The organism is Frigoribacterium sp. 2355 (assembly GCF_054060695.1).
On sequence record NZ_JBSSDL010000001.1, the window covers coordinates 399674 to 597523 of the forward strand.

The 197850-nt window shown below is 71.6% G+C and carries 179 protein-coding genes, 1 tRNA gene and 1 pseudogene (1 of these 181 running past the window's edge); 59 read left to right on the plus strand and 122 right to left on the minus strand.

The window, feature by feature from the left end:
- The 12 genes from ACVJ1F_RS01895 to hrcA all read right to left on the minus strand — a co-directional run.
- Positions 1-2663 carry the 5' portion of a bifunctional lysylphosphatidylglycerol flippase/synthetase MprF gene (locus ACVJ1F_RS01895; RefSeq protein ID WP_456884339.1) on the minus strand. 7 nt of this gene lie to the left of the window's left edge, so the window shows 2663 of its 2670 coding nt (coding positions 1-2663); it begins with the start codon at positions 2661-2663; its stop codon lies beyond the left edge, outside the window.
- On the minus strand, positions 2660-3991 hold the full coding sequence (locus ACVJ1F_RS01900) for an alpha/beta hydrolase (protein ID WP_456884341.1): 1332 nt from the start codon (positions 3989-3991) through the stop codon (positions 2660-2662). The genes ACVJ1F_RS01895 and ACVJ1F_RS01900 overlap by 4 nt, the downstream gene beginning before the upstream one ends.
- 194 nt (positions 3992-4185) lie before the next feature.
- Positions 4186-4878 (minus strand): response regulator, encoded by a 693-nt coding sequence (locus ACVJ1F_RS01905; protein WP_402751707.1) that lies wholly within the window; start codon positions 4876-4878, stop codon positions 4186-4188.
- Positions 4875-6137: a sensor histidine kinase gene (locus tag ACVJ1F_RS01910; protein ID WP_456884343.1), complete on the minus strand. Its 1263-nt coding sequence runs from the start codon at positions 6135-6137 to the stop codon at positions 4875-4877. The genes ACVJ1F_RS01905 and ACVJ1F_RS01910 overlap by 4 nt, the downstream gene beginning before the upstream one ends.
- Before the next feature lie 136 nt (positions 6138-6273).
- A complete protein-coding gene (gene era, locus ACVJ1F_RS01915; RefSeq protein WP_456884345.1) occupies positions 6274-7212 on the minus strand; it encodes a GTPase Era in 939 nt (312 codons plus the stop codon).
- Positions 7213-7273: 61 nt separating this feature from the next.
- Complete coding sequence (locus tag ACVJ1F_RS01920) at positions 7274-8572, minus strand: hemolysin family protein (RefSeq protein ID WP_052505052.1); 1299 nt, start codon at positions 8570-8572, stop codon at positions 7274-7276.
- Between the two features lie 7 nt (positions 8573-8579).
- The gene (gene ybeY, locus ACVJ1F_RS01925) at positions 8580-9041 is read right to left on the minus strand and encodes an rRNA maturation RNase YbeY (protein WP_456884346.1); all 462 of its coding nucleotides are present in this window, start codon (positions 9039-9041) and stop codon (positions 8580-8582) included.
- The gene (locus ACVJ1F_RS01930; protein WP_456884348.1) at positions 9038-10123 is read right to left on the minus strand and encodes a PhoH family protein; all 1086 of its coding nucleotides are present in this window, start codon (positions 10121-10123) and stop codon (positions 9038-9040) included. Before ACVJ1F_RS01930 ends, ybeY begins: the two co-directional genes overlap by 4 nt.
- Entirely contained in the window at positions 10113-10490 is a 378-nt protein-coding gene (locus tag ACVJ1F_RS01935; protein WP_056047543.1) for a histidine triad nucleotide-binding protein, read from the minus strand. The genes ACVJ1F_RS01930 and ACVJ1F_RS01935 overlap by 11 nt, the downstream gene beginning before the upstream one ends.
- Before the next feature lie 50 nt (positions 10491-10540).
- Positions 10541-11284 carry a 16S rRNA (uracil(1498)-N(3))-methyltransferase gene (locus ACVJ1F_RS01940; protein ID WP_456884350.1) on the minus strand — a complete coding sequence of 248 codons (744 nt, stop codon included), beginning with the start codon at positions 11282-11284 and terminating at the stop codon, positions 10541-10543.
- 2 nt (positions 11285-11286) lie between these two features.
- Positions 11287-12402 carry a molecular chaperone DnaJ gene (gene dnaJ, locus ACVJ1F_RS01945; RefSeq protein ID WP_159824840.1) on the minus strand — a complete coding sequence of 372 codons (1116 nt, stop codon included), beginning with the start codon at positions 12400-12402 and terminating at the stop codon, positions 11287-11289.
- A 109-nt stretch (positions 12403-12511) separates the two neighbouring features.
- Entirely contained in the window at positions 12512-13534 is a 1023-nt protein-coding gene (gene hrcA, locus ACVJ1F_RS01950) for a heat-inducible transcriptional repressor HrcA (RefSeq protein WP_056045687.1), read from the minus strand.
- A gap of 180 nt (positions 13535-13714) precedes the next feature.
- On the opposite strand from hrcA, the gene ACVJ1F_RS01955 reads away from it, so the two are divergent.
- Entirely contained in the window at positions 13715-14218 is a 504-nt protein-coding gene (locus ACVJ1F_RS01955) for a DUF4870 domain-containing protein (RefSeq protein ID WP_233568332.1), read from the plus strand.
- A gap of 130 nt (positions 14219-14348) precedes the next feature.
- Here ACVJ1F_RS01955 and hemW read toward each other — a convergent pair whose 3' ends face one another.
- The 5 genes from hemW to ACVJ1F_RS01980 form a co-directional block, all read right to left on the minus strand.
- The gene (hemW, locus tag ACVJ1F_RS01960; protein ID WP_456884353.1) at positions 14349-15575 is read right to left on the minus strand and encodes a radical SAM family heme chaperone HemW; all 1227 of its coding nucleotides are present in this window, start codon (positions 15573-15575) and stop codon (positions 14349-14351) included.
- Positions 15576-15577: 2 nt separating this feature from the next.
- Complete coding sequence (locus ACVJ1F_RS01965) at positions 15578-16351, minus strand: DUF1990 family protein (RefSeq protein ID WP_082460247.1); 774 nt, start codon at positions 16349-16351, stop codon at positions 15578-15580.
- Positions 16352-16356: 5 nt separating this feature from the next.
- The gene (lepA, locus tag ACVJ1F_RS01970; RefSeq protein WP_456884355.1) at positions 16357-18207 is read right to left on the minus strand and encodes a translation elongation factor 4; all 1851 of its coding nucleotides are present in this window, start codon (positions 18205-18207) and stop codon (positions 16357-16359) included.
- Between the two features lie 441 nt (positions 18208-18648).
- Positions 18649-18957, minus strand: a complete 309-nt coding sequence (locus ACVJ1F_RS01975; protein WP_056045693.1) for a DUF4190 domain-containing protein — start codon at positions 18955-18957, stop codon at positions 18649-18651.
- A gap of 54 nt (positions 18958-19011) precedes the next feature.
- Positions 19012-20163 (minus strand): pyridoxal phosphate-dependent aminotransferase, encoded by a 1152-nt coding sequence (locus ACVJ1F_RS01980; protein WP_159824834.1) that lies wholly within the window; start codon positions 20161-20163, stop codon positions 19012-19014.
- A gap of 243 nt (positions 20164-20406) precedes the next feature.
- On the opposite strand from ACVJ1F_RS01980, the gene rpsT reads away from it, so the two are divergent.
- Entirely contained in the window at positions 20407-20667 is a 261-nt protein-coding gene (gene rpsT / locus ACVJ1F_RS01985) for a 30S ribosomal protein S20 (protein ID WP_043596189.1), read from the plus strand.
- 117 nt (positions 20668-20784) lie between these two features.
- On the opposite strand, the gene holA is transcribed toward rpsT, so the two are convergent.
- The 5 genes and pseudogenes from holA to ACVJ1F_RS02010 form a co-directional block, all read right to left on the minus strand.
- Positions 20785-21819, minus strand: a complete 1035-nt coding sequence (gene holA / locus ACVJ1F_RS01990) for a DNA polymerase III subunit delta (RefSeq protein WP_056047549.1) — start codon at positions 21817-21819, stop codon at positions 20785-20787.
- 1014 nt (positions 21820-22833) lie between these two features.
- Positions 22834-23913 (minus strand): annotated as a pseudogene (locus tag ACVJ1F_RS01995) (ComEC/Rec2 family competence protein); the annotation flags it as partial.
- Positions 23914-24266: 353 nt separating this feature from the next.
- Positions 24267-24977, minus strand: a complete 711-nt coding sequence (locus ACVJ1F_RS02000) for a ComEA family DNA-binding protein (protein ID WP_456884358.1) — start codon at positions 24975-24977, stop codon at positions 24267-24269.
- A gap of 104 nt (positions 24978-25081) precedes the next feature.
- Positions 25082-27628, minus strand: coding sequence for a leucine--tRNA ligase (gene leuS / locus ACVJ1F_RS02005; protein WP_456884543.1), 2547 nt, complete (start codon positions 27626-27628; stop codon positions 25082-25084).
- A 180-nt stretch (positions 27629-27808) separates the two neighbouring features.
- Entirely contained in the window at positions 27809-29233 is a 1425-nt protein-coding gene (locus tag ACVJ1F_RS02010; protein ID WP_456884360.1) for an anthranilate synthase component I family protein, read from the minus strand.
- A gap of 32 nt (positions 29234-29265) precedes the next feature.
- Between ACVJ1F_RS02010 and ACVJ1F_RS02015 the strand changes: the two genes are divergently transcribed.
- The gene (locus tag ACVJ1F_RS02015) at positions 29266-30099 is read left to right on the plus strand and encodes an aminotransferase class IV (RefSeq protein WP_456884362.1); all 834 of its coding nucleotides are present in this window, start codon (positions 29266-29268) and stop codon (positions 30097-30099) included.
- 32 nt (positions 30100-30131) lie between these two features.
- On the opposite strand, the gene cydC is transcribed toward ACVJ1F_RS02015, so the two are convergent.
- The 4 genes from cydC to ACVJ1F_RS02035 are packed head-to-tail and all read right to left on the minus strand — an operon-like array spanning position 30132 to position 36012.
- Positions 30132-31904, minus strand: coding sequence for a thiol reductant ABC exporter subunit CydC (cydC, locus tag ACVJ1F_RS02020; protein WP_456884363.1), 1773 nt, complete (start codon positions 31902-31904; stop codon positions 30132-30134).
- Entirely contained in the window at positions 31901-33544 is a 1644-nt protein-coding gene (cydD, locus tag ACVJ1F_RS02025; RefSeq protein ID WP_456884364.1) for a thiol reductant ABC exporter subunit CydD, read from the minus strand. The genes cydC and cydD overlap by 4 nt, the downstream gene beginning before the upstream one ends.
- 10 nt (positions 33545-33554) lie before the next feature.
- Positions 33555-34556, minus strand: a complete 1002-nt coding sequence (gene cydB / locus ACVJ1F_RS02030) for a cytochrome d ubiquinol oxidase subunit II (RefSeq protein WP_456884365.1) — start codon at positions 34554-34556, stop codon at positions 33555-33557.
- A 43-nt stretch (positions 34557-34599) separates the two neighbouring features.
- A complete protein-coding gene (locus tag ACVJ1F_RS02035; RefSeq protein WP_456884367.1) occupies positions 34600-36012 on the minus strand; it encodes a cytochrome ubiquinol oxidase subunit I in 1413 nt (470 codons plus the stop codon).
- Between the two features lie 143 nt (positions 36013-36155).
- Here ACVJ1F_RS02035 and ACVJ1F_RS02040 point away from each other — a divergent pair, with 143 nt between their 5' ends.
- The gene (locus ACVJ1F_RS02040; RefSeq protein WP_456884368.1) at positions 36156-36824 is read left to right on the plus strand and encodes a DedA family protein; all 669 of its coding nucleotides are present in this window, start codon (positions 36156-36158) and stop codon (positions 36822-36824) included.
- Positions 36825-36914: 90 nt separating this feature from the next.
- Here ACVJ1F_RS02040 and ACVJ1F_RS02045 read toward each other — a convergent pair whose 3' ends face one another.
- From ACVJ1F_RS02045 to ACVJ1F_RS02065, 5 genes are all read right to left on the minus strand, one after another.
- Positions 36915-37850 carry an ABC transporter substrate-binding protein gene (locus ACVJ1F_RS02045; protein ID WP_456884369.1) on the minus strand — a complete coding sequence of 312 codons (936 nt, stop codon included), beginning with the start codon at positions 37848-37850 and terminating at the stop codon, positions 36915-36917.
- Entirely contained in the window at positions 37847-38587 is a 741-nt protein-coding gene (locus ACVJ1F_RS02050; RefSeq protein ID WP_056045720.1) for an ABC transporter permease, read from the minus strand. The genes ACVJ1F_RS02045 and ACVJ1F_RS02050 overlap by 4 nt, the downstream gene beginning before the upstream one ends.
- Entirely contained in the window at positions 38584-39270 is a 687-nt protein-coding gene (locus ACVJ1F_RS02055; RefSeq protein ID WP_456884371.1) for an ABC transporter permease, read from the minus strand. Before ACVJ1F_RS02055 ends, ACVJ1F_RS02050 begins: the two co-directional genes overlap by 4 nt.
- On the minus strand, positions 39267-40103 hold the full coding sequence (locus ACVJ1F_RS02060; protein WP_159824824.1) for an ABC transporter ATP-binding protein: 837 nt from the start codon (positions 40101-40103) through the stop codon (positions 39267-39269). The genes ACVJ1F_RS02055 and ACVJ1F_RS02060 overlap by 4 nt, the downstream gene beginning before the upstream one ends.
- A gap of 128 nt (positions 40104-40231) precedes the next feature.
- A complete protein-coding gene (locus ACVJ1F_RS02065) occupies positions 40232-40879 on the minus strand; it encodes a TetR/AcrR family transcriptional regulator (protein WP_056045731.1) in 648 nt (215 codons plus the stop codon).
- Positions 40880-40994: 115 nt separating this feature from the next.
- On the opposite strand from ACVJ1F_RS02065, the gene ACVJ1F_RS02070 reads away from it, so the two are divergent.
- The 7 genes from ACVJ1F_RS02070 (at position 40995) to ACVJ1F_RS02100 (ending at position 47653) form a co-directional block, all read left to right on the plus strand.
- Positions 40995-41723, plus strand: coding sequence for an SOS response-associated peptidase (locus tag ACVJ1F_RS02070; protein WP_456884374.1), 729 nt, complete (start codon positions 40995-40997; stop codon positions 41721-41723).
- A gap of 62 nt (positions 41724-41785) precedes the next feature.
- Positions 41786-42826, plus strand: a complete 1041-nt coding sequence (locus ACVJ1F_RS02075; protein WP_056045734.1) for an App1 family protein — start codon at positions 41786-41788, stop codon at positions 42824-42826.
- 95 nt (positions 42827-42921) lie between these two features.
- The gene (locus ACVJ1F_RS02080) at positions 42922-43284 is read left to right on the plus strand and encodes a helix-turn-helix domain-containing protein (RefSeq protein WP_056045735.1); all 363 of its coding nucleotides are present in this window, start codon (positions 42922-42924) and stop codon (positions 43282-43284) included.
- 26 nt (positions 43285-43310) lie between these two features.
- The gene (locus ACVJ1F_RS02085; protein WP_456884545.1) at positions 43311-44564 is read left to right on the plus strand and encodes a type II toxin-antitoxin system HipA family toxin; all 1254 of its coding nucleotides are present in this window, start codon (positions 43311-43313) and stop codon (positions 44562-44564) included.
- A 110-nt stretch (positions 44565-44674) separates the two neighbouring features.
- Positions 44675-45001 carry a DUF6504 family protein gene (locus ACVJ1F_RS02090; protein ID WP_055972315.1) on the plus strand — a complete coding sequence of 109 codons (327 nt, stop codon included), beginning with the start codon at positions 44675-44677 and terminating at the stop codon, positions 44999-45001.
- Between the two features lie 152 nt (positions 45002-45153).
- Complete coding sequence (gene pnuC, locus ACVJ1F_RS02095; protein WP_159824818.1) at positions 45154-45837, plus strand: nicotinamide riboside transporter PnuC; 684 nt, start codon at positions 45154-45156, stop codon at positions 45835-45837.
- Positions 45838-45871: 34 nt separating this feature from the next.
- Entirely contained in the window at positions 45872-47653 is a 1782-nt protein-coding gene (locus tag ACVJ1F_RS02100; RefSeq protein WP_456884377.1) for a glycoside hydrolase family 15 protein, read from the plus strand.
- Positions 47654-47755: 102 nt separating this feature from the next.
- Here the strand turns inward: ACVJ1F_RS02100 and ACVJ1F_RS02105 are convergent, their stop codons facing one another.
- Positions 47756-49120 (minus strand): glucose-6-phosphate dehydrogenase, encoded by a 1365-nt coding sequence (locus ACVJ1F_RS02105; RefSeq protein ID WP_056045748.1) that lies wholly within the window; start codon positions 49118-49120, stop codon positions 47756-47758.
- Between the two features lie 200 nt (positions 49121-49320).
- Positions 49321-50655, minus strand: coding sequence for an FUSC family protein (locus ACVJ1F_RS02110; RefSeq protein WP_456884378.1), 1335 nt, complete (start codon positions 50653-50655; stop codon positions 49321-49323).
- A 132-nt stretch (positions 50656-50787) separates the two neighbouring features.
- On the opposite strand from ACVJ1F_RS02110, the gene ACVJ1F_RS02115 reads away from it, so the two are divergent.
- From ACVJ1F_RS02115 to ACVJ1F_RS02125, 3 genes are all read left to right on the plus strand, one after another.
- A complete protein-coding gene (locus ACVJ1F_RS02115; protein WP_456884380.1) occupies positions 50788-54240 on the plus strand; it encodes a DNA polymerase III subunit alpha in 3453 nt (1150 codons plus the stop codon).
- A gap of 93 nt (positions 54241-54333) precedes the next feature.
- Positions 54334-55356 (plus strand): glutathione S-transferase family protein, encoded by a 1023-nt coding sequence (locus ACVJ1F_RS02120; RefSeq protein ID WP_123570205.1) that lies wholly within the window; start codon positions 54334-54336, stop codon positions 55354-55356.
- Positions 55357-55367: 11 nt separating this feature from the next.
- Positions 55368-55703 carry a TraR/DksA family transcriptional regulator gene (locus ACVJ1F_RS02125; RefSeq protein WP_235452497.1) on the plus strand — a complete coding sequence of 112 codons (336 nt, stop codon included), beginning with the start codon at positions 55368-55370 and terminating at the stop codon, positions 55701-55703.
- 57 nt (positions 55704-55760) lie between these two features.
- Here ACVJ1F_RS02125 and ACVJ1F_RS02130 read toward each other — a convergent pair whose 3' ends face one another.
- Complete coding sequence (locus tag ACVJ1F_RS02130; RefSeq protein ID WP_456884383.1) at positions 55761-56477, minus strand: TetR/AcrR family transcriptional regulator; 717 nt, start codon at positions 56475-56477, stop codon at positions 55761-55763.
- Positions 56478-56601: 124 nt separating this feature from the next.
- Between ACVJ1F_RS02130 and ACVJ1F_RS02135 the strand changes: the two genes are divergently transcribed.
- The 4 genes from ACVJ1F_RS02135 (at position 56602) to ACVJ1F_RS02150 (ending at position 61137) form a co-directional block, all read left to right on the plus strand.
- Entirely contained in the window at positions 56602-57525 is a 924-nt protein-coding gene (locus ACVJ1F_RS02135; protein WP_456884385.1) for an NAD-dependent epimerase/dehydratase family protein, read from the plus strand.
- A gap of 231 nt (positions 57526-57756) precedes the next feature.
- A complete protein-coding gene (locus ACVJ1F_RS02140) occupies positions 57757-58998 on the plus strand; it encodes a GAF domain-containing protein (protein ID WP_456884387.1) in 1242 nt (413 codons plus the stop codon).
- A gap of 94 nt (positions 58999-59092) precedes the next feature.
- Positions 59093-60634 (plus strand): acetaldehyde dehydrogenase ExaC, encoded by a 1542-nt coding sequence (exaC, locus tag ACVJ1F_RS02145; RefSeq protein WP_056045771.1) that lies wholly within the window; start codon positions 59093-59095, stop codon positions 60632-60634.
- Complete coding sequence (locus tag ACVJ1F_RS02150; protein ID WP_456884546.1) at positions 60631-61137, plus strand: DUF779 domain-containing protein; 507 nt, start codon at positions 60631-60633, stop codon at positions 61135-61137. Before exaC ends, ACVJ1F_RS02150 begins: the two co-directional genes overlap by 4 nt.
- A 22-nt stretch (positions 61138-61159) precedes the next feature.
- Here the strand turns inward: ACVJ1F_RS02150 and ACVJ1F_RS02155 are convergent, their stop codons facing one another.
- Positions 61160-61801 carry a hypothetical protein gene (locus ACVJ1F_RS02155; protein WP_456884389.1) on the minus strand — a complete coding sequence of 214 codons (642 nt, stop codon included), beginning with the start codon at positions 61799-61801 and terminating at the stop codon, positions 61160-61162.
- Between the two features lie 88 nt (positions 61802-61889).
- Here ACVJ1F_RS02155 and rplU point away from each other — a divergent pair, with 88 nt between their 5' ends.
- From rplU to ACVJ1F_RS02175, 4 genes are all read left to right on the plus strand, one after another.
- The gene (gene rplU / locus ACVJ1F_RS02160) at positions 61890-62201 is read left to right on the plus strand and encodes a 50S ribosomal protein L21 (RefSeq protein ID WP_054144935.1); all 312 of its coding nucleotides are present in this window, start codon (positions 61890-61892) and stop codon (positions 62199-62201) included.
- 14 nt (positions 62202-62215) lie between these two features.
- Positions 62216-62482, plus strand: coding sequence for a 50S ribosomal protein L27 (gene rpmA, locus ACVJ1F_RS02165; protein WP_043596143.1), 267 nt, complete (start codon positions 62216-62218; stop codon positions 62480-62482).
- A 124-nt stretch (positions 62483-62606) separates the two neighbouring features.
- Complete coding sequence (locus ACVJ1F_RS02170) at positions 62607-63782, plus strand: alcohol dehydrogenase catalytic domain-containing protein (RefSeq protein WP_200412716.1); 1176 nt, start codon at positions 62607-62609, stop codon at positions 63780-63782.
- Positions 63783-64013: 231 nt separating this feature from the next.
- Complete coding sequence (locus tag ACVJ1F_RS02175; RefSeq protein ID WP_456884392.1) at positions 64014-64982, plus strand: phosphodiesterase; 969 nt, start codon at positions 64014-64016, stop codon at positions 64980-64982.
- Positions 64983-65340: 358 nt separating this feature from the next.
- Here the strand turns inward: ACVJ1F_RS02175 and ACVJ1F_RS02180 are convergent, their stop codons facing one another.
- Positions 65341-66174, minus strand: a complete 834-nt coding sequence (locus ACVJ1F_RS02180; RefSeq protein WP_456884393.1) for an oxygenase MpaB family protein — start codon at positions 66172-66174, stop codon at positions 65341-65343.
- Between the two features lie 38 nt (positions 66175-66212).
- On the opposite strand from ACVJ1F_RS02180, the gene ACVJ1F_RS02185 reads away from it, so the two are divergent.
- Positions 66213-66689, plus strand: a complete 477-nt coding sequence (locus ACVJ1F_RS02185; RefSeq protein ID WP_456884395.1) for an NUDIX hydrolase — start codon at positions 66213-66215, stop codon at positions 66687-66689.
- 215 nt (positions 66690-66904) lie between these two features.
- Here the strand turns inward: ACVJ1F_RS02185 and ACVJ1F_RS02190 are convergent, their stop codons facing one another.
- The 5 genes from ACVJ1F_RS02190 to ACVJ1F_RS02210 form a co-directional block, all read right to left on the minus strand.
- A complete protein-coding gene (locus tag ACVJ1F_RS02190; protein ID WP_456884548.1) occupies positions 66905-68560 on the minus strand; it encodes a stealth family protein in 1656 nt (551 codons plus the stop codon).
- A 127-nt stretch (positions 68561-68687) separates the two neighbouring features.
- Positions 68688-69059 carry a DUF6804 family protein gene (locus ACVJ1F_RS02195; RefSeq protein WP_456884396.1) on the minus strand — a complete coding sequence of 124 codons (372 nt, stop codon included), beginning with the start codon at positions 69057-69059 and terminating at the stop codon, positions 68688-68690.
- A gap of 3 nt (positions 69060-69062) precedes the next feature.
- Positions 69063-69647: a GDSL-type esterase/lipase family protein gene (locus ACVJ1F_RS02200; RefSeq protein ID WP_056045795.1), complete on the minus strand. Its 585-nt coding sequence runs from the start codon at positions 69645-69647 to the stop codon at positions 69063-69065.
- A 92-nt stretch (positions 69648-69739) separates the two neighbouring features.
- Positions 69740-69946 (minus strand): hypothetical protein, encoded by a 207-nt coding sequence (locus ACVJ1F_RS02205; protein WP_159826405.1) that lies wholly within the window; start codon positions 69944-69946, stop codon positions 69740-69742.
- Positions 69943-71547 carry an SDR family oxidoreductase gene (locus ACVJ1F_RS02210; protein WP_456884398.1) on the minus strand — a complete coding sequence of 535 codons (1605 nt, stop codon included), beginning with the start codon at positions 71545-71547 and terminating at the stop codon, positions 69943-69945. The genes ACVJ1F_RS02205 and ACVJ1F_RS02210 overlap by 4 nt, the downstream gene beginning before the upstream one ends.
- Positions 71548-71573: 26 nt before the next feature.
- On the opposite strand from ACVJ1F_RS02210, the gene deoC reads away from it, so the two are divergent.
- Positions 71574-72302: a deoxyribose-phosphate aldolase gene (gene deoC / locus ACVJ1F_RS02215; protein ID WP_456884400.1), complete on the plus strand. Its 729-nt coding sequence runs from the start codon at positions 71574-71576 to the stop codon at positions 72300-72302.
- A 139-nt stretch (positions 72303-72441) separates the two neighbouring features.
- Here the strand turns inward: deoC and ACVJ1F_RS02220 are convergent, their stop codons facing one another.
- The 5 genes from ACVJ1F_RS02220 to ACVJ1F_RS02240 are packed head-to-tail and all read right to left on the minus strand — an operon-like array spanning position 72442 to position 75792.
- Complete coding sequence (locus tag ACVJ1F_RS02220) at positions 72442-73383, minus strand: bifunctional riboflavin kinase/FAD synthetase (RefSeq protein ID WP_456884402.1); 942 nt, start codon at positions 73381-73383, stop codon at positions 72442-72444.
- A 5-nt stretch (positions 73384-73388) separates the two neighbouring features.
- On the minus strand, positions 73389-73880 hold the full coding sequence (locus ACVJ1F_RS02225; protein WP_456884404.1) for a hypothetical protein: 492 nt from the start codon (positions 73878-73880) through the stop codon (positions 73389-73391).
- 46 nt (positions 73881-73926) lie between these two features.
- Complete coding sequence (locus ACVJ1F_RS02230) at positions 73927-74295, minus strand: hypothetical protein (protein ID WP_456884405.1); 369 nt, start codon at positions 74293-74295, stop codon at positions 73927-73929.
- Positions 74292-75191 carry a tRNA pseudouridine(55) synthase TruB gene (gene truB / locus ACVJ1F_RS02235; RefSeq protein WP_456884407.1) on the minus strand — a complete coding sequence of 300 codons (900 nt, stop codon included), beginning with the start codon at positions 75189-75191 and terminating at the stop codon, positions 74292-74294. The genes ACVJ1F_RS02230 and truB overlap by 4 nt, the downstream gene beginning before the upstream one ends.
- A gap of 46 nt (positions 75192-75237) precedes the next feature.
- Positions 75238-75792, minus strand: coding sequence for a hypothetical protein (locus ACVJ1F_RS02240; RefSeq protein ID WP_456884409.1), 555 nt, complete (start codon positions 75790-75792; stop codon positions 75238-75240).
- A gap of 68 nt (positions 75793-75860) precedes the next feature.
- On the opposite strand from ACVJ1F_RS02240, the gene ACVJ1F_RS02245 reads away from it, so the two are divergent.
- Positions 75861-76730, plus strand: a complete 870-nt coding sequence (locus tag ACVJ1F_RS02245) for an A/G-specific adenine glycosylase (protein ID WP_456884411.1) — start codon at positions 75861-75863, stop codon at positions 76728-76730.
- Positions 76731-76758: 28 nt separating this feature from the next.
- Here ACVJ1F_RS02245 and rbfA read toward each other — a convergent pair whose 3' ends face one another.
- From rbfA to ACVJ1F_RS02345, 20 genes are all read right to left on the minus strand, one after another.
- The gene (gene rbfA, locus ACVJ1F_RS02250) at positions 76759-77298 is read right to left on the minus strand and encodes a 30S ribosome-binding factor RbfA (protein WP_123570219.1); all 540 of its coding nucleotides are present in this window, start codon (positions 77296-77298) and stop codon (positions 76759-76761) included.
- 101 nt (positions 77299-77399) lie between these two features.
- Positions 77400-80192: a translation initiation factor IF-2 gene (infB, locus tag ACVJ1F_RS02255; RefSeq protein ID WP_056045821.1), complete on the minus strand. Its 2793-nt coding sequence runs from the start codon at positions 80190-80192 to the stop codon at positions 77400-77402.
- Positions 80193-80280: 88 nt separating this feature from the next.
- Complete coding sequence (locus ACVJ1F_RS02260) at positions 80281-80772, minus strand: YlxR family protein (RefSeq protein ID WP_456884413.1); 492 nt, start codon at positions 80770-80772, stop codon at positions 80281-80283.
- Positions 80773-80776: 4 nt separating this feature from the next.
- Positions 80777-81766: a transcription termination factor NusA gene (gene nusA / locus ACVJ1F_RS02265; protein ID WP_056045823.1), complete on the minus strand. Its 990-nt coding sequence runs from the start codon at positions 81764-81766 to the stop codon at positions 80777-80779.
- A 163-nt stretch (positions 81767-81929) separates the two neighbouring features.
- On the minus strand, positions 81930-83690 hold the full coding sequence (locus ACVJ1F_RS02270; protein WP_456884416.1) for a proline--tRNA ligase: 1761 nt from the start codon (positions 83688-83690) through the stop codon (positions 81930-81932).
- 26 nt (positions 83691-83716) lie between these two features.
- The gene (locus ACVJ1F_RS02275; RefSeq protein WP_056045829.1) at positions 83717-84553 is read right to left on the minus strand and encodes a hypothetical protein; all 837 of its coding nucleotides are present in this window, start codon (positions 84551-84553) and stop codon (positions 83717-83719) included.
- Positions 84550-85644, minus strand: a complete 1095-nt coding sequence (locus tag ACVJ1F_RS02280) for a VWA domain-containing protein (RefSeq protein ID WP_456884418.1) — start codon at positions 85642-85644, stop codon at positions 84550-84552. The genes ACVJ1F_RS02275 and ACVJ1F_RS02280 overlap by 4 nt, the downstream gene beginning before the upstream one ends.
- Positions 85641-86639 carry a vWA domain-containing protein gene (locus tag ACVJ1F_RS02285; protein WP_456884420.1) on the minus strand — a complete coding sequence of 333 codons (999 nt, stop codon included), beginning with the start codon at positions 86637-86639 and terminating at the stop codon, positions 85641-85643. Before ACVJ1F_RS02285 ends, ACVJ1F_RS02280 begins: the two co-directional genes overlap by 4 nt.
- Positions 86630-87112, minus strand: coding sequence for a hypothetical protein (locus ACVJ1F_RS02290; RefSeq protein WP_123570222.1), 483 nt, complete (start codon positions 87110-87112; stop codon positions 86630-86632). The genes ACVJ1F_RS02285 and ACVJ1F_RS02290 overlap by 10 nt, the downstream gene beginning before the upstream one ends.
- On the minus strand, positions 87099-87986 hold the full coding sequence (locus ACVJ1F_RS02295; protein ID WP_456884422.1) for a DUF58 domain-containing protein: 888 nt from the start codon (positions 87984-87986) through the stop codon (positions 87099-87101). Before ACVJ1F_RS02295 ends, ACVJ1F_RS02290 begins: the two co-directional genes overlap by 14 nt.
- A 5-nt stretch (positions 87987-87991) precedes the next feature.
- A complete protein-coding gene (locus ACVJ1F_RS02300; protein ID WP_371740323.1) occupies positions 87992-89023 on the minus strand; it encodes an AAA family ATPase in 1032 nt (343 codons plus the stop codon).
- A gap of 55 nt (positions 89024-89078) precedes the next feature.
- The gene (locus ACVJ1F_RS02305) at positions 89079-89738 is read right to left on the minus strand and encodes a methionine ABC transporter permease (protein WP_056045843.1); all 660 of its coding nucleotides are present in this window, start codon (positions 89736-89738) and stop codon (positions 89079-89081) included.
- On the minus strand, positions 89738-90799 hold the full coding sequence (locus tag ACVJ1F_RS02310) for a methionine ABC transporter ATP-binding protein (protein ID WP_456884424.1): 1062 nt from the start codon (positions 90797-90799) through the stop codon (positions 89738-89740). The genes ACVJ1F_RS02305 and ACVJ1F_RS02310 overlap by 1 nt, the downstream gene beginning before the upstream one ends.
- Before the next feature lie 81 nt (positions 90800-90880).
- Positions 90881-91804: a MetQ/NlpA family ABC transporter substrate-binding protein gene (locus tag ACVJ1F_RS02315; RefSeq protein WP_456884426.1), complete on the minus strand. Its 924-nt coding sequence runs from the start codon at positions 91802-91804 to the stop codon at positions 90881-90883.
- Positions 91805-92034: 230 nt separating this feature from the next.
- Positions 92035-93183: a flavodoxin-dependent (E)-4-hydroxy-3-methylbut-2-enyl-diphosphate synthase gene (gene ispG / locus ACVJ1F_RS02320; protein ID WP_171007237.1), complete on the minus strand. Its 1149-nt coding sequence runs from the start codon at positions 93181-93183 to the stop codon at positions 92035-92037.
- A gap of 80 nt (positions 93184-93263) precedes the next feature.
- On the minus strand, positions 93264-94595 hold the full coding sequence (locus tag ACVJ1F_RS02325; RefSeq protein ID WP_199736192.1) for a M50 family metallopeptidase: 1332 nt from the start codon (positions 94593-94595) through the stop codon (positions 93264-93266).
- 158 nt (positions 94596-94753) lie between these two features.
- Complete coding sequence (gene dxr, locus ACVJ1F_RS02330) at positions 94754-95830, minus strand: 1-deoxy-D-xylulose-5-phosphate reductoisomerase (protein WP_056045850.1); 1077 nt, start codon at positions 95828-95830, stop codon at positions 94754-94756.
- Positions 95831-95904: 74 nt separating this feature from the next.
- A complete protein-coding gene (locus ACVJ1F_RS02335; RefSeq protein ID WP_456884428.1) occupies positions 95905-96918 on the minus strand; it encodes an FKBP-type peptidyl-prolyl cis-trans isomerase in 1014 nt (337 codons plus the stop codon).
- A gap of 36 nt (positions 96919-96954) precedes the next feature.
- Positions 96955-97515 carry an FKBP-type peptidyl-prolyl cis-trans isomerase gene (locus ACVJ1F_RS02340; RefSeq protein ID WP_056045854.1) on the minus strand — a complete coding sequence of 187 codons (561 nt, stop codon included), beginning with the start codon at positions 97513-97515 and terminating at the stop codon, positions 96955-96957.
- A 74-nt stretch (positions 97516-97589) separates the two neighbouring features.
- Positions 97590-98081, minus strand: a complete 492-nt coding sequence (locus tag ACVJ1F_RS02345; protein ID WP_056045857.1) for an OsmC family protein — start codon at positions 98079-98081, stop codon at positions 97590-97592.
- Between the two features lie 69 nt (positions 98082-98150).
- On the opposite strand from ACVJ1F_RS02345, the gene ACVJ1F_RS02350 reads away from it, so the two are divergent.
- Positions 98151-99167 (plus strand): asparaginase, encoded by a 1017-nt coding sequence (locus ACVJ1F_RS02350; RefSeq protein ID WP_456884430.1) that lies wholly within the window; start codon positions 98151-98153, stop codon positions 99165-99167.
- Here ACVJ1F_RS02350 and ACVJ1F_RS02355 read toward each other — a convergent pair.
- The 9 genes from ACVJ1F_RS02355 to ACVJ1F_RS02395 form a co-directional block, all read right to left on the minus strand.
- Positions 99164-100024 (minus strand): hypothetical protein, encoded by an 861-nt coding sequence (locus tag ACVJ1F_RS02355; protein WP_456884432.1) that lies wholly within the window; start codon positions 100022-100024, stop codon positions 99164-99166. The two genes, ACVJ1F_RS02350 and ACVJ1F_RS02355, sit on opposite strands and share 4 nt — an antisense overlap.
- 95 nt (positions 100025-100119) lie before the next feature.
- Complete coding sequence (locus tag ACVJ1F_RS02360) at positions 100120-102021, minus strand: zinc-ribbon domain-containing protein (RefSeq protein ID WP_456884434.1); 1902 nt, start codon at positions 102019-102021, stop codon at positions 100120-100122.
- The gene (locus tag ACVJ1F_RS02365) at positions 102021-104393 is read right to left on the minus strand and encodes a transglutaminaseTgpA domain-containing protein (protein ID WP_456884436.1); all 2373 of its coding nucleotides are present in this window, start codon (positions 104391-104393) and stop codon (positions 102021-102023) included. The genes ACVJ1F_RS02360 and ACVJ1F_RS02365 overlap by 1 nt, the downstream gene beginning before the upstream one ends.
- A complete protein-coding gene (locus ACVJ1F_RS02370; RefSeq protein ID WP_173150992.1) occupies positions 104390-105796 on the minus strand; it encodes a DUF58 domain-containing protein in 1407 nt (468 codons plus the stop codon). The genes ACVJ1F_RS02365 and ACVJ1F_RS02370 overlap by 4 nt, the downstream gene beginning before the upstream one ends.
- A gap of 53 nt (positions 105797-105849) precedes the next feature.
- Entirely contained in the window at positions 105850-106821 is a 972-nt protein-coding gene (locus tag ACVJ1F_RS02375) for an AAA family ATPase (RefSeq protein ID WP_200412587.1), read from the minus strand.
- Positions 106822-106855: 34 nt separating this feature from the next.
- On the minus strand, positions 106856-112660 hold the full coding sequence (locus ACVJ1F_RS02380; RefSeq protein WP_456884438.1) for an Ig-like domain-containing protein: 5805 nt from the start codon (positions 112658-112660) through the stop codon (positions 106856-106858).
- A complete protein-coding gene (locus tag ACVJ1F_RS02385) occupies positions 112660-114081 on the minus strand; it encodes a serine/threonine-protein kinase (protein ID WP_123570229.1) in 1422 nt (473 codons plus the stop codon). Before ACVJ1F_RS02385 ends, ACVJ1F_RS02380 begins: the two co-directional genes overlap by 1 nt.
- 175 nt (positions 114082-114256) lie before the next feature.
- A complete protein-coding gene (locus tag ACVJ1F_RS02390) occupies positions 114257-115054 on the minus strand; it encodes a PP2C family protein-serine/threonine phosphatase (protein WP_123570230.1) in 798 nt (265 codons plus the stop codon).
- Entirely contained in the window at positions 115051-115605 is a 555-nt protein-coding gene (locus ACVJ1F_RS02395) for an FHA domain-containing protein (RefSeq protein WP_456884440.1), read from the minus strand. The genes ACVJ1F_RS02390 and ACVJ1F_RS02395 overlap by 4 nt, the downstream gene beginning before the upstream one ends.
- A gap of 211 nt (positions 115606-115816) precedes the next feature.
- Between ACVJ1F_RS02395 and ACVJ1F_RS02400 the strand changes: the two genes are divergently transcribed.
- Positions 115817-116377: a methylated-DNA--[protein]-cysteine S-methyltransferase gene (locus ACVJ1F_RS02400; protein ID WP_082460259.1), complete on the plus strand. Its 561-nt coding sequence runs from the start codon at positions 115817-115819 to the stop codon at positions 116375-116377.
- Positions 116378-116410: 33 nt separating this feature from the next.
- On the opposite strand, the gene ACVJ1F_RS02405 is transcribed toward ACVJ1F_RS02400, so the two are convergent.
- The 21 genes from ACVJ1F_RS02405 to argS all read right to left on the minus strand — a co-directional run bounded on the left by ACVJ1F_RS02405 (position 116411) and on the right by argS (position 138714).
- Positions 116411-117166, minus strand: coding sequence for a YaaA family protein (locus ACVJ1F_RS02405; protein ID WP_456884442.1), 756 nt, complete (start codon positions 117164-117166; stop codon positions 116411-116413).
- A 28-nt stretch (positions 117167-117194) separates the two neighbouring features.
- Positions 117195-117455: a F0F1 ATP synthase subunit epsilon gene (locus ACVJ1F_RS02410; RefSeq protein WP_043594515.1), complete on the minus strand. Its 261-nt coding sequence runs from the start codon at positions 117453-117455 to the stop codon at positions 117195-117197.
- A 2-nt stretch (positions 117456-117457) separates the two neighbouring features.
- A complete protein-coding gene (gene atpD / locus ACVJ1F_RS02415; RefSeq protein ID WP_043594513.1) occupies positions 117458-118918 on the minus strand; it encodes a F0F1 ATP synthase subunit beta in 1461 nt (486 codons plus the stop codon).
- Between the two features lie 41 nt (positions 118919-118959).
- Positions 118960-119859, minus strand: coding sequence for a F0F1 ATP synthase subunit gamma (locus ACVJ1F_RS02420; protein ID WP_056045889.1), 900 nt, complete (start codon positions 119857-119859; stop codon positions 118960-118962).
- A 44-nt stretch (positions 119860-119903) separates the two neighbouring features.
- On the minus strand, positions 119904-121541 hold the full coding sequence (gene atpA, locus ACVJ1F_RS02425) for a F0F1 ATP synthase subunit alpha (RefSeq protein ID WP_056045891.1): 1638 nt from the start codon (positions 121539-121541) through the stop codon (positions 119904-119906).
- Positions 121542-121600: 59 nt separating this feature from the next.
- The gene (locus ACVJ1F_RS02430) at positions 121601-122395 is read right to left on the minus strand and encodes a F0F1 ATP synthase subunit delta (protein WP_456884445.1); all 795 of its coding nucleotides are present in this window, start codon (positions 122393-122395) and stop codon (positions 121601-121603) included.
- 2 nt (positions 122396-122397) lie between these two features.
- Positions 122398-122958, minus strand: a complete 561-nt coding sequence (locus tag ACVJ1F_RS02435) for a F0F1 ATP synthase subunit B (protein ID WP_056045898.1) — start codon at positions 122956-122958, stop codon at positions 122398-122400.
- A gap of 20 nt (positions 122959-122978) precedes the next feature.
- Positions 122979-123212, minus strand: coding sequence for an ATP synthase F0 subunit C (atpE, locus tag ACVJ1F_RS02440; protein ID WP_043594505.1), 234 nt, complete (start codon positions 123210-123212; stop codon positions 122979-122981).
- A gap of 54 nt (positions 123213-123266) precedes the next feature.
- Entirely contained in the window at positions 123267-124073 is an 807-nt protein-coding gene (atpB, locus tag ACVJ1F_RS02445; protein WP_043594504.1) for a F0F1 ATP synthase subunit A, read from the minus strand.
- 182 nt (positions 124074-124255) lie between these two features.
- Positions 124256-124681: a hypothetical protein gene (locus ACVJ1F_RS02450; RefSeq protein WP_056045901.1), complete on the minus strand. Its 426-nt coding sequence runs from the start codon at positions 124679-124681 to the stop codon at positions 124256-124258.
- The gene (locus tag ACVJ1F_RS02455) at positions 124678-125958 is read right to left on the minus strand and encodes an MraY family glycosyltransferase (protein WP_056045903.1); all 1281 of its coding nucleotides are present in this window, start codon (positions 125956-125958) and stop codon (positions 124678-124680) included. The genes ACVJ1F_RS02450 and ACVJ1F_RS02455 overlap by 4 nt, the downstream gene beginning before the upstream one ends.
- Positions 125955-126632 carry an L-threonylcarbamoyladenylate synthase gene (locus ACVJ1F_RS02460; RefSeq protein ID WP_456884447.1) on the minus strand — a complete coding sequence of 226 codons (678 nt, stop codon included), beginning with the start codon at positions 126630-126632 and terminating at the stop codon, positions 125955-125957. Before ACVJ1F_RS02460 ends, ACVJ1F_RS02455 begins: the two co-directional genes overlap by 4 nt.
- Before the next feature lie 39 nt (positions 126633-126671).
- Positions 126672-127562 (minus strand): peptide chain release factor N(5)-glutamine methyltransferase, encoded by an 891-nt coding sequence (prmC, locus tag ACVJ1F_RS02465; protein WP_456884449.1) that lies wholly within the window; start codon positions 127560-127562, stop codon positions 126672-126674.
- Positions 127559-128641 carry a peptide chain release factor 1 gene (gene prfA, locus ACVJ1F_RS02470; RefSeq protein ID WP_159825242.1) on the minus strand — a complete coding sequence of 361 codons (1083 nt, stop codon included), beginning with the start codon at positions 128639-128641 and terminating at the stop codon, positions 127559-127561. Before prfA ends, prmC begins: the two co-directional genes overlap by 4 nt.
- Positions 128642-128643: 2 nt before the next feature.
- The gene (gene rho, locus ACVJ1F_RS02475; protein ID WP_456884549.1) at positions 128644-130914 is read right to left on the minus strand and encodes a transcription termination factor Rho; all 2271 of its coding nucleotides are present in this window, start codon (positions 130912-130914) and stop codon (positions 128644-128646) included.
- Positions 130915-131258: 344 nt separating this feature from the next.
- Positions 131259-132212, minus strand: coding sequence for a homoserine kinase (thrB, locus tag ACVJ1F_RS02480; protein ID WP_123570242.1), 954 nt, complete (start codon positions 132210-132212; stop codon positions 131259-131261).
- Positions 132209-133291, minus strand: a complete 1083-nt coding sequence (thrC, locus tag ACVJ1F_RS02485; protein WP_056045920.1) for a threonine synthase — start codon at positions 133289-133291, stop codon at positions 132209-132211. The genes thrB and thrC overlap by 4 nt, the downstream gene beginning before the upstream one ends.
- Positions 133291-134622 (minus strand): homoserine dehydrogenase, encoded by a 1332-nt coding sequence (locus ACVJ1F_RS02490; protein WP_056045923.1) that lies wholly within the window; start codon positions 134620-134622, stop codon positions 133291-133293. Before ACVJ1F_RS02490 ends, thrC begins: the two co-directional genes overlap by 1 nt.
- Before the next feature lie 69 nt (positions 134623-134691).
- The gene (lysA, locus tag ACVJ1F_RS02495) at positions 134692-136086 is read right to left on the minus strand and encodes a diaminopimelate decarboxylase (protein ID WP_456884550.1); all 1395 of its coding nucleotides are present in this window, start codon (positions 136084-136086) and stop codon (positions 134692-134694) included.
- A gap of 103 nt (positions 136087-136189) precedes the next feature.
- Complete coding sequence (locus ACVJ1F_RS02500) at positions 136190-136969, minus strand: LmeA family phospholipid-binding protein (protein WP_456884452.1); 780 nt, start codon at positions 136967-136969, stop codon at positions 136190-136192.
- An 83-nt stretch (positions 136970-137052) separates the two neighbouring features.
- Complete coding sequence (gene argS / locus ACVJ1F_RS02505) at positions 137053-138714, minus strand: arginine--tRNA ligase (RefSeq protein WP_456884454.1); 1662 nt, start codon at positions 138712-138714, stop codon at positions 137053-137055.
- Between the two features lie 64 nt (positions 138715-138778).
- Here argS and ACVJ1F_RS02510 point away from each other — a divergent pair, with 64 nt between their 5' ends.
- Positions 138779-139405 (plus strand): hypothetical protein, encoded by a 627-nt coding sequence (locus ACVJ1F_RS02510; RefSeq protein ID WP_285063610.1) that lies wholly within the window; start codon positions 138779-138781, stop codon positions 139403-139405.
- A 39-nt stretch (positions 139406-139444) separates the two neighbouring features.
- Here the strand turns inward: ACVJ1F_RS02510 and ACVJ1F_RS02515 are convergent, their stop codons facing one another.
- Both ACVJ1F_RS02515 and ACVJ1F_RS02520 read right to left on the minus strand, forming a co-directional pair.
- Complete coding sequence (locus ACVJ1F_RS02515; protein WP_456884456.1) at positions 139445-140272, minus strand: gamma-glutamyl-gamma-aminobutyrate hydrolase family protein; 828 nt, start codon at positions 140270-140272, stop codon at positions 139445-139447.
- 101 nt (positions 140273-140373) lie between these two features.
- Positions 140374-141093: a pyridoxine/pyridoxamine 5'-phosphate oxidase gene (locus tag ACVJ1F_RS02520; protein WP_456884458.1), complete on the minus strand. Its 720-nt coding sequence runs from the start codon at positions 141091-141093 to the stop codon at positions 140374-140376.
- Positions 141094-141170: 77 nt separating this feature from the next.
- On the opposite strand from ACVJ1F_RS02520, the gene ACVJ1F_RS02525 reads away from it, so the two are divergent.
- Positions 141171-141245 (plus strand) — tRNA-Arg (locus tag ACVJ1F_RS02525).
- A gap of 67 nt (positions 141246-141312) precedes the next feature.
- Here ACVJ1F_RS02525 and ACVJ1F_RS02530 read toward each other — a convergent pair.
- The 3 genes from ACVJ1F_RS02530 to ACVJ1F_RS02540 all read right to left on the minus strand — a co-directional run bounded on the left by ACVJ1F_RS02530 (position 141313) and on the right by ACVJ1F_RS02540 (position 143251).
- On the minus strand, positions 141313-141897 hold the full coding sequence (locus tag ACVJ1F_RS02530; RefSeq protein ID WP_056045940.1) for a recombinase family protein: 585 nt from the start codon (positions 141895-141897) through the stop codon (positions 141313-141315).
- A 105-nt stretch (positions 141898-142002) separates the two neighbouring features.
- Positions 142003-142218, minus strand: a complete 216-nt coding sequence (locus ACVJ1F_RS02535) for a hypothetical protein (RefSeq protein ID WP_148053617.1) — start codon at positions 142216-142218, stop codon at positions 142003-142005.
- A gap of 142 nt (positions 142219-142360) precedes the next feature.
- The gene (locus ACVJ1F_RS02540) at positions 142361-143251 is read right to left on the minus strand and encodes an EamA family transporter (RefSeq protein ID WP_456884461.1); all 891 of its coding nucleotides are present in this window, start codon (positions 143249-143251) and stop codon (positions 142361-142363) included.
- Positions 143252-143301: 50 nt separating this feature from the next.
- Here ACVJ1F_RS02540 and ACVJ1F_RS02545 point away from each other — a divergent pair, with 50 nt between their 5' ends.
- The 6 genes from ACVJ1F_RS02545 (at position 143302) to ACVJ1F_RS02570 (ending at position 149479) form a co-directional block, all read left to right on the plus strand.
- Entirely contained in the window at positions 143302-143709 is a 408-nt protein-coding gene (locus ACVJ1F_RS02545; protein ID WP_043596924.1) for a hypothetical protein, read from the plus strand.
- Positions 143710-143815: 106 nt separating this feature from the next.
- Positions 143816-145825, plus strand: a complete 2010-nt coding sequence (locus ACVJ1F_RS02550) for a TPM domain-containing protein (protein ID WP_456884463.1) — start codon at positions 143816-143818, stop codon at positions 145823-145825.
- A 121-nt stretch (positions 145826-145946) separates the two neighbouring features.
- Positions 145947-146669 (plus strand): PspA/IM30 family protein, encoded by a 723-nt coding sequence (locus ACVJ1F_RS02555; protein WP_456884465.1) that lies wholly within the window; start codon positions 145947-145949, stop codon positions 146667-146669.
- On the plus strand, positions 146666-147805 hold the full coding sequence (locus ACVJ1F_RS02560) for a DUF418 domain-containing protein (RefSeq protein ID WP_456884467.1): 1140 nt from the start codon (positions 146666-146668) through the stop codon (positions 147803-147805). Before ACVJ1F_RS02555 ends, ACVJ1F_RS02560 begins: the two co-directional genes overlap by 4 nt.
- 13 nt (positions 147806-147818) lie before the next feature.
- The gene (locus tag ACVJ1F_RS02565; RefSeq protein WP_456884468.1) at positions 147819-148646 is read left to right on the plus strand and encodes an arginase family protein; all 828 of its coding nucleotides are present in this window, start codon (positions 147819-147821) and stop codon (positions 148644-148646) included.
- A complete protein-coding gene (locus ACVJ1F_RS02570) occupies positions 148643-149479 on the plus strand; it encodes a crotonase/enoyl-CoA hydratase family protein (RefSeq protein ID WP_192123365.1) in 837 nt (278 codons plus the stop codon). The genes ACVJ1F_RS02565 and ACVJ1F_RS02570 overlap by 4 nt, the downstream gene beginning before the upstream one ends.
- Before the next feature lie 81 nt (positions 149480-149560).
- On the opposite strand, the gene ACVJ1F_RS02575 is transcribed toward ACVJ1F_RS02570, so the two are convergent.
- A complete protein-coding gene (locus ACVJ1F_RS02575; protein WP_043595102.1) occupies positions 149561-149731 on the minus strand; it encodes a CsbD family protein in 171 nt (56 codons plus the stop codon).
- Positions 149732-149923: 192 nt separating this feature from the next.
- On the opposite strand from ACVJ1F_RS02575, the gene ACVJ1F_RS02580 reads away from it, so the two are divergent.
- Genes ACVJ1F_RS02580 through ACVJ1F_RS02590 form a run of 3 tightly spaced genes read left to right on the plus strand, consistent with a single transcriptional unit; the run spans position 149924 to position 152495 of the window.
- Positions 149924-151324 (plus strand): dihydrolipoyl dehydrogenase family protein, encoded by a 1401-nt coding sequence (locus ACVJ1F_RS02580; RefSeq protein ID WP_456884470.1) that lies wholly within the window; start codon positions 149924-149926, stop codon positions 151322-151324.
- Positions 151321-151677, plus strand: a complete 357-nt coding sequence (locus ACVJ1F_RS02585) for a Fe-S oxidoreductase (protein WP_231567087.1) — start codon at positions 151321-151323, stop codon at positions 151675-151677. The genes ACVJ1F_RS02580 and ACVJ1F_RS02585 overlap by 4 nt, the downstream gene beginning before the upstream one ends.
- Positions 151674-152495, plus strand: a complete 822-nt coding sequence (locus tag ACVJ1F_RS02590; RefSeq protein ID WP_267658653.1) for an SDR family NAD(P)-dependent oxidoreductase — start codon at positions 151674-151676, stop codon at positions 152493-152495. Before ACVJ1F_RS02585 ends, ACVJ1F_RS02590 begins: the two co-directional genes overlap by 4 nt.
- A gap of 73 nt (positions 152496-152568) precedes the next feature.
- Here ACVJ1F_RS02590 and ACVJ1F_RS02595 read toward each other — a convergent pair whose 3' ends face one another.
- Positions 152569-153525: a siderophore-interacting protein gene (locus ACVJ1F_RS02595; RefSeq protein ID WP_456884472.1), complete on the minus strand. Its 957-nt coding sequence runs from the start codon at positions 153523-153525 to the stop codon at positions 152569-152571.
- A 12-nt stretch (positions 153526-153537) separates the two neighbouring features.
- Positions 153538-153966 (minus strand): SIP domain-containing protein, encoded by a 429-nt coding sequence (locus tag ACVJ1F_RS02600; RefSeq protein ID WP_123570261.1) that lies wholly within the window; start codon positions 153964-153966, stop codon positions 153538-153540.
- A 285-nt stretch (positions 153967-154251) separates the two neighbouring features.
- Here ACVJ1F_RS02600 and ACVJ1F_RS02605 point away from each other — a divergent pair, with 285 nt between their 5' ends.
- From ACVJ1F_RS02605 to ACVJ1F_RS02625, 5 genes are read left to right on the plus strand one after another with little or no spacing between them, the layout of a single operon-like run.
- Positions 154252-155751, plus strand: a complete 1500-nt coding sequence (locus ACVJ1F_RS02605; RefSeq protein WP_456884473.1) for an ABC transporter substrate-binding protein — start codon at positions 154252-154254, stop codon at positions 155749-155751.
- On the plus strand, positions 155748-156701 hold the full coding sequence (locus ACVJ1F_RS02610) for an ABC transporter permease (RefSeq protein WP_277960118.1): 954 nt from the start codon (positions 155748-155750) through the stop codon (positions 156699-156701). Before ACVJ1F_RS02605 ends, ACVJ1F_RS02610 begins: the two co-directional genes overlap by 4 nt.
- Positions 156698-157651 (plus strand): ABC transporter permease, encoded by a 954-nt coding sequence (locus tag ACVJ1F_RS02615; RefSeq protein WP_456884475.1) that lies wholly within the window; start codon positions 156698-156700, stop codon positions 157649-157651. The genes ACVJ1F_RS02610 and ACVJ1F_RS02615 overlap by 4 nt, the downstream gene beginning before the upstream one ends.
- Positions 157648-158427 (plus strand): ABC transporter ATP-binding protein, encoded by a 780-nt coding sequence (locus tag ACVJ1F_RS02620; protein ID WP_456884476.1) that lies wholly within the window; start codon positions 157648-157650, stop codon positions 158425-158427. The genes ACVJ1F_RS02615 and ACVJ1F_RS02620 overlap by 4 nt, the downstream gene beginning before the upstream one ends.
- Positions 158424-159230 (plus strand): ABC transporter ATP-binding protein, encoded by an 807-nt coding sequence (locus tag ACVJ1F_RS02625; protein WP_456884478.1) that lies wholly within the window; start codon positions 158424-158426, stop codon positions 159228-159230. Before ACVJ1F_RS02620 ends, ACVJ1F_RS02625 begins: the two co-directional genes overlap by 4 nt.
- 30 nt (positions 159231-159260) lie before the next feature.
- On the opposite strand, the gene ACVJ1F_RS02630 is transcribed toward ACVJ1F_RS02625, so the two are convergent.
- Complete coding sequence (locus ACVJ1F_RS02630; protein WP_456884480.1) at positions 159261-160685, minus strand: amidase; 1425 nt, start codon at positions 160683-160685, stop codon at positions 159261-159263.
- Positions 160686-160806: 121 nt separating this feature from the next.
- Here ACVJ1F_RS02630 and ACVJ1F_RS02635 point away from each other — a divergent pair, with 121 nt between their 5' ends.
- Entirely contained in the window at positions 160807-161145 is a 339-nt protein-coding gene (locus ACVJ1F_RS02635; RefSeq protein ID WP_056045992.1) for a DMT family transporter, read from the plus strand.
- Between the two features lie 4 nt (positions 161146-161149).
- Positions 161150-161809 carry a TetR/AcrR family transcriptional regulator gene (locus ACVJ1F_RS02640; protein WP_456884483.1) on the plus strand — a complete coding sequence of 220 codons (660 nt, stop codon included), beginning with the start codon at positions 161150-161152 and terminating at the stop codon, positions 161807-161809.
- A gap of 3 nt (positions 161810-161812) precedes the next feature.
- Here the strand turns inward: ACVJ1F_RS02640 and ACVJ1F_RS02645 are convergent, their stop codons facing one another.
- The 7 genes from ACVJ1F_RS02645 to ACVJ1F_RS02675 form a co-directional block, all read right to left on the minus strand.
- Positions 161813-162406 (minus strand): N-acetyltransferase family protein, encoded by a 594-nt coding sequence (locus tag ACVJ1F_RS02645; RefSeq protein ID WP_456884485.1) that lies wholly within the window; start codon positions 162404-162406, stop codon positions 161813-161815.
- A gap of 32 nt (positions 162407-162438) precedes the next feature.
- Positions 162439-163143 (minus strand): uracil-DNA glycosylase, encoded by a 705-nt coding sequence (locus ACVJ1F_RS02650; protein WP_173151017.1) that lies wholly within the window; start codon positions 163141-163143, stop codon positions 162439-162441.
- The gene (locus tag ACVJ1F_RS02655; protein ID WP_233568344.1) at positions 163140-163883 is read right to left on the minus strand and encodes a Type 1 glutamine amidotransferase-like domain-containing protein; all 744 of its coding nucleotides are present in this window, start codon (positions 163881-163883) and stop codon (positions 163140-163142) included. Before ACVJ1F_RS02655 ends, ACVJ1F_RS02650 begins: the two co-directional genes overlap by 4 nt.
- Positions 163880-164428, minus strand: a complete 549-nt coding sequence (locus tag ACVJ1F_RS02660; RefSeq protein ID WP_056046006.1) for a phosphoribosyltransferase — start codon at positions 164426-164428, stop codon at positions 163880-163882. Before ACVJ1F_RS02660 ends, ACVJ1F_RS02655 begins: the two co-directional genes overlap by 4 nt.
- Positions 164429-164462: 34 nt before the next feature.
- A complete protein-coding gene (locus ACVJ1F_RS02665) occupies positions 164463-165227 on the minus strand; it encodes a YqjF family protein (RefSeq protein ID WP_456884487.1) in 765 nt (254 codons plus the stop codon).
- 79 nt (positions 165228-165306) lie between these two features.
- Positions 165307-166503 (minus strand): FAD-binding domain-containing protein, encoded by a 1197-nt coding sequence (locus tag ACVJ1F_RS02670; RefSeq protein ID WP_456884489.1) that lies wholly within the window; start codon positions 166501-166503, stop codon positions 165307-165309.
- Positions 166504-166565: 62 nt separating this feature from the next.
- Positions 166566-167558, minus strand: a complete 993-nt coding sequence (locus ACVJ1F_RS02675; protein WP_456884491.1) for a glycosyltransferase — start codon at positions 167556-167558, stop codon at positions 166566-166568.
- Between the two features lie 557 nt (positions 167559-168115).
- Here ACVJ1F_RS02675 and ACVJ1F_RS02680 point away from each other — a divergent pair.
- The gene (locus ACVJ1F_RS02680) at positions 168116-168706 is read left to right on the plus strand and encodes a hypothetical protein (RefSeq protein WP_456884492.1); all 591 of its coding nucleotides are present in this window, start codon (positions 168116-168118) and stop codon (positions 168704-168706) included.
- Here the strand turns inward: ACVJ1F_RS02680 and ACVJ1F_RS02685 are convergent.
- Complete coding sequence (locus tag ACVJ1F_RS02685; protein WP_233568346.1) at positions 168693-169469, minus strand: SDR family oxidoreductase; 777 nt, start codon at positions 169467-169469, stop codon at positions 168693-168695. The genes ACVJ1F_RS02680 and ACVJ1F_RS02685 overlap by 14 nt on opposite strands.
- A 184-nt stretch (positions 169470-169653) precedes the next feature.
- Between ACVJ1F_RS02685 and ACVJ1F_RS02690 the strand changes: the two genes are divergently transcribed.
- The gene (locus ACVJ1F_RS02690; RefSeq protein WP_159825286.1) at positions 169654-170985 is read left to right on the plus strand and encodes a bifunctional o-acetylhomoserine/o-acetylserine sulfhydrylase; all 1332 of its coding nucleotides are present in this window, start codon (positions 169654-169656) and stop codon (positions 170983-170985) included.
- Between the two features lie 23 nt (positions 170986-171008).
- Here ACVJ1F_RS02690 and ACVJ1F_RS02695 read toward each other — a convergent pair whose 3' ends face one another.
- Positions 171009-172307, minus strand: a complete 1299-nt coding sequence (locus ACVJ1F_RS02695; protein WP_456884494.1) for a hypothetical protein — start codon at positions 172305-172307, stop codon at positions 171009-171011.
- The gene (locus ACVJ1F_RS02700) at positions 172304-173041 is read right to left on the minus strand and encodes an ABC transporter ATP-binding protein (protein ID WP_456884496.1); all 738 of its coding nucleotides are present in this window, start codon (positions 173039-173041) and stop codon (positions 172304-172306) included. Before ACVJ1F_RS02700 ends, ACVJ1F_RS02695 begins: the two co-directional genes overlap by 4 nt.
- A gap of 144 nt (positions 173042-173185) precedes the next feature.
- Here ACVJ1F_RS02700 and metX point away from each other — a divergent pair, with 144 nt between their 5' ends.
- The 4 genes from metX (at position 173186) to ACVJ1F_RS02720 (ending at position 177729) form a co-directional block, all read left to right on the plus strand.
- Entirely contained in the window at positions 173186-174385 is a 1200-nt protein-coding gene (gene metX / locus ACVJ1F_RS02705; protein ID WP_456884498.1) for a homoserine O-acetyltransferase MetX, read from the plus strand.
- Positions 174386-174560: 175 nt separating this feature from the next.
- Complete coding sequence (locus tag ACVJ1F_RS02710; RefSeq protein ID WP_456884500.1) at positions 174561-175718, plus strand: sensor histidine kinase; 1158 nt, start codon at positions 174561-174563, stop codon at positions 175716-175718.
- On the plus strand, positions 175715-176965 hold the full coding sequence (locus ACVJ1F_RS02715; protein WP_056046027.1) for a hypothetical protein: 1251 nt from the start codon (positions 175715-175717) through the stop codon (positions 176963-176965). The genes ACVJ1F_RS02710 and ACVJ1F_RS02715 overlap by 4 nt, the downstream gene beginning before the upstream one ends.
- 86 nt (positions 176966-177051) lie before the next feature.
- A complete protein-coding gene (locus ACVJ1F_RS02720) occupies positions 177052-177729 on the plus strand; it encodes a response regulator (protein ID WP_456884502.1) in 678 nt (225 codons plus the stop codon).
- Between the two features lie 153 nt (positions 177730-177882).
- On the opposite strand, the gene ACVJ1F_RS02725 is transcribed toward ACVJ1F_RS02720, so the two are convergent.
- Entirely contained in the window at positions 177883-179133 is a 1251-nt protein-coding gene (locus ACVJ1F_RS02725) for an MFS transporter (RefSeq protein ID WP_236556851.1), read from the minus strand.
- Positions 179134-179387: 254 nt separating this feature from the next.
- Here ACVJ1F_RS02725 and ACVJ1F_RS02730 point away from each other — a divergent pair, with 254 nt between their 5' ends.
- Positions 179388-181448: a cell wall-binding repeat-containing protein gene (locus tag ACVJ1F_RS02730; RefSeq protein ID WP_456884504.1), complete on the plus strand. Its 2061-nt coding sequence runs from the start codon at positions 179388-179390 to the stop codon at positions 181446-181448.
- Between the two features lie 62 nt (positions 181449-181510).
- Here ACVJ1F_RS02730 and ACVJ1F_RS02735 read toward each other — a convergent pair whose 3' ends face one another.
- Both ACVJ1F_RS02735 and ACVJ1F_RS02740 read right to left on the minus strand, forming a co-directional pair.
- Complete coding sequence (locus ACVJ1F_RS02735; protein WP_456884506.1) at positions 181511-181840, minus strand: thiamine-binding protein; 330 nt, start codon at positions 181838-181840, stop codon at positions 181511-181513.
- Complete coding sequence (locus ACVJ1F_RS02740; RefSeq protein ID WP_456884507.1) at positions 181837-183168, minus strand: hypothetical protein; 1332 nt, start codon at positions 183166-183168, stop codon at positions 181837-181839. Before ACVJ1F_RS02740 ends, ACVJ1F_RS02735 begins: the two co-directional genes overlap by 4 nt.
- Before the next feature lie 79 nt (positions 183169-183247).
- Between ACVJ1F_RS02740 and ACVJ1F_RS02745 the strand changes: the two genes are divergently transcribed.
- The 4 genes from ACVJ1F_RS02745 (at position 183248) to ACVJ1F_RS02760 (ending at position 186678) form a co-directional block, all read left to right on the plus strand.
- Positions 183248-184078 (plus strand): ABC transporter substrate-binding protein, encoded by an 831-nt coding sequence (locus ACVJ1F_RS02745; RefSeq protein WP_456884508.1) that lies wholly within the window; start codon positions 183248-183250, stop codon positions 184076-184078.
- Between the two features lie 26 nt (positions 184079-184104).
- The gene (locus ACVJ1F_RS02750; protein WP_456884510.1) at positions 184105-184947 is read left to right on the plus strand and encodes an amino acid ABC transporter permease; all 843 of its coding nucleotides are present in this window, start codon (positions 184105-184107) and stop codon (positions 184945-184947) included.
- A complete protein-coding gene (locus ACVJ1F_RS02755) occupies positions 184944-185783 on the plus strand; it encodes an amino acid ABC transporter ATP-binding protein (protein ID WP_456884512.1) in 840 nt (279 codons plus the stop codon). The genes ACVJ1F_RS02750 and ACVJ1F_RS02755 overlap by 4 nt, the downstream gene beginning before the upstream one ends.
- A gap of 202 nt (positions 185784-185985) precedes the next feature.
- Positions 185986-186678 (plus strand): YceI family protein, encoded by a 693-nt coding sequence (locus ACVJ1F_RS02760; protein WP_267658663.1) that lies wholly within the window; start codon positions 185986-185988, stop codon positions 186676-186678.
- Positions 186679-186923: 245 nt separating this feature from the next.
- Here ACVJ1F_RS02760 and ACVJ1F_RS02765 read toward each other — a convergent pair whose 3' ends face one another.
- The gene (locus ACVJ1F_RS02765) at positions 186924-187757 is read right to left on the minus strand and encodes an ADP-dependent NAD(P)H-hydrate dehydratase (protein WP_456884514.1); all 834 of its coding nucleotides are present in this window, start codon (positions 187755-187757) and stop codon (positions 186924-186926) included.
- 63 nt (positions 187758-187820) lie between these two features.
- Here ACVJ1F_RS02765 and ACVJ1F_RS02770 point away from each other — a divergent pair, with 63 nt between their 5' ends.
- On the plus strand, positions 187821-188456 hold the full coding sequence (locus ACVJ1F_RS02770) for an HAD family hydrolase (protein ID WP_456884516.1): 636 nt from the start codon (positions 187821-187823) through the stop codon (positions 188454-188456).
- Positions 188453-189598 (plus strand): NADH:flavin oxidoreductase/NADH oxidase, encoded by a 1146-nt coding sequence (locus tag ACVJ1F_RS02775; protein WP_456884518.1) that lies wholly within the window; start codon positions 188453-188455, stop codon positions 189596-189598. The genes ACVJ1F_RS02770 and ACVJ1F_RS02775 overlap by 4 nt, the downstream gene beginning before the upstream one ends.
- Positions 189599-189723: 125 nt before the next feature.
- On the opposite strand, the gene ACVJ1F_RS02780 is transcribed toward ACVJ1F_RS02775, so the two are convergent.
- From ACVJ1F_RS02780 to guaB1, 3 genes are all read right to left on the minus strand, one after another.
- Complete coding sequence (locus tag ACVJ1F_RS02780; protein ID WP_056046041.1) at positions 189724-190764, minus strand: hemolysin family protein; 1041 nt, start codon at positions 190762-190764, stop codon at positions 189724-189726.
- Positions 190761-192212, minus strand: coding sequence for a hemolysin family protein (locus ACVJ1F_RS02785; RefSeq protein WP_456884520.1), 1452 nt, complete (start codon positions 192210-192212; stop codon positions 190761-190763). The genes ACVJ1F_RS02780 and ACVJ1F_RS02785 overlap by 4 nt, the downstream gene beginning before the upstream one ends.
- A 157-nt stretch (positions 192213-192369) precedes the next feature.
- Positions 192370-193806: a GMP reductase gene (gene guaB1, locus ACVJ1F_RS02790; RefSeq protein WP_456884522.1), complete on the minus strand. Its 1437-nt coding sequence runs from the start codon at positions 193804-193806 to the stop codon at positions 192370-192372.
- Positions 193807-193928: 122 nt separating this feature from the next.
- On the opposite strand from guaB1, the gene ACVJ1F_RS02795 reads away from it, so the two are divergent.
- On the plus strand, positions 193929-197702 hold the full coding sequence (locus ACVJ1F_RS02795; protein ID WP_456884524.1) for a multifunctional oxoglutarate decarboxylase/oxoglutarate dehydrogenase thiamine pyrophosphate-binding subunit/dihydrolipoyllysine-residue succinyltransferase subunit: 3774 nt from the start codon (positions 193929-193931) through the stop codon (positions 197700-197702).
- Positions 197703-197850 lie beyond the last annotated feature (148 nt).

Below are 197850 nucleotides of genomic sequence, written 5' to 3' on the forward strand. Positions count from 1 at the left end.
ACCGTGCGGACGAGCCGCACGACGGCCCCGACCGAGAGGTCGGGCAGGTAGGCGCGGCCTAGCGCCGTGCCGATGGCCGGGAGCTGCACCGGATCGGGGAACGCCATGACGAGCGGGACGAAGTCGGGCTGGAACTTCTTCTTGAACGCCAGGAGGGTCCGGAACCCGTAGGCCGGCTCCAGCACGCGACCGAGGAAGGTGAGCACGCGCTCCGTCTGCGTCGACGGCCCTGCGGACGGCGCACCGGTCGCCAGCGGTGCCGCCGACAGGCTCAGGAACTCGACGCCCTGCTCCTTCATCGCCAGGGCCGACGAGGCGATGACGAACTCCATGACGCCGTTCATGCTGTCCGGCCGACGCCGCATGAAGTCGAGCGTCCAGCCGACGACGACCCCGTCGCGCCACGAGGGCAACCAGCTCGTCACGGCCTGGACCGAGTCGTCCTCGTCGAGGGCGAGCATCAGCGCCACGTCGGGGTCGCGCAACTCGTCGACGCCGCCGAGGGTGAAGCCCATCTCGGGCAGGTCCTTCTCGGCGACCCACTGCTCGCTGATCTCGCCGATCTGGCGGGCGACGGCGGGACGGAGGTCGGCGTACCGGGTCCATTCGGCCCGGACGCCGTTCTTCGTCGCACGATTGATGCTCGACCGGACGTCCTGCCACTTCTTGCCCGTCATCGCGAAGGTGGCCGGGTGCAGCACCGTCTCCTCGCCGACGGGCAGCGTCGCCCACCCCATCTCGTCGTAGACGGGCGAGAGCTCGCCGCGCACGCTGTAGAAGACCGGGGTGAGGCCCTGGTCGTCGCACCACCGGGCGAACTCGCGGGTCACCTCGCGGAGCCGGTCGGCCGCACAGAGCGGCCCGCCCGTGGTGATCGCGATGCCCGCGACGACGCGATAGGCGACCGCGGCGAGGCCGTCCTCCGTGAACCAGTACCGGTTGCCCTCCCAGAGGGCCATGTGGGACAGCGTGCCGGGGGTCCCCCGGTGGACGATGTCGCGCACCTGGGTGCGCGCCGCGTCGGGACGGACGTCCCCCGGCCGGGTCGCGCCCACCCCGAGCCCGACCAGGACGACGAGCCACCAGACCGGCCCCACCCACTCGAAGGCAGCCCGGACGAGCCCGCCGTCCGGCACCGGTCCGATGCGGGTGAGCCCGACGAACCCGACCGGCACGAAGCGTTCGGGCACGTCCAGCAGCAACGTCCACGGTTCGATCGTCGGGACGAAGGAGGCGCGCCCCAGCCACCCGACGACGGCGAACGTCACCGCCAGCACCAGACCCGACAGCACGACGACGAGCGCGAACCGCGGTCGTCGCGTCCCCTCGGCACCGACGCCGAAATGACGGCGCAGGAGGAACAGCCCGAGGGCCACCGCGGCCGGCACGGCGACCGCCAGCCCGGCGAGCACCACCCTCTCGACCACGTGTCGGGGCTGGTCGACCACCGGATCGGTCGTGACGGGCAGCACCACGTAGTACAGACCGGCGAAGAGGGCGAGGAGCCCGTTGACCGCGACGGCCACGTCGAGGGCGAGGCGACGACCCCGCCGCAGGTACCAGGCGCAGAGCAGCAGCACGGCCAGCGGCAGCAGGCTCAGCAGGACCGTCGGGACGGTGTCGATCCCGGCGAGGGCCGCGGCGCGCGCGCAGGCTCCGATCGGAGGCGCGTGCCGGTCCGGTGCGCCCTGTCCCGCGGCCGCGCACGCGGCCGAGAGCGACCGCCCGGGGAGGACGTCGCGGAACAGCATGCCGAGGGGCGAGAGGGCTCCGATCGGGCTGCGGGTGAGGAGGGTCAGGACGGGACCCAGCGCGGTCACCGCGACGATGGTCGACGCGAGGCGGCGTACCTCGTGGTGCGAACTGCGCGACCAGCCGCGTTCGGCGGGGCGACCGGTCAGCACCACCCCGAACGCGAGCCCGACGAGGGCGCCGATCAGCGCGTAGAGACCGGACGGGTGCCCGTCGTAGAGCACGAAGGCGAACACGCACGAGAATCCGACCAGCCGGATGCGCCGTCGCCAGAGGGGTCCGGAGAACGCGCTGGCGGTCATGATCGTTCCGAGGGCGGGGGTGAGCGGGTGGAGGGTGGACTCGGCCGCCACCTCGAGGGCCCAGGCCTCGCCGACCGCCTGCCCCAGGGCCTGCACCGCCACGCCGACCCCGGTCGCGACGACGGCCGTCACCAGGTAGGCGGCCACCGTGCGGGACCAGCCCATGCGACGCTCGGCGGCGCCCACGAGGACGAGCACGCCGACCACGGCCAGGACGAGCTGCGCGGGACTGCCGGCGAAGAACACCGAGCCGACGACGAGCAGCCACGAGGTGCGGTCCTCGAAGGGGTCGAGACCCGCTCCGACGAGGTCGCGCAGCCGCTCGCTCGGCGCATGCGTCACGCTGCCCGAGGCGAGCGCGAGCACGACGAGCAGCAGCGCGAGGGCGAGACTGACGGGACGGCCGCCGACGAACGCCACCACGTGGGTCGCGACGCCTTCCACGAACCGGCGCGCACGCCCCGGCTCGTGGGGGTCGGGCTCGTGGGGGTCGGGCTCGCGGGGTGCCGGCCCGGGGGGTGCCGTCGTGGAGGTCGTCGGCACCGTCGGTTCGTCGGCGCCGGCGCCGGCGCCGGCACCGGCGTCGGCGCCGGCCAGCTCGCCGCTCACGGTGTCTGCACCGTCGCGCTCAGGCCGAGGCGCGGGTAGAACCGTCCGATGCCGTGGGCGAAGCCGTTCGTCGCGGTCGTCCAGTCGTGCCCGCTGCCCGGGGAGACGTAGCGCGTCACCGTCATGCCGGCCTTCGCCGCGGCCGCCGAGTTCGCGGTCATGATCTGGCCGTACCGTCCGTCCGTGGCACCGACGGCGAAGAACGCCGCGGTGTCCGCGTAGGGCCCGTGCGCGGCCATGATCGCCTGCGGTTGGGCCGCCTCGTAGGCCGCTCGGTTGCCGGCGAAGCCCTGGTCGATCGTGGTCTTCTCGTCGCCGATCGAGGGGCCGAGCTCACCCGACACGTCGATGAAGGTCGAGAACAGGTCGGGCCGCGCCGACGCGAACTGGATCGAGCAGGTGCCCCCCTGCGAGAACCCACCGATCGCCCATGCCCGCGGCCCGGTGGCGACGTGGAAGTGACTCGTCATGTAGTCGACCACATCGGTGGTGATGTAGGTGGCGCTGTTGCCCAGGGCGCCGTCGACGCACATCGGGTTGTGGGCGTCGGCGCTCAGCTGGTCGGGCACGACGACGATCGGCGCGAGCCCGTGGTTCTTCGCCGCGAAGGCGTCCAGGGTCCCGACGAGGTGGCCGGCCGTGATCACCGAACTCGGTTCGGCCGGTTGTCCCGAGAGCATGATCATCACCGGAAGGGCGGGGGCGTCGGCCACGAGGGCCGCCGGGGGCAGGTAGACGACGGCGTCACGGGCGGGGAAGTGCGAGACGGCGCCGGGGATGGCCACGCTGCCGTACCGTCCCACGGCCGGGACATCGGCGGGGGCCTTCCAGGTCGACCAGAGGGTCGGGTCGAACTCCGTCGAGCCGGGCGCCGCGGACGAAGGCGCGGCGGCGGTCGGCGGGAGGGCGGGCACCTCGTCCCGACCGAGCGCCTGGGACGGGTTCTGGTAGACGCCGCCGTCCCGGTTCAGGGCGAGGCCCCCGGCCAGGGCGAAGACCAGGACGGCCAGGACGGCCACGAGCTTCCGCCACCACCGGGTGCGGAACAGGTTGACGACGACGACAGCGACGCCGGCGACCACGGCGGCGACCCAGAGGCGATCCACCCAGGTGGGTGACAGGCCCAGCACGTCGCGTACGTCGCCGAGCCACCAGGTCGTGAGGGCGCCGAGGCCGGCCCCGAGCAGGACCGCGAGGGCGATCCACCGCCACCACGTGCGTCGGGTCCGCGGGCGGACGAGGAGCCCGACGGCGACGAGGGCGGCGACGACGTCCACCGCCAGCAGCATCGTCGTGGACAAGAGCGGAACCGACAGCAACCAGTCCATGCGAGAGCTTCTTTCGGCGGAGGATCGGGGTGATGGCCACCCAGGTGACACTCTGCCGCCTCGGAGCCTCTCGGCACGAGCCGTGCCGCCCGGTCTCAGCAGCCTCATCAGGTGTGATCAGCCACCACACGGCACCGACACGTCGCACCGGGGCGCCCCGTCGGCGACGGCCGTGGCAGCCGGCTCCAGCCGAACTACTCGGCGAGCCCGTGTTCGTACGCGTAGACCACCAGTTGCACCCGGTCGCGCAGGGACAACTTCGAGAGGACCCGACTGATGTGGGTCTTGACCGTCGCCTCGCTGAGGAACTCCCGCGACGCGATCTCGGCGTTGCTGAGGCCCCGCGCCGCGAGGTCGAAGATGTCGCGTTCCCGGGTGGTCAGGGTGCCGAACGACGCGGGCACGGCCCGGGCGCGTGACGCCCGGCCGTCGAAGTGCTCGAAGAGTTCTCGCGTGGCCGACGCCGCGATCACGGCGTTGCCCGCGTGCACGGTGCGGATCGCGGCGAGCAGGAACTCGGGGTCGGCGTCCTTCAGGACGAAACCGCTCGCGCCTCCCCGGATGGCGCGGGTGGCGGCCTCGTCGAGGTCGAAGGTCGTCAGCACGATGATGCGCGGCGGACGGCGGGAGGCCGCCTCGGCCTGCGCCAGGACGGCGGTGGTGGCCGCGATGCCGTCCATCACCGGCATGCGGATGTCCATGAGGACGACGTCGGGAGCGGTGCGCCCGACCATCGCCACGCCCTCCTCGCCGTTGCTGGCCTCGCCGACGAACTCGAGGTCGGGCTGCGAGCCGACCAGCATCTTGATGCCTGCACGGAACAGGGCCTGGTCGTCGACCAGGGCGACGCGGATGGGTGCCGTCGAACGGCCGGGCATGTCGATCATCGGATGCGTACCTCTTGGGTCAGTGCCAGGGTCGGCACGATGGCGTGGACGACGAAGCGTCCGTCGGCGTTCTGGGTGGTGAGCGAGCCGCCCGCCAGGGTGGCGCGCTCCCGCATGCCGTCGAGCCCGTGGCCGCCCCGCCGCTCGTCGCCGGACGTGTCGAGCGGACGCGTCGGCGGCCGCACGACGTTGGAGATCACGAGGTGCAACGCCTCGTAGCGCCAGTCGAAGTGGAGGCCGACGGGCTGGTCGACGGCACCGTGCCGCAGGACGTTGGTCAGGCTCTCCTGCACGATGCGGAACACGGCGAGTTGCCGGTTGGTCCCGAGCACCTGGGGTTCGCCCGTCACGAGCAGGTCGACCGTGAGACCCGACCCGCGCATCTGGTCGAGCAGACGGTCGAGGTCGCCGAGGGCGGGCTGGGGCGCCTCGCCCTGGCTGTGCCGCAGCTGACCGAGCAGCACCCGGACGTCGCCGAGGGCCTCCCGGGCCGTCGTCGCGATCGTCGTGAGCGCCCCGTCGACCGAGGTCGGGTCGACCCGGGCGGCGTAACGAGCCCCGTCGGCCTGGGCGATGACGACGGCCAGCGAGTGGGCGACGACGTCGTGCATGTCCCGGGCGATCCGGTTGCGTTCCTGCTCGACGGCGATGTCCCGCTCGGCCCGGGCGGCCTCGCGTTCGGCCCGCGCGGCGTCGTTCTCGGCCCGGGCGGTCTCGCGCTCGGCGATGAGCCGAGCCTCACGGCTGAGCCGCTCGGACCATCGCGCCCGGGCCAGCAGTCCCCCGGCCCAGGGCAGACCGAGCAGGGCGAGGAATCCGAGGAGGCTGATCCCCAGCTGTAGGAGGATGCGGACGACGTCGGTCACCGCGTAGATGTCGTAGTCGACGCCGAACAGGCTCTGCTGCACGAACGAGAGGTAGAACGTGCCCAGGAGGGCACCCACGCCCACGGAGACCAGGCCCGACCACTTCACCCGGTCCGTGCCGTACGCCGCCGTGGAGTACAGCACCGCGCAGATCGCGAGGTTCGTGACACCCGGCGTGCTGCCCGTGATCATCTGGGACGCGGCGACCAGCCAGGCGAGGGTCAGGGCGAGCCCCGGCGACAGGCGGCGCAGGGCGAACGTGACCGTCATGCCCAGCACGACGAACGGGGTCGTCACGACGCCGTCGGACAACACCAGGCCGACCACGCCGAGCAGGAACGCCGCCGACAGGTCGACGGCGACCTGGTAGGGCGCGAGGCGTCGGAAGATCACCCGACCACCGTACGACCTACGGCGGCCCGTCCGGGGCGGCCGCCGTGCGCGAACGACCTCGGGACCACCACGATCATCCGCAGGGACGAGGACGACCCTCCTGCCCGGGACGGGGCCGGACCACCGGGAGGGGGCGTCAGAACCCCAGTCGACCGAGCTGCTTCGGGTCGCGCTGCCAGTCCTTGGCGACCTTCACCCGGATCGACAGGAACACATGCTTGCCGACGAGCGGCTCGATCTGCGCGCGGGCACGCTCGCCCACCTCGCGCAGGCGCTGACCGCCCTTGCCGATGACGATGGCCTTCTGGCTGTCGCGCTCGACGAAGAGGTTGGCGTAGATCTCGAGGAGGTCCTTGTCGTCACGCTCGACAATGTCGTCGATGGTCACCGCGAGCGAGTGCGGCAGCTCGTCCTGCACGCCCTCGAGCGCGGCCTCGCGGACGTACTCGGCCACCCGGTCGGTCAGGCCTTCTTCGGTGACCGCATCGGACGGGTAGAGGGGCTGTGACAGCGGCATGAGCTTGATCAGCTCGGCCGTGAGGACGTCGAGCTGCACGTCGCTGACCGCGGACAGCGGGATGATGGCCTCCCAGTCGCGCAGACGGCTGACCGCGAGCAACTGCTCGGCGACGGCCGGCCGAGACGTGGCGTCGGTCTTGGTGACGATCGCGACCTTCTTGGCCCGCGGGTACTGGTCGAGCTGCTCGTTGATGAACCGGTCCCCCGGCCCGAGCTTCTCGTCGGCCGGCACGCAGAACCCGATCACGTCGACGTCGCCGAGGGTGGTCTGGACGATGTCGTTGAGCCTCTCGCCGAGCAGCGTGCGCGGACGGTGCATGCCCGGGGTGTCGACCAGGACGAGCTGGCCGGTCGCCTGGTGCACGATGCCGCGGATCGCTCGTCGAGTCGTCTGGGGCTTCGACGAGGTGATGGCCACCTTCTGCCCCACGAGGGCGTTGGTCAGCGTCGACTTGCCGACGTTGGGCCGCCCGACGAACGAGACGAACCCCGCGCGGTAGGTCGAGCCCCGAGGAGGCGCGGCCGAGGGGGTGAGGTCGTCTCCGGTGGTCGACATGGGGGCCTTTCGTGAACGTGCGGGAACGGGTGGGAGGTGGAGGGTCGCGACGAACGGACGCTCAGTCGTCGCGAGCGGCGTCGGCGAACGCGGCCTGGGCGTCCGCGAGGTCGGGATCGCGCTCGACGAGCACGGTCTGCAGGTCGTGCCGACGCCCTTCGGTGCGGTCGGCCGTGAGGACGAGGCCCGACACGCGGACGACCGAGCCCTGCTCGGGCAGTCGTCCCAGGACCTTGGTGAGCAGCCCTCCCACCGAGTCCACGTCGTCGTCGTCGAGTTCGAGGCCGAAGAGATCGCCGAGTTCGTCGACGGGGAGACGGGCACTCACCCGGAAGACCCCCGCGGAGACCTCGCGTTGCGGGGCGACCTCGCGGTCGTACTCGTCGCTGATGTCGCCGACGAGTTCTTCGATGAGGTCCTCGAGCGTGACGAGGCCGGCGATGCCGCCGTACTCGTCCACGACCATCGCGAGATGGTTCTTGTCGAGCTGCATCTGCCGGAGGGCGTCGTCGGCCTTCTTGGACTCGGGCACGAAGACGGCCGGGCGGGCGAGCGTCGTCACCGGGGCCGAGTCGTCGCCGCTGTGCTCGTGCAACCGCCGGGCGAGATCGCGCAGGTAGACGATCCCGACGACGTCGTCGGAGTCGCGACCGACGACCGGGACCCGCGACACGCCTCGACCGAGGAAGAGGCTCATCGCCGAACCGACCGACGCGGTGGCGTCGAGGGTGACCATGTCGGTGCGGGGCACCATCACCTCGCGGACCACCGTGTCGCTGAACTCGAAGATCGAGTGGATGAGCTCGCGGTCGTCCTCTTCGAGGACGTCGAGCTCGGTGGCTTCGTCGACCATGCTGAGCAACTGCTCTTCGGAGGAGAACGACGCGCTGCGCGGACGTCCGGGGGTCACCCGGTTGCCGACCGCCACCAAGGCGTCGGCCAGGGGCCCGAGCACGACCCGGACGAACCGCACGAGACCCGAGGTCAGACGCACGAGGCCGCGGGCGTGGGCCCGACCGACGCTGCGCGGGCTGGAGCCCACGAGGACGAACGACACGACCGTCATGATGAGAGCCGAGAGCAGCAGGGCCAGCCACCACGGCTCGACCGAGAAGGCGAACGACAGCGACACGAGGACGGCCGCCGACGTCTCGGCGAGGATGCGCACGAAGTTGACGGCGTTGACGTGCGCCCCGACGTCGGCGGCGATGGCGGTCAACGCCGTCGCATGACGCGGATCGTCGTCCGCCTCGTCGAGGAGGTCCTGGCGGCTGAGGACGCCGAGTGCCGAGTCGGCGGCGGCCAGGAGGCCGCCGAAGACCACCAGGAAGACCGCCACGACGACGAAGACCGTGACCATCACGGCGTCACCGACTCGTGTCGGACGCGGCGAAGGCCGCGAGGATCTCGCGCTGCAGACCGAACATCTCACGCTCGTCGTCGGGTTCGGCGTGGTCGAAACCGAGGAGGTGCAGGATGCCGTGACAGGTGAGGAGGAGCATCTCGTCGAGCGGGGTGTGCCCCGCCGTGGCGGCCTGGGCCACGGCCACCTGCGGACACACGACGATGTCGCCGAGCAGGCCGGCCGGCGTGGGTTCGTCTTCGGTGCCGGGTCGCAGTTCGTCCATCGGGAAGCTCAGCACGTCGGTCGGACCGGGTTCGTCCATCCACTGGACGTGGAGCTGCTCCATCGCCGCCTCGTCGACGAACACGATCGCGAGTTCGGCCTCGGGGTGCACGTGCATCTGGTCGAGCGCGAAGGTGGCCAGACGTTGGATCGTGGCCTCGTCGACCTCGACGGCGGATTCGTTGGCGACCTCGATGCTCACCGGGCTCCCTTCTTCGGCAGGCGGTCGCGAGCGTCGGCCTGCTGGTCCGCCGCCTCGAGACGGCGGTGCTGCTGGGCCTGACGCTCGGCGTCGTAGGTCGTGTACGCGTCGACGATGCGGCCCACGAGCGTGTGCCGCACCACGTCGTCGCTGGTGAGACGGGCGAAGTGGATGTCGTCGATGTCGTCGAGCACCGTCGTGACGAGCTGGAGGCCGCTGGCGCCGGTGGGCAGGTCGACCTGGGTGACGTCGCCCGTCACGACCATGCGCGAGCCGAATCCGAGACGGGTGAGGAACATCTTCATCTGCTCGGGCGTGGTGTTCTGCGCCTCGTCGAGCACGACGAACGCGTCGTTGAGGGTTCGACCGCGCATGTACGCGAGAGGGGCGACCTCGACGGTGCCGGCCGCGAGCAGCTTGGGCACGATCTCGGGGTCCATCATCTCGTTCAGGGCGTCGTAGAGCGGCCGGAGGTACGGATCGATCTTGTCGGTCAGCGTGCCGGGGAGGAAGCCCAACCGCTCGCCGGCCTCGACCGCGGGGCGCGTCAGGATGATGCGCTGGACCTCGCGGCGCTGCAACGCCTGGACGGCCTTGGCCATCGCCAGGTAGGTCTTGCCGGTGCCGGCCGGGCCGATGCCGAAGGTGATGGTGTGCTGGTCGATCGCGTCGACGTAGTCCTTCTGGCCCCGAGTCTTCGCCCGGACCCCCTTGCCGCGGCTGGTGACGATCGGCTGCCCGAAGACCTCGGACGGGCTGCCCTGCCCCGAGTCGAGCAGACGGGCCGACGTCGCGACGTCGGCCGGGCCGAGGTCGTGACCGCCGCGGACCATCGAGACGAGCTCGTCGACGAGGCCCTCGGCCCTGCCGACGGCCGACGAGGGCCCCTCGAGGGTGACCTCGTTGCCGCGGACGAGCACGCGGACGTCGGGGTACTGCTTCTCGACCGCACGCAGCAGGCGGTCTTGCGGGCCCAGGAGCTGGACCATGGCGACGCCGTCGACGGTCACGTCGACGCGACGGACGTCGTCACCCGTCGTCGGTGTCGAGGGGCCGGTGGCGTTCGTGTCGCTAGTGGGCAAGGGTGCCTTCCTCCAGGGGTCCACCGAGCACATGGGCGTGCACGTGGAACACGGTCTGCCCGGCGGATGCGCCGGTGTTGAAGATCAAACGGAACTCGGACCCGGAGTGTTCCCCGAACGCTGCCGGGTCGGCCGCGAGCCGGGACGCGGTCGCCACCAGTTCGGCGAGCAATGCCGGGTCGCCCGCGGCGAGTTCGACGACGTCGCGGTACGCCTGGGTCTTGGGCACCACGAGCAGGTGGACCGGCGCCCGGGGCGCGATGTCGCGGAAGGCGATGACCGCGTCGCTCTCGAAGACGATGTCGGCGGGGATCTCGCGCGCGACGATGCGGCTGAAGACGGTGGGCTCGTCGGAGGTCTCGGACATGCTGCCCATCGTAGCGACGACCGCCGACACGGCCCCGGGGGGCGTCGAGGTCACCAGCGACCGAGTCGCGCGCTCAGCACGGACAGCGCGGCGGGACCGGCCGTGGAGGTCCGCAGGACGGCGTCCCCGAGGCGCACCGCGCGGGCACCCGCCTCGGCGAGCTGGTGCAGCTCGGCGGGCGACACCCCGCCCTCGGGACCGACGACCACGACGACGCGGTCGGGCACCGCGCCTCCTGCGGTCAGGTCGACCGCCGTGAGCGCCTGCTCGGCCGACGGCTCGAGCACGAGGACGAGATCGCGGGAGGCGCGCTCGGCCAGCTGCCGCGTCGTCGCGAGCCCCGAGACCTCGGGCGACCAGGGACGGATCGACTGCTTGGTCGCCTCGCGCACGATCGACGACCAGCGGGTGAGGCCCTTGGCGACCTTGGGGCCCTCCCAGCGGGAGATGCTGCGCGCCGCGGCCCACGGGACGATCTCGTCGACGCCGAGCTCGGTCGCGGCCTGCACGGCGAGTTCGTCGCGGTCGCCCTTGGCCAGCGCCTGGGCGAGGACCAGCCGCGTCGTCGGCGGTTCGTGCCGGACGACCCGGGTCGCGAGCAGCACCAGCCGTTCGGGGGCCGCCTCGGACACCTCGCCCTGGACCACCAGCCCCCGTCCGTTGCCGAGGGTCAGCGGCTCGCCCACCCGCACCCGGCTGACCGTGACCGCGTGTCGGGCCTCGGAACCGGTCAGCTCGACGCTCGAGCCGACCTCGGCGGCGACCAGCTCGTCGACCAGGTAGAAGTGCGCCACGATCAGAAGTTCAGGAAGCGGTCGCGCAACTTGCCGAAGAGACCCTGCTGGAAGTGCGACAGCTCGGGCGCCGGGGAGCGGCGACCCGAGGCGAACTTCTCGATCAGCTCGCGCTCCTTGTGGCTGAGCTTGGTCGGGGTGACCACCTGGACGCCGATCTTGAGGTCGCCGCGACCCGTGCCGCGCAGTCTGGTGATGCCGCGGTCCTTCACGGTGAGGATGTCGGCGCTCTGGGTGCCGGGCTTGATCTCGACCTCGATCTCGCCGTCGAGCCCGGTGAGCGTCGTCGACGTGCCGAGGATGGCGTCGGCCATCTGCACCTCGAGCGTGGCCAGCAGGTCGTCGCCGTTGCGGCTGTAGGTGTCGTGGTGACGCACCTTGACCTCGAGGTACAGGTCGCCGTTCGGGCCACCGGCCTGGCCGACCTCGCCCTGACCGGGCAGCTGGAGCCGGAGTCCGGTGTCGACGCCCGCGGGGATGTCGATGGGGATCGAACGTCGGGCCCGGACGCGACCCTGGCCCTGGCACGTGGGGCAGGGATTGGGGATGACGGTGCCGTAACCACGGCAGGTCCCGCACGGGCTCGACGTCATGACGTTGCCGAGCAGCGAGCGCACGGTGCGCTGGATCTGTCCGGAGCCCCCGCAGATGTCGCAGGTCTGGGGCGAGGTGCCGGGTGCGCAGCACGAGCCGCTGCACGTGTCGCAGAGGACGGCCGTGTCGACCTCGATGTCGCGCTGCGTGCCGAAGACGATGTCCTCGAGGTCGACCTCGAGGCGCAGGAGCGCGTCCTGCCCGCGTTCCCGCCGGGACCGCGGACCCTGACGCTGGCCCTGGCCACCGCCGCCGAAGAACGCGTCGAAGATGTCGCCGAAGCCGGCGGCCCCGCCTCCGCCGCCGCCACCGAAGCCGGGCTGGGGGCCGAGGTCGTAGCGTTCGCGCTGCTGCGGGTCGCTGAGCACGTCGTAGGCGTGCGTGACGTCCTTGAACCGTTCGGACGCGTCGGGGCTGGGATTGACGTCGGGGTGAAGCTCGCGGGCGAGCTTGCGGTACGCCTTCTTGATCTCTTCCGGGGTCGCCTGACGGTCGACTCCGAGGACGTCGTAATGATCTGCCACTGGTTCTCGTCTGCCTCTGGTGTGGTGTGGTGGTCTTCCCGGCGGGGCCGGGCCCGGCGGACCGGGACGGGGATGGGGGTCGTGGCACGGCCGGGGCCGTGGTGGTCGGCTACCGCTCGGTGAGCAGCGACGACAGGTACCGCGCGACGGCACGGACCGCCGCCATGTTGGTCGAGTAGTCCATGCGCATGGGCCCGAGCACGCCGAGCCTCGCGATCTCGCTGCCCTGCGTCGAGTACCCGCTGGCCAGCACGGACGCCTGGGACAACCCGAACGACGCGTTCTCGCGGCCGATGCTCGCGGCCACGTCGACGGCGTCGAGTTGCATCTCGCCGAAGAGCCGCAAGAGGGCCACCTGCTCTTCGATCGCCTCGAGCACGGGGAAGAGGTCGCCGCTGAAGTCGTCGCCCGTGCGCACCAGGTTCGCCGCACCGGCCATGACGAGGCGGTCCTGACGTCCGGCGGCGATTTGCTCGGTGAGACTCGCGACGACCACGCCGACGACCGCCGCGAGGTCGGGACGGAACCGCGCCGGCAGGTCGGTGAGGGCGGTGGAGGCCTCACCCAGGGGCCGACCGCCGACCGCGGCGTTGATGGCGGCCCGCAACTCGGACAGGAAGGACTCGTCGACGGCGGTGCGGATGTCGACGACCCGCTGCTCGACCTGGCCGCTGTCGGTGATCAGCACCGTCATGACGCGACCGTCGCCCAGGCTGACCAGCTCGACGTGACGCACGCGGGCCCGGGAGAAGGTGGGGTACTGCACCAGGGCCACCTGGTTGGTGAGTTGCGACAGGAGCCGGACCGTCCGACCGAGCACCTCGTCGAGGTCGGTGGAGTCGCCCAGGAACGTCTCGATGGCCTGCCGCTGGGCCGCGCTGAGCGGGCGCAGGTCGGCGAGCTGGTTGACGAAGAGCCGGTAGCCCTTGTCGGTCGGCACGCGTCCCGACGAGGTGTGCGGTGCCGCGATGAGCTCTTCTTCTTCGAGCAGCGCCATGTCGTTGCGGATGGTCGCCGCCGAGACGCCGAACTGGTGTCGCTCGACGATGGACTTCGACCCGACCGGCTCGCGGGACGCGACGTAGTCGTGCACGATGACGCGAAGCACTTCGAGACCGCGTTCGGAGACCATGACGCACCTCTCTTCGCTCGACGTCCCCCGCGTCGTCCGCACGCCGGGCGACCGGGCCTGGCACTCGACGTGCCGGACTGCCAATCGTACGACACCTCCGTCGCGAGGCCTACTCGGGCCGCACCCGGCTGCCCTAGGGTGGCGGGGACATCCGCAGGACACTCACGAACAGGTGCAGCCATGACCGAGAACCCTCCCGCCCAGCCGAACGGCCCGCAGAACGGCCAGCCCGGCCAGAACGGTCAGCCCGGCCAGCCGTACGGGCAGGGTCTGCCCGGCCAGGGTCAGCCCGGCCAGGGCCAGCAGTCCGGCCCCGGCTTCGGCCAGCAGCCCGGCTACCAGCCGCAGCCCGTCCAGCCGATGCGCCCCGAGGACGAGAAGCTCTGGTCGACGCTCATCCACCTCGGCGGGATCCTCTTCGCGTTCGTCCCCGCCCTCGTCGGCTACCTCGTGTTGAAGGACCGCGGCCCGTTCATCCGGGAGCACACCAGGACCGCGCTGAACTTCCAGATCACGATGGCCATCGTCTACGTGATCTCGGCGATCCTGTCGATCATCGTCATCGGAGGGGTGCTCGCCCTCGTCGCCGGCATCCTCGTGATCATCTTCTCGATCATCGCCGCCGTCGCGGCCAACAAGGGCGAGTGGTACAAGTACCCGCTGACCATCGAGTTCGTCAAGTAGACGGTCGACCGGCCCGGACGGGCACCACGCGAGGCGCGACTCCCCCCGGGAGCCGCGCCTCCTGCGTTCCGGGCCCGCGCCTCCTGGTCGCCACCGTGGGGCGCCGCGGCGATCAGGACGATCGGGACGCTCAGTCGGGCAGCAGACGCCGCACGACGGCGTCGGCCATGAGCCGCCCCTCGCGCGTGAGCACGACGCGACCCTGCAGGGCCGGACGCCCCTCGACCCAGCCGTCGGCGATGAGGCCACCGACGGCCCGGCGTCCGTCGTCGTCGAGCTCGGAGGTGGGCAGCCCTTCTCGGATGCGCACCCCGAGCAGGACGCGCTCGACCCGACGGGTCTCGTGGTCGAGGGTCTCGCGCCCGGCGGCCGGCGACTCGCCCGCGGCCATGCGCTGCTGGTAGGCGGCGGGGTGCTTGACGTTCCACCAGCGGACGCCACCGACGTGACTGTGCGCGCCCGGGCCGACGCCCCACCAGTCGTGGCCCTGCCAGTACGCCAGGTTGTGGCGGGAACGGTGCTCGACGCCACGCGACCAGTTGCTGACCTCGTACCAGTCGTAGCCCGCGCCGGCGAGCCGGTCGTCCGCGATCTCGTACATGTCGGCCGCGGTGTCGTCGTCGGGCATCGGGACCTCGCCCCGCTTGATCTGGCGGGCGAGCTTCGTGCCGTCCTCGACGATCAGCGAGTACGCGGAGAGGTGGTCGGGCTCCTGCTCGAGGGCGACGTCCAGGGAACGCCTCCAGTCGTCGAGGGTCTCGCCGGGCGTGCCGTAGATGAGGTCGAGGCTGACGTCGAGCCCGGCGTCACGGGCCCAGCGCACCACGAACGGGATGCGCTCGGGGTCGTGCGTGCGCTCGAGGGTGGCGAGCACGCTCGGGACGGCCGACTGCATGCCGAAGCTGACGCGCGTGAAGCCGGCGTCGGCGAGCTGCTGCAGGTACGCGGCGTCGACCGAGTCGGGGTTCGCCTCGGTCGTCACCTCGGCGCCGGGCTCGAGACCCCAGGTGTCGACCATCGCGTGGAGCATCGACGTGAGGTCGCCCGAGGGCAGCATCGTCGGGGTGCCTCCGCCGAAGAACACCGAGGAGGCGCGGCGCGGCGGGAGGCCCGCCTCGCGCAGCACCCGGCCCCCGAGCTCGATCTCGGTGACGGCCTGCCCGGCGTAGTCGTCACGACGAGCGCCACGCAGCTCGTCGCCCGTGTAGGTGTTGAAGTCGCAGTACCCGCAGCGCACGCGGCAGAACGGGACGTGCAGGTAGACCCCGAAGTTGCGGTCGTCCGCGCCGACGGCGACGGTCTCGGGCAGGCGTCCGTCGACGGGGGCGGGATCGCCGAGGGGAAGGGCTCCGGGCACCGTCAGGCGCCGGTTCCCGCGGCGTCGCCGCGCGGGCCGGTCGGGGGGCGCTCGTCACCGCGGGGGTCGCCGACGCCGGCCTCGGTGTCCTCGACGACGACGACCTCGTCGGTCTGCTCGCCCTTCTCGTTGAGGCTCAGTGCCCGCAGGTACCGCTTCGTGTACTGCGCCTGCGTGCGTCGCAGGAACGGTGCCACGAGACGCCACTTCGCGCTCGACGGCTTCGAGAACGACCGGATGGAGAGCCAGACCGAACCGTCGTCGGTCTGGTCGACGATCCAGGACTCTTCGCCGCTCTCGGGGTGGCCGTCGAGGGTTCCGTACGCGAAACCCTTGCGCTTCGGTTCGTCGATCACGTAGACGACGCGCACCGGGGCCTCGACCGTGCGCCCGTAGGCCTCGATGCTGAGCGTGGCCGTCGTGCCCGCCGTGAGGAAGGGCGTGCCGTCGGGCGAGTAGCGCGACTCGTCACGCGCGGTCGCCCACTCGGCGGCGTCGACCGGCTGCCCGTGCTCGTCGAACTGGACGGGCGTGTACTCGCTCTCGTCGGCCGGCGGCACGCTGTCGACCCGGACGCGGATGCCGCTGCGCTCCTGGATCTGCCAGGTCATGGTGGCGATCCAGGCCGCGGCGAAGCGGGCGTCGCCGTGGCCGACGCGAGCCCGGTACTCGGCCGGCTTGAACCCCTTCGGCGGGTACTGCATGAGGTCGGGGGCCTGCGTCGCCCCGACCTCGCCGTAGGTCGTGCGGGTCTCGGTGTGGGTGGCTCGACGCATGGACCCTACTTCTTGTCTTTCTTCTCGACGTCGCCGCTGAGGGCGGCGATGAAGGCCTCTTGGGGCACGTCGACCCGACCGATGGTCTTCATGCGCTTCTTGCCCTCTTTCTGCTTCTCGAGGAGTTTGCGCTTGCGCGAGATGTCGCCGCCGTAGCACTTCGCCAGGACGTCCTTGCGCATGGCCCGGATGCTCTCGCGGGCGATGATCCGGGCACCGATGGCGGCCTGGATGGGCACCTCGAACTGCTGCCTCGGGATGAGTTCGCGCAGCCGGCCCGTCATGAGCACCCCGTAGGCGTAGGCCTTGTCGCGGTGCACGATCGCACTGAAGGCGTCGACCTGCTCACCCTGCAACAGGATGTCGACCTTGACCAGGTCGGCCTCCTGATCGCCGATGGGCTCGTAGTCGAGGCTGGCGTAGCCCGCCGTCTTCGACTTGAGGCTGTCGAAGAAGTCGAACACGATCTCGCCGAGGGGCATCGCGTAACGGATCTCGACCCGGTCCTCGCCGAGGTACTCCATGCCCAGCAGGGTGCCGCGGCGCTGCTGGCAGAGCTCCATGATCACGCCGACGTAGTCCTTGGGCGCGAGGATGCCCGCCTTGACCATGGGCTCGCTGACGCTCGCGATCTTGCCGCCCGGGAACTCGCTCGGGTTGGTGACCGTGACGGTCTTCTTGTCTTCGGTGGTGACCTCGTAGATGACGCTCGGGGCCGTCGTGATGAGGTCGAGGCCGAACTCGCGGTCGAGTCGTTCGGTGACGATCTCGAGGTGGAGCAGGCCGAGGAAGCCACAGCGGAAGCCGAAGCCGAGGGCCACCGAGGTCTCGGGCTCGTACACCAGCGCGGCGTCGGACAGCTTGAGCTTGTCGAGGGCCTCGCGGAGGAGGGGGTAGTCGCTGCCGTCGATCGGGTAGAGCCCCGAGAAGACCATCGGCAGCGGTTCGGTGTACCCGCTGAGGGCCTCGGTCGCGGGCTTGGCCGACGTCGTGACGGTGTCGCCCACCTTCGAGAGGCGGACGTCCTTCACGCCGGTGATGAGGTAGCCGACCTCGCCGACCGACAGCCCCTGACTCGGGACGGGCTCGGGTGACGAGACGCCGATCTCGAGGATGTCGTGGGTCGACTTCGTCGACATCATCTGCACCTTCTCGCGAGGGTGCAGGGTGCCGTCGATCATGCGGATGTACGTCACGACGCCGCGGTAGCTGTCGTAGACCGAGTCGAAGATCATCGCGCGGGGCGGTGCGTCCTTGACGCCGACGGGAGAGGGGATGCGGTCCACGACGCGGTCGAGGAGCTCTTCGACGCCCATTCCGGTCTTGCCGCTGACCCGCAGCACGTCGGTGGGGTCGCCGCCGATCAGGCCCGCCAGCTCGGCGGCGTACTTGTCGGGGTCGGCCGCCGGGAGGTCGATCTTGTTGAGCACCGGGATGATCTCGAGGTCGTTCTCGAGCGCCAGGTAGAGGTTCGCCAGGGTCTGCGCCTCGATGCCCTGGGCCGCGTCGACCAGCAGGATCGCCCCCTCGCACGCGGCCAGCGAGCGGGAGACCTCGTAGCTGAAGTCGACGTGGCCGGGGGTGTCGATCATGTTGAGCGCGAAGGTCTCGCCGTTGCGCTCCCACGGCATGCGCACCGCCTGGCTCTTGATCGTGATGCCGCGCTCGCGCTCGATGTCCATGCGGTCGAGGTACTGGGCACGCATCGCACGCGACTCGACCACGCCGGTGATGCCCAGCATGCGGTCGGCGAGGGTCGACTTGCCGTGGTCGATGTGCGCGATGATGCAGAAGTTGCGGAGGGACTCGGGCTCGGTCGACGCCGGCTCGAGTGCGCGGGTTGCTTGGGGACTCACACGATCCTCTGGGGGTGGTGGGCGGGGGTACCGCACGATTCTCCCACGCCCGGGCGACGGATAGGGCGTCGGCCCGCGCGGGGCCGTACGTCGGCAACTCCTGCCCGGTGTCGCGACCGGCACCGCGCCTCCCCCGGTCGACGGCTCGCGCCGTGACGGCAGGCCGGAGTTGCCGACACCGTGGCCGCACCGGATGCCGTGCGTGTGGGACGCCGCGGGGCGGGCGAGCGGGTGGGCCGGTCGGCGGGTGGGTCAGAGGGGGGCGCGAGCCAGCGGGGCGGTGCGGGCAACTCCTGGCCGGTGCCGCTCGGGCGGTCGGACTCCCCGGCGTCACGACGGGCGCGCGACGGCAGGCAGGAGTTGCCGACGCGGGCGGCGCGAGCCGGACCGTGGGACGGGCCCGCCGGGCGGGACCGCCGGGCGGGACCGCCGGGCCGAGGGTCAGGCGGCGGTGCCGGGAAGGAGCGCGAGGACGCCCGCACCCCCGACGACGGCGAGGCCGATCGCCAGGGCGATCAGCGTGCCCACGAGCATGACGGCGGACGAGACGATGCCGACGAGTGCCATGGTGCGACCCTCGGGCTCACGGCGGCGGGACAGGATGCCGAGGACGAGGCCGGCGATCGGGACGACGAAGGTGAAGCCGAAGCCGATCGAGGCGAGGCCGAGGACGAGGCTCCAGACGGCTAGGGGCGAACGGACGCCGGTGGTGGAGGCGGAGAAGGTCGTGTGCACGGGTTGGTTCGTCATGTTCCGAGCCTAGGAAGCCCCTCGCGTCGACCCCAGGGGGCTGACCCCCGGATCTCAGCGGGGGTCGCCCGGCGCCGGCAGCTTGCCGAGCCCCCGGGTGATCACCTCGGGTGACGACGCGAGGCAGACGCGGATCCACCCCTCGCCGCTCCGGCCGAACGCACTGCCCGGCGCGACCGCGACGCGCTCCGACAGCAGGAACCGCTCGGCCCACGCCGCCACGTCGCCCTGCGACGCGTGGCTGACGTCGATCCAGAGGTAGAAGGCGCCGGTGGGCTCGAGGTACCGGATGCCCCGCTCGTCGAGCAGCGTCGTGGCGAGGTCGAGGTTGCTCCGATAGTGCTCGCGGGCGTCGGCCACGGGCTGGTGGTCCCCTACGACGGCGGCGAGGGCGGCGTGCTGGTCGGGCTCGGCGACGCAGCTGATGGCCGCCTCCTGGACCGTGCGCATCGTCTCCGCGAGGCCCTTCGGCGTCACGAGGTAGCCGACCCGCACGCCCGTCATGGCGTAGGTCTTGCTCATCGAGAAGACGCTGAACACCCGGTCGTCGCCGTCGAGCGACGCCAGGCTGACGTGCTTCGGCCCGTAGGTGAAGTACTCGTAGACCTCGTCGCTGATGACCCAGAGGTCGTGCCGGCGGGCGAAGTCCAGCAGGCGCCGCAGCGTCTCTTCCGGGTAGACGACGCCGAGCGGGTTCGACGGGCTGTTCACGATGAGGGCACGGGTGCGGTCGCCGACGAGGTTCTCGAGTTCGTCGAGGTCGGGGTGGAAGCCGAGCTCGGGGGCCAACGTGTAGGGCACGGGCACGGCGTCGAGCATGTGGGCGTTCATCGTGAACGTCGTGTAGCCGGGGTCCGGCACCAGCACCTCGTCGCCGGCCGCGAGCAGCAGTCCCATCGTCTGGTGCAGGGCCTGTGTCCCCCCGACGGTGACCCAGACCTGCTCGAGGTCCACGTGCACGTCGTTCTCCCGGGCGAGTTTGTCCACGAGCGCCTCGCGCAGGGCCGGGATGCCGCCGTTCGGCGTGTAGTCGGTGCGGTCGTCGGCCCAGGCGCGGCGTGCGGCGTCGGCGATGTGGCGGGCGACGGGCACGTCGGGTTCGCCCACCACGAGCATGTCGACGCCGTCGAGCTGCGCCGCGAGCTCGTAGACCCGACGGATTCCGGAAGCGGGCACGGTGGTCATGTGGGGTGCGAGCTGAGGCATGATGGCACGGTACCCCGCACGACACGGCACGCCGACCGGTCGACGTTCGTTGAGAGTCGGGCTCGCTGCTGGTAACGTTGCCTGTTGGCTTGCGCGTTACGTCTGCAGTGGCGGAACGCGATCGCAGCCGAGAGCCGCTCCGGTGGCCATCACCGGCGGCAGCACCGGGTCGACCGATTCACGTCGGTCGGACGCTCGGCTGGCGCACATCGTCCGATACTCAGAATCCAGAAAGTAGTTCACGTGGCAAACATCAAGTCGCAGATCAAGCGCATCGGCACCAACAAGAAGGCCCAGGACCGCAACCGCGCCGTCAAGAGCGAGCTCAAGACCGCCGTCCGCGCCACCCGCGAGGCCATCGCCGCCGGCGACAAGGACAAGGCCACCTCAGCTCTGCTCCTCGCGTCGAAGAAGCTCGACAAGGCCGCCAGCAAGGGCGTCATCCACCAGAACCAGGCCGCGAACCGCAAGTCGTCCATCGCGAAGCAGGTCGGCGCCCTCTAGGCTCCCCTCCCCCGAGCCCCCGGGCTCGACGACGAAGGCCCCGTCTCGATCGAGACGGGGCCTTCGTCGTCCCCGTTCGCCCGCAGGACAGGCGACCGGACGGTCAGGAGGCGCGACTCACGACAGCAGCGAACCGCGCGTCGAGATCATGGTCACCATCCGCTCGAGCGCGTACACCGGATCACGCTCGGCGCCCTTGACGGCCGCGTCGGTCTCGGCGAGCAGCTCGATGCACCGGCCCAGCCCGTCCTCGGTCCAGCCCCGGAGGTCTCGTTGTGCCCGTTCGACCTGCCACGGGGCGAGTCCGAAGCGCGAGGCGAGTTGACCCGAGCCGCCGTAGGAGCCCTGCACCTTGGCCATGGTGCGGATCTTCATCGCGAACGCCGCCACCACGGGCACGGGATCGGCCCCGGTCGACAACGCGTGGCGGAGCAGGACCAGAGCCTCGCCCTGCTGACCTGCGATGGCCGCGTCGGCCACCTTGAAGGCGTTGGTCTCGACCCGACCCGAGTAGTACTTCTCGACCGTGGCCTCGGTGATCTCGGCCGCGGCGTCGCTGATCAGCTGCTGGCACGCGCTGGCGAGCTCGGCCAGGTCGTCGTTGAAGGCCGTCACGAGCGCCCGGAGGGCCCCCTGCGAGATGCGACGCCGTTCGGCGGCGAACTCGGCGGCCGCGAACTCGAGCTTCTCGGTGTCTTTCTTGAGCTCGGCGCAGACGACCTCGAGCCCGCCGCCGGTGCCGCCCCGGACGGCGTCGAGCAGCTTCTTGCCGCGGACCCCGCCACCGTGGCGCAACACGAGGGTCGTGTCGTCGGCGGGCGTGTCGAGGTAGCGCAGCGTCTCGGTGAGGAAGGCGTCGGTGCACTTCTCGACGTTCGAGACGCGGATGAGACGTGGCTCGGCGAAGAGCGACGGGCTCGCCAGCGTCACGAGCTCGCCGGGCTGGTAATGGTCGGCCTCGAGGTCGTGCACCTCGAGGCTGGGGTCTTCGGCGACGAGCTGGTCGCGCAGCTGGCGCGAGGCACGGTCGGCGAGGAACTGCTCGGGCCCGCTCACGAGCACGACGGCCGCGGGGCGGATCTTGTCCCACCCGACCTGGTCGATCGCGACCGAGGCCTTCTTCGCCGTCTTGCCACTCGCTCGCGCTGCCATGCTGCCTCTCGGACGTCGTCCCACGGACGCGGGGCCCGCCGCGCCTCCTCCGATGCTAGAGGACGCCACCGACGTGTCGGACGCGCGATCTCGACCCGCGGACCCCGCGTGCTCCCGCCAGATCCGCAGGCCGACGTCGCCGCCGTCACGGCCGACGGGCGTGACGGCGGCCTGACCGGCCTCGTCGCTGCGGACCACGACTCCCCCGCCGTCCCGGACCAGGTCGAGCGCGACGTCGGTCGGGTGCCCGTAGGAGTTGTCGGCCCCCACGCCGACCAGACCGACGCGGGCCGACACCCGCTCGTACAACTCGGCGTGCTGGTCCGCCGACCCGTGGTGCGAGACCTTCAGGACGTCGACCCGCCCGAGCCCCTCGTCGCCGTCGGGTGACGAGGCCAGACGGCGTTGGGCGGTCTCACCGAGATCGCCGAGGGCCAGCAGGGAGAGGCAGCCGACCCGGCAGGACCCGCCCGGGTCGAGGCGCACCACGAGGCTGGCGTCGTTGCCCGCCGGGGTCGCGGTGGGCGGCCAGAGGAGCCGCCACGTGTGGTCGCCGAGGCGCCCCCGGGTGCCGACCCGCGCCTCCTGGACCTCGGCGCCACCGCCGCGCAGGGCGGTCACGACCTCGGCGTCGTCCGAACGCCCCACGGGCCCGACGAGGGCCGTGCCGACCCGGCCGACGACCGAGCCGATCGCCCCGACGTGGTCACGGTCGAAATGGGTGAGCACGAGCAGGTCGACGTGGCGCACGCCGAACGTCGAGAGGCAGCGGTCGACGGCGGCCTCGTCGTCACCCACGTCGATCAGGGCGACGGCCCGCGCGCTGCGGACGAGCACGGCGTCGTCCTGCCCCACGTCGCACTGGGCGACGACCCAGTCGGCGGGAACGGAGGCGCGGGTCACCACGGTGCGCCCGCCCACCACCCCGACGGTGGCCACCAGCACGCCCACCAGCAGCGTCGTCGCGACGGCCCGCAGGCGGCCGCGGGCCCGGGCCACCACGGCGACCACGACGAGGGCCGTCACGCCGACCAGGGAGGCGACGCCGAGCGCCGAGGCGTCCCACCCGAGTCGCGTGCCCGGCCAGGTCGACGCCGACCGGGCGACGGCCGCGACCCAGGACGACGGCAGCCACGAGGCCCACGCGACGGCCGCGGCGGTCGCGGGCGCCCAGGGCGCGAGCACGCAGACGACGAGCCCACCCACGGTCGCCACCGGAGCCGCCGGGCCGGCCAGCACGTTCGCGGCGACGCCGTGCAGGGCGATGCTCGGTTCGAGGGCGAGCAGCACGGGCTGGCACGCGAGTTGCGCGGCCGTGGGGACGGCGAGGGCCGCCGCCACCGGTTCGGGCACGAGGCGCGCCAGCAGGGCGGTCAGCGGCCCTCCGAGCACGACGAGCCCTGACGTCGCGAGGATCGACAGGACGAAGGCGAGGTCGCGGGCCAACCACGGGTCCGCGAACAGCAGCCCGGCGACCGCCAGCGCGATCACGGGCACACCGGCGATCGGCCGGGCGACGGCGAGGTGCACGAGGACGAGCACCGCCATGACGGTGGCCCGGACGATGCTCGGCTCGGGCGTGACGAGCACGACGAACGCCACCAACACGACGACGGCCATCGCGAGTCGCAGCAACCGCGGGACCCTCAGCACCGACCCGACGAGCACCACGAGTGCGACCAGCACGGCGCAGTTCGAGCCCGACACGGCCGTCAGGTGGCTGAGCGACGCCTGCGTCATGTCGTCGTCGAGGTCGTCGGGCACCCCCGACGTGTCGCCGATCGCGAGCCCGGGCAGCAGGGCCCCGCCGTCACCCGGCAGGTCTGCGGCCACGGCACGGAAGGCCGAGCGGAGCCCGTTCGACCAGGCCGACGTCCGCCCGGGCTCGGCGCGGACGCCGAGCGGCTCGACCGCCCGCCCCTCGAACGCGACCGACTCGCCGTACCTCACCGGGCCCAGGACGAGCCGGGCCGACACCCGGGCCCCGATCTCGGCCGACCGGCGACCGTCGAGGCGCGCCCCGAACACCCGCACCGGGACGCGGTCCCCGAGGGCCACGGTCCCCGCGCCGACGTCGAGTCGGTCGACCGACATCGTCAGGACGTCGGACCGCGCCTCGACCCGGTCGAGCAGGCGCCCCTCGACGGTGACCGCGTGCCCCGCCGACGTCGTGAGCCCCGACGGGTGACGGCGGTCGTCGCGCACCGCCGCCTGGCCCGTGAGCCCGGCACACGCCCCGGCACTCAGGGCCACCACCAGCAGGACCTGCCCGGCGGCGAGGGCGCCCACCCGCGCCACGAGCACGAGCCCGACCGCGACGACGCAGACGACGAGGGCGACGGCGGCCACGACGGGCGACAGCCCCGGCCGGGTCGAACCCACGGCGAGCCCGACCCACGCCACGGCCACCGGCACCCCGAGCCGCAGGTCGAGGACGCGACCGGGCGTCACACCCGCACCCGCTCGCGCAGTGCCTCGAGCGTCTTCGGACCGATGCCCGGCACCCCCAGCAGGTCGTCGACGCTGCGGAAGCGGCCGTTCTCGTCACCCCAGGACAGGATCGCCGCCGCGGTCGCCGGCCCCACCCCGGGCAGCGTCTGCAACGCGGCGTCGTCAGCGAGGTTGAGGTCGACCGTCCCGCCACCGGCCCCCGTCCCGCCACCGGTCGCCGTTCCCCCCGCGGCCGGTCCACCCGCCGCCGCGTCACCACCACCCGCCACCCCGTCGTCCGCGGTCTCACCGACGGCCGGCACCCGCAGCTGCTCGCCGTCGACCAGCACCCGCGCGAGGTTGACCGCCGCCTGGTCGGCCTCGTCCGTGAACCCGCCGGCCGCTGCGACCACGTCGACGACGCGGGCGCCGTGCGGCAGTTCGTACAGGCCGGGCGCCGCCACCCGGCCGTGCACGTGCACGAAGACGACCGAGGCACCCGCGGGAGGTGCGGTGCCGGCCCCTGCCCCGGCCTCGGCCTCGGCCCCGGTGCCCGGCTCGACGGTCACGAGCTCGTCCGCCGCGCCTCCTCGGGTGGCGAAGGCCGACACGGCGACGCTCACCGCCAGCACGACGAAGAGCAGGACGACGACCGCCCCGACCCCCACGCGCCACCGCGGACCACCCGGCTCGGACGGGTCGACGGCGGTGCGGAAGCTGACGGTCATGACCCGTCACGGTACGAGCGCCCATCGCGCCGCACGGACGACGACGGCCGCCCTGGGGAGCCAGGGCGGCCGTCGACGAGTGGGGACGAGACGCCCCGAGTGACCTACTTCACCGCGATGTTCACCAGGCGCGGCGCCCGCACGATGACGTTGACGATCTGCTTGTCGCCGACCGCGCGCTGCACGGCCGCCGAGTCGCGGGCCAGCGCCTCGAGCTCGTCGGAGGCGATCTTGGGCGACACCTCGAGCCGGTCGCGCACCTTGCCGTTGACCTGGACGACCGCGGTGACGCTCGTCTCGACGAGCAGCGTCGGGTCGGCCTTCCGCCAGCCGTACGTGGCGAGGGCACCGCCGTCGTAGCCGAGCTTCTCCCACATCTCGGAAGCCGTGTAGGGAGCGAACAGCGACAGCCCCAGCGCGACGGTCTCGGTCGCCTCGCGCACCGCCGGGTCGGACGCGCCGGGACCCGAGTCGATCGCCTTGCGGACGGCGTTGGTGAGCTCCATCAGGCGAGCGACGACGACGTTGTACTTGAACGCCTCGCTCAGCCCCGGGGCCTCGGCGAGGAACCGGTGGGTGACCCGGCGCAGGGCCTGGTCGCCGTCGTCCCACACCACGTCGCGCGAGCTGTCGACGTCGCTCGCGAGACGGAACGCCCGGGCCAGGAACTTGGCCGAACCGGCGGGCGAGACGTCGGCCCAGTCGATGTCGTCCTCGGGCGGGCCGGCGAAGGCCATCGTCAGGCGGATGGCGTCGACGCCGTGCTTCTCGATCTCGTCGGAGAGGCTGACGACGTTGCCCTTGCTCTTGCTCATCTTGGCGCCGTCCTGCAGCACCATGCCCTGGTTCAGCAGCGCGCTGAAGGGCTCGGTGAAGTCGACGTGACCGAGGTCGAAGAGCACCTTGGTGATGAAGCGCGCGTAGAGCAGGTGCAGAATGGCGTGCTCGACGCCCCCGACGTACTGGTCGACCGGCGCCCACCTGCTGGCCTGGGCCGGGTCGAAGGCCCGGTCGGCGTCGGTGGGATCGAGGAACCGCAGGAAGTACCACGAGCTGTCGACGAAGGTGTCCATCGTGTCGGCGTCCCGACGCGCGGGCGACCCGTCGCGCGGGTCGGGCACGTTCACCCAGTCCTCGGCCGCGCCGAGCGGCGAGCTGCCCTTCGGCTTGAGGTCGAGGCCCTCGGTCGACGGCAGTCGGACCGGCAGCTCGTCGTAGGGCACCGGCACCTCGACGCCGTCGGCGCCGTGCACGATCGGGATGGGCGTGCCCCAGAAGCGCTGGCGCGAGATCAGCCAGTCGCGCAGACGGTACGTCTTGGCCGCCCCGCCGTCGCCGGACGCCTCGAGCAGTTCGACGACGCGCTTGATCGCGTTCGACTTGCTGAGGCCGGTCAGGGCGCCCGAGTTCATCAGTCGGCCGTCGCCGGTCAGGGCCACGCCCGTCTCGCGGGGGTTCAGGTCGGGCAGGTCGTCCGGCAGGATCGCCTGGCCGTCCTCGTCGAGCTCGAGCTTGGGGATCACGCCCGTGACGGGCGCGTTCGTGTCGACCACGACGCGCACCGGGAGGTCGTACTTGCGGGCGAAGTCGAGGTCGCGCTGGTCGTGCGCAGGCACGGCCATGACCGCGCCGTGGCCGTAGTCGGCCAACACGTAGTCGGCGGCCCAGACCGGCATCGGGTCGCCCGTGAGCGGGTTGACCGCGACCCGGCCGAGCGGCACGCCGGTCTTGGGGCGCTCGCTCGACTGGCGCTCGATCTCGGTCGCCTTCTGCACCTCGACGAGGTACTCGGCGAAGGTCGCCTTGACGTCGTCCGTCGCGTCGGCGACGAGTTCGGCCGCGAGGTCGGAGTCGGGCGCGACGACCATGAACGTCGCGCCGTAGAGGGTGTCGGGACGCGTGGTGAAGACCGTGACCTTCTCGTCACGGCCCTCGATGGCGAAGTGCACGTCCGCACCGATCGAGCGGCCGATCCAGTTGCGCTGCATGTTGAGCACCTTGGTCGGCCACCGGCCCTCGAGCTGGTTGAGGTCGTCGAGCAGGCGGTCGGCGTAGTCGGTGATCTTGAAGTACCACTGCGTCAGCTTCTTCTTGACCACGACGGCACCCGACCGGTCGCTGGTGCCGTCGGGCAGCACCTGCTCGTTGGCGAGCACGGTCTGGTCCACCGGGTCCCAGTTGACCCAGCTGTCCTTGCGGTAGGCCAGGCCCTTCTTGTACATCTCGAGGAACAGCCACTGGTTCCACTTGTAGTACTCGGGATCGCTCGTGTGCAGCACCCGGCTCCAGTCGAACGACGGGGCGTAGAGCTTCATGCTCTGCTTCTGCTGCGCGATGTTCGCGTAGGTCCACTCGCGGGGGTCGACGCCGCGCTTGATGGCCGCGTTCTCGGCGGGGAGCCCGAAGCTGTCCCAGCCGATCGGGTGCAGCACGTTGAAGCCCTGCTGGCGCCAGTAGCGCGTCACCATGTCGCCGAGGGCGTACTGCTCGGCGTGGCCCATGTGCAGGTCGCCCGAGGGGTAGGGGAACATGTCGAGGATGTACTTGCGCGGCCGCTTGTCGTCGGGGTCGACGACGAACGGCTGCTCGGCGTCCCACCGGGCCTGCCACTTCTCTTGCAGGCGGGCGACGTCGTACTCGCGTTCGGGCACGCCGTCGTGGGGCGGGATGGCCGAGGAGGCGTCGGTCGCGGTCGTGTCGTGCTCGTGTGCCACGGGGCTCTCATTCACTGCTGGCAGTCGGTGCGGTGGGGGCGGACCGTTCGTGCGAGGGCACGGCGACGTGCGCCGGGCTCGGCGATCCTCGCCAAGGCTACCGAACGGCACGCGCCGTCACGACATGCGGACCGGGGCCCCGTCGGCGGTACGGACGCCGAGCACGGCGAGCAGGGCCGCCGCCTTGAGCTCGACCTCGTCGCGTTCGTCGACCGGCACCGACGAGATGGTGATGCCGCCGCCCACCCCGACGCGAGCACCCGCCGGTCGCGCGGGCCGTCCCGCACCCGCCGCCCGGGCCCCGTGGACGACGATCGAGCGGATGGTCATCGCCAGGCTCGCCGAGCCGTCGCGCCCGAGCCAGCCGGTCGCGCCCGAGTAGACCCCCCGGGGCGCTCCTTCGAGGTCGGCGAGCAGTTCGACGGCCCGTCGCTTCGGGGCACCGGTCATCGACCCGGCGGGGAAGGCCGCCTCGACGACGTCGGCCGCGGTGCACCCCGCCCCGAGACGGGCCCGCACCGTGCTGACGAGCTGGTGGACGTGCTCGTACGAGTGCACGGCGAGCAGCTCGGACACCTCGACCGTGCCGAGCAGGGCCACCCGGGCGAGGTCGTTGCGGACCAGGTCGACGATCATGACGTTCTCGGCGCGCTCCTTCTCGCTCTCGACGAGCTCGCGCGCGAGCACCGTGTCGTCGGCGCCCGACCCGCGGCGTCGCGTGCCCTTGATCGGCGCCGACGACACCCGGCCGTCGGCCGTCACCTCGACGAACGACTCGGGCGACGCCCCGACGACGGCCACGTCGCCGATGCGCACGAACGACGCGTGCGGCGCCGGCGAGGACCGACGGAGGCGCGCGAAGGCCTCGAGCGCGTCCACCGGCCCCACGACGTCGACGGCCGTGGTCAGGCAGAGCTGGTACGCCTCGCCGGACGCGATGGCCCGCCGACACCCCTCGATCAGGTCGAGGTACTCGTCGGGGCGGTGCCGCCAGCGGGCGGTGGGCGGGGCGGTGCCCCCCGAGGAGGCGCGGGTCGGCCCGGGCACCGGAGGCTCGGGCGGCACGTCGGCCCAGGCCTCGACCAGGGAGGGTGCCCACGGGTCGCCGGCCCGCGCGACGGCCTCGACCGAGCGTGCGGCGTGGTCGAAGACCAGGGCACGGTCGACGTCGAGCAGGGCGAGGTCGGCGGGGTCCCCGTCGGCGGCGACGGTGGAGGCGGTGGCTGCCGGCCGGTGCCCCTCGGTGGCGTCGCGGTCGAGCAGCCGGCAGCCGAAGCCGTAGCCGAGCCAGCCGGCCCAACCGAGCGGATGGCTGTCGGGCTCGACGTCGACCAGGTCGTCACGCACCGCCTGCCAGAGCCGGTCGGCGCCGCCGTCGCGGACGTCGCCCGTCGCGGCCCGACCCCACCCGACGACCGAGCGGCCCCGCACGGCGCCCACCCCGGCGTCGCGCCAGACCACGTCGCCGGTCGCGGCCAGGTGCCGGACGACGGCCTCGGGGTCGCGCCACGGCAGGGAGGAACGGACGACCGCGGGACGCATACCCTTGATCTTATGAGCGGAGACCCGACCCGATGAGTGGCGAGCGGCCGGGTGGTGACGTGCTGCACGTCTGGCAGGGCGACGAGCTGGCGACGCGCGGGGGCGGAGGGGCGGCGGACGCCGACCCGCGCCTCCTCGTGGCGGACTCGTGGCTGGTCGACGACGGCTCGGTGCTGGCGCTCGACGTGCACCGCGACCGGTTCGCCGGGTCGGTCGCCGAGGTGCCCGGGGCGCCCGACGCGGACGAGGTGTCGGCGTTCTGGACGGCGGCCCTCGCGGTCCTCCCCCGGGCAGGAGCCTGGTTCCCCCGCGTCGAGCTCGTCGCGGGCGACGGAGCGGAGGACGGCGACCGGGCACGGCTGCGGTTGCGGTTGCGCCTCCGTACCGCTCCCCCGCGTCACCGCTCGGTCGTCCTCGCCACGGCCGACGGGGACCCCCGCACACGACCGACGGTCAAGGGGCCCGACCTCGCCGCCCTCGGCTCGCTCGTCTCCGAGGCGCGGTCCCGAGGGGCCGGCGAGGCCGTGCTGCTCTCGCCCGAGGGGCACGTCGTCGAAGGCGCCTGGAGCTCGATCGTCTGGTGGCGCGGGGACGCCCTCTGCCTCCCGTCGGACGACCTGCCGCGCCTCCCGGGCGTCACGGTCCGCAGCCTGACGACGCTGGCCGCCGTCCTCGGCGTGGACGTGCTGCACGATCGCACCCGGCCGGACGAGCTCGACGGGTTCGAGGTCTGGAGCCTCGGCGCACTGCACGGCATCCGCATCGTCACCGGTTGGATCGACGGCCCGGCACCCGCCGAGGAGCCGGGGCGCCTGGCGCTCTGGCACGGCCGACTCGACCGCCTGCGACGACCGGTCGACGGCTGACCCCACCGGGACGCGATCGGTGGCTCGACGCGTCAGGCGCCGGCCCCGTCGTCGGGCGTGACGTCGGACCCGACCTCGGACCCGACCTCGACCCCGACCTCGACCTCGCCGAGGCGGCCCGCCTCGAGGCGCACGCGCCGCGTCACCAGCTCGGCCGGCACCTCGACGTGCGAGATCACGACGACCGTCGAGCCGTCGTCGCGGGCGGTGGTCAGGACGTCGTGCACGAGCCGACGGGAGGTCTCGGCGTCGAGTCCGGCCGTCGGCTCGTCGAGCACGAGCACCGGGAACCCCCGCAGGAGGGCACGCGCGAGCGAGATGCGCTGGGCCTGACCACCCGAGACGAGGACGCCGCGCTCGCCCACCGGTGCGTCGAGCCCGCCGCGCTCGGCGGCCCAGCGGCCCAGCCCGACGCGGTCCAGGACCGCGAGCAGGTCGTCGTCGGTGGCCGTGTCGCGGGCGAAGAGCAGGTTCTGCCGCAGGGACTCGTCGAAGAGGTAGGGCGTCTGCTCGATCAGGCCGACCGTGGCCCGGACGGCGGCCGGGGCGAGGATCGCCGTGTCGACTCCCCCGACCTCGTAGCGACCCGTGTGCTCGACGAAGCGGGCCAGCACCCACGCCAGCGTGGTCTTGCCGGCGCCGCTCGGCCCCTCGACCACGAGGCGGTCGCCGACGGCCACGTCGAGGTCGACGCCGCGGAGCGCGGGGCCCGCCGCCCCCGGCCAGGTCGCCGAGACCCCTCGCAGGCGAAGCGCGGGCACGGAGGCCGGCACGGCGGGCGCGTGGGCTCGGAGAGGGTCGGAGGCGGTGACGTCCGCCTCGCCGGACACGTGGTCGTCGTCGACGACGCCGGCCGGCACGTCGACCGGCACCGCCGAGTCGACGCGGTCACCGCTCGCCCGCACGCGACGCCAGGCCAGCACGGCCGTGGGGACGGCACCGACGACCTCGAAGACGGCGAGGGGCACGAGGGCGACCAGCGCGAAGGCGGGACCGGTCAGCCCGCCCGAGGCGACGTCGGGCGCCACGACGGGGATCGTCGCGAGCACGGCGGCACCCGACAGCGCCGAGAGCACGGCGGCGACCACGCCCCCGGTCAGGGCCCGACGCGAGGAGGCGCGGCGCAGGTCGTCGTCGAGTCGAGCGACCCGGGCGAGCTGGCGGTCCACCGCCTCGAACGCGACGAGCACGTCGAGGTTCTGCACGAGGTCGACGACGGCGGCCGAGAGGGCCCCCCGACGGTCGGCGAGGGTGCGTTCACTGCGGCGGGCGAGCCGGTCCGCGGCGACGCAGCCGACGACGAACGCGACGACGAGTGCGCCTGCCAGGACGACCGCCGCCATCGGCGACACGAGGGCGACGCCGACCACCGCGACGACCGAGGTCAGGCCCGACACCACGAGCGGCTGCACGACCCGGAGGGGCAGGTCCTGCAGGGCGTCGACGTCACCGACGACGCGCGCCAGCAGGTCGCCGCGATCGGTGCGGCCGAGACCCGCCGGGGCCACGCGGATCAGTCGGCGGTAGAGCTCGGTGCGGACCACGGCCAGCTGACGGAAGGCCGCGTCGTGGCTCGACAGCCGTTCGAGGTAGCGGAAGACCGCGCGGGTCAGGGCGAACGCGCGGACGCCCACGACGGCGAGCGAGAGGTAGAGGATCGGCGGCTGCTCGGCGGCCCGCGTGATGAGGTACGCCGACGCCGCGAGCAAGGCCACCGCCGAGAGGGCGCTCAGCGACCCGAAGACCAGGCCGGGGGCGGCGCGGCGCCCGGCGGGCTGAGCCGTGCGGAGCAACGAGCGGGTCACGAGGGGCCTCCGATCGGGACGACGACGTCGGCCGCGTCGCTCACGGCGCGGCGGTGCGTGACGACGACCACGGCGACGCCCGTGGCCGCGATGCGACGGAGGCCCTCGACGACCCGGGCCTCGGTGACCCGGTCGAGGGCGGACGAGGGCTCGTCGACCAGCAGGAGGCGCGCCCCGACCCGGTCGAGCCGGTACAGCGCCCGGGCCACCGACACCCGCTGCGCCTGGCCGCCGGACAGCCCCTCGCCGCCGGCCCCGAGCACGAGCGCCGGGTCGAGGCCGGCCGCGCCGGCCAGGTCGAGGGCGCGGACGACCGCCTCGGTGTCGGGGCCGTCCTCGTCGCCGAGGCCGACGTTCTCGGCGACGGTGCCGGACGACAACTGGGCGGACTGGCCCGACCAGGCGATCTCGTGGCGGGCGGGCGCGCGGCCCGACGAACGCCAGACGACCCGTCCCTCGCACGGCTCGAGCCCCAGCACGGCGTCGAGCAAGGTGGACTTCCCGGCACCGCTCGGGCCGACGACCGCGGTGACGCGACCCGTCTCGGCGACGAAGGAGGTCTCGGCCAGCCGCACCGCGCCTCCTCGGCCGACCGACACCCGGTCGACGACGAGCGCGTCGGCCCCGGGGAGGGCCGCGGCCGGATCGGCGTCGGTCGTCGCCCGGGACGACCGTGGCGTGACGTCGCCGTCCTCGTCGTCCAGCAGCTCGAAGACGTCGTCGGCCGCCGCGACCCCGTCGGCCGCGGCGTGGTAGTTGGCTCCGACCTGGCGGAGGGGCAGGTAGGCCTCGGGGGTGAGCAACAGCACGAACAGCCCGGCGGTCAGCCCCAGCGACCCCTCGACGAGCCGGATGCCGATGGACACGGCGACGAGTGCGACGGACAGCGACGCCGCGAGCTCGAGCACGAAGCCGCTGAGGAAAGACACGCGCAGCACCGTGACCGTCTGGACCCGGTAGTCGTCGGTGATGCGACCGATCCGCTCGACCTGGCGCCGCTCGCGACCGAAGGCCTTGAGCGTCGACGCCCCGCCCACGGCGTCGGCGAACGACGAGGCGAGGTGCGTCAGGCGGTCCCACTGCCGGGTCTGGGCGGCCCGCGTGATCCACCCGATCAGGACCATGAAGACGGGGATCAACGGCAGGGTCAGCACGACGATCAAGGCCGACAACCAGTCGTGGAGCGCCATGACGACGATCAGCAGGGGCGTCGCCAGGGCCGTCAGCACCAGCTGCGGCAGGTAGCGCGCGAAGTACTCGTCGAGGGCGTCGAGCCCGGGGCCGACGAGCGTCGCGACGCGCGCCGAGGAGTGGCGGTCGACCCAGGCGCGCCCCCGGTCGGCGACCGCGCGGACGACCCGGGCCCGCAGCTGGCTCTTGACCTGCGCCGCGGCCCGCGCGGCCGTCACCTCGAGGGCCCAGGCGACGAGCGATCGTGCCGCCACCGAGACCCCCAGCCCCAACAGGGCGGTCGAGAGCCCGGAGACGCGCCCGTCGACGACCTGGACCACGGCCGTCGTCGTGAACCAGGCCACGGCGACGATCGCGAGGGTCTGCCCGAGGCCGAGCACGGCACCGAGCCCCAGGAACACCCGGGCGGCGGAGGCGTAGCGCAGGAGGCGCGGGTCGAGCGGCTTCACGGACGTCACCTCAGTGCGCGGCCGGGATGGTAGCCCGGGTGATCCGCTTGCGGAAGATCCAGTAGGTGAAGCCCTGGTAGCCGAGGATGAGCGGGACGAAGACGAGGGCCACCCAGCTCATGATCGTCAGGGTGTAGGTCGAGCTCGACGCGTTGGCGATCGTGAGACCGTTCGCCGGATCGTTGCTCGCCGGCATCACCCAGGGGAAGAGCGCGGCGAACAGGCTCGACACCGCCAGGGCGATCGTGAGGGCCATGAGGCCGAAGGACCGGCCCTCGCGACCGCGCAGGTTCGCGACGAACGAGGCGATCAGGCTGACGGCGGCCCCGGCCGAGAGGACCACCGAGGCGAGGGTCCCGTGCATCAGCGAGGTCAGGACCAGGAAGGACGCCGCGACGACGATCGTCACGAGCCCCGCGCGGGTGGCCAGGCGCCGGGCCCGGTCACGGATCGCCCCCTCGGTCTTGAGCGTGACGAACACGACGCCGTGCGTGAAGAAGAGCAGCAGGGTCGTGAGACCGCCCAGCAGGGCGTAGGGGTTCAACAGGTCGACCAACGTCCCGGTGTAGTCGTGCCCCTCGTCGAGCGGCACGCCCTGCACGACGTTGGCGAACACCAGCCCCCAGACGAACGCCGGCACGGCCGAGCCGACGACGATCATGAGGTCGAAGCGGCGCTTCCACGAGGACTCGGGACGCTGGTGGCGGTACTCGAACGAGACGCCCCGCGCGATCAGGGCCAGCAGGATGAGCAGCATCAGGAGGTAGAAGCCGCTGAACAGCGTGGCGTACCACTCGGGGAAGGCCGCGAACAGGAACGCACCGGCGACGATGACCCAGGTCTCGTTGAGGTCCCAGACCGGACCGATGGTGTTGATCAGCACGCGCCGGTCGGTGTCGTCGCGGCCGAGGAAGGGCAGGGACATGCCGACCCCGAAGTCGAAGCCGTCGAGCACGAAGTAGCCGACGAAGAAGAACCCGAGGATCACGAACCAGAGGGTGGGGAGGTCCATGGTCAGAGCCTTTCTCGCATCGGTTCGGTGGGGGTGGTGGGCATCAGTAGACCGTCGCCTCGTGGCGGATCTCGCCCGACACGGGGTCGGGCTCGGGGGCGTCGGCCGGCCCCTTCTGGGCGGCCCTGACGATGAGCTTGAACTCGACGACCGCGAGCGTGCCGTAGATCAGCGTGAAGGCGACGAGCGAGATGAGCACCGTCAGGCCGGTGACGCCCGGCGAGACGCCGTCCTCGGTCTTCAGCAGCCCGAAGACGAGCCAGGGCTGTCGACCCATCTCGGTGAAGACCCAGCCGACGATCATGGCGAGGAGGGGCATCGGGTAGCTGAAGACCGCGGCCCGCCAGACCCACCTGTTCTGCGGCAGGCGTCCTTTGCGGGTGATCCAGAGGCCGACGAGCGAGACGAGCACGCCGACCATGCCGAGGCCCATCATCCAGCGGAAGGACCAGTAGGTGACCCAGATGATCGGGGTGTAGTCCCCCGGACCGTAGAGCTGCACGTACTGCGCCTGGAGGTCGTTGATGCCCTCGACCGTGCCGTCGAAGGTGTGCGTCGACAGGAACGACAGCAGGTACGGCACCCGGATGCTGAAGAGCTCGTGCACCCCGTCGGGCGTGCCCAGGGTGAAGATCGAGAACGAGGCGTCGGCGCCGGTGCTGGTCTTGTACAGGGCCTCCGCGGCCGCCATCTTCATCGGCTGGGTCTCGACCATGGCGAGACCCAGCTGGTCGCCCGTGATGAAGGTGAGCGCGCCGGCGGCCACCATCGTCCAGAGACCGAACCGCAGGGCCGGTCGCATCGTCTCGAGGTGCTGGTTGCGCGAGAGGTGCCAGGCGGCGACGGCGACGATGACCGCGGCCGAGACCATGAAGCAGGCGAAGATCGTGTGCGGGAACGCGGCGAGGGCGACCTTGTTGGTCAGCACCTCCCAGATGCTCGTGAGCTCGGCCCGCCCCTTCTCCTCGTTGATGTCGTAGCCGACCGGGTTCTGCATGAAGGCGTTCGCGGCGATGATGAAGTACGCCGAGAGGATGCTGCCGACCGTCGCACCCCAGATGCTCAGCAGGTGGAGCTTCGGCGGCACCTTGTCCCAGCCGAAGATCCAGATGCCGATGAAGGTCGCCTCGAGGAAGAACGCGAGCAGGCCCTCGAGCGCGAGCGGGGCGCCGAACACGTCGCCGACGAACCGCGAGTAGTCGGACCAGTTCATGCCGAACTGGAACTCCTGGACGATGCCGGTCACGACGCCCATGGCGAAGTTGATCAGGAAGATCTTGCCGAAGAACTGGGTCAGCTGCAGGTAGTGGACGCGGCCGGTGCGCACCCAGGCCGTCTGGAAGACCGCCACCGTGAAGGCCATGCCGATCGTGAGGGGCACGAACAGGAAGTGGTAGATCGTGGTGAGCCCGAACTGCCAGCGGGACAACAGCAGCGGGTCGAGCAGCTCGTTCATCGGGATGTGCCTTCTCCCTCGGATGGTGGTGGTGGTCGTGCGTCGCACCGTCGGGACGTGACGAGCCTAGATCCGGAGATGAACGACACCTGTCGTTTAGGGCACCCGGGCGCCGTGCACTCGCTGTGAATAGGCTCGGGCGGGTGAACGACGTGCTGACGACCCTGCTCGACCTGGTGCAGTCCGTCGATCCCGTGCTGAGGACGGTGCTGGCCGGCATCGCCATGGTGCTCGAGACGTCGGTGCTGCTCGGCCTGATCGTGCCGGGCGACACGGTGGCGATCGTGTCGGCCACGGCGGTGGGGTCACCCTTCGAGTTCGGTGCGCTCGTGGTCGCCCTCGTCCTCGGCGCCCTGGTGGGCGAGAGCATCGGGTTCGCCCTCGGCCGGTTCTTCGGACCGAGGATCCGCGCGAGCGCGCTCGGACGACGCCTCGGCGAGGCGAATTGGGTCCGGGCCGAGAACTACCTCGCGCGACGGGGCGGCATCGCCGTCTTCGTCTCGAGGTTCCTGCCGGTTCTGCACTCGCTCATCCCGTTGACGGTGGGCACGAGCCCCATGCGCTACCGGACGTTCCTCACCTGGACGGCCCCCGCCTGCCTCCTCTGGGCCCTCGCCTACGTCTCCGTCGGCGCGGCGGCCGCGGGCGGCTACCGCGAGCTGGCGGACCGACTGCACCAGGCCGGGTACGTCTTCGTCGGCATCATCGTCGCGTTCGTCCTGCTGGTCGTCGTCGTGAAGAAGGTCCTGCACCACCGCGAGGAGCGCCACATGACACGCCCCGACGGGGACGCGGGCGACGGGGCGTCCTGACCCGCGCCTCCTCGGGGTCGCCCTCCGGGCGAGGCCCGGACGACGGAGAGCCCCGTTCCGCGGACGGAACGGGGCTCTCGACGAGGGGGCCTAGCTGTCGAGCAGGCCCTTCTCGGTCAGGTAGTCCTTGGCGATGGTGGCCGAGGACTCCTTGTCGGTCTGGCTCTTCGAGTTGAGCTTCTGCAGGTCGGAGGCGCTCAGGACCTCGTCGACGCTGTCGATGACGTCCTGCGCGTCGGAGTCGACCTTGTCGGACACGATCGGCACCACGTTCTGCGGCAGGATCATGTTCTCGGGGTCTTCCAGGGTGACGAGGTCGTTCTCGGCGATCAACGGGCTGGCCGTGTAGATGTCGGCCAGCTGGATGCTGCCGTCGGTCAGGGCCTTGACCGTCAACGGGCCACCGCCGTCGTCGATCGGCGTCGAGGTGACGTCGACACCGTAGATGCTCTTCAACCCGGGAGGGCCGTAGGGACGTTCGGCGTTCTCGGGCGGAGCACCCAACGTCAGCGTGCCGGAGTAGTCCTTGAGGTCGGCCAGGCTCGTGATGTCGTTGTCCTCGGAGAACTCCTTCGTCACGTTGTAGCTGTCCTGGTCGGACGCCGCGGCGGCCTTCAACGCGGTCAGACCGGAAGGCAACGCGGCGGCGAGGGCCGTCTCGACCTCTTCGGGCGACTTGGCGGTCTCGTCTTTGTCATAGTACTGCAACAGGTTGCCGGTGTACTCGGGGAAGACGTCGATCTTGCCGGACTCGAGCTCGGGCAGGTAGACCTCGCGCTGACCGATCTGGTACTGACGGTCGACCGTGTAGCCCTTGGCCTCGAGGGCCTGGGCGTACAGCTCGGCGATGATCTCGTTCGAGTAGTACTGCTGCGAGCCGATGACGAGCGTGTCGCCGTCGCTCGACGCCGACGAGTCGCCGGAGCTCAGCGGGTCGCTCGACGCGCACCCTGCCAGGGCCACCATGGCCCCGATCGCGACTGCGCCGAGAACGGTGAGCCGGCCTTTCTTGTTCGCTGTGATCACTGTGTGCCTTTCGTGAGGGGTGTTGCCGTGACCGCCCCGGGCCGGACGGCCCTGGAGCGGATGTCGGTGGGGCGCCCGGCCGTGACCCCGGCGGGGACGACGAGGCGCTGGACGATCGAGAAGAGGATCTCGAGGACGACCGCGAGGGCGATGACGAGGATGGAGCCCGCCAGCATCTTCGGGTAGTCGTTCGCCCGGAGGCCCGTGATGATGTAGCTGCCGAGACCGCCCGCGCCGACGAAGGTGGCGAGGGTCGCCGTCGCGACGACCTGGAGGACGGCGGACCGGATGCCGCCGATCAACAGGGGCAGGCCGAGGGGCATCTCGACCTTCGTCATGATCTGCCACTCGGTCATGCCGACGGCCCGTGCGGCGTCGACGGTCTTGCGGTCGACGGCCTCGAACCCCGAGTAGGCACCGGCGAGCACCGACGGGATCGCCAGGATGACGAACGAGATGATCGGCGCGGTGAGGCCGATGCCGACGGACAGGGCGATCAGGGTGATGACGCCGAAGGAGGGCAGGGCACGCGCGCCGCCCGAGATCGAGACGGCGATCGAGCGACCACGGCCGGTGTGTCCGATGAGGTACCCGACGGGAACGGCGATCACCGAGGCGATCACCACCGAGAGGGCGCTGTACCAGAGGTGCTGGCCCAGCCTCGTGGGGATGCCGTCGGCACCCGTCCAGTGGATCGGGTCCGCGAGCCAGGCGAACGCCTCGACGAAGAAGTTCACGGCAGCACGACCTTCTGGCGGGCCGGGACGGGAGCGAGGGGCTTGATCTTGGCGTCCTTGCGGCTCCAGGGCATGAGGACCCGCCCGAGGAGCACGAGCAGGAAGTCCAGCACGAGGGCCATGACGATGGTGAGCACGATCCCCGCCACGATCTCGGCGGTGATGTCGCGCTGGAAGCCGTCGATGAAGAGGAGTCCCAGACCGTTGACGCCGAGCACCCCTCCGACCGTGGCGAGGCTGACCGTGCTCACCACGACGACCCTCAGACCGGCGAGCATGACCGGACCTGCCAGGGGGAACTCGACCCTCCAGAACCGTTGCCAGGACGAGTAGCCCACGGCCGTCGCCGACTGCGTGACGTCGGCCTCGACGGCGGCGAGGGCGTCGGCCACCGATCGGACCATGAGGGCGATGCCGTAGAGGGTGAGGCCGATGACGATGTTGACGGGACTCCGCAGCGAGGTGCCGAAGACCACCGGCAGGGCGATGAGGAGGGGCAAGGACGGAATCGCGTAGAACAGACCGGCGACCGTGAGTATCCCCCTCGACACCCGGTACCGGTTCGCGAACCAGCCGATGGGCAGCGAGATGACGAACGCCAGGATGACCGGCGGCACGCTCAGGCCGAGGTGCACGATCGTCTTGTCGAGGATGTAGTCGCTGTTGGACCAGATCCAGTTCACGACGCCTGCCCACCTCGGACCGACTCGGTCAGCACCCCGGCGGTGCGCCCGTCGCCGTCCACCACCACCTGCCCGGTCGGCGTCTGCTCGACGTGGAGGGCACGCTTGCCCCGGTTGGCTCCGATGAACTCGGCGACGAAGTCGGTGGCGGGTGCCGAGAGGATCTCGGAGGGGCTGCCCTGCTGGGCGATCTGGCCGCCCTTCTCGAGGATCACGACCTGGTCGCCGAGGTAGAAGGCCTCATCGATGTCGTGCGTGACGAAGACGACGGTCTTGTCGAGTTCGCGCTGCAACCGGATGAGCTCTTGCTGCAGGTCGGACCGGACGAGCGGATCGACGGCACCGAAGGGCTCGTCCATGAGCAGGATGTTCGGGTCGACGGCGAGGCCACGGGCCACGCCGACCCGCTGTTGCTGCCCACCGGACAGCTGGCTCGGGTAGCGCTGGGCCAGGTCACGGTCGAGACCGACCGTGTCCATGAGCTCGAGGGCGCGGTCACGGGCGACCTTCTTCGACGTGCCCTTGAGGACGGGGACGGTCGCGATGTTGTCGACGACCTTGCGATGCGGAAGGAGACCGGAGTTCTGCATGACGTAGCCGATGCTGCGGCGGAGCCCGACGGGCTCGAGGTCGCCGATCGACTTGCCGTCGATCTCGATGACACCGGAGGTCGGGTCGACCATGCGGTTGATCATCCGCAGGATCGTCGTCTTGCCGCAGCCGCTCGACCCGACGAAGACCGTGGTCTTCCGGGACGGGATCACCAGGCTGAAGTCGTCCACCGCCAGGGTGCCGTCGGGGTACTGCTTCGTCACGGAACGGAACTCGATCATGGGTGGCTCATTCCTCGTGGGCAGCACGAATCGACACTTGCCAGGGCATTCACCCAACCACAGATCCCGACGAAGCGTCATCGACCCCGCCGGGGCCCCCGACGCCGGCCGTCACACGGCCGACGAGGTCAGTGCGCGCCGACGAGGGGCTCGAGGTAGCCCGTCAGGACCGTGCGGCACTGGTCGACGAAGCGGCCGTCGCCCTCGGCGTCGTCGATGAAGGCACGCGCCAACAGGGCGTTCGCGATCTCGACCGCCACCTGGAGGCCCAGCTCGAGCTCGTCGGTGCGCGGCACCGAGCAGTGGTCGACGAGCACGGCGAGCAGCTGCTCGGCCAGGGGGCTCGTGTACTGGCGCGTCTCGGGCGTGCGCACGTCGGGTGCGTCGCCGAAACGGATGGCCCGGAAACCGGGCTCGCTGCGGTACATCTCGGCCTTGGCGTCGACGAACAGGTCGACGGCACGACGCCAGTCGGTGACGGCGTCGTCGGACACGGCCTCGTCGACCCGGACGGTCAGACGCTGGACGGAACGCAGGGCGAGCGCGTCGACGACGGCGATGCGGTCGGGGAAGTAGCGGTAGACCGTGCCGATCGAGGCGCCCGCCCGCTCGGCGACCATGGCCGTCGTCAGACGCTCGTAGCCGATCTCGTCGATGATGGCCGCGGCCGCGTCGAGCAGCCCGGTGAGCCGCGCGGAACTGCGAGCCTGGACCGGCTCGTTCCTCAGCAGCGGTGAACCCCCGGGCAGTGCGTCATTGACGTCGGTGACGAGCAACGTTTCTCCGTTTCGTGGCGATGCCTCGACGGGGTCGGGCACGGTGCGATGACGTCGGAAGGGGGACCGAGGTGGCGGTCACCGGATGTCGGCGGCTGCCACCAGAATGGATCGCATGTGCGGACGATTCGTGATGGCACGCGCCTCGAGCGACCTGGTGGCCCTGTTCGACGTCGATGTATCAGGAGACACTCTCCCAGAGCCTTCCTGGAATATCGCTCCGACCCGGCCGGTGAGTCTGCTCGTCGACGCGGCTCCTCGGGGCGAGGACGCCGGCGGCCCGCCGGTCCGACGGCTCGCCGCGGCGCGGTGGGGTCTCGTGCCCGGTGGCTCGGCAGGGCCCGACTCCGGTCCCCCGCTGTTCAACGCACGGTCCGAGTCGGTCGCCGAGAAGCCGTCGTTCCGCGACGCCGTGGTCTCGCGCCGCGGCCTGGTCCCGGCCACCGGGTGGTACGAGTGGCAGACCCTGCCCGACGGCTCGAAGCGCCCTGTCCTCGTGCGGCTGCCCGACGACGAGGTGGTGCTGTTCGGCGCGCTCTACGAGTGGTGGCGAGACCCGTCGGCCGAGGTGGGCGCCCCGTCTCGGTGGCTGTTGTCGACGACCGTGTTGACCCGCGCCTCCTCGGGTCCGGTGTCCGAGGTGCACGACCGCATGCCGGTGCTCGTCGGCACCGCCGTCATGGACGACTGGCTCGACCCCGAGACCGAGGGCGACGACGACCTGGTGCAGGGCATCGCCGGCCTCAGCGACGAGATCGCCGCGCGCCTGCTGCACCACGAGGTCGGCCCCGAGGTCGGCTCGTCGTCGGTCGACCACCCCGGTCTGCTGGCCCCCGTCGGCTGATCCGGTCCGTCGGCGGTCCATCCGTCCGTCCGTCCGACGACCCATCGTGCGAGACTGACCGGATGCCCGACACCCGCAAGGCACCGCCCGCCGCCGTCGAGCCCTTCCTCCACCGAGCGGCCCGCATCGAGAACTCGGTCCACCGCTTCCGCGAGAAGCGAGCCCGACGCCGCGGCCTCCTGCCCACCGTCGTGCCGTACACCGGCTACGGCGCTCCCGGATGGGCGCGGGTGCTGTCCCGCGTCCTGCTCACCCGGACGGGCACGCTGTCGGGCGTGGACCGCCTCAACGTCCGGGGGTGGCGCAGCTTCACCAGCGTGCCCGTCGAGAAGGCCCTGGTCGAGGTCTCGCTCGGCGGTCGCGTCCAACGCGTCCAGGCCGACCGCGGTGGCGTGCTCGACGCCCGCATCGCCGTCGACCTCGAACCCGGCTGGCACGTCGCGACCCTGAGCACCGAGGGGTCCGTGCCGGTCGAGGCACCGATCTTCGTCATCGATCCGGAGGCGCGGTTCGGCATCGTCTCGGACATCGACGACACCGTGATGGTCACCTCGTTGCCCCGGCCGCTGCTCGCGGCCTGGAACACCTTCGTGCTCAACGAGCACGCCCGGCGCCCGGTGCCCGGCATGGCCGTGCTCTACGAGCGCCTGAACGCGGCGAACCCCGGGTGCCCCGTCATCTACCTCTCGACGGGCGCCTGGAACGTGGCGCCGACGCTGTCCCGCTTCCTGTCCCGCAACCTGTACCCGAGCGGCGCACTCCTGTTGACCGACTGGGGCCCCACCCACGACCGGATCTTCCGCAGCGGTCGCCTGCACAAACAGGAGTCCCTGCGCCGCCTCGCCGACGAGTTCCCCGAACTCAAGTGGCTGCTCGTCGGCGACGACGGGCAGCACGACGAAGAGCTCTACGGCACGTTCCTGCACGACCACCCCGAGAACGTGGCCGCCGTGGCGATCCGTCAGCTGTCGCCGAGCGAGGCCGTGCTGGCCGGTGGACGGTCGCGGTCGGAACACGCCGAGGGCAGTGACGTCGTCTGGGTGTCGGCACCCGACGGCGCCGGCCTGTGGGAACAACTCCTCGACAACGGCGTGATCGACTGACCCCGGTAGCTCGTGGTGATCCTGTGATAGTGGGATAGTCCTGTTTTGTGGGTCGACATGGCTGCTATCGTGGATCATCCCGAGATTGGAGCATCGTGTTCGACGACGACCAGGCCGCACGAGTGCCGGTGCCCCCGCTCGTGTCGACGGACGAGCGTGAACGCCAGGTCGGCGAGCAGGTCCGTCGCCTGAGGCTCGACCGGGGACTCGACCAACTCGAACTCGCCCGACGGGCCGACCTGTCCCCCAGCACGGTGCAGTCCCTCGAGGCCGGCCGCGGCAGTACGTTGCGCACGCTCGTCCGCGTCCTGCGGGCCCTCGGCGCCGACGACGTCCTCGGGGGCATCGCCCCGGCGAGCGCCGTCAGCCCGCTCGACGTGCTGCGGTCGGCGGGCGACGAGCCGCGACGTCGGGTGTATCGCCCGCGGGGCGGACGATCACCGGGCGGCGACTCGTGAGCTGGGTCCCGGTCCGGGCTGTCGAGGTGACGGCGTGGGGCCTCCGGGTGGGGGCCGTGGCACTCGACCCGGGGATCGGGGCGTACGTCTTCGAGTACTACCCGGACTGGGTGGCGCGCGGCATCGAGTTGGCGCCACTGACGATGCCGGTGCGTACGCGGCGGCACGTCTTCCCGCAGTTGCCCGAGGCGACGTTCCATCGCCTGCCCGCCGTGCTGGCGGACGCGATGCCGGACGACTTCGGCAATGCGGTGATCGACGCCTGGTTGGTGCGCCAGGGGGTGTCACGGCAGCAGGTGAGCCCGCTCGACCGGTTGGCGTACATGGCGGACCGGGCCATGGGGGCGTTGGAGTTCCGGCCGGCGCGGGGACCGCGTCAGCGGACGACGAGCGCGGTCGAACTGAGTGCGCTCGTCGAGGGGGCACGCAGCGTGCTGGACGCCAGCTTCGGCGACGACCGCGAGGCGGAGTCGGCGATCAGGTCGTTGATCCAGGTGGGGACGTCGGCGGGTGGGGCGCGGGCGAAGGCGGTGGTCGCGTGGAATCGTGGCACGGGCGAGATCCGGTCGGGCCAGGTGGCGGCGCCGGACGGGTTCGAGCACTGGTTGATCAAGCTGGACGGGGTGGGCCCGGACTCCGAGCTGGGGTCGGGAGGTCTCGCCGGACGGGTCGAGTACGCGTATTCGCTGATGGCGGGGGCGGCGGGGATCGACATGGCCGAGTGCCGGTTGCTCGACGAGAACGGGCGGTCGCACTTCATGACGCGTCGGTTCGACCGCCGGGCCGAGGGCAAGGCCCACGTCCTCACGCTGTGCGGGGCGGCCCATCTCGACTTCCGGCAGCGACAGGCCCACGACTACGGGCAGCTGTTCGACGCCGTCCGTCGGATGGGGTCGGGCGACGAGGCGATGGCGCAGGCGTTCCGCCGGATGGTCTTCAACGTGCTGGCGGCCAACAACGACGACCACACGAAGAACTCGTCGTTCCTGTTGGCGGGGCCCGAGGCGTCGTGGGGGCTGTCGCCCGCGTACGACGTGACGTTCGCGCACAACCCGACCGGGCGGTGGACGTACCAGCACCTCATGGGGGTGGACGGCGTCTTCCGTGACGTCTCGCGGGCCGACGTGATGCGCCTGGCGGACCGTTTCCTGGTGCGGGACGCGTCGGGCATCGTCGACGAGGTGCGTGACGCGGTGGGGCGGTGGCGATCGTTCGCCGACGAGGCCGGCCTGCCCCGCGAGGCGGTCGTCCACGTCGAGGAGGCGCTGCCCGGCTGGTGAGGACGCCGGCGCCTCGGCGCCCGGGCCTCGGCCCCGCACAGGGGGGTGGCCGATGTCGGTGGGGGTTCGTAGACTCCGTTCGAACACACATTCGAACGAGAGGTCGGCAGATGAGGGTGGACGAGAAGGTCCCGGTCGAGACGACCGCCGACGGGGCGCCCCTGCGCTTCGAGTGGCGGGGGGTCGTGTACGGCGTCGTCAGTTCGCCCGAGCTCTGGGTCACGCGAACCGACTGGTGGCGATCGGCGACCCGGGCACCACGCGGGGCGAGCGCGCACCTGCTCGAGATGACGGTCTGGCGGGTCGACGCCGTGCCGCTCACGGACGGCGCCCACCGGGTCGACGGCACCTTCGACCTGGCGCTCGACGGCCGAGGCGACTCGTGGTTGCTGCTCGGGGTGTTCGACGACCGGGTCGAGCAGCAGCTGTTCGCCTGACCCCGGGGCGTCCGTCGGACGACGGTGGCCGGTGAGCCGTGCGACGTCGGGAATTCCCCCCGTGCCACACTCGTTGACGCACCAGGCGCCCTGCGCCCCGGGGACGCCGTGGTCCCGCACCACCCGCCTCCCCGACCGAAGAGAGCCTCCCGATGAATCCGTTGCTGTGGTTGTTCGACGCGCAGGTGCACATCGGCGACCAGACGATCCTCTGGCGCGAGGTGGTGGGCAACGTCTTCGGCCTGCTCAGCGCCCTCGGCGGCATGAGGCGCAAGGTCTGGGCCTGGCCGATCGGCATCGTGGGCAACGCGCTGCTGTTCACCGTCTTCCTCGGCGCGGTGTTCGACACCCCCAACCCGGTGAACCTGCTCGGGCAGGCCGCACGCCAGGTGATGTTCATCGTGGTGTCGATCTACGGCTGGTACCGCTGGAAGCACGCCGACGACGCCGGCGGCGCGGCCGTCGAGCCCCGCTGGGCGGGATGGAAGAACCGGGTGCTGATCGTCGTCGTCCTCGTCGGCGGCACCGCCGCGTTGACCCCCCTGTTCCGCCTGCTGGGGTCGTACGAACCCGTGTGGGCCGACGCCTGGATCTTCACCGGGTCGCTCCTCGCCACCTACGGCATGGCCAAGGGCTGGGTCGAGTTCTGGTTGATCTGGGTCGCGGTCGACCTCGTCGGCACTCCCCTGTTGTTCAGCGCCGGCTACTACGCGTCGGCGTTCATGTACGTCTTCTACGGCGCCTTCACGCTCGCGGGGTTCGTCGTCTGGGCTCGCACCCGGCGGCAGAAGCCCAAGGTCGAGACGCTCTGGCCCGATCCGACGCTGCAACGCTGATCCCGGCTCTGGGGCGCGCTGGTTTGATGAGCGCATGCCCCTGCCCATCGAGAACTACGCACTGATCGGCGACCTGCACACCGGAGGCCTCGTCGGCTCCGACGGCAGCATCGACTGGCTCTGCCTCCCCCGCTTCGACTCCGCGTCGACCTTCGGTGCCCTGCTCGGCGACCACGACGCCGGACGCTGGCTCGTGGCCCCCTCCGACGCCGCCGCCACCTCGACCCGACGATACGTCGACGACACCTTCGTGCTCGTCACCCGCTGGACGACGCCCACCGGCGTGGTCGAGGTCACCGACCTCATGCCCTACGGCGACCGGCGGGCCGACGTCGTCCGCCGGGTGACCGGGGTCTCGGGCACCGTCTCGATGCACGTGGACCTCGCGATCCGGTTCGGCTACGGGACGGCCCTCCCCTGGGTGCGGCAGATCCCCGAGGGCGACGAGACGGCCCTGGTCGCCACGGCCGGGCCCGACGCCGTCGTGGTCCGCGGCCCCCGGCTGACCGCCACCGACCACACGCACGAGGCGACGTTCGACGTCTCCCCAGGCGAGACGGTCGACCTCAGCCTCACCTGGTACCCGTCCCACCGCGAACCGCCGGCGCCCCTCGACGTGCCGGCCGGCATCGACGAGACCGTCGCCTGGTGGCAGGAGTGGGCCTCACGCTGCTCGGCCCCCGAGGCCTACGCCCCCGAGGTGCACCGGTCGCTCCTGATCCTCCGAGCCCTCACCAACGAGGACACCGGAGGCATCGTCGCCGCGGCGACCACGAGCCTGCCCGAACGGTTCGGCGGCTCGCGCAACTGGGACTACCGCTACGTCTGGCTGCGTGACGCGTCGATGACGCTGCAGGCTCTCATCCTGCACGGATACGCCGAGGAGGCCGACCGGTGGCGCGGCTGGCTGCTGCGTGCCATCGCCGGGGACCCCGCCGACGTGCAGATCATGTACGGCCTGGCCGGCGAGCGGTACCTGCACGAGAGCGAACTCGGGCATCTGCCCGGCTACGACGGGGCCTCACCGGTGCGCATCGGGAACGCCGCGTACCAGCAGTACCAGGGCGACATCTTCGGCGAGGTGATGGTGGCCCTGCACGAAGCCCGCCTGCTCGGCGTCGAGGAGAGCGAGTACTCGTGGCCCCTGCAGCGTGCCCTCATGCAGTACGTCGAGGACAACTGGACCCGGCCCGACAACGGCATCTGGGAGATCCGCGGCGAGTTGCAGCACTTCACCCACTCGAGGGTGATGATCTGGGCCGCTCTGGACCGGGCCATCAAGGGCATCGAGCAGTTCGGCCTCGACGGCCCCGTCGACCGGTGGCGCCGGCTGCGTGACGAGGTGCGCACCGAGATCGAGACCCGCGGCTGGAACGCCGACCGCGCCTCCTTCACCCAGCACTACGGCACGACCGAGGTCGACGCGTCCCTGCTGCAGCTGCCGCAGGTCGGCTTCGTCGCCGCCGACGACCCCCGGATGCTCGGCACCGTCGCCGCCATCGAACACGATCTGCTGCAGGACGGCCTGCTCATGCGTTACCGCACCGAGAGCGGCATCGACGGCCTGGACGGGGCGGAGAACCCGTTCTTGACCTGCTCGTTCTGGCTGGCCGAGCAGTACGCCGCCTCGGGGCGCGTCGACGACGCCGTCGCCCTGATGGACCGGCTGGTCGGCTACTGCAACGACGTCGGGATGCTCTCGGAGGAGATCGAGGTCGCGACGGGGCGCCACGTCGGCAACACCCCGCAAGCGTTGTCGCACCTGGCGCTGGTGCGCGCGGCCGACGCGATCGGGAAGGCGCACGACCGCGGGTGACGCGACCCGCGCCTCCTCGGCTGCCGGACGCGACGACGGCCGCCCTGCTCGGGAGAGCGGGGCGGCCGTCGAGGTCTGCCGGTCAGGAGTGCGCGACCAGGATCAGGCGGGCCAGTCCGACGGACCGGTCGACCCGGCGGCGTAGGTGTCGAGCGGCACCTGGTCGGCCTTCCAGGCCTCGATCACGGGAGCGACGATCGCCCAGCAGCGCTCGGCCACGTCGCCGCGGATCGAGAGCGTCGGGTCGTCGTGGAAGATGCCGCTGAGCACCTCGCCGTAGGGCGTGAGCTCGGGCTTGCCCAGGGTGACCGACATCGTCGACTTCTCGAGGTCGAAGGGGTTGCCCGAGCCGTTCGTGGTCACGCCGAGCTCCATCGTCTCGGGGCTGATCTCGATGCGGAGCGTGTCGGGCGTCGACGAGCCGTTGAGGCCCTCGGGAAGAGCGGGGACCGGCTTGAAGGTGATGAGCACCTCTTTGCGGATCTTGGTCATGCCCTTGCCCGACCGCAGGATGAACGGCACGCCCGCCCAGCGACGGGTCTTGACCTCGAACTCGACCTCGGCGAGGGTCTCGGTCTGGCGCTCGTTGTCGACGCCGTCCTCGTCGGCGTAGGCGGGGACGTCCTTGCCGTCGATCGTGCCGGCCGCGTACTGGGCGCGACGGCTCGAGGCGACCGGGTCGGCGTCCTTGACCCAGGTCGCGCGCAGGACGCGGGCGATCTCGCTGCGCAGCTCGACCGAGTCGATGCTCGACGGGGCGTCCATCGCGATGACGGCGAGCACCTGCAGCAGGTGGCTCTGGATCATGTCGATCAGCGCGCCGGCCTTGTCGTAGTACTGGGCGCGACCCTCGAGGCCGAGGACCTCGTCGTAGAAGATCTCGACCTTCTCGATGTTCTCGCTGTTCCAGACCGGCTCGAAGAGGCGGTTGGCGAAGCGCAGGCCGATCATGTTGAGGACCGTCGCGCGACCGAGGAAGTGGTCGGTGCGGTGGATGCGCTCCTCGGGGACGATCTTGAGGAGTTCGGCGTTGAGCTCGCGGGCGCTCTCTTCGTCCGAGCCGAACGGCTTCTCGAGGGCGAGGCGCAGGCCGTCGGGCAGGTCGATCTCGGCGAGCGCCTGGATCACCTTGGTGCTGATGGCGGGCGGCAGGGCGAAGTACATGACCGGCGTGCCCTCGCTGGCCTCGAACAGGGCCTTCAGGTGCTCGACCGTGGTCGGGTCGCCCTGGATGTACCGGCTCGACGCCAGCGTCTTCTTGGCGAGGTCGCTGCCGGCGTCGCCGTTGAAGGCGGTCTTCACGACGTCGTCCCACTCTTCGGGGCTGCGCTCGCTGCGGCCGGTGCCGATGAGCTGGACGTCGACGCCGCGGTCGCTCTTGAGCAGGCTCGCGAGGCCGGGGAGCAGCAGACGCTCGGTGAGGTCTCCGCTGGCTCCGAGGATGATGAGGGTGGTGGTGTCTGTCACAGTGCAGCTTTCGTGGGAGGGCGACGATCGTGTCGTCGCTGGTCGATCAGGCGGCGGGGGTTCTCGGGGCCACGGGTGTCAACGCACAGGGGGGACGGACATTCCCGTCGACCGCCCCGGCCGCGGAGGGCACGGGTCGCGTCTCGGCGCCGGTGCCCGGTCAACCGTACTGCTCCCGGAGGGCGAGCGCCGTATCGGGGTCAGCGACCGGCATCGGCCTCGCCGTCCTGCACGGTGTCGTGCGGGGCGGTGTCGCGGGGTGCGCTGTCGTCGTCGACCGGCCCCGTGCTGTCGGTGCCGCCCACCCGGCCGCCGGTGTCGTCGTCGCCGGCCGTGCGCCCCTCCTCGGCGGCGTCGTCCTCGGGGCGGGGCGCGGTGGTGTCGTCGGGGTCGAGCGCGGCGATGATGCGTCCGAGCGAGACGGCGATCGAGACGCCGCCGCTCGTGTCCGTGGTCGGGCGGTCCCGGTGGCGGTCGACGGCGTCCCAGAGGTCGGCGACGCGTCGCCGGGCGTCGGTGAAGGCGTCGACGTCCTCGGCCCCGTGGCGTCGGATGACGGTGGCGACGCCGTGCACGGCGTGGGCGACGTCGGGCGCGAGGTCGTCGGGCATGCCGATCTGCCGGCCGATCCGGCGACCGAGGATGCCCGAGACCTCGGCGACGTCCTGCAGGTGGAACGAGACGCGCTCGTACGTGGCGAGATCCGCGTACTCCTGGCCGAGGTCGCGGCGGCGGAGCAACCACCGCGGGTTCATGCGACGGGACTCGTCCGCGTACGCGACGGTCTCGCGGACGCGGCGGAGGGTGCTCGGCAGGACGCCCACGCGACGCTCCCATTCGTCGTCCTCGAGGGGCCAGGGGGTCTCGAACACGCCGGCGACCTCGTCGGCCCGGTCGGCCAGCGAGTCCTTCACCCGGAGGAGGCGATCCTCGGCGCGCGAGGCGTAGAGCGGCGGCACGAGCACCAGGTTGACGATGACGCCGACGACGACGCCGACCCCGATCTGCACGATGTAGCCCAGCGAGTAGGCCTCGGCGTTCGCGCCGCCGAGCAGCAGCACGAACAGCCCGGCCGTGAGCACCCAGTCGCGACCGGCGCCGAGCCAGCGGATGCCCGCCACGAGCACGCCGACCCCGACGACGAGCGCCACCGCCAACACGCCGGGCCGACCGTCCTGCAGCGAGAAGACCGCCGTGGCGAGGGCGATGCCGACGACCACGCCGACCAGCACCTGGAACCCCTGTCGCAGCGAGCTCTTGATGGTCGGGTACATCGCGATCACGGCGCCGAGCGGCGCGTAGTACGGGTAGTCGGCGGCGACGCCGGGCACCTGCGGCGCGATCCAGTAGGCGAGGGCCGCGGCGAGCGCCGTCTTCACGGCGAGCAGGAGGCGCGGTTGGGCCAGCAGGACGCGGGTCCAGTGGGTCGCGGTGCGGGCGTCGCGACGCAGGGCGGACCGTCGATCGGGCGAGGTGAGGCCTCGATCGGTCGAGGTGGGGCGTCGATCGGTCGGGGTGGGGCGTCGATCGGACATGCCCCGATGATGACAGGCCGTGGGACCCGAGGGACGGACCACGGGGTGCGACGGCCGATCGGAGCGACGTACACTGGTCGAACACCTGTTCGAACGACCCGGCCGGGGGTTCAGCAGCCCGAGGTACCGACCATGAGCTTCACCCACCTGCGCGTCGCGTCGGCGTTCAGTGCCCACCACGGCACGGCGCACCCGAAGGCGCTCGTCGACGCCGCCGTCGCGGCGGGTGCCGACGCGGCGGCGATCACCGACCGGGACGGGCTGTACGGGGCGATCCGGCACGTCGGGGCCTGCCGGACGGCGGGCGTCGACCCGATCGTCGGGGTCGAGCTGGGCTGCCGGGACGACCGCGAGGGGTTCGTGGACGGTGGTGCCGTCGGAGGCGGGGCCGTCGGCGGGGTCGACCGCATCGTGGTGCTGGCGCACGGGGCGCGGGGCGGCGGGCCGGCGAAGGCGGGGTGGGCGGCGCTGTGCCGGCTGATCAGCGCGTCCCACGGTCGGGCCACCCGCCGCGCCAGCGGCAGTGCCAACAGCGTGGCGACCATCGCCCGGTCGCGGGTGAGGGGCTTCGTCCAGGGCGAGACCGAGCCGGCGGCGACCGTGCTGCTGGGGCCCGACTCCGACGTGGGCCGACTGGTCCAGGCGGGGCGTCACAGCGAGGCCGCGGCGTCGCTCGCCGACTGGGCGGCGACGCTGCCGGGCGGCGTGGTGGTCGAGGTGGTCTGCCACCTGACCGAGCCGGGCGAGAGCCGCAGCATCCGGCACGCCGCCCGCATGCTCGAGTTGGCCGACCACGTCGGGGTGCCGGCCGTGCTCACGAACGCCGTGCGGTACCTCGATCCCGACGAGGCCGTCACGGCCGACGTGCTCGACTCGGCAGGGCACCTGGCCGCCCTCGGCTCGTTCCGGCCCCAACCGAACGCCCAGGCCTACCTGAAGCGCCCCGCCGACATGCGCCGACTGGCCCGTCTGGTGAGCGACGCCTCGTCGTTGCCCCGCAGCGTCGGCGACGAGATGCTCGCCGCCACCGAACGCCTGGCCGACCGGTGCCGGCTCGACCCCGTCGCCGACCTCGGCTGGGGCCGCCCGAAGGTGCCGGAGCTCAGCGCGATCGGCGTCGACGGCGACCCCGACCAGGCGCTGTTCCGGCAGGCCCAGGCCGGCGTCACCGAACGCTTCGGCGACGCCGACCGTGCCCTGCGCGACAAGGTCGAGGACCGCATGCGCTACGAACTCGGCATCATCACCGGGTTCGGCTTCGCCGGGTACTTCCTCACCGTGGCCGACGTCTCGGCGCTGATGCGCGACCTGCGGGTGCGCAACGCGGCGCGGGGATCGGGGGCCGGCAGCCTCGTCACCTACCTGCTGCGCATCTCGAACGTCGACCCGATCGAGCACGACCTGCTGTTCGAGCGGTTCCTCGGCAACAAGCGCGAGACCCTGCCCGACATCGACATCGACGTCGAGGCGGCGCGGCGGCACGAGGTCTACCGGGCGATCTTCGACCGGTACGGCAGCAACCGGGTCACGCTCATGTCGATGCAGTCCACCTACCGCGGACGCGGGGCGGTGCGCGACGCCGGTCTCGCGCTGGGCCTCGACGACGAGCAGATCGACCTCGTGGCCAAGAACGTCTGGCGGTCGAACGCCCGAGACCTGCGCACGGCGATGGCCGAGAAACCCGAGCTGCGCGAGATCGCCGAACTCGCCCGGAGCAACGACCAGATCGACCTGCTCGTCGACCTCAGCGAACGGCTCGACCGTCTGCCCCGGCACATCTCGATGCACCCGTGCGGGGTCATCCTCGGCGACTCCGACCTGCTCAGCACGACCCCCGTCCAGCCCAGCGGCATCGGCCTGCCGATGAGCCAGTTCGACAAGTACGACATGAACGACGCCGGCCTGCTCAAGCTGGACGTCCTCGGCGTCCGCATGCAGAGCTCGCTCGCCTACGCCCTCGACGAGATCGAACGCGTCAACGGCCCCCGTGCCGCCCTCGCCGGAGCCCTGCCCGTCGACGTGCCCTACGTGAACCGCCAGGGTCGGATCGAGCTCGACGAGATCCCGCACGACGACGCGCCCACCTTCGAGGCGATCCGCACCACCCACACGCTCGGCATGTTCCAGATCGAGAGCCCCGGTCAGCGCGAGCTGATCGGCAAGATGCAGCCCGACCGCTACGAAGACCTCATCGCCGACATCTCGCTGTTCCGGCCCGGCCCGATGAAGGGCAACATGATCGCGCCGTTCCTCGACACCAAGCACGGATTCCAACAGCCCGACTACCTGCACCCGAGCTTCGCGTCGTTCCTCGACGACAGCTACGGGGTGGTCATCTACCACGAGCACGTGCTGCGCATCCTCGAGGCGACCATGCAGGTGTCGCTCGCCGAGGCCGACGAGATCCGACGGCACATGGGCAAGGGCGACGACGACGCGCTCGAGGCCACCTTCCGCGAGCGCACCCGCGGCAACCTCGACCCCGCGACCGGGAGGCGACGCTTCGACGACGCCGCGGTCGACCGGATCTGGGCCGCGCTCAAGGGGTTCGGGTCGTTCGGCTTCTGCAAGGCCCACGGGGCCGCGTTCGCCCTGCCGACCTACCAGAGCGCGTGGTTGAAGACCCACTACCCGGCCGAGTTCCTGGCGGGCGTCCTCACCCACGACCCGGGCATGTACCCGAAGCGGTTGCTGCTGACCGAGGCGCGACGCATGGGCGTCCCCGTGCTGCCGCTCGACGTCAACGCCTCGACCGACGTCTACCGGGTCGAGCGCCTCCGGCCGCCGGCGACCCCGATCGCGCCGACCCGGGTCGGCGACCTCGGTCTGCGGCTGTCGCTGGCCGACGTGCACGGCATCAGCGACGCCGAGCTGGCCCGGGTGGTCGTGAACCGTCCCTACGACTCGATCACCGACTTCTGGCAGCGGGCGACGCCGTCCCGATCGCTCTTCGAGCGCCTGGCGCAGGTCGGGGCGCTCGACTCGGTCGCCGGGCCAGGCCGCACCCGCGGCGACGTCCTGGCGCGGGTGCGAGCGCTCACCGGCCGGTCGTCGCGCCCGAAGGCCACCGACGTCGAGAACCAGCTCGACTTCTCGATCGACGACTCCGACACGGTGCCGACCGGCACGCCCGACGTCGACGCCCGGCAGCGGGTCGCCGACGAGCTCGACATCCTCTCGATGGAGGTCAGCGAACACGTGATCGAGAGCTACCGGCCCATGCTCGACGACCTGGGCGTGGTGCGCGCCGCCGACCTGCGCGACCACTGGAACGGCACGACCGTGCTCGTGGCGGGCATCCGCATCGCGACCCAGACCCCGCCGATGCGCAGCGGCAAACGCGTGGTCTTCATCAGCCTCGACGACGGCAGCGGCTGCTCCGACTCCACGTTCTTCGAGGAGGCCCAGGCCCGCGCCGGCTCGCTGCTGTTCGGCACGCAGCTGATGGTGATCCAGGGACGCACGCGTCGCACCGGCGAGCGCGGCATCTCGCTCGAGGCCGAGAACGCGTGGGACCTCAAGGCGATGTGGCGCGACTGGAACGCGGCCCGCGCCTCCTCGTCCCTGGCCGTCGGCAACTCCTGACCCGTGTCGCCACCACGGCGGCCGGGGCCGCCGCTCGTCCCTGCACGTCGCAGCAGCCAGGAATTGCCGACACCCCGTGCGTAGGGTGGCGACATGAGCGATCAGCAGGTCAAGGGCAGCTACGTCGAACCGGGTCAGGAGTACACCCGCGACACCAACTACATCGAGGACCGCATCACGCGCGATGCCGTCGACGGGTGGCCGGTCGAGGCCGGTCGCTACCGCCTGGTCGCCGCCCGGGCCTGCCCCTGGGCGAACCGCAGCGTCATCTCGCGACGCCTGCTCGGGCTGGAGGACGCGATCTCGCTCGGCCTGCCCGGCCCCACGCACGACGCCCGCAGCTGGACCTTCGACCTCGACCCCGACGGTCGTGACCCCGTCCTCGGCATCGAACGCCTCCAAGAGGCGTTCTTCGCCCGCACGCCCGACTACCCGCGCGGCATCACCGTGCCGGCGATCGTCGACGTGCCGAGCGGCAAGGTCGTCACGAACGACTTCCCCCAGATCACCCTCGACTTCGCGACCGAGTGGACCGCCCACCACCGTGAGGGCGCCCCCGACCTCTACCCCGAGGCCCTCCGCGGCGAGATCGACGAGGTGAACGCCGTGGTCTTCCACGACGTCAACAACGGGGTCTACCGCGCCGGTTTCGCCGGGTCGCAGAAGAGCTACGAGCGGGCCTACCGCACCCTCTTCGAGCGGCTCGACTGGTTGTCCGAGCGACTGGCCGGTCAGCGCTACCTCGTGGGCGACACCATCACCGAGGCCGACATCCGGCTGTTCACCACGCTCGCCCGGTTCGACGCCGTCTACCACGGGCACTTCAAGTGCAACCGGAACAAGCTCAGCGAGATGCCGGTGCTCTGGGCCTACGCCCGCGACCTGTTCCAGACCCCCGGGTTCGGCGACACGATCGACTTCGACCAGATCAAGGCGCACTACTACGTCGTGCACTCCGACATCAACCCCACGGGCATCGTCCCGGTCGGGCCGGACGCCTCGGGATGGCTCACCGACCACGGGCGCGAGCAGCTCGGTGGCCGCCCCTTCGGCGACGGCACTCCCCCGGCACCGCCCCGCGCCGGCGAAGAGGTGCCGACGCTCGTCGGGGCCTGAGGCACCGCCTCGTGCTCGATCCCTCGGACCGGTTGCGCACCACACGCGACGAGGCCCTGGCGCTGGCCGCGCGACTGCTCGGGGACATGGAGGCGGTGGCCGCGGCCCGCGAGGGAGCCAACGTCGACGACGAGCACGACCCCGAGGGGTCCACGATCGCCTACGAACGGTCGCAGCTCGACGCCGTCCGGCGATCGGCCCTCGAACGCGCCGCCGACGCCGAGGCCGCCCTGGCCCGGCTCGCCGACGGCACCTTCGGGCGCTGCGAGCGATGTGCGGCCCGGATCGGCGACGCTCGGCTCGAGGCGCGACCCACCGCCCGACTCTGCATCGACTGCGCGAGCTGACCCGCGCCTCCTGCCGGTGCCTCGTCCCGCGCCCACAGCGGGGGCGTCAGCGGGGCGTCAGCCCCAGATGCGAGCGATCTGCTCGTCGAGGAACGACTCGAACCAGGCGTCGCGGTCGGTGACGACGTTGGTGAGGTGACCGAAGAGCTCGAAGCTGAGATGCCCGTAGAGGGCCGTCCAGGCGGTGATGCCCGCGGCCAGCACACCGGGGGCGACCGACGCCCCGAGGCCCTGGGCGAGCTGCGTGAACTCGTCGGCCAGGCCGGCTCGCACGGGCATCGCCCGCAACGTGGCTCCGCTCGCCGCCGCGTCGTCGACCGCCCCGAGCAGGAGCAGCCCCACCGCGATCGCCGGTTCGACGGTGTCGACGGGGGCCGCGTACCCGGGGACGGGTGAGCCGTAGAGCAGGGCGTAGCGGTGCGGGTCGGCGATCGCCCAGCGACGGGTCGCACGGGCCGTCGCGCGGAACCGCTCCCGGTGGTCGGCCCGGTCGACGGCCTGCTCGGCCCGACGGGCGGCCTCGGCGAGGTCGACGTAGGCGTCGGTGATCAGGCGGGTCAGCAGGGCGTCGCGGCTCGGGAAGTACCGGTAGATCGCCGAGGACGCCATGCCCAGGTCGCGCGCGACGGCGCGCACCGAGAGGGCGGCCGCTCCCACCTCGGCCAGCTGCCGGTGGGCCGAGGCGAGGGCGCGCTCGACGATCTCGGTCCGTGCCCGCTCGCGGACGCCCCCCACGGCCCGGTCGCGTCCGTCGTCCCCTGCGTTCGTGGTCATGCCCCGATCCTGTCGTCCGAGAGCACGCGACACAAACGAGAGCACCGCTCTTGCGTGTCGGGCCGCCCGACCCTAGGGTCAGATCCGAGAGCACCGCTCTCGCTCATTGCCCCAGGAGGACCCCATGCCCACCCATCTCGTCGTCGGAGCCGGAGCCATCGGCACCCCCCTCGTCCGCCGCCTCGCCGAGCGGGGCGACACCGTGCGCGTCGCCACCCGCCGCGGCACCGCGATCGCCGGGGCCGCCCCGTTCACGCTCGACGCCAAGGACGCCGCCGCCCTGACGAACGCGGCCCACGGCGTCGACACGATCGTGGTCTGTTCGAACCCGCCCTACCCCGCCTGGGGCGTCGAGTGGCCGGCCATCACCACGGCCCTGATCGAGACGGCCTCCACCACGGGGGCGGGCATCGTGCTGATGGGCAACCTCTACGGCCACGGGCCGGTGTCCGAGCCGATGACCGAGCACACGCCCCTCGCCTCCGCCGAGGGGAAGGGCAGGGTGCGTGCCGACAGCTGGCAGCGGCTCCTCGCCGCGGCCGACCGGGGCGTCCGGGCCGTCGAGGTGCGCGCGAGCGACTACTTCGGGCCCGGCGCCGCGCGCAACACCCACCTCGGCAGCGACTTCTTCGGGCCGCTCGTCGCGGGCCGCACCGCCCACGCGGTCGGCGACGTGACCCAGCCGCACGCCTGGGCGTACCTGCCCGACGTCGTCTCGACCCTCGTGGCCGCCATCGACCGCGACGAGTGGGGACGCGCCTGGCTGACGCCGCACGCCACCCACGCCTCACGGGTCGCGATCGCCGAGGAGGCGCGGCGCCGGTACGGCCTGACCGGTCGCGTCCGCCCGTGGAACCCGCTGCTGTGGGCCGGCCTGACCCGCACGGTGCCGTTCCTCCGCGAGGTGAGGGCGATGCAGTACCAGTTCGACTCGCCCTTCGTCGTGGACTCGTCCGAGAGCGAACGCCTGCTCGACATCGGACCGACCCCGTGGCCCGAGGCGCTGGACGCGACGATCGCGGCCGCCCGCGACGCCGTGCGTCGGTGACTCCTGACTCCTGTCGCCCGCGCACGACGACGGCCCCTGCCCCCGGGGACGTCCCGCGACGGCGCGACGGGAAGCAGGAGTTGCCGACGGGACCGGCGGTTCCCCGAGGTCACAGCAGACCCCCACGCGCCGCCCTTCCCCGACGGCCGCACGCCGCCGTACGCTGACAGCACCCCGGCGACGACGCCGCACGACGGCCGACTCGCCCCGATCGACGACGATTGGTGCTCCATGACGCTGACCGCGAGCCGTCCGCCCCGCGACGTCGGGCCGCAGCGCCGGGTGGTGCGCGACTCGTGGGACCGCGCCTCCCGGCACCGGCTCGATCCCGACGGCCTGCCCCGACTCGAGCTGCCCGAGGACGACCTCGACGACTGGCGTCGGGACCACCCGTTGGCACTCGCGCTGCCCGTGGTGCGTCGTCTGCTCACGGACGACGTCTCGGGCTCGGGACTGCTCGTCGCGCTGGGCGACGAGCACGGACGCCTGCTCTGGGTCGAGGGCGACCACGCGGCCCGCCGCCGCGCCGAGGACATGCTGTTCGTCGCCGGTGCGGGCTGGTCGGAGTCGCGGGTCGGCACCTCGGCCCCGGGCACCGCCCTCGTGCTCGACCGGGGCGTGCAGATCCGCGGCGACGAGCACTGGAACCACCGCGTGCGGGCCTGGAGCTGCACGGCCGTCCCGGTCCACGATCCCGTCGACGGGCACGTCATCGGAGTCGTCGACATCACGGGAGACGAGCGGGCGGCCGGCTCGTTGACGCTGCCCCTGGTCACGGCGACCGTCGCGGCCGTGGAGGCGCACCTCGCGCTCCTGGGATTCGCCGCGGTCGATCGCGTCCCGACCCGCACCCCCCGGCGGCCGGTCCGATCCGGTCCGGACTCCCCCGCCGGCCTGACGACCCTGGGCCGTGACGAAGCCGTCCTCACGGTCGGGGACGGCCGCATCGCGCTGGGTGCCCGGCACTCCGAGATCATGACCCTGCTCGCCCACCGGACCGCCGGCTACACCGCTCACGGGTTGGCCGACGCGGTCTACGGCGACGTCGACGCGGTGTCCACCCTGCGCCCCGAGATGGTGCGCCTGCGGCACGTCGTCGAGGCCCTCGACCCCACGCTGGTCCCCCTGTCGCGCCCGTACCGCCTGCCCCGCCCGGTGGCCCTCGACCTCGACGCGCTCGTCGGACTCGTCGACCGCGGTGCCCACCGCGCCGCCGTGCGAGCCGACACCGGCCCGGCGCTGCCCTCGTCCACGGCACCCGGCGTCGTGGCGCTGCGGGTCGAGGTCGCGGCGACCGTCCGGGACGCGCTGCTCACCGGCGGGTCGATCGAGAGCCTGGTGTCCTACTCCGAGTCGGACGCGGGTCGCGACGACGTGCGCGTGCTGCTCGAGCTGCTGCGTCGGCTTCCGCCGGGATCGCCCCGGCGGACGCACCTGGTCGCGCACCTCGAGGCGCTCGGAGGCCGGGACTGACGCGCAACCGGATGCAACCCCGCCCGACGTAGCCTGCCGCCAGCGGCGGGCGACCCCCGCCACCGACCCGACACCGTCGTCGAAAGGGACCGTCATGACCGTCACCACTCCCCCGAACACCTACGCCGCGCCGGGACGGCCCGACGCGAAGGTGGCCTTCAAGCCCCGCTACGACCACTTCATCGGCGGCGAGTACGTCGCCCCGGCGAGCGGGCAGTACTTCGAGAACCCGAGCCCGGTGAACGGCAAGGTCTTCACCGAGGTCGCCCGGGGCAACGCCGCGGACGTCGACAAGGCGGTCGAGGCCGCCTGGCGCGCGTTCGACTCGTGGAAGAAGACGACGATCGCCCAACGCGCGCTGATCCTCAACAGGATCGCCGACGTCATGGAGGCGAACCTCGAGATGCTCGCCGTCGCCGAGACCTGGGACAACGGCAAGCCCATCCGTGAGGCCCTCGCCGCCGACGTCCCGCTCGCGATCGACCACTTCCGCTACTTCGCCGGGGCGATCCGGGCGCAGGAGGGTTCGACCGGCGAGATCGACGCCGACACCGTCGCCTACCACTTCCACGAACCGCTCGGCGTGGTCGGCCAGATCATCCCCTGGAACTTCCCGCTGCTGATGGCCGTGTGGAAGCTCGCCCCCGCCCTCGCCGCCGGCAACTGCGTCGTCCTCAAGCCGGCCGAGCAGACCCCCGCGTCGATCCACGTCTTCATGGACCTCGTCAAGGACCTCCTGCCCGCCGGGGTGCTCAACATCGTCAACGGCTTCGGCGTCGAGGCCGGCGCCCCCCTGGCGAGCCACCCGAACATCCGCAAGATCGCGTTCACCGGCGAGACCACCACCGGGCGCCTGATCATGCAGATGGCGAGCGAGAACCTCATCCCGGTGACGCTCGAGCTCGGCGGCAAGAGCCCGAACGTCTTCTTCGCCGACGTCGCCGACGAACGGGACGACTTCTACGACAAGGCCCTCGAGGGCTTCTCGTTCTTCAACCTGAACTCGGGCGAGGTGTGCACCTGCCCGAGCCGGGCGCTCGTGCAGCAGTCGATCTACGACCAGTTCACCGCCGACGGCGTCGAGCGGGTGAAGAAGGTGAAGCAGGGCGACCCGCTCTCGATGGACACCATGATCGGCGCCCAGGCGTCCAACGACCAGCTCGAGAAGATCCTGAGCTACATGGACATCGGCAAGCAGGAAGGCGCGACGCTGTTGCTCGGCGGCGACCGGGCCGACCTGGGCGGCGACCTGACCGGCGGCTACTACGTCAACCCGACGATCTTCGAGGGCCGCAACTCGATGCGGATCTTCCAGGAGGAGATCTTCGGCCCCGTCCTGTCCCTGACGAGCTTCAGCGACTACGACGACGCCATCAAGATCGCCAACGACACCCTCTACGGTCTCGGTGCCGGCGTCTGGAGCCGCAACGGTGCCCAGCTCTACCGGGCCGGCCGCGACATCCAGGCCGGTCGCGTCTGGTCGAACACGTACCACCAGTACCCCGCCGGGGCGGCGTTCGGCGGCTACAAGCAGTCCGGCATCGGTCGCGAGAACCACAAGATGATGCTCGACCACTACCAGCAGACCAAGAACCTGCTGGTCAGCTACGCGGACGGTCCGATGGGCTTCTTCTGATGACGCCCGAGCAGACGGCCGCCGCCGCGCCGGCAGCGGCAGCAGCCGAGGAGGCGCGGGTCGGCGCGGTCACGCCGGCCCCCGCCTCCGGGACGGTCGCCGCCACCCCCTCCCGGGTCGACGTCTCCCCCGAGGCGGCGGCGTTCCTCGTGTCCCTGACGGCGCAGCACGGCCCGCTGATGTTCCACCAGTCGGGTGGCTGCTGCGACGGTTCGTCGCCGATGTGCTACCCCGTCGGGTTCTTCCGGGTGGGAGCCGTCGACGTCCATCTGGGCGACCTGCACGTCGACGGGATCGACCCGATCGAGGTCTACATGTCCCGGAGCCAGTTCGAGTACTGGAAGTACACGCACCTCACGATCGACGTCGTGCCGGGCCGCGGGGCCGGGTTCTCGATCGAGAGCCCGGAAGGCCGGCGGTTCCTGATCAGGTCACGACTGCTGGACGACGACGAGCTGCGGGCGTTCGGACTCGACGACGCGGTGGGCGACACCCCGGCCTGATCGGCCGACGCCGCCCGGGGACTCAGTCGGTCGGCGGGTGGGGCAGGGCGTAGACGCCGTGCCCCACCCGGTCGACCACTCCCTGCCGGGCGAGGACGCTCAACGTCGACAGCACGCTGCTCCGACGGTAGTCGGGCAGGGCGGCGACGATCTCGGTGGTGCGCCGGGCGCCGTTCCGCAGCACCTCGGGCACGCGGTCGGCCAGGGAGTCGCCGACGGGCGCGGTCGCCCGGGCGACGTCCGTCGGGTCGCCGGCCCGCGCCTCCTGGTCGTACTCGGCCCGGGCCTGGTCGAGTCCCTCGGCCGAGACCCGGGTGGTCGCACCGTCGGCACCGGAGGCGTGCGCGTAGGGCGCGAGGGTGAGCGATCGGCCGACGCGCGCGTACACGGCCGAGGCGCTGGTGCCCTGGTGCTCGGCGATCTCGGGGTACGACGCGCCGCCGAGCAGCAGCACCGCCTCGCCCTCGAGGCCGAGCCACTGGCCGAGGCTCGCGATCTCCCAGCCGGCGGTCGTCACGGCCGAACCCCAGACCTCGATGTCGTCGGCGTGCTCGGTGGTGAGCGTCTCGAGGTCGTCCAGCAGGTCGAGGAGTCGCCGGCGGGCGTCGTCGACGATCTCGGCCGTGAACTGCGGCGGGCGGCGAAGTTTGATCGGTCGTGACATTTGTGAAAGACTATCCAAGTTGCCTTCGTGGCACCACGACGTCGTCCGGCAGTCCGGGCGTCACATCCCCCACTTTTTTGGAGTTCCCATGGCTTTCGCAATCGTGCGCGCCGGTGGCCGTCAGGAGAAGGTCGAGGTCGGCACGATCCTGACCGTCGACCGCCTCAAGGCCGCGACCGCCGACACCGTCTCGTTCGTCCCCGTCCTGCACGTCGACGGCGACACCATCCTGTCGGGCGACGACCTGGCCAAGGTCACCGTCGAGGGCGAGGTGCTGAACGACCTGCGCGGCCCGAAGATCGTCATCCAGAACTACAAGAACAAGACCGGCTACAAGCGTCGCATGGGCTTCCGTGCCGACCTGACCCGCGTCAAGATCACCTCGATCACCACCAACTAAGGGGCTGACACCACATGGCACACAAAAAGGGCGCATCGTCCACCCGCAACGGTCGTGACTCGAACGCACAGCGCCTCGGCGTGAAGCGCTTCGGCGGCCAGGTCGTCCTCGCCGGCGAGATCATCGTCCGCCAGCGCGGCACCCACTTCCACCCCGGCGTCAACGTCGGCCGCGGCGGCGACGACACCCTCTTCGCCCTCGCCCCCGGCTCGGTCGAGTTCGGCAACAAGGGCGGCCGCAAGGTCGTCAACATCGTCGCCTCCGCGACGGCCGTCGCCTAGGCGACAGCACACGCGTGATCCGCCTCGGGGCGGTCGGGCCCAGGCCCGGCCGCCCCGAGGCTTTTCCGTGCCCGCTGTACCCCTCGTCCAGGCGGCACGGGGTGAGGACGCGTAGACGGGAACGATGAAGGCACTCACGTACCAGTCCGTCACCAACGTCTCCGTCGAGGACGTCCCCGATCCCACGATCATCGACCCGAGCGACGCCGTCATCAAGGTCACCTCGGCCGCGATCTGCGGAAGCGACCTGCACCTGTACGACGCCCTGGGCGCGTTCCTCGACAAGGGCGACGTGCTCGGCCACGAGACCATGGGCATCGTCACCCAGGTCGGTTCCGAGGTCAGCCGCATCAAGGTCGGCGACCGCGTCGTCGTCCCCTTCGTCATCGCGTGCGGCCACTGCTTCATGTGCGACCGCGGACTCTTCTCGCAGTGCGAGACCACCCAGGTCACCGAGTACGACTCGGGCGCCACCCTCTACGGCTTCAGCAAGCTCTACGGCCAGGTGCCCGGTGGCCAGGCCGAGCAGCTGCGGATCGCGCGTGCCGACGCCAACCTCGTGAAGGTCGGCGCCGACCTGCCCGACGAGCGCTACCTCTTCCTCAGCGACATCCTGCCGACCGCCTGGCAGGGCGTCGAGTACGCCCAGGTGCCCGAAGGCGGCACCCTGGTCGTCCTGGGCCTCGGCCCGGTCGGCCAGTTCGCGTCGCGCATCGGCAAGTACCGCGGCTACCGCGTCATCGGCATCGACCCCGTGCCCGAGCGTCGCGCCATGGCCGAGCGCCACGGCGTCGAGGTCCTCGACCTGACGAAGGACGTCGCCGACGTCGTCAAGGGCATGACCGATGACCGCGGACCCGACTCCGTCGTCGACGCCGTCGGCATGGAGGCACACGAGCACGCCGGCATCGGCCTCGTGCAGAAGTTCGCCGCCGCCCTGCCCGACGCGATCGGCCAGGCCGTCATGCAGAAGGCAGGCATCGACAGCCTCGGCGCCATGCACCTCGCCTTCGAGATCGTCCGCCGTGGCGGCACCGTCTCGCTCAGCGGGGTCTACGGCGGCACGGCCGACCCCACGCCCTTCCTCACGCTCTTCGACAAGCAGATCACCATCAAGATGGGCCAGTGCAACGTCCAGAAGTGGATGGACACCCTGATGCCCCTCGTCGAGGACCCGACCGACCCGCTCGGCACCGAGGACCTCGTCACCCACCCGGTGCCGCTCTCCGAGGCCGCCGCCATGTACGACGTCTTCAAGAACAAGGAGGACGGTTGCATCAAGGTCGTCCTCAAGCCCTGACGCCTCGACACGTCAGAGACCTCGACGACGCGACCCCCGCCTCCTGGGGGTCGCGTCGTCCCGTGGGGCGGGCTAGCGTCGTCGATCGGGAATGCGGCCTGTTCGACGACCGTTCACCGAAACGCGCGCGCACGTTCACCCCACTCATGGCAATCGGGTGATGGACTGGTGACGAATCAACAACGAGGGTCTCGTCCCGAGCCCACGTCGGCGACATCGATTGAGAGAACCATGGATCTCCGGACGGCCGAACACCCCAGGCCGAACCACTTCATCCTGCACCTCAGCGACACGCACCTCGTCGGCGGTGACCGCGACCTCTACGGCGCCGTCGACAGCGAGGCCCGGCTCCGCCAGATCATGGACGAGATCGAGGCGTCCGACGGGCGGCCCGAGGCCATCGTCTTCACGGGCGACCTCGCCGACAAGGGCGAGCCGGAGGCCTACCGCAAGCTCCGCGCCCTGATCGAGCCCGTCGCCGAGCGACTCGGCGCCCAGGTCATCTGGGCCATGGGCAACCACGACGACCGCAGCGCGTTCCGGTCCGAGCTCTTCGGGCAGCTGCCGTCGCAGCGACCCGTCGATCTCGTCTACGACGTCAACGGCCTGCGCGTCATCACCCTCGACACGACCGTGCCCGGCCACCACTTCGGCCGGCTCTCGGGTGACCAGCTCGACTGGCTCGCCGAGGAGCTCTCGACCGATGCCCCCGACGGCACCATCATCGCCATGCACCACCCGCCGGTCCCGAGCGTGCAAGACCTGACGGCCCTCGTCGAGCTGCGTGACCAGGCGGCCCTCGCCGAGGTGATCGAGGGCAGCGACGTCCGCTCCATCATCGCCGGGCACCTGCACTACTCGACCAACGCCACCTTCGCGGGCGTGCCCGTCTCGGTCGCGTCGGCCACCTGCTACACGCAGGACCTCAACGTCTCCGGCGGCGGCACCCGCGGCCGCGACGGTGCCCAGGCGTTCAACCTGGTGCACGTCTACGAGGGCACCGTCGTGCACTCGGTCGTGCCGATCGGCACCTACGAGACCGTGGGCGAGTACGTGCCCGCCGACGTGGTGGCCGAGCGGCTCGCCGTCGCCGGCGTGCGCATAGCCCCCGCCGCCCCCCGCCACCGCGCGACGGACACGGCACCGGTGCCCGTGGTGCCGCGTGACCTCGCGCTGACGGGGCCGATCGACACGCTCTGACCGGGCGGGCCCGCCCGCCGCAGCCGGTCTCGTGCACCGTCGGCAACTCCTGCCTCCTGCTGCGCGCGACGGCCGGCGCCGCCTTCCCTGGCCCGTCGTGCAGCACGGAGCAGGAGTTGCCGACCCACTCGGTGCCGTCGACCCCGCCCGTCCCGACGCAGCCACGCCGACGACGACCGACCGCCCCGAACACGGTCCGCGCGAGTCGGCAATTCCTGCTTCACGTCGCTCGATCGACGCCGACACGCCCCCGCCTACGATCGCCGTGACGGGAGTCAGGAATTGCCGACGAGGGACGAGGACGCCGTGACGGGGAGCGGGACGTGCCGACCCGGACGCCGGCGACGGGCGGACCGGGTCAGCCGTGGGCGGGGGTGCGGGCCTCCGCGGCCATGGCCGCGCGCAGCCGACGCAGGTACCCGTCGCGGAGGACGTGACGGAGGCGCGGTGGCAGATTCGGGACGACCGCAGCCGTGACGCGCATCACGCGGTCGTAGCGGCGTTGGATGGCCGGCGACCAGGGCAGGCCGAAGTCGTCACGGACACGAGCCGGCAACGACCCCGCGGTGACGAGCCGGGCGAGCGGCATCACCGCCCTCAGCCACCACGGCCCCGTCGTCGGGTGCAACAACTCGTGGGCGACCCGACGCGTGACGTCGTCCACCACGAGGCGCGCGACGGCGTCGTCCCAGTAGCGCCGGAACGACGCCGCATCGGCCGGCCACAGCTCGCGCGGCATCTGCAGCGACGTGCCGACGAGGGCGTAGTCCTGGTAGACGGTCTCGGCGTGGGCCGGGTCGATCGGCCCGTGGACCCGCTCGAACAGCTGCACGGCCGAGTCGTAGAGCGTGGCTGCGACCCAGAGCTGCAGATCGGGGTCGAACGCGTCGTACCGGACCGGCGAGGACCCGCCGTCGTGCACCGGACGGTGCGCCCGCCCGACGACCCGGCGGACGTGGGCCACCTCGGACGGGGTGCCGAAGACGATGGCGTAGAGGTACGTCATGGTGCCGTGCAGCCGCGACAACGGGCGCTCGACGAAGTCGCTGTGCTCGGCGACGCCGTGCCCCACCCCGGGGTTCGCGAGTTGCAGCAGGATCGCCCTGCCCCCACCGGCCAGGAGCAACGACTCGCCCGCCATGTCGGAGATGCGCCGCACGTCCGAGCCGTGAAGGGTCCAGGGCAGTCGCATGCGGTCAGCCTACGGCGGGCCGTCGATAGGGTGCTGACATGGCCACCCCCGACTTCGTCCTGTCCCTGCGCGAGAAGATCGGCACGGCACCGCTGTGGCTCGCCGGCGTCACCGCGGTCGTGGTGCGCGATGACGAGACGTTGCTGGTGCGCCGAGCCGACACCGGCGCCTGGACGCCGGTGACGGGCATCGTCGACCCGGGCGAGCACCCCGCCGACGCTGCCGTCCGCGAGACCCTCGAGGAAGCCGACCTGAACGTCGTCCCCGAACGGCTGGCCTCGATCGGAGTGACCGACGAGGTCGTCTACCCGAACGGCGACCGCGCGCAGTACCTCGACCACACGTTCGTGATGCGCTACGTGTCGGGCGAGCCCTCCCCCGCGGACGGCGAGAACACCGAGGCCCGCTGGTTCCGGCTGGACGACCTGCCGACCATGGGCCCGGACATGCTCTCTCGTCTCGACGCCGCACTCTCGGGCGAACAGGCCGCCCGCTTCGGCACCTCGTCGAACTGAGCGGCCGTCCGGAGGACGGTGACGGCCACCGCGCCGGTGACCGGCGTCGGCACCCGGCGCCAGTGACCGGCACCCGGCGCCCGGCGTCGGCACCCGGCGCCGGTGACCGGCACCCGGCGCCAGTGACCGGCACCCGGCGCCAGTGACCGGCACCCGGCACCCGCGACCGGTGACCGGCGACGCCCGTCACACCCGCGACGCGGGTACGGCCGGCGTCAGTCCGACCCTTCGAGCCCCCGCTGGGACGACGGTCCGGTCGCCTCGCCCGACTGCGCCGCCTCGGCTCCGAGTGCCCGCCTGTCCTGCTCGGCGTTCTCGAGGGCGACGCGCTGCATCTCGTCCTTCTCCCACGGTGCGGGGAACGGGTAGTACCGCTCGAGGAAGTCCGTGACCGTCGCGGTCCGCTCGTCGTCGGTGACCTCGGGGAAGCTGCCGTCGTTGAGGCAGAAGAAGTCGAACGCGCGTTTCTTCAGCACCTCGGACAACGACGCCAGGCCCGACACCATCGTGGTGTCGATGTAGCTGACCTTCGCGTTCTCCTGCACGATCGCCCGACCCGTCATCAGCGAGTAGTAGTGGTAGAGCGAGTTCGTGACCGAGATGTTCTCCTTCGCACGGAAGGGGCTGCCGGCGGTGGCGGCGAACTCGTCGGCGAACTCGTGCTCCATCTCGAACAGGACGCTGCGGCGCAGCGGCGCGGCCGTGTGCTCGAGGTGGCGGGTGAGGACGCGGCCGAAGCGCTGCTGCAGCAGGCGGCGGTTGACCCGCGCGGCGTTCTCGAACCCGCTGCGGTCGATGTTGTTGTGCCCGAGCCCGATGCGGGTGTCGGCCTCGATGAACTTGGTGACGGAGCCCGGAGAGAAGAACATGCTCGGCGCGACGGGTCGCCCGAAGAACATGTCGTCGTTCGAGTACAGGAAGTGCTCGCTGAGACCCTCGATGTGGTGCAGCTGCGACTCGACGGCCTGCGAGTTGTGCGTCGGGAGCATCGAGAGGTCGCTGAAGAACTCCTCGCTGCGCACGACGCGGACGCGGGGGTGCTCGCCCAACCACTCTGGCACGGGCGAGTCGGTCGCGATGTAGATGTTCCGGACCCACGGGGCGAACATGTAGACCGACCGCAGGGCGTACTTGAGCTCGTCGATCTGACGGAACCGGGCCGCCGAGTCGTCGCCCTCGCCGACCACGTGACGCTTGGCCTGGGCGGCCCGGGCACGCTGGTACTCGATGGAGTTGCCGTCGACCCACGAGAAGACGATGTCGATGTCGAAGGTGATGTCGGTGGCGTGGTCGTCGAACATGTGCTCGAGGGTGGGCCACTCGATGCCGTACCGCTCGACCGTCTGTTCGACGGCCTCGGCACGGGGCAGTTCGGTGCGCATCAGCGCGTTCTCGGTCGGGGCGAGGATCTCGTCGTCGGTGATGATCCAGAACTCGACCTGCACGGCCGTGCCCGCGCCGTAGCGGAGGCGGCCAATGGGCTCGACGCGGGGCCGGTAGACACGGAAGACCCGCTCCGTCTCGAGCTCGAGCCCGCCCTCGACGACGAGGGACGCCTGACCCTTGCGGGGCTTGGCGTAGAAGGGCTCGGTGGCCGAGGCCGCGACCATGGCGGCGGTGAAGCGGTCACGGTGCACGGTGTCGACGGCGATCACGGGGCGGACGTCGTTGCCGCGAACGAGCAGGAAGGGCACCTGGGCGGCGTCGAGCACACGCCGGATGTAGAGCAGGTCCTCGATCATCGACTGCTGGGGCGTGAGGTGACCGTTGAGGAGCGTGAACTGGCCCTTGCGGACCACGACGTCCTCTCGGTCGAGACCACCGGCTCGGTGACGAGGGGTCAGGAGGGGACTCTCGGACGCGCCGACCATCTCTGACGTACCGGGGATCTCCGTGGCCATGCAGACTCAACCTTCCGTGCGGGCCTCGGGCGGGCGGACGCACCCTCGGCATTTTACGGGGTCGGAGGCACCTCGGCGGATCCGCTGCCCACGACGGTCAGCGGCGGCCTCGGACCGGGGCCGCCCCCGTGGTCGTCGTGGCGGCGGTCGGCACCTTCACGAGCACCCCGACGGCGATCATGAGCGCCGCGGCGACGAACTGCAGCCCCTGCCAGAGGTCGGGCTGGACGGGCACCACGAACACCGGGTTCCAGAGGACGGCCACGGCGGCGAGCAGGGGCAGCGACCACCAGGCACGCCCCCGGTAGGCGAAGACGAGGACGATGAGGGCGAAGATCGACACCACGTACCGGAACACGGTGAAGACGTCCGAGCCGAGCAACGCGGTGCCGGCCAGCAGCGCGATGGCCGCGATCAGGCCGGGCGCCAGGGCCGGACGCGTGAACGCGGGGGCGGTGGGGGTGGGCACCGCCTACTCGATGTCGTAGGCGACGTCGAGGACGCTGATCGGACGGCTCATCGGCGGCTCGTCACGCAGGCGCTCGAGAGCCGGCTGCAGTTCGCCCAACCAGGCCTGGTAACCGGCATCGCTGAGGTGGACGTGGTCGGCGGCGAACTCGGGTCGCAGCGCGTCACCGGATTCGTCGGCGAGGGCGGGCCAGAGGTCGAGCCACTGCGCCCGGACCGTCGAGGAGAACTGACGGAGGTGGCGGTTGGCGTCCTTGAGGCGGGGTGCGAACTCCGCCCCCCGCGGCGCGATCGACTGCAACAGCAGACGCGTGCCGGGCAGTTCACGACGCATCGCCACCATGAGGTTCTCGATGCCGCGCACCACCTGTTCGACCGAGCGTCGCGCGGTGAAGTCGTTGGTGCCGATCATGAGCACGACGGAGTCGGGGTTCGCGGCCACGACGTCGTGGAGCCGTTCGGTCAGGCCGGCGACCGTGTCGCCCCCGACGCCCAGGTTGACGACCTGCTCGTCGGGCAACCACGCCGCCCAGTCGCCGTTCTCGGTCAAGCTGTCGCCGACGAAGGCGACGGTCTCTCGGTGTGTCATCACGACCTCCTGGTGGTCTGCTGAAGTGCCCCCATCGTGCCATCACCCGCTGGGAGCCGCGAACCGGCGCGCGCGTGCGCGCCGCCCCGACCTCACTGTCGGAAGCGCCGCGGCCTCTTCGACCAGACGCGGTCGAGCGCGTGGCGGACGCGCGGCAGCAGCACCACGAACGACGACACGACGACGAGCACCCCGAACAGCACCCCGAGCCACAACGGCACGGGCGACATGGCCTCGTCGCCCGCCGGGTACAGCGGCACCGGCGACGACGTCAGGACGAGGAGGCGCGGGTCGGTCACGCCACGGCCGTCGCGTCGGTCGTGGCCCCGCCCGCGGCACCGGCCGCCCGCTCGCCGGTCGCCCGGGCGGCCGCCTCCCGCTCGGCCGTCGCCGTGATGCGCCGCAGCATGCCCGAGAAGATCACGCCGTGGAACGGCAGGATCGCGAACCAGTAGAGGCGCCCGCCGAGTCCCTGCGGGAAGAACACCGCGCGTTGGCGGTAGTGGGAGCCGCCGTCGGGACGCGGCTCGACCGTGAGTTCCAGCCACGCGCCTCCGGGGACCTTCATCTCGGCCCGGAGCCGCAGCAGGCGGCCGCGATCGAGCTTCTCGACCCGCCACCAGTCGAGGGCGTCCCCGACGCGCAGGGTGGTCGCACTGCGGCGGCCGCGACGGAGGCCCACTCCCCCGACCAGTCGGTCCATCCAGCCGCGCGCCGACCATGCCAGCGGGAACGAGTACCACCCGTTCTCGCCGCCGATGCTCTCGAGCACCTTCCAGAGCTCGGCGGCCGGAGCGGAGGTGTCGGTCTGCCGGTCGTCGGTGTAGACGATGTGCCCGGACCAGTCGGGGTCGCTCGGCAGCAGGTCGCTCGGCGCGCCGGCGACCGACGAGTCCTGCCAGCTGGTCTCGACGTCGCCGTCCTGTTCACGCTGCAGGGCGAGGCGGACGGCGCGACGGTAGGGCAGCAGCCCCTCGGCGGGCGGGGGCACGACGGCGTCGATGTCGTGCTCGCGCACGACGCAGTCGTACTGCAGCGACGCGATGATCGGCACGGCGAGGGCGCGGGGCACGGGGGTGACGAGGTTGACCCACTGCGAGGCGAGCCACGGGGTGAAGACGGGGAGGGACGCGATCGGCCGCTGCTTGAGGCCGGCCTCGAGGGCGTACCCGTTCATCATCTGCCCGTACCGGAGCACGTCGGGACCGCCGATGTCGAAGGTGCGGTTGACGTCGTCGGGCACGTCGGCCGCCCCGAGCAGGTAGTGCAGCACGTCGCGGACGGCGATCGGCTGGATGAAGTTGCGGACCCACTTCGGTGCCGGCATGTAGGGCAGCACGTCCGTCAGGTGGCGCACCATCTCGAACGAGGCGCTGCCCGAGCCGATGACGACGCCGGCCTGCAGGGCGACGGTGGGGACCCCGCTCGCCAGCAGGACGTCGCCGACGTCCTTGCGCGACTGCAGGTGCTTCGACAGGTCGCCCTCGGGGTGCAGTCCGCCGAGGTAGACGATCCGGCGGACACCCGCGTCGCGCGCCGCGTCGGCGACGGTGTGCGCCGCGTCGGCCTCGGCGCGCTCGAAGTCGCCCTTGCCACCCATCGCGTGGGCGAGGTAGTAGACGACGTCGACGCCCTCCATGGCCGGACGCACCGTCTCGGGGTCGGTCAGGTCGCCCTGGACCACGTCGACGTCGCCGGACCAGGGCACGTCGCGCAGCTTCTCGGGCGATCGCACGAGCACCCGCACGTCCGCCCCGGCGGCCACGAGCCGCGGCGTCAACCGCCCGCCGATGTACCCGGTCGCCCCGGTCACGAGCACCCGGCGGGAGGCCACGGCGTGGTCGGTGTCGCTCGTGACGGGGGCGCTCGACGGCTCGGCGTCGGGAGTGTTCGCTGACATGGGCCCAAGCTACGCTGGACCCCATCATGACTACCCAGCAGCTCCCCACCGTCTCCGCCGTCGCCGGCATGATCGACCACGCGATCCTCAAGCCCGAGCTCACCCGCGCCGAGGTCGACGCGGCCCTCGACGACGCCGCCGCGAACCATGTCTTCAGCGTCTGCGTCCGGCCCTCCGACATCGCGCACGCCGTCGAGCGCCTCGAGGGCACCGGCGTGCTCGTCGGCACCGTCATCGGCTTCCCCCACGGCACGACCTCGACGGCCGCCAAGGCCGCCGAGTCGCGCCAGGCGATCGCCGACGGCGCCGCCGAACTCGACATGGTCGTCAACATCGGCTGGCTGCGCAGCGGCATGACCGACGAGGTCGAGGCCGACGTGCGCGGCGTGGTCGAGGCGGCGGGCGACACGCTCGTCAAGGTCATCCTCGAGACGGCCTACCTCGACGACGACCAGATCGTCGCCGGTTCGGCGGCCGCCGAGCGCGCCGGGGCCGCCTTCGTCAAGACGTCCACGGGCTTCGCCGGTGGCGGGGCGACGCTCCCGCACCTGCGCCTCATGCGCGGGGCCGTCTCCGACTCGGTGCAGGTCAAGGCCTCGGGCGGCGTGCGCGGCCTCGACACCGTGCTCGAGATGCTCGAGCTCGGCGTCACGCGCTTCGGCACGAGCGCCAGCGGCACGATCCTCGCCGACCTGGCGCACCGCCTCGAGACGGGCCGCGCCTCGGGCGCGGGCGACGACACGACGTCGTACTGACGGGCCGAGGAGGCGCGGGTGACGTCGACGACGTGACCCGCGCCTCCTCGGGGCCGTCGGGCCGCACCCTCGCACGGCTCGGCGTCCCGCCGTCGACGTGCTCCGGACGATCTACTCACGGCGCTCGACGCGAGACGCCTCAGGCGATCGGCAGCCCCAGGATCTCGCGCGTGCGGACGACGTCGGCCCTGATGTGCGCGATCAGGGCGTCGAGCCCCTCGAAGCGCACGTTGCCGCGCACCCAGTCGACGAAGTGGACGGTGACCTCGAGCCCGTAGAGGTCGAGCGAGACGTCGAGCAGGTGCGCCTCGACCTGCTTGGCCGGCACCCCCTCGAACGTCGGGTTGTTGCCGACCGACACGGCCGCCGGGTAGAGCGTGTCGCCGACCGAGACCCGGGCGGCGTAGACGCCGTCGGCCGGGACGAACCCCTCGCTGTCGCGGGCCAGGTTGGCCGTCGGGAACCCCAGCTCGCGGCCCCGCTGTTCTCCGTGGACGACGATGCCGCGCACCGACGGCTCGCGGCCGAGCAGGACGCCGGCCTCACGGACGTCACCCGCGTCCATCAGCTCGCGGATCCAGGTGGACGACGCTCGGCGGCCGCCACTCGGTCTCACGTCGTCGATCGACACGACCCGGAACCCGCGCGAGGCACCGAGCCCGCGCAGGGTGTCGACGGTGCCGCTGCCGCGCACGCCGAACCGGAAGTCGTCACCCACGAACACGACGCGGGCGTGCAGGGCCCCGACCAGGATGCGGTCGACGAACTCGTCGGGCGTCAGCGCCCGCAGCTCGGCGTCGAAGGTGAGCATGAGGGTCGCGGCGACCCCGGCCTCGTCGAGCAGCTCGCGCTTCTGACGGTTGCTGACGAGAGCCGTCGGTACGTCGTCGGGTCGCAGGACCGCCAAGGGGTGCCGGTCGAACGTGACCACGGTGGACACGAGACCCTCGTCGCGCGCCACCCCCTCGAGCATGTCGATCACGGCGCGGTGCCCGACGTGGACCCCGTCGAACTTGCCGATGGTGACGGCGCTCGGCCCGAAGTCGGGCGGCACGTCGCCGACCAGGTCGTAGAACTGCACGCGCGCTACCTCGTCGTGCCCGGGTCGCGAGGGACCCCACCGGCCCCCACGCCGTCGGCGCCCGCCCGGTCGACCTCCGAGGCGTCGACGGCCCGGGCCACGCGGCCCTGCCGGCGCAGCCACAGGATGCCGAGCACGGGCAGGACGAGCGGCACGAAGCCGTACCCGCGACCGAAGAACGACCACACGGTGTCGTGCGGGAAGAGTTCGGGGTCGAGCACGGTCACGAGACCGATGATCAGGACCCCGGCGAGCTCGAAGCTGATGGTCGCCCAGGCCACGGCGTACCACCCCTGGCCACGGCCGATGAGGGCCACGGTGGCGACGATGTAGACGACGGCCGACAACGCGCTCAGGGTGTAAGCCAGAGGAGCCTCGGAGTACTGGGTCGCGATCTGGAAGACCGACCGACCGGTGGCGGCGAGGGCGAGGAGGGCGTACACGGCGATGAGCACCCGGCCGAGGCCGACCGCGCGCGTTGACTTCTGAGTGACCATCTCGTCAAGGATAGGACTCCGACGCCTCCACCGCCGACCGGGTCGGTCAGAGGCCCTGGACGGTCCAGATCTGGAACATCCGGTAGACCATCACCGCGATCGCGAACGACGAGGTCGCCAGCACGAGGTTGCTCCAGCGCGTCCGGTCGACGAGGGCCCAGACCGTCGCGAGGGGCGGCAGCAGGATGGCCGAGACCAGGTAGATGTAGAACTCGACGAGGTTGCCCGTCGGTCCGTTGCCGACGAAGGGCGCGACGATCGCGACGACCAGCTGCACCAAGAGGAGCAGCAGCACGACGGCACCCGTGCCGACGGTGATGTCGTCGGGCTGACGCTTGGCGAAGCAGGCGATCACGCAGACGATGCCGGCCACCACGGCCACCACGACCTGCACCCAGGTGAACCACTCGATCATGCCTGCACCTCGTCGGTCGGGAAGTTCACGATGGGCTTGGCGGCCCCGCCCCGCACAGAGACCAGGCCGGCGAGGGCGCCCGCCGGGGTGACGGCGGCGACGGGCCCCGGGGTGTCGGCCAGCTCGACGGCCACGCGCTTGCCGTGCCCGAGGTCGACGGCCTCGGCAGCGGTCATCGACCACTCGGGGAAGAGGGTACGGGCGACGTCGACGGGAGGGAGCAGCGCCGGGGCGACGTCGATGCCCTTGAGGACGGAGGCGCGGCTCACGTCGAACGGCCCGACCCGCGTCCGACGCAGTGCGGTCAGGTGTCCCCCGACGCCGAGGTCGGCTCCGAGGTCGCGGGCGAGGGCCCGGACGTAGGTGCCGGACGAACACGAGACCCGCACGTCGAGGTCGCGCACGGGCACACCGTCGACGACGGTGTCGCGTCGCTCGAGCACGGTGAACTCGGAGATCGTCACGTCGCGGGCCTTCAACTCGACCTCGACCCCGGCACGGGCGAGGTCGTAGGCGCGACGGCCGTCGACCTTGATCGCGCTGACCGTGGTGGGCACCTGGCTGATCGGCCCGGTCAGTCGCGCGATGCCGGCGTCGACGGCGTCGTCGGTGACGTCTCCGGCCGCGGTCGTCGAGACGACCTCGCCGTCGCTGTCGTCGCTGGTGGTGGAGACGCCGAGGCGGATGGTGGCGTCGTAGCCCTTGTCGAGGCCGACCAGGAAGGTCAGGAGGCGCGTCGACGAGTTCAGGCCCAAGACCAGCAACCCCGTGGCGAGCGGGTCGAGCGTGCCGGCGTGGCCGACCTTGCGCGTGCCCGCGGCCTTCCGCACCCGGGAGACCACGTCGTGGCTGGTGATGCCCTGCGGCTTGTCGACGAGGAGGAGACCGCTGTTCACCCGACGACGTTAGCGCAGCAGGACCGCGACCAAGCCGGGGACGCGCTCAGCACGCGTCGTCGAAACGTCGACGGGGGTGCTCGCGGTCGGAGTTGTCGACGACGGCCGAGGCCCTGGCCCGGGCGTCGAGTCGCGAATCGTCGGCGGTGACCCAGACGCGGTAGTGCCACAGCCCCGCGAGGCCGGGGCGGGCGAGGTCGGTGCCGTCGACGAGCAGGACCGCGTCGGCCGGACCGGTGACCCAGGCGGACTCGACGGAACGGTCGGCGTCGGAGTCCCAGGCCCGCTCGACCCAGCCCGCACTGCCGCCGAGCCGGAACGGCTCGACCAGGACCCGACGGAACAGGCTCTCGTCCAGCACGGGAGCGGAGTCGCGCGGCGCCGCGTCGGGACGTTTCTCGAAGCCGGCGAGCGAGGCACGGAACGCCGCGTGGCCCTGCTCGCGGAAGGCCTCGAGGAGGTCGTCGGCGAGACCGGCCGCACCCGCGCCTCCGTCGCTGTCGATCGCGACGAGCACGCGTCCGCGCCCGTAGTTGTGCACGATCTCGGTGGCGAGTTCGCGCAGCGTGTCCTTCTTGGCAGGGGCCCATCGGGTGGTCATGCCGCCACCGTACGCCCGACGGCCGGGACCTCGCCGGGCACGCCCTCGACGAGCCGTAGGCTCGTACGGTGAGCATCTCCCCCGCCGTGGCCGTCTGGTTCCGCGAGAACGGTCGCGACCTCCCGTGGCGGCGTCCCGGCTTCACGGCCTGGGGCACGCTGGTCAGCGAGATCATGCTGCAGCAGACCCCCGTGGCCCGCGTCGTGCCACGACTCGAGCAGTGGCTCGACCGCTGGCCCACGCCACGCGACCTGGCGGCGTCGCCCGCCTCCGAGGCCGTGCGCGCCTGGGAACGCCTCGGCTACCCGCGTCGGGCCCTGGCCCTCCACGCCGCCGCCGTGGCCATCACCGAGCGACACCACGGGGTCGTGCCGGAGGACGTCCTCTCGCTCCTGGCACTGCCCGGCATCGGCGACTACACCGCACGGGCCGTCGCGGTCTTCGCCTACGGCCACCGGCACCCCGTCGTCGACACGAACGTCCGCCGGGTCCTGGCCCGTGCGGTCGAGGGACTTGCCGAACCGTGGGCGCCGAAGGCCTCGCGCGACCTCCCCCTGATGGAGTCGCAGCTGCCCGACGACCTCGAGGAGGCGCGGGTCACGAACGCGGGCGTCATGGAGTTGGGTGCCCTGGTCTGCACGGCGCGGTCACCGAAGTGCGACGTCTGCCCGCTGGTCGATCGGTGCGCGTGGGTGCTGGCGGGTCGTCCTGCGCACACCGGGCCGCGCCTCCGGACCCAGGCCCGCTTCGAGGGATCGGACCGCCAGGTGCGCGGATTGATCCTGGCCGAGCTGCGGGCCAGCGACGTCCCCGTCACGGCGGCCGAGATCGCGACCGTCTGGCCGGACGACGTGCAACGCGCGAGAGCCCTCGCCGGGCTGCTCCGTGACGGTCTGGCCACGGGGTCGCCCGACGAGGGCTATCGCCTCCCCGACTGAGGCGGGGGCGTCCTGACGGGTGCTTTGGCTAGCGGGTCGAGCCGTCGGGCTCGGTCGACTCGCCTGCGGCGGGTGCCTCGAGCTCGTCGTCCATCGCCAGGTCGTCGTCGAGGTCGTCGTCCGCGTCGAGGTCGTCGTCCGCGTCCAGGTCGCGGGGCTTGACGTACGGGTCGGCGTCGCCGGCGTACTCGGCCGACGAGGCCATGGTCTGGCTCTCGTGGTCGCGCTGGCGAGCTTCTTGCAGCAGACGATCGATCGAAGCCGCGTTCTCGGGGAGTGCGTCGAGGATGAACTCGAGGCTCGGGGTGAGCCGCGCGGTGATGTTCTTGCCCACCTCGCTGCGCAACATGCCGGTCGCCGACTTCAGGGCGGCACCCGTGTCGCGCCGTTCGTCGTCGGTGCCGTAGACCGTGTAGAAGACCGAGGCGTGCTGCAGGTCTCCCGTCACCTTGACGTCGGTGATCGTCACGAACCCGAGTCGAGGGTCCTTGATGCCGCGTTCGAGACGCCGCGCGATGATCTCGTGGATGCGGTCGGCCATCTTGCGGGCGCGTTGCGCGTCAACCATTGTTCACTCCTGTTCGTGCTGCTCGCCGCCGTGGCGAGAGGGGTGAGGCCCCGCCCCGACCGTAGTCGGAGCGGGGCCTCGTGTACTGCGACGACGCCGGGTCAGCCCCGGGGCTTCTCGACCATCTCGATGGTCTCGATCTCGTCGCCGATCTGGATGTCGTTGAACTTGCCGAGACCGATGCCGGCCTCGAAGTCCGTCCGCACCTCGGTGACGTCGTCCTTGAAGCGACGCAGCGAGTCGATCGCCAGGTTGTCGCCGACGACGACGCCCTCGCGGATCACGCGGGCACGAGCGTTGCGGGTGATCGTTCCCGAGCGCACGATGACACCGGCGATGTTGCCGACCTTCGACGAGCGGAAGATCTCGCGGATCTCGGCGACACCGGACTGCTTCTCCTCGAACTCGGGCTTGAGCATGCCCTTGAGCGAGTTCTCGATGTCCTCGAGGGCCGCGTAGATGACCGAGTAGAACCGGACGTCGACACCCTCGCGAGCAGCACGCTCACGAGCCTTCGTGTCGGGACGCACGTTGAACCCGATGATGACCGCGTTGTCGACCGTGGCGAGGTTGACGTCGCTCTCGGTGACGGCACCCACACCGCGGTGGATGATGCGCAGCTGCACGCTGTCGTCCACCTCGATCTTGAGCAACGATTCTTCCAGCGCCTCGACGGCACCGGACACGTCGCCCTTGATGATGATGTTGAGGGCTTCGACCTTGCCCTCTTCGAGAGCACGGGTGAAGTCCTCGAGCGAGATGCGCTTGCGGGCCTTGGCCAGCGAGGCGTTGCGCTCGACGGCTTCGCGCTTCTCGGCGATCTGACGGGCGGTGCGGTCCTCCTCGGTGACGAGGAAGGTGTCACCGGCCCGGGGAACGCTCGACAGACCCTGGACCAGCACGGGCCGGCTCGGGTAGGCCTCGTCGACCGAGTCGCCGTTCTCGTCGACCATGGCGCGGACGCGGCCGTAGGCCGTACCGGCGACGATGGCGTCACCGACGCGCAGCGTGCCCGACTGGATCAGGACCGTCGCGACGGCACCGCGACCCTTGTCGAGACGGGCCTCGATGGCGACACCACGGGCGTCCTTGTCGGGGTTGGCGCGCAGGTCGAGACCGGCGTCGGCCGTGAGCAAGACGGCCTCGAGGAGGGCGTCGATGTTCTTGTTGTCACGGGCCGACACGTCGACGAACATGACGTCTCCGCCGTATTCCTCGGCGACGAGGCCGTATTCGGTGAGCTGCTGACGCACCTTCGCCGGGTTCGCGCCCTCTTTGTCGATCTTGTTGACCGCGACGACGATCGGCACGCCGGCCGCCTGGGCGTGGTTCAACGCCTCGACGGTCTGCGGCATGATGCCGTCGTCCGCCGCGACCACGAGGATCGCGATGTCGGTCACCTGGGCACCACGGGCACGCATGGCGGTGAACGCCTCGTGACCGGGGGTGTCGATGAAGGTGATGGCGCGCTCGACGCCCTCGTGCGGAGCCCACACCTGGTAGGCGCCGATGTGCTGCGTGATGCCACCGGCCTCGCCGGCGACCACGTTGGCGTTGCGGATCGCGTCGAGCAGACGCGTCTTTCCGTGGTCGACGTGGCCCATGACCGTGACGACCGGCGGGCGGATCTGCAGGACGGACTCGTCCTCGTCCTCGAGCTCTTGCTCGAGGTCGATGTCGAAGCCCTCGAGGAGCTCTTTGTCTTCGTCCTCGGGCGAGACGACCTGGATGTTGTAGCCCAGCTCTTCGCCGAGGACCTGGAAGGTGGCCTCGTCGAGCGACTCGGTCGCCGTCGCCATCTCACCGAGGTGGAACAGGACGGTCACCAGGTTGCCGGGGCTCGCGTCGATCTTGTCGGCGAAGTCGCTGATGGACGCACCACGACGCAGACGGACGATCGTGTTGCCGTCGCCGCGGGGGACGCTGACGCCACCCAGCGACGGGGCCGACCGCATCTCGAACTCGGCCCTCTTCGTCCGCTTCGACTTGCGTGCCTTGCTCTTGCCGCCACCACGACCGAACGCACCGGCGGTTCCGCCACCGGGGCCGCGGCCTCGACCGCCACCACCGGAGGGACGGGGCCCGCTGAAGCCGGGACGGAAGCCACCGGCCGCGCCGGGGGCACCGGCACCGGGACGCTGGAAGCCACCGCCGGCACCACCGGGACGACCCGCGCCGCCACCGGCGGGACGCTGACCGAAGCCGTTGGGACGGGGGCCGGCACCGACGCCGGGACGCGGAGCACCCGGACGAGGAGCACCGGGTCGGGGAGCCTGCGGGCGCGGGCCCGCGGCGCCGCCGGGACGGGGCATGCTGCTGGCCGCACCGGAGCCACCGGGACGAGGAGCACTGGGGCGCCCCATGCCCTGGTTGCTGGCGAAGGGGTTGTTGCCGGGACGAGGGGCACCGGGGCGCGGGCCGCCGGGCTTGGGACCCGCGGCGCCGGGCTTGGCGGCGTCGTCGGCCGGAGCTGCCGCGTCGTCCTTGGCTGCGGCGGCTGCTGCGGCACGCTGTGCCTCGGCCTGGGCCTGGCGCTCGGCGACCGTCAGCGGGGCGACGGGTGCGGGTGCCGCGTCGACGTCGGGCTCGGCAGCCGCCACGGGGGCGGGCGTCGGCTCGGCGACGGGAGGCTTGGGGGCTGCCGGACGGGGACCGCCGGGCTTGGGGGCCGAGCTCGCGGGCTGCGCGGCGGCACCGGCCGAGGGGGCCTTGGCGGCGGGGGTCGCGGGCTTCGCGGCACCGGCGAAGGCCTGGCGCAGCTTGCGGGCGACGGGAGGCTCGACGCTGGAGGACGGTCCCTTGACGAACTCGCCCATCTCTTTGAGCTTCTCTAGTGCGGTCTTGCTGTCGATCCCCAGCTCGCTGGCGATCTCGTGTACGCGTGGTTTAGCCACAGTTCTCCTGTCTCGGGCCCTTCCCGAGACGGGAAGAGCCTTAGTTCTGGACGGGTCTCATTTCGAGCCGCTCATTAGTGGTTGCTCATTAGTTGTCCATGTGCCGTTCAGCCTGTTCTGTCGTGGCGATGGGTCGTGAAGTGGTGATCCGCGTGAGGTGGGCGCGGAGCTCGTCGACGTCGGGTTCGGAGTCGAGGCGGAGTGCACGGCGGAAGGCCTTGCGCTTCACTGCCGACTCGAACGCGTCGATCGACGGCGTCAACCACGCACCCCGCCCGGGAAGGGTCGCGGTCGGATCGACCACGAGACGTCCGTTTCGGGCGACGACCCGCACGAGTGCGGATCGTGGAGCGCGCGCTCGAGTACCGATGCACGTTCTGACGGGTTCCACCTTACCCCCTCGGGTCGTCGGACGGGAGACGCCGAGGGCGAACGGCGCGGTGCGCCGGTCGCCCTCGGCCACCCGGGTTCTCGTCGGGGCGATCAGTCGTCTTCGAGGATGCTGTCGGGCTGGATGGGTCATTCCCGTGACCGGGCCGCCGACGCTGGCGCGTCGTCGACCCGGCGCGCGGATCGACATCCACTCAGTCGTCTTCGAGGATGCTGTCGGGCTGGATGTCGATCCGCGCGCCCGTGAGCTTCGCGGCGAGGCGGGCGTTCTGGCCCTCCTTGCCGATGGCGAGCGACAGCTGGTAGTCGGGGACGAGTGCCCGGACGGCCTTGGTGGACGCGTCGATCACGAAGGCCGACGACACCTTGGCCGGCGACAGGGCGCTGGCGACGAAGGTGGGGAGGTCGCTCGAGTAGTCGACGATGTCGATCTTCTCGTCGTTGAGCTCGGTGGTGACGGCGCGGACGCGCTGCCCCATCTCGCCGATGCAGGCACCCTTGGCGTTGACGCCGGGCTCGGTCGCACGGACGGCCATCTTGGTGCGGTGGCCAGCCTCGCGGGCCAGGGAGACGATCTCGACGACGCCGCTGGCGATCTCGGGCACCTCGAGGGCGAAGAGCTTGCGCACGAGCGACGGGTGGGTGCGCGAGACCGTGATCTGCGGCCCCTTGGTACCCTTGCTGACACCCGTGACGTACACGCGGATGCGCGAGCCGTGGGCGTACTTCTCACCCGGCACCTGCTCCTCGGGCGGGAGGATCGCCTCGACGGTGCCGAGGTCGACGTGGATCATGCGGGGGTTGGGCCCCTGCTGGATCACGCCCGCGACGATGTCGCCCTCGCGGCCCTTGAACTGGCCGAGCACCTTGTCGTCACCGATGTCGCGCAGGCGCTGGTTGATGACCTGCTTGGCCGCGAAGGCCGCGATGCGGCCGAAGTCGCTGGGGCTGTCGACGGACTCGCCCACGACCTCGCCCTCGTCGTCGCGTTCGATGGCGAAGACCGAGACGTGCCCGGTCTTGCGGTCGAGTTCGACGCGAGCGACCGGGATGCGGCTCTCGGGCTGGTTCGTGTGCTTGAGGTAGGCCGTGAGGATGGCCTGCTCGATGATGCGCACGAGTTCGTCGAAGGGGATTTCACGCTCGCGCTCCATGAGACGCAGCACGCTCAGGTCGATGTCCACTGAGGGCCTCCACTATTCAGATCTGCAGGCTGCACGCACGATGGCGCGCGCAGCATCCCCCTACGGTACCCGAGAGCGGGGTGGACGGCGGACCGTCCGCGAGCTCGACACCGCGCCTCCTCGGGGTCGCCACGACCGGGACGAGGAGGCGCGGTGCCGGCGCTCAGGACGCTCGCGGAGCCGTCAGGGTCGCGACGGCCTCGGCCACGGGGACCGGCGTGCGCTCGCCCGTGCGGCGGTCCCAGAGCTCGACGACGCCCTCGCCGGCCGAACGGCCGACGACGACGATCTGCGGCACGCCGAGGAGTTCGGCGTCGCCGAACTTGACGCCGGGCGAGACCTTGGGTCGGTCGTCGTAGAGGACGTCGAGACGGTGGGCCTCGAGGTCGGCGGTGAGTTTCTCGGCGACCTCGTAGACCACGGGGTCCTTGCCCGTGGCCACGACGTGGACGTCGAAGGGGGCGACGTTGGCAGGCCAGACCAGGCCCTTGGCGTCGTTGTTCGCCTCGGCGATCACCGCGAGGATGCGCGTGACGCCGATGCCGTACGAGCCCATCGTGACCGTGACCTGCTTGCCGTTCTCGTCGAGCACCTTGAGGCCGAGCGCCTCGGCGTACTTGCGGCCGAGCTGGAAGACGTGGCCGATCTCCATGCCGCGGGCGGTCTCGATGGGGCCGGAACCGTCGGGCGCGGGGTCGCCCTCGCGGACCTGCGCGGCCTCGATGGTGCCGTCCGCGGTGAAGTCGCGGCCCATGACGAGGTCGGCGACGTGCACGCCCTTCTCGTTCGCCCCGGTCACCCAGGCCGAGCCCTCGACCACGCGCGGGTCGACGAAGTAGCGGATGCCCGAGTCGGACTCGCCGCCGAGCACCTGGGGGCCGAGGTAGCCGCGGACCAGCAGGGGGTTTTTCGCGAAGTCGGCGTCGCCGGCGGCCTCGACCTCGGCCGGGGCGAAGGCGACCTCGAGCCGCTTCATGTCGACTTCTCGGTCACCCGGCAGGCCGACCACGACGAGCTCGCGGCGTCCGTCGAGGTGGCTGAGGGCGACGACGACGTTCTTGAGCGTGTCGGCAGCCGTCCAGGGGCCGGAGTCGCGGGCCTCGTCGGCGTTGAGCTGGGCGACCAGCGAGTCGATGGTCGGCGTGTCGGCCGGGGCCAGGCGTCGGGAGGGGGCCAGGCCCTCGGGCGGGACCGTGTCGGGGACGATCGTCGTGAAGGCCTCGACGTTGGCGGTGTAGCCGCCCGCCGAGCGGACGAAGGTGTCCTCGCCGATGGCGGTGGGGTGCAGGAACTCCTCGCTGCGCGAACCGCCCATGGCCCCGGCATCCGCCTTGACGATGACGTACTCGAGGCCGAGCCGCGTGAAGATGCGCTCGTAGGCGTCGCGCTGCTTCTGGTAGCTGTCGTCCAGGCCGGCGTCGGACGCGTCGAACGAGTAGGCGTCCTTCATGGTGAACTCGCGGCCGCGCAGCAGGCCGGCTCGGGGTCGAGCCTCGTCGCGGTACTTGTCCTGGATCTGGAACAGGGTCAGCGGGAGGTCCTTGTAGGACGAGTAGAGGTCCTTCACCAACAGGGTGAAGGCTTCCTCGTGCGTGGGGGCCAGCAGGTAGTCGGCGTCCTTCCTGTCCTTCAAGCGGAACATGCCGTCGCCGTACTCGGTCCACCGCCCGGTGGCCTCGTAGGGCTCGCGAGGCAGCAAGGCGGGGAAGTGCACCTCTTGGGCACCGGCGGCCTGCATCTCGTCACGGATGACCGCCTCGATCTTCGCCTTGACGCGCAGGCCGAGCGGCAGCCAGGCGAAGACCCCCGGTGCCTGACGGCGGATGTACCCCGCACGGACGAGCAGCCGGTGGCTGGTCACCTCGGCGTCGGAGGGGTCTTCTCGGAGGGTGCGGACGAAGAGCTGGGAGAGACGTGTGGACACCCGTCCAGCTTAGGGGCGTGCCCGGGTCACCACGGCTTGCCGTCGTAGTCACCCGGGTTCTGCTCGTAGTAGCGGTCGCGGTCGGTGTCCTGCTGTTGCTGCTGCTGGCTCTGTTCGCCCTGCTGCTGCAGCTGGTCGAGCGGGTCGTCGGACTCGGCCTGCCCCTCGCCCTCGCCGGGCTCGTCTCCCCCGGCGCCGGGATCGCTGCCGTCGTCCCCTCCGGGCTGCTGCTCGTCGCCCTCGCCCCCCTGGGCCTGCTGCCCCTTCTCGTCGAGGCGCTGCTGGGCGTCGTCGAGCGGCTGGGAGGTGTCGGGCTGCCGGGGGTCCTCCGGCGGCTGGAAGCACCCCTCGGGAGCCTCGTCGACGGTCTTCGCCCCGAGTTCGTACAGCGCCTCGGCGTCGGCGTAGCGCAGTTCGAGCAGGGCGGCATCGCCCTGGGCCTCGATCGTGAGCACCAGGTTGACCCGGATGACGCACGAGATCGTGGCGTCGTCGGGCGCGAGGTCGAGTGCCGTGACGAACTCCTGACGCGCGACGTCGAGCACGCCGATCTGGGCGTAGGCGGTCCCCCGGTCGAAGTGGTGCACCCAGGGCTCGACCACGTTGGCGACGCCGAGGGGTTCGGACCAGGAGGCGCTGCGCTCGAACTCCCTGTCGCCGTACGACCACTGCGTCAGGGCGGCGAAGGCGGGCAGGCTGAGCAGCTTCAGGGCCACGAGCAGCACCACGAGGACGACCGGGGCCGACCAGAGCAGCAGCCGACGCCGGAGGCGTCTCCGGTACTGCTCGACGTCGGGCCCGGCCTCGGCCTCGTGGGCGCGGCGGATCTCGTCGACGGGCGGGGGGACGAGGGTGTCGGTCACGAGCGGACTCCCCTCTCGGGTCGCGAGGCGTCGAGTCCCGACGGCGCACCGCGTCCTCGACCGCGTCCGGCGCGGACGGGCCGTGGTGGACGGACCTCGCCCAGTGCCCTCGCCACGAGTGCGACGTCGAGGAGCAGCAAGAGGAACAAGGGGATCGCGGCGATCCAGTAGAGGTCGATCAGGCTGTCGGCCCGCCCCTCGTCGGAGGCGACGGCACCGTCGCGAGCGTCCGCGACCGCAGCGTCGACGGATGTGTCGGCCGTGCGGTGCACGTACGGCACGCCGAGCTGATCGGCGATGCGCCGCAGGGCGTCCTCGTCGATCGTCGAGACGGCATCGGGATCGCCGGGCTGTGTGCGGTCCTGGATGTACTCCTTCGACGAGTACTCGTCGCCGTAGCCGTCGAAGACGCGCATCTTGCCTCCTTGCTCGGTGCCGTAGCCGAAGACGGCACCGCCGTCGACGTCGCCGGCGGATGCCGCGAAGCTCTCGGGTTCGGTGCCGCTGGTCTGCTCGCCGTCGCCGAGGTAGTAGACGACGTTGGCCCGTTCGGGCGCACTCTGCCGGGCCTCGGACAGCCGCTCGGCCAGCAGGTCGTTCGCCTCGCTGACGGAACTGCCGCTCGAGTAGTAGGTCACCTCTTGGTTCATGGCGTCCGCCGCGGCGACCACGGCGGAGGCGTCGTCGGTCAGCGGCGTCCGCAGGACGGCGGTGCTGTCGAAGGACAGCAGCGAGAACCGGGCTCCCGCCAGCTGCGAGGTGACCTCGGCGATGTCGGCCCGCACCCCGTCGAGTCGACGCCGACCGTCGCCCCAGTCCTCCGCCGCGATGCTCGACGTCGTGTCGACCACGAAGAAGACGTTGAGCTGGGCGACCGACGCCTGCGCCGACCCGCCCGGCAGGCTCGGCCGCACGGCGACGACGAGGAGCAGGGCGACGACGACCAGACGTCGCACCCAGGTGAGAAGGGCCCGTCGTCGGCCCCGCTCGGCCACCACGCGCCAGCCTGTGAACCCGAGCAGGGCGACGGCGGCCACGGCGAGGAGCCACCAGGGCAGAACGGGCTGGAACACCAGCGCCCGGGCGATCACAGGCGCACCCGCCAGAGCAAGACGAGCCCGCCCATCGCGACGAGCAGGGCGGCGATCGCCAGGGCCTGCGGGTGGTCGGTCACCACGAGCCGTCGGGCACCGGTGAAGAGCCCCGCCTCGCGGGCGTCGATCTCGTCGACGATCTGCGGCACCGTCGTCGAGTCGTCGAGGGCGTAGTAGCCACCGTCGGTCGACTCGGCCGCGGTGCGCAGTTCGGCGGCGACCTGGTCGGCCACGGCGTCCGTGGCGTGGTCGGCGGGGTTCACCGCGTACACGCGGACGTCGCGCTCGGTCGCCAGGTCGGCCGCCTCGGTGAGCGTGAGCAGGGCCTTGCCGTTGACGTAGTTGTCGGTGGCGAGCACGACCGACTTGGGCCGCGTGCTGTCGTCGTCGCCGAACCCGAGGACGCACGACGCCAGACCGTCGCCGATCAGCGACGCACCGTCACCGAGGTCGGTGCCCGTCCAGTAGCGGGTCCCGTTCTCGCCCATGGTGTCGAACGAGTCGCGGTACTGCTCGAGTTGCGTGCGCACGAAGTCGTAGTCGTCGGTGAGCGGGAACGCCTGCACGGCCGAGCTGTCGAAGAGGTACAGCCCGACGCGTTCGCCGTCGAGCCCCTGCGAGAGGGTCGAGAACGTGTCGACGATCTGCGAGTCGACCTCGGTCATCGAACCCGACACGTCGAGGCAGAGCATGATGTCGCGCTTGTACGACTGGGGCTCGACGACGTCGGTGCTCGAGACCCGGGCCGCGAGCAGGACGCTGATGCCGGTCAGCGCCACCATGGCGACGAGCACGACCGCGAGGGCGGCACGGTAGCGCCGGACGACGCGCTGGTACGCGGGCAGCGCGGTCAGCCGCTCGCCGTGCGCGACCGGGACGCCGAGGCGACGGAGGCGCGCTCTGTCGTGGCGCCTCCACCGCACGTAGAGCCATGCCGCGACCGCCACGACCGCCAGTGCGACCAACGGCACCCACCAGAAGATCAGCCCCATGACGACACCAGGTCCCTCGCGGTGGCGACGGCACGGGCCGGGTCGCCGGGCGCTTCGAGCCGGAAGGCCGGCGGGTAGTACTGCTCGACCGCCCCGACGAGCCGGGGCAGGTTCGACTCGCGGAGGTCGGCGAGGGTCATCACGTGGGTGTCGACCCCGTTCGTCTCGTGCGCGAAGAACCGCAGGAGCAGGCTGAGCCGGGAGTGCACGCCACGGTCGTTCAGCCGCCCCGAGGACGCGGCCGTCTCGACCTCGTCGATCAGGGCGAGGTACTTCGCCTTGGTGTCGGCGAGGGCGACCGGTCGGGAGGCCGCGCGGGCAGCCCGCTGGGCCGGAGGGAGGCGGCGGGCCGAGAAACGGATCACGAAGACGTACCAGGCGGCCACGAGCGCCAGCCCGACCAGGCCGAGCACCAGCCAGAGCACCCAGAGCGGGTACTGGTAGGGCCCGAAGAAGTCGTCAGCGCCCGACACGACGGTGCTTCTCGATCAGGGTGAACAGCCCGGGAACGACCTCGGCCTGGCTGCCGAGCCGTTGGCTGCTGATGCCGAGGGCCAGGAGCTCGCGCTCGGTGTCGCCGACGCGCCGCAGGGAGGAGTCGTCGAACTCTCGGCGGAGTTGCGCGTTCTCGCGCAGGTACGCCGGCAGTCCGGCCATCTCGCGGACGTCGAAGACCTCGCCCGCCCGGCCCGCGCGCGTCATCAGGTCGGCGTCGCCGATCGTGAGCCAGACGACCTCGTGCTGCGCGCGAAGACGCCGGAGCAACCGCGTGATGCGATCGTCGATCGCGACGTCGTCGGTGACCACGAGCAGCATGGAGCGCCGCCGGATGCCCCGCGCGACCCACTCGAGCACGGCCGCGAGGTCGCTCGTCGGGGCGTCGAGGTCGACGCGTCGGTCGACCTGCCGCAGGAGGGTCTCGAGGTGGGCTTCGGTCGCGCCCGCCGGGTGCGCGCGGGTACCCGACGAATCGCCCGCCACCAGTGACACGACGTCACCGTGCTTGGCGGCGATGTAGGCGAGGGCGCCGGCCGCCATCAGGGCGATGTCTTTCTTGCTTTCGCCACTCGTGGCCGTCGCGGCCATGTTGCGACCGGTGTCCATCACGAGGACGAGGTTCTGCCGGCGGCTCGCGATGTACCGCTTGACCAGGGGCTCGCCGTGACGGGCCGTGGCCTTCCAGTCGATGTCTTTCACCTCGTCGCCCGGGACGTAGGCCCGGAGGTCGTCGAAGTCGTGGCTGCGCCCGTGGTGCACCGAGGCGTAGCCGCCCTCGAGCAGGTCGATCGTGCGTCGGTGGGCGAACAGCCCCATCTTCGTCCGGACGCGCAGCAACAGGCTGGCCACCGGCGTCAGGGGGTCTGGACGGCGCCGAACACGGCGTCGATGATCGTCTCGGGCGCGACCTCGTCGGCCGTGGCCTCGTAGTTGAGGATCATGCGGTGTCGCAGCACGGAGTGTCGCAGGTGCTTGACGTCTTCGGGGATGACGTAGTCGCGCCCGTGCAGCAGGGCGAGGGCACGGGCCGCCTGCATGAAGGCGATGCTGGCCCGGGGGCTGGCCCCGAACTCGACGTAGTCGGCGAGGGTCGCCGGGATGTACTGCTGCGGATGCCGCGTGACGTAGATGAGCTGCACGATGTAGTTGACGATCGACGCGTCGACGTAGACGCGCTTGGCCAGGTCTTGCAGGTAGACGACGTCGGCCAGGCCGACGCCCGTGGACGGTGCGGCGGCCTCGTCGTAGACGCCGCTCTCGATGCGCCGGATGATCTCGGCCTCTTCGGCGGGGGTCGGGTAGTCGAGGATCTCTTTCAACAGGAAGCGGTCGAGCTGCGCCTCGGGCAGTTGGTAGGTGCCCTCTTGCTCGATCGGGTTCTGGGTGGCCAGGACGAGGAAGGGCGACGGCAGTCGGTAGACCGTCCCCCCGATGGTCGTCTGGCGCTCTTGCATCGCCTCGAGCATGGCGCTCTGGGTCTTGGCGCTCGAGCGGTTGATCTCGTCGAGCAGGACGAAGTTCGAGTGGACCGGCCCGAGCTGGGTGACGAAGGTCGATTTCTGGGCGTCGTAGATCTGGGTGCCCGTGATGTCGCTCGGCAGAAGGTCGGGCGTGCACTGGATGCGACGGAAGCTCGCGTCGATCGACTGCGCGATGGTCTGGGCCGCGGTCGTCTTGGCCAACCCCGGGACGCTCTCGAGCAGGACGTGCCCGCCGGTGATGAGGGCGACGAGCAGGGTGTCGCGGAGTGCGGTCTGACCCACGACCTTGCGACCGAACGCCTGCGACACCGCCCCGACGATCTGCCGAGCCCGCTCGAGCTCGGCAGGCGTCACGGGGGCCGGAGCCGGCGGCGGGGTCTGGCTGGCGGTGGCGGTGTCGGTCACGCGCCCCACTGTAAACCAGTCCCCCGACAGCTCCCGTGCCCCCGGACACCGCACCTCATCGCCGCAGCGCGCGCCTCGCCAGCCAGTTGCCCAGGAACTGGACGAGCTGCACCAGCACGATGATCAGCAGCACCGCGGCCCAGGTCACGACCGGGTCGAACTGCCGGTAGCCGTAGAGCAGGGCGAAGTTGCCGAGCCCGCCGCCGCCGATGTAGCCGGCCACCGCCGACATGTCGACCAGCGCGACGAAGATGAACGTGTAGCCGAGGACGAGCGGTCCGAGCGCCTCCGGCAGCAGCACCGTCCCGATGATGCGGGCCGGGCCGGCCCCCGCCGCCCGTGCGGCCTCGATGACGCCCGGCTGCACGGTGAGCAGGTTCTGTTCCACGATGCGCGAGATGGCGAACGACGCGGCGAGCGACAGGGTGAAGATGATGGCCGGGTTGCCGCTGCCCGACCCGATGACGAACCTCGCCAACGGCTGGGCCGCGGCCAGGAAGATGATGAACGGGATCGGTCGGAACACGTTGACGACCACGTTCAGCACGCCGTAGACGACGCGGTTCGCGAAGAGGGCTCCGCCCCGCGTCAGGTACAGCGCGAGGCCGAGCAGAAGTCCGCCGATGCCGCCGAAGAGGAGGGTCAGGGCGACGATGTAGACGGTCTCGACGGCCGCCTGCCACAGCATCGGCTGCAGTTCGATCAGGGAGTCCATCAGCGTCCTTCCGTGGGTCGGACCGACGTCGTCGGCGAGGTGGGCAACTCGGTCGCGTCGTCGCCCAGGTCGGAGACGGCCGCTCGGACGGCCGCGTCGTCGCCGGTCACGGCGAGGGTCAGGGTGCCGAACGTGCGTCCCTGGATGTCGTTCACGCCGCCGAAGACGATCTCGAACGACAGGCCGTGCCGCGCGAGCAGCGCGAAGACGTCGCGCTGGTCGACGCCACCCTCGGCGATGCGCACCGACACCAGGACGCCGGGGTGGCGGGCCCGCAGCGCATCGAGTTCGTCACCGTGCGGCGTGCCCGCGATGACCGTCGAGACGAACCGTTTGGTCGACGCCTGCTTCGGGTCGGAGAACACCTCGAAGGTGGGGCCGGTCTCGACGACGCGACCGGAGTCCATCACGGCCACCCGGTCGGCGATCGACTTGATGACGTCCATCTCGTGGGTGATCACGACGATGGTGATGCCGAGCTCGGCGTTGACGCGTTTGAGCAGGGCGAGCACCTCGCTGGTCGTCTCGGGGTCGAGGGCGCTCGTCGCCTCGTCGGCGAGCAGGATGCGGGGGTTCGTCGCGAGCGCGCGGGCGATGCCGACGCGTTGCTTCTGACCGCCCGAGAGCTGGTCCGGCCGCGCGTGGGCCTTGTCACCGAGGCCGACGAAGTGCAGCAGGTCGCTGATCCGCCGCTGGTGCTCGTCCTTGGGTACCCCCGCCGCCTTGAGCGGGAACTCGACGTTGCCCCAGACCGTCTTCGACGAGAACAGGTTGAACTGCTGGAAGATCATGCCGATGCCGGCCCGGACCGAGCGCAGTTCGCGCTCACGGAGGCCGGTGATCTCGCGGCCGTCGACGCGGATGCTCCCGCTCGTCGTGGGCTCGAGGGCGTTGACGAGGCGGACGAGGGTGCTCTTCCCCGCGCCCGAGTAGCCGATGATGCCGAAGATCTCGCCCTCTTCGATCTCGAGGCTGACGCCGTCGACCGCGGTCAGCGGTGCGGCGCCCTTCTCTCGGGGCGGGTACGTCTTGACGACGTCGGTCAGGGTGATGGCGGGCACGCGTTCTCCTCGGCACGGGCGGAGGCCCGGACCGCGAGCGGATGCTGCGCGCGGTCCGGGCCGGGGTGGCGACCTGGTGGGTCAGCCGTTCTGTTCGACGAGCTTCTCGGTCTCGGTCAGCGACTTCTCGAGGTCGCTCGCGGGGATCTTCGTGATGATCGCCGTTCCACCCGAGTTGTCGACGACGCCGTCGGTGACGGCCTTGGTGTCCTGGTAGATCTGGACGAGCTTCTGGTAGGTGGCGTCGTCCTTGTCTTCCGCCCGGGCGGCGAAGACGTTGGCGTAGGGCACCGACGAGGGGTCGTTGGGGTCGTCCTGGGCGATGACGTCGTCGGTCGACAGACCGGCCTTCGTCGCGAAGTCGTTGTTGATGATCGCACCGGCGTAGTCGGGCAGTGACGTGGCGGCGAGGTCGGCGCTCACCGTCGCGACCTTCACCTTCGACTTCGACTCGTCGACGTCGTTGACGCCCGAGAAGATCGTCCCGCCGTCCTTCAGCGAGACCAGGCCGTTCGACTGCAGGACGAGCAGGGCGCGGGCCAGGTTGCTCGAGTCGTCGGGGATCGCGATGGTGTCACCCTCCTGGAAGTCGCTCAGCTCGGTGTACTTCGACGAGTACAGGGGCAGGGGGTAGATCGCCGTCGAACCGATCGGCACGATGTCGTTGCCGGATGCCACGTCGTACTGCGCGAGGTAGACGATGTGCTGGAACTGGTTCAGGTCGATCTCGCCGTCGGCGAGGGCGGGGTTGGGCTGCTCGTAGTCCGAGTAGTCCACGAGGTCGACCGTGATGCCCTCGTCGGCCGCGGCCTGCACGAAGTCGGCCCAGTACGGGTCGCTCGCGCCCACGACGCCGATGCGGACGGTCTCGTCGTCGCCACCGCCGCGGGTGACTCCGATCGCGATGCCGACGGCGGCGAACACGACGACGACCGCGACGATGACGGCGATCAGACGACCGGGGCCCTTCTTGGGGGCGTCGATCAGGGGGGCGCTGCTGGTCATGGGTTCCTCTCGGGGCGCTGCGGGAGCACCGCTCGGGGGTGGGCCGGGGCCGTCACGGTGCGTCGTCCATGCTGGCGGACGCCCCGGGGCGCGTCACATCGGGGCGTCACACGACGACACACGGCCCCGTCGGCCCGGCCGCGGACGCGACCACACGAAGGAGGCGCGGTGCGAGAGATCTCGCACCGCGCCTCCTGACGGGGGTCGCGTCGCCCCCGGGGTGGACCCGGTCAGACGGTGACGACCTCGGGCGAGCCCAGCTCGCCGGGGGGCATCTCGGCAGCGAGACGGTTCGCCTCGTCGATGAGGGTCTGGACGATCTCGGACTCGGGAACGGTCTTGATGACCTCGCCCTTGACGAAGATCTGACCCTTGCCGTTGCCCGAGGCGACGCCGAGGTCGGCCTCGCGGGCCTCGCCGGGACCGTTGACGACACAGCCCATGACGGCGACGCGCAGCGGGACGGTCATGCCCTCGAGGCCGTCGGTGACGTCGTTGGCCAGCTTGTAGACGTCGACCTGGGCGCGACCGCAGCTCGGGCAGCTGACGATCTCGAGCTTGCGCTCGCGCAGGTTGAGCGACTGCAGGATCTGCAGGCCGACCTTGACCTCTTGGGCGGGCGGGGCGCTGAGGCTGACGCGGATGGTGTCGCCGATGCCCTCGCTCAGCAGGATGCCGAAGGCCGTGGCCGACTTGATCGTGCCCTGGAACTCGGGCCCGGCCTCGGTCACGCCGAGGTGCAGGGGCCAGTCGCCGCGTTCGGCGAGTTGGCGGTACGCCTTGACCATGACGATCGGGTCGTTGTGCTTGACCGAGATCTTGAAGTCGTGGAAGTCGTGCTCCTCGAAGAGCGAGGCCTCCCACACGGCGGACTCGACGAGCGCCTCGGGGGTGGCCTTGCCGTACTTCTGTAGGATGCTGGGCTCGAGCGAGCCGGCGTTGACGCCGATGCGGATCGAGACGCCGGCGGCCTTCGCCGCGGCGGCGATCTTGCCGACCTGGTCGTCGAACTTGCGGATGTTGCCGGGGTTGACCCGGACCGCCGCGCACCCGGCGTCGATCGCCTGGTAGACGTAGTTGGGCTGGAAGTGGATGTCGGCGATGACCGGGATCTGGCTCTTCTTCGCGATGATCGGAAGGGCCTCGGCGTCGTCACGGCTCGGCACGGCGACGCGCACGATGTCGCAGCCGCTGGCCGTGAGCTCGGCGATCTGCTGCAGGGTGGCGTTGATGTTGGGGGTCGGAGTCGTGGTCATCGACTGCACGCTGACGGGGGCGTCGCCACCCACGAGCACCTTGCCGACCTTGATCTGCCGCGTCTTGCGGCGCGGGGCGAGGACTTCGGGGACCTTCGGCATTCCGAGATTGACTGCTGGCACGGAGTCATCGTAAACCTCGGCGCTGGACGCCGAGTGACGGACGCGTGACCGGTGCGTCACGGGTCGCTCGCGACCGGACGTCAGCCGAAGATGTCGATCGGGTTCACGATGTCGGCGTAGGTGAGCAGGACGGTCATGCCGCCGAGCAGGATCACGATGGCGAAGGTCACGGGGATGGCCTTGGCCGTGTCGACCGGGCCCGGGTCGGGCCTGCGGAGGAGCTTGGCGAAGCCGCGGCGGATCGCCTCGATCAGGGCCCCGGCCACGTGACCGCCGTCGAGCGGCATCAGCGGCACCAGGTTGAACACGAAGAGGGCGACGTTGAGGCTCGCGAGCAGCCCGACGAGGGTGCTGATGCGGTCGACCACCGGGATCGTGTCGAGGCTGGCGATCTCGCCCGCCATGCGACCGACGCCGACGACGCTGACCGGTCCGTTCGGGTCGCGCTCGGCCCCGCCGAAGGCGGCCTGGGCCACCCCGACCAGTCGCTGCGGCAGGGTGACGATGACACCGACGACGTGCGAGATGTTGTCGCCGACCGCCGGCAGCACGGCCGTCACGGGCTCGCGCACCTTCTCGTAGGCGAACCCGATGCCGACGAAACCGACCTCCTGCGTCTGCGAGCTGCCGTCGGGGTTCGTCGCCACGGCCCCGCTCGACGTCGTCACGTAGCGCTCGGACAGGGCCGGAGTCACCTGGAGCGTGCGCTCGGTGCCGTCGCGGTCGACCACGACGTCGAGGGTGTCGCCGGGAGAACGCTGCAGGATGCCCGTGATCTGGTCGCCGTCGGTCACGGTCGTCCCGTCGATCGACACGATGCGGTCGCCGTTCAGCATGCCCGCGGCGTAGGCTGGGGCCTCGGGCGCGTCCGAGGGGCAGCTCGTCTCGGTGGAGCCGGCGGGCAGGACGCAGGTGCTGACGCTGCCGACCGTCGTGCTCGCCTGCTGGACGCCGAAGCCGCAGAGCAGCACGGCGAACAGGGCGATCGCGATGAGCAGGTTCATGAACGGGCCGCCGAGCATGATGATGACGCGCTTGTACACGGGCAGGCGGTAGAAGGTGCGCGACTCGTCGCCCTCGTCGACGGTCTCGGCGCTGGCCGTCCGGGCGTCCTGCACGAGGGTGTTGAAGAAGCCGGTGCTCGACTGGCGCGCGCCTCCCCCGGTCCTTCCCGGGGGGAACATGCCCGACATCGAGATGTAGCCGCCGAGCGGCAGGGCCTTGACGCCGTACTCGGTCTCGCCCTTCTTGCGCGAGAAGACGGTCGGCCCGAAGCCGATCATGTACTGGCCGACCTTCACGCCGAACTTCTTCGCCGGCACGAGGTGGCCCACCTCGTGCAGGGCGATCGACACGGCCAGCCCGACGACCATGACCAGGACGCCGAGCACGAAGAGGAGGATCGTCTGCACCGGGCAAGGGTAGCCGCCCGTGCCCGGACGTCCACCGCGCCGGGGCCATGACGACGCTGGGAGCCCCGAACTGGGGCGGCGGGCTCAGTGGGCCGGCATCGCGGGCGCTCAGCGGGCCGGCAGCGCGTCGGGCTCAGCGGGCCAGGAGCGCGGCGGGCTCAGCGGGCCAGCAGTGCGTCCGCCTCGGCACGGGCCCAGCGTTCGGCCTCGAGCACGCCCTCGAGGCTGCTCTCGCCCGCGGTGTGCCGGTCGACGACGGCCTCGACCACGTCGAGGATGTCGAGGTACCCGACGCGTCCCGCGTGGAACGCCAGGACGGCCTGCTCGTTGGCCGCGTTGAAGACGGCCGGGTACGTCCCCCCCGCGCGCCCGACCTGCTTGGCGAGTCGCACGGCCGGGAAGGCCTGTTCGTCGAGGGGCTCGAACGTCCAGGTGGAGGCGCGGGTCCAGTCGAGCGGGACCCCCACGCCCTCGACGCGGTCCGGCCAGGCGAGCCCGAGCGAGATCGGGAGGCGCATGTCGGGAGGCGAGGCCTGGGCGATGGTCGAGCCGTCGACGAACTCGACCATCGAGTGGACGATCGACTGCGGGTGCACCGTGACGTCGATGTGGTCGTAGTCGACGTCGAAGAGCAGGTGCGCCTCGATCACCTCGAGCCCCTTGTTGACGAGGGTCGACGAGTTCGTCGTCACCACCAGGCCCATGTCCCAGGTGGGGTGCGCGAGCGCTTCGCGCGGGGTGACGTCGGCCAGCGATTCCCGTGTCCGACCGCGGAACGGCCCGCCCGACGCCGTCAGGACGAGCCGACGCACCTCGCGGTCGGAGCCCGACCGCAGCGCCTGCGCGATCGCCGAGTGCTCGGAGTCGACCGGCACGATCTGGCCGGGGGCGGCGCGCTTCGTCACGAGGTCGCCTCCGACGATCAGGCTCTCCTTGTTGGCCAGGGCGAGCGACGCCCCCGAGTCGAGGGCGGCGAGGGTCGGCGCGAGGCCGACCGAGCCCGTGATGCCGTTCAGGACGACGTCGGCCCGGACGTCGCGGACGAGCTGCACCGACTCGTCGGTGCCGAGCGCCGTGTGCTCGACCCCGAACTCGGCGGCCTGCGCGGCCACGCCCTCACGGTCGGAACCGGCGGAGAGGCCGACGACCTCGAAGAGGTCGGGATGGGCCCGGACGACGTCGAGGGCCTGGACCCCGATCGAACCGGTGGAGCCGAGGATCGTGATGCGACGCATGGGATCAGCCTAGGGCGAGCGTCGTCGGGGCCGCCCACCGCCGTGAGGCGAGCCGTGGTCGGGCGGACCGGGGGCTAGGCGACGGAGAGGATGTCGATGACGAAGACGAGCGTGTCGGTGCCCCCGATGCCGGCCGACGGTTGACCGGCCTCGCCGTAGCCCTCGGCGGGCGGGATGATCACCACGACCTGCGAGCCGACCGTCTGACCGATCATGGCCTCGGCGAACCCGGGCACGACCTGGTCGGTCGAGAACGGTGTCGGCGTGCCCTTGCCCCAACTCTGGTCGAAGACCTCGCCGGTGGTCCAGTTCACGCCCTGGTACTGGACGGTGACGTTCGCGGGGTCGGGGACGACGGGGCCGTCGCCCTTCTTCAGGACCTCGATCTGCAGGTCGGACGGCGGTTCGGTGCCGGGCGGGATCGTCACGGTGGGCCGACCGTCGTCGGCGAGCTCGACCGTCGGGAAACCGTCCTTCGGGGGCTGGGCCTCACCCGTCGCCTTGGTCGGCACGATCGAGACGACGTCCGCGACGATGACCACGGGCGTGGGTGCGGCCGCCTGCTCCCCCGCGGTCGCGGTCGTCATGTCGGCCGCCGAGGCGACGGTCACCGTGCGACTGCCCGAGGGCACGCAGGCGATGGCGTCGACGATGCCCGGCACGTAGTAGTCGGTGCTCACCGTGAGCTGCGTGGGCTGCTGACCCTCGTCGAAACCGGCCGAGGTGACCTCGGCCCCGGTGGTCGCGTCGTAGACCGCGATGCGGACGTTGGCCACCGCGCCCTGCCCGGCGACCTCGCCGCTGCCCTCGACCAGGGTGGTGCGTTGGGTCGACGTGACCTCGAGCGGGGTGTCGAAGACGACCTCGGGCTTGCTCTCGACCTCGCCCGTGACGTCGACGCCATCGGAGAGCTCCCCGGACGCCGGAGCCTTGCAGTCACCCGCCGCGCCACTCGCCGTCGGCGACGGCTGGTCGGAACCACCCGTGCATCCGCTCAGCACGAGGACGACGAGCGGAACGGCCGCCATGGCGGCGAACCGTCCTCGGCGGACACGGGCGGACGGACGAGGAGGCGCGGTGCGGATCATCGGGGAGTCGTGTCGGGGGTCGGCGGCGACGGTCGACTAGGAGACGGCGAGGATGTCGATGACGAAGACGAGCGTGTCGGTGCCCGAGATGCCGGCCTGCGGGGCGCCGGCCTCGCCGTAACCGTCGGCCGGCGGGATGACGACGACGGTCTGCGATCCGACGGTCTGCCCGACCATGCCGTCCGCGAAGCCGGTGATGACCTGGTCGGTCGAGAAGGTGGCCGGTGCACCGCGTGACCAGCTCTCGTCGAAGATCTCGCCCGTGTTCCAGATGACGCCCTGGTACTGGACGGTGACGGTGTCACCGGCCTGGACCGTGGCTCCGTCGCCCTTGATCAGGGTCTCGACACCGAGTTCGGTCGGAGCGTCCGCGTCGGGGACGGTCACCGTCGGGCGGCCGTCGGCGTCGAGCTCGACCGTCGGGAACCCGTCCTGCGGGGCCTGGGGCTCGCCGGAGGCGCGCAGCGGGACGTCGGAGGTCGCCTGCGACGAGCTGCTCGGCGTCGCCGCATCGGAGGACCCGCCGGCGTCACCGGCACAGGCCGCGAGCGACAGGAGGAGGGCGGGGACGGCCAGGAGGGCGAGGGAACGGCGCATGGGGATCTCTCGGTCGGGGTGACGGGGGTCGTGCCGTGGGGCTCGGCGCGGCGGAGGTGCCGTGCCATTCTGCCTCACGCCGGGTCGGCTTCTCTGGACACCGCCACGACGGTGGGCTCGTGACCGACCGGGAAGGCGACCGACGCGGCGATGAAGCACTTGCGGCTCGCCTCGGCGTGCAGCTCGAGGGCGCGCTCGACCATGTCGTCGTCGGCGACGGTCACCCGGGGCCGCAGGGTCACCGAGGTGAAGCGACCACCCCCGTCGTGCGTCTGGGTCATCCGTCCCACGGCGGCGTCCTCGTACGCGACCACGACCACCCCGGCGGCCGCGGCGACGTGCAGGTAGCTGAGCAGGTGGCACTGCGCCAGTGCGGCGAGCAGCAGCTCCTCGGGGTTCCAGCGGTCCGCGTCACCGTGGAAGGTGCGGTCGGCCGACGCCAGGACGTCGTGCTGCTTGCCGGTGGCGACGATCGTGGCGTCGCGGCCGTACGAACGGTACGAGGTCGTGCCCTCGCCCCGGTCGCCCGTCCAACGGACGTCGACGGCGTAGTCGTGGTCGAGCATGCTGCCTCCCTCTCGGGCCCCTCGTCGGTGCGACGTGGTCGCGTGGCGGGCCTCGGTACACTCCCCATCATGACCGACCCCCGCCCCGCCGCGCCCTCCCGTCACCCCCTGACCGCCTCGGCCAGCGTCGAGCTGGCCGTGCTCGAGCGCTCGGGTTGGGACGAGAGCCGTCACCTCGGAGCCGGTGTCGTCGTGGACGCCGACGGACGCGAACTGCGTCGGATCGGGGACGCCGACGCGACCATCTACCCGCGCTCGTGCCTCAAGCCGTTGCAAGCGCTCACGGTGCTGCGGTCGGGGGTCTCCCTCGACGGCCCCCAGGCCGTGCTGGCCACGGCGAGCCACGCGGGCACGCCCGCCCACCTCGAGGTGGTCGAGGCGTTGCTCGGCCGGTCGGGCAGCACCGAGGACGACCTCCTCTGCCCGCCGGACTGGCCCGGTGACCGGGCCAGCGCCCGCGAGGCCACCGCGCCGCGCCGGCTCGCGATGAACTGCTCGGGCAAGCACGCCGCGTTCCTCCTCGCCTGTGCCGAGAACGACTGGGACCCGTCCCGCTACGTCGCCACCGACCACCCCCTGCAGGCCGCGGTGCGCGAGACGGTCGCCGAGTTCACCGGCGAGGCCGCTGACCACTCCGGCGTCGACGGCTGCGGTGCCCCGGTGATCGCGACCACCGTGGTCGGCCTGGCCCGGGCGGTCGCGCGCATCACCGGGTCGGTCGGCGCGACCGGGCCGGGACGCGACGGCCACGCCGCGCATCTCGTCGAGGCCGTCCTGGGCGACGCCTGGGCGATCGACGGCCCCGGTCGAGCCAACACGGTGACGATCGACGAGCTGGGCGTGCTGGCCAAGCTCGGCGCCGAGGGCGTCATGGTGATGGGCACGACCGACGGCGTCGCGGTGGCCGTGAAGGTGCTCGACGGGAACGTGAGGGCCGGCACCCTGGTCGCGCTGCGCCTCCTGGTCGACGAGGGGGCCGTCGACGCCGCCGCCGCCGCTCGCGTCGTCGAGCGCACGCTCGAGAAGGTCACCGGCGGTGACGGCCTGGTGGGCCGCATCCGCCTGGGCAGCGGGGTCGACCGCTAGGCGCACCGCGCGACGTCGTCGAGCACCGACACGAAGGCGACCCGCAGGCTCTGTCGGCACGGCCGGCCGTCCTTGAGGGTGACCGTCGCTCCTCCGTCCTGACCGATCACGACGACGGTGTCCACCGGGGGTGGCTCGGCCTCGGGCCGTGCCCCGCCCGAGGTCGGCGCCCGGACCACCACGCAGTCGATCGCCGCGGCCGCGTCGACCGACGATGCCCCTGCGGCCCGGAGCTGACGGCGGAGGCCCGACGCCACGGCCTCTGCCACCACGGGTGGACCGACGACCCTCACGGCCGACGAGAGGGGCACGCACAGCGGAGCCTCGTCGAGGGTGGCCGCCTCGGCCCGGAGGCGTGCCAGACGTTCGGCGACCGGGTCGCCCGGCTCGAGGTCGTCCTCGGGACGCCCCTCGAGGACGAGCCCGCTGGAGGCGCGACCCACCCCGAGCACCAGCACCCGGGTGGGACGACGTGCGACGTCGCACTCGTCGAGCCGATCGGCCGTCGGGTACCAGTCGGTCAGCTCATGCGACCGCACCGCCCGGAGGCGGGCGACGACCTCGTCGACCTCGTCGAGGGCGGCCAGGAACCTCGACCGTTCGCGCCGTGCCGTGAGCGTCGCCCCGACGACACGGTCGACGGCCCAGCCGACGAAGACCGCGCAAGCCGTCGCGAGCGAGAGCCCGAGGACGGCAGGCGGCGCGGTCCACGGGACGAGAGCACCGCACGCGGACACGACGGCACCCGTCGACATCGCCGCCACGGGCGTCGCCGTCGGGCGGGGTCTGGCCGGCCCGGACGGCAGCCGGACGCGGGACGGCAGGACCGGTGACGCCGCGGTGGTCGAGGAGTTCATGACTCCAGTGGAGCGGAGCACCGTCCGCGACGGGTACCGGGTGGTCGGGCCGGGGGAAGGACCGACCACCCTGCCGCGTGGGGAGGAGCCGTGGGTCAGACCACGACGAAGAACTGCTCGCCGATCTCGACCCGGGTGCCACGCGTCACGCGGACGCGGACTCCGGGATCGGCGCGGCGGGGCGGGAGGTCACGAGGACGGACGACCGTCCCGTTGCCGGACCACCGGTCGCTGACCCAGAGGGCTCCGGCCTCCTGACCGAACTCCAGATGCGTCTTCGACACGGACTTGCCGGGATCGACGATGCGGACGAGCTGGTCGAAGCGCTCCCCCGGCTGGGGCGTCGGTGCACGGCCGACGAGGCCGGTCCCGTCGACCGTGATGCTCTCACCGGTGCTGAACTGCAGCACGTACTCGGTCCCGAGTGCACCGCGACGGACGATCCGGGTCTCGTCGACATCGGCGTCGTCGGGCAGGTCCACGGGCACCCGACGCGGGCGCCAGGACGGAGCCGACGACGACGTGGGAGCAGGGGGGAGGTCGGCGACGCTCGGCGTCGGCGTCGGAGTCGGTCGTTCGGCGCGGAAGCCCGGGACGTGGTCGATCGGTTCGGGTGCCGGGCGTGGCGTGTCGTCCTGCCGGTCATCGGCCTCGTCTCGGACGGGTACGTCGTCGCCGGAGCCCGGGCCGTCCGGAGAGGTCCCGGCGTCGTCGGAGCCCGATCCGGCGCCCTCACGGTCCTGTGTGGCGGGACGACGGCGGAGGACGGACTCGTCGTCGGGTCGCCATTCGGGCGGGAGCGGGACGACAGGCCCCGTGAACGACAAGGCGACCGACTGCACGACCGCACCGCATTCGCCGCAGAAGATGTCGTCCTCGTCGATGGGTGCGCCACAGTGCGTGCACCGTTCGGGGACGACGGCGGAGCCCGGTTCGACGAGCGGTACGGGCTCCACGAGCGGTGCGGGCTCGACGAGCGGTACGGGCTCGGGGCGGTCGGACTCGGGGAGAGCGGGCCGGTACCCGCTCGGGACGGGCGGGCGGAGGTCACGGCCGAGGGCGGCCACCGGGGCGGTGTCGCCGTCCCGCGGCCCGTCGGCCGTCGGCCGCACGAGAGGCGGCGGGCCCGCAGGAGGCGCGACAGGGTCGCCGGGGGCGACCTCGGAGGCGGAGTCGGACGAGGGAGCGGACTCGTCCGGCATCGCCGTCGCCTCGGGGTCGGTCGCGCCCTCGGTGTGGTCGTTCTCGACCGGCCGGGTTCCGTCAGGGGCGGTGGACGTCTCGACCTCGCCCGACCGGACCTCGCCGTCGTCGTCTCGACGTCCGTGGGACGCCTCGGCGGAGGGGGGTTCGACGGCGGCCACCACGTCGAGAGAGGACTCGTCCGACGCGAGAGGCGTCAACGACGCCGTCCAGAGCGGGGCGGACGAGGGGCGGGGCCCGTTGTCGAGGTGCTCGGAGGGCACTCGGAGCGGTGTCGGCGATCCGACCGTCTCGGGTGCCGTCGTCGCGAGGGCCCCGACCGGGCCGTCGGGGACGGCGGGGCTGCCGGAGACGGCGGGACTGCCGGGGGCAGGGGTCCTCGGGGACTCTGCTCGCGCCTCCTCGGAGGCCGTCGGGCGGTCGTCCTCTCCCGTGGCCACGACGGTTCGATCGTCGACCGGCCACACCGGGGGCTCGGGAGCCGACGCGGGCGCTTCGGACCGGGCGTGATCGACACGGTGCGGCTCGGCCTCGGCCTCGGCCTCGGGCACGCCGGTGTCGGCCTGACGGTCGCGCACCCACCACGGGGGCTGCGCATCGCTGCGGCGGGGGTGCGAGGTCGCACGCGGAGGAGCCTCGGGCAGGTCGGGCGCACTGGTGGCGTCGACGTGCTCGGCGGCGGCGTCGGCCCGACGTCGGGCGGCCGCGAGGTCTGCGCTCGAGACCGCCCGACCGCACTCGCCGCAGAACATCGCGCCGACGGGCAGGGGGCTGGCACAGGTGGGGCAGTACATCAGTCGTTCCTCTGTCGCTCGGGAGGGGTGCGCCCATGGTAACCACGCAAAGACCGGAGCGAGACCGCCGCGGCGAACCGCTGCCGCCTCGTGAGCCCGACGCCGAGGGCGTGTCTCATCTCGGCGACGGCCGTCCAGACGCGGTCCGCGTCGGACTCCGCGGGCGGGTTCGGCGAGAACACCGCACGGTCCGCCACCCGGGCGAGCACCGCAGGACGCGAGCCACCGACGACGGCGGCGACCTCGCTCCGGGTCGCCGCGGGCGGGGTGCGGATGCCGTGGTCGACCACGGCGTCCTGGAACTCGTGCCAGCCGCCGCTGATGCGGTCGGAGGGACTCGTCGCCGTCCGGCGGCGACGACGCCTCCGCGCCTTGAGGACCACGATCGTCACGAACGGGGCCGCGAGCAGACCGGCGACGAGGGCGCTCCAGCCGACGACCCGCACGACCGCCAGGACGATGGCCAACCAGGCCGGGGGCGCCTCGGGATCGTCCTGCTCGGACTGCGGCGGCGTCTGGTCGTCCCGCATCTGGGGATCCTGGGGTGGGGGCTGGACGACGGACTCGGGCCGGGAGATCTGCGTCGGGTCCTGCACCTGGTCCTCGGGGATGGGACGTTCGGCCGGGTTCGGGTCGAGCGTCACCCAGCCGTACTGGGCGGTGTCGACCTCGATCCAGGCGGTCACGCTGGACCCCGGGACGTCGACGGGGCCACCGTCCGTCTCGGGGGCGAATCCCATGACGACCCTCGCGGGGAACCCCAGCCGGTCGGCCATCAGCGCGGCGGCCGTCGCGTACTGCTCGGCGTCGCCGATCATGACGGGGTCGGTGAAGAGCTGGGCGATGCGGTCCGCACCGTGCCCGGATCGGCTGACGGGTTCGTCGGCGGTGACGCCGTGGCTCACGTAACCGTCCTCGCGCAGGGCGCTCAGCGCCGCCCGGAGGCGCGCCCCGGGGCCCTGGACCCCGGCGACGTCCTCCTCGAGCGAGGAGGTGAGCTCGTCCGGCACGTCCCGCGGCGTCGGCACGGTGGCGGTCCCCGGTGTGAGCGCGTCGAGCTCGTCGTCGCCGGGCTGGCGGGGCTCGACCGCGTCCAGTCGGTACGAATCGCCCTGTCGCAGTCCGCCGAGGACGGCCGCCGTGCCCGTGAGGTCGTTGTAGAAGAACGCGTCCCGCCGGGCATCCGCCGTGGGTCCGCCGAACGAGACGGACTCGAGTCGGCCGACGGTGGGGAGCCAGAGGTCGTCGTAGGCACCGATCGTGACGTCCACCGCGGTCGCCTGCCCGTCGACCCGGGATTGGTCGACGTCGGACGGCACGCGGGTGAAGAACCCGGAGGCGCTGTCGACCTCGCCGCTGCCGACGCTGTAGACGACACCGTCGTAGGTGTCGAGCGTCGCCACCCGCAGTCGCTGACCGTCGCGGAGGCCCGCGACCGTGAGGAGCGCCTGGTCGACGGTGGGCTCCTGTTCGTACGCCCGGAAGCCGCTGAGCGGGCTGACGTGGTCCCGCGGATCGAACGGTTGCTCGACCACCGTGCGGGCCACGGTCCGCGAGGTGACCGGCGGGATCGCGGCGACGGCGACCGTGCCGGCCGTCCCCGCGACGGCCAGCGTGGCGAACGCGCCGACGACGGCACGGACGGCCACCGGGCGGTGCCCGGCAGACGTCGTGACAGCACGGGTGGTGAGGGCCCCGAGCGCGATGCGACGTCGACGGAGGCGCCACCAGACGACCCAGGCGACCACCGTCACCAACACGGCGAGACCGGTGACGCGGGGCCACCAGGCCTCGCCCGGTCCGAGCACGATCGCCGCGATCCAGACGACGACGGGAACGACGACGGCGAGTTCTCCGCGTCGGCTGCGGAGCGCGACGGACAGGCCGACGACCGTGCCGACGAGGACCAGCGCGAAGACCGGCACCAGCAGGGCCTCGTAGCTGCCCACCGGCAAGGCGATGGTGACGAGCTGCTTCCAGCCGAGAGCGGTCGCCGAGACCAACGTCAGGAGGCCCCGACCCGTGGGCAGCACGCCGCCGAAGGCTTGCGACGGCACGGCGAGCGGCACCCCGAGCAACAGGTACGCCATGATCGTCGCCGCGAACACCCACACGCTCGACAGCCGGAGGGCGGCCGTGCCCAGCGCGATGACCACGCCGACGGCGAAGGCGACGACGACGAGCACGACGAAGGCGGCGCTCTCGTACACCGGCCAGAAGGTCACGGTCGCGGCGCCGAGCGAGGCCGCGAACGACGCGACGACCCAGGCGACGAACGGGGCTCGCAGTCGTGACGGCCGCGCGCGGGACCGTGCGCGCGGAGGAGGCGCCGCGGGCCCCGCGGGCGTCCGGACCCCGTCGACGACGCTCATGCGCTCGCCGTTCGGGCGAGCGACTTCTGCAGGTCCTCGAGGAACCCGATGGTCAGCACGGTGAGATCGGCGATGCGCCTCATGCCGGGGACCGTCTCGGGGTCGCACACGATCGCCACCGCCTCCACCCCCAGGGGGAACTGCAGGGCTGCGGCGCGCATCTCGGTGACCGTCGTCGTGGACCCGACGACGAGGAACGCCACCGAGATCCCCACGACCTGATCACCCGCCACCCGCGCGACGTCGGTGATGGCCAGCGCCGACTCCGCCGACGTGACGACCGCGAGTTCGTCGAGCAGGCGGTTCCGGGTCAGCGTGCTCAGGGAGCGGATCTCGAGGTTCTTCCGCTTGGCGAACTCGGGGGTGGTCTCGCCGACGACGACGCTGACCTCACGCGCGTCACGGATGGCGCGGGCACCGAGAGAACCCGCGACGCTGACGGCCAGTTCGAACTCGTCGTCGTTGGCGAAGTCACCGGCCGCGAGGCTCAGGGCGATGACCAGGTGGCTGCGCCGGCTCTCCTCGAACTGCCGCACCATGTAGGTGCCCGTCTTGGCGGTCGACTTCCAGTGGATGTTCCGTCGTTCGTCGCCCGGCTGGTACTCGCGCAGGGCGTGGAACGAGATGTCGCTGGGCGAGAGGTCACGCGTCGGGTTGCCCTCGAGGTCACGGATGAGACCCGTGCTCGTGCTCGGGATGCCGATGGTGCGAGGGTGCACGAACACCTCGGTGACGCCGGTCCACTCGATCTCGCGTCGGGCGAGGCCGACCGGGTCGCCTCGCACGGTGCTGACCGGACCCACGGCCACGACGCCGCGTCGCGTGGTGGGCAGGTCGAACGACTCGGCGACCTCGTCTCCCGATCGGAGGCTCGGCAGGCCGATCTCGGCGAGACCCGGACCGACGGGGACCTCGACGGACACTCCGAGGATGCGGCGGGCGCTCGCGTTGCGCACCCGCACGGTGCCGGCCGCCGGGGCGCCGACGGCCACGCGCTCGTGCGGGATCTCGAGCGTGATGCGGACGGTGTTCCGTCCGACGAGAGCGAGCCCTGCGACGAGCAGCAGGACGATCGCGGCGAAGCCGACCACCACGAGCTCGGTCCAGCCGAGCAGGTAGCCGACGAGCAGCCCGACCGGTGCGGCGACGAGCATCGACCACCCGAAGGGCGTGACCACCGAGGAGGCGCTGGTGAAGGCCCGGCGGACGGAACGGCGAGCCCCACGCGTCGTCCTGACCAGCAGGACGAGCAGGTCCGCTCCGATGCCGGTACGGTCGCCGACGATCCGGGTCCGGGCGTTCGTCAGTCCTTGCGTTCCCGTCGAGAACGCGGAATCGAATCGCTGGTCGGCGCCGCGGGTGCCGACCCGCGGTCGTGTCCGGCCGGCGCGGGACCCGTCCACGGTCGACCCCGGCGCGGGCCGGGCGGCCCGGTCGGTGCCTCGGGGACGCTCGCTCACACGGCTACCCGCTCGGCGGGTGGCGCCGTCTCGATGAGCAGCTGGCTCACGACGCTGGACGGCGTGACCCCGTCGAACTCCGCTTCGGGGTCGAGCACGAGACGGTGGGCGAGCACGGGCTCGGCGAGCGACTTGACGTCGTCCGGGATGACGTAGTGACGACCGAGGGACGCCGCGTAGGTCTTGGCCGAACGGACGAGGGCCAGCGCACCGCGGACGCTCACACCGAGACGGACCTCCTGGGCCGTTCGCGTCCCGTCGACGAGCCGGGCGACGTAGTCACTGATGGTGGGCTCGACGTGCACGGTGCGGGCGAGTTGCGCCATCTCGGTGATGACCCCGGCCTGGACGATCGGGTTGAGGCTGCCCTCGTGGACCCTCGTGGCGGAGCCCTCGAGGATGCGGACGGTCGCCGCGTGATCGGGGTAGCCGATCGAGGTCTTCATGATGAACCGGTCGAGCTGGGCCTCGGGAAGACGGTAGGTGCCGGCCTGCTCGACCGGGTTCTGGGTGGCGATCACCATGAACGGCGAACCCACGGCGTGGCTGACGCCGTCCACGGTCACGCGGCTCTCTTCCATCACCTCGAGGAGGGCGGACTGCGTCTTGGGGCTGGCGCGGTTGATCTCGTCGGCGAGGACGATGTTGGAGAAGATCGGCCCGCGGTGGAACTCGAACCCACCGGCCTTCTGGTCGTAGATGCTGACGCCGGTGATGTCGCCGGGCAGGAGGTCGGGGGTGAACTGCACACGGTTGCTCGAGCCCTGGACGCTCTGGGCGATCGCGCGGGCGAGCGAGGTCTTGCCCGTGCCCGGGAAGTCCTCGAGCAGCAGATGCCCCTCGCTCAGCAGAGCCGTGAACGACAGCCGCACGACGAAGGTCTTGCCCAGCAGCACCTGGTCGACGTTGGCCACCAGTCGCCCGAAGATGTCGGAGAACCAGGTCGCCTGCTCGGGGGTCATGCTCATGTGTCTTCGTTCCTCGATGTGTCGTTCATGGGCTTCAGCCGCAGGTGACCCGTGCGTAGCCGCTGTCGGTCTTGCCGTCGACCGTCCCGCGGATGCGGACCTCCGTCGCCGAGGGATCGACCCGGGACGTCGTCGTGTACGCGCCGTTCCTGTCTCCCGACTGCCAGTTGTCCAGGATGAGGGGCGACACGTTGAACTCGACCGTCGCCGAGAAGTCGAGGTTACCGTTCGACGGCGGGTTGACCACGAGGGGTTCGCCGGGGACGCACGAGACGATGACGGGCCGCACCGTCACGGGCGTCGCGGCCTGACGATCGGACGCGGCGCCACAGAACGTCTCGGAAGCGTCTCGACAGCCTCGGACGTAGACCTGGAGTTCGGTGCCGTATCCCCCGGTGGAGACGAAGCCGTCGGCGGCCAGGGGCTGCCAACCCGTCTGCCCGTTCTGCGACCACTCGAATCGGGCTGCCGTACCCGACACCACGTCGGTCGCGGAGACCCTGACGTCGAAGCGTCCCCCACCGTTCTCGATCGACGCCACGGTCGCGCGAGCAGCACCGGGGGCCTTGAGTGCCGTGGTGCGACCCGAACCCGCGGAACAGAAGGTGCCGTTGTCCGCCTTCACGACGTAGAGGTAGGTGACGCCGTCCTCTGCGGACGAGTCCGTCGCTCCCCCGCCGGCGAGGGGAACGGGGTCACCCGGGGTGTCGCAGGACACCGGCCCGTCCGAGCCGGCGACGCGGACCACCCGGTACGTGGGAGCCGATCCGCCGTTCGCGGTCGACGGCGTCCAGGTGATCTGCACGCCGCCGCTCACGGGGGTGGCCGTGACCTGGGGTACCCCGGGGCTCCCGACGGGTACCACCCGCGTCAGGGACGCCCGGGCCCACGCCGCCTCGCTGTCGACGTCGGCGTCGTTCTTCGCGAAGACGTTCACCGTGTAGTTCTGGTTCGGGACGAGGCCGGGGATGACGGTCTGCTGCACCCCACGGCGAACGGTCTGGGATCCCGTCGTGGGCCCGGACCATTCGACGACGTACGACTGGATCGCGGAGCCCGGCCGGGGATCCGGCGAGTCCGTCCACGTGATCCGGGTGTCGCCCTGGCCCGACGGCACCGCAGTCGCGCTCAGGCCCGTGGGTGCGGCGGGCACGTAGTCGGCACTGTAAGCGGGACTCGGCGCCGAGGCAGCGGAGTCCCCGACGCCGTTGGTGGCGACGACCGTGAAGGAGAACCGCTGGCCCGCGGGCAGGTCGGTCAGGGTGCAGACCGTCGCCAGCCCGCAGGCCTTGGAGTACGAGCCCCCGGCCGAACCCGCCCCGGTCAGACGGTAGCCGGTCAGCGGCGAGTTGTTGGCCGCGGGAGCCGTGTAGCTCAGGGTGAGCTGTCCCCCCGTGAAGGTGCCCGTTCGGACCGGAGCATTGGGGGCGTTCGGGACGTCCTGCACGCTGATGGTGACGGTGCCCCAGACGTATCGGTCGGGGTCGTCCGTGACGTCGGCGACCTGGTACTGGAGGTTCGTGTCGCCGGGGGCCGCGGAAGCCGAGACCGAGACGGCGAGACTCCGGTTGTCACCGCTCGGCGTGATCGAGACGCCTGCCGGCACGCTCGACCCGTTCAGCCCACGGATCGCCACCACCCGCAGCGCCTGCCCGGGGAAGGGATTGGTCGCCTGGTCGTTCTGCAACACGTCGACCGAGGTCGAGGCCCCGCGCTTGACGACGGCACGATCGGCGGCCGGTTGAGCGAGCGGGCGGGTCGATCCCACGACCGACACGGTGACGGCACCGCTCCGGCCCGGGTTGAGGGCATCGCTGACGGCGACGGGGAGCGACCTGCTCGTCCCCTTCGCGGTGCCCGCCTCGGCCGAGACGGTGAGCTTCGACCCGGACAGGTCGAAGCCGAAGCCCGCGACGCCGCCCTGTTCGACCGAGTACCGGAGCTCGTCGACGTCGTCCGGATAGGGGTACGTGGTGAGCCGAGCGAGGTCGAGCGTGCGGGACTGGCCCGGTTCGAGGTCGATCGAGGTGCCGTTGAAGACGGGTGGCTGGTTCTCTCGCGACGTCACCGTGATGGGCAGCACGAGCGACGCCGTCCGACCGTCCGGGTCGTCGGCCGAGCGACCGTCGGTCACCTGGAACGAGATCGAGGCCGTACCCGAGAACAGGTCGGCGGACGTGAACCGGAGGGTCGTGTCGTCGACCACGAGGTCGTCGCCGTTCGAGTTCGTCGCCCGGACCGTCGCGGGGTCGGTCAGTCTGACTCCGTTGGTGCCGGCGGAGATCACGTAACGGTCGAGGTCGATCGTGACGGCCTTCTCGCTCTCGACCGTGATCGGACGGACCGTCCGGTCGACCTGCGGCAGGGCGTCGTCGAAACCGGGCACGACGATGAAGGCGTAGGAGCGGACGCCCGGGTCGTCCTTCCTCGAGACCGAGAACGGGATGATCTGGCTCGAATCGGTGATGCGGACGGTCACGCGCGAGTTCGGCGTCACCTCGGCCGTCGAGCCGAATCCCGGGGCCAGTCCGAGGTCGAGCTGCGAGGTGCTGCCGTCCGAGAAGAACACGTTGGTCAGGGGGTTGACCGTCACGGTCTGCCGACCGGCGATGTCGCTGAGTCCGAGCACCGTGTCGTCGGCGAGCGGGTAGTTCAGTGGTGCGTCGGGATCGACGGTCACGGTGACGAAGGTCGAGCTCTGCCCGCCGCGCTCGTTCGACACCGTGTAGACGAGGCCGTACGTCCCGGGGGTCTCGGGGGGCGTCACCGACACCATCGTCCCCGACACGACCTTGGCGACGACACCCTCGCCGTTCGGCTCGACGGCGTCGACCGACAAGGCGCCCCCGTCGGGGTCGGAGTCGTTGTCGAGCACCCGGACCGTGATGGAACCCCCGGGTCGCATCGTCACGGCGTCCGCGACGGCGATCGGGTTGCGCGATCCGTCGGCGCGGGTCGAGATCCCCACGCGGACCGTGCCGGTGGCCCGGGCACCCAAGCCGTCCACGACCGCGTAGGTGAAGCTGTCGGTGCCCGCCAAGCTGGCGTTCGCCTGGTACTCGACGTAGTCGGTGCCGACGGTCGACACGCTGCCCTTCTCGGGGTTCGTGCCCACCCCGAGCAGCTGGACCGAGTCGCCGTCGGGATCGATGCCGTCGAGCGGAACGCCGATGCGCACGGTCTCGCCTGCGACGACGCGCGCCGTCACCGACTGGGGCGCGGGGGCGGCGTTGCTGCCCGCGTCGACCTCGCGGACCGCGATGGCGACCTGGGCCGAGGCCCGCTGCCCGTCGGGGCCCTCGACGGTGTAGGTCGCCGTGACGTTGCCCGGGGTGGTGGGGGCCAGGTACCGGAGACGGTTACCCGACGCGAAGAGCAACCCGCTGCCGGCCGGGACGTCCCTCTCGAGTCGCGGCACCAGCGTCAACTCGTCGCCGTCGGGCTGCTCGTCGTTGGCGAGGACGTCGATGTCGATGGAGTCCCCCACCCGGACGGTCACCTGGTCGTCGGTCGCGATCGGCGGCTGGGTGATCGTCCGGCGCGGGATCTCGACCACCGTCACGGTGCCGGTCGCGGAGGCGAGGCCGTTGCTGACGGTGTAGCCGAAGGTGACCGGCCCGTCGTCGAGCGGGGCCGCGAGCGTGATGCGGGCGTAGCGCTGATCGAGGGTCTCGACCCTGACCCCGGACGCGGCGGGCACGGCATCGGTCGCCGTGAGCATGAGGACGTTGTTGGCCGGGTCACGATCGGTCGCGACGACGTCGAGCGTCTGCGTGCCCAACGTCTCGACGAAGATCGTCTTGGGCGTCGTGACGGGCGGTGTGCCCGCGTCCGGAGGGGATTGGACGTCCACCCTGACCGTGCCGGTCGCCGTCTGGTCGCCGTCAGTCACGGTGTACTCGAGCAGGTGGGTCCCGGGCACGTCGCTGAGGAACCGGAACGTGCCCTGTTCGTAGTTCGGCGTGACGGTGACGTCGGCCTTCGCCGGGACGCTGTTCAGCTTGACGGTGCCCGTGCCGCCTCGAGCGTAGGTCAGCGGCCGCACGGTCAGCTGCTGGCCCGCATAGGCCTGCTGCGAGAAAGGCAGGGCTTCGAGGGGCACCTGCCCTGCCCCCATCACGGTGATCGCGAGCGATCCTCGCCCCTCGTCACGGCCGTCCGAGACCGTCAGGGGGACGTCGACGGTCGTGTCGCCCGCACCGGCGTCCTGGTAGACGACGTCCCCCGAGGGCTTGTAAGAGAGCCCCGCCGCCCCTCCTGCCGAGGTCAGGTAGAAGGCATCACCGTCGGGGTCGATCCAGTCGCCGAGCACCGAGGTGGTGACCCGGCCCGACGACGACACCGACGCCGACGTCCTGCGCGCCTGCTGCGGCGGCGAGTTCTCCGACGGTTGGCGCACGGTGAGGGCGACCGTCGCGCTGGCCTGACCGCCACGTCCGTCGGAGACGGTGTAGTCGACCGAGAACGTGCCGGAAGCCGAGTCGGTGAGGGTGAGGAGCACCTGTTGTCGGTCGTTGACGAGGTCGACCCGGCCGACGGCGTCGTCGAGTGCGGACACGTCGTCGATCACGAGCGGGTCGCCGTTCGGGTCGTAGTCGTTGAGCAGCACGGGCAGGGTGCTCGCTCGACCGGGTCGTGCGCCGAACGCGTCGTCCACGGCGACCGGTGGTTTCTGGTCGAGATCCAGCTCGGGTGGTTGCCGGTCGTCGTTCTCCTGTTGCTCTTCTTGGTCGCGGTCCTCCTGGAAGAGGTCCGACCAGTTGTCGATGAGCTCGCCGGAACGCTGGACCGCCCAGGACCGACCCGACGCCGGATCGTTGAGCACGACCCGGCGCGCGTTGACGTCGAAGACGAGGCTCGCCCCTCCGGTGACTTGGTCGAGGTCGAGGACTCCCCCGCGGGCCGACGCACAGTCGCTCCACGCCGACCCGCCCGCCCAGGCGCCGAAGCGGCAGTCGCCGACGACGACGGGTCGCGCGGGCTTGCCCTCGCGTCCGCCGACGACCTCGGCGACCCGTGAGGAGTCGATCGACACGGACAAGAGGCCGGTGGACGTCGCGACCAGGACCTCGTCGCCCGTGTCGGACCCCGTCTGCAGGGCGAGCCCGCCCGAGGCCCGGTCGGACAGGTCGACCTGCCGTCCGTCGACGACCAGTTCCCCCGTGACGGCATCGAGCACGGCCCAGTGACCGCCGACCGAGGCCACCTGGTACCCGGAGGACGACGAGGCGGGCACGTCGTGCGTCTCGGCGACGTCGGGTGACACCGTTCCGTCGAAGATCGACACCCTGCCGGTGTCGGACGAGTAGGCGACCACACGGCCGTCGGGCGTGACGTCGGTGACCAGTCCCTTGCCGAGGCTGAGATCGGGGTCGACCTCGTTGCTGAAGGACGCCAGGTCGGAGAGCGGTTGGCTCCAGACCTCCCCCGTGCCCTGTGACACGACGAGCACACGGTCTCCGGCGATCGACACGTCGGGCGATTCGGGCGGGAGCGGGACGCTCTCGGCCACCTCGGCCGTGGCGGTGTCGACGACACCGACCGTGGCGTTGCTGCGATCCACGAGCAGGACGTCCTGCTCGCGTTGGACGACCGAGAGGTCGGCACCGGTGCCGCGCACGGCGGAGTTGAGCTGCAAGACGTCGGTGTTCGCCCGACCGATCGCGGCGCGTTCTCCGTTGGCGACCCAGACCGTTCCGTCGGAGAGGTCGACGCGCTGGGCCTCGTAGCCACTGCTGGCCACGGCGACGGTCGTCACGAGCGTGGCCACCACGACCACTCCGACCCCGGTGACGACGGCGGATCGACGACGGGAGGCCCAGTCGAGCAGCCGCCCCATCAGCCCTGACCCGCCGTCGCGCAGTTCTCGTTGCTCTCCGGGCCGGTCGAACCACCGCGGCTCACGGAGACGGTGATGCAGACCTCGTCACCCGGGTCGGCAGGGGTGGCGACGAACCGGTCGGCGGATTGCTGGCTCGTTTGCCCCCCGGTCGAGATGACGTAGGTGTCACCTGCCCGGAGCCCCGGGTCGCTCCAGGTGAAGACCACCGAGGAGCCGTCGCTCGACGACGCGACGTCGGCCACCCGGGGGATGTCGGTCGACGTCGAGCGGACGAGCACCAGCGTCGCGGCGGCCGCGAGGCCGATCCCCACCACCGACGCCGCCACGAGGGCCCACGTCACGACGAGCAGCGACCGACGCCGCGTCGGACGTGTACCCGTGCTGCGAGGCACGGCGCGGCTCTGCTGGAGCGAACCGCCGTGCTGCGCCTGGACCTGGGCCTCGGTCGCCCGGCGCCGGCGGCGACGCCGCGAGGCCTGCACGGGGGTCACGCCCCGGAGGCGCGTCTTGTCCTCGAGGTCGGCCACGGTCGCCAGGGCCCAGTCGTCGACCGCCACCTCGATGGGGGTCTGCGCGACGCCGATCTCGCTCTCGACCTGCTGGAGCTCGCGCACGAACTCGAGGACGCTGGCCTGGCGGTTCTCGGGGCGCCGCGACATGGACCTCGCGAGCAGTCGCTCGAGGGTGGGAGGGACGTCCGTCCGTCCGGTCGGCACGAGCTTGGCCTTGTCGATGCGACCGATCAGGTCGGACGCGCCGTTCTTGTCGCCGCCGAGGACCTCGAAGGGGCTCCGGCCCGCGAGCAGCGAGTACACCGTCGCCCCGAGGGACCACACCTCGGACTCGATGGTGCCGTTGGTCTCGTCGAGCAGCACCTCGGGGGCCGACCACGGGATCGACATGCCGACGACCTCCTGCGGCTCGCTCTCGCTGAGGGACGCGGCGATGCCGAAGTCGGACAGCACGGGGTGGCCGTAGGCCGTCATGAGGATGTTCGACGGTTTCAGGTCGCGGTGCAGGACGCCCTGCCGGTGGGCCGTCTCGACCGCGCTGCCGATCTTGACACCGATGCGCAGCACGTCGGCGACGGGGATGCGGTCGCGCCGGTACCGCTCGCTCAACGACGACGAACAGAGTTCCATCACCAGGTACGGACGGCCGTCGGCCGAGACGCTGGCCTGGAACACCGTGAGGATCGACGGGTGGGCACTCAGCTGGGCCATGAGGTTCGCCTCGGCCTGGAACATCTGGCGGACCTGGTCGTTCACGACCTCGCTGAGCATGACCTTCACCGCGACCTGCCGGCGCGGCATGTTCTGTTCGTAGAGGAACACGTCGGCGAAGCCGCCCGACCCGAGCACGCGCACATGCGAGAATCCCGGCAGCACGGGGGGCGCCGAAGGCAGTCGTCGAGCCACGTCGCCTCCTCTGGGGATCGATGCCGGGTCGGCTGGGCGGAACAGGTCGGCGTCGGTCCGACCGCAGTCATTCTACGTGGGGGTCCCCGACGCCCGAGAGGCCCGTGGGCCCCCCTGTGGACGGACCCGGTCCCCCCATTTCGGGGGCGGGGCCGTCCGTGTCCGCGTGTCGCGCCTACTCGGCGTCCGTCGTCTCGGCGCTCCGGACGTCCACGACGACGGCCGTGACGTTGTCGCGTCCACCCGCCTCGACGGCGGCCTCGACGAGGGCCGTCGCCGCCGGCTCGGCACCGTCGACGCCGCCGAGGAGCTCGGCGATCCGCCCGGCGGACAGTTCTTTGGTCAGGCCGTCTGAGCAGACGAGGAGGCGCAGGCCGGGTCGGGCGGGCACCCTCCAGTAATCCGGACGCGGGTCGACGTCGAACCCGACCGCCCGGGTGATCACGTTGCTGTCGGGGTGCTTCTCGGCGTCGTCCGCGTGCAGGAGCCCCGCGTCGACCATCTCCTGAACGACGGAATGGTCGACGGTCACCTGGCGGAGACGGCCGTCTTCGAACATGTACACGCGGGAGTCGCCCACGTTGAAGACCGTGAAGTCGACCTCGGCGCCTTCTCCCTCTCGTGAGAGGAACGCCCCGGTGGCCGTCGTGCCGACCCCGAGCTCGGTGTCGGCCGCCGCCACCGCGATGTCCTCCGTGGCCACGCGGAGGGCCGTCTCGACGTCGTCCGTGGTGGCGAACGGGCGTGACGCGATCTCGCTCATGCGGCGCACGACCGCGTCGCTCGCCACGTCGCCCGCGCTGTGCCCTCCCATGCCGTCGGCCACGACGAACAGCGGCGCCTCTGCGAGGTAGCTGTCCTCGTTGTGCGCTCGGCGACGACCCACGTCGGTCACCCCCGCCCAGTCGAAGGTGAGCCCCGGGCCGTCGAGGCCGAGGGCGTGGGCGGTCGTGGGGCGGCCGAGCTCTGTCACAGGAGGGGTTCTTTCGTCGGGATGATGCGCTGGGGAGGCAGGATCTCGAGAAGGTTCCCGTCACCTACGTCCACTATCGTGCCTGCACGGGCGACGAGCGACTCGCCTTGCCGGAGAACGACGGGAACGCGTCCGGGCTCGATCACCCGGGTCCCGTTCGTCGAACGCAGGTCGGTGACGACGACGGTGCCCCCGTGCTGGCGCACGTCGACGTGCGCCCCCGATACCTCGTGTCGCGGAGACGGCACGGTCACCAACCGTGGCAGGGGTCCAGAGCCCACGCGCGGCCCGGTCGGGCGACGCCCCACGATGACGGGCACGTCGAGCGACAGGTCCTGCCCGGCGACCCTCACCCCGTGGAGGCGCGGGGCGGGTCGGCCCGACGGGTTCGACTCCCCGCTCGTCGGCGGCCGTGCCGGCGGGGAGACCCGGAGGACCGTGTCGTCCGCATCCGTCTCGTCGACGCCCGAGGGGCGGGCCGGGCGACCGACGACCGTGTCGTCGATCGAGCCGACTCGGTGCCACGATCCTGGTGACTGTTCGGTGGGCATCTCGTTCCTCTCACCGGGGGCTCTGGCGCGGTTCGACGACCACGACCTCCACGCTAGCGCCCGGTGACCGGTCCGTTCGGGTGCCGCGTCCACACCCGCGCCCAGGCTGCACCACCGCACGTCTCCTCCCCACGCCGGGTGCGGCAGCCGTCTGTTCACACCCGGCCCGTTCTCCGGCGTCCCGACCGGGCGGCCGCCCTAACGTGACGCCATGACCGACCTCGTCCTCGTACCCCCGCTGCCACCCGGCCGTGCCGACGACGACGAACCGCCGGGGCTCGTCCGACTCGACTCCCCCGTGGGACGCATCGAGATCGTCAGTCGGCACTTCGCCGTCGAGGGCCTCGCGATCGAGCGTGAGGGCGTCCTGCCTCACGACGGTCAACCCGAGCGGCCCGACAACCTGCTCGATGCAGCCCGACGTCAGGTCGACGGCTACTTCGAAGGAGTGCGCACGCGCTTCGATCTTCCGCTCCGCCTGGTCGGTTCGAGCTTCCAGCGCTCGGTCTGGTCCGCGCTGCTCGAGGTCGAGTGGGGACGGGCCACGACCTATGGACGACTCGGCGGGACCTTCGGCAATCCTCGGGCCGGGCGAGCCGTCGGTGGAGCGGTGGCGGCGAATCCGCTCCCCCTGCTCGTCCCGTGCCACCGCGTCCTGGGCCGGACGGGCGGCGTCACCGGCTACACCGTGGGCACAGGGGTCGAGACGAAGAAGTGGCTCCTCCGCCACGAGGGCATCGCGTTCCGAGAGGGTCCCGTGCCCCTGGACTGAGACAGATCCGAAGCGTCGCCGCCCGCCCGGCGTTCAGACGGACGCCTGCAGGACCGACTCCGCCACGAGCACGCTCTCGTCTCCGGGTTCGAGCACGAAGCCTCGACCGCGGGCCCACTCCGTCAGGTCGCCGATGTCGGCCAGGTCCGGACGATCGGCCAGGAGGGCGCGAACGAACAACCCCTTGCTCTTCTTGTTGAAGTGGTTGAGGGCTCGGCGTCGGTCGCCCGCATCCGAGACGACACGGACGTACGTCGACCTCGTCCCCGCCGGCCCCAGACCGACGTATCCCTCGGATCGCAGGTCGACGACGAGTTCGCCGACGCCTGCCAGGACCGCGGACACCGGCCCTCGCCAGAGTTTCTTCAACGACGTCCGGGGAATCCTCGAGTCGTGCGAGAGCCGGTAGGCGGGGATCTCGTCACCAGCCCGGAGCAAGCCGAACAAGGCCGAATGCACGAGTACGTGCCGGTGAGCCCACGTCCACGCATCGGCACTCATGCCTGCCACACCGAGAGGGTCGAAGAGGACCCCCGTGTAGCGCGACAGAGCGGGCATCGTGGGCGACACGGTCACGAGCCGGTTGCGCTCGACCTCGTGAGCCTGCGTGGGACCGAGTTTGAGGGCGGCGGCGGCCGCCGCGACGTCGGCCGACATCTCGTCGAGCAAGGCCAAGGAGGCGCGGCGAGGGCCGTCGAGCTCGTCGAACGACAGTGCCGTCACATCGAGCCGCGAACCGACGCTGCCCCCGTCGAGTTTGGTCTCGGACGGGGGCAGCAGGAACAGCATGTCGTTCGGTGGTGCAGACGGGCGGAGCTCAGTTGAGCTGCGCGTTGCGCGCGACGACCGTCACGGTGTCGTTCTCGACGGACAGGAAACCGTCGTCGGCAGTCGCCTCGACGGTGGTGCCGTCGGACAACCGGACCCTGACCTGACCCGAGGCCAAGATGGCGAGGATCGGCTCGTGACCGGGAAGGATTCCGATCTCACCCTCGGCGGTGCGAGCGACGATCGACGACGCCTCGCCCGACCACACTTCGTGGTCGGCCGAGACGACGCTGACAGTGAGAGCAGCCACGATCAGCCGTTCTCCTTCTGGATCTGAGCCCACTTCTCTTCGACGTCCGAGATGGAGCCGACGTTGAAGAATGCCTGCGTGGCCACGTGGTCGAATTCGCCGTCGGCGATCGCTGTGAAGGACTCGATGGTGTCCTTCAGAGGGACGGTCGAGCCCTCGACACCAGTGAACTTCTTGGCCATGTAGGTGTTCTGCGAAAGGAACTGCTGGATGCGGCGCGCACGCGACACCGTGATCTTGTCCTCTTCGGAGAGCTCGTCGACACCGAGGATGGCGATGATCTCTTGCAGCTCCTTGTTCTTCTGCAGGATGGCCTTGACCCGGATCGCCGTGTCGTAGTGCGCCTGGCCCAGGTAACGCGGGTCGAGGATGCGGCTGGTCGACGTCAGCGGGTCGATCGCGGGGTAGAGACCCTGCGACGCGATCTCACGCGACAACTCGGTGGTCGCGTCGAGGTGCGCGAACGTCGTCGCGGGAGCCGGGTCGGTGTAGTCGTCGGCAGGCACGTAGATCGCCTGCAGCGAGGTGATCGAGTGACCGCGCGTCGAGGTGATGCGCTCTTGGAGGACACCCATCTCGTCGGCCAGGTTGGGCTGGTAACCCACGGCCGAGGGCATGCGACCCAGAAGGGTCGAGACCTCGGAACCGGCCTGCGTGAAGCGGAAGATGTTGTCGATGAAGAGGAGCACGTCCTGCTTCTGCACGTCGCGGAAGTACTCGGCCATCGTGAGGGCCGACAGCGCGACGCGGAGACGGGTTCCCGGCGGCTCGTCCATCTGGCCGAAGACCAACGCGGTCTTGTCGAACACGCCCGCTTCGTCCATCTCGGCGATGAGGTCGTTGCCCTCGCGGGTACGCTCACCAACACCGGCGAAGACCGACACACCACCGTGGTCCTGCGCGACACGCTGGATCATCTCCTGGATGAGGACGGTCTTGCCGACACCCGCACCACCGAAGAGACCGATCTTGCCGCCCTGCACGTAAGGCGTGAGGAGGTCGATGGACTTGATGCCCGTCTCGAACAGCTGGGTCTTGGACTCGAGCTGGTCGAACTTCGGGGGCTTGCGGTGGATGGGCCAGCGCTCGGTGATCTCGACCGTCTCGTCACCCTCGAGGTTGAGGATCTCGCCCGTGACGCTGAAGACCTTGCCCTTGGTGACGTCGCCGACGGGCACGGAGATGGGCGCGCCGGTGTCGATGACCTCTTGCCCACGGACGATGCCGTCGGTGGGCTTGAGGGCGATGGCACGGACGAGGTCGTCACCGAGGTGCTGGGCGACCTCGAGCGTGATCTGCGTGGTCGTGTCACCGATGGTGATCTTCGTGGTCAGCGCGTTGTAGACGCCGGGGATGGCATCGTGCGGGAACTCGATGTCGACGACGGGGCCCGTGACCCGGGCGATGCGCCCGACGCCGGGAGCCGACTCGGTCGCGACCGGTGCGGTTGCGGTGTCAGTCATGGCTTCTCTCTCTTCGGATGATGATGCTGTGGTGCAGAGCTCTACTTGGCCGACCCGAGGGCGTCTGCGCCGCCCACGATCTCGGAGATCTGCTGCGTGATCTCGGCTTGACGCGCGTTGTTGGCCAGACGGGTGAAGTCGCGGATGAGGGTGTCGGCGTTGTCGCTGGCAGCCTTCATGGCCTTCTGACGGGCGGCGTGCTCGGAGGCGGCCGACTGCAGCATGGCGTTGAAGATGCGGCTCTCGATGTAGACCGGCAACAGCGCGTCGAGGACCTCGGTCGGATCGGGTTCGAAGTCGTACAGCGGCAGGACCTCGTCCTCTCCGGGCTCTTCGATGCCCTCGACGACCTCGAGGGGAAGCAGACGGACGACCTCGGGAACCTGGCTGACCATGTTCACGAAACGGTTGTAGACGATGTGGATCTCGTCCACGCCGCCCTCGGCCGCCTCGGTGAGGAACTTGGAGACGACGGCGTCGCCGATCTCTTTCGCCGTGACGAACTCGGGCTGGTCCGTGTTGCCCGTCCACACCTGCTCGGCGTCACGACGACGGAAGGCGAAGTACCCCTGGGCCTTGCGACCCACGAGGTAGTAGACGACCTCTTTGCCCTGGCTCCGCAGCAGCTGCGCGAGCTGCTCGCTCTCTTTCAGCGTGTTCGAGCTGAACGCACCGTTGAGGCCGCGGTCCGACGTGAACACGACGATCGCGGCACGTTCGACCGTCTCGGGCTCGGTGGTCAGCACGTGGTCGACGTCCGAGAACGTCGCCACGGCCGACACCGCGCGGGTGATGGCTCGCGAGTACGGCCCGGAGGCTTTCATCCGGGCCTGCGCCTTCTGGATGCGTGAGGCCGAGATGAGCTCCATCGCGCGAGTGACCTTCTTGGTCGTCTGCGCAGAGCGGATCCTCTGCCGGTAGACCCGGAGTTGGGCTCCCATTACTCTCCTGTTGTCTCGTCAGTCGTGAACGTCGAACGGGCGCGTCAGCGCTTCGTCTTGACGATCTTCTCCTGGTTGACGTCGTCGGCGTCGGTGGCCTCGAACTCTTCACGTCCCACCGAAGCGAGAGGCTTGCCCTCACCGGTCTGGAATTCTTGCTTGAACGAGTCGATGCCGCTCTCGAGAGCCGCGACGATGTCGTCCGACAGCACGTTCTTCTCCCTGAGATCGGACAACACCGACGTGTTCCGACCCATGTAGTCGAGCAACTCGCGCTCGAAACGCAGGATGTCGGGCACGGGGACCTCGTCGAGCTTGCCGTTGGTGCCGGCCCAGATCGAGACGACCTGGTCCTCGACCGGGTAGGGCGAGTACTGCGGCTGCTTGAGGAGCTCGGTGAGACGTGCACCACGTGCGAGCTGACGACGGCTCGCGGCGTCGAGGTCGGACGCGAACATCGCGAACGCTTCGAGCGAGCGGTACTGGGCCAGTTCGAGCTTGAGCGTGCCGGAGACCTTCTTGATCGACTTGACCTGGGCGTCACCGCCGACGCGCGACACCGAGATGCCGACGTCGACCGCGGGACGCTGGTTCGCGTTGAAGAGGTCGGACTGCAGGAAGATCTGGCCGTCGGTGATGGAGATCACGTTGGTCGGGATGTACGCCGAGACGTCGTTGGCCTTGGTCTCGATGATGGGCAGACCCGTCATCGAGCCGGCGCCCAGCTCGTCGGACAGCTTCGCGCAACGCTCGAGCAGGCGCGAGTGCAGGTAGAAGACGTCACCCGGGTAGGCCTCGCGTCCCGGCGGACGACGAAGGAGGAGCGAGACGGCACGGTAGGCCTCGGCCTGCTTCGACAGGTCGTCGAAGATGATGAGGACGTGCTTGCCGCTGTACATCCAGTGCTGACCGATGGCAGACCCGGTGTACGGAGCGAGGTACTTGAAGCCGGCGGGGTCCGAGGCGGGAGCGGCGACGATCGTCGTGTACTCCATGGCTCCGGCCTCTTCGAGGGCACCCTTGACCGAGGCGATCGTGGAGCCCTTCTGGCCGATGGCGACGTAGATGCAGCGGACCTGCTTGTTCTCGTCGCCAGACTCCCAGTTGGCCTTCTGGTTGATGATCGTGTCGATCGCGATGGCCGTCTTGCCGGTCTGGCGGTCGCCGATGATGAGCTGGCGCTGCCCACGACCCACGGGGATCATGGCGTCGATCGCCTTGATCCCGGTCTGCATGGGCTCGTGGACCGACTTGCGCTGCATGACACCGGGGGCCTGGAGTTCGAGGGCACGACGCCCCTCGGTGGCGATGTCGCCGAGACCGTCGATGGGAGCGCCCAGCGGGTCGACGACGCGACCCAGGTAGCCGTCGCCGACGGGGACGGACAGGACCTCACCCGTGCGGGTGACCTCCATGCCCTCTTCGATGCCGGAGAACTCGCCGAGGACGATGGCGCCGATCTCGTCTTCGTCGAGGTTCTGAGCGAGACCCTGCGTGCCGTCCGCGAATCGGATGAGCTCGTTGGCCATGACGCCGGGGAGCCCCTGGACGTGGGCGATGCCGTCGGCTGCGTCCGTGACGTGGCCGACCTCGGTGGTGGAGGCCTTCGAAGGGTCGTACGACGAGACGAAGTCCTTCAGCGCGTCGCGAATCTCATCCGGGCTGATCTTGATGTCTGCCATTGTGATTCCTATTCGTAGCGAGGCTTCGGGAGGCCTCGAGTCTGTGTGTGAGAGCGTGACTAGCCGGCGAGCTGCAGGCGGAGCAGGCTGAGCTTCGTCGCAACGGTGCCGTCGATGATCTCGTCGCCCACCTGGACGCGGAGGCCGCCGACGACGGCGGGATCGATGACCTGGTTGATGCGCAGGCTACGCCCGAACTGCCTGGCCAAACCGTGCTGCAGCCGAGTGACGTGGGCGTCGTCGAGGTGGACGGCGCTCGTGACGGTGGCGACGAGCTGATCGGACTGGTCGGCGACGATGTCGGCCGCGTGACGGAGGAGCTCACCGATCCGACGGCCACGGGGCTGCTGCACCAGGTGCATCACGATGGTGACCGTCTGACGACTGGCCTTCCCTCCGAGCAGACGCTCGACGAGATCCGCCTTGGCGGCGGGATCGCCCAGCTTGGAGCCGAGGGCCAATTCGAGCTGCGAATCCGTGCGGACGGCGGCATCGAAGGCGAAGAGCTCGTTCTCGATGCTGCTGTCGGCCGGCGTGGTCGTCGAGATGGCACGGAAGGCGACCTCTTCGATGCCGGCGAGCAGATCGTCGGACGACGACCAGCGGCTGCCGACGACCGAGACGAGCACGGCTCGCGTCGACTCGGAGAACGACCCGAAGAGCCGGTCGAGCAGCTGCTTCTTCGTCGCCACGTCGACAGCGGGGTCGGCGAGATACGACTGCAGCTGAACGGAGCCGCCGATGACCCGACCGGCGTCGAGCAATTGCTCGCCGGTCGTCAGGTCGACCGACCCGCCGAGGTCGGACAAGACCGACCGCGCCGAACCGAGTGCTTCTCGGGACATGGAACCCATCGTCAGTTGCCCGCCTTAGCGTTCTCGTCCGCCTCGAGGTCGGCCAGGAAGCGGTCGACCACGGCCGACGCCTTCGCGTCGTCGCTCAGCGACTCACCGATGACGCCGGAGGCGAGGTCGATGGCCAGCGATCCGACTTCGGACCGGAGCGAGGCCACGGCGGCCTGGCGCTCGGCCTCGATCTGCGCGTGGGCGGAGGCGGTGATGCGGTCGGCCTCGGCCTGCGCCTGCTGCTTGAGCTCGGCGATGATCTCGTTGCCCTCGGCGCGCGCAGCCTCACGGATGCGAGCGGCCTCGGCACGAGCGTCGGCCAGCTGCTTCTTGTATTCGTCGAGGGCCTTGGCAGCCTCGGCCTGTGCGGCCTCGGCGTGCTTGATGCCGCCTTCGATGCGCTCGGCGCGCTCGTCGAGGATCCTGCGGAACTTGGGGATCGCGAAGAGCCCGAAGAACGCGGCGATGACCACGAAGACGACCAAGGACCAGAGGATGTCGTAACCAGCGGGGAAGAAGATGGCGGCGCCTTCGGGCGCACCACCCTCGGCCGCGAGGATCGTCTCGATCATCGGTGTGTCGTCCTAACTGATCAGGAGAAGATGAAGCCGGCGGCGAGGCCGATGAAGCCCAGCAGCTCGGTGAACGCGATGCCGAGGAACATCGTGACCTGCAGGCGGCCGGCCAGCTCGGGCTGGCGGGCCATGGCCTCGACGGTCTTGCCCGCGACGATGCCGATACCGATGCCGGGGCCGATCGCAGCGAGGCCGTAGCCGACGGTCGCGATGTTGCCGTTGATCTCAGCGAGGATCGTGGTGGTGTCCACTTGTGTTTCCTTCCGGTTGGGCGATGCACGTCGGATGACGTGCGTCGTCTGTATTTAGTGTTCTTTCGCCGCGGCCTGTTGGATGTAGACCGAGGCGAGGAGCGTGAAGACGTAGGCCTGCAGCACGGCGACGGCCATCTCGACGATGGTCATCACGAAGCCACCGATGAGGGTGAGAGCGCCGAAGGCCATGAAGCCCCCGCTCATGCTGAAGAAGAAGAAGTGCGTCGCCGCGAAGCAGAGCACCAGCAAGAGGTGGCCGACCATCATGTTCAACAGGAGTCGGAGGGCCAGGGAGATCGGCCGCACGATGAAGATGTTGATGAACTCGATGGGCGTCAGCAGGATGTACATGACCCACGGCACACCGGGCGGGAAGAGGGCGTTGCGCAGGAACGTCGCGCCACCGGCCTCGCGGAAGCCCGCGTAGATGAACATGATGTAGGCCACGACCGCCAGCAGCAGGGGCATGGCGATGACCGACGTGCCTGCGATGTTGAGGCCGGGGATGATGCCCGTGATGTTCATGGCGAAGATGCCGAAGAACATGGCGGCCAGCAACGGCAGGTATTTGCGTCCGAGCTTCTCGCCGAGGATCTCCTCGACGATCTGGATGCGGACGAAGTCGAGGCCCAGCTCGGCGATGCTCTGCCCGCGGGACGGGATGAGCCGCCCCTTGCGCAGGGCCAGCCAGAACAGCAGCAACATGACGGCGATCGCGAAGAGGCGGACCAGCATGATGCGGTTCAGCTCGAAGGGGGTGCCCTCGAAGAAGATGGCGGGAGGGAAGAACTCGTCAAGAGTCGGGGCATGGAATCCCCCGTCCCCGTGGCCGGCTTCGGCAGCGGAGAGCAGGTTCACAGCGTTCGCTATCAGCGCTATCTCCTGTGTCGGGGCGAGCACCCTGAAGTGTCGCGACGATTGGTGGGGTTTGTCATCCGTGCACGCTGGAGACGCGGCCGGGGAACGTCGTCAACCCTATCAAGGTAATGGTTGCTTCCACGAATCGGTCGAGGTATTTTCACCGTCTGCACGCATGGTCGTCAGTCCTGCGGGGCGGGGGGAAGCGTGGCATCGCTCACGTACGACAGGCGCCCCCGGACGACCACGAGGGCGTCGACCGCCAGCGTGCCGATGATCGAGACCACGAGGGCCAGGAACAGCACGACGTCGTCCACGAACGGTTGGTCGCGCAGCACGACGAGCAACACGATGAAGATGACCAGCTTGAGGAGCCAGGCACCCATCACGATGCCGAAGAACGCACCGAGGGTGAAGCGGATCGCCACCAGCATGCTCGCGGCCGTGATCGCCGCGAAGAGGATCGCGAGCCCCACCCCCACGAGCGCACTCCATAGCCCGTCGGTGCCGGCGAAGAGGTAGCCGAGCCCTCCTCCGACCACGGCGATGACGAGGGCGAGTGCACCCGTGTACTTGAGGATCTGGGTGAAGATCGAGCTGGCGTTCATGGGTGGTCCTTCGGGTTCGTCAGTTCGGGCACCTCGGCCTTGGCCGCGGTGTCGGTGTCGTGCGGGTCGAGGACGTCCGCGGCGGCGTCGAGCGGGTCGAACCGGTCGGACTCCGTCGTCGACAGGTCACCCGTGCGGGTCGTCTGGACGGCGATCTCGACCTTCTTGCGACGGCTGAGCGGAGACAACGTGGCGGCGGTGCAAGCGACCAGGCCGACGCCGAGGAAGACGGCGACCAGGTAGGTCGGCTTCACGAAGAGGAACATCAGGCCCCCGACGGCCGCCACGATCGTCCAGGCGTAGAAGATCAGGACGGCCTGGAAGTGCGAGTGCCCCATGTCGAGCAGGCGGTGGTGCAGGTGCTTGCGGTCGGCGGTGAAGGGGGACTTCCCGGCACTGAGTCGGCGGAGGACGGCCAGGCCGAAGTCGAGCAACGGCACGACGAGGATCGCGAAGGGCAGGACGATCGGGATGAACGCCGGCAGGAGTGCCGTCCGGGAGATCCCGGCCGGGTCGATCTGCCCGGTGACCGAGATCGCACTCGTCGCCATGACGAGTCCGGTGAGGAGCGCACCCGCGTCGCCCATGAAGAGCTTCGCCGGGTGCCAGTTCAGCGGAAGGAAGCCGAGGCAGGCCCCGATCAACACGGCGGAGAGGAGGGCGGCGAGGTTGAAGTACTCGGTCTGGCCGATGGTGATCGAGATCACGAAGCTGTAGACGAAGAAGACGCCGTTCGCGATGATCGCGACCCCGGCCACGAGGCCGTCGAGTCCGTCGATGAAGTTCACGGCGTTCATGACGAGGACGATCGTGAGGACCGTGAGGACGAGCGACATGTACGGCGAGCCGATGGCCAGGCTGCCCCCGATGGGCAACGAGACGAGCTGGACGCCCTGCCACGCGAGGACTCCCGCGGCGACGATCTGGCCTGCCAGCTTGGTCATCCAGTCGAGGTCGTACAGGTCGTCGACGACTCCGATGACGACGATGATCGTGGCGGCGCCGATGATGGCCAGAGGCGGCCCCGCGTCGGCGAAGACGAGACGGAAGTAGTCGACACCCGAGATCAAGGGGAAGACGAACCAGGCCGCGAGCAGCGCGACCACGATGCCGGCCCACATCGCGATTCCGCCGAGACGCGGCGTGGGCGTCTGGTGGACGTCCCGCTCGCGGATCTTGGGATAGAGGCGGTACTTGAGGCCCACCCGCCAGACGACGACGGACAACACGAAGCTGACCCCCGCCGAGATCGCCAGCGCGAGGAGGTAGTACCTCACGCGAGGGCGTCGACCCCGACGACGCGGATGATCTCGGCGTCGGACAGGACGCCGTGGCGCACGATGCGCAACACCCCGTCGGCACCGCCCGTCGCGTCGACGATCGTCGACCCCGTGTTGGCGCCGGCCCGGTGTTCGTACGTGGCACCCGCGGGGCCGGCGTCGAGGTACACCGACACGGAGTCGCCGAGCATGCGGCGGGCGTCGCCTGCCGTCTCGGCCGCGGGCTGGCCCGTGAGGTTGGCGCTCGACACCGCGAGCGGGCCGGTCTCTTCGAGCAGCTCGAGGGCGATGCGGTGGCTCGGCACGCGCAGGGCGACGGTGCCGCGCGTCTCGCCGAGATCCCAGCTGAGCGACGCCTGCGCACGGAAGATGACCGTGAGCGGGCCGGGCCAGAACTCGTCGAGCAACGGGCGGACGACCTCGGGCACCCGGTCGGTGAGAGCGGCGAGGGTCTCTTGACCCTTGATCAGCACCGGAGGCGGGGACTGGCGACCACGACCCTTGGCGTCGAGCAGGCGCTGGACGGCGGTCGGGTCGAACGCGTCGGCCGCGACGCCGTACACCGTGTCGGTCGGCAGGACGACGAGCTCGCCTCGACCGATGGCACCGCGCGCCATGCGCATGCCGGCGAGGAGTTCGGAGTCGACGGAGCAGTCGTGAAAAGTGGCCATGACCTGACGATGATAGTGCGACGGACCGGGAGAACCCGGTCAGCGCACCGCCGTCGTGGCCCGGTCGCGGCCGGTGAGGTCGGGATGCGTGGCCGGGGAGCGCCAACCGTCGGCCGTCAGGAGGTCGCGGATGGCGCCTCCTTGGAGCTCGCCGTGCTCGATGACGAGCGCTCCGCCCGGGCGCAGCAGCCGTCGGGCCGTGAGGGACAGTGCGCGGACGAGGTCGAGGCCGTCCTCACCGCCGTAGAGGGCGAGCGCAGGATCGTGGAGTCTCACCTCGGGGTCGCGCGGGACCATGCCGACGGGCACGTACGGCGGGTTCGACACCACGACCGAGACCGTGCCGTCGAGTTCGGGCAGGGCGTCGGCGAGGTCGCCCTCGACGAGGCGCACGTTGTCGACCCCCACCGCGTCGATGTTGCGACGGGTCCAGACGGCCGCCTCGGGAGACAGCTCGACGGCGACGACCGTGGCCGTCGGCACCTCGGAGGCCATCGCCAGCGCCAGGGCGCCGCTCCCGGTCCCGAGGTCGACGGCGACGGGTGACGCGTCCGCCATGGAGCGCAGGGCGTCGATCGCCAACTGGGCAACGCCTTCGGTCTCGGGTCGCGGGACGAAGACACCCGGCCCCACGCGCAACTCGAGGTGGCGGAACGACGCCCGCCCCGTGATGTGCTGCAGGGGCTCGCGGGAGGCGCGGCGCGTGATCGCGGCGACCAGCGCCTCCTGCTCGTCCGGCGTCATCGACGCGGCCGTGACGGCCCTCGCCCGTACGGCTCCCCTGGTCAGGCCCGTGACATGACCGAGCAGGAGTTCGGCGTCGACGTCGGGCGACGGCACCCCGGCGTCGACGAGGACGGTCGACGCGACCCGGAGGGCCACGTCGACCGTCGTCACGCCGTCGAAGGCCGCGGCGATCGCATCGGTCACGACGCGGTGTCGCCGATCTCGGCGAGACGTGCCTCTTCGTCGGCCTGGATGCACGACTCGACGACCGCGTCGAGCGCACCGTCCATGACGGCGTCGAGGTTGTACGCCTTGTAACCGGTGCGGTGGTCGGCGATGCGGTTCTCGGGGAAGTTGTAGGTGCGGATGCGTTCCGACCGGTCCATGCCCCGGATCTGGCTCTTGCGGGCGTCCGACGCGATGGCCGCCTGCTCTTCTTGCTGACGGGCGAGGATGCGGGCCCGCAGGACGCGCATGCCCGCCTCGCGGTTCTGCAGCTGGCTCTTCTCGTTCTGCATCGCGACCACGATGCCCGTGGGCAGGTGGGTGATGCGGACGGCGGAGTCGGTCGTGTTGACCGACTGGCCGCCGGGGCCGCTCGACCGGTAGACGTCGATCTTGAGGTCGTTCTGGTTGATGTCGACCTCTTCGGGCTCGTCGACCTCGGGGAACACGAGCACGCCCGTGGTCGAGGTGTGGATTCGGCCCTGCGACTCGGTCGCCGGCACCCGCTGCACGCGGTGGACGCCACCCTCGTACTTGAGGTGCGCCCAGACGCCCTGCGAGGGGTCGGACGCGTTCGACTTGAGCGCGACCTGCACGTTCTTGTAGCCACCGAGGTCGGAGTCGTCGCTCGCGATCATCTCGGACTTCCAGCCCTTCGACTCGGCGTAGTGCAGGTACATGCGCAGCAGGTCGGCCGCGAACAGGGCGCTCTCGGCCCCGCCCTCACCGCCCTTGATCTCCATGATGACGTCGCGCCCGTCGTCCGGGTCGCGCGGGATCAGGAGGCGCCGCAAGCGCTCCTGGGACTCGTCGAGCGCCTGCTCGAGGGCGGGCACCTCGTCGGCGAACGCCTCGTCTTCCTTCGCGAGTTCGCGCGCGGCCTCGAGGTCTTCAGCCGCCTGCTGCCACGCCGAGTGGGCAGCCACGATGCGGCTGAGCTCGGCGTAGCGGCGGTTGATCTTCTTGGCGCGTGCGGCGTCGGCGTGGACCGCCGGATCGCTGAGCTGAGTCTGCAGGTCGTCGTGCTCGGCCAGCAGCACGGCCACCGACTCGAACACGCTCAGTGCTCCTTGTGGCCGGAGTCGTGTCCGTTCGACGCGGGGACCGACTTCTGGACCTGGACGAGGAACTCGACGTTCGACTGCGTCTCGCGCAGGTTGCGCAGGACGATCTCGAGGGCCTGCTGCTGGTCGAGCCCGGCCAGGGCGCGGCGCAGACGCCAGGTGATCTTGACCTCGTCGGGGCTGAGCAGCATCTCTTCACGTCGCGTGCCCGAGGCGTTGACGTCGACCGCGGGGAAGATGCGCTTGTCGGCCAGGTGGCGCGACAGGCGGAGCTCCATGTTGCCGGTGCCCTTGAACTCCTCGAAGATGACCTCGTCCATCTTCGAACCGGTCTCGACGAGTGCGGTCGCGAGGATGGTGAGCGAGCCACCGTTCTCGATGTTGCGCGCGGCACCGAAGAAGCGCTTGGGCGGGTACAGGGCCGACGAGTCGACGCCACCCGAGAGGATGCGGCCCGACGCGGGTGCGGCCAGGTTGTACGCACGGCCGAGACGCGTGATCGAGTCGAGCAGCACGACGACGTCGTGGCCCAGCTCGACGAGGCGCTTGGCGCGCTCGATGGCCAGCTCGGCGACGGTGGTGTGGTCCTCCGCCGGACGGTCGAACGTCGAGGCGATGACCTCGCCCTTGACCGTCCGCTGCATGTCGGTGACCTCTTCGGGGCGCTCGTCGACGAGCACGACCATGAGGTGGACCTCGGGGTTGTTGATCGCGATGGCGTTGGCGATCGACTGCAGCACGAGCGTCTTGCCCGCCTTCGGCGGCGAGACGATCAGACCACGCTGCCCCTTGCCGATCGGCGACACGAGGTCGATGATGCGGGTCGAGAGCTTCTGGGGCTCGGTCTCGAGACGGAGGCGCTCCTGCGGGTAGAGCGGGGTCAGCTTGCTGAACTCGACGCGCTTGGCGGCCTCGTCGACGGGCTGACCGTTGATCGAGTCGATTCTGACGATCGCGTTGTACTTCTGGCGCCCCTGGCCCTGGTCGCCCTCGCGGGGCTGACGGATGGCGCCGACGACCGCGTCGCCCTTGCGCAGGTGGTACTTCTTGACCTGACCGAGCGAGACGTAGACGTCGCTGGCACCGGGCAGGTAGCCCGTGGTGCGCACGAAGGCGTAGTTCTCGAGCACGTCGAGGATGCCCGCGACGGGGATGAGGACGTCGTCCTCGCCGATCTCGGGCTCGACGTCGTCGTTCTGCGCCCCACGACCGCGCTTGCGGTCCCTCTGACGGCCACGGCCCTGTCGGCCGCCCTCGTCGTTCTGACCGCCGGACTGGGGGCCGTTGCCGGACTGCTCGCCGCGGGCGGCGTCGTTCTTCTCGCCGGCTTCGCGCTGGGCCTGCTGCTCGGCCCTCTGGTCCGCGCGCTGCTGGTCGCCGCGCTGCTGGCCGTTCTGGGGGGCATCGGCCTTCTGGCCACCGTTCTGCGGAGCGTCGGCTTTCTGGCCACCGTTCTGCTGGTTGCCGTTCTGCTGGCCACCGTTCTGGTCGGCCTGGGTCTGCTGCTGACCGCCCTTGCCGCGGTTGCGGTTGCGGCTCCGGCGGCCCCCACCCTGCTGTCCACCGTTCTGCTGGTCGCCGCCCTGCTGGTCGGACTGGCCCTGCTGGTCGGACTGGCCTTGCTGGTCGGACTGGCCCTGGTCGGACTGGCCCTGCGCTTCGGAACCGGCCTCGTCGGAGGGCGCGGACGGGGAGGTCTCGAGGGAAGCCGAGCCGTCGGCGGCCGGGGACTCGACCGACGCACCGGGCTGCGCCGCGTCGGCGGCGACGGACGCGTCGGAGGCGCGGCGCGAGCCGCGACGACGCGACGGGCGCTCGGAGGCGGCCTTCTCGGTCGGAGCCTGCTCGGTCGAACCCTGCTCGGCGTCGGCGGCCTCGACGGCCACGGCCTCGGTGGCGGGCACCTCGACGAGAGGAGTGACACCGGTCTCGCCGGCGTTGACGTGGGCACCGGCGGCGCGGGACTCGGGAGCCCCGGCAGCCGACGTGGCGCGGCGCGAGCCCCGGCGGGCGCGGGTCGGTGCCTCGGTGGGCTCGGTGCCCGTCTCGACGACGGGGGCCTCGGCGCCTTCGGCGACGGCGGTCTCGACGGAGGCCTGGACACCGGCGTCGACGACTCCGTCGAGCGTCGGCTGGGGCGCGACCTCGGTGGCCGCCCCCTCGCCCTGCTTCGCCGCGATGGCGGCCACGAGGTCGCCCTTGCGCAGCTTGGAGATGCCGCTGATGCCCAGCGACGAGGCGAGGGCCTGCAGCTGGGGCAGGCGCATGGCGGTGAGTTCGGGCGTGGACGGCGCAGCGGCGCCGTTCTGGACGTCAGTCACGAGTGATGGGTTCCTTTCGCTCCCCCGCGTTGATCGGCGGGGCAGAGCTGGTCACACCTCGTGGCCTCTCACCTGCACTGAACGGGTTCGCCCCGAGGGGGCGACCCTGTGCCGGCTCTGCCCTGAACGAGCAGCTGCCCGGGATGAGCAGGAGGCCTGGGAGGTGCGGTGCGCGCCGACCAGATCGGCAGACGAACACTGCTAGATGTGCACTACGGGATGTGCGACCCGGGGACTCGAAGACTTGTGACCCCACGCGGTAATCCCCGCGAAGAACTGCGGGGATGATGCTAGATGCCCAGGAAATCTGAGTTTTCTACCGGGTGCGGCACCACTGTAGCACCTTTGAGATCGACGGCCAGCATCAACGGACGCCACGCCGAGACGGCGTGTTCGCGCACCAGTTCGGCGGCGAACAAGCGCTGTGCCGGGTCGCTGCCGAGGACCAGGAGGGAGGGGCCGGCCCCCGACACGACGGCCGCGAGACCGGCGTCGCGCAGCATGCGGATGAGAGCGTCGGTCTCGGGCATGGCACTGGCGCGATAGCTCTGGTGCAGGCGGTCCTCGGTCGCCGCGAGCAGCAACTCCGGACTCTGCACGAGGGCCGCCACCAGCAGAGCGGACCGCGACACGTTGAACGTGGCGTCCTCGTGCGGAACGGAGGCGGGCTGCAAGCTCCGCGCCAGCTTCGTCGAGAGGGTGGATTCGGGCACGAACACGACGGGCGACACCCCACGGTGCACGAGCAGTCGCTTGTGGGACGGGCCGTGCGAGTTCATCCAGGCGATCGTGAGGCCGCCGAACAGCGCGGGTGCCACGTTGTCGGGGTGACCCTCCATCTCGGTCGCCAGGGCGAGCAGAGCCGCGGAGTCGAGTTCGACCGTACCCTCGAGCAGTCCCTTGGCGGCCATGATGCCCGAGACGATCGCGGCTGCGGACGACCCGAGTCCCCGGCCGTGCGGGATCGCGTTGCGAGCCCGGAGCCGCAGCCCCGGCAGAGGGACGTCGACCGACGCGAAGGCCGCGGCGACGGCCTGGACGACGAGGTTCGAGCCGTCGGTGGGCACCTGACCGGCCCCGACGCCCGTGACCTCGACCGAGACCCCGGGTTCACCGGTCGCCGTGACCTCGAGCTCGTCGTAGAGAGACAGCGCGAGCCCCAGCGTGTCGAAGCCGGGACCGAGGTTGGCCGAGGTCGCGGGGACCTTGACCAGCACCGAACGCCCGACGACCCCGGGGGTCATGCAGAGGCCGGCGCGAGACCGAGCACCTCGGCCACCCGGGCCGTGTCGCTCGCGACCACGGTCGGTTGCACGTCGCTGCCGTCGGCGCGCCGCAGGGCCCATTGGGGGTCCTTCAGGCCGTGGCCCGTGACGGTGAGCACGACCGTGGCCCCGGCGGGGATGACCCCGGCGTCCGCCCGCTCGAGCAGACCCGCCACGCTGATGGCCGACGCGGGCTCGACGAAGATGCCGACCTCGGCCGAGAGGATCTTCTGCGCGGCGAGGATCGCTTCGTCGGTGATGGCCCCGAACCAGCCGTCGGTCAGGTCGCGCGCCTCGAGGGCGAGCTGCCACGAGGCGGGGTTGCCGATGCGGATCGCGCTGGCGATGGTCTCGGGAGCCTTGACCACCTCACCGGCGACGATCGGTGCCGAGCCGGCGGCCTGGAACCCGAACATGCGCGGCAGCTTGGTGGCGCGGCCGATCTCGAGGTCTTCACGGTAGCCGCGCGTGTAGGCCGTGTAGTTGCCGGCGTTGCCGACCGGGATGAAGTGGAAGTCGGGGGCGTCGCCGAGCACGTCGACGACCTCGAACGCCCCGGTCTTCTGGCCCTCGATGCGGTCGTTGTTGACCGAGTTGACGAGGTGGACCGGGTAGTTGGCGGCGAGGTCGCGTGCGATGTCGAGGCAGTCGTCGAAGTTGCCCTGGATCTGCAGCAGCTGGCCGTCGTGCGCGACGGCCTGGCTCAGCTTGCCCATGGCGATCTTGCCCTCGGGGACGAGCACGGCGGCCGTGATGCCGGCGTGGGCGGCGTAGGCGGCGGCCGAGGCGGACGTGTTGCCGGTCGACGCACAGATGACGGCCTTGGCTCCGTGCTCGACGGCCTTCGAGATCGCCATCGTCATGCCGCGGTCCTTGAAGGAACCGGTCGGGTTCATGCCCTCGTACTTGACGTACACCTTCGCGCCCGTGCGGTTCGACAGGGCCGGAGCCGGGATGAGCGGCGTTCCGCCCTCGCCGAGGGTGACGATCGGGGTGGCGTCGGTGACGTCGAGACGGTCGGCGTATTCGCGCAGGACACCCTGCCACTGGTGGGCCATCAGGCTCCTTCGACTCTCAGCACGCTCGTGACGGAGTTCACGACCGTGGCGTTCTTCAGGGCGGTCACCGTGGCGGCGAGGTCGGACTCCCGCGCCCGGTGGGTGCCGATGATCAGCGTAGCGGTGGCCACGGCGTCGCCCTCGCCCGTGACGCCCGGCGTCGCACCCGACGTCTGTTCGACGTTGTGCACGCTCACGCCGTGGTCGCTGAGCACCCCGGCGACCTCGGCGAGGACGCCCGGCTGGTCCGCCACGTCGAGCGTGATCTGGTACCGCGTGGACACGCGACCGATCGGCAGGACGGGCAGGTTCGCGTGGGTGGACTCGGCGACGCCGGGGCCGCCGATGACGTGGCGTCGCGCGGCCGAGACGAGGTCGCCCAACACGGCGGACGCCGTCTCGACTCCCCCGGCTCCGGCGCCGTAGAACATGAGGTCTCCGGCCGACTCGGCCTCGACGAAGACGGCGTTCTTCGCTCCGTGCACGGCCGCGAGCGGGTGGCTCAGCGGGACGAGCGCCGGGTAGACGCGTGCGCTGACGCCCTCGACGCCGTCGTCGTCGACCAGGCGCTCGCAGATCGCCAGGATCTTCACGACGTACCCGGCCTTGCGAGCCGCGACCACCTGGTCGTGCGTGACGGACGTGATGCCTTCGCGGTGCACGGCGGAGAGGGGCACGGCCGTGTGGAAGGCGAGGCCGGCCAGGATGGCCGCCTTCTGCGCCGCGTCGTAGCCCTCGATGTCGGCCGTGGGGTCCGCCTCGGCGTAGCCCAGGGCCGTGGCCGTCGCCAGGGCGTCCTCGAGGCTCGAGCCGTCGGTGTCCATGCGGTCGAGGATGAAGTTCGTCGTGCCGTTGACGATGCCCATGATGCGTTGGACGCGGTCGCCGGCGAGGCTGTCGCGCAACGGGCGGATGATCGGGATGGCACCGGCCACGGCGGCTTCGTAGTACACCTGCGCGCCCACCTGTTCGGCGGCGTCGAACAGCTCGGGACCGTGGCTCGCGAGCAGGGCCTTGTTGCCCGTGATGACGTCGGCCCCCGAGTTGAGGGCCTGCAGCACGTAGCTGCGGGCCGGCTCGAGTCCGCCGATCAACTCGACGACGATGTCGGCGCCGACGATCAGCGACTCGACGTCGGTCGTGAACAGCTCGCGCGGCAGGTCGACGTCGCGCGGCGCGTCGACGTCGCGCACCCCGATGCCGACCAGCTCGAGCCCGGCACCTGCGCGCCCGGCGAAGTCGTCGCCCTGCTCGAGCAGCAACCGCGCCACCTGCGACCCCACGGAGCCGGCGCCCAGCAGGGCGACCCTCACGTTGCGGTATTCGATCATGTCAGTCCGTTCTCGGGTGCTTCGTCGGCGGGGTGCGGTGCTCGCACGAGGTGAGGAGGCGCGGGTCGCTCAGTCGAGGCCGGCGTCGCGGGCCAGCAGGTCGGCTTCGCTCTCGCCCCGCACGATCACGCGTGCCCGGCCGTCGCGCACGGCCACGACGGGCGGACGCCCGACGTGGTTGTAGTTGCTGGCGAGGCTGTGGCAGTAGGCCCCGGTGGCGGGCACCGCGAGCAGGTCGCCGGGGACGACGTCGCCGGGGAGGTAGTCGGCGAGCACGACGAGGTCGCCGCTCTCGCAGTGCTTCCCGGCGACCCGCACGAGGGCGGGCGGGGCCGAGGAGGTGCGGTTCGCGATGCGCACGGAGTAGTCCGCCGCGTAGAGGGCCGTCCTCGCGTTGTCGCTCATCCCGCCGTCGACGCTGACGTAGCGGCGCACCGCGCTGCCCTCGTCGATCGCGACCGAGACGTCCTTGATCGTGCCGACCTCGTAGAGCGTCGTGCCGGCCGGACCGACGATGACGCGTCCGGGCTCGACCGCGAGGAGCGGCACGTCGACGCCGAGGCGGAGGCACTCCGCCTGGACGATGTCGGCCAGGGCGACGGCGAGGTCGTCGAGCGGGCGGGCGTCGTCGGCGCTCGTGTACGCGATGCCGAAGCCCCCGCCGAGGTTGAGCTCGGGCACCGGGCCGGACGCCAGCAGGTCGGCGTGCACGGCGAGCAGGCGGCGGGCGGCCTCCGCGAAGCCGTCCGAGCCGAAGATCTGCGAGCCGATGTGCGAGTGCAGGCCGACGAACTCGAGCGACGGCTGCCGGCGGATCGAGTCGACGATGTCGGCGGTCTCGGAGAGCGGGACGCCGAACTTCTGGTCTTCGCGGGCGGTGGCGAGGTACTCGTGCGTGGAGGCGTGGACCCCCGAGTTGACCCGCAGGCGCACCCGCTGGACGCGTCCGTGCCGTTCGGCCGCCGCGGCGACCCGTCCGACCTCGGCGGCGTTGTCGAGCACGACTGTGCCGATGCCGGCCCCGACCGTGCGGTCGATCTCGGCGAGCGACTTGTTGTTGCCGTGGAACCCCATGCGGGCGGGGTCGACCCCGGCGGCCCGGGCCACGGCGAACTCGCCGCCGGTGCAGACGTCGACGGCCATGCCCGCCTCGGCCACCCAGCGGGCGACCTCGGCGGAGAGGAACGCCTTGGCGGCGTAGTAGACCGTCGCCGTCGTGCCGATGCGGGCCGCCTCGCGCTCGAACGAGCGGACGGCTTCGACCGCGCGGGCACGGGCGTCGTCCTCGTCGAGGACGTACAGCGGCGTGCCGAACGACGCCACGAGGTCGGAGACGGTGACGCCGCCGAGCACGAGTTCGCCGTCGGAGGACCGCTGGGCCGTGGCCGACCAGACGGCCGGGTCGAGGGCGTCGGCGTCGGTCGGCTCGTGGAGCCAGGCGGGGGCCAGGGGGTTCGGGGACACGCGGACCTCGGGGGTTCGAAGGACGGGGAACGACATCAGAGCCTACCGACCGCCGAGGTGCGTGACGGCCAGGGTCGGGGCGACCTCGTCGCCACACCGGAGGTCAGGAGCAGGACCCCTTGGTGCCGATGCCGCTCGACGAGATCGGCAGGCCCGGCGACGTGACGTCGAGGGTCGCCGCCGACGGCGTGACGTCCACGGCGGTGAGGGTGGTGCCCTGGGGCAGGTACTGCGCGGCGCACACGTCGAAGGCGTAGCCGCCGATGAAGGGGGCGAGGTCGAGCGACACCGACGTGTCCCGCAGCGACGCCGTGGTCGGGGTGAGCGAGATGACCCGGCCCTCGCTCGTGATCGAGGGGGTCGCGACGACGTCCACGGGGACGACCGTGTTCACCAGCGGGATCGTGAAGTCGCGGGCGTAGGTGACCTGTCCGTCGCCGAAGGAGATCGCTCCGCCGCTCTCCTGCACGGCCGCGAGCCCGTTGACGGTCGCCGCGTCGGCGGTGACCGTGCCGGTGATGGACCCGGTCGATCCGCTCAGGTCGGTCGGCACGTCGCGGACGTCGAAGTCGAACGACAGGCCATCCGAGGACCCGGCGGACGAGATGGTGGCCTGGTCGATGGTGCCCTGCACCAGCTGCCAGAGCATCGAGAAGCCGCCGATCTGCACGTCGACGGGACCAGCCGCGTCGCCGAGTTGCTGCGAGATCTGCTTCTCGGCCTGGTCCTCGGCGACCGTCCGCACGACGAGGTCGGCGACCACGGCCAGGATCCCCAGCACGACCACGATCCCGAGCAGGACGAAGACGACGATGCCGAAGCCCCGGCCTCGGCGGCGGGCGACGGGCTTGGCCTCGAAGAAGTCGGAGTCGATGTCGCTCATCGGGCCATCTTGTCAGCCGGGTGGCGAGGGACGCTCACGCCGCGCCTCCTGCGGTCGACACCGAGGAGGCGCGGCGCGCGCGGTCACATGCGGTCGGGTGCCGAGACGCCGAGCAGTCCGAGGCCGTTGCGGATGACCTGGCCCGCCGCGTCGTTGAGCCACAGACGGGTGCGGTGCAGGTCGGTGACCTCGTCGTCGCCGAGCGGCGTGACGCGGCACGTGTCGTACCAGCGGTGGTAGGTGCCGGCGAGTTCTTCGACGTAGCGGGCGACGCGGTGCGGCTCGCGCAACTCGGCGGCCTGGACGACGACGCGGGGCAGCTCGGACAGGGCGCCGAGCAGGGCGCTCTCGGTCTCGTGCGTGAGCAGCGACGCGTCGAACGCGTCCCGCGTCACGCCGGCGGCCTCGGCGTTGCGCGCGACCGCACGGGTGCGCGCGTGGGCGTACTGGACGTAGAAGACGGGGTTGTCGTTGCTGCGCTTCGTGAGCAGGTCGAGGTCGATGTCGATCGAGCTGTTCACCGGGCTGCGGACCAGCGAGTACCTGCCGGCGTCGACGCCGACGGCGTCCACGAGGTCCTCCATCGTGACGACGGTGCCCGCACGCTTGGACATGCGCATCGGTTCGCCGTCGCGCAGCAGGTTGACCATCTGGCCGATGAGGATCTCGAGGTTGACGCCCGGCTCGTCGCCGAACGCCGCGCACATCGCCATCATGCGACCGACGTAGCCGTGGTGGTCGGCGCCGAGCATGATGAGGTTGCGTTCGAAGCCACGTTCGCGCTTGTCGAGGTAGTAGGCCAGGTCGCCGGCGATGTAGGCGGCCTCGCCGTCGCTCTTGACGATGACGCGGTCGCGGTCGTCGCCGAAGTCGGTGGTGCGCAGCCAGGTGGCGCCCTCGGACTCGTAGACGTGCCCGAGCTCGCGGAGCCGGGCGATGGCGCGCTCGACGGCCTGGGATTCGTGCAGCTCGTTCTCGTGGAAGTAGACGTCGAAGTCGACGCCGAAGTCGTGCAACGACGACTTGATGTCGGCGAACATGAAGTCGACGCCGGCGGCGCGGAAGACCTCTTGCGCCTCGTCACGCGGCAGGGCGGCGGCGTCGACGCCGGTCGAGGCCACGACGCGCTCGACGATGTCGCCGATGTACTGCCCGCCGTAGCCGTCGTCGGGGGTGGGTTCGCCGAGTGCGCTGGCCAGGAGGCTACGGGCGAAACGGTCGATCTGCCCGCCGTGGTCGTTGAAGTAGTACTCGCGGGTGACGAGCGCGCCCTGCGCCTGGAACACGCGGGCGAGGCTGTCGCCGACCGCTGCCCAGCGCACGCCGCCGAGGTGGATCGGGCCGGTGGGGTTCGCCGAGACGAACTCGAGGTCGATGGTGACGCCCCGGTAGTAGTCGCCGCGACCGTAGGACTCGCCCTGCTCGACGATCGAGCGCGCGAGGAGGCCCGCGGCCGCGGCGTCGAGGCGGATGTTGATGAACCCGGGGCCCGCGACGTCGACGTCGGCGACGCCGTCGACCTCGGCCAGGTCGGCCGCGATGTCGGTGGCGAGCTCACGGGGGTTCGTGCCGACGCGCTTGGCGAACTTCATGGCCACGTTCGACGCCCAGTCGCCGTGCTCGCGGTTCTTCGGACGCTCGAGCGCCACGTCGCCCTCGATCACCGCCACGTCGACGGTGCCTCGGCGTTCGAGGACGCCCTGGACGACGGCGAGCAGGGACCTGGAGAGTTCGGCGGGAGTCACGAGGGTCGATCTTACCGGGAGGCACGGAGACGACGACGAGCCCGACGTCGGTGATGATGGAGGGATGAGCCCCGCCTCGACCCGCTCCCCCGTCGTCCTGCGCACCCTCGTCGTGACGGGTGCCCTCGCCCTGACTCTGACCGCCTGCACGGCACCGTCGCAGGCCGCGCCGAGCGCGACCCCGACCACGGGCGAGGAGTCGTCCTCCACCCCCGTCGCGACGCCGACGGCGGCGGCCACGCCCGAGCTCGTGAGCACCCCGTTCGACGTCGACTGCGGCGAGCTGCTCGATCCCGGCTCGCTCGCCTCCTGGTACCCGGGGTTGACGGCCGTCGCCGACGACGAGGCGAGCGGCGACGCGAGCCGCGACGGTGAGGCCCTGCAGCAGGTCGCCGACGCGGACGGCACGACGTGCACGTGGCAGGACTCCAGCGGCGCCACCGTCACGGTCGGTGTCGCGCACTTCGACGCGGACAGCCTCGACGAGCTGGCCAACGACCTCGTCGCGACCAGCAACTCGGTGCCGACCTTCGGCGTCGAGGGCTACTTCGACACCCCCGGTGAGATCGGCACGGCCGAGGCGTTCTCGTCGCCGGCGTTCGTCGTCGCCCGTTCGACGACCTTCCTCGAACCCGGCGACGCCGAGCCGGTCGTGTCTGCCGTGCTGTCGGCGCTGAAGCAGGTCGACTGAGACCGAGGGCGGGAGGCGCGCTCCGGTGAGGAACGCGGCCTAGGCGACCAGCGCCTCCTGGTCCGTTCGCGAGGCGACGGACGCGGCGAGGCGCCCCGCCTCGACGGAGGCGCCCAAGGACGCCAACAGTGCCTCGAGCTGGCCGACCGGGGCTCCTCTGTCTTCGGGGTGCCACTGCACGCCGACGACCGGGGCCGAGTCGTGCTCGACGGCCTCGACGGTGCCGTCGGAGGCGCGGCCGACGACGCGCAGGCCCTGGCCCAGGCGGCCGACGGCCTGGTGGTGCGCGCTCTGGACGACGGGCTCGGTGCCGAGGGCCCGGGCGAGGCGACTACCGGGCTCGAGCCCGACGGCGTGCGGGTGCATGAGCTGGTCGACCGGCGCGTCGGGGGTGCGGTGCACCCCGTCGTGGTCGTCCAGGTGTTGCACGAGGTCTCCGCCGAGGGCGACGTTGATCAGCTGGTGGCCGCGGCAGACGCCGAGCAGTGGGGTGCGGCGAGCGACCGCGCGGCGCACGACGGCGAGCTGGGCCTCGTCGGCCACGGGGTCGTGGCGACCCTCCCCCGGGTAGCCGGTCCCGCCTCCGTAGAGACGGGGAGAGAGGTCCTCGCCACCGAGGACGACGATCGCATCGGCGTCAGCGGTCACGCGCAACAGCTCGTCGGTGCCGAGGTCGCCCGCGGCGAAACGCGTCGCCTGCCAGCCCGCGGCCTCGGCGGTCGCGCGGACACGGGAGTTCATGTCGTCGACGTAGGCGTGGTACTCGGGGGCGTGCGGCCGGTGCTGGGTGACCTCGACCACGGCGAGACGCATCGAGGCGACGGCGGGGTCGCTCGGGCGGATCGACGGGGCGGCGTACGAGGTCATGGCTCCATGCTGCCGACGGGACGGGCGCCCTGCCAGGTGCGTGTCGTCGCGTTACGCCGCTGCGGCGGCAGCGGTCGCGCCGCCGGCTCCCTCAGGGGTGGTCAGGGCCACAAGGAGGCGCGGGTCCAGCCGTCGCCGTCGCGGTCGTACCGCAGGCGCACCTGGTCTCGGCCCGTGGTGGCCTGCCAGAACTCGATCGAGGTGGGGTCGACCCGCCAGGCCGTCCAGTCGTCGGGGACGAAGGTGTCGTCGGACTCGATCGTGGCCTTGGCCTCGGCGAGGCGACGCCGCGTCTCGGCCTCGTCGGTGATCGGGCTGCTCTGCGGCTGCGTCATCGCGACGGCGCGCGAGTCGGGGTGGCGAGCGGTGAAGTCCTTCTCGCTGACGTCGCGCGGACCGGGCGTCGCCCGGCCGAGCACGCGGACCTGGCGGCCCTGCTCGCGCCAGTACAGGGTGAGCGCCACCCGGGGGTTCTCGGCGATCTGCCGTCCCTTCGGGCTGATCGACGAGGTCGCGAACCAGAGGGCGCCGTCGTCGACGTCCTTGAGGAGCAGGGTGCGGGCCGTGACGTCGCCGTCGGCCGACGAGGTCGAGATCACCATGGCGTGCGGCTGGGCGACGTCCTGGTCGACGGCCTCGACGAGCCACGCGACGAACTGGTCGACCGCGTCGTCGGCCACGTCGTCGACGTCGAAGGTGGGCAACTCGGGGTGGAAGACCTTGGCGGATCGGAGACGCTCGCGCAGCGTCGGACCCTCGGGGTCGGTGCGGTCGGAACGGGTGCCGGAGTCGGCTCGGTCGGTGCGGGTGTCGTCGGTCACTCCCCCACGATGCACCTCCCGCGGCGGGGCCGTCCCAGGCCGGACCGATTCGCTGCTAACCTGGACGACGTTCCTGGGCCCCCATAGCTCAGGGGATAGAGCACTGCCCTCCGGAGGCAGGGGCGGCAGTTCGAATCTGCCTGGGGGCACCACTTCTTCTCTCGAAGCCCCTCTCGATGCACAGGCCTTCCGGTGCCGCGGTCGAACGGCCCCGGCAGGTCAGTCGGACTGCTGACGGCGGGCGCGGTCGGCGTCGTCGCGGTCGAGCTCGCGACGCAGGACGCGTTCGGGGACGGCGACGTGCTCGGCGGCCTCGCGCATGCTCGCTCCCCCGGCCCGTAGCTGACGGGCCGCGTCGAGGCGGCGTCTCGAGACGGGGGGCTTCGGGGTCTGCGCCACCCGCGCCTCCTGCCGTTTGCGGGTCTCGGCACGGTGCAGCTCACCGCCGACCTGCTCGTCGAAGCGGGCCAGGGCGGCGGTGACGCGGAAGAAGAAGCGGCCGTAGGCGTTGAGCTCGTCGATCTGCTCGTCGATCGAGCGGAAGGCGACGCCCAGGGCGTCGAGGGTCGCCATCACGCCCACCAGCTCGGCCACCGAGCGGCCGATCCGGTCGACGTTCGTCACGACGAAGACGTCACCTTCCCGCAGGCTGCCGATCGCCTTGGCGAACTCGGGGCGGGACTGCCTGGTGCCGGTGGCGTGGTCGACGAAGACCCGTTCGCACCCGCCCGCCCGCAGGCGCTCCGCCTGGCGATCGGACGACGGGTCGTCTCGCGAGATGCGGGCGTACCCGACGACGGTCACGGTGGGCCTTCCGGCGAGGCGAGGGTGGACAGAGAGGTGAGGCCCCGCCGACGGCGAGGCCTCGAGGACGTCCGCCCGGAGGCGTGCGTCAGTGGTGGGTCGAACTCAACTGTAGGTGAGCGCGATCACCGCGACGTCGAGCGTGCGGTAGGAACCCTCACGCCGGACGGCGGTGCGGACGCGCCCCCGCAGCACCTCGAACAACCCGTCGGACTCGTGCACGAACCCGATCACCCCGGCGGTCGGCGTCGACACGCGGTGGAATCCGTCACCCAGGGGGACGACCTCCGCTCGGGACGTGCGCTCCAAGACAGCACCCATGATGTCTCCTTCTTCGTTCTCCGGCCCTCGTACCGGGCCGTCATCGCAGCGTACCCCGCATGTGGGGTACAAGTCCCCGTGGGGTTGTCAGACTGGGCCTCTGACTCGCTCCTCGGACATGAGGAGGGGCCTCGCCGTCCGATCAGGCCGGCGGGGCCTCGGGCAGGGCCCCGCGACGCCGCCGGCGACCGGCCGCGATCGTGACGCCGACGCTCGCCGCCGTGACGCAGGCGAGGGCGACGACCTCGGGCACCCCGAGCGCCTCGCCGAGCACGACCAGGCCGGCCAGGGCAGCCACCGCCGGCCCCAGGCTCGACAGGACGCCGAACACGCGCGTCGGCAGCCTCCGCAGCGCCACCGACTCGAGCGCGTACGGGATCGCGGAGGTCAGGGCGGCCACCACGAGGAAGACGAGCAGGAGGTGCGGGTCGGCCCGGACGGCCACCGTCGCGTCGTGCGCCCCGAACGGGACGACCACGAGGGCGGCGACCAGCATCGCGGTCGCGAGGGCGCCCATCGGGTCACGGCCTCGCCCCAGGGCGGCGTTCGCGAGGATGTAGCAGGCCCAGAACGCCCCGGCGCCGAGGGCGAGCAGCACGCCGACGACGGGGATCGCCCCGGTCGAGTCCGAGCCGAGCAGCACGACCCCGGCGAGGGCGAGCAGGGCCCAGGCCGCGTCCCACCAGCGTCTCGTCTGCACGAGTGCCACGACCAGCGGACCGAGGAACTCGAGGGTCACGGCGACCCCGAGCGGCACGACGTCGATCGCGAGGTAGATCAGCGAGTTCATCCCGGCGAGGGCGAGACCCAGCAGGACCACGCCCGGCCACGTCCGGCGGGGCCATCGCCAGGGGCGCGGTCGGAAGACGAGCACCAGGAGCGTCGCACCGAAGGCGAGGCGCAGGCTGGCGGCGCCCAGGGGTCCCAGGGCCTCGAAATGGGTCTTGGCGAGGGCGGCCCCGAACTGCACCGACACGATCGCCGCGACGGCGAGCAGGGGCGACGGCACACGGCCGAGGGGGCTGGGGTTCACGGGGCTCCGGGTTCGTCACGGGGTGCGCGGCGGCACAGTACAATCGTGGCATGAGCGACGCCTTCTCCGTCATCTCGCCGGTGGTGGAGCTCTTCGGCTGGTTCGGGTTCATCGTCGGCACGCCCTTCCTCCTGGCCGGGTGGGTGCTCCGGCGCCGCGCGACCCGCCTCGAGAGCACCGTCGGCGTGGTCATCCCGCCGCCTGACTGGGCCCGTGCCGCCACCGCCCGATGGATGGACGTCGACGGGCAGCTGCACGAGACGCAGTTCGGGGACGTCCCGGTGACGACGCCGCTCGAGACCGAGCTCACCGTGCACTACGACCCCGACCGACCCCACCGGGCCCGCGTCCACCCGCCGCACGACGACGGACGGGCGCCCCGCACCGTGGGGGTCGTGCTCTACGCCGTCGGGGCGGTCTGTGCCGTCGCGTCGGTGGGCCTGCTCTTCGTGTCCTGACCCGTCTCGCGGCCGGTTCGACGTCACCCCCTGCGGGCACAGGGCACCCCGGGCGGTCTGACGGGGGCCGTCGATAGACTCCCCCGCAACGAGCGAGGGGAGCGTCGTGAGCACGAGATCCACGACCGGCCGACGACCGACGAGACGAACGGTGGCCGCCGTCGCCGCGGCGGTCCTGGCCGTGGTCGGCACGATCGCCTTCGGTGCGGTCCCGGCCCAGGCCGTCGAACCGGTCGAGTTCTCGGGCGCCTACGTGGTCGACCAGGCCGACGTGCTGTCGAGTGCGGACGAGGCCGAGGTGACCGACGCACTCGACCGGCTCGCGACCGACACCGCCGTCAACCTCTTCGTCGTCTACGTCGACTCCTTCTCCTCACCTTCCGACCGCACGGCCTGGGGTGAGGCGACGGCGTCCCTGAACCAACTGGGTGCGAACGACGTGCTGCTCTCGGTGGCGGTCGACGACCAGTTCTACGACCTCTCGGCCGACACGTCCGTGATCTCGGAATCGGACCGGCAGGCGCTGCAGACTGACGTCGTCGTGCCCGAGCTGCGTGACGGCGACTGGGCCGGTGCCGCCGTCGCCCTGGCCGACGGCATCCGCAGCGACGAGGCCGGGCCCGACCTCAGCTGGGTGCTCTGGGCGCTGCTCGTGCTGGTCCTCGTCGCGGCGGCCGTCGCCGTCGTCGTCGTGGTCCGCCGGGCACGACGTCGACGCAGCGAGTCCGACGCGCAGGAGGCCCGCCAGGACGAACTCGACAAGCGTGCCGCACGGGTGCTCGTCGCCCTCGACGACGAGTTGACCGCGGGCGCTCACGAGGTCGGTTTCGCGGCGGCACAGTTCGGCGACGACGCGGCCCGGCCGTTCGCCGAAGCGCTCGACGCGGCCCGGGTGCACGCCCGCGAGGCGTTCGCCCTGCAGCAGAAGTTGGACGACGCCGTTCCCGACTCCCCCGAACAACGCCGCGAGTGGACCACCCGCATCATCGAGTTGTGCGAGGCGGCCGACGCGTCGCTCGCCGAGCAGTCCGCCGCGTTCGACGAGCTGCGTGAGGCCGAGGGTCGGGCGCCGAGCGACGTGGCGGCCCTCCCCGGCGAGATCGCGACCCGACGAGCCCGGCTCGCCTCGGCCCGCACCCTCATCGGCGAGCTGACCACGATCTACTCGGCACGGGCGGTCGCGTCGATCGACCAGAACGACGACCAGGCCGACCGTCTGCTCGAGTTCGCCGACGAGAGGGCCGGTACGGCGGCGACCTCGCTGGCGTCGTCCTCCACGTCGGAGGCCGTCATCGCCGTCCGGGAGGCCCGTCAGGCCCTGGCGCAGGTCGACCAGCTGCTCAGCGCGGTCGACGGGGCCGCCGAGTCGCTGCGGACGGCGGGCAGCACCATCTCGGCCATGACCCTCGACCTGCGGCACGACATCACGACGGCCGAGGGGCTGCCCGACGGTTCGGCCCCGCAGGGTGTCGACGTCGCCGGCTCCGTCTCGGCTGCACGGGCCTCCGTCGCGCTGGCCGAGACGACGACCGACGACCCGCTCGCCGTCGTCGCCTCGCTCGGTGCTGCCAACGACCGCATCGACCAGGTGCTGGCGGCCGTGCGCGACGACTCCGAGAAGCAGCGCCGGGCCCAGGCGGCCCTCGACCAGGCGCTGCTGACCGCGCGGAGTCAGATCAGCGCCACCCGCGACTTCATCGAGACCCGTCGCGGCGGCATCGGCCCGCAGCCGCGTACCCGGTTGTCCGAGGCCGAGCGTCACCTGGCCACCGCGGTGTCGCTCGCGACGTCCGACCGTGATGCCGCCCTGTTCGAGGCCCACCAGGCCGTCCAGTTGTCGCAGGCTGCAGCCGCCGCTGCCGAGGCCGAGGTCTCGTCCTACCAGCAGGCGAGCCCGTTCGGCGGCGGAGTCGGCACGCGGGGGTCGGCCGGGGCCGATCTCGGCGGCATCGTCACCGGCATGCTGCTCGGTGGACTCTTCAGCGGGGGTGGCGGCGGCTTCGGCGGCGGCGGCGGAGGCTTCGGCGGGGGTGGCGGCGGCTTCGGTGGGGGCGGTGGCTTCGGCGGCGGGGGTGGCGGCGGAGGCGGCCGCAGCTCGGGCGGCGGACGGTTCTAGGGCCCGCCCGACACGGTCCACGCCCCGTTTCCGCCCCATCCGCCCCCCTCCGCCCCCAGACAGCAGCACGACCGACAAGACGAGCACCACCCCACGGCACCACCTCTCGAAAGGACGCACCATGGCAAAGCAGTCGATCTTCGGACGCATCGCGCAACTGACCCGCGCGAACATCAACAGCCTGCTCGACCAGGCCGAGGACCCCGGCAAGATGCTGGACCAGATGGTCCGCGACTACACCAACAGCATCGCCGAGGCCGAGGAAGCCGTCGCGACCACCATCGGCAACCTGCGCCTCCTCGAGCAGGACCACGCCGAGGACGTCGCCGCCGCCGCGGACTGGGAGCGCAAGGCCCTCGCGGCGAGCAACAAGGCCGACGAGCTGCGCTCGTCGGGCAACACGGTCGACGCCGACAAGTTCGACGCCCTCGCTCGCGTGGCCCTCGGCAAGCAGCTGCAGAGCGAGAAGGAGGCGAAGACGGCGGAGCCGCAGATCGCCTCCCAGACGGACGTCGTCGACAAGCTCAAGACGGGGCTGGGCGGCATGCGGTCCAAGCTCGACCAGCTCGCCGCCAAGCGCGACGAACTGAACGCGCGCTCGAAGACCGTTGAGGCCCAGACCAAGGTCGCCGACGCCGTCCAGAGCATCGACATCCTCGACCCGACGAGCGAGATCAGCCGCTTCGAGGACAAGGTCCGCCGTGAGGAGGCCAAGATGCTCGGTCGTCAAGAGCTCGCGGCCTCGAGCCTCGACGCCCAGTTCGAGGGCCTCGACGACCTCGGGGAGCAGACCGAGGTCGACGCCCGCCTCGCCGCCCTCAAGCTCGGCGCGCTCGACAAGTGAGCCAGCCGCCGCCCGTCACGCCTGCGCCGGTGGACGTCCCGCCGGTGCAGGCGCGCCGGGCGGCACCCCGCCTGATGGGCGTCGACGTCGCCCGCGGCCTCGCCGTGCTCGGCATGTTCGCCGCCCACATGTGGCCTCGGCCGCTGCTCGACGAGCGCGTCTTCGACGGGCGGTCGGCGATCCTCTTCGCGACGCTCGCCGGCGTCTCGCTCGGTCTGATGTCGGGAGGCGCCCGGCCGACGCCCCGTGGCGGTCGAGGGCGGGTCGTCGGCGGGATCGCCATCCGGGCGGGCCTGCTCGTCGTGCTGGGCCTCGCGTTGCAGGCCTGGAACCCGTACCTCCTGGTGATCCTGCCCTACTACGGCGTGATGTTCGTCCTGGCACTGGGTCTGCTCTTCGCCCCCCGGGCCGTCCTGTTGGCGGCCGCCGCCCTGCTCGCCGTCGTGGCCCCGTGGCTGGCCTCGTCCGTCCCCGTCGACGCCTACGGCGACACCGCGGTGTCCGGCGCCGCCGGCCTGGCGACCCAGGCCCTGCTCGTCGGCGCCTACCCGGCGCTGGTCTGGACGCCCTTCCTGCTCGTCGGTCTCGTCGCGGCTCGTTCCGACCTGATCCGCACCCGGACCCAGGTCACGCTGATCGTCGCCGGGACGTCGGCCGCGATCGTGGGGTACGCGGCGCGCTTCCTGCCCGGCGCCTCCTCGATCCCCTGGTTCGACCCGGCCGACCACGAAGGCATGCCCGCCGAGATCGTCGGCTCGGGCGGCGTCGCCGCCGCCGTGCTCGGACTGCTCCTGCTCGCCACCACCCCGCGTCGTCCCATGACGCCCGAGGGTCGGGGACGAGGAGGCGCGGCTGCGGTCGTCCGCACCGCCCTCCGACCCCTCGCGGCCACGGGCGCGCAACCGCTCACCGTCTACACGGCCCACGTGCTGATCACCGCGCCGCTGTTCACCGTGTACCGGTTGTCCGACCCGACCGCCGCCTACGGTCTGCCCCTGGGCCACCTGGTCGTCGCCGTCGTCCTCACGCTCGTCTACGCCACCCTCTGGCAACGGTACGTCGGACGCGGGCCGCTGGAGCGCGCCGTCGGGGCGCTGAGTCGTCCCTGGGCCTGGAGCACGGGCCCCCGCCCGTGACAGACTGACGCGCGTGAGGTTCGTCGTGGTTCCACAGTGGCAGGGTTCTCCGTCGTCGCGCGCGATGCGGCTCGCCGAGGGTGCGTACGCCGTCCTCGGAGACCTGCCGTCGACGGCCACCACCCTGGTCGAGGTCCCGGTGGGTGCGGGCGACTCGCTCGGCACGCGGGTGCACCGGCTCTCGTCGGTGCTGACGATCGCCGAGTCGGTCGGACGCGAGCTGCGGACCGACGACTCCCCCGCGATCGTGGTGGGCGGCGACTGCGGCGTCGAGTTCGCGGCGGTCCGCCACGCGGTCACCCCCCGCACCGCCGTGGTCTGGTTCGACGCGCACCCCGACCTCCACAGCCCGCGCAGCAGCGAGAGCGGTGCCTTCAGCGGCATGGTCCTGCGGGCCCTCATCGGTGACGCCACCGAGGACCTCCCGACCATCGGCCCCGGCCCGACGCCCGAGCCGCTCGACCCCGCCCGGGTCGTGCTCGCCGGGGCTCGCAGCTACGACGACGCGGAAGACCGCTACATCGAGAGCCGCCACGTCCCCACGGTGTCGTCACTGGACTTCGACCCGGCCGAGGTGGTCGCCGCCGTCGAGGCGTCCGGCGCCACCGAGGTGTACCTCCACGTCGACCTCGACGTGCTGGACCCGGGGGTGATCGAGGGCCTCCTCGACCCCCAGCCGTTCGGTCTCGAGCTCGGGGTGTTGATCGAGACGATCACGGCCCTGAAAGAGCGCTTCTCCCTGGTCGGCGCGGGCCTGTGCTCGTTCGCGCCGGTCGACGCCGAGGCCGCCTCCGACGACATGGGCCCGATCCTGCGCATCCTCGGAGCCCTGTCCCGATGAGCGCGGGCCCCCCGAGCGCCGCCCCGGCCGACCCCGCCGCCTCCGCCGCCGACCGTCCGCGCGTCACGGTGGAGCGGGACGGCCACGTGCTGCTGATCGGCCTCGACCGGCCCGAGAAGCGCAACGCGGCCGACCTGCGGATGCTGCGCGAACTGGCCCTGGCCTACGGCGAACTCGACCGCGACCCCGACCTGCGGGTGGGACTGCTCTTCGCCCACGGCGACCACTTCACCGCGGGACTCGACCTCGGCGACGTCGTGCCCGCGGTCACCGCGGAGGGCCTCGACGTGGTCCCCGAGGGTGGCCTCGATCCGTGGCAGGTCCACGGTCGACAGGTGGGCAAGCCCGTGGTGATGGCCGTGCAGGGCACCTGCTTGACCCTCGGGGTCGAGCTCGCCCTGGCGAGCGACGTCGTGGTGGCGAGCCGGGACGCCCGCTTCGGTCAGATCGAGGTGAGCCGCGCCATCCTCCCCTTCGGTGGCGCGACGATCCGCCTCCCCCGCCGGGTCGGTTGGGGCGACGCCATGCGGTACCTGCTGACCGGCGACCTCCTCGATGCCGAGGAGGCGCGGCGCATCGGACTCGTGCAGGACCTGGTGGACGTCGGGTCGGCATTCGACCACGCCCTCGACCTCGCCCGTCGCATCGCCGCCCAGGCACCCCTGGCCGTGCAGGCCACCCTGGCGAACGCCCGGCTCGCGGTCCGTGACGGCGACGCCGCGGCCGAGGCCCGCCTGCAGCCCGAGCTCGTGCGGCTGCTCGCGACCGACGACGCCCGGATCGGGTTCGAGGCCTTCGTCTCGCGGACCGTCGCCGAGTTCACGGGACGGTGACCGCGCCTCCTCGGTCGTGGGCACACGAAAGAGCCCGCCCACCCCGAGGGGTGGACGGGCCCGAGAACGAGGCGGATCGGCCTACTTGAAGACGTCCTTGACGTCTTCGCCGACCTTCTTGGCGGAGGCACCGGCCTGGTCCTTCTGACCTTCGGCCTTCAGCTCGTCGTCGCCCTTGCGGTCGCCGAGAGCTTCTTTCGCCTTGCCGGCGATGTCCTGAGCGGCGTTCTTGATCTTGTCGTCGAGTCCCATGTGTGCCTCCTCGTAGGTTGACGCGCTCCCCCGCAACGATCGCGGGGGTGCGCTGATGTGAGGGACGCTACCCGTGCCTCCCGGATCTCGCTCGTGCCGTTCAGGAAAGACCCAGCAGGGTTTCACGAAACGGCCACGTCCGCCCGGGACCCGCCTGAGAACGCCGGGCCCCGGGCGACTAGCGTCGGGGCCATGACGACTTATGACCTCATCGTGATCGGAGCCGGCGCTGTCGGCGAGAACGTGGCCGACTACGCCACCCGCAACGGGCTCAAGGTGGGGCTCGTGGAAGCCGAGCTCGTCGGGGGCGAGTGCTCGTACTGGGCCTGCATGCCGTCGAAGGCGCTGCTCCGCTCGAGCGCCGTCGTCCGTGCGGCGAAGTCGCTCGACGGGGCCAAGCAGGCCGTGACCGGTGACGTCGACGTCGCCGCCGTGCTGCGTCGCCGCGACTCGTTCACCAGCAACTGGGACGACTCGGGCCAGGCCGACTGGGTCGAGGGCGCGGGCATCGACCTGATCCGCGGGCACGCCACCATCACCGGCGTCAAGGAGGTGACGGTGAACGGCGAGGTGCACCACGCGACGTACGCCGTCGCCGCGGTGACCGGTTCGTCGGCGCTCCTGCCGGACATCCCCGGCCTCGTCGAGGCGAAGCCCTGGACCAGCCGTGAGGCCACGAGCGTCGAGTCGATGCCGCAGAGCGTCGTCATCGTCGGCGGTGGCGTCGTCGCCGCCGAGATGGCCACGGCGTACCAGCAGCTCGGCTCGACCGTCACCCTGGTCGCCCGCAGCGGTCTGCTCGGCGGCCAGGAGCCCTTCGCCGGCGAACTCGTGGCCGACTCGCTGCGGGGTCTCGGCGTCGACGTGCGCCTCGGGGTCTCGCCCTCGACCGTGCTGCGCACCGAGCACGACACGGTCGAGGTCACCCTCGACGACGACTCCACGGTCGTCGCCGACGAGATCATCGTCGCGACCGGCCGTGTTCCCCGCACCTCCGACCTCGGCCTCGAGAACGTCGGGCTCACCCCGGGCGACTGGCTCGACGTCGACGACACCATGCTCGTCAAGGGCACCGATTGGCTCTACGGCGTGGGCGACGTCAACCACCGCGCCCTGCTCACCCACCAGGGCAAGTACCAGGCGCGCGCCGCCGGCGAGGTCATCGCCGCCCGCGCCTTCGGAAAGCCCGTGCACGCCGAGCCGTGGGGCGCCCACGTCGCCACCGCCGACGACGCGGCCGTGCCGCAGGTCACCTTCACCGACCCCGAGGTCGCGAGCGTCGGCCTCACGGCCGACGCCGCCGGCAAGCGAGGCATCGACGTCAAGGTCGTGGACTACGACCTCGCCGCGGTCGCCGGTTCGGCGATCCACTCGGACGAGTACGCGGGCCAGGCGCGGTTGGTCGTCGACGAGTCCCGCGGGGTGATCGTCGGCGCGACCTTCGTCGGCCCGGACGTCAGCGACCTGCTGCACGCCGCCACGATCGCCGTCGTCGGCGAGGTGCCGATCGACCGGCTGTGGCACGCCGTCCCGTCGTACCCGACGGTGAGCGAAGTCTGGCTGCGCCTGCTCGACGCCTACGGCCGTCCGTGAAGAACCCCCTGCTCGACTCCCCGATCTCGAGACTCGGCTGCGCCTGGGCGACGGCCGTCGGTCTCGCGGTCGGGGTGCCGCTCAGCGTGGGTCGGGTCCGCGTCGTCGGCGACCTGATCGTGTGCAGCGGCCTGCCCCGCTGGGCGTTCAAGCGGGGAGGCACCTGTGTCGGTCGGGTCTACCTCACCCGGGACAACGACGGGCCACGCGTCCTCGAACACGAGGCCGTGCACGTTCGTCAGTGGCGGAGGTACGGCATGCTGATGCCCGTACTGTACTTCCTGGCCGGCAGCGACCCGCTGTCGAACAGATTCGAGATCGAGGCCGGCCTCGAGAAGGGCGGATATCGATGACCCGCACCGTGATCATCACCGGGGCGAGCAGCGGCATCGGCCGCGAGGCCGCCCGCGAGCTCGCGAAGGGCGGCGCCGAGATCGGCGTCGTCGGACGCAACCCGGAACGCACCCAGGCGGTCGCCGACGAGGTGGGCGGGACGGCCTTCCTGGTCGACTACGACCGGCTCGACGACGTCCGGTCGTTGGCCGACCGGTTGCTGGAGCGCTATCCCCGCATCGACGCCCTCGCCAACAACGCCGGAGGTCTCGTCAGCGAACGTGGCCTCACCGCGGACGGGTTCGAGCGCACCCTCCAGTCGAACCACCTCGCACCGTTCCTCCTGACCAGGCTCCTCCTGCCCCGCCTCGTCGAGAGCGGTGGCCGGGTCGTGTCGACGGCCAGCGCGGCCAACCTGCTCGGGCACGTCCGACTCGACGACCTCAACTGGTCGAAGCGTCGATGGGCCGGGGGCTGGCGTCAGTACGGCACGACCAAGATCGAGACCGTCCTGTTCATCCGTGAACTGGCGAAGCGCACGGGCCTCGACGCGTTCTCGTTCCACCCGGGCATCGTGATGACCGGCTTCGGCTCGGATTCACGCTCGATGCGGGTCGCGAACGTCCTGACCAACGGCAACTACGGCATCTCGGCGTCGGCCGGGGCCGTGCCGTTGATCCAGCTCGCCGGGCCCACGACGATCTCGGTCGAGAGCGGCACCTACTTCGACCAGCTGTCGCCGCACGGTCGCCTGCACCGCCAGGCCACCGATCCCCTGCTCGCCGAGGCCCTCTGGGAGCGCACCTCCGAGCTCGTCGGTGTGCCCGCCGAGGTCTAGGCGCGACCGGGGCACGAGATGGAGGAGGCGCGACCGACGTGGTCGCGCCTCCTTCGTCGTCGAGGGCCTCGCCTCAGGACTCGGACTTGCCGACCCGCCAGTAGCCCATGAAGGCGACCTGGCGCCGGTCGATGCCGACCTCGCTGACGAGGAAGCGTCGGAGCGTCTTGATCGCCCCCGCCTCGCCGGCGAACCAGGCGTACAGGTCGGAGCTGACGGCGGTGCCGGGCGGATCGTCGCCCTGCGGGACGTCCCAGAGGATGTCGTGCTCGATGTCGACCTCGCTCACCTCGACGCCGTGGTGCCAGGCGGTCACGTAGCGGGCGGTCCAGCGGCGGACGGCGACCACCAGGGCCTCGCCGTGACCGGACGTGGCGTCTCGCCTCGGCAGCCAGTGGACGTCGACCCCGGGAGGCGCGACGAGGTCGAGCTCGTCGGCCGCGGTCGGGATCTCGATGAAGACGCACCCCCGGGCGTCGGCCGGCAGGGCCTCGACGATGGAGCAGATGGCCGGGGCCGCCGTCTCGTCGCCGGCCAGCAGCACGGTGCGCGCGTCACCCGGTGACCACTCGACGCCGCTGCCGGTGACGCCGCTCGTCGCGTCGGGCCCGATCAGCATGAGTTCGTCACCGACGCGCGCGCGCCCGGCCCAGGCCGAGGCGGGGCCGGTGTCGCCGTGGCAGACGAAGTCGACGTCGACCTCGCGCCGCTCGGGGCGGGCGGCCCGGGCCGTGTAGGTGCGGAAGGCGTTCTGCTGCTCGGGCGGCAGGGCGCGCCACGAGGCGTACCAGTCGTCGGTCGGGAACGTGTCGTAGCCGGTGGCCTCGAGGGGCAGGACGACCTTGATGCGCTGGTCGAGGCCGTCGACGCCGAAGTCGCCCAGGTCGTCACCGGTGAACGTGATGCGCACGAACGACGGAGCGAGCCGACGCACGGCCGCGACCCGGACGCGGTAGGGGCGGTGGGCCGGCTTCGCCGGTCGTTCGACGGTGGCGGCGGACGTGGACGTGCCCGGGGACGTGATCGTCATCGAGGGAGCCGGTCAGGCCGCGGCGGGGGTGCCGACGTGGAAGAGCTGGTGCAGGTCGTGCCGCAGGTCGTAGGCGAACGAGGGCGGGCCGCCGATCCAGACGACGTGGTCACCCGTCGCGACGGTCTCGGGTTCGACGTACATCTCGCCGAGCCACGCACGGACCGCCCGCTCGAGGGCCTGGCCGGGGGCGCAGGCGGTGCCGGTGCCGGGCACGCCCGAGCGGCGGTCCCGCGCGAGCCAGGTGACCGTGACGCGACCCGGCGAGGCGAGCGGCACGACGTCGGCAGCGCTCTCGACCTCGACGAACACCTGGCCCCTCGCGCAGATCGGCAGGACCGAGAGCATCTCTCGCAGGACGGGGATCGAGGTCGCGTCGGCGGCGAACAGGACGCGCAGGGCGTCGTGCGGCAGGGGCGGGTTCTGGTCTACGAGGAGCATGACCCCTTCAATATAGGTAAGGCTTGCCTCATCCGCCACACGGGTCTCTCGATTGACAGCGACCTCGCTGCCGTGATGGTAAGTTCTGACGGGTTCGGGAGTCCGTCAGCGACGCCCGGCGCAAGGGGCCGTGCCGTGTCCGACAGCAACACGGTGACGGATCGCGTGGACCGGTTCAGCAGCGACCGGGACTCCCCCGCCGAACGACCGAGGGGCTCTCCCGCGCCCCCGGTCCCCCGTCGCCGTGGACGATCCGCCACGGCCATCCCCGGAAGGCCCCACCAGGTGCGCACCCTCCCCCTCTCCGCCGCCGTCGCCGCGCTGTTGCTGCTCGCGACGGGTTGCTCGTCCGCCTCGTCCCCCGACGGGTCGGGCACCCCCGACCCCGACGCGACCGTCACGGTCGGCCTCGTGCTCGAGCCGAGCGACCTCGACATCCGCACCACGGCCGGCATCGCGCTCGACCAGGTGCTGATCGACAACGTCTACCAGGGCCTCGTCGGCCGCACGCAGGACAACGAGATCCGCGACGTGTTGGCCGCGAGCCACACGGTCAGCGACGACGGCCTGACCTACACGTTCACGCTGCACGACGGCGTGACCTTCCACGACGGGGCCGCGATGACGGCCGACGACGTCGTCTGGTCGCTGTCCCAGGTCAAGGACGACGCGTCGCTCGCGAGCCATTCCGACCTCGCCGCGGTCTCGACCATCACGGCGCCCGCCGCCGACACCGTCGTGCTGACGCTCTCGCGACCTGACTCGTCCCTGCTGTTCGACCTCACCGGTCGCGCGGGCCTCGTGCTGCAGGAGTCCGCGACGAACGACCTCTCGACGACGGCGAACGGCACCGGCCCCTTCGAGCTGACGAGCTGGCGACAGGGCGACAACCTGCAGCTCGGGCGCTTCGACGACTACTGGGGCACCCCGGCGAAGGTCGCGGGCGTGACCTTCCGCTACGTGACCGACCCGTCCGCGGCGATCAACGCCTCGATCTCGGGTGACGTCGACGTGCAGACCGCGGTCGACGCGACCCTGTCGACCCAGCTCGACGGCGTGGACGGCATCACCCTCGAGAAGGGCAAGACGACCGACAAGTACACCCTCGCGTTCAACAACGCCGTCGCCCCCTTCACCGACGCCAAGGTCCGCAAGGCCCTGCGCCTCGCGATCGACAACGATGCCCTGATCGCCGCCGTCGGCGGGTCGGCGGTGGACCAGGGGGGCCCGATCCCCGAGCTCGACCCCGGCTACGAGGACCTCACGAGAGTCGACTCCTACGACCCCGACGAGGCGAAGGGCCTGCTGGCCGAGGCCGGTCACGACGGTGACCTCTCGCTCACCCTCGAGTACCCCAACGTCTACCCGGCCGCCATCGGCGACGTGCTGACGACGCAACTCAAGGCGGTCGGCGTCACGTTGACGGTGCAGCAGGTCGACTTCAGCACCTGGCTCGACGACGTCTACGTGAACAAGGACTTCGAGCTCAGCATGGTCAACCACGCCGAGACGCACGACTTCGCGAACTGGGCGAACCCGGACTACTACTGGGGCTACGACAGCGCCCCCGTGCAACAGCTCTACGCCGAGTCGATCGCGGCGACCGACCCGGAGGTGGCCGACGAGAAGCTCGCCGAGGCGGCGACGATCGTCTCGGACGACGCACCGGCCGAATGGCTCTACACGGCCACGACGCTGACGGCGATCCACGACGGCGTCACCGGGTTCCCGACGAGCTCGACCACGACCCGCCTCGACCTGGCTGACCTGGCCACCACGGAGTGACCCGCTTCGTCGTCGGCCGCCTGCTCCTCTTCGTCGGGGGGCTGGCCGTCGCCAGCGTGCTGATCTTCGCGACGCTGCGGTTGCTGCCGGGCGACGTCGCCCAGGCGATCGCCGGCACGACCGGCTCACCCGAGCAGGTCGCCGCCCTCCGTCAGCAGCTCGGCCTCGATCGTCCCGTCGTCGTGCAGTACCTCGACTGGGCCGGCGGGCTGCTGAGGCTCGACCTGGGCGAATCGCTCGTCACGGGGACGCCGGTGGTCGACGAGGTGCTCGACAAGCTGGCCGTCACCCTGCCGCTCGCGGGGCTGTCACTGGTCTTCGGATTGCTGATCGGCATCCCGCTCGGCGTGACGAGCGCGCTCCGCCGTGGCCGCGCCTCCGGGGTCGTCCTCGGCACCGGGGCCCAGCTGCTCGCGGCCGTGCCGGTCGTCTGGGCGGGCATGCTGCTGATCGCCGTCTTCGCCGTGACGCTGCGGTTGCTGCCGACGCAGGGGTTCCCGGCCGACGGGTGGAGCGAGCCCGGGCGGGCCTTGCGCTCGCTCGTGCTGCCGGCCCTCACCATCGGCATCGTCGAGGGGGCCGTGTTGTTGCGCTTCACCCGGTCGGCGGCGCTCGGGGCCCTGGACCAGGACTACGTGCGGACGGCCGCCGCCAACGGCATGACCCGGTCGCGCGCCCTCGTGCGACACGGGCTGCCCAACGTGATGCTCAGCATCGTGTCGATCCTCGGCCTGCAGGTGGCGGGCCTCATCGTGTCGGCCGTCGTCGTCGAGCAGCTGTTCACGCTGCCCGGGCTCGGCCGCATGCTGGTGACCGACGTCGGCCGCCGCGACCTGACCAAGGTGCAGGGTGAACTGATGACGCTGACCACGCTCGTGCTGTTCATCGGCCTCGTGATCGACGTCGTGCACCGGCGGCTCGACCCGCGCCTCCGCGAGGGCGACCGATGAGGCGCGGCGCGTTCGTCCGCGAGCTGCTGCGTCGACCGCAGGGCGCGTTCGGCGCCGGCTGGCTGACCCTGATCGTCCTGTCCGCCCTGGTCAGCCGGTTCTGGACCCCGCTCGACCCCTTCGACACCGACCCCTACTCGGCCTGGCTGACGCCCTCGCTCGGTCACCCCTTCGGCACCGACTCGATCGGGCGCGACATCTTCAGCTACGTCGTCGCGGCGACCGGCACGACGGTCGTGGTCGCCGTCGCCTCGGGCGTGGTCGCCACCGTGGTGGGGGTGGGACTGGCCGCCCTCGGCTCGTTGACGTCCCGCTGGGTGCGCGAGTCGGTCGCCGTGCTGATCGACGTGCTCGTGGCGTTCCCGACGCTCCTGATCGCCATGGCCCTCGCCGCGGCGTTCGGCGGGTCCCTCACCGTCGTGGTCGTCGCCGTGGGGATCGGCTACGGCGTGACGATCGCCCGGGTCGGCCGGTCCGAGATCCGTCAGGTGGCGCGGACCGACTACGTGCTCGCCGCCCGGGCGAACGGGCTCGGCACCGGGGCCGTGCTGCGTCGCCACGTGCTGCCGAACATCGCGCCCGTCTTCGTCATCCAGCTCTCGCTGTCGATGGCCACGAGCGTGCTCGCCGAGGCCGGACTGTCCTTCCTCGGCTACGGCGCCCCGGCCGACACCGCCTCGTGGGGGCGTCTGCTGAGCGACCTGCAGAAGTTCATCGGCGTGCACCCGGGGTCGGTCGTCTGGCCCGGGCTCGCCATCACGCTGACCGTCCTGGCGCTCAACCTGCTGGGCGACGCCGTGCGCGACGCCTCCGATCCCCGGCTGCGGTCCCGCCGGACCGGACGTGGCACCCCGGGCTCCCCCGCGACGCCGGCTCCGTCCACCGCTCCCCCGCGGGCGACCACCCCGGGCGCCGCAGGCACCCCGACCACCCCGGGGGCCGTCTCGTGAGCCTGGTGATCGAGGACCTCACCGTGACCATCGGCGGCCGCCGCGTCGTCGACGGCCTCTCGCTCGACGTGCCCGACGGTGCGCGGGTCGGACTGATCGGCGAATCCGGTTCGGGCAAGTCGATGACGACGCTGGCCGTGCTCGGCCTCCTGCCCGACGGCGCCCGCGCGACGGGCAGCATCCGGCTCGACGGACGCGAACTGCTCGGGGCGTCCGAGCGCGACCTGGCCGGCCTGCGCGGCCGCGTCGTCGGCACGGTCTTCCAGGACCCCCGCACGGCCCTCGACCCCGTCGTGACCGTCGGGCGACAGATCGCCGAGCCCCTCCGCCTGCACGGCCGCATCGGTCGCCGGGACGCCCGCTCGCGAGCGGTGGCCGCGGCCGCCGAGGTCGGCCTGCCCGACCCCGAGACCGTCGTGGACCTCTACCCGCACCAGCTCTCGGGTGGTCAGCGGCAGCGCGTCGGCATCGCCATGGCGCTGATCAACCGGCCGGGGCTCGTCCTCGCCGACGAGCCGACCACCGCGCTGGACGTCACCACGCAGGCCGAGGTGCTCGCGCTCTTCCAGCGCCTGGTCGACGAGCAGCGGACGTCGCTGCTCTTCGTCACGCACGACCTCGCCGTGCTCTCGCGCATCACCGACCAGGCGGCGGTGCTGTCGCACGGGCGCGTCGTCGAGCGGGGCCCCGTCGAGCAGCTGCTGCACCACCCCGAGCACGAGGTCACCCGCGGGCTCGTCGAGGCCACGAGGGCGACGACCTGGAGGGCCTCGTGAGCGACCCGACGACCGCACCCGCGCCTCCTCTGCTCGTGGCCTCGGGCCTCACCCGCACCTTCACGCTGCCGCGCCGGTCGCCCTTCCGACCGGGCCCGGTGCGCCACGCCCTGGTCGACGCCGACCTCGAGGTCGCCGCCGGCGAGAGCGTCGCGCTGATCGGCGAGTCCGGCTCGGGCAAGTCCACGCTGGTGCGCCTGCTGCTGGCCCTGGACCGGGCCACGTCCGGCACGGTGACCTTCGACGGGCGCACGGTCGCCCCCGACCGCGCCTCGCGCCTGCGCTGGCTGCGGCGCCAGACGGGCATCGTCCTGCAGGACCCCTACGCCTCGCTGGACCCCCGCATGCGCGTGGGCGACACCGTGGCCGAGCCGCTGCGCGCCCTGCGCGTCGAGGGCGACCACGACCGCCTGGTGGCCGAGATGCTCGAACGGGTGGGCCTCTCGGCCCACGACGCCGAGGCCTGGCCCCACGAGTTCAGCGGGGGCCAACGGCAGCGCATCGCCCTGGCCCGGGCCCTCGTGCACCGGCCGCGGCTGCTGATCGGCGACGAGCCGATGAGTGCGCTCGACGTGACCGTGCGGGCGCAGATCCTCGACCTGCTGCGCGAGCTGCGCGACGAACGCGGGCTGTCGCTGCTGCTCGTGTCGCACGACATCGGACTCGTGCAGCACCTCGCCGACCGGGTCGCCGTGCTGCGAGACGGTCACATCGTCGAGCAGGGCCCCACCGACGACGTGCTGCGTCGACCGCGGCACGACTACACGCGGACGCTGGTCGACTCGGTGCCGACGCTCGACTGAGCCCCGGCTCGTCAGCGGTGCCGACGCGCCTCACCACATCGGCGGGTGCCGACGCTGCCACCGCAGCCGCCGCTCGAGCTGGGCGCCGAGCGCGAGCAGGACGTCCTCGCGCCCCGGTCGCCCGATCAGCTGCACGCCCGCGGGGACGCCGTCGACCTCGCCCACCGGGAGGCTGATCGCGGGCAGCCCGGCCACGTTGACGAACGACGTGAACGGCGAGTACAGGCACTGCTGCTCGAAGTTGCGCTCGGCGTCCTCGGCGTCGTACCAGCCGAGCGGGCGGGGCAGCATCGCCAGGGTCGGCGTCAGGACGGCGTCGAAGGCCGAGAACCGCTCGACGACGGCGCGCTCGAACGCCGCGAGCCCGACGAGCGCCGTCGACAGCTCGCGCGCCGTGACGCGACGCCCCTGCTCCACCAGCCACCGGGTGACGGGCTCGAGCAGCGCCAGGTCGGCCTCGGTCTCGGCCGGGATGCCCGCCGCCCCCGCCTGCCAGATCGTGCGGAACAACGACGGGTAGTCGGACGCCGGCAGGGTGGTCTCGTCCACGCCGTGCCCCATCGTCGTGAGCAGGTCGGCGGTCTCGCCGAGGACGCCCAGGAGGCGCGGGTCGACCCGGACGTCGAACGCGTCGTCCCACGGGCTCGTCGTCATGACGGCGACCTGGAAGCGTCCCTCGCCCCGCACGGCCGTGCCGAGGTAGGCGCCGTCGGGTGACGGAGGCGCCCAGAGGGCCTGGTGGTGCCGCGGTTCGCGCCCGTCGGGCGACACCATCGCGTCGAGCAGCAGGGCGGCGTCGGCCACCGACCGGGCCAGGGCCCCGCCGACCGGCAGGCCCGCGAGGCTCGTCAGACCCGACTGCGCCGGCACGCGTCCCCGGGAGGGCTTGAGCCCGACGAGGCCCGTGGCGGCGGCCGGGATGCGGATGCTGCCCCCGCCGTCGGACCCGGGCGCGAACGGCAGCAACCCCGCGGCGACGGCGGCCGCGGCGCCGCCGCTCGACCCGCCCGCGCCCGTCTCGGGCGCCCACGGGTTGCGCGTCGGAGGGCCCACGAGCGTCTCGGTGTACGCGGTCAACCCGTACTCGGGCGTGGCCGTCTTGCCCACGCTGATCGCGCCGGCCTCGTCGAGCGCCTCGGTGATCTCGGCCGACGTCTCGGGCACCCGGCCCCTGCTGAGGCGTGAGCCCGACCAGGTCGGCACGCCCGCGCGGTCGCTGAGGTCCTTGTCGGCCAGCGGCAGCCCCCAGAGCGGCGCGACCGAGGGGCCTCCGGCGGCCAGGGCGTCGGCCCGCGCGAGGGCGGCCTCGCCGGTCACCGTCACGAACGCGCCGACGTCGCCGTCGAGACGCGCGATGCGCTCCAGGTAGTGGGTGGTCAGCTCACGGGGCGAGACCTCGCCGCGACGCAGCCAGTCCCACTGCTCGTGGGCGCTCAGGTGGTGGAGTTCGAACACCCGTCGAGCCTAGGCCGCGGCTCCGACCACGGATCTCGCTTTCTGGTACATTTGTCCCATTCGTGCTCCCCCGGCCGCAGGTCGCCTCCGGGACCGTCGCACGTCTCGACAGGACACCGTCATGGGTTACCTCTTCCTCGCGCTCGCCATCGTCGGCGAGGTATTCGCCACGAGCTTCCTCAAGGTCACCAGCGGCCCCGACGCCAAGTGGTGGCAGTACGCGGCGGTCGTGGTCGGCTACGTCTTCGCGTTCGCGATGCTCTCGCAGTCGCTGAGCAAGGGCGTGCCGCTCGGCATCGCCTACGCGATCTGGGCCGGCGTCGGCGTCGTCCTCGTCGCCCTCATCAGCTGGATCTTCTTCAAGGAGCCCCTGACCCTCGTCCAGCTCGGCGGCATCGTCCTCGTCATCGGCGGCGTCACCATGCTCGAGCTCGGCGGTCGCCACGAGGCCGCGGCCTGACCCCGTGACCGACACCACGTCGGGTGACCGTCCGGCCCCGGACGCCTCGGAAGCCCCTGCCCCGGACACCTCGGGCGCGCGGGCGTCGGTCGCCCCGGGGCCGGGCGAGCGGTCCGTCGGCCCCGGTGGCCAGGCCCTGACCCCGAAGGGCGAGACCAGGAGGCGCGCCCTGCTCGACGGCGTCCTGGCCGTCCTCGAGGCGGGCGGCCCCTCGGCCGTGACGCACCGCGCGGTGGCCCGCGCGGCCGGCGTCCCGGTCTCGGCGGCCACGTACTACTTCGCCGGACGCGACGACCTGCTGCGGGCGGCGCTGCGCCACGCGACCACGGACTGGGTGCGGTCGTTCGACCGACTCGAGCGCGCCTCCTCGGCGGACCTGGCCGAGACGCTCGTCCGGTACGCGATCACCGAGCGCGGGTCGGCCCGGGCGCAGTACGAGCTGCTCTTCACCGCCATGCGGGACGAGTCGCTGCGCGAGGACGCGGACCTCTGGTACTCGTCGCTCGAGCACGTGCTGAGGCGGACCGGCGTGCCGAGCGAGCGGCTCGACGTCGTGGCCCTCGCCGTCGACGGCCTGATCGTCCGCATGCTCTGGCGCGGCGAGCCCGGCACCGTGGACGCGACCGAACGGGTGTTGCGGGAGATCGTCGGTCCGCTGCCCTGAGGTTCAGGCGCGGCGACGCTTCTTGAGCGACTTCTGCATCGTGACCGTGCCGAGCCAGCGGCCGAACTTGAAGCCGACCCGGCCCATGCGACCGACCTCGGTGAAGCCGAGACGCGCGTGCAGGCCGATCGACGCCTCGGCGTTCTTGTCGGCGATCACGGCGATCATCTCGCGGATGCCGGCGTCCCGGCAGGCCTCGACGAGCGCCTCGAGCAGGGCACGGCCGAGGCCCTTGCCGGTCGAGGCGGCCCGCAGGTAGATCGAGCTCTCGACGGTGTAGCGGTAGGCCGCCTTGCCGCCCCACGGGGTCGCGAGCGCATAGCCGAGGGCCTCGCCGGACGGGTTCACCGCGACGAGGAACGGCATGCCGAGCGTCGTGACGAAGGCGAACTTGCGGCGCCACTCGGCGAGGGTCATCGCGTCCTCGTCGAAGGTGACGGACGAGTTCGCCACGTAGTGGTTGTAGATCTCCCGGACGTAGGGCAGGTCGGCGGGCGTCGCGGGTCGGATCTCGAACGTGAAGCCGGGCTCGACCGGGGCCGGGGGCCGGAGGGCTCGGGGAAGCCGACGCCGGGGCTGGTATTCCTCTTCGAGCACGGGATCACTCTGCCATGCCGGGTGCGGGACCGTCAGGCGGCGGGCGGGAGCGTCCAGTCGACGGGGTCGCCACCCTGGGCGACGAGCAGCTCGTTCGCCCGGCTGAACGGCCGCGAGCCGAAGAACCCGCGTGACGCCGACAGGGGGCTCGGGTGCGGCGACTCGATCGAGGGGACGTCGCCGAGCATCGGCTTGAGCGCCGACGCGTCACGGCCCCACAGGATGGCCACGAGGGGCCCTCCCCGCGCCGCGAGCACCTCGATCGCGCGCTGGGTGACCGGCTCCCAGCCCTTGCCGCGGTGCGACGCCGTCTCGCCCGGACGCACCGTGAGCACTCGGTTGAGCAGCAGCACGCCGTGGCGCGACCACGAGGTCAGGTCACCGTGCTCGACGACGGGGACGCCGAGGTCGTCGTGCAACTCGCGATAGATGTTCGCGAGGCTGCGCGGCACCGGGCGCACGTGCGGGTCGACGGCGAACGACAGCCCGATCGGGTGGCCGGGCGTCGGATAGGGGTCCTGACCGACGATCAGGACGCGCACCTCGTCGAGCGGCTGTCGGAAGGCGCGCAGCACGTCCTCGCCGGCGGGCAGGTAACCGCGCCCCGCGCGTACCTCGGCTCGCAGGTACTCGCCCATGTCGGTGATGCGGTCGGCCACGGGTTCGAGCGCGGTCGCCCACGAGGGGTCGATCTGCTCCGAGAGCGGTCGACGGTGGTCGTGCGCCTCGACGGTCACTCGACCCCGAGCGTGCCGACGGAGACGCCGACGATCTCGCCGTCGTCGTCGAGCTGCGGTTCGACCCGCCAGACGCTGCCGGTGCCGAGCACCGCGAGGGCGCCCTCGCCGACGACCAGGGCGGTGTTCTCGTCGATGGCGACGCCGCCGCGGACGAGTCCCGCCTCGGTGGCGGCGATGAGCCTGGTCAGGGTTCCCCACTGGGCGGCGTGCACGTCGATGGCGAGGTCGACGAGGCCGAGTCCGTCGGCGAGGGTGACCTCGTCCAGGTCTTCTGCCGCGTCCTCGGGGCAGACCGGGACGTCGCCGATCAACCAGCCGCCGAGCACGGCGCGGTCCGCGGCGATCATGGCGCCGGCCGAGAAACCGAGGTAGGGCAGCCCGTCGGCCACCAGGAGGCGCACCTGGTCGATCAGCGGAGCGACCGCGTCGAGGTAGGCGGGGGTGAGCCCTCCCGCCACCAGCAGGCCGTCGACGTCGCTCAGCACGCGGGTGTCGAACTCGTCCCCGGCGGAGACGATGGTCGTCAGGGCCTCGCAGCGCCCCCCGGCGGCCAGCATGGCGGGGTACCCGTCACGGAACTCGGCGGACGGCGAGTCGTCGGCCACGACGATCAGCACGGCGATGCGCGGCACGCTCCGGCCGACGGCGGCACCGCGGACGGCGGCCTCGGCGACGAAGAGGTCGTACAGCTCGGTGTCGTCGGGCGACCAGCCGCCGCCCACCAGGTGGATGCTCACTCGCCCGCCCCCGCTCCGACCTCACGCGTGACGGGCGGCAGTGCGCTCCACGGGAAGGTGATCCACTGGTCGGTGCGCTTCCAGACGAAGTCGGGTTCGAGCACGGTGCGGGGCTTGCTGTAGAGGCAGACCGTGCGGACCTCGGAGGCCACCTCGGCGAGCAGGTCGCGCACGAGCACGAGGGTGCGCCCCGAGTCGGACACGTCGTCGACGACGAGGACCTTCTTGCCCTCGAGCGACGGGGCGTCGAGGGTCGGGGGCAGCAGCACGGGCTCGGGCAGCCGCTCGTCGACGCCCGTGTAGAACTCGACGTTGATGGAACCGCACATCTTGGTGTCGAGCGCGTAGGCCACGGCACCGGCGAGCACGAGCCCCCCGCGGGCGACGGCGACGATCACGTCGGGCGTGAACCCCGCCTGGACGACGTCGGAGGCCAGGTGGCGAGCGGCCTCACCGAACTCGAGCCAGCCCAGCACCTCCCGCTCGGGAGCCTCGACCTCGGGTCGTGCGGGGGCGGCCTGGCTGTCGTCGGGTGGGGTGACCATGCCGACAACCGTAACGCGCGCAGGGCTCCCCGCGTCACGCCGGGACCCAGGCACCCCCGGGAGGCGCGAAGACCGTGTCGACGCCGTCGGACCACAGCAGCGAGTCGGGTTCGCGGTCGGTGACGCCCGGCAGGCCGCCGTCGGCGACGAGCTCGTCGTCGAGGTCGACCAGCTCGGCCCGGCGCAGCGACCAGGTGTCGTGCCGGTTCGGCCAGTACCGGGTGCGCCCGCCGCGCGCGACGTGCATGCCCCAGCGGGCGGTGAGGAACTCGGCGAGCGGGTCGCCGTCGACGACCTCGTCGGTGGGTCGGACGGACAGGCGTGACGACGGGTTCGCCCCTGGCCCGAGCCGGGTGCTGCGGTACGTCACGACCCCGTCGACCCGGGACTCGCGCATCGACGCCCAGCGATACGGCAGACCGAGGCCCACGTTCGCCGCGAGCACCGAGACGAGGCGCTGCGCCTCGAGGGTGCGGAACACCACGCCGCGTCGGCCCAGGGCGTCGACCGAGTACAGCCGCACGTTCGTCTCGAGGAAGTCCCCGGCCCAGGGCACCGCGGGCAGCGGCCCGAAGGCGCTGCCCGTCAGCTTGAACGGGATGAGCCCGACCCAGGTCGACCCGTCGAACACGTCGGGCCGCGTGCCGGGCGGCAGCAGCGGGGCGACGCGATCGGGCTCGACCCGCCAGTGTGCGAAGGCCAGGCCGCCCCAGTGCTGTCGGATGAACGCGGGGCGGAGCAACGGAGGCGCGGTGCGGGACACCGGATCGGCGTCGGCCCCCGGCGTGGTCTGGTCCATGTGGCCCACGGTACGGGCGACCGCCTGGGCGGTCCACAGCCTCGGACGAGCTGCCACCCCCGGCCCTCCCCGGGCCGCCTCAGAGCTGGCGGACGAGTTCGGGGATGCGACCGCGGAACGGGAAGAAGCCCCGGGAGGCGGACGGCCACGCCTCGCCGTCCCACCGCCGCCGGACGGTGACGAGGTCGATCCCCTCGGCAGCGAGGGCTCCTCGCACGGACGTCAGTCGCTCCTGGACGGGACCGACCGGGGCGTACGGCGTCACCACCGTGTCGAGCCCCTCGGACCGCGCCCACTCGACGACGGCGGCGGGCCGTGCGTCGGTGAGCGTCCGGGCGGGCCGACCGTCGGCGTCCCGCGTCCGTGTCGCCGCGTCGTCCCGAGCGCCCGTCGTGAAGGCCACGACGGCGGCGGAGGCGCCCTGTGGGGACCGGCCTCCGGGGTCGGCGGAGACGGCCACGGCCGACAGCCGCGCGACGAGACCGGGGCGTTCGGCGAGCAGGCTCTCGGGCTCGAGGTCCTCCTCGTGGAGCAGCAGCCCGACCCGCCCATCTGGGGAGCCGACGACGTCGGCGGCCTCGACGGGCGTCCGTGGCGGCAACGGCTCCTCGTCGAGGGCCCTGGCCGTGGTGGCGAGACCCTCGGGCGAGAACCGACCGTCGGTGAAGCGCGAGATGTTCGAGGCCGTCGCGAGGTAGGTCTTGCCGGCGGTCTGCAGGCCCGCCACCCAGCGCCAGGACAGGGTGTTCGAGGCCGCGTCCCCGTCGAGCAGGTGGCGGAGGAAGAAGTCGGCGCCCAGGTGCCACGGAAGGCCGAGGGTGAAGATCCAGATGCTGGCGAACCACATGCGCGCGTGGTTGTGGAGGTACCCGGTGTCGACGAGCTCGCGCACCCAGGCGTCCATCGCGTCGATGCCGGTGCGGCCGGCGACCGCCTCGTCGTACCCCGCGGGGACGCCGGCGTCGACGGCGCGGTCGACGTCCCGTCGGTACCGCCGCCACACCTCGGGGTTCTGCTCCAGCCAGCCCTTCCAGTAGGTGCGCCAGAACACCTCCTGCACGAACTTCTCCGCGGCACCGAGCGTGTGACGCTCGAGGACCGCGCCGACGACCTCGCGTTCCGTCACGAGACGGTGGTGGAGGTACGGCGACAGTCCCGAGACGGTGCGGCGTGACACCCCGAGATCGTGGTTCCGGTCACGGGCGTAGGCGGAGCCGGCGAGGGGCAGGAACTCGTCGAGGGCCTCGAGGCCGGCGACTCTGGTCGGGACGATCACACGTCCATCTTGCGACCCCGGACCCGTGGGGGCCCGGGGAACGCCGTCGCGACCAGGAGACGTCAGTGGCGGACGGTGGCCGAACGCAGCGGTTCGAGCTGGTCGATCGGCAGACCGACGTGCGTTCCGCGCAGCAGCCCGAATACGCGACCGGCCACGAGACCGACGGCCGCGGCGGCCAGCACCGCCGTGCCGCGCCGACGACCGACGAACGAACGCCACGCGCCCGAGGCCAGGCGGGCGACCGTGACGCCCGCGACGACGGCGGTGTCGGCTTCTCCGCCGAGGGAGCGTCGCAGCGCGGTCTGGGTGACGCCGCGGTCCACGGCGGCGCCGACGACCGAGCTCCGGCGCGTCCGCGAGGGACGCACGGTGCGCGAGACGCGCGCCGACGAGGTCGACACGACCCGCGCCTCCGGCTCGTCCGCGGCGAGGCGCAGGCACAGCTCGACGAACTCGGCGCCACGGGGCACGCCCTCACGGGCGTCGAGACCGCTGGCCAGGCCACCGACCTGCAGCAGGTCCCACCGTCGGAAGGCCACGGTCGCTCCCGCCACGTCGTCGAGGCCGACGAGGCCGTCGGGTCGCGAGCGGGGCGTGCAGTCCACGGCCCAGAGCAGGTCGTCGGGCAGGGCGGACGAGGCCGCACCGGGCCAGGTCGGTTCGGTCCGTCCCACGACCGCGATGACGTCGACCTGGTCGAACGGGGCGGCGAGCGCCCGGGCCCAGCCGGCGTGGGCGACGCAGTCCGCGTCGAGGAACGCGACGACGTCGCCGCGTGCCGACTCGATGCCGGTGTCGCGGCTGCCGGCGAGCCCCGGGGTGCGGGTGTTGTCGACGACGAGCAGGTCGTCGTACCGGTGGCGCAGGTGGTCGCGGAGTCGCGGTGCCCGATCGACGACCACGAGGACGTCGTGCACGTCGCCGTCGCGGAGGACGGAGTCGAGCGCGGCCGTCAGGCCGTCGAAGGGGGTGGATTCGTCGGCGCAGACGACGACGCTGACGCGGGGGGCCGGGGGGACGGAAGGCAGGGAGGTGCGGACGCGGAGGGTCACGGGGGTTCCTCTGGGTTCGTCGACGGTCGCCGTCGCGCCGCAGGGCGTCGCGTTCGGGTGGCGACCCTCGTCGGAGGGTGCGTTCGGGTGGCGTCGTCGGGAGGGGTGGCCCGACGTCGTCGGCCGGCGGTCGATTCGGGCGACCACGGCAGAGGCACGTCCCGGATTCGGGTTCGGGACGTCCTGACCTCCACAACGGTACGGGTCCCTCCTGGGAAGACGAAGAACGAGGGGGTCCCCCGTTCGAGGGGGCCTCGTCCGGGTGACGTCCGGGTGGCGGCCGGGTGGGGGCCGGTCCGCGTCCGCTCCCCCCGGGTGAGGCTCGCCGTCCCGCGCGGTTCTGCGGCCCTCCGGGCCCCGGACGGCAGGAGGCGCGGGCACCGTCGGCGACGTCCCCCCGGTCGCCGAGCGGGTCGTCCCCCGCCGGAACCACCCGCTGGTGACCCGTCTGACGCATCGTCCGCCCACCCGTCGCGCGGTCCGCCCACCCGGTCGTCGCTCCCCCGCGCGCCGGTAGGGTCGGGGCCTGACCCGCCACCACGAGAGGACGTCGACCAGTGCCCCACGGACCGGGAACGCGCCGTCGCGCGGAACGCACGGCGCTCGAGCGCGCGGTCGACGAAGGCCTGTTGATCGTCCGGGCGGCCCTGGTGGTGGCCGTCACGAACCAGATCATCCGCCGTGCCCTGCAGGAGCGCCTCCCGTTCGACGAGGACGTCGCCACGCGGGTCACCCGCGACGAGATCGACCGCCTGACGGCCGAGCAGACGTCGGCCGCGGTGCGCGTCCGCCGACTGCGTCGGATGACCGGCCGGTCGTACGGTCAGTCCCGTCACCAGTTCGACTACCGTCCCGAGGACGCCGACGCCCTGAAGCTCCGCGAGGCCGCGTCGAAGGGAGTGGCCCGGGCGCTGGCCGCCCGCCGGGAGGACGACGACTTCGTGGCCGAGGTCGTCGCGGACGCCCGGTCGCGGGCGTGGGACGACGTCGGGCAGACGGTCGTCGACCGGCTCGGCTGGGCCGCGCGCCCGGCCGACGACTACGACGACGGGCGCCACGAGCGCCTGCGCGACCTCGTCGAGGGCGACCTCGCGGCACTGCGAGAGAGCCGCGCGAACGGCGGGGCCGGCTCGGTCAGTCCTTCTTGACCCTCAGCTCGCCCTTGGCCACCTTGTACGTCGCCGCCTGGGCCACGGGCTTGATCGTCACCAGGTCGAGGTTGACGTGGGCCGGCAGCTCCACCGAGTGCACGATCGACTCGGCCACGTCGTCGGCCGTCAACGGCGACTCGACGTCGCGGTAGACCGCGTCGGCGCGGTCCTGGTCGCCGCCGAAGCGCACGAGCGAGAACTCCTCGGTGTGCACCATGCCCGGCGCGATCTCGATCACCCGGATCGGCTCCCCGGCCAACTCGAGCCGCAGCACGGCCACGAGGGCGTGCTCGGCGAACTTCGAGGCGTTGTAGCCACCGCCGTTCTCGTACGCGACGTGACCGGCGATCGACGTGACGGTCACGATGTCGGCACCCCGCGCCTCCTCGGCTCCGCGGCGGAGCGACGGCAGCAGGGCGGTGACCGCGCGCTTGGTGCCCAGCACGTTGACGTCGAACATGCGCTGCCAGTCGTCGATCGAGCCGTTCTCGACGCTGTCGAGTCCGAACGCCCCACCCGCGTTGTTGACGAGGGCGTGCAACGGTCCGGTCTCCTCGACGTGGGCCCGCAGGGCGGCCACGTCGTCGTCGCTGGTGAGGTCGGCCCGGAACCAGGCCGCCCCCGTCTCGTCGGCGAGCGCCCGGAGGCGGTCCTCGCGTCGCGCGACGGCCAGGACCTCCCAGCCGCGGGAGCGGAACGACCGCACCGTCGCCGCTCCGATGCCCGAGCTCGCTCCCGTCACCACGACCCGCTTCGCCACGTCTGCCTCCTGTTGCCTCGTTCGTGGTCGGCGCCCGCTGCGGGCGCACCGCCCCACGCTAGCGGCCCCGTTACGTCCCGTGTCCGGCATCGTGGACGGTCGGGGGCACGGTCCGTACCGTGGCTGTCACCGCAGACCCCCGCCGACGACCCCGGCCCACGCACCCCGACCGCAGGAGCACACCATGACCGACGCCCAGCCCGCCTGGAAGTTCGAGACGCAGCAGATCCACGCCGGGGCCCAGCCCGACCCGACGACCCATGCCCGCGCCACGCCGATCTACAAGACGACGTCGTACGTCTTCCGGGACGCGCAACACGCGCAGGACCTCTTCGCCCTCGCCGAGAACGGCAACATCTACTCGCGCATCATGAACCCCACCCACGACGTCGTGGAGAAGCGCATCGCCGCGCTCGAGGGCGGGACAGGTGCCCTGCTGGTGTCGTCGGGCCAGGCGGCGTCGACCTTCGCCGTGCTGAACATCGCCGAGGCGGGCGACCACATCGTGTCGTCGTCGTCGATCTACGGCGGCACGTACAACCTCTTCAAGTACACGCTCGCGAAGCTCGGCATCGAGACGACGTTCGTCGAGAACCAGGACGACGCCGACGAGTGGCGCCGCGCCGTGCGTCCGAACACGAAGCTGTTCTTCGCCGAGACGATCGGCAACCCGAAGATCAACATCCTCGACCTCGAGAAGGTGTCCGGGGTGGCGCACGCCGAGGGCGTCCCGCTGATCGTGGACAACACGATCGCGACGCCGTACCTGATCCGGCCGCTCGAGCACGGGGCCGACATCGTCGTCCACTCGGCGACGAAGTTCCTCGGCGGGCACGGCACCGTCATCGGCGGCTTCATCGTCGACGGCGGGACCTTCCCGTGGTCGTCCCACGCGGAGCGCTTCCCCGGCCTGACGCAGCCCGACCCGTCGTACCACGGGGCCGTCTACACGCAGGCCGTCGGCGATGCTCTCGCCTACGTCATAAAGGCGCGCGTGCAGTTGCTGCGCGACCTCGGGGCGTCCAACAGCCCCGACACGGCCTTCTCGTTGATCCAGGGCATCGAGACGCTCAGCCTGCGGATCGAGCGACACGTCCAGAACGCGCAAGAGGTGGCGGAGTGGCTCGACGCCCGCGACGACGTCGCCGCGGTGTACTACGCGGGCCTGCCGACGAGCCCGTGGTACGCGGCGGCGAACAAGTACGCGCCCAAGGGCGTCGGGGCCGTGCTGTCCTTCGAGCTCAAGGGAGGAGTCGACGCCGGCCGAGCGCTCGTCGACGCCCTCGAGCTCTTCAGCCACCTCGCGAACATCGGCGACGTGCGCAGCCTCGTGATCCACCCCGCCTCGACGACGCACTCGCAGCTCACCCCCGAGCAGCAGCTCACGACCGGCGTCACGCCGGGGCTCGTCCGCCTCTCGGTCGGCCTCGAGAACGTCGACGACCTGAAGGCCGACCTCGACGCGGGCTTCGCGGCGGCGCGCGCCGTCACCCGGGAGGCGCTCCGCAGCAGCTAGGCCGGTCGGGGCCTGCGCCTCGGTCAGGCCGCCACGCCGAGTTCTCGCACGATCGGACGACGGCGGGCCGACAGCACGGGCGCGATCGACAGCACCGCGACCAGCACGAACCCGACCAGCAGCACCCAGGGCAGCGGACGCAGCGAGTCGAGGGCCTGCTGGCCGGGGAAGGGCACGACCGTCGCGGGGAGTGCGAGGACCGTGGCGACGAGGCCCGCCGTCACGGTGACCACCAGTGCCTCGATCGCCGCCGCCACGACGACCGCACGCCAGGTCATGCCGGCGACCACCAGCGCTGCGCTCTCGCGGCGTCGTTCGGATGTCGCCATGAAGATCGTCGTGCCCGCGGTCAGCAGGACGACGACGACCGGTACGCCGAAGAGGGCCAGGCCCTGGACGAGCACGCGGAGATCGTCCCAGACGCCGATGGTGCCGGTGAACGCGCCGAGCGCCGCGGCGATCGCGATCAGGGCCACGGCCGCCTGGCTGCGGGCGACGGAGTGCAGGGCGTCGCGTCGCGCCACGAACCAGGTCGTGCCCACACGGGTCGGCAGGGCGGACGTCCACAGGCGCATGGCAGGACCCGTCAGCCAGGGTGCGGCCGCGGCGAAGAGCGCGATGAACGCGATCGGGAACAGCCCCGTCACGCCGCGGTCACCGAGGAGGTGAGCGACGTAGGCCCCGACGGCGAGCACTCCCGTGAGCCCGGTGGCCACCAGTCGGCCGGCGCCCGGCCGCACGGACTCGTCGAGGGGGGCCCGGACGGCGACCAGGGCGGGCGTCAGCCCGGCTCGCCGGGCCGCGACGACCGTACTGGCGACGGCCACGCCGACGTGGACGAATGCGGCCACCGCGACCGGGCCGGGGCTCAGGACGATCGAGACCAACGGGGCGTCGGGATCGGCCCGGACCGGTCGCGAGAGGCCGTTGAGCAACAGGTCGAACACGGGCACGACGGCGACCGACGCTGCCAGGAACGCGAGGAGCGAGACCGTCGCGACCTGGGCGAGGACGACGGTCGCGATCGTCCTCGGGGTGAGACCGGCGAACTGCCAGAGCGCGTGCCGGGTGCGCTGGAGTCGGACCGCGTAGCCGACCAGGACGCCCACGCCGCCGACGACGACGAGGCCGTTCATCGCCGAGTAGATCTTCGCGTGGTTCATGAGGGCGGCGGCCTGCTCGGTGTCGCCCATGGCCCGTGCCGTCGACACGTCCCCCGCGCAGACGAGCGCCACGACACCCGACAGGAAGAGCACCAGGAAGGAGCCGAGCCAGGTGCGCCAGGAGGCGACGAGGTCGGCGACGACGAGCCGCGCGATCACCGTGCCCCTCCTCGGGCCCCTGCGACGGCGGCGAGGACGTCGTCCACCGCGGGCGAGACGAGCTCGGCATGCACGACGCCGTCGCGGAGCACCAGCACCCGATCGCCCCGGGCGGCTGCCTCGAGGTCGTGGGTGACCATCACCACGGAGGTCTCGCCGGAGGCGTAGTCACGCAAGAGGTCGAGGACGCCAGAGCCGGACCCGGTGTCGAGGGCACCGGTGGGTTCGTCGGCGAAGAGCACGCCCGGACGCGTCGCCAGCGACCGCGCCACGGCCACCCGCTGCTGCTGCCCGCCCGAGAGCTCGCCGGGGCGACGGTCGGCCTCGTCGGCCAACCCGACCGCGCCGAGGGCCTCCCGGACGGCTCGCCGGTCGGCCCGACCGGTGGCGAGGCGTAGCGGCAGCGCGACGTTCTCGGCCGCGGTGAGCGACCCCACGAGGTTGTAGGACTGGAACACGAAGCCGATCGTCGAGCGGCGGAACCGGACGGCGGCCTCGGGACGCAGCGTCGCCAGGTCGGTCCCGGCGACGACGACCGAGCCGCCGTCGACCGAGTCGAGCCCCGACGCGCACTGCAACAGCGTCGACTTGCCCGACCCGCTCGGCCCGACCACGACGACCATCTCCCCCCGCGCGACGCTCAGCGAGACGCCGTCGAGGACGGTGCGGCGCTCCCCTCGTCGCGGACCGGGGTAGGCCTTCACGACGTCACGAACGGACACGACTGCTTGCATGGGTTCCTCCAGGTCGAGCGATCGCACGAGTATGTCATATACCGATGGGAGCCGAGACGCGGTGTCGAGGCGACCGGAGCGAGGAGGCGCGGTGTGCGTAACAAACGCACCGCGCCTCCTCGGCTCGTCCAGGATGGACGTCACATGGACTGGCAGAGCACACCCGAGGACACCGTCCCGTCGAGCGTCATCAGCGAGCGCACGCGCCTGGCGATGCTCGGCCGGCCGCCGGTCACCGGAGCCTGGCGCGACGGCGACGACCCCGGCGGACGGTCGTTCGTGACCCTGGACGACCTCGCGCTCGAGAGCGGCGTCACGCTGCCCCGACCGCGGCTCGCCGTCGAGACCTGGGGCGAACTCGACGCCGGGCGGAGCAACGCCGTGCTCGTCTCGCACGCCCTCACCGGCGACAGCCACGTCGTCGGCGCGGCCGGCCCCGGCCACCCCACGGCGGGCTGGTGGAACGGCGTCGTCGGCCCGGGACTCGCGATCGACACCGACCGCTGGTTCGTCGTCGCGCCGAACGTGCTCGGGGGCTGCCAGGGCAGCACCGGCCCCTCGTCCTTCGCGCCGGACGCCGTCGAGTGGGGGTCGAGGTTCCCGCACCTGACGATCCGGGACCAGGTCGCCGCCCAGGCCGCGATGTCCGACCACCTCGGCATCGAGCGGTGGGCCGCGGTCGTCGGCGGGTCGATGGGCGGCATGCACGCCCTCGAGTGGGCGATCACGCACCCCTCGCGCGTCGCCCGGCTCGCGGTGCTGGCCGCGCCGCCGGTCGTGAGCGCCGACCAGATCGCCCTGAACACGGTGCAGTACGAGGCCATCCGGATGGACGCCGCCTTCGACGGCGGCGACTACTACGACGCCGTCGACGGCCCGTACCGCGGCCTCGCCCTCGCCCGGCGGATGGCCTTGCTGAACTACCGCTCGCCCGACGAACTGAACGCCCGCTTCGGTCGCAGCTGGCAGAGCGAGATCTCACCGCTGGGCGGTCCGGGACGGTTCCAGGTCGAGAGCTACCTCGACTTCCACGGCAACAAGTTCACCCGCCGCTTCGACGCGGGCAGCTACGTGACCCTGCTCGGTGCCATGAACTCGCACGACGTCGGTCGGGACCGGGGCGGCGTGGCGGCGGCGCTGCACCGCATCACGGCTCCGACGCTGGTGCTCGGCGTCGACAGCGACCGGCTCTTCCCCGTGTCCGACCAGCGGGTCATCGCACGACACCTGCGACACGGCCTGGACGGCGACGGCGTGGCCGTGGTCGAGAGCCCCTACGGGCACGACGGATTCCTCATCGAAGGCGACGCGGTGGGCGCCCAGCTGCGCCGTCTGCTCGACTGACCCCAGTTCGGTGGACACCACGGGGTACAGTTCCGCATCGCGACCGGATCGTTACCCCGACAATCGGCGTTTCGGGCCGTGCACGACCCCCTGAGAGGGGGCTGGGTGTGAAAACATGAGGAGTCGCCAGCCACCCGGCAGCCGTGACGCCACCGTCGGAAGCCACTCACGAATCATGGACATCTTCGCCCAAGAGCGCGATCGTCTGCTCAGCAGCACGACCCGCACCCTGGGGCTCGCCTGCGCGGCGGTCTCGGTCGTGGCCCTGGCGATCCCCGGCGTGACCGACCCCCTGCACCTCGCGGCGATCGCCCCGCTCGCCGCTCTGCTCGTCGTGTCGCTGCTCTTCGTCACCGGGCCGCGCGCCCGCGTCTGGGTCCCGGTCGGGCTGGCCTCGGGCATCGCGGCGACCGTGGTGGCCCTGTTGCCCGCCGGCGGCCCCGACGACGGTCCGCTCGCCACCGCGATCATCCCCCTGGCCGGTGGTGCGACCGCCGCCTTCAGCCTCATGCTCTCGTCCAGTCGCCCACGGCTGACCACGGCGATCGTGGCCTTCGTCGTCGAACTGACCCTGGTGGCCCTGGCGACCGGCTCGCCGTTCACCTTCCCGGTCGCGGCCGTGATGCTCGGCTGGGTGTCCTGCTTCGTCACGGGCCTGTGGCTCGGACGCGCCGTGCCCCTGGCGGCACGCCGCATCTACAGCATCGGCAACGCCCACAGGGCCGAACGTCAGGCCAGCGAGACCGAGGCCCAGCGGCGGCAGGGCGCCCGCCTGCTGCACGACACCGTGCTGGCCACGCTGACCCTGCTCGCCCACTCGGGGTTCGGCGTCACGCCCCAGGCGCTCCAGGACCAGGCCGCCGAGGACGCACGCCTGCTGCGCCACCTCCGTCTGGGCGGCACGCCGCAGCCGCAGGCGTCGGGCGACTACAGCCTCGAGACGGTCGAGGAGTCCCCGCTCGGCCAGACCCTCGAGTCGGTCAAGCAACGCTTCGGCCGCATGGGCCTCGAGGTGAGCTGGCACGGCACCGGCCAGGTCCTGCTGCCCACCCACGTGCTCGACGCGTTCCTGCTGGCCCTCGCGGAGTGCCTCGAGAACGTGCGACGTCACGCCGGCGTGACCGAGGCCCACGTCACGATCATCCACGACGACTCGATGGTCCGTGCCATGGTCACGGATGCGGGCGTCGGGTTCGACCTCGCCGGCATCAGCGAAGAGCGCCTGGGCTTCAAGGAGTCCGTCGTCGGCCGGCTGCACGAGGTCGGCGGCAGCGCCCGTCTGTTCTCGTCGCCCGGGTCGGGCACCACCGTCGTCCTGGAGGCACCGCGATGAGCGTCGACGAGAACACCTTCGGGATCGTGCGGGGTCGCCGAGCAGCTCGCGGCCTGCCGATCAGTTCGACCGGAGCGCGTTCGCTGCGCCAGGCCCGTGCGGCCGGTGCCACCCTCGGCACCGGGTACCTGGGCGTCGGTGCGGCCGTGGTCGCCGCGCTCCAGGCCGTCTACGGTCTCGCCTTCTTCCTCAGCCACCTCTCGGCCTATCCCGACGTCGCCCCCGTCCTGATCTCGTGGCTGCTCTACGTGGCGACCTTCATCGGCACGGCCGTGCTCGTGACCGTCCGGGGCGAGCGGCTGACCACGGGCGTCTTCGCCGTGATCGGGGTCGTCCTGGCCGTCGTCGTCACGCTGGACTTCGTCGCCATCTGGCCGCTGCACGACGTGGGCGCCTATGCCACGTCGAGCGTCGCCGTCGGCTTCGGTCTGCTGCCCATCGTCACCCTCAGGCCCGTGCGAGAGGTCGTCACGGCCACCGCCCTGCTCTTCGTGGCGTTCGTCGTCATGGTGGCGCTCTCGACCCCCGTGACCAGCGACTCGGGCCCGCAGCAGATCACCGTCGTGGCCCTGGCCGTCCTGCCGAGCGCCATCGCCACGTTCGCCGTGCACCGCTTCCGTCGCATGGTGCAGGTCGAACTCGACCGGGTGCTCGTGCAGAGCAACGTGTCACAGCCCCGTTTCGCGGTGGGCATGCTCGCCAGCGACGAACTGGCGCGACTCGACCTCGCGGCCGAGAAATTGCTCGACGGCGTCGCGAACGGCGACGTGCCCCTGCCCCTGTCGCCCAAGGTCGCGTCGCAGGCCGCGTCGCTCGCCACCGAACTGCGCCTGCACCTCATCGAGGGCCGGCGCGAGACCTGGCTGCACCACGCCGTCACCGAGTCCGAGTACCTCGGCCGGTCGGTCGCGCTGGTCGACCCGTCGTCGCTCGCCGGCCTGCTCGCCCCGGCACAGCGCGACGGACTGTTGCAAGGCGTCTGGCTGTTGCTCGGCGACTCGAAGAGCCGCGCACCGGGCACGACGATCCAGCTGACCCTCGGCCCGGTGACCGCCGCGTCCCAGTCCTTCGCCGGTCGCAGCGTCTGCGTGCCCGTCGTGCTCTCGACCACGGGCATCCGCCGCAACCGCGTCACGCCCGCCACCTGGAACGCCCTCGAGCGTGCCGGTGAGTACGTCGTCTCGACCCACGAGTCGAGCGTCAAGATCTCGGTCAACTGCATCGTCGACAACCCCGCCGAGGCCTGACCCGCCGAGCACCCCGCGTGGCCCGGCCCCATCACCACCCCCGCCCGTAGCATGAACCCCACTCCGTCCTGAAAGAAGGTCCCGACGTGTCAGACCACGACGACCGCATCCGCCTCGCCCTCGTAGACGACCACAAGATGCTCCTGGGCGCCCTCAGCGAGTGGATCCGTGGTGCCGCGGGCGACATCTCGATGGTCGCCGCCGTCGCGTCCTGGCCCGAGCTGCTCACGCACCCCGAGTTCCCGGTCGACGTCGTGCTGCTCGACCTCGACCTGAAGGACAACATCCCGATCTCGCTCAAGATCAACACGCTCAAGACGACGGGCGTCAAGACCGTGCTGATGAGCACCTACTCCGAGCCCAACGTGGTGCGCGAGGCCCTCGCCGCCGGCGCCCTGGGGTACCTCGTCAAGAGCGAGGACGCCGAGATGATCGTCGAGGCGATCCGCTCGGCCGCCAAGGGAGAGTCGTACATCTCGGCCGAACTCGACCTGGCCCTCAACGCCGCCGAGGTGGGTGGTGTGCCGAAGCTCAGCGCACAGGAACGCCGCGTCATGGCTCTCTACGGCGGTGGCGAGCCGGTCAAGGCCGTCGCCTACCAGCTCGGCATCAGCGAAGAGACCGCCAAGAGCTACCTCAAGCGCATCCGCGAGAAGTACCGCGTCGCCGGCTACGACGTGGGCACCAAGGTCGCCCTCCGGAAGCGCGCCATCCAGGACGGCATCCTGCTCCAGACCGACACGCCGGCCCAGACCAGCTTCTGACGCCCGGCCCCACGCGGAGAACGGCCCGGCCCCCTCGGGGGCCGGGCCGTTCGTCGTCTGCGTGACCCGCGCCTCCTCGGGACAGGGCCGTTCGTCGTCTGCCAGACCCGCGCCTCCTCGGGACCCGTCGTCCCGCATCGGCGGCGCGGGGGGCTAGGCCGAGACCGACTCGCGTTCGGCGGCCGTGACGCGTGCCGCTCCGCGCCGGTCGTCGACTCGCTGCATGCCGAAGCTGATCATGGTGAGGACGACCCCGGCCAGGGCGAGCACGACGCCGACCCACCCGGGTGCCGAGAAGCCGAGGCCCGCCGCGATGACCGCGCCGCCGAGGTACGCGCCGAAGCTGTTGCCGAGGTTCATGGCCGAGTGGTTCAGGGCGGCGCCGATGACCTGGCTCTCGCCTGCGACCTCCATCAGGCGGGACTGCACCGACGGGCCGACGCTCGAGCCGACGAGGCCGACGAAGAACGTGCTGACGAAGATGCCGACGATCGAGCTCGACGTGAGCGCGTAGGCCGAGAGCGCGGCGATGAGGCCGACGAAGCCGAGGTACATGGCGAGCTTGAGCGACCGGTCGGCCAGCCAGCCGCCGAGCAGGTTCCCGATGGTCATGCCGACGCCGACCGTGACGAGCACCCAGGGCACGACGCCCTGGGAGACGCCCGCGCCCTCGGTGACGGCGTTGGCGATGTAGCTGTAGACCGCGAAGAACCCGCCGAAGCCGATGGCTCCGATGCCCATCACGAGCCACACCTGGGGCTGCTTGAACGCCCGCAGCTCGCGCTTCATCGAGGCGGACGCGTCGCCGTCCTGGTGCGGCACGGCGAGTGCGACGGCGGCGAAGGTCAGGGCGAAGATGAGGGCCACGGCGAGGTAGGCGACGCGCCACCCGGCTTGCTGGCCGAGCCAGGTGATCGAGGGCACGCCGATGACGTTCGCGATCGTCAGGCCGCTGAGGACGAGCGCGACGCCCTTGCCCCGGTTGCCCGGCCCCATGATCGACGCGGCGACGATGGAGGCGATGCCGAAGTACGCGCCGTGCGGCAGGCCCGCGGCGAAGCGGGCGGCCAGCACCCAGCCGAACGACGGCAGCAGGGCCGACGCGATCGTGCCGACCGTGAAGGCGGCGAGGAGCGCCAGGAGCAACTTCTTCTTCGGGAAGTGCGACGACATCGCGGCGATGGTCGGGGCCCCGACGACGACGCCGAGGGCGTAGGCGCTGATCAACCAGCCGGCCTGGGCGATGCCGGCGTCGGCCGACCGCGAGTAGAGATCGGGCAGCAGGTCGCCCGCCATGTTCGGCAGGAGGCCCATGGCCACGAACTCGGTCGAGCCGATTCCGAACCCGCCGAGGGCGAGGGCGATCAAGGCGGCCGTGCGACGACGGCGGGAGAGGTGGGTCACGAGCGGGCCTTTGCAGATCGAGAAGAGCCAGAGGAGAAGGGAGGAACGACCTTCGCTCGTCATCGAGCAGGGCACGTGCGGAAGAGCGCGACACGTCGCGCCTCCCTCCTGATCGTATCGATTCGACCCGCGGTTGCCAACCGTCCGAAGGGACTCCGACCCGTCCGGCGACGCACCCGCAGCCAGCGATCTGGCGTCGAGCCGCTCCGTGCCGCTAGATTCGAGCGTTCCGTTCCTTCCCGATGGGTTCTCGCATGTCCACACCCGGCTCCTCCCCCGCCGCCACCCACCGAGGGCTCGGGGGCTCCGGCGACCCGATCCGGCCTCCCACGCGGACCCTCGTCGGGGCCCTGACGGTCGTCGCGCTGGTGTTGATCTCCACGCTGGTCGGCCTGGCGGTTCCCCCTCCGGCGCACGCAGCGACGACGGGATACGTGACCGGGCACCTGACGGGGACCGATCCCGCGCGCAGCGACTCCATCGCCGAGGCACGGTTGATCCGCCCCGACGGAGCCGAGGTGGGCTCGACCCAGTTCGTCGACCGCACCACGGGCGCCTACACCCTCGAGGTCGTGACCGCGGGTCGCTACACGGTGCTGTTCGAGGACGGCGACACGCGCCGGAGCCAGTACTGGGGTGGAGCCCACGATCTCACCGGAGCCCGCTGGTTCGATGTGGCCGACGGCCAGACCGTCACCGACGTCGACGCCCGCCTGGTCGTCCAGGAGGCCCTGGCGGGGCGCGTGTGGCTCGGCGGGGGTCGTGACGACTTCGCCGCCGTCGGCAACGCCGACATCTCGGTCGTCAACGTCGACACCGGCGACCATTCGTCGGCCCTGACCGACTCGAGAGGCGCCTACTCGGTCGCGGTCGACCCCGGCCGCTACCGCATCCGCGCCTCGGTCAGGCCCTCACCCGACGCGCCGGACCTCTCGACGTCGTGGTTCGGGGGCGCCGCGGCCGAATCCGACGCGACGATCGTGACCGTGGCCAAGGACGCCCGGCTCTCGGGACTCGACCTGCAGGTCGAGAAGTCGGCCGTCCTGACGGGTTCGGTGACCCCGGTCCTCGACGACCCCCTCGACGTCGGCTTCAGCGCAGAAGCGTGGACGACGGACTCGCGAGGTCGTTGGTACCTCGCGACGGGGGCGGCGATCCGGAAGGGGACGTTCGCGTTCCACGGGCTGCCGGCGGGTGACTACGTCGTGCGGTTGACGGGCCTCCCCCTGAACCGCACCGACGACTCCGCCCCCGCCGTCGCGCCCCGCTACGCACCCGGTGTGGAGGACCGCGACGACGCGACGCGCTACCGTGTCGCCAGCGGTGAGACGCGCTCGGTGGGAACGGTCCTCCTCCCGCCCCTTCGTCAGACCACCACCCGCATCTCCGGCCCCGATCGCTTCGCCGTCGCTGCCGCCATGTCCTCGCGGTTCACCGAGACCGGCGGCACGGTCGTCGTCGCCAACGGGCTGGGCTTCCCCGATGCGCTGTCGGCCGGACCGGCCGCGGCGCATCTCGACGCCCCCCTCCTGTTGGTCACCCCGACCACCGTTCCCGACGTCGTCGCCGCCGAGCTGAAGCGCCTGCGACCGAAGACGGTCGTCGTCGTCGGTGGTCCCGTCTCGATCTCGCCGGACGTCGAGAAGGCCCTCGGCGTCGTGGCCACCCCGACGAGCGGTCCGCGCTCGACGGTGGTGCGCATCGGCGGCGCCGATCGGTACGCGACGTCCCGAGCCATCGCGCGCTATGCCTTCGTCTCGTCCGACTCCCCTGCCGCGACCACGGGCACCTCACCGGGCCGCGTGCTGTACCTGGCCTCGGGTTCGGGGTTCGCCGACGCCCTCTCGGCCGGTGCCGCGGCTGCGGAGGCCGACGCCCCGCTCGTGATGGTGGACGGCCGGGCGGGACGCGCCGATGACGCGACGCGCGAGCTGTGGGGCGATCTGGGCAGCCCTGCAGCCATCGGCGTGGGAGGCCCGCGGGCCATGTCCCCCGGCATCGCCACGTCCCTGTCGGGCACCGACCGCGGCGGGCAGATCGTCGGCGCCGATCGCTACGAGGTGTCCCACCACACCACACGCGGGGCGTTCGACGAAGCCGGAACGGTCTATCTCGCCACCGGCGTCAACTACCCCGACGCGCTGTCGGGCGCAGCCCTCGCAGCCCGGACCTCGTCGCCACTGTTCATCGTGCCGGGCACGTGCGTGCCGGCATCGATCCTGCACGACCTCGACGTCCTCCAGACCGAGCACGTGGTCCTGCTCGGAGGCCAGCAGGCCCTCTCGTCGCGGGTCGACGCCCTCACGCCCTGCTGACGGCGGCGTCCCGTTCCACACGCCGGACCGACGCGACGGTGGTCCGGCCCTGCGTGATGCGGTCAGGCGTCGCCGAGTGCGGCTTCGAGTCGTTCGACCTTGCCGGTCAGTTCGCCGGTGCGTCCCGGCCGGATGTCGGCCTTGAGCACGAGGGAGACGCGCGAGCCGAAGGCGCCGACGGCCTCGGTCGCGGCCTTGACGATGGCCATCACCTCGTCCCACTCGCCCTCGATCTCGGTGAACATCGACGAGGTGTGGTTCGGCAGCCCGGACGCCCGCACGACCGCGACGGCGGCGGCCACGGCCGAGTGGACCGAGTCGGGCTCGGAGCCGGCGGACGGCCCGCCCTCGGGAGCGGCACCACTGGGCGAGACGGAGAACGCGACGATCATGCGTCCATCCTCGCGTGTGCGGGCCGCAGGCGCCAGAGCGTCACGACCGTCCACCCCAGCAGTCCGAGCTCGAGCACGGCCCGCACGGTGACCACGGCCACCAGGTCGGGTCGCGCGGCGAGCAGGGCGTCGTACTCGAGGGGGTAGACCACCTGGGTCAGCCCCGCGACGACCACGGCCGTCACCGCTGGCACGACGAACCGCGGCCCACCCGACCGTGCGAGGACGAGCCCGACGACGACGGGCACCGCGAGCCAGGCCACGAACTGCGGCGAACCGACCTTGTTGGTGACGATGAGGGCGACGACGACGGCGAGCGACAACGGACCCAGGAGGCGCGTGGCCGTCACCCCGCGGCGCACGGCCCGCAAGCCCAGCAGCACGACGCCGAGCACGACCGCGGCCATCACGAGGCTCATCGCCTTCGCGGCGAACCCGACCCCGTCGCCGGCGATCTGGTACGTCAGGATCTCGCGGTCGTAGTAGACGAAGGTGCCGGGCACCCCGGCGGCCGCGCGCCAGAGCCAGAGCACGGCCGCGGGCGACTCGACCTGGAGACCGCGACCGGCCTGCTGGCCGACGAAACCGAAGACGTTCCACCCGCTGCCGAGCACGAGCGAGACGGACACCACGACCGCACTCGTCACCCCCGCCGCCACGACGACCTCGACCCGACGACGCAGGGCGAGGACGGCCACCACCACGAGAGCGGCGGGCCAGACCTTGACCCAGGCCGCGATCGTGAGCAGGGCGGACGCCGCCGAGGGCCGCGTCGAGACGAGCAACAGTCCCACCAGCGCGATCGCGACCGTGACGGCGTCGATGCGGCCGAGGGCGATCGGCCCGAGGGCGACGAGGAACGCCAGCCACCACCAGGCGGAGACCACGGACCCGGCACGACGCCGCGCCACGAGCACGACGAAGGCGCCGGCGTTCAGCAGGGACACCAATACGAGCCACACGGCCCCGTACCCGGAGTCGCCCCCCAGGCGGGCGAGCAGCATCGGCACCGCGGCGAGAAGCGGGTAGACCCACGGGCGGTCGACGCCCACCCAGTCGCCCCCGCCGACGCCCTGCTGCATCCAGGTGCGGTAGACGACGTCGACGTCGCCCAGGGTGCGGTTGCCGCCGACGAGGTTGAGCCGGACGAGCCAGGCGTGCACGAGCACGAAGGCGATGCCGAGCACGACCGGCGACGTCACGAACGACCTCGCCCGGTCGACGAACGTCGTCGGGCCGTCGGCGACGGGCCGGGTTCCCGACGTCCGCGCCGCGCGGACGATCGGTGCCCCTGGGGTGGCCGACGCGGGGGGCACGGAGGTCGGCATGCCCACAGGCTAGCCGCCGGCCCCGACGCCGGGCGTCATGCGTCGGCCGACGTCCGCGGTCGCCGCTACGATCCCTCTCATGCGCAGACCCGCCTCCCTCCGACTCGTCGCGACCGCCGCCGCCCTCGTGCTGGCCGGGTCGCTCGCCGCCTGCTCGTCCGACGGGGGCTCGGGTGCCGGCGGCGCGGCCGTCGCTCCGGTCACCGACGGCAAGATCACCGTCGCGACGGGTGAACCGGCCTACGGCCCCTGGGTCGAGGACGACGACCCGACCTCGGGCAAGGGCTACGAGGCCGCCGTCGCCTACGCGGTCGCCGAGAAGCTGGGCTACGACGACTCCGACGTGGTCTGGGTGCGGACCACGTTCGACGAGGCCATCGCGCCCGGGCCGAAGACCTTCGACCTCAACCTGCAGCAGTTCTCGATCACCGACCAGCGCAAGAAGGCCGTCGACTTCTCGCCCGCCTACTACGAGACGCGCCAGGCGGTCGTCACCCTGCCCGGCACCTCCGCGGCCGACGCCACCTCGATCGCCGACCTGAAGGGCCTCGCCATCGGCGCCCAGAGCGGCACGACGAGCTTCACCGCCGCCGAGAACGCCATCGACCCCGAGGGCGGCGTCCAGGCCTACAACTCGAACGACGACGCCAAGGCGGCCCTCGAGGCCGGCCAGGTCGACGCCATCGTGCTCGACGTCCCCACGGCCACGTACTTCGTCGAGGGCGGCGTCGTGCTCGGCCAGCTGCCCGCCACCGACGGGGCGAGCGACCAGCTCGGCATCGTCCTGCCGCTCGGCAGCTCCCTGACCGCCGACGTCACGAAGGCCGTCGACGACCTCCGGGCCGACGGCACGCTCGCCGAGCTGCAGAAGCAGTGGCTGGCCGACTACGACGTGAAAGAGCTGTCGTAGCGCCTCGCACGGTCGCGGCCGGCCCGGTGGCCGCCAGCGACCTCGAACTCGACCGGCGCGCGTTCCGTCGACGACAGTCGACCCGCTCCGTGGTGATCGCCGCCGTCAGCACGGTCGCCTTCGCCGCCCTCGCGTGGTGGGCGGTCACCAGCACGCCCGGCTGGTCCCGAGTGCAGTTCAGCTTCCTCGACGGGGCCACCTTCGCGTCGGCCTGGCCCCGCGTGATCGAGGGCCTCTGGCTGAACGTGCGGGTCCTGCTGGTCGCCGCCGTCGGCGTGGCCGTCGTCAGCACCGTCCTGTCGGCACTGCGCACCCTGCGGGGTCCGGTCTTCTTCCCCGTCCGGGCGCTGGTGCGGGGCTACACCGACCTGTTCCGCGGCATGCCGCTGATCATCGTGCTCTACCTCGTCGGTTTCGGCGTGCCGGGCCTCGGGCTCGGCATCCCGCGTCTGCCCGCCGAGTTCTGGGGCACGATCGCGCTGGTCCTCACCTACTCGGCCTACGTGTCCGAGGTCATCCGCGCCGGCATCGACGCCGTCCACCCGTCGCAGCGCCTCGCGGCCCGGTCGCTCGGCCTCAGCCACGCCAAGACCCTCCGCCTCGTCGTGTTCCCGCAGGCACTGCGCAAGGTCACGCCCGCCCTCATGAACGACTTCGTCTCGATGCAGAAAGACGTCGGTCTCATCTCGGTGCTCGGGGCGGTCGACGCCGTCCGCGCCGCCCAGATCGAGACCGCGACGGCGGCGAACTTCACGCCCTACGTGCTCGCCGGGCTGTTGTTCGTGCTGCTGGCCCTGCCGACCATCTGGCTGACCGACTGGCTGTCGGCGCGCCTCCGTCGTCGCGAACAGGCGGGCAGCGTCGTATGAGCCTCTCCACCCCCGACCCCACCCCAGGAGGCGCGGTGCCCGTCACCCCCGCAGCCCCCGGCCCCGGCCCCGGCCCCGGCCCCGGCCCCGGCCCCGGCCCCGAGACGGTGTTGCGCCTCGAAGGGGTCCGCAAGTCCTTCGGCGACACGGTCGTGCTCGACGGCATCGACCTGGACGTCGCGCGGGACGAGGTCGTGGCGCTGATCGGCGCCAGCGGCTCGGGCAAGTCGACGCTGCTCCGCACCGTGAACCTGCTCGAGCAGATCGACGACGGCCGCATCGTGCTCGGCGACGACGACATCACCGACCCCCGGGTGCGCGTCGACGCCGTCCGGGCCCGCATCGGCGTGGTCTTCCAGCACTTCAACCTCTTCCCGCACCTGACCGTGCTCGACAACGTCGCCCTGGCCAGTCGCCACGTGCTGCGCCAGCCCAAGGCCGCGGCGAACGAGCGCGCCCTCGAGGTCCTCACGCGCGTGGGTCTCGGCGACAAGGCCGGCGCCTACCCCGACCGACTCTCGGGCGGACAGCAGCAGCGGGTCGCCATCGCCCGGGCCCTCGCCCCGCGACCCGCCGTGCTGCTGCTCGACGAGATCACGAGCGCCCTCGACCCCGAGCTGGTGGGCGAGGTGCTCGACCTCGTGCGCACGCTGAAGGAGGTCGGCACGACGATCCTCATGGCGACGCACGAGATGGCCTTCGCCCGCGACGTCGCCGACCGGGTCGTCTTCCTCGACCGAGGCCGGATCGCCGAGCAGGGTCCGCCCGCGCAGCTCTTCACGGCCCCCCGCGAGGTGCGCACCCAGGAGTTCCTCACGCGGTTCACCGCTCACTGACCGGGATCGACCGGCACCGGCCCCGGCACCGGCCCCGGGCCAGGGCCGGCCCTGGACCCGGGCCCGATCCGACTCGGCCGGCTCCGGGCGCCCACCGTCTTCACCTGTGCCTCCCAGGTTCTTGCGAAGGAGACACGTCACCATCGGTTCAGCCCCGTGGACTCGCCGCGCGTCACGCCGACCCCTCCGAAGGACGAAGACCATGAAGAAGAAGACCAAGATCGGGCTCGGCGTCGCCGCAGCCGTCGTCGTCGTCCTGGGGGCCACCGCGGCCTTCGCCGGGCCGGCCTTCTACCGCGACGTGATCGTCGGCGAACCCGAGGCCGCGCCCACCGCCTCCCTCACCCCCGGGTCGAGCACGCTCGACCCCAGCCAGCTCGCAGGCGACTGGAGCATCGGTGACGGCAGCACGGCCGGCTACCGCGTCGACGAGGTGCTGAACGGCACCGACGTCACCGTCGTCGGCAAGACCGACCAGGTCTCCGGCACGATCACCGTCGACGGGACGACCATCTCGGCCGCCACCATCGACGTCGACGTCGCCTCGATCGCGACCGACAGCGGCAACCGCGACGACTACTTCCGGGGCACCGCCATGCAGGTGAACCAGTACCCCACGGCCACGTTCACGCTGACCCAGCCGATCGAGGCGGCCGTCCCCTCCGACGGTGACGTGGCCAAGGTCGACGCGACCGGGGAGCTGACCATGCACGGCGTCACGAAGACCGTCACGGTGCCCCTGCAGGCGGCCCTGTCGGGCGACGGCGTCCAGGTGAGCGGGTCGATCCCGGTGACCTTCTCGGACTACGGCGTCGACGCGCCGAGCCTCGGCTTCGTCAAGGTCGAAGACCAGGGAACGGTCGAGTTCCTCGTGGCGGCGACCCCCGCCTCCTGAGTCCCGGGCGCTCGCGCGTCGAGCGCCGCACCACGACCTGAGCGTGGGGGCCGCCCCCGCGGGGGGGGGGGGGGCCAACCCGGGGGGGGGGGGGGGGGGGGCGGCGCCCCCCCCCCGCCCCCCCCCCCCCCCCGGGGGGGGGCGGGGGGGCGGGGGGGGGGCGCCCCCCCCCCCCCGGGGGGGCCCCCCCGCCGTGGGGGGGGGCCCCGACGCTCAACTCGTGGTGCCGTGCGCCTGGGCCCGGCTCAGCCCCGGCGCAACAGCTCCGCGATCGTGGCGGGCAGGGCGTCGATCAGACCGAGCACGGTGAACGGTCCGCCGGCACCCGCCCGGGACGCCGCCAGGCCGTGGAGCACCGCAGCGGTCGCGGCCGACCGGGCCAGCACCTCCTCGTCCGCGGCGATCTCGTCCGCGTGCGTCGCGACCAGGGCGCCCAGGATTCCCCCGAGCGCGTCGCCCGCGCCGGCGGTGGCCAACCACGTCGGCGCGCTGGCCGCGACGAGGCGCGTGCCGCCGGGCGAGGCGACGTACGTGTGGTGCCCCTTGACGAGCACCGTGCAGCCCCACTCCCCCGCCGCACGCTCGGCGGCACCGGCCGGGTCGGCGGCGACGTCGGCGACCTCGCGGCCCGAGGCCTTCGCCAGCTCGCGGAAGTGCGGCGTCAGCACCACCGGCCCGGTCGCCTGCTCGCGCAGCGACAGCGCTCCGGCGTCGAGCACGAGCGGCAGCCCCGAGGAGGCGCCGGTCGCGAAGCCGTCGCGCGTCTCGTCGTCGAGGTGGTCCGGGTCCACGCCCGAGCCGAGCAACCACGCCTGCACGCGACCCGGGCTCGTCACGGCCTCGGGCCGACGGTGCAGCACGAAGTCGGAGGCGCGGGCGGGGCCCAGGTACCGCAGCATGCCGACGCCGGTGTGCAACGCGGCCTCGACGCCGAGCACGGCGGCGCCCGGGTAGGCGCTCGAGCCGGTCACGACGCCGAGCACGCCTCGGCTGTACTTGTCGTCGTCGACGGCCGGCACGGCGATCTGGTCGGCGGCGTCGGAGGGGGTCCAGTCGGTGAAGCGGGTGTCGGAGGTCACGCCCCGACGGTAGTCGGCCGCGCCCCGCCCGGCCCCGACCTGCGCCGCCGATACGGTGGGTCGATGAGCATCTCACTCCCCGGCCGCACCGTCGTCTTCGACTACGGCGAGGTGATCGCGCGGTTCCCCGACGACGCGTCGCGCCGCCGCCTCGAAGAGCTCGCGGGCGTCGACCCGGACGTGCTCTGGCCCAGCTACGGTCGCCACCGTCACGCCCTCGACCGCGGCACGCTCAGCGCCGGGGCGTACTGGCGGGCCATCGCGGCCGACACCGGCGCCGACTGGCCCCGCACCCGCGTGCACGAGCTCTGGGCCGCCGACTTCCCGTCGTGGTTCGTTCCCGAGCCCGGCACGCTCGAGGTGATCGCCGACCTGGCCGACGGCGGCACGCGACTGGCGATCCTCTCGAACGCCGGTCTCGACTTCGCGTCGCCGTTCCGGCACTCGCCCCTCGGCGAGCTGTTCGAGCAGGTCTTCGTCAGCGCCGAACTCGACGACCTCAAGCCGTCGGCCACGATCTTCGAGCACGTCCTCGCCGAACTCGGAACAACGGCCGCCGACACGGTGTTCATCGACAACAGGTCCGACAACGTCGAGGCCGCCCAGGCGCTCGGGATCATCGGGCACCTGTTCAAGGGGCCCGAGCCTCTCCGACGCTTCGTCGAGGGGCTCGCGGCCCTCCCCACCGAAAGGCGATGACCACACTCGTGACGAACGCAGCACAGACGGCACCCGCCCCCACGACCCCCTCCGACTCCCCCGTCGGTCTCTTCGACCCCATCACCCTGCGCGGCCAGACCTTCCGCAACCGCCTCTGGGTCGCGCCGATGTGCCAGTACTCGGCCGAGCTCGAGGACGGCGTCCCCACCGACTGGCATCTCGTCCACCTGGGCTCGCTCGCTCGAGGAGGCGCGGGTGCGGTCATCGCCGAGGCCACGTCGGTCACGCCCGAGGGTCGCATCTCGCCGCAGGACCTCGGTCTCTGGAACGACGACCAGGTCGAGGCGTTCCGCCCGATCACGGCCTTCATCCGCTCGCAGGGTTCCGTGCCCGGCGTTCAGCTCGCGCACGCCGGCCGCAAGGCCTCGACCTTCCGCCCGTGGAGCGAGACGCAGGGCACCGTCCCCGCCGAGCAGGGCGGCTGGACCACCGTCGCCCCGTCGGCCGTCGCCTTCGAGGGCTACGACGAGCCCGTCGCGTTGACCACCGAGGCGGTGAGCGGCCTCGTCGAGGCGTTCCGCGTCGCCGCGCGCCGCTCGATCGACGCCGGCTTCGAACTGATCGAACTGCACGCCGCCCACGGCTACCTGCTGCACCAGTTCCTCTCGCCGCTGAGCAACTCGCGCGACGACCAGTACGGCGGGTCGCTCGAGAACCGTGCGCGCTTCCTGCTCGAGGTCGTCGCGGCCGTCCGGGCCGAGGTCGGCGACGAGTACCCGTTGCTCGTCCGTTTCTCGGCCACCGACTGGGCCGACGGCGGCTGGAACGAGGACGACACCGCCACCGTCGCGGCCTGGGCGCACGAGGCCGGCGCCGACCTGTTCGACATCTCGACCGGCGGCCTCGTCGCCGGCGTGAGCATCCCCGTGGGCCTCGGCTACCAGGTGCGCTTCGCCGAGCACGTCCGGACGCAGGGGCGCGTCGAGACCGGGGCCGTCGGCCTCATCGTCGGTGCCGAGCAGGCGAACGAGGTCGTGGCCAGTGGCCAGGCCGACGTCGTGCTGATGGCGCGCGAGTTCCTGCGCGACCCGCACTTCCCGCTCCGCGCCGCGGCCGAGCTCGGGATCGAGCTCGACTACACGCCGCCGCAGTACCAGCGGGCGCCCTTCCGCGCGCACTGAACCGGGCGCGGCCGGCCGAGCACGGCTGACCGCCCGGGGGCCGTGACGGTCCCGGACGACGCGACCCGCGCCTCCTCACCCCTCGGGGTCAGGAGGCGCGGGTCGCGTCGTCTGCGCGGGCTCGCTCAGCGACGCCGGGTCGCGTCCTGGACCTCGCCGATCAGCTCTTCGAGGATGTCCTCGAGGAACAGCACGCCGCGCGTGGCACCGGTCTCGTCGAAGGAGCGGGCGACGTGGACGCCGCTGCGGCGCATGGTCGCCAGGGCGTCCTCGAGCTCGGTCCCCTGGAAGATCGAGATCAGCTGACGGATGCGCTTCGGCGGCACCGGGTCGGCGAACTCGTCCTCGTCGAGGTCGATGACGTCCTTGAGGTGCAGGTACCCCGTGGGGTCGCCGCCGTCGTCGACCAGCACGTACCGCGAGAAGCCGCGTTGGGCGACCGCCCGCTCGACGTCGTGCGGCGTGGCGTCCTCGGGCAGGGTGACGAGCTCGGCCATCGGGACGGCCGTCTGCGCAACGGTCTTCTCGGTGAACTCGAACGCCGCGCGCACCGTGCCGGTCGCGTCGGTGATCATGCCCTCGCGCTGCGACTGGGCGACGATCGTCGCGACCTCGTCGACCGTGTAGGCGCTGGTCGCCTCGTCCTTCGGCTCGACCTTGAAGGCCCGCAGCACCGCGTTGGCCGAGTGGTTGAGGGCCAGCACGACCACGTGCAGGACGCGCGCGATCGCCACGAGCGGCGGGGCCAGCAGGAGGGCGGCACGGTCCGGGAGCGAGAACGAGATGTTCTTCGGCACCATCTCGCCGAACACGACGTGCAGGAACGACACGAGCACGAGCGTGATGACGAAGCCGACGACGCTGACCAGCTCGGGGCTGAGCCCGGTCCAGGCGAGCGGCCCCTCGAGCAGGTGGTGGATCGACGGCTCGGACACGTTGAGGATCAGCAGCGAGCAGATGGTGATGCCGAGCTGCGTCGTCGCGAGCATCATCGTCGCGTGTTCCATGGCCCACAGCGTGGTCTTCGCCGCGCGACTTCCGGCCTCGGCCTTGGGCTCGATCTGCGAACGACGAGCCGAGATGACGGCGAACTCGGCGGCCACGAAGAACGCGTTGCCGGCCAGCAACACGACGAGCCAGACGATGCCCCACCAGTCGCTGCTCATCGGGTCACCTCTTTCGTGCGGACCGCGCGACGGTCGTCCTCGACGCCCGTGCGCACCTTCTCGGGGAGCACCTTCGGGTCGCGTCGGCCCGACCGGTCGCGCTCGTCGCGCCCGTCGCGGCGGCCCGGCTCGGTCGCCGTGGCCTCGACCACGTCGTCGGGCGTGGGCGTGAAGCGGATGCGATCGATGCGCCGGCCGTCGAGCCGTTCGACGCGGAACGCGCCGTCGTCGGTCTCGACCACGTCGCCGACCTTGGGAAGGCGGCCCAGCTCGCTCATCAGCCAGCCGCCGACGGTCTCGTAGGGGCCGTCCTCCGGCACCTTGACCGAGGCGCGCTCGAGCAACTCGTCGGGTCGCAGCAGCCCGGGGAAGGTCAGCCAGTTGCGGGACCGGACGACGTCGACCCGGCTGCGGTCGTGTTCGTCGCTGACCTCGCCGACCAGCTCCTCGATGAGGTCCTCGAGGGTGACGACCCCGGCGGTCCCGCCGTACTCGTCGACGACGACGGCCATCTGGTAGCCGCGACCCCGCACCTCGCCCAGCAGGTTGTCGAGGGTCATCGTCTCGGGGACGCGGACGGCATCGGTCAGCAACGCGGACACGGGTACGTCGGCCCGCTTCTCGCGCGGCACCGAGACGGCTTGCTTGACGTGGACCAGGCCCACGACGTCGTCGATGCCGTCGTCGGTCACCGGGAACCGCGAGTAGCCGGTGCGTCGCGCCAGTTCGAGGACGGTCTCGGCGGAGTCGCCGCGCGCGACGGTCGAGAGCCGGGGCCGCGGGGTCATGACGTCGGACGCGGTGTGGTCGCTGAACACGAGCGTGCGGGCGAGCAGGGTCGCCGTGTCGCGGTCGAGGCTGCCCTCGGTCGCTGAGCGGCGCACGAGCGACGACAGCTCTTCAGCCGTCCGGGCACCCGACAGCTCTTCTTTCGGTTCGATGCCCATGGCGCGCAGCACGGCGTTGGCCGTGTTGTTCAGCAGGGCGACCGCCGGCTTGAACACCGTGGTGAACAAGACCTGGAACGGCATGACCAGCTTGGCCGTCTTCAGCGGCAGGGCCAGCGCGAAGTTCTTGGGCACGAGCTCGCCGATGATCATCGACAGCAGGGTCGCGACGACGATCGAGACGATCGGGGCACCGACCGCGACGACCCCCTCGGGCACCCCGACCGCGGTGAGCGGCGGCGACAGGAGGCGCGAGATCGCGGGCTCCATCGTGTAGCCGGTCAGCAGGGTCGTCAGTGTGATGCCGAGCTGGGCGCTCGACAGGTGCGTCGACGTGATGCGCAGCGCCCCGATGGTCGGGGCGAGCCCCTTCTCACCTCGGGACTGACGGGCCTCGAGGTCGGACCGGTCGAGGTTCACCAGCGAGAACTCGCTGGCGACGAAGAGTCCGGTGCCCACGGTGAGCAGCAGGCCGAAGGCGAGCAGTATCCACTCGTTCACCGGGTTCCGTCACCCCGCTCGGAGGACGTGGCGCCCGAGGTCAGGAGGCGCGGCGTGCGATGGTGCGTGGGTGCGGTCGTCTGAGACGGAGGGTCATCCATAGACGGGAGATCTTACGGCACGTGCACGCTTTCCGTCGCGCGACCTCGGCCCCGTCTCACCAGCTGACGGGGAGCGCCTTGCCCTCTTCGTAGCCGGCCGCCGACTGGACGCCGACGAGCGCTCGCTCGGCGAACTCGGGGACCGACCTCGCGCCGGCGTAGGTGAACGAGCTGCGGACGCCCGAGGTGATCATGTCGAGGAGGTCCTCCACTCCGGGACGCAGCGGGTCGAGGTAGATCTTCGACGACGAGATGCCCTCGGCGAAGAGCGTCTTGCGGGCCAGTTCGTAGGGGTCGAGGCGCTCGAAGCGACCGCGCACGGCCTTGGTCGAGGCCATGCCCCAGCTCTCTTTGTAGAGGCCGCGCTCGTCGCTCGCCAGCTCGCCCGGCGCTTCGATGGTGCCGGCGAACCACGAGCCGATCATCACCGACGACGCACCCGCCGCGAGGGCGAGCGCGACGTCGCGGGGGTAGCGCACCCCGCCGTCGGCCCAGACGTGCGCGCCGAGGGCACGGGCGGTGGCGGCCGTCTCGAGCACGGCCGAGAACTGGGGACGGCCGACGGCCGTCATCATGCGGGTGGTGCACATGGCGCCCGGCCCGACGCCGACCTTGACGATCGAGGCGCCGGCCGCGACGAGGTGGCGGACGGCCTCCTCGGTGACCACGTTGCCGGCGACGATCGGCAGGCCCAGGCCGAGGGCCGAGACCGCCTTGACGGCCCGGATCATGCCGTCCTGGTCGCCGTGGGCCGTGTCGATCACGAGCACGTCGACGCCCGCGGCGGCGAGTGCCCTCGCCTTGCCGGCGACGTCGCCGTTGATGCCGACCGCCGCGGCGACGCGCAGCCGACCGTCGGCGTCGACCGCGGGCTGGTAGATCGTCGACCGCAGCGCGCTCTTGCGGCTCACCGTGCCGACGACCCGACCGTGCCGCAGCACGGGCGCGAAGTGGATGTCGGCCGCGACCATGCGGTCGAAGGCGTCGCGGGGGCTGTCGACGTCGTCCGCGTCGAGCGAGGTCAGGGCGCCGTGCAGCAGGTCGCCGAGCACCGCGTCCCGCGGGGCCGTCGCCAGGCGCGAGGTGGCGATGCAGCCGAGGTACGCCCCCGTGCCGTCGTGCAGGACGATGCCGTGGCCCTCGACGGCCGGGACGACGGAGAGCGCCTGCTCGACGGTCTGCCCCGCGTCGAGCGAGTAGGGCGTGTCGTAGTCGACGGGCTGGTCCTTGACCCAACGGATCGCGGCGTCGAGGTCTTGCAGGTGCATGTCCTGCGGCAACACGCCGAGGCCGCCCCGACGCGCCAGCGTCGCCGCCAGGCGCGGGCCCGTGACCGAGTTCATGTTGGCCGACACGATCGGGATCGTGGCACCGGTGCCGTCGCCCGGGGAGAGGAACACGTCGAGCCTGCTGGTGATCGACGACCGGCTCGGGACGAGGAACACGTCGGAGTAGGTCAGATCGTGCGTGGGGGTCGTCTCGTAGAACCGCATGGGTCCACGGTAATCCCTGTGAGTCGTCCCGCCGAGGACCGGCCGTTTGCGCTTAAGGTGGAGGAGGTGGGCGTCGCAGCCCACGCACTGATCAACAATCAACGGAGAGTGGGCGATCGGCTGTGTCAAGCCACGTGACCGGTACAACTGACGACGGCGCTGCAGCCGAGTTCGGGGCCAACGAGTGGCTCGTCGACGAGCTCTACGAGCAGTGGGTGGTCGACAAGAACTCGGTCGACGAGTCGTGGTGGCCGATCCTCGAGGCCTACACGCCGCCCGAGGGCGGATCAGCCCCCACGTCGCCCGCCGTACCGTCCGTCGAGACCGCACCCGCGCCTCCTGCGTCGTCCGCTGCCGCTCCGGCTGCTGAGGCGACCGCACCCGCCGCCGCTGCGACCGCCGGCCAAAAGGCCGCCGCGCGCACCACCTCGGTCGAGCCGGCGGCGAAGCCGATCCCGGCCCAGGTGCCCGACAAGGCCAAGGCGAAGCCCGCCTCGGCGGGCGAGCAGCCCACGCCCGAGGCCGAGAACGTGGTCTCACCGCTGCGCGGCATGGCCAAGTCCCTCGCCACGAACATGGACGCCAGCCTCACCGTGCCCACCGCGACGAGCGTCCGCACGATCCCGGCGAAGCTGATGATCGACAACCGCATCGTCATCAACAACCACCTCAAGCGCGCCCGCGGCGGCAAGGTGTCGTTCACCCACCTGATCGGTTGGGCCCTGGTCCAGGCCCTCAAAGAGTTCCCCAGCCAGAACGTCTTCTACGACGAGGTCGACGGCAAGCCGTCGGTCGTCACCCCCGCGCACGTCAACCTCGGCCTCGCGATCGACATCCCGAAGCCCGACGGCACCCGTGCCCTGCTCGTTCCCGGCATCAAGAAGGCCGAAGAGATGCACTTCGGCGAGTTCCTGACCGCCTACGAGGACATCGTCAAGCGCGCCCGCGACAACAAGCTCGCCGCGGCCGACTTCCAGGGCAACACGATCTCGCTGACCAATCCCGGCGGCATCGGCACCGTGCACAGCGTGCCCCGCCTGATGAAGGGCGCGGGCGCCATCATCGGTGCCGGTGCACTCGACTACCCGGCCGAGTTCCAGGGGTCGGCCTCGAAGACGCTCGTCGAGCTGGGCATCGGCAAGACCATCACGCTCACCAGCACCTACGACCACCGGGTCATCCAGGGCGCGGGCTCGGGCGAGTTCCTCAAGAAGGTGCACGAGCTGCTGATCGGTCAGCGCGGCTTCTACGAGGACATCTTCGCGGCGCTGCGCATCCCCTACGAGCCGATCCACTGGAACGCCGACATCAACGTCAACCTGGCCGAGCGCGTCAGCAAGACGGCCCGCGTCCAAGAGCTGATCAACAGCTACCGCGTGCGCGGCCACCTGATGGCCGACATCGACCCGCTCGAGTACCGCCAGCGCACGCACCCCGACCTCGCGATCGAGAGCCACGGGCTCACCTTCTGGGACCTCGACCGCGAGTTCGTCACCGGTGGCCTGGGCGGCCGTACCCACGCCCTCTTGCGCGACATCCTCGGCATCCTGCGCGACTCGTACTGCCGCACCATCGGCGTCGAGTACATGCACATCCAGGATCCCGCGCAGCGCAAGTGGATCCAGGACCACCTCGAGGTGCCCTACACGAAGCCCTCGCACGACGAGCAGATGCGCATCCTCGCGAAGCTCAACGAGGCCGAGGCCTTCGAGACCTTCCTGCAGACGAAGTACGTCGGCCAGAAGCGCTTCAGCCTCGAGGGCGGCGAGTCCACCATCTCGCTGCTCGACACGGTCATGCAGCACGCCGCCCGCGAAGGCCTCGACGAGGTCGCCATCGGCATGGCCCACCGCGGCCGCCTCAACGTCCTGACGAACATCGCCGGCAAGACCTACGGTCAGATCTTCCGCGAGTTCGAGGGCACGCAAGACCCCAAGACCGTGCAGGGCTCGGGCGACGTCAAGTACCACCTCGGCACCGAGGGCGAGTTCACGAGTGCCGTCGGCGAGACCATCCCCGTGTACCTGGCCGCGAACCCGTCGCACCTCGAGGCCGGCGACGGCGTGCTCGAGGGCATCGTGCGCGCCAAGCAGGACCGCGGCACGCCAGGAGCCTTCAGCACGTTGCCGATCCTGATCCACGGTGACGCGGCCATGGCCGGCCAGGGCGTCGTGGTCGAGACGCTGCAGATGTCGCAGCTGCGCGGCTACCGCGTCGGCGGCACCATCCACATCGTCATCAACAACCAGGTGGGCTTCACCACCCCGCCGTCCGAGTCGCGCACGTCGGTCTACTCGACCGACGTCGCCAAGACGATCCAGGCTCCGATCTTCCACGTGAACGGCGACGACCCCGAGGCCGTGGCCCGCGTCGCCGAGCTCGCGTTCTCGTACCGTCAGCAGTTCAAGCGCGACATCGTCATCGACCTCGTGTGCTACCGCCGACGCGGTCACAACGAGGGAGACGACCCCTCGATGACCCAGCCGCTGATGTACAACCTCATCGAGCAGAAGCGCTCGGTGCGCACCCTCTACACCGAGGCCCTCGTCGGCCGGGGCGACATCACGCAAGACGAGTACGACGGGGCGCACCGGGACTTCCAGGAGCGCCTCGAGCGCGCCTTCGCCGAGACGCACGCCGCGCAGACCGGGTCGATCCCCGTCGTGACGAACGACGACGGCGACGTCGCCGACCTCGAGCGTCCCGTGGCCCAGCAGGACGACGCCCGGGGCGAACCCGAGACCACGGGGGTGTCGCTCGAGCTCGTCCACGACATCGGTGACGCCCACGACAACCCGCCGGCCGGGTTCTCGGTCCACCCCAAGCTGCAGCAGCTGCTCAAGAAGCGCGTCGACATGAGCCGCAACGGCGGCATCGACTGGGCCTTCGCCGAGCTGCTGGCCTTCGGCTCGCTGCTCACCGAGGGCACCCCCGTGCGCCTCGCGGGCCAGGACAGCCGACGCGGCACCTTCGTGCAGCGGCACTCGGTGCTGCACGACCGTGAGAACGGCCAGGAGTGGCTGCCGCTGCAGAACGTCGCCGACAACCAGGCGAAGCTCTGGATCTACGACTCGCTGCTCAGCGAGTACGCGGCCATGGCGTTCGAGTACGGCTACTCGGTCGAGCGGGCCGACGCGCTCGTGCTGTGGGAGGCGCAGTTCGGCGACTTCAGCAACGGCGCCCAGACGGTCATCGACGAGTTCATCTCGTCGGCCGAGCAGAAGTGGGGTCAGCGCTCGAGCGTCGTCCTGCTGCTGCCGCACGGCTACGAGGGCCAGGGCCCCGACCACTCGTCCGCCCGCATGGAACGCTTCCTGCAGCTCTGCGCCGAGGACAACATGACGATCGCGCGGCCGTCGACACCCGCGTCGTACTTCCACCTGTTGCGTCGTCAGGCCTACGCCCGCCCGCGTCGTCCGCTCGTGGTCTTCACCCCGAAGGCCATGCTGCGGTTGCGTGGAGCGACCAGCGGGGTCGACGCCTTCACCTCGGGTCGCTTCGAGCCGGTGCTCGACTGCACGCGGGTCTCCGAGCCCGAGTCGACCAAGCGCGTCGTGCTGCACAGCGGCAAGATCCACTACGACCTGTCGACCGAGCTCGACAAGCGAGGCGTCCAGAACGACGTCGCGCTCGTCCGCCTCGAGCAGCTCTACCCGCTGCCCCTCGACGAGATCCGCCGCGTGCTCGACCGCTACCCGTCCGCCGAGCTCGTCTGGGCACAAGAAGAGCCCGAGAACCAGGGCGCCTGGCCGTTCGTCGTGCTCGAGCTGCAGAAGCACCTCGATCGACAGATCCGCGTGGCGTCGCGTCCCGCGTCGGCCTCGCCGGCCGCCGGCTCGAACAAGGCGAGCGCTGCGCAGCAGGCGACCCTGATCGCCGAGGCACTCGACCTGTAGACGGCTGTCCGACCGACCGTGGCCGCGCCCCCGTCAGGGGGCGCGGCCCCCGGCGGCGCGCGGGGGGGGCACACACGGGAAACCGGCCCCCCCGGGGCGGCCCCCGGGGGTACGACGGCCAGTGTGCAGACGTGGCGCCGCGGGTCGC

Excerpts from the sequence above, each read along its gene's own strand:
- exaC (WP_056045771.1), top strand. The coding sequence starts at position 59,093 with ATGACCGTCACCACTCCCCCGAACACCTACGCCGCGCCGGGACGGCCC.
- ACVJ1F_RS02730 (WP_456884504.1), top strand. The coding sequence starts at position 179,388 with ATGTCCACACCCGGCTCCTCCCCCGCCGCCACCCACCGAGGGCTCGGG.
- ACVJ1F_RS02135 (WP_456884385.1), top strand. The coding sequence starts at position 56,602 with ATGCCCACCCATCTCGTCGTCGGAGCCGGAGCCATCGGCACCCCCCTC.
- ACVJ1F_RS02405 (WP_456884442.1), bottom strand. The coding sequence starts at position 117,166 with ATGCTGTTCCTGCTGCCCCCGTCCGAGACCAAACTCGACGGGGGCAGC.
- ACVJ1F_RS02510 (WP_285063610.1), top strand. The coding sequence starts at position 138,779 with ATGAGCCCCGCCTCGACCCGCTCCCCCGTCGTCCTGCGCACCCTCGTC.
- ACVJ1F_RS02535 (WP_148053617.1), bottom strand. The coding sequence starts at position 142,218 with ATGGGTGCTGTCTTGGAGCGCACGTCCCGAGCGGAGGTCGTCCCCCTG.
- ACVJ1F_RS02595 (WP_456884472.1), bottom strand. The coding sequence starts at position 153,525 with ATGACGATCACGTCCCCGGGCACGTCCACGTCCGCCGCCACCGTCGAA.
- thrB (WP_123570242.1), bottom strand. The coding sequence starts at position 132,212 with ATGACCCCCGGGGTCGTCGGGCGTTCGGTGCTGGTCAAGGTCCCCGCG.
- ACVJ1F_RS02130 (WP_456884383.1), bottom strand. The coding sequence starts at position 56,477 with ATGACCACGAACGCAGGGGACGACGGACGCGACCGGGCCGTGGGGGGC.
- ACVJ1F_RS02590 (WP_267658653.1), top strand. The coding sequence starts at position 151,674 with ATGACCCGCACCGTGATCATCACCGGGGCGAGCAGCGGCATCGGCCGC.
- ACVJ1F_RS01955 (WP_233568332.1), top strand. The coding sequence starts at position 13,715 with ATGACCGAGAACCCTCCCGCCCAGCCGAACGGCCCGCAGAACGGCCAG.
- ACVJ1F_RS02400 (WP_082460259.1), top strand. The coding sequence starts at position 115,817 with ATGACCGACCTCGTCCTCGTACCCCCGCTGCCACCCGGCCGTGCCGAC.
- ACVJ1F_RS02335 (WP_456884428.1), bottom strand. The coding sequence starts at position 96,918 with ATGATCCGCACCGCGCCTCCTCGTCCGTCCGCCCGTGTCCGCCGAGGA.
- ACVJ1F_RS02420 (WP_056045889.1), bottom strand. The coding sequence starts at position 119,859 with ATGGGAGCCCAACTCCGGGTCTACCGGCAGAGGATCCGCTCTGCGCAG.
- ACVJ1F_RS02775 (WP_456884518.1), top strand. The coding sequence starts at position 188,453 with ATGACCACACTCGTGACGAACGCAGCACAGACGGCACCCGCCCCCACG.
- ACVJ1F_RS02600 (WP_123570261.1), bottom strand. The coding sequence starts at position 153,966 with ATGCTCCTCGTAGACCAGAACCCGCCCCTGCCGCACGACGCCCTGCGC.
- ACVJ1F_RS02240 (WP_456884409.1), bottom strand. The coding sequence starts at position 75,792 with ATGACCACCCGATGGGCCCCTGCCAAGAAGGACACGCTGCGCGAACTC.
- era (WP_456884345.1), bottom strand. The coding sequence starts at position 7,212 with ATGTCGACCACCGGAGACGACCTCACCCCCTCGGCCGCGCCTCCTCGG.
- ACVJ1F_RS02660 (WP_056046006.1), bottom strand. The coding sequence starts at position 164,428 with ATGGTCACCCCACCCGACGACAGCCAGGCCGCCCCCGCACGACCCGAG.
- ACVJ1F_RS02350 (WP_456884430.1), top strand. The coding sequence starts at position 98,151 with ATGACCGACCCCCGCCCCGCCGCGCCCTCCCGTCACCCCCTGACCGCC.
- ACVJ1F_RS02430 (WP_456884445.1), bottom strand. The coding sequence starts at position 122,395 with ATGGGTTCCATGTCCCGAGAAGCACTCGGTTCGGCGCGGTCGGTCTTG.
- ACVJ1F_RS02175 (WP_456884392.1), top strand. The coding sequence starts at position 64,014 with ATGGATCTCCGGACGGCCGAACACCCCAGGCCGAACCACTTCATCCTG.
- ACVJ1F_RS02740 (WP_456884507.1), bottom strand. The coding sequence starts at position 183,168 with ATGCCGACCTCCGTGCCCCCCGCGTCGGCCACCCCAGGGGCACCGATC.
- ACVJ1F_RS02365 (WP_456884436.1), bottom strand. The coding sequence starts at position 104,393 with ATGAGCGTCGTCGACGGGGTCCGGACGCCCGCGGGGCCCGCGGCGCCT.
- ACVJ1F_RS02075 (WP_056045734.1), top strand. The coding sequence starts at position 41,786 with ATGCCCGACACCCGCAAGGCACCGCCCGCCGCCGTCGAGCCCTTCCTC.
- thrC (WP_056045920.1), bottom strand. The coding sequence starts at position 133,291 with ATGGCCCACCAGTGGCAGGGTGTCCTGCGCGAATACGCCGACCGTCTC.
- ACVJ1F_RS02340 (WP_056045854.1), bottom strand. The coding sequence starts at position 97,515 with ATGCGCCGTTCCCTCGCCCTCCTGGCCGTCCCCGCCCTCCTCCTGTCG.
- ACVJ1F_RS02770 (WP_456884516.1), top strand. The coding sequence starts at position 187,821 with ATGAGCATCTCACTCCCCGGCCGCACCGTCGTCTTCGACTACGGCGAG.
- ACVJ1F_RS02180 (WP_456884393.1), bottom strand. The coding sequence starts at position 66,174 with ATGCGACTGCCCTGGACCCTTCACGGCTCGGACGTGCGGCGCATCTCC.
- metX (WP_456884498.1), top strand. The coding sequence starts at position 173,186 with ATGGACTGGCAGAGCACACCCGAGGACACCGTCCCGTCGAGCGTCATC.
- ACVJ1F_RS02690 (WP_159825286.1), top strand. The coding sequence starts at position 169,654 with ATGACCGACGCCCAGCCCGCCTGGAAGTTCGAGACGCAGCAGATCCAC.
- ACVJ1F_RS02515 (WP_456884456.1), bottom strand. The coding sequence starts at position 140,272 with ATGACCTCGTACGCCGCCCCGTCGATCCGCCCGAGCGACCCCGCCGTC.
- holA (WP_056047549.1), bottom strand. The coding sequence starts at position 21,819 with ATGGCAGCGCGAGCGAGTGGCAAGACGGCGAAGAAGGCCTCGGTCGCG.
- ACVJ1F_RS02490 (WP_056045923.1), bottom strand. The coding sequence starts at position 134,622 with ATGATCGAATACCGCAACGTGAGGGTCGCCCTGCTGGGCGCCGGCTCC.
- ACVJ1F_RS02010 (WP_456884360.1), bottom strand. The coding sequence starts at position 29,233 with ATGCGTCCCGCGGTCGTCCGTTCCTCCCTGCCGTGGCGCGACCCCGAG.
- deoC (WP_456884400.1), top strand. The coding sequence starts at position 71,574 with ATGACTACCCAGCAGCTCCCCACCGTCTCCGCCGTCGCCGGCATGATC.
- ACVJ1F_RS02780 (WP_056046041.1), bottom strand. The coding sequence starts at position 190,764 with ATGAGCAGCGACTGGTGGGGCATCGTCTGGCTCGTCGTGTTGCTGGCC.
- ACVJ1F_RS01965 (WP_082460247.1), bottom strand. The coding sequence starts at position 16,351 with ATGCGTCGAGCCACCCACACCGAGACCCGCACGACCTACGGCGAGGTC.
- ACVJ1F_RS02170 (WP_200412716.1), top strand. The coding sequence starts at position 62,607 with ATGAAGGCACTCACGTACCAGTCCGTCACCAACGTCTCCGTCGAGGAC.
- ACVJ1F_RS02735 (WP_456884506.1), bottom strand. The coding sequence starts at position 181,840 with ATGATCGTCGCGTTCTCCGTCTCGCCCAGTGGTGCCGCTCCCGAGGGC.
- ACVJ1F_RS02575 (WP_043595102.1), bottom strand. The coding sequence starts at position 149,731 with ATGGGACTCGACGACAAGATCAAGAACGCCGCTCAGGACATCGCCGGC.
- cydB (WP_456884365.1), bottom strand. The coding sequence starts at position 34,556 with ATGGACCTCCCCACCCTCTGGTTCGTGATCCTCGGGTTCTTCTTCGTC.
- ACVJ1F_RS02450 (WP_056045901.1), bottom strand. The coding sequence starts at position 124,681 with ATGAACGCCAGCTCGATCTTCACCCAGATCCTCAAGTACACGGGTGCA.
- ACVJ1F_RS01975 (WP_056045693.1), bottom strand. The coding sequence starts at position 18,957 with ATGACGAACCAACCCGTGCACACGACCTTCTCCGCCTCCACCACCGGC.
- ACVJ1F_RS02580 (WP_456884470.1), top strand. The coding sequence starts at position 149,924 with ATGACGACTTATGACCTCATCGTGATCGGAGCCGGCGCTGTCGGCGAG.
- ACVJ1F_RS02155 (WP_456884389.1), bottom strand. The coding sequence starts at position 61,801 with ATGTCACGACCGATCAAACTTCGCCGCCCGCCGCAGTTCACGGCCGAG.
- guaB1 (WP_456884522.1), bottom strand. The coding sequence starts at position 193,806 with ATGCGGTTCTACGAGACGACCCCCACGCACGATCTGACCTACTCCGAC.
- pnuC (WP_159824818.1), top strand. The coding sequence starts at position 45,154 with ATGAATCCGTTGCTGTGGTTGTTCGACGCGCAGGTGCACATCGGCGAC.
- ACVJ1F_RS02375 (WP_200412587.1), bottom strand. The coding sequence starts at position 106,821 with ATGAGCATGACCCCCGAGCAGGCGACCTGGTTCTCCGACATCTTCGGG.
- ACVJ1F_RS02700 (WP_456884496.1), bottom strand. The coding sequence starts at position 173,041 with ATGCAAGCAGTCGTGTCCGTTCGTGACGTCGTGAAGGCCTACCCCGGT.
- ACVJ1F_RS02355 (WP_456884432.1), bottom strand. The coding sequence starts at position 100,024 with ATGAACTCCTCGACCACCGCGGCGTCACCGGTCCTGCCGTCCCGCGTC.
- ACVJ1F_RS02140 (WP_456884387.1), top strand. The coding sequence starts at position 57,757 with ATGACGCTGACCGCGAGCCGTCCGCCCCGCGACGTCGGGCCGCAGCGC.
- ACVJ1F_RS02435 (WP_056045898.1), bottom strand. The coding sequence starts at position 122,958 with ATGATCGAGACGATCCTCGCGGCCGAGGGTGGTGCGCCCGAAGGCGCC.
- ACVJ1F_RS01900 (WP_456884341.1), bottom strand. The coding sequence starts at position 3,991 with ATGGACTGGTTGCTGTCGGTTCCGCTCTTGTCCACGACGATGCTGCTG.
- rbfA (WP_123570219.1), bottom strand. The coding sequence starts at position 77,298 with ATGGTTGACGCGCAACGCGCCCGCAAGATGGCCGACCGCATCCACGAG.
- rho (WP_456884549.1), bottom strand. The coding sequence starts at position 130,914 with ATGCGCCTGCCCCAGCTGCAGGCCCTCGCCTCGTCGCTGGGCATCAGC.
- ACVJ1F_RS02120 (WP_123570205.1), top strand. The coding sequence starts at position 54,334 with ATGAGCGATCAGCAGGTCAAGGGCAGCTACGTCGAACCGGGTCAGGAG.
- ACVJ1F_RS01980 (WP_159824834.1), bottom strand. The coding sequence starts at position 20,163 with ATGCCTCAGCTCGCACCCCACATGACCACCGTGCCCGCTTCCGGAATC.
- ACVJ1F_RS02500 (WP_456884452.1), bottom strand. The coding sequence starts at position 136,969 with ATGAGCGACATCGACTCCGACTTCTTCGAGGCCAAGCCCGTCGCCCGC.
- ACVJ1F_RS02665 (WP_456884487.1), bottom strand. The coding sequence starts at position 165,227 with ATGGACCAGACCACGCCGGGGGCCGACGCCGATCCGGTGTCCCGCACC.
- ACVJ1F_RS02345 (WP_056045857.1), bottom strand. The coding sequence starts at position 98,081 with ATGCTCGACCACGACTACGCCGTCGACGTCCGTTGGACGGGCGACCGG.
- ACVJ1F_RS02635 (WP_056045992.1), top strand. The coding sequence starts at position 160,807 with ATGGGTTACCTCTTCCTCGCGCTCGCCATCGTCGGCGAGGTATTCGCC.
- ACVJ1F_RS02260 (WP_456884413.1), bottom strand. The coding sequence starts at position 80,772 with ATGTCGATCCGCGCGCCGGGTCGACGACGCGCCAGCGTCGGCGGCCCG.
- ACVJ1F_RS02555 (WP_456884465.1), top strand. The coding sequence starts at position 145,947 with ATGGCAAAGCAGTCGATCTTCGGACGCATCGCGCAACTGACCCGCGCG.
- ACVJ1F_RS02115 (WP_456884380.1), top strand. The coding sequence starts at position 50,788 with ATGAGCTTCACCCACCTGCGCGTCGCGTCGGCGTTCAGTGCCCACCAC.
- hrcA (WP_056045687.1), bottom strand. The coding sequence starts at position 13,534 with ATGGTCTCCGAACGCGGTCTCGAAGTGCTTCGCGTCATCGTGCACGAC.
- ACVJ1F_RS02305 (WP_056045843.1), bottom strand. The coding sequence starts at position 89,738 with ATGGACTCCCTGATCGAACTGCAGCCGATGCTGTGGCAGGCGGCCGTC.
- ACVJ1F_RS02070 (WP_456884374.1), top strand. The coding sequence starts at position 40,995 with ATGTGCGGACGATTCGTGATGGCACGCGCCTCGAGCGACCTGGTGGCC.
- ACVJ1F_RS02090 (WP_055972315.1), top strand. The coding sequence starts at position 44,675 with ATGAGGGTGGACGAGAAGGTCCCGGTCGAGACGACCGCCGACGGGGCG.
- ACVJ1F_RS02710 (WP_456884500.1), top strand. The coding sequence starts at position 174,561 with ATGGACATCTTCGCCCAAGAGCGCGATCGTCTGCTCAGCAGCACGACC.
- ACVJ1F_RS02570 (WP_192123365.1), top strand. The coding sequence starts at position 148,643 with ATGAGCGCGGGCCCCCCGAGCGCCGCCCCGGCCGACCCCGCCGCCTCC.
- ACVJ1F_RS01920 (WP_052505052.1), bottom strand. The coding sequence starts at position 8,572 with ATGGTCACGGTCTTCGTCGTCGTGGCGGTCTTCCTGGTGGTCTTCGGC.
- atpD (WP_043594513.1), bottom strand. The coding sequence starts at position 118,918 with ATGACTGACACCGCAACCGCACCGGTCGCGACCGAGTCGGCTCCCGGC.
- ACVJ1F_RS02200 (WP_056045795.1), bottom strand. The coding sequence starts at position 69,647 with ATGACACACCGAGAGACCGTCGCCTTCGTCGGCGACAGCTTGACCGAG.
- ACVJ1F_RS02035 (WP_456884367.1), bottom strand. The coding sequence starts at position 36,012 with ATGAACGAGCTGCTCGACCCGCTGCTGTTGTCCCGCTGGCAGTTCGGG.
- ACVJ1F_RS02015 (WP_456884362.1), top strand. The coding sequence starts at position 29,266 with ATGAGTGGCGAGCGGCCGGGTGGTGACGTGCTGCACGTCTGGCAGGGC.
- ACVJ1F_RS02110 (WP_456884378.1), bottom strand. The coding sequence starts at position 50,655 with ATGTCCGATCGACGCCCCACCCCGACCGATCGACGCCCCACCTCGACC.
- atpA (WP_056045891.1), bottom strand. The coding sequence starts at position 121,541 with ATGGCAGACATCAAGATCAGCCCGGATGAGATTCGCGACGCGCTGAAG.
- ACVJ1F_RS02380 (WP_456884438.1), bottom strand. The coding sequence starts at position 112,660 with ATGGGGCGGCTGCTCGACTGGGCCTCCCGTCGTCGATCCGCCGTCGTC.
- ACVJ1F_RS02715 (WP_056046027.1), top strand. The coding sequence starts at position 175,715 with ATGAGCGTCGACGAGAACACCTTCGGGATCGTGCGGGGTCGCCGAGCA.
- rpmA (WP_043596143.1), top strand. The coding sequence starts at position 62,216 with ATGGCACACAAAAAGGGCGCATCGTCCACCCGCAACGGTCGTGACTCG.
- ACVJ1F_RS02460 (WP_456884447.1), bottom strand. The coding sequence starts at position 126,632 with ATGGCCACTTTTCACGACTGCTCCGTCGACTCCGAACTCCTCGCCGGC.
- ACVJ1F_RS02285 (WP_456884420.1), bottom strand. The coding sequence starts at position 86,639 with ATGGGGCTGATCTTCTGGTGGGTGCCGTTGGTCGCACTGGCGGTCGTG.
- ACVJ1F_RS02755 (WP_456884512.1), top strand. The coding sequence starts at position 184,944 with ATGAGCCTCTCCACCCCCGACCCCACCCCAGGAGGCGCGGTGCCCGTC.
- ACVJ1F_RS02210 (WP_456884398.1), bottom strand. The coding sequence starts at position 71,547 with ATGTCAGCGAACACTCCCGACGCCGAGCCGTCGAGCGCCCCCGTCACG.
- ACVJ1F_RS02545 (WP_043596924.1), top strand. The coding sequence starts at position 143,302 with ATGAGCGACGCCTTCTCCGTCATCTCGCCGGTGGTGGAGCTCTTCGGC.
- ACVJ1F_RS02060 (WP_159824824.1), bottom strand. The coding sequence starts at position 40,103 with ATGATCGAGTTCCGTTCCGTGACGAAGCAGTACCCCGACGGCACCCTG.
- dxr (WP_056045850.1), bottom strand. The coding sequence starts at position 95,830 with ATGCGTCGCATCACGATCCTCGGCTCCACCGGTTCGATCGGGGTCCAG.
- ACVJ1F_RS02230 (WP_456884405.1), bottom strand. The coding sequence starts at position 74,295 with ATGATCGAGTGGTTCACCTGGGTGCAGGTCGTGGTGGCCGTGGTGGCC.
- ACVJ1F_RS02190 (WP_456884548.1), bottom strand. The coding sequence starts at position 68,560 with ATGGTCGGCGCGTCCGAGAGTCCCCTCCTGACCCCTCGTCACCGAGCC.
- ACVJ1F_RS01905 (WP_402751707.1), bottom strand. The coding sequence starts at position 4,878 with ATGATCGACATGCCCGGCCGTTCGACGGCACCCATCCGCGTCGCCCTG.
- ACVJ1F_RS01935 (WP_056047543.1), bottom strand. The coding sequence starts at position 10,490 with ATGTCCGAGACCTCCGACGAGCCCACCGTCTTCAGCCGCATCGTCGCG.
- ACVJ1F_RS02000 (WP_456884358.1), bottom strand. The coding sequence starts at position 24,977 with ATGACCGTCAGCTTCCGCACCGCCGTCGACCCGTCCGAGCCGGGTGGT.
- ACVJ1F_RS02360 (WP_456884434.1), bottom strand. The coding sequence starts at position 102,021 with ATGTACTGCCCCACCTGTGCCAGCCCCCTGCCCGTCGGCGCGATGTTC.
- ACVJ1F_RS02225 (WP_456884404.1), bottom strand. The coding sequence starts at position 73,880 with ATGGTCACTCAGAAGTCAACGCGCGCGGTCGGCCTCGGCCGGGTGCTC.
- ACVJ1F_RS02760 (WP_267658663.1), top strand. The coding sequence starts at position 185,986 with ATGAAGAAGAAGACCAAGATCGGGCTCGGCGTCGCCGCAGCCGTCGTC.
- ACVJ1F_RS02395 (WP_456884440.1), bottom strand. The coding sequence starts at position 115,605 with ATGCCCACCGAACAGTCACCAGGATCGTGGCACCGAGTCGGCTCGATC.
- ACVJ1F_RS02615 (WP_456884475.1), top strand. The coding sequence starts at position 156,698 with ATGAGGCGCGGCGCGTTCGTCCGCGAGCTGCTGCGTCGACCGCAGGGC.
- ACVJ1F_RS02745 (WP_456884508.1), top strand. The coding sequence starts at position 183,248 with ATGCGCAGACCCGCCTCCCTCCGACTCGTCGCGACCGCCGCCGCCCTC.
- ACVJ1F_RS02185 (WP_456884395.1), top strand. The coding sequence starts at position 66,213 with ATGGCCACCCCCGACTTCGTCCTGTCCCTGCGCGAGAAGATCGGCACG.
- ACVJ1F_RS02100 (WP_456884377.1), top strand. The coding sequence starts at position 45,872 with ATGCCCCTGCCCATCGAGAACTACGCACTGATCGGCGACCTGCACACC.
- rplU (WP_054144935.1), top strand. The coding sequence starts at position 61,890 with ATGGCTTTCGCAATCGTGCGCGCCGGTGGCCGTCAGGAGAAGGTCGAG.
- ACVJ1F_RS02315 (WP_456884426.1), bottom strand. The coding sequence starts at position 91,804 with ATGACCAGCAGCGCCCCCCTGATCGACGCCCCCAAGAAGGGCCCCGGT.